Genomic DNA, 225,953 nt, shown 5'->3' with positions numbered 1-225,953 from the left:
ACGCGCCGCTGGTCTTCGTCGGCTACGGCATCAACGCGCCCGAGCGTCAGTGGAACGACTTCAAGGGCCAGGACCTGCGCGGCAAGATCCTGGTCGTGCTGGTCAATGACGCCGACTTTGAAGAGCCGGCGCTGAACACCTTTGGCGGCAAGGCCATGACCTATTACGGCCGCTGGACCTACAAATACGACGAGGCGGCCAAACAGGGCGCGGCGGGCGTGCTGATCGTGCACGAGACGGCGCCGGCGTCTTACGGCTGGCAGACGGTCGCCAACTCCTGGGGCGTATCGCAGTTCGACATCCTGCGCCAGAATGCGGCGGCCGAGCGCGTGCCGATGGAGGGCTGGATTCAGCGTGACGTGGCGATCGACCTGTTCCGCCGCGCGGGTCTGGATTTCGAGGCGCTAAAGGTCCAGGCGCGCAGCCGCGACTTCCAGCCCGTCGCCCTGACCGGCGCGTCCTTCTCGACCGATTTCGACGTGGCCACCAATCAGGTCACCAGCCACAACGTCATCGCCCGCCTGCCGGGCACGACCCATCCGGACGAGACGATCCTCTATACCGCCCACTGGGATCACATCGGCATGGGCGAGCCGGACGCGACCGGCGACCGCATCTTCAACGGGGCGGTGGACAACGCCTCGGGCACGGCGGGTCTGCTGGAGCTGGCGCGCATATTCGGTCGGGCGCCGCGCACTGAACGCTCCGTCGTGATGATCAGCTTCACCGGCGAGGAAAGCGGCCTGCTGGGTTCGGAATACTATGCGGTGAACCCGGTCTATCCGCTGGCCAAGACGGTGGGCGGGTTCAACATGGACTCGATGAACGTCTATGGCCGCGTCACGGGGCTGGGCGTCACCGGATATGGCCAGTCGGACTTCGACGAGCGTCTGGCGGCGGCGGTCCAGCCCCAGGGGCGGTCATTGGTGCCGGATTACGAGAATGCGGCCGGCACCTATTACCGCTCGGACCACTTCCCGCTGGCCAAGCGCGGCGTGCCGATGGCCTATGCCGGCAGCCGTGGCGAATTCCGCGACGAACCGATCGCCGCGCGCGAGGCGGCGCGATCGGAATACGGCGCCAAACGCTATCACCAGGCCGCGGATGAGTGGTCGCCCGACTGGGACTACAGCGGCATGATCGAGGATCTGACGGTCTTCTATGACGTCGGTCGCGCCCTGGCGAACGGTCGCGACTGGCCGCAGTGGAAGTCGGGTTCGGAGTTCGCGCCGGTGCGCGCGACGACGGCGTCCGAACGCCGCTAGCCTTTTCACAAATTGAGATGGGGCGGGGAGGAATCTCCGCCCCCTTTGCCATCCCGCCTGTCGAGTCAGTTCAATGATCCATCGCCGTTCACCCCTCGTCGCCCTCGCGGCGCTCGCGCTCGCCGCTTGCGCGACCACGCCGGTCGCATCGCCGGCGCCCAAGCTGGACGCCTTCGCCGTCGCCTCGGCTGCGACGCCTCAGTTCAGCGCCCAGCGCCTGTCGGACCACATCAAATATCTGGCGTCGGACGAGATGGAGGGCCGGTTCCCCGGCCTGATCGGCGAACGGCTGACCCTGGCCTATCTGCAGGCGCAGTATGAGGCGATGGGGCTGGAGCCGGGCGGGCGCAACGGGTCATGGCTGCAGCCCGTTGATCTGGTGCGGTTCACGCCAGAACGGGCGCCGACGGCGTCCTGGACCGGGGCGGACGGCATGGCGCACCCGCTGGTTTCGGGGACGGACATCACCCTGCGCGCCGGGTCGGCGGAACCGATCGTGACGGCCGAGGCGCCGCTCGTCTTCGCCGGTTACGGCATTTCGGGCCCGACCTGGGACGACTATGGCAGTGCGGACCTGACCGGCAAGGTCGTGGTCATTCTGCGCGGCCAACCGGCGGTCATGGGCGAGGATCCCAACTTCTACGGCTCGACCACACACAAGACCCAGGAGGCGTTGAAGCGGGGCGCCGTGGGCGTCATCACGCTACAGGACCAGGACAACCGCTGGCGTCGCGCCGTGGGCGGGGCGACCCGGCCGCAGATGACGGTCAACGGCGCGCATGACCCGCGGTTCAGCGGATCCATCAACATGGCCACGGCGACGAGGATCGGCGGCGCGGCCCTGGAAGCCGCCGTCGAGCGGGCGAAGACGACCGCCTTGGGCGGCGTTCTGGATTTGGGCGCGCGGCTCAGCGTCGATATCGCCGAGACGACCGAAGTCATCCATTCCAACAACCTGCTGGCCAAGATTCCCGGCACGGAGCGGCCTGACGAATATGTCTTCTACTCCGCCCACTGGGATCACGTCGGCAAGGCCCGGACGCCCAACGCCGAGGGCGACGACATTTTCAACGGCGCCTGGGATAATGCGTCGGGGACGGCCGGTCTGATCGAGATGGCGCGGGCGTTCAAGGCCGGGCCGGCGCCGAAGCGCACCGTAATCTTCCTGCACGTCACGGCCGAAGAGCAGGGGCTATTGGGGTCGGAGGCCTATGCCGCCGATCCGGTCTATCCGCTTGCCAGGACGGCGGCCGACATCAACATCGACATGCTGCCCTTCACGCCGGCGACGCGCGACGTGGCGGTGTTCGGCGTCGGCAAGTCCGAGCTGGAGGACATCTTGGGCCGGTTCGCGGCCGTGCAGGGGCGGGTGGTGACGGGCGACGGCTATCCGGAGGAAGGCTTCTACTACCGCTCCGACCATTTCAACTTCGCGGCCGGAGGGGTGCCGGCGCTGATGCCTTGGACGGGCCGTGATTTCGTCGAGGGCGGGATCGAGGCAGGCAAGCCCTATTACGAGGGGGCGATGGCCAAATATTATCACAAGCTGACCGACGAATGGCGGGCCGACTATGACTTCACGGCCGCCTTGCAGAACCTGGACCTGCTGTATCGGCTGGGGCTGACGGTGGCCGACAGCGAAAGCTGGCCCGCGTGGAAGCCGACCGCCGAGTTCAACGCCATCCGCGACCGCACGGCCGATCAAAGGCGCTAGGTCTCAGGCCGCACCAAACGGATAGGGGCTGACGGACTTGGACCAGTCATCGACCGCCAACGGGCGGTCGATGGGGGCGGCGGCCCGTTCGGCGCACGGGTGGCGGTGGCACAGACGGCAGGCCGGTCCGATGGGCGTGACTTCGGGGTTCTGGAGGTCGATGCCGTGCGCGTAGACCAGACGATGCGCATGACGCAATTCGCAGCCCAGGCCGACGGCGAGGTCGTGGCGCTCCCCATAGCCGTCGTGGCCTTGTCGCTCGACCGTGCGGGCGAAGGTGAACCAGCGGCCGCCGTCTGGAGTCTCGATGATCTGGGTGACGATGCGGCCGGGCGTGCGGAAGGCGGAGTGAAGCCGCCAGCGCGGGCAGGCGCCGCCGAAACGCGAGAAGGGAAACGCGCCCGCCGCATAGCGCTTGGAGATGTTGCCCGCCTGATCGACCCGCATCAGGAAAAAGGGCACGCCGCGCGCCGTGGGGCGTGACAGGGTGGTCAGGCGGTGCGCGGCCTGTTCATAGCTTACGCCGAACCGCGCCTGCAGCCGGGCCAGGTCGTAGCCGGCAGCTTCCGCCGCGCGCTGGAAGGCGGCGTAGGGCATCAGGGTCGCGGCGGCGAGGGTGTTGGTCAGGGCGACCTTCAGGAGTGAGCGTGTCGGCCCGTCCGGGGCGCCGGCGGCCTCTGCCAGCGCGATGACCGCCGGCCCTTGCTCGGCCAGGGCCAGCTGGTAGGCGATGGCGAAGGCGCGCGAGGACGGCCCCAGGGTTTCCGAGAGCAGCAGACGGCGGCGATGTAGGTCATAGCGGCGGGTCCATTCCACCATGACCTCGGCCGGCAGGGTGCGGACGCCAAGGTCGTGCCTGGCCGCCAGCCGATGACGGGCGGCGGGTTCGAAGCCGTCGGCGTGGGCGGGCGCCTCGGCGGACAGGGCGTCGGACAGGGCTTCGCCCATCTGGTCTAGTTCCGGAAAATGGTTGCCGCGCGACTGGATATATTCGCGCACCCATTCGGCGGGGCTGGTCTCGACGGGGCTCTCACCCGTTTCGGCGGCGGCGCGTGCGCGCGTGCGGCCGTCGTCGAAGGCCTGATAGAGGCGCAGCAGGGCGTCGGCCACGCCGGGCGCCTCTTCCAACAGTTGCACCAGTTCATGCCTAGGCGGGGACAGACCCTTGAACAGCTGGTCGGTCAGGATTTCCGTGAGACGCGCCTCGTCCGCCGCACCACCCTGATTCAGCGCGCGCAGATCGACGTCATAGGTGTCGGCTAGTCGCAGCAGCAACTGGGCTGAAACCGGGCGCTGATTGCGCTCTATGTGATTGAGATAGCTGGGCGAAACGTCCAGATCAGCGGCCATGGCGGTCTGGGTCAGGCCCAGATTGCGCCGCAGCCGCTTGAGCCGGGCGCCCAGAAACAGCTTGCGATCAGCGGCGGTGTTCATCCCTGCATGATGTCACAACGTGACCAACTAAGCAAAGTCATAGTGTGACAAAATGACTTAGCGGTCGGGTTGCTGTCTGTATCAGTTTTGACCGGCGCGTGTTCTTGTCTCCGAGACGGCGGCTGCGGCCGCGCCCTTCAGAGACCGAGTTCGACCATGACCACCTTCGCCGATCTGGTGCCTTCGCCCGCCGGCCGTTTCGACGGCATCGAGCGCCCTTACACGCCTGAAGACGTCCTGCGCCTGCGCGGCTCGGTGCCGATCACCCATACGCTGGCCGAGCGCGGGGCCAACCGCCTGTGGCAGTTGCTGCACGACGAGCCCTTCATCAACGCCCTGGGCGCCGTCACCGGCAACCAGGCCATGCAGATGGTCCGCGCGGGCCTGAAGGCCATCTATCTGTCGGGCTGGCAGGTCGCGGCCGACGCCAATACGGCCGGCGCCATGTATCCCGACCAGTCGCTGTATCCGGCCAACGCCGCGCCGGAACTGTGCCGCCGCATCAACCGCACCCTGCAACGCGCCGATCAGATCGAACATGCCGAGGGCGGCGCCAAGCGCGACTGGTTCGTTCCCATCGTCGCCGACGCGGAAGCCGGTTTCGGCGGGCCGCTGAACAGCTTCGAAATCATGAAGGCCTTCATCGAGGCGGGCGCAGCCGGCGTTCACTTCGAGGATCAGCTGGCGTCCGAGAAGAAGTGCGGCCACTTGGGCGGCAAGGTTCTGATCCCGACCCAGGCGCATGAGCGCAATCTGGTCGCCGCGCGCCTGGCCGCCGACGTGATGGGCACGCCGACCATTACGGTCGCCCGCACCGACGCCGAAAGCGCGCAACTGATCACCTCCGACATCGACGAGCGGGACCAGCCCTTCATCGATCGCGACAACCGCACGCCCGAGGGTTTCTTCCGCCTCAAGGAAGGCACGGGTCTGGACCACTGTATCGCGCGCGGTCTGTCCTACGCCAATATCGCCGACTTGCTATGGTGGGAGACGTCACACCCGGATCTGGACGATGCCAAGAAGTTCGCGGAAGCCGTCCAGAAGGCCCATCCGGGCAAGCTGATGGCCTATAACTGCTCGCCGTCCTTCAACTGGAAGGCCAAGCTGGATGACGCCACCATCGCCAAGTTCCAGCGCGAGCTGGGGGCCATGGGCTACAAGTTCCAGTTCGTGACCCTGGCCGGCTTCCACAGCCTGAACAACGCGATGTTCGAGCTGGCGGACGGTTATCGCGATCGCGGCATGGCGGCCTATTCCGAGCTGCAACAGCGCGAGTTCGCCAACGAGGCCATCGGCTACACCGCCACGCGTCACCAACGCGAAGTCGGCACCGGCTATTTCGACCAGGTCGCCACGGTCATCTCCAACGGCACGTCCTCGACGACGGCGCTGAAGGATTCGACCGAGACCGCCCAGTTCACCCACGCGGCTTAACCCGGAAAGGAACCCGCAAATGGAACCGCTGACCCGAACCGAAGCCATCATCGACTTCTGCCTAGCGCCCCTGGCGCTCGACACCGGCACGGAGGCCGAACGTGAGGTGCGTCGTCGTCTGACGCACGTGCTTCGGACCTATCAGTCCAAGACCGCGACGCCTGTCGCCGTGGACTTCTCGGCCATGCCCTCACAGGTCATCAACGAGGCGGCGCACGGCTACGAATAGGCAGTCCGCCCAAGAAAAAGGCCCGCTCCGATCGCTCGGAGCGGGCCTTTTGTCGATCTGGGCAGGAAGACCTAGCGCGTCGTCGGGCCGGTGTTCAGCGATTGGGTGGTCGCAACAGCCGGGGTCGGAACAGGCGTCGCTTGCGGGACGGTGACCGAGATGGGCGTGCGCGCCGGCGCGGCCCCGGTTTCCTGAGGATCGCCGACGACGATGGTGGTGATCTGAGTCGCCTCGGTGGTGCAGGTCGCCAGGTCGCGGGTGATGTGACGGCCCAGGCAGAAGATGTCCTCGTAGCTGGGGCGCGAGGCGGCCAGGCACTGGAACAGCATCAGCTTGGACATATCCATGCAGAACTCGCTGTTCGGCTCGTGCGTCAGAGCCTCGGTGTTGACCCGGGCCTCGTCGCCGCCGGCTCCTAGCGCGCCCAGAGCCGCGATGGCCAGAGAGCGGACGACGGCGGGGGTGTAGGGCGGGCCTTTGCGCGACGGCTCCAGCCCCAGTCCCGTGCCGCTGTTGGCGGCGGCGAACAGGCGACTCGATTCCTCCGGCGACGGCAGCATCTTTGCAGCGGACAAGGTCTTTGCGCTTTCCAGCCGCACTTCGCGGTTCGGGATCGGCGTAATGGCCCAGCGGCGGCGAGGATCGCTGCGGCCCTGGATGGTGTAGGCGTCCTGCTCGATCGCCTCGGCGATGGCGCGCATGGCGATGGCGTCCTTGCCGACCGTCGCCGAGATCAGGCCGGCGGCCGCGTCGGCGCCGGGCAGGGTGGCGGCGTAGGCCGGATCGGCGACGATCTGGGCGACCATGCGCTGACGCTGCGCCGGATCGATCGCATACTGCTGCACGCCGGCGACGAACTCGGGCGACTGCAGGGCGATGATGGCGCCGTATGCGATCAGGCCGCGCGACAGTTGATCGGCGTCATAGGCCGAACCCTTGCGCAGAGCGGCCTGGATCGATTCCGCATCGGGGAAGCCGCCCGGCTGGATCGTCTGGGCTTCACGCAGGAAGGCGACGTAGATGGCGGCGGCGTCCGCCACACCCTGGTTCAGCGACACGGGGGGCGGCTTGCGGGCGGCCAGTTCGGCCGCCAGACGCTGGGCTTCCAGCTCGGCCTTCGAGGGTCCGCTCTCGCAACTGGCGAGCAGGACAGCGGCGGCGAGGGCGGCGGCCGACAGACCGCGGCTCAGTAGGGCCGTTTTCATGGAGACTTCCTCAGGCGATCACGCGCGCAAAAAGCGCCAATACTGTTGGCGCTTATAAGGCGGGCCTTATGGTTATACGAAGGTTAATCGAACAGTTTCGAAACCGATTCTTCGTTCGCGATCCGTCGGATAGCCTCTCCGACCAGCGGAGCCACGGAAACCGCTCGGATTTTCGGGCAGTTCAAAACTTCGTGGGGTTGCTCGATGGAGTTGGTGATCACCAGCTCCTTCAGCGGGCCGTCGGTGATGCGCTGGACAGCGGGGCCGGACAGGACGCCGTGGCTGATATAGGCCGAAACCTCCGTCGCGCCCTGGTCGATCAGGGCCTTGGCGGCGTTGACCAGGGTGCCGCCCGAATCGACGATGTCGTCGAACAGGATGCAGCGGCGGCCCTGAACATCGCCGATGATGTTCATGACCTCGCTCTCGCCCGCCTTGGGCCGGCGCTTGTCGACGATGGCGAGATCGGCGTCCAGGCGGCTGGCCAGGGCGCGTGCGCGCACCACGCCGCCGACGTCGGGCGAGACGATCATCAGGTCGTCGCCGCGGGCGTAGTTTTCCTTGATGTCTTGGGCCAGAACGGGGGTCGCGACCAGATTGTCGGTCGGAATGTCGAAGAAGCCCTGGATCTGACCGGCGTGCAGATCCATTGTCAGGACGCGGTCGGCGCCGGCGCGGGTGATCAGATTGGCCACCAATTTGGCCGAGATCGGCGTGCGACCGCCGGTCTTACGATCCTGACGCGCGTAGCCGAAATAGGGGATGACGGCCGTGATACGCTTCGCCGAGGCCCGCACCAGGGCGTCGGTGATGATCAGCAGCTCCATCAGGTTGTCGTTGGCCGGGTAGGAGGTCGACTGCAGGATGAAGACGTCCTCGCCGCGGACGTTTTCCTCGATGATGGCGAAGACCTCGTTATCGGCGAACCGCTTGACCTGGGCCTTGGTCAGGGGCGCATCCAGGTGGTCGGCGATCGCCTGGGACAGTGCGCGGTTGGAGTTGCCTGAGAGCAGCTTCATCGGCCGGTCATCCTTTCGCCGTCATCCGCCCCCCATGAACGGCGGTCGGTTGGCGCGCTCTTTACCAGTGGAGCCGGGCAGGGCAAGTCGTATGCTGAGTTTTCCTCGGCATGGCGCGGCTCGGTCGCGGGTGCTAGAGGTCGCCGCGTTGGTTTCCGGGGAACGGCTTCAGGGCCGTCCTTCACACGTCATGGGGTCGTCCTTGTCCGCTTCTAAGTTCCGTTCCGGCATGGTGCTGATGGCCGCGGCGCTCGCCGCAGTGACGATTTCAGGCTGCTCGGGCACCAAGCGTCCCAAGCTGGCCTATGAGGAACGTCCGGTCGAGGCGCTCTACAACACCGGCTATGATCGGCTGCAGCAGCGACGCTGGTCCGACGCTGTGGATTATTTCCAGGAAGTCGAACGCCAGCATCCCTATTCGGACTGGGCGCGTCGTTCGATCCTGATGCAGATCTACGCCTACTATCAGAACAACGCCTATGCCGACGCCATCGCGGCGGCGGACCGGTTCATCCAGCTGTTCCCCGGCAATCCGTCGGCCTCCTACGCCTTCTACATGAAGGCCGTCTGCAACTTCGAGCAGATCACGGATGTGGGACGCGACCAGGGTTACGCCACCGCCGCCCTGGCAGGGCTGAAGGATGTCTCGCGCCGCTATCCGGGCACGCCCTACGCGTCGGACGCCGCCGTCAAGATCGACATGGTCAACGACCAGCTGGCCGGCAAGGAAATGAACATCGGCCGCTACTATCAGCGCGCCAACCAGCCGCTGGCGGCGCTGAACCGTTACAAGGCCGTGATCGCCAACCCGGACTTCCAACGGACCTCGCACACGCCCGAAGCCCTGTATCGCCTGGTCGAGGTCAACCTGCAGCTGGGTCTGAAGGAAGAGGCGACGCGTAACGGCGCGGTGCTGGGCTACAACTATCCGGGCAGCCCCTGGTATGCCGAGGCCTATGCGCTGCTGACCGAGAACGGCCAGACGCCGGACAAGGCGCCCGAGGGCAAGCGCGAGAGCTGGCTGCAGCGGATCATTCCGGGCTGATCACGCGACGGCTTGTGCAATCCGGCGGGGATCGGGATTCTGTCGGTCATGATTCGTTCCGCCGGCGCCTGACGCGATGCTGACCGCCCTTTCCATTCGTGACGTCGTCCTGGTGGACGTGCTCGATCTCGAGGTTGAGAACGGCCTGACCGTGCTGACCGGCGAAACCGGAGCCGGCAAGTCGATCATCCTGGATGCGCTCGGCCTAGCTTTGGGCGGGCGCGGCGACGCAGGCCTGGTGCGCAAGGGCGCCAAACAGGCCGTGGCCACTGCCGTCTTCTCCGCTCCCGACGATCCTGAGTTGCTGGCCCTGATCGCCGACAAGGGGTTCGATGTGCAGCCGGGGGAGGATCTGATCCTTCGCCGCGTGCTGGGCGCCGACGGCCGCAGCCGGGCCTACGTCAACGATCAGCCGGCCGGGGTGACGGCTGTGCGCGAGATCGGCGCGGCGCTGGTCGAGGTGCACGGACAGCATGAGACCGTGGGTCTGCTGGACTGGCGAACGCACCGCGCTTCGCTGGACGCCTATGGCGGACTGCAGCCGCAGTTGTCGGCGGTCGCCTCGGCCTCTGCCAAGCTCAAGGCTGCCGAGGCCAAGCTGGCGGAGCTGAAGGCGCAGGCGGCGGACGCCGATGCGCGGCGCGAAGAGATCAGCCTGAACCTGTCCGAACTGGATGCGCTGGATCCGCGCGCCGACGAAGAGACGGAATTGGCCGGCGAGCGCGCCCTGCTGGGCGCCGCCGAAAAGGCCATCGCGGATCTGGGCGACGCCCGCACCCAACTGGGCGGCGACAAGCTGAGCCAAAAGCTGGGCGCGGCGCTGAGGGCCGTCGAACATGCGCGTCAGAGGGCAGGGCAGGCGGGCGCCGAGGGCGATCATCCGGTCATCGTCAAACTGTCGGCCGCCGTGGAGGCGATCGACCGCACCATGGTCGAGGCGGCGGAAGCCCTCGCCGCCGTGGACGCCGCCGCCGACGCCTTCGACTATGAGCCCGGCCGTCTGGACAAGGCCGAGGAGCGATTGTTCGCCCTGCGCGCCGCCGCCCGCAAGCTGCACACCACCGTCGACGCCCTGCCGACCCTGCGCATTCGCCTGCGCGAGCAGCTTCGGCTGATCGAGGATGGCGAGGAGGCGCTGACCAATGCCGGGCGCGAGGCGGCCGAGGCGGCGGAAGCCTATGATCTGGCGGCCACCTTCCTGACCTCGGCGCGCGAAGCCGCCGCCGAACGCCTGACCGCCGCCGTCATGGCAGAGCTGGGCCCGCTGAAGCTGGAGCGCGCGCGGTTCCGCGTGGCTCTGGAGCCGATCGAAGGCCGACGCGGGCCGGACGGCGTCGAGACGGTGCGCTTCCAGATCGCCACCAACGCCGGAACCGACTTCGGCCCGCTGGACGCCATCGCCTCGGGAGGCGAGCTGGCGCGTTTCGCCTTGGCGATGAAGGCCGCTCTGGCGAGCCGTGAGGACATGCGACAGCCGGTGATGATCTTCGACGAGGTGGATCAGGGCGTCGGCGGGGCGGTGGCCGAGGCCGTCGGTTCTCGCCTGAAACGCCTGTCGACCGGGGCGCAGGTGCTGGTCGTGACCCACAGTCCGCAAGTCGCCGCGCGCGGCCATGCTCATTGGAAGGTGATGAAGGCCGACCGCGACGGCCTGACCACCACCACCGTCGTCGCCCTGGACGACCAGCGCCGTCAGGAGGAGATCGCCCGCATGCTGTCCGGCGCCGAGATCACCGATGAAGCCCGCGCGGCGGCGCGGGCCCTGATCGGCTGACTGAACTTTTTAAACGCCCAGGATCCAGCCTTCTTCCTGTTCGACCTGGGCGATCAGTTCCGCCGTGGCGTCTTGGGGCGGGGCGAAAGCCTTGGCCAGGTCGCCAGCCTCGTCCATCCTGGCGAGGGCCTCGGCCGTTGAGCGAACCTGGGCCTGGTCCTTGAACTCACCGGGTTGAGGCTTGGTCTCGTGCATCGAAGGCCAGACCTCGACAACCAAGGCCGACAGAGGTTCCACGTCATCGGGCGTCAGCGCGCGCCAGCCGGTGCCGAAGGGCCAGACGGCGCCTGACGGGCCGAGGCTTTCCAGCAGCCGCCGCACAGCCGGGATGCCGACCAGGGTCTGGCCGCCCACGGCGCCCGCGCCGTGCATCTGCCACACGCTCTTGGGCTGAAGCCGGCCCTTGCGGGCGGCGTTCTCGGTGGCGCGGAACTCGGGGATGTCGGCGCCGGCACCTGCCGGGGGTTTGGTCGTGGTCAACCAGCGTTGGGCCTGTTTGGCCGGGGCGCCCCAAAGCGGCCAGGCCTCGTCGGTCATCAGCCGGTTCATCTTGGCCGCCACCTGATAGCGGTTGTTGGTGTTGTCGGCCTTGTCCACGATGTTGGAGGCGATGAATTTCCACATGGCTTGCCACGGGGTTCCGTCCAGCTTCAGCCGCGCGGCCGTGCCGACGGGATAACCGAAGTTGAAGTCCAGCCCGACCAGCACCCGGTCGCCGCGCTTTCTGTGGTCCGCCAGGATCGAGGCCAGCAGGGCTTCGCCATCGGCCCGGGTCGCGACATTGTGCGACTCGGTATAGAGGCGGAAGCGCACGTCGCGCTTGGCCACGCCGATCCACAGCGAGGTGTCGCCGAGCTTCTTGGTTTCGGCGGCGGTCCAGTCGGCGACGATATAGGCGTCGAAAAGGCGGGCCAAGGCGGCCTCCCTGAAAAAGGCATGTCGGTTAGGAGTGAGCCGGGCTTCTAACGCCGCATCGCGGCGACTGAAAGGCCCATACGCCGTCTCAGCCCTTCAGCAGGGCTTCCAGATGCGACAACCAGCGGCGGCCGAGGCGGAGCGCCTCGCCAGGGGAGCCGGTCTGGACGGGCAGGGCGGCGTCCCACAGGGCCAGTTCGAACTCAGGGTGTCGGGCGTCGGCGAACATCAGCCGCAGCACGACCTGTTCGGCATCGGGGGCCAGCACGTCCAGTGACTTGCGCGCCTCGCCCCGGCGGATGCGGGCGACGACGTGGCCATCGACGATGATCTCGCCCCCCTCGACCTCATCGAAGGCGTAGACCAGGCCATGGGCGCCGTTGGCCCACAGCACGACCACCTGTTCGACGTCGAAGTTCAGGGCGCAGGCGCGACCTTCGCCCGGCGAGAGGGCCTCAACCTCTGGCGCGGCGCCCAAGGTCTTGAGCACGGCGCGGTGCAAGCGGCGCGGCGGCTCCATCCACCACGAAAGCGCCAGGGCCAGGGTCGTCAGCAGGGCCGCCGCGAGGGCGATCAGCAACACCACCCGCAAGACGTCGGCCATGGTCGTCAGGCCTCCAGATCGAGATCGACCACCACGGGAACGTGGTCGCTGGGTTTTTCCATGTCGCGGGCGTCGCGGTGGGTTTCGATCCCCCGGAAACGGTCGGCGGCCTGGGGCGACAGCAGGGCGAAGTCGATGCGGATGCCGTGGTCCCGCTGCCAGGCGCCGGCCTGATAGTCCCAGAAGGTGTAGGTCCCCGCCGGTTCGCCGCCGATCTCGTGCGCATCGGCCAGACCCAAGTTCTTGAGCGCGCGGAAAGCCTGGCGGCTCTGCGGCTGGAACAGGGCGTCGTCAGTCCAGGCGGCCGGATTCTTGGCGTCCTCAGCCTCGGGGATGACGTTGTAGTCGCCGCACAGGGCCATCGGCTCCTCGAACGCCAGCAGATCCTGGGCATGGCGGTTCAACCGATCGAACCAGGCCAGCTTGTAATCGAATTTCTCGGTCGCGATCGGATTGCCGTTCGGCAGATAGAGGGCGCCGACGCGGATCGGGCGGGGCGCCTCGACCAAGGCCTCGATATAGCGCGCCTGTTCGTCGGTCTCGTCGCCGGGCAGGCCGCGCCGGATGTCGGACAGCGGATACTTCGACAGCAGGGCGACGCCGTTGTAGCTCTTCTGGCCGTGGGTCTCGACATTGTAGCCGAGGCTCTCGAAGGCCTCGCGCGGGAACTTCTCGTCCACGCATTTGATCTCCTGGAAACAGGCGACGTCGGGGGCGGCCTGCTCCAGCCACGCCAGCACGGTGGGCAGGCGGGCGTTGACGGAGTTCACGTTCCAGGTGGCGATGCGCATGACGGCGACGCTAGGCTGCGTCTCGGTTTTGGAAAAGAGGGCGCAAAAGAAAAGGGCCGCCGGATCGCTCCGACGGCCCTTTGATCGTTTAGTGATTGGCTTACGGGCGACCGCCGGCGGGGGCCGCGGCTGCGGCAGGCGCCGTCGTCAGCTTGCAGCCGCCACCGATCTGCTGGGCGGTGGCGCAAGGATAGATTTGCTGAACGACATTTTCCGCGTTCAAGCGAGCAATGACGCCATCGGCGCCGTCGCACTTGGCTTCGTAAAAGACGCCGTTGGCGTTCTGGCCCATCAGTCGGGCTTCGGTGACGTTGCAGGACGCCGCTTCCGAACCGGCCAGTAGGGTTTTCACGAAGGCGGCGTTTTCAGCGGTCGTTGTGAACTCGCACGTCCCACGCTCGGCGACGATCTGAATGCAGGGCGTTTTCGACCATGTCTCAGCCTGCTTCTTGATCCAGTAGCCGGGCCCATCCGAGCATCCCACCTCATAAACGACTGCGCCGTCATTGGACTGTCCGCGCAGTTTAGCCTGATCGACGGTGCAGGCGACGCCAGCGTCCTTCGCATACTGGCGAAGGAACTTCTGGATGTCGGCGTTGGCGGCCAGCGTGCACTGGGCCGGCGTGGCGGTTGGGTCGGCGGCGCGCGCCATGTCGGCGGAGTGGGCCAGAATGATGCAGCTGCTGGCTTCAGGCGGCGTCTTGGTTTCGACGATGTAGCCGGGCGCGGTTCCGCAAGCGACTTCATAGACCGTCGTATCGGCCGCAGTCTTGCCCAGCAGCTTGGCTTCGCTGACCTGACAACCCGTCGTCGTCAGCGCCATCTGCGCCTGGGCGGCGGCGAGGATTTGCTCGGGCGTCGGCGCGGCGGGGGCGCGTTCGCGGCGTTGGCGACCGGCGGCGGCGCGGGATGTGCCCTGCGTCACGGCGGGCTCATTATCGGTGCTGCGAGGTTGCTGGCGTTCTTGAGCTGTTGCTGGCGCGACGGCGAAGGCGCTGAACACAAGCGCCGCAAAGGCGGCGGCGAGGCGGGACTTCATGGAAACACCTTTGGTTTCTGAATGCATTGCCGCTTCGTGGCGGTGTATTTGGGCGGGGTCAAGGCGGGTGTGGACGGCGGCGGGGTACGCGGGCTAAGTATCTGCGCGTTTCGATTGGAGACTGACTTGGCTGATGGAACGGCGCCAACGGCGGTTGCGAAGGATGGGCGGGGGCTGACCTTTCCGTTCGACGCCATGCCCGGCGCGGGCGAGGCGATCGAGGTCGCGCGCGGCGTGCTGTGGTTGCGGTTCGCCCTGCCGTTTCAGCTGGATCATGTGAATGTCTACGCGATCCGGGACGGCTACGGCTGGGTCGTCGTCGATACGGGTTTGAAGACATCGGCGACCGTCGCGGCGTGGGAGGCTGCGTTGGATGCGGCGCTGGGCGGCAAGCCCGTGACGCGGCTGATCTGCACTCATATGCATCCCGATCACATCGGACTGGCGGGCTGGCTTTGCGAGCGGTCGGGCGCGCCATTGCTGATGTCGGGACTGGAGTATGTGACGGCGCGGATGCTGATGGCCGAGGAGGCGGGCGATGCGCCGGAGGACGGCGAACGCTACTACCGTGCGGCGGGGTGGACCGGTGATCAGATCGCGCGCTGGCGGGCCGACTACGGCGGTTTTGGCAAGGGCGTGGCGACGATGCCTCGCAGCTATCTGCGACTGTCCGACGGCGATGTCATTCAGATCGACGGCGACGACTGGAGCGTGGTCGTCGGGTCGGGCCATAGTCCCGAGCACGTCTGCCTGTGGCGGCGGTCGGACGACGTCTTCATCGCCGGGGATCAGATCCTGCCGCGTATTTCGTCCAATGTTTCGGTCTGGCCGACGGAGCCTGAAGCCGATCCGCTGGGCGACTGGATGGACTCGCTGGACAAGCTGAGGGCGCAGTTGCCGGAGGGCGCATTCGTCCTGCCGGCGCACGGCGAGCCCTTCTATGGCGTTCATGCGCGTCTCGACGCTTTGAAGCGGGGGCATGAGGTCGCGCTGAAACGGCTTGAGCGGACGTTGCGTCAACCGTCTAGGGTGATCGACGGCTTCCCCGCCGTCTTCGGTCGGGCGGTCGGGGATGGGGTGCTGGGCATGGCCACGGGCGAGGCCCAGGCGCACCTGAACTATCTGGAACGACGCGGCCGCGCCCAGCGGACGCGGGACGAGAGCGGCGTCGACTGGTGGAGCGCCGTCGCACAGGACGAGGAAAAGACGTGAGCGAACATATCCGCAGCGAACTGGCCGACGGCGTCCTGACCGTCACCCTGGATCGGGCCGACAAGAAGAACGCCATCACCCAGGCCATGTATTCGGCCCTGGCCGAGGCGACGGAGCGGGCGCGCAACGACGATGCGGTGCGAGTGCTGCTGCTGCGCGCCGACGGCGACAGCTTCTCGGCCGGCAATGACATTCAGGACTTCATCGCGCTGGGCTCGCAAGGGGCGGGGCCGGGCGACATGCCGGTGTTCCGTTTCCTGAAGGCGCTGGCGGATCTGGACAGGCCCGCTGTGGCCGCCGTGAAGGGGCGGGCGGTCGGGATCGGCCTGACCATGCTGCTGCACTGCGATCTGGTGGTGGTCGCCGAGGATGCGCTGCTGTCCGTGCCCTTCGTCAATCTGGCCCTCGCGCCGGAGGCGGCGTCCAGCCTGCTGTTGCCGGCCGTGATCGGTCATCAGCGGGCCTTTGAACTGTTTGCGCTGGGCGAGCCGCTGGATGGCCGGACAGCCCTGGCGTGGGGTATCGCCAATCGCGCGGTCCCGGCCGATCAGGTCGAGGCGACGGCGGCGGAACTGGCGGCCAAAGTGGCGGCCCGCGCGCCCAACTCGATCCGCAAGACCAAGCGGTTGATGCGTGACGCGGAAGGTCTGTGGGGACTGATGCAGCGCGAGGGCGAAGCCTTCGGTTCGCAGATGAAGAGCCCCGAAGCGATGGAGGCCTTCATGGCGTTTACGCAGAAGCGGGCGCCGGACTTTTCGAAGGCGGGTTGAGCGGTCGTCACAAGGCCTTGCCTTGATTTGGCGCAGCTTTGCTTCTAGGTGCGCGCGCCGATGTCGCACGCCCTTTCCATACCTCCGTCCGTAAGCCGTATCGAAGCCGAGACCCCGGCCGACGCCGAAGGCGTGGATGCGCTGGTCCTGACCGCCTTCGGGCCGGGCCGGTTCGCCAAGACGGCCGAGCGCCTGCGTGAAGGCTCGCAGCCAAGTGCGGGATTTGTCGTCAAGCACGACGGGGAAGTGGTGGGCTCGGTGCGACTGTGGCCGGTCGTGGTTGGAGACACCTCGGCCCTGTTTTTGGGGCCGATCGCGGTGGACGCCGGCCGCCGGAGCGACGGTCTGGGCGCCGAACTGGTTCAGGCGTGCGTGGAGCAGGCACGGACGCTGGACGTCGGCGGCGTGCTGCTGGTCGGGGATGCGGCCTATTTCGAGCGGTTCGGATTCGCCCCTGCGCCCGAGGCGATCCTGCCCGGACCTGTGGATCGTCGCCGTGTCCTGTGGCTGGCGACCGGCGTGGATCAGGTTTCGGGTTCGGTTCGCATCGGCTGACCCTTTCCCGCACGGTTCGCGGGGCCTAAGTCAGGGGGATGGATAATCCCAAGCCAGGACTGAACGCCGTCGCCGAGGCGGCCAAACAAGCGCCCGGCAAGGGGTTGCCGCCGGTCCACCTGTGGCATCCCGAACATTGCGGCGACATCGATATCGTTATTCGGGCCGACGGCGTCTGGATGCACGAAGGCTCGCCCATTGGCCGCAGGGAATTGGTGCGGCTGTTCTCGACGGTGCTGAGGAAGGACCCGGACGGCTATCACCTGGTCACGCCGGTCGAAAAGCTGAAGATCACCGTCGAGGATTTGCCGTTCCGGGCTGTCGCGATGCGGCGGGAAGGCGACGCCCTGATTTTCACCACCGATGTCGGTGATGAGGTGAGGGCCAGCGAAGCCGATCCCATCGTCGTCGAAACCGATCCGACGACGGGCGAGCCGGCGCCGCGCATTCATGTGCGCCGCGATCTGTGGGCGCGCATTGCGCGGTCGGTCTTCTATGAAATCGCCGAAATGGCCCAAGAGGTCGATGGACGCCTGGTCGTTCGGTCGGGCGGCCAGATCTTCTCGCTGGGCGCGGTGACGTGAGCCTGGAGACCCTGAAGGCCCGGCTGGTCGATCGGCTGGCGCCGGTCGAGACGTGGCGGCCGGAACTGGTCGCGGCGCGGTCGGACTTCGACCTGAACCCGCAAGCGGCACGGACGGCCAGAGAGCTTCGGCCGGCGGCGGTGCTCATCCCCATCGTGGCGCGGCCCGAAGGGGCGACCGTGCTGCTGACGCGGCGCGCGGACACCCTGGCGCGGCACACGGGGCAAATCGCCTTTCCGGGCGGACGTCTAGATCCGGGTGAGACCGCAGTTCAGGCGGCGCTGCGTGAGGCGGACGAGGAGGTGGCGCTGGACCCAGCGGCGGTCGAGGTGCTGGGCCTGTCGGACGCCTATGAGACGGGGACCGGCTTTCTGGTGACGCCGGTGATCGGCTGGCTGAGCGAGGCGCCGATCACCACGCCGTCGCCGGACGAGGTCGCCGAGGTGTTCGAGACGCCGTGGGACTTTCTGATGGATGCCGCCAACCATCGTCGCGACTTTTACGATCTGGATGAAGGCTTGCGGCGCTGGTTCTGGGCCATGCCTTGGGGCGAGCGCTACATCTGGGGCGTGACGGCGGGGATCCTGAAGGCTTTGCACGTCCGGCTGTATTGCGACGAGGCTGCGCCGGAAGCGGCGGCCGACGAGGACGCGGCATGAGCGTCTCTGTGAAGGGACAGCCCTGGCTGGAAAGCCACGCGACGCGGGCGGTGATGCAGGCGCTCGAAGCGGCGGGCGGTGCGGGCTGCGCGCGGTTCGTGGGCGGCTGCGTGAGGAACAGTGTGCTGGGCCAGCCGGTCGACGATATCGACATCGCCACGCGATTGCGGCCCGACCAGACCATTGCGGCGCTGAAGGCGGCAGGGTTGAAGGCTGTGCCGACGGGCGTCGAGCATGGCACGGTGACGGGCGTGTCGGAGCGGCGTCCCTATGAGATCACGACCCTGCGTCGCGATGTGGAGACGGACGGACGCCGCGCGGTGGTCGCCTTCACAGAGGACTGGGCCGAGGATGCGGCGCGGCGGGATTTCCGCCTGAACGCCCTTTACGCCGATGCGGCCGGGACGGTGTTCGACCCGACCGGCGGCGGGCTGGAGGATGCAGCGGCAGGACGCATCGTTTTCGTCGGCGTGGCGGAGACGCGCATCCGCGAGGACTACTTACGCATTTTGCGCTTCTTCCGCTTCTACGCCTGGTACGGGCGGGGAGAGCCGGACGCGGTCGGGCTGGCGGCGTGCGCGGCGCTGAAGGGCGGCATGGCGCAGCTGTCGGCCGAGCGGGTGTCCAAGGAGGTGTTGAAACTGCTGGCGGCGCCTGACCCGCGTGCGGCGGTGCGGGCGATGGCCGAGACCGGCGTGCTGGCCCAGGTGCTGCCGCAGGCCCAGCCACTGACGCTGTTTGAGGCGATGTGTGAGCTGACCGACGATACGGTGATGCGGCTGTCGGCCTTGCTTCCGGCCAATGCGGCGGCTGTGACGGAGATTGCGGGTGGTCTGAGATTGTCGAACGCGGTGCGGGATCGGCTGGCGGCGGCGGTGGCGGACGGGCCTGCCGTTTTGCCGACGATGAGCGACGTCGAAGCACGGGCGGCGATCTACAGGTCGGGACGCAGGGCGTTCGAAGATCGGCTGGTGCGCGCCGAGGCGGCTAGAGGTGGCGATGGCGCGCGGCTGCGGGCGCTGGCCGCCGACTGGACGCCGCCCAAGATGCCGGTCGGGGGGCGCGATCTGGCGCGTCTGGGCCTGAAGCCAGGGCCGGAGACAGGGCGGGTGTTGAAGGCGTTCGAGGACGGTTGGGTCGCTGACGATTTCCCTGCCGAGGGGCATGAGAGGCGGCTGAAGACCCTTATCGCGGCGGCTGAGCGCGGGTGAATTCGGTGACGACGGGGCGGTGGTCGGATCCCGTCGGTTCGCCCAGGCGGCGCGTGACCAGGGCCAGATCCGGCGAACGATAGACCTGGTCGATGGTGATGCCGGCGAAGGCGGGAAGCTGGCTGGGCCAGGTGCCGGGCCAGCCGGGCGCGGGGATCAGGCCCAGGTCGGACTGGATCTGTTTGCCGATCCGGGCGCTGAAGACGCTGTTGAAGTCTCCGGCGGCGATGACGGGATGGGCTGGCGCGGCCTTCATCCGCTCGGCCAAGGCCATGACCTGGGTGATCTGACCCCACTGATACTGATAGGGCCAGGGTCGGGTCAGGTGGACGCCGAAGACGTTGATCAGGCCGATGGGCGTCTGAACCGTCGCGCCCACGGCGCTGAGGCCGTCGGGCCGCTCGGGCAGGCGTTGCAGGATCGGATAGCGCGAGGCGATGATCGAGCGCGCGTGGTCGCCGGCGCGCGCCTGGCCGATCAGAACGCGGTAAGGATAGTCCGGCAACAACTGGTCCAGCCGCGACGCCGGCGCCTGCCCCAACTCGACCAGCACCAGGATGTCGGCGTCGGCCGCCGAGATGGACCGGCGCATGGCAGCGATATCGGTGTTGAACACATACAGGTTGGCCGAATAGACCCGCACGATCGGCTGATCTGGAACGGGCGCGCCCTTCGCCGGCGTCCATTGCGGCCAGACCGAGAGGGCCAGCACCACACACGCCAGTCCGCCGACGATCGAGGCCGGCCATAGGCGAACGAGCAGACACACCACGGTCACGCCGACGGCCGCCAGCAACGCCGGCGATGTGAACTGCGCCAGTATATCCACCCAACGATGGCCGATGCCGCTGAGCGCCGCCACGCCGAACGCCGCCAAGCCCAGCAGCAGGGCGCTGGCCGTCACATTCGCCGCCAGCTTTATCAGGGTCATCGAAGACGTATCTCTCGGATTGAACAGGACGCCTCGCCCAGCGTTAAGGCGACGCTTTGGAGGGCGACATGGCCAGACGGTCGATCCGGGATATCGAGAACATCTGGTCCAATGTCGAGGGCGTCAAGAAGCTGTCGGACCGCGTCATTGGCATCGGCCCGTTCGGCATGGGGCTGGACGCCATGCTGACCTGGGTGCCGGTCGTCGGCACGGCCTATACGGTCGGGACCGGCGGCTGGCTGATGCTTCAGGCCGTGCGGGCCAAGGCAACGCCGGCGACCCTGGCGCGCATGGGGGCCTATATGGCCATCGACACCGCCACCGGGACGGTGCCGATCGCAGGCGACATCGTCGACACCTTCTTTCCCGGACAACTGATGGCGGCGCGGGCGCTGCAAAAGCACATCGAAAGCACCCACTGGGTCGAGGACACCGAGGCCAATGCGCGCGCCACCGGCGACCATGAGATGCATGAAGCCCGCTTGCAGAACGACAAGACGCTGAAGCGGATCATCTATCTGCACGATTGAGATGCGCTGGCTAAGGCGGCCTAGCCATCGTTTTCCCCGCAATAAACCCGCATGAAATCAACGCCCTGATCCAGATGACCGACCATCTCCCGGCCTGAGGAAGGGCTGCGCCCAGACTGATCTCCACGACAACGGAGAGACGAATGAGCGACGATTTCAGCGCGCGTCTGAACCTGCCCTATCTGGCGGCGGGGCAGATGCAGAAGCATGTAACCCTGAATACGGCCCTGACCCGGCTGGACGCCCTGTTGCAGACAGCGGTGGTCAGTCGCACGACGGCGATCCAGCCGGCCGATGCATCTGACGGCGATCTTTATATCCTGCCGGGAGAGGCCGAAGGCGCGGTCTGGGCCGGGCGGCCGGCCGGAACCCTGATGCGGTTCGAGGGCGGCGGCTGGACCACTGTGACAACGCCGGACGGCATGATCGACTGTGTTCTGGACGAAGGCGTCGTGGTGGTGCGGGCCCGTGCGGGCTGGATTGCACTGGGGCAGCGACTGGGCGAGGTGCAGGGCCTGACGCGGCTGGGTCTCGGGACATCCGCCGACGAAGCCAATCGCCTGACGGCCAAGATCAACGCCGCCCTGTTCACGGCGCGCGGCGAGGGGGAAGGCGGCGACGGCGATCTTCGCCTGACGCTGAACAAGGCGACGGCGGGCGATGTCCTGTCGCTGCTGTTTCAGAGCGGATACGCCGCTCGCGCAGAGTTGGGCCTGATCGGCGACGACGATCTGGGCCTCAAGGCCTGCGATGACGCTGGGACATGGCGGTCGGTGTGGCGCGTGGATCGCGCGACGGGGCGTATCGGCTTCGATCAAGGCGCGGTCCGGCGCGAGACGACGCTGTTCACCAGCGATGACGACTATGCCTTGCCGGCCTGGGCGCGCTGGGTCGAGGCGACCTGCGTGGGCGGCGGCGGCGGCGGGGCCGCAGGATTGGCGGGTCCGGCTGGTGCCCCACGCCTCGGCGGTGGCGGAGGCGGCGCCGGCGGGCTGAGCCTCGCGCGATGGTCGGCGGACGATCTGGAGGGCGTCCTGACGATCACGGTCAGCGCCGGCGGGATCAGTGGCGTTTCGGGCGGCGATAGCGAGGTCGCGACAGGCGACATGGTCCTGTTACGCGCGACGGGCGGCGCCGCAGGCGGCTCTGGCGTGGGTGGAGCAGGCGGTATCGGTCAACGGCTCGCCAACCCCGGCGGAAGCTCTTCGACGACCGCGACGGCGACGATGGGCGCGGAAACCCTTTGCTCGGACGGGCCGGGCGGCGGCGGGGCAGGGGGCGGTCTGAGCGCGGCGGATGTCGCCTATGCCGGAGGCGCGGGCGGTGTGGGAGGCTGGTCGGGCCTTCGCGCGGCCGGCGGCATTGCGGGCGCTGCGGGACAGGCCTCGCCCAAGCCGCTGTTGTCGATCGTCGGAGGCGGCGGCGGGGGCGGTGATGCATCAGCGAGCGGCGCGGGCGGTCCCGGCGGCGCTGGTGCTCACTTCGGGGCCGGGGGCGGGGGAGGCGGCGCGGGTCTGACCTTCGGCGGCCAGGGCGGTTCGGGCGCTTCGGGCGCGGTTCTGATCACGGTCGTCGGATGAGCCGGCGCGGACATCCGGTTGAGCCGGTCGAAGTGCTGGAAGCCGAAGCGTGGGAAGCGCCCGACAGCCTCAGCGACGGGGAATGGCGCGCCCAGTCCGGCTGGGACGGCCGCTGCGCCGTCGAAACCTATGACGAGGAGGACGAGCGATGACCCGACACAAGCAAGGGGCGATCCCCTTGGCGGAGGGGCGGTGGTTGTTTCGTCGGCTCTACGTCTTCGCCGTCAGCACGGGGTTGTGGGTGCTGTTGATGCGCACGGTCGGGCGGATGCCGCCTGAGATGCTGCCCCGGATCACGGACGGGCTGATGGGCCTGCTGGCCTTGATCCTGGTGCTCTATCTGGTGGCGCCGACCGCTCAGCAGTTGATCACCTTGATCGCCACAGCGCGGCTGCGGATCAGCGGAGGCCGACCATGAGCTTTCGTCTGTCCAGCCGGTCGCGTGCGCGGCTGATCGGCGTGCATCCGGCCCTGACTGCGGTGGTTGAGGCGGCCATCACCCGCACGCCGGTGGACTTCTTGATCACCGAGGGTCTGCGTACGGCCGAACGTCAGGCGGCCCTGGTCAAGGCCGGCGCCAGCCGCACGACGCGCTCGCGCCATCTGACGGGTCACGCCGTCGATGTCGCCGCTCTGGTCGAAGGCCAGGTGCGGTGGGACTGGCCGCTGTATGGCCGGATCGCCCAGGCGTTCAAGGCGGCGGCGCTGGATCTGAAGACGCCGCTGATCTGGGGCGGCGACTGGAAGACGCTGCGGGACGGTCCGCATTTCGAGCTGGATCGAAAGGCCTTTCCATGAGCGCTCGATCCATACTGCGGGCGCTGACACCGCTCGGCTGGTTGGCGGCCGCTGCTGCAGCGTTGGCGCTGGGATTCGTGCTGCTGGGCGGGCTCGGTTTTCGCTGGGACCCGCTGAACCTGCAGCACAGGCGTCTGGAGGCCGCCCGCACTCAGGCGCGGGATGCGACCGCGGTGGCGGCCGCTCAAGCCCAGGCCAGACGCATCGAAACCGAGGGCGTGGCGGCTCAGGCCCGGCGCGTCGATCACTATCACCACATCACAGGGGCGGCGGACCGGGCGACCACGGCCGCCGTCGCCCAGGCCAGGAGCGCCGACGATGCCGATCAACCCTTGGACAACCGCCGCGCTGATCGCCTGCGCGACCATGACGGCGAACTGTGCCGCATCGCCCCCAATCTCGACGGTTGCGCCGGCGCGACTGGTCTTGCCGGAGGCGGCGACACGTCCGTGCGCGCTGACGACCCTGCCGGCTGAACCCACGACCGGCGATCTGGACGCGGCCTATCTGCTGCGCGGCGCCCAGATCGTCGCTTGCGACGGGGCGCGGCGGCTGGCGGTCGAGACCCTGTTGGCCGAACGCGCGATGCAGGACGCGCAGGTGCGACGCCGCGACTGACGCCCTGCAAAAACGACTCGGCAACTTCTGCCGCCTGGTGTGCAGGCTTGCCGGGTCATTTCGCAAACCGTCGAGATAAGTTCAATGAAATCAGTGTCGACGTCTGGCTAACATCGCCTTTCGGACTGGCCCCGCCCTTGCTCTCCTGAAGACCGAGCAAAACGCTCCTGATGCCAAAATGGCGTCGGACATCACACGAAGTGAACAGGAAAGCCAAAATGGCTACGAGCATCAATACGAACTACGGCGCAGCTGTCGCCCTGCAAAACCTCAATGCGACCAACGCTATGTTGGAGCGCACGCAAAACCGTGTCTCGACGGGCCTGAAGGTGGGCTCGGCCAAGGACAACGGCGCGATCTACGCCATCGCGACGACCCAGCGCGCCAACATGGGCGCCATGGATGCGGTTCGGAATTCACTCCAGCGCGGACAGTCGATCGTCGATGTGGCTCTGGCCGCCGGCGACACCATCACCGCCGCACTGGAAGAGATGAAGTCGCTGGCCGTCAGCATTCAGTCCTCGGTCGCCGGCTCGGCCGCCGAAACGTCTTATCTGGCCGATTTCAACGCCTTGGGTAAGGAAATCGACGCGGCGCTGAAGGGCGCGACCTTCGACGGCGTCAACCTGTGGAACACCACCACGGCCACCAACATCACCACCAACGTCAGCGGCGGAACCTATCAGATCGGTTTCGGAACGACCGACAAGGCGGCCGCCGCCCCGATCACGGCGGTCTCGGCCGGCACCGCCGCCCGCGCCGGCGCCACGACCGCCATCGTCGATGCGGCAATCACCGAGATCACCGCTGACCTGGCCACGATCGGCACCCAGTCCAAGTCGGTCGGGCGTCAACTGACCTTCGTGAACAAGCTGCAGGACTCGACCGAAGCCGGCATCGGCAACTTGGTCGACGCCGATCTGGCCAAGGAAAGCGCCAAGCTGACCGCCCTGCAAACCAAGCAACAGCTGGGCGTGCAGGCGCTGTCGATCGCCAACCAGGGCAGCTCGATCCTGCTGAGCCTCTTCCGCAACTAAGCCCGCCACTGGGCTGAACGCTTCGCCTTTCGCCGTGTGGTGACCCCACGCAGGCGCAGACCAACTCGACGCGCGCTCGGCAAATCTTGCCTGGTGCGCCGACCAGCCCGGCAAAAGCTGCCGGGCCGGAAGGAGGGTAAATCAAAGGTAAATCAGTAAAATCAGTTAGTTGTAGGATTTTGCTCGGATCAGAAATGGCCCGGCAATTGCTTCTTACTCACCGAGCAAAAAGCTCCCGGCGGCAAAACGACGCCGGAAATCACTGAAGTGAACAAGGAGGGCCAGAAATGCCCAGCATCAACACGAACTACGGCGCCGCAGTCGCCCTGCAGAGCCTGAACAAGACCAACGCCCAGCTGGAAACCACCCAAAACCGGATCAGCACCGGCATGAAGGTGTCTTCGGCCAAGGACAATGGCGCGATCTTCGCCATCGCCACCCAGCAGCGCGCCAACGCCGCTTCGCAAGACGCAACGCGCAACTCGCTGCAACGCAGCCAATCGATCACCGACGTGGCCCTGGCGGCCGGCGACACCATCACCTCCGCCCTGGAAGAGATGAAGTCGCTCGCTGTCAGCATCCAGTCGTCGGTCGCCGGTTCGGATGCTGAGACGGCCTATCTGAAAGACTTCAACGCCTTGGGCGCGGAAATCGCCTCCGCGATTTCCGGCGCGTCGTTCGATGGCGTCAACAGCCTGACGACGCCTCTGGGCGTCGCCTCGGTGACGGGCCTGACGGGCGGCGCCGTCGCTCGTGCGGGCGCCACGACGGCCGCCGTCGACGCCGGCATTGCGACGGTCACGTCTTCGCTGGCGACGCTGGGCACCCAGTCCAAGTCGCTGGCGCGTCAGATCACCTTCGTCAACAAGCTGCAGGACGCGATGGAAGCCGGTGTCGGCAACCTGGTCGATGCAGACCTGGCCAAGGAAAGCGCCAAGCTGACCGCCCTGCAAACCAAGCAACAGCTGGGCGTGCAGGCGCTGTCGATCGCCAACCAGGGCAGCTCGATCCTGCTGAGCCTGTTCCGCTAAGGCCCGCGGCCCGATCGCGAAGGCGGTCGGGCCAAGGCCGCATCTGATCGGTCGTCGGTTTCCGGCGCCCGGACCTGAGCAAAATGCTCACCCCGGCAAAACGCCAGGGGATCTCACGAAGTGAACAAGGAGGGCCAGAAATGCCCAGCATCAATACGAACTACGGCGCCGCAGTCGCCCTGCAGAGCCTGAACAAGACCAACGCTCAACTGGAGACGACCCAGAACCGCATCAGCACGGGTCTGAAAGTCTCTTCGGCCAAGGACAATGGCGCGATCTTCGCCATTGCCACGCAACAGCGCGCCAACGCCGCCTCGCAAGACGCGGTTCGCAACTCGCTGCAACGCGGTCAGTCCATCGTCGATGTGGCCCTGGCGGCCGGCGACACCATCACCTCCGCCCTGGAAGAGATGAAGTCGCTCGCGGTCAACATCGCCTCGTCCACGGGTTCGGCGAAGACGGCCTACGAGGCCGACTTCACTGCCCTGGGCAAGGAAATCAACGACGCGATCGCCGGCGCCAGCTTCGACGGGGTCAACCTGTTGAACACGGCCGCTGGCACGACCACCGACGTTCAGACGGGTTCGGGCACCTATCGCCTGGGCACCGCCACGGCGGTCAGCGCGAACACCCAACTGGCGATGTTCACGGCGGCGACGCCGACCGTCGCCAACTACACCACCGCGAACGTCGACCTGGCGATCGCGGGCGTGACCAGCACCCTGGCCACCTTGGGCACCCAGTCCAAGTCGGTCGGGCGTCAGATCACCTTCGTCAACAAGCTTCAGGATGCGATGGAAGCTGGCGTGGGCAATCTGGTGGACGCCGATCTGGCCAAGGAAAGCGCACGACTGACCGCCCTGCAAACCAAGCAACAGCTGGGCGTGCAGGCGCTGTCGATCGCCAACCAGGGCAGCTCGATCCTGCTGAGCCTCTTCCGCTAAGGCCCGGAGACCTCGCCGTCCCGGCGGCGGGGTCGTGGCCTTGAACCCCGAGCAAAACGCTCACCCCGGCAAAACGCCGGGGCTCTCACGAAGTGAAAAGGAGGGCTAGAAATGCCCAGCATCAATACGAACTACGGCGCCGCAGTCGCTCTGCAGAGCCTGAACAAGACCAGCCAACAGCTGGACACGACCCAAAACCGGATCAGCACCGGCATGAAGGTGTCGTCGGCGAAGGACAACGGTGCGATCTTCGCGATCGCCACGTCGCAACGCGCCAACGCCGCCTCGCAGGACGCCGTTCGCGCCGGCCTGCAACGCACCCAGTCGATCACCGACGTGGCTCTGGCCGCCGGCGATTCCGTCACTTCCGCTCTGGAAGAGATGAAGTCGCTCGCCGTCAACATCGCCTCGTCGACCGGCTCGGCGCAGACGGCCTATCTGGCCGACTACAACGCCTTGGGTCTGGAAGTCGCCTCGGCGATCTCCGGCGCCTCGTTCGATGGCGTGAACAGCCTTACGACGCTGGGTTCGAACGCGGCGATCACCGCTGTGAACACCGGCAGCGTCACGGCCGCCAACGCCACCGCTGCGAACGTCGATGCCGCCATCGCGGCGACGACGAGCGCTCTGGCGACGCTGGGCACCCAGTCCAAGTCGCTGGGCCGTCAGATCACCTTCGTCAACAAGCTGCAGGATGCTCTTGAAGCCGGCGTGGGCAATCTGGTGGACGCCGATCTGGCCAAGGAAAGCGCCAAGCTGACCGCCCTGCAAACCAAGCAACAACTGGGCGTGCAGGCGCTGTCGATCGCCAATCAGGGCAGCTCGATCCTGCTGGGCCTGTTCCGCTAAGACGCGCGGCCGGAGCGGTTTCGCGACCGCTCCGGCTGATCGTTTGTTTCTCTAGAGGGCGTGGGCCGACCTGCGCGTGGAGCCATGACAGACAATGTCGCGAGATCAGTAAGCGTACCTCAGATTTCTCCCGTCGCTCCGATCGCCGTGCAGCCGGCGACGCCGGCGCCGGTTGCGAAAAACGACAACAACGACGCCAGCCGCTTTCGCCTGACCATCGAGGCCGTGGGCGACAACCGCTTCGTCTATAAGGTCCTGGACCGGGTGACGGGGGAGGTGATCCGTCAGTTGCCGCGCGAGGATGTCGAAAAGCTGAACAGCGACCCGACCTATCGCGGCGGTCGTCTGGTTGATACCGCCGTCTGACGACAGGCGAGGGCTCAGACTTTTTAACGCCGCCGGCTTGCCGGGCGGCGCAATCATGGTTTCCGGCGCGTTAACCATGTGATTACGACTCATGGTTAATGCTGTAGCCCACAGAACGTCCGGGGGCTTGAAGCCATGACCACCAGCATCCACACTAACACCTCGGCGATGATCGCCTTGCAGAATCTGAACCGCACCAACGACCAGTTGGCGGCGACGCAGAGCCGGGTGAACACGGGGCTGAAGGTTCAGGGCGCGCGCGACAACGCCGCGGTCTGGGCGGTGGCTCAGGGGCAGCGCGCCGATCGGGGATCGCTCGAAGCCGTCACCACCAGCCTGAACCGGGCGACATCCATCGCTGACGTGTCGCTGGCGGCAGGCGAGCAGATCTCGGACATCCTGCTCGAGTTGAAGCAGAAGGCGACCGCAGCGGCGGACCCGAGCGCCAGCACCGCCACACGCACGTCCTACAATGATGAGTTTCAGGCGCTGCTGAGTTCGATCGACTCGTTCGCCAACAACGCTATCTTCGACGGCGCCAACATTCTGGACGGTTCGGCGACGACGACACTGAACTTTCTGGCCAGCGCCGACGGCGCCGAAACCATCGCGCTGGATCGGCAGAACCTGACTGTCGCCGGCCTGTCGCTGACCGGCTCGACTTTGACCAGCCAGGCCAACGCCACGACGGCCCTGGCCGCCGTCAACGCCGCCATTACCACCAGCAGTGCGCGTCTGGCCGAACTGGGCGCCCAGTCCAAGCAGATCGAGCGCCACACCACCTATGTCGGCAAGCTGTCGGACGCGCTGGAAGCCGGCATCGGCAATCTGGTGGACGCGGACCTGGCCAAGGAAAGCGCCCGCCTTCAGGCCCTGCAGGTCCAGCAGCAGCTCGGCGTTCAGGCCCTGTCGATCGCCAACCAGGCGCCGCAGGTCATCCTGTCGCTGTTCAAGGGCTAATCCGATAGCTTAACGGTTCCTTATCGACGCCCGCCGCACGATAGGGTCGGAGCCGTCTGAATGATCAACAACAGCTATTTGCTGGGTCTTTTCGGAACGACGACGGGAACGTCGTCGTCAGGCGTAACCACGACCGCCAGCACGGCTGTCAAAACCAAGAAAACGCAACCGACGGCTCCCTGGTCGTCCACGGCGACACCGGCGAAGGCGAGCGATCTGGTCCGCGCGGCTCTTGGCGGTCGCCGCCTGATCGACGAGGGCAATGTCAGCCTGGATCTGGCCGGCGCCTCCACCGACTACCGCAAGATGTTCGCCCTGTATCAGGGCCTGAACACGCTGGGTGCCCTGGCCGACCGTGCTGGCGTCAAGGGGCTGAGCGCGTCGGAAGCCGCCCTGGTGTCCAAGCGGTTCGGCGAAGGCTTGGCCGAACTGTCGACCTATCTCAGCACAGCCAGTTTCGAAGACATGCGACTGGTGCAGGGTGTGGCCCAGACCTCGGTCAAGAGCACCTATGCGCTGGAACGGGCGCCGACCAGTTTCGTCACCGCCCCCATCCACGACGGCGACCCCACCGCCTCGGTCAAGGCGTTCGAGGGTGACGTGAAGTTCTCCGTAACCGTCAAGACGGCGGCCGGGGAGCAGGCGATCGCCATGGACCTGTCCGAAATGGGCGCGACCGATCGGTCGTTGGCCAATGTCACCGCCTATATGAACGGCAAGTTGGAGGACGCGGGCGTCGCGACGCGCATCAGCGCTCAGTTGATCCCCGCCGAGCCCAAGACGGTCAAAAGCGGGACCAAGACCATCACCCTGCCGGCCGGACCGGATCAGTGGGCGTTGAAGGTCAATGGCGGGACCGGCGAAGCCATCAGCTTCCAGGCCGTCGACACCTCCGACGCTGTCTATGTGACGCAAGGGGTCGGCAAGACCGGCACGGCGGGCCAACTATTGAAGTTCCAGGCCGACGGCGGCGCGGCGCCGGCCGCCCAGCAGGGCGTGGACGATCCGTTCTGGGTCGAGGGCAGGGTGGGGCACGCCGACCTTCCCGACGGGGTCGCCGCGGTTAAGGCCAGCGCGGTGGCGCCGGATGGCTCCGTCTGGGTCGTCGCCGAACTGACGGCGGGCGACGCCAGTCAACCGATCAAGGGCGCGCGCGATGTCGCCCTGATGAAATACGATTCCGCCGGCAATCTGATGCAGACCAAGCTACTCGGCGCCGCCTCCAGCGCCAACGGCTTCTCCATCGCTATCGACGACGACGGCCGGGTCGCCCTGGCCGGATCGGTGACCGGGGCGCTGGAACCGGGCAAGAGCGGCGACAACGCGTCCGTGGCCGACAGTTTCGTCTCGGTGTTCGACAGTTCGGGGCAGGAGTTGTGGACCCAGCGGCGCGGCGCCAAGGCGGCCGACGAGGCGACCGAGGTTCACTTCGGCGCCGACGGCATGGTCTATGTCGCCGGCCGGTCGAAGTCCGCCATGCCGGGCAACGCGGCCCTGGGCGGCTGGGATTCCTATCTTCAGGCCTTCCAGGAAAAGCCGATCAAGATCAACGGCCCGGACGTGGGCGTAAACATCGCGACCGTGCAGTTCGGCACCAGTGGCGACGACTCCGTTCAGGCCATGACCGTGTCAGGAAACGACCTCTACACGGCGGGCGTCGAGAACGGGAAGGCGGTCGTGCGCCGCTTCACCCTGGACGCCGAGGGCGTACCGAGCCTGGCTTCGACCCGTGACCTTGGCTACGCCAGCGGCGCCATCGCCGGCATAGCGGTCGAGAACGGCAAGGTCGTGGTGACCGGCCATACCGAAAACACCGCCCTCGACATCGGCACGGTGACCAACGCCCATGCCGGCGGCAGCGACGTCTTCATCGCCACCTTGTCGATTGACCTTCAGAACTCGGCAAGCGACCAACTGACCTATTTCGGCGGGGCGGGCGCGGACACCGCCGCCGACGTCGCCATCAAGGACGGCAAGGTCTGGATCACCGGCACGAACCGGGCGGAAGGCGCCGGCAAGGACGACCCTACGTCCGGCTATCTGGCCCAGATCGATCTGGCCACGGGACAGGTTCAATCGAACCGAATCTGGCGCGCGGACGGCGATCAGGCCAAGCCGACCAGCCTGAGCTTCGCAGCGGGCGGGGCCAGCGTGCTCGACCGCCTCGGCCTGCCTCAAGGCCAGATCATGCAGGCGGATTCCAAGCTGCTGACCGTCGCCACCTCGGCCCGCGTCGGCGATCAGTTTTCGATCAGCCCCGCAGCCGGCGGCCGCGCCGTCACAGTAACCATCGACGCCAAGGACACGCTGGAAAGCCTGGCCAAGAAGATCAACGCCGCCTCTGGCCGTCAGTTGGAAGCCAAGGTCATCACCGACCTGAAGGCCAAACCCATCGTCCAGCGGCTGGAAATCAAGACGGCGGCCAACAAGGACGGCGCCGTCATCTCCGCCGGGGCGATCGGCAAGGACGCGCTGGGCGCGCTGGGCCTGACGCCCGGCTTCGTCGGTCCGGTGAAGCCGGACAAGGACGCGATCAAGACCTATGGGTTGAACCTGTCGAACAAGCTGAACCTGAACGATCCCGCCTCGATAAAGGCGGCCATCGATTCGCTGGCCCAGGCGATGACGGCGGTCCGGTCCTCCTATCGCGCCCTGGCGCCGTCGACTGGCGGTATAACCAACACCCAGACCGGCAACGGCTCCTCGACCGCCTATCAGCAGACGCAGCTGGCCAACTATCAGGCTGCGCTGAGCCGCCTGACGGCCTGATCGCGGTCGGGACCGGTCAAGGCGGTTGACGCCCGAGGCCGGGTCGGAGTTATTGACCTCCTCATCCGCGAAAGCCCGTTCATGGCCCTTCCGAAAGACAACCGCGTCATCCTGTTGGTCGGCGCCGGCGTGGCGATCGTCATCGCCGTCGTGCTCGCCCTGATCTTCACGGGCGGCGGCGACAAGACGACGGAAGCGCCGCCGGCGTCCAAGGGCGGCCTTGTCGTCAATCTGGCCGAGGCGCCCACTCTGGAGCCGACGCGGGAACTGCGCTGCTTCGTCGATGGTCAGTTCGTCGGCATGGCGACCCTGGCGGTCTGCGCCCAGCGCAATGGCCTGGCGACGGACGCTCTGGATGTGGGGCTGGACGCGACGGGCGCCTTGGCCGCCGCGCCGACGGCCGCCTTCGCCCCGCCGCCCGAACTGCCTGCGGTCGAGATGGCCGAAACCCCGCCGCCGACCTCCGTCGAACAGACGGCTGCGCCGCGCCCCACGCCCGTGGCCAGCGGCAGCCCGTGCCTGCGCCACACCGGCTCCGACTGGCGCACCCTGTCGCCGAACATGAGCCTGAACGCCTGTGTTCAGGCGCTTTACGCCGGAACCTGCGTCGGACCGGGCGACGCCCAATACGGCCGCTGGGGCGATACGACCCTGCGTCTGGTGCCGCGCCGGGTGGAACAGTCCAATGACAACAATCGTTTCAGGACCCTGGCCGAGCAGGATCGCAACTGCCAATTCACGGGAATGAACTGATGCGTTTCGTCGCCCTTGCCGCCATCGCCGGGACCGCTCTGCTGGGCGCCTGCTCGAACGAACCCAAATATGAGTTCGCCGAGGGCGCCTGCTACTTCGTGGCGACGCCGGACAATGCGCCACCGCGCCTGCAAAAGATCGCCGACGACCAGCCCCAGCTGGAACAATGCGCCGCGCGGCTGGAGGAGATGCGTCTTCGCTTCCTGCGCATGGGCGGATCGAACCAGGAAATCGCCGGCGCCTATCAGGGCCGCTTCATCTTCGTGGACCGCGAAGGGGTCAAGATCGGCAAGAGCCTGAACGGCAGTCGCTTCTTCGCCATGGCCCGCACCGGCGACGGCCGTCTGGCCATCCCCGGCGCCATCCAGCGCGACGAGACGGGCCGTCCCATCGCCATCGCAGCCGACCCTGCCGCCAAGTAAGGCTTGCGAGGATAGAACAAAGGTGGAACATTCGGTTAACGCTTATCCACTGATTTGGCGGGTTTGCTGTCGAAAGGGCTGGCGATGAGCCGTCGCCCCGGTCAGACATCGGACTGAATTGACGGGGCGGGCGAAGTCGTCGCCGCCTCACACGAGAAGGAAGTTTCCATGGCGGGCAGCGTCAATAAGGTCATTCTGGTCGGCAATCTGGGGCGCGATCCCGAGATCCGCTCCATGCCGAACGGCGATCGCATCGCCAACCTGTCCATCGCCACCTCGGAAACCTGGCGCGACAAGTCCTCGGGCGAGCGCAAGGAAAAGACCGAGTGGCACCGGGTCGTCATCTTCAACGACAACATCGTCAAGGTGGTCGAGAACTATGTGAAGAAGGGCTCGACCGTCTACATCGAGGGCGCGCTCCAGACCCGCAAATGGACCGACCAGCAGGGCGTCGAGAAATATTCGACCGAGATCGTGGTCAGCCGCTTCAAGGGTGAACTGACCATGCTGGGCGGCCGTTCGGAAGGCGGCTCGTCGGGCGGTGGATACGGCGGCGGTGGTGGTTACGGCGGTGGTCGCGGCGATGACGACTATTCCTCGGGCTTCTCCACCGGCGGCGCCAACAAGCCGAGCGGCCCCAAGGAAAGCTACGACCTGAACGACGACATCCCGTTCTGAGGCAGTCTGACTTGGCGATCGGTGCGAGCGGTGGCCAAGCCGGATTTCTAAGTGCGAAACCTCGGGTCATCCAAAGTGAGCCGACGCGGCGGGTGCGTCGTGCGATAGGGCGGTCATGACCGATGTCCGTTCCGAAGTCGCGCCTGCGCCCGCGCCCCTGCCCAAGAGGCCTCACGCCCTGACGGGGCTGGAGATCGCCGCCATTGTGGCGATCATCGTCGTTTGGGGCGTCAACAACGCCGGGGCCAAGCTGGCGACGCAGGAGTTGTCGCCGCTGCTGGTCGGCGCCATCCGGTTCGGCATCGCCACCGCCTGTCTGATCGCCTTCGTGCGGCCGCCCTTCCCGGACTGGAAGAGCCTGATGCTGATCGTCATTATCGGCGGGCCGATCCAGTACGGCCTAGCCTATACCGCCTACTGGCTCGCGACGGACGTCAGCCCGGTGACGGTGGCCAACCAACTGTGGATCCCCTTCACCACCCTGTTCGCCTTCCTGATCCTGGGCGAGCGGCTGTCCAAAGCGGCCTTGGTCGGCATGGGCGTGGCCTTCGTCGGCGTGGCCTGGATGACGCTGGACGCCCACGCCTTGCAGGACTGGAAGGCCATTCTGGTCGCCATCGCGGCCGGCGCCGCCTGGGGTGTGACCACGGTGGTGGCGCGTCGCACCACCTCCATCCCGCCACTGAAGATGCAGGGTCTGCTGGCCCTGGGCGCCTTTCCCGTCATGGCCTTCGGCTCGGCGGTGTTCGAGCATGGCCAGTGGGAGGCGGTGAAGCGCGCCACGCCCATGGTTTGGGCCTCGTTGCTGTGGGCGGGCGTGGTATCGTCCGTGCTGGCGACCACCCTGCTGTTCTGGCTGGTCCAGCGGCGCGAGGCGGGGCGGGTGACGCCCTATCTGCTGGTCACGCCGGTGGTGTCGATGTTCATCGGCTGGAGCTTCATGGGCGACATCCTGACGCCGCAGATTCTGACGGGATCGGCCATCACCATGGGCGGGGTGGCCCTGGTGGCGCTCGCCGAACGGGGCTTGCGCGCGGGGGCCGCCAAGGCTTGATCTGTTCCTGATCGTTTCAGGAGCCCGTCATGCATCACGCCCCGCTCGACGCCGACCACGTCTCCCGCCGCTGGCTGGGCAAGGCGAAGCACGATCTTGCGGCGAACGAAGCCGTCGTCGTTCAGAGCACCGCCGATCGTCGCCCCGTTTCCGAAGACATCAACGAGACCTTCGACGACCGTCAGACCTTTGGAGAGCGGCTGGCCGATCGGGTTGCGGCCTTCGGCGGTTCGTGGCCGTTCATCATCGCATTCGGCGTCTTCCTGGCGATCTGGACCGGGCTGAACCTGTTGCTGCGCAAGGAGGCCTTCGACCCCTATCCCTTCATCTTCCTGAACCTGGTCCTGTCGATGCTGGCGGCGATCCAGGCGCCGGTCATCATGATGAGCCAGAACCGCCAGGCCGCGAAGGATCGGCTGGATGCGGGCAACGACTATCAGGTCAATCTGAAGGCCGAGATCGAGATCATGGCCCTGCTGGAAAAGGTCGAACACCTGACCGCACGGCAAGAGGAGCAGACCGAACTGATCCGCCATCTGCTCGCGCAAAAAGAGACCCGCTGAACGCTGTCCAGCGGGCCACTTTCCGTTTCGGAGAGAAGCTCAGCTAGCGCTGAGCGCCGCGCAGGCCACCCGGTCGCCCGCGCCGCCGATGGGCTGGGTCGAGTGATCGTCGGGGTTGGCGTGGATGATGATGGCCGAGCCGTCGGCGTCCCACAGCCATTGGCCGGGGCCTTCGGACGAGATCCGGGCGCGGGTCGTGAACAGTTCGGCGTTCACCTTGCCGTCCGCACCGGCCCAGACGTTGGGCAGGTCGCCGTCGTCCGGCCCGGCGGCGTTCAACAGACCGTGCGGGGCCTTGGGCTCGCCGTGGTTGATGTGGGCGCCGGACGAGGTGAAGGGGGCGGCGCATTCGCCGGTCGCATGGATGTGGATGCCGTGCCATCCGGGCGTCAGGCCAGAAGCCTCGAGCTTCATCAGCAGGCCCGTCGGTCCCTGACGCAGGTCGACGCGGCCGATATTGGCGCCCGAGGCGTTGATCAGAACGGCCTGTCCCGTCGCGCCGACCGGCGCGCGTTCGACGGCCGCCTGGGGCGCGTTTCCGGTCGCGGCGCAGGCGGTGGTCAGGGCCAAGGGGGAGGCGAGGAGAAGGGCGGCGGCGAGGCGGGTGGCGCGCATGTCGAAAGTCCTTTCAGAGACGGGCTTTCACGGCGACGTCGCTTTGCCACCGAGGCCCTGGAATGCTAGAAATCGTCACAGCGGATCACGTTCCGATTCCGGCCGCATAAAGCCACGCTTCATTGACCGACGACAGCTACGAAAACGCCGCATCTCCGATCGTTCCGGGAGGCGGCGGCTCCGACATTTCCACGATCACGATCGAGGACGAACTGAAGCGTTCGTACCTCGACTACGCCATGAGCGTGATCGTCTCGCGCGCGCTTCCCGACGCCCGGGATGGGCTGAAGCCGGTTCACCGTCGCATCCTGTATTCGATGCACGACCTGAACATGACGCCCGAGCGCAGCTATTCGAAATGCGCCCGTGTCGTCGGTGACGTGTTGGGCCGGTTCCACCCCCACGGCGACGCCTCGGTCTATATGGCCCTGGTGCGGATGGCGCAGCCGTTCTCGATGGGGCTGATGCTGGTCGATGGCCAGGGCAACTTCGGGTCGGTCGACGGCGATATGCCCGCCTCGATGCGTTACACCGAGGCCCGGATGGCCCCGGCCGCCGTCGCCCTGATGGCCGACATCGACAAGGACACCGTCGATTTCCAGCCGAACTACGACGAGAAGGAGCTGGAGCCGGTCGTCCTGCCGAGCCGGATTCCGAACCTGCTGGTCAACGGCGCGGGCGGCATCGCCGTCGGCATGGCGACCAACATCCCGCCGCACAATCTGGGCGAGGTCGTCGATGCGGCCCTGGCTTTGCTGGATGATCCGAACGTCACCGACGACGCCCTGCTGGACATCGTGCCCGGTCCGGATTTCCCGACCGGCGGCGAGATCATGGGCCGCACCGCGCCGCGCAACGCCCTGCGCGACGGTCGCGGCTCGGTCGTCGTGCGCGGCCGCGCCTCGGTAGAGGAGATCCGCAAGGACCGCGAGGCCATCGTCGTCACCGAACTGCCCTATCAGGTCAACAAACAGACCCTGATCGAGCGCATCGCCGAAATGGTGCGCGAGAAGCGGCTGGAAGGCATTTCCGACGTTCGCGACGAATCCGACCGCCAGGGCATGCGGATCGTGATCGAGCTGAAGCGCGACGCGTCCGGCGACGTGATCCTGAACCAGCTGTGGCGCTATACCGCGATGCAGAGCTCGTTCGGCGTCAACATGCTGGCGCTGAACCACGGCCGACCCGAGCAGATGGGCCTGCGCCAACTGCTGCAGATCTTCCTCGATTTCCGCGAGGAAGTCGTCGTCCGCCGCGTCAAGTTCGAGCTGAACAAGGCCCGCGACCGGGGCCACGTCCTGGTCGGTCTGGCCGTCGCCGTCGCCAATATCGACGAGGTGATCCACATCATCCGCTCCTCGGCTGATCCGACCGAGGCGCGCGAGCGTCTGCAGGCCAAGGCTTGGCCCGTCGGCGACATGATGGCCCTGGTCGAACTGATCGCCGATCCGCGCAGCGTTATCGTCGAGGGTGACAAGATCCGCCTGACCGACGAACAGGCCCGCGCCATCCTGGCCCTGACCCTGTCGCGTCTGACCGGCCTGGGCCGCGACGACATCTTCGGCGAGGCGCACGGCCTGGCCGACACCATCCAGGGCCACCTGACCATCCTGTCCGACCGCAAGAACGTCCTGGCCATCATCCGCGACGACCTGATCGACGTGAAGGATCGGTTCGCCGTTCCGCGCCGCACCCTGATCGGGGAAGGCGACGGCGAGATGGAGGATGAGGACCTGATCCCACGCGAGGACATGGTCGTCACCGTCACCCACGGCGGCTACGTCAAGCGTGTGGCGCTGAACGCCTATCGGACCCAGCATCGCGGCGGCAAGGGCCGCAGCGGCATGTCGATGAAGGACGAGGACGCCATCACCGGCGTGTTCAGCGCCTCGACCCACACCCCGGTCCTGTTCTTCGCCACCAATGGCAAGGCCTACAAGCTGAAGACCTGGCGTCTGCCGCTGGGCAACCCGCAATCGCGGGGCAAGGCCTTCGTCAATCTGCTGCCCATCGAGCCGGGCGACAGCATCATGAACGTCCTGCCTCTGCCCGAGGACGAGACGACCTGGGGCGACTACGACATCATGTTCGCCACCTCGAGCGGCGACGTGCGGCGCAACAAGCTGTCGGACTTCGCCACGGTCAACCGCGCCGGCAAGATCGCCATGAAGCTGGAAGGCTCTGACCGCATGGTCGGCGTCGGCCTGTGCACGGCGGACGACGACGTGCTGCTGACGACGGCGCTGGGCCGCGCGATCCGGTTCAAGGCCGACGACGTGCGCGTCTTCAAGGGGCGGGATTCGACCGGCGTCCGGGGCGTGAGGCTGCAGGACGGCGACGAGGTCATCTCCATGGCCATCCTGGGCCGCGTCGACGCTACGCCGGAAGAACGCGCCGCCTACGTCAAACACGCCAACGCGATGCGCAAGGCCTTGGCCGGTGCGGATGCGGAAGAGGAAGCGCCCGTTGTCGAGGCCGATGACGAGGCCGCCGGCGACGCCGTTCTGTCGGTTGAGCGGATCGCCGAACTGGGCGCCGCCGAACAGTTCATCCTGACTGTCACTGAAACCGGCTTCGGCAAGCGATCCTCGGCCTATGAGTATCGTCGTACGGGTCGTGGCGGCCAGGGTTTGACGGCCCACGGCCTGGGCGGTCGCGCCGGCACGCGTCTGGCGGCGGCCTTCCCGGTCGAGGAGACGGACGACCTTCTGCTGGTCACCTCGGGCGGTCAGATGATCCGCACCCGTATCGACCAGGTCCGCATCGTCGGCCGCTCTAGCCAGGGCGTCACCATCTTCCGCACCGGCAAGGACGAGAAGGTCGTCTCGGTCGAACGCCTGCCGGAAAGCGGTGGCGCGGATGATGCCGATGTCGGCGGAGAAGACGGCGGCGAGGCCTGATCCGCCTTCGCCCAGCGGGCAAAAGGAGGGTCGTTTGATCGCGACGATTCTGATCGACGGCCTTCCCGCCACGCCTGACGACCTGGCGCATCAGGCCGTGGTCAACTACGGCGCCTACACTTCCTTCCGCGTCGAGAACGGCGCCGCGCGCGGCCTCGATCTCCACCTCGCCCGTCTGGAGCAGGCCGCCCTCGAACTGTTCGGCGAAAGCCCCGGTGAGGTCGATTTCCGGCGTCTGATGGCGCTGGCCGTCGCCGGTCGTGAGGCCTGCTGGCTGCGCGTCAGCCTGTTCTCGTCCGAGATCGGCCATCGCGACCCAGCCTTCGTCGGCCGACCCAAGGTGATGACCAGTGTCTTCCCTGCGCCGCCGCCGCTGGCGAACCGGGTGCGGGTCACCGCCGTGCCCTACGAACGCGAAGCGCCGCATCTGAAGCATCTCGCCACCTTCGGCCTGGTCCGAGCCCGCCGCGCCGCGCGCGCCGCCGGCTTTGACGACGCCCTGTTTGTCGATGGCGAAGGGCGGGTCACCGAAGGCACGCTGTGGAACATCGGCTTTGTCAAGGGCGACCGGATCGTCTGGCCCCAGGCCCCGATGCTGGCGGGCGTGACCCAGGCCTTGATCATGCGCGGACTGCCCCAGGTCGGAATGACCAGTGAAACGCGACCGATCTGTCTCGACGAGGTCGGCGCCTTCGACGGCGCCTTCCTGTGCAATAGCGCCACGCCAGCCTGTCCGATCACCGCCATTGACGACGTCTCGTTCGCCAATGACCCGGCCCTGCTCGCCAAGGTCGAAGCGGCCTGGAGCGTCCAGGCAGCCCAGCCCATCTTGGATCATGACGATGACGAAGGCGTCAGCCGGCTAGGCCGCTGATTTCGCACCTGCTAAACGACGCTGACGCCACGCGACAGGCCGGGGAGACACGCATGCGCATCGGACTTTATCCGGGCACCTTCGACCCGGTGACGAACGGGCATACCGACATCATCAAGCGCGCGCTGAAGCTGGTGGACCGACTGGTCATCGGCGTGGCCCAGAACGATGACAAGGGGCCGCTGTTCTCGACCGCCGAACGGGTCGAGATGCTGAGGGCCGAGATGGCCCCCCTTGGCGGCGACATCGTGGTCCAGCCGTTTTCGACCCTGCTGATGCATTTCGCCGAAGAGCTGGACGCCAGCGTCATCATTCGGGGGCTGCGCGCCGTCGCCGACTTCGAATACGAGTTCCAGATGACGGCCATGAACCAGCGCCTCAATCAGGACATCGAGACCGTATTCCTGATGGCCGATCCGCGCCATCAGGCGATCGCCTCGCGGCTCGTCAAGGAGATCGCCCGACTGGACGGCGCGATCGACAGTTTCGTCAGCCCCGCCATCGCCGAGCGCGTGCGGGCCAAGGTCAAGAACGGTTAGGGTAGACAAGACCATGCGTAAGGCCATCATCGCAGCGACCGTCGCCGCTCTTCTCGCGGCTGGCGCGGCCCAGGCCCCGGCTGTGGCGCAGACGGCGCCGGCGGCGTCCGACTGGCGGACCATTGCGCCGGAAAACCTGCTGGTTATCGATACCTCCAAGGGCCGTGTGCTGGTCGAGCTTATCCCCGTCGCCGCGCCCAATCATGCGGAACGCATCCGCACCCTGGCAAACCAGGGCTTCTATGACGGTCTGAAGTTCCACCGCGTCATCCCTGATTTCATGGCGCAAACCGGCGATCCGAAGGGGACGGGCGAGGGCGGCAGCGAGCTGCCGGACCTGAAGGCCGAGTTCAGCTTCCGTCGCGGTCGAGACGCCGGCTTCGTCGCGGTGCCGAGCGTGGGCGCGGGCGTGCGCGGCCTGGTCGGCGATCTGCCGGTCCAGACCCAGCCCGACGCCCAGATGATGGTCACCGCCGACTTCAAGGTCGATGCCCACGGCCTGTTCTGTCCCGGCGTGCTGGGCATGGCCCGCTCGGGTTCGCCCGACAGCGCCAACAGCCAGTTCTTCCTGATGATGGGCGCGCGCGAACAGCTGGACGGCATCTACACCGCCTTCGGCCGCGTGGTGTCCGGCCTGGACGTGGTCGGCAAGCTGAAGAAAGGTTCGGACGCCGAGGACGGCAAGGTGACCGATCCCGACACCATGACCCGCGTCCGCATGGCTTCGGCCCTGCCCGAAGCCGAGCGTCCGACGGTGCGCGTCCTGAACGCCGGCAGCGCCGCCTTTGCCGAACGGATCGCTGCGGCGCGCGCCGCGCGCGGCGCGGCCTTCAGCGTCTGCGATATTCAGCCGGTCGCCGAAGTGACGGGCGGCTGAGGCTTTCGCAAACGGGGGAGGGGACGATGACGATACGAACGATGGCGATGGCGGCGGCCGTGCTGGCCGCGACGGCGGGCGCCGCCCTGGCGCAAGACGCGACCGCCGTTCCCGCGCCCCCGCCGCCGCCCGGCGAATGGCGCACGATCGCGCCCGAGAACCTGCTGGTCATCGACACCAACAAGGGGCGGGTGCTGGTCGAACTGGCGCCCGAGCTCGCGCCCGCCCATGTCGAACGCATCAAGCTTCTGGCGTCGCGCGGCTTCTTCGACAACCTGGTCTGGCACCGGGTGATCGACTGGTTCATGGCCCAGACCGGCGATCCGCTGGGCACGGGCGAGGGGCAGAGCTGGTATCCCGACCTGAAGGCCGAGTTCACCTTCCGCCGTGGGGCGGACATGGCCTTCACCCCGGTCGCGGCCCCGGTCGGCGCCCTGGTCGGCTTCGTCGATTCCATCCCGGTCCAGACCCAGCCCGACGCCCTGATGTCCGGCACCAGCGACAAGAAGGTCCACGGTTGGGCCCTGTATTGTCCGGGTGTCGCGGGCATGGCGCGTGACGAGGGCAACGACACCGCCAACAGCCAGTTCTTTTTGATGCGTCAGGCCTATCCGGCTCTGGACAAGCGCTACACCGTCTGGGGTCGGGTCGTGTCCGGCCTGGACGTCGTGCGATACCTGAAGGCCAGCGACACGCCGGATGGTCTGGTTCAGGGACCGGATCAGATGACTCGCGTCCGCGTGGCGTCGGATCTGCTCGCCGCCGAACGTCCGACGGCCGCCGTCCTCAACACCAACTCCGCCACCTTCCAGACCCTGGCGCAGCAGGCGCGTCAGGCGCGCGGCGCGGATTTCTCGGTGTGCGACATCGAACTGCCGGTGCGCGTCACGCCCGCCGCCTGATCAGGCGACGGGGGCCGGCCGCCCCCGTCCGCGCCGACGACGCCGTCCCCTCGGCGGCTTCTTGTCTTCGCGCATCCGTTGCAGCAGCAGGCCTTCACGCAGGCCCCGGTCCGCGACCCGCACCCGTTCCGACGGCCAGGCGCGCTGCACCGCCTCCAGGATGGCGGCGCCCGCCAAAACGAGATCCGCCCGATCGGGACCGATGCAGGCCTCGCGCGCTCTCCCATCGGGCCCCAGCGCCTTCAGGCGATCCGCCGCCGCCTCGCAGTCCGCGCGCGTCATCCACAAGCCATCGACCCGGTCGCGATTGTAGCGCGGCAGATTCAGGTGGATGCCCGCCAGGCTGGTGATCGCGCCCGAGGTGCCGACCAGATGCGCCCGGTTTTGCCGGAACAGCTCCAGCATCGGTTCGTCGACGATCCCGCCCGCTGCAATGGCCGCTCCCATGTCGGCGACCATGGCCTCGTACCAGGCCTCGCCGGAGTTCGGCGGCTCGGGATGCCGCTCGGCCAGGGTCACGACCCCCACCGGCGCCGACATCCAGGCGGTGGTCGTCCAGTCGGTCCCGCTGCGCTTCAGCCACGACATCTCGGTCGAGCCGCCGCCGACATCGATGACCAGCACCGCCTCGGCCTTTGGGTCGATCAGGTTCAGGCACCCCTCGACCGCCAGACGCGCTTCTTCGGCGGGATCGATGATCCGCAGGCGCAGCCCCGTGCCCTTGCGCACCCGGTCGATGAAGTCGGCGCCGTTCTCGGCCGCCCGGCAGGCTTGGGTGGCGACAGCGCTCAATCGCGCCGAATCGACGCCCTTGCGCACGATCCGCTCGGCGCACAGGGCCAGGGCGTCATAGGCCCGGTCCATGGCGCGCGGGTCCAGAAGGCCCGTCCGCGACAGCCCTTCGCCCAGCCGCACGATGCGGCTGAAGCTGTCGACCACGCGAAAGCCTTCGCGTGACGGCCGCGCGATCAGCAGCCGGCAATTGTTGGTCCCCAGATCGAGCGCGCCATACAGCGGCGCATCTCGACCCGACGCATCCCGCGAACGGGAAGGCTGGGACCGCTCGTCGCGCCGTCGAGGCGCGCCGTGGGTCTCCGGCATGGGCCGTCATCCGTTGTGGGCGGTCCAAAGCGGCGCCCGTCCTGGTCAGCCTAACCCGCCAGGATCGTCCGCGCCAAGCCATTCTGTCAGGAAGATGAACAGACCGGCAGGCATTGGGGTCATGCGCTGAATCGTATGAAGCGCGATGACCCGCATTCAGACCGCACGTTTCGCCATCGGCCAGATCGTACGCCACCGCGACGACGCCTTTCGTGGCGTCGTGATGGATGTCGATCACGCCTATGAGGGACCGGCCGGTGAAAGCGGCCTGGTCAGACCGGACCAGCCCTTCTACCGCGTCTTCGCCCTGGGCGAGGATGGCGGCTTTGTCGCCTACGCCGCCGAGGGCGCTCTTGAAGACGGCGATTCCGTCCTGCTGCCCGATGACGCCGAGCGGTGGTTCACCACCGACGGCATGGGCCACCACGCTCCGCTGGACGAACGTCTTCACTGACGGTTGGAAGCCGTGGCGGCTCCGGGCTAGGATGGCGGCAAAAGAGGAATACGCCATGTCCGACTTCGAACACGTCTTCGAACAGCCGCCAGAGGGCGCGGCTGCCGACTGGACCATTCCCCAGAACTGGGCCGCCTATACCGAGGTCGAGCATCAGACCTGGGACACGCTTTACGCCCGGCAGATGAAGATCCTGCCCGGTCGCGCCTGTGACGCCTTCATGCGGGGACTGGATGCACTGGACCTGAACGCCGGCGGCATTCCCGATTTCGACGTGATCAATCCCAAGCTTCAGGCGCTGACGGGATGGACCGTGGTCTGCGTGCCCGGCCTGGTGCCGGACGAGGTCTTCTTCGACCACCTGGCTAACCGCCGCTTCGTCTCGGGCCAGTTCATCCGCAAGCCGGACCAACTGGATTATCTGCAGGAACCCGACATCTTCCACGACGTCTTCGGCCACGTGCCGATGCTGACCGACCCCGATTTCGCCGCCTATATGGAGGCCTATGGCAAGGGCGGGCAGCGGGCGGCCAGCCTGGGCATGCTGCCGAACCTGGCGCGCCTATATTGGTACACGGTCGAGTTCGGCCTGATGAAGGAGGGGGACGGCCTTCGCATCTATGGCGCCGGCATCGTCTCCTCGGCGACCGAAAGCGTCTTTGCTCTGGACGATCCGTCGCCCAACCGCCTGGGTTTCGACCTGGAGCGGGTGATGCGGACCCTGTACCGGATCGACGATTTCCAGCAGGTCTATTTCGTCATCGACAGCCTGGAAGCGCTGAAGGACGAGACGCTCAAGGATTTCGGGCCGGTCTATGCGGCGCTGAAAGGCAAGGACGACCTCGCCATCGAAACCGTCCTGCCGACAGACCAGGTGTTCACCCGCGGCACCCAGGCCTACGCCCAGCGCGGCGGGCGGTTCGCGGCCTGATCGGCGTCAGGTGTGCGTAATCAGGCTGTTGTGCTTGGTGTCGCGCATACGGATGAAGGTCAGCAGCGACAGTCCGATCATGCCGGTCACATACCAGAAGAATACGCTCTCGACGCCCGCGCCCTTAAGCCATAACGCCACATATTCCGCCGTGCCTCCGAACACCGCATTGGCGATGGCGTAAGGCAGAGCGACGCCGAGGGCGCGGATGTGGGCGGGGAACAGCTCGGCCTTCACCACGGCGTTGATCGCGGTGTAGCCCGACACGATGACCAGGCCGGCCAGCGCCAAGAGGAAGGCGACGAAAGGGCTCTCGACCGTCGATAGGGTCGTCATGATCGGCACAGTGCACAACACCCCCAGCACGCCGAAAGCGATCATCACGGGACGCCGTCCCACCCTGTCGGAAAGCGCGCCGACCGCCGGCTGAAGCAGCATGAAGATGAACAAGGCCGCCGCGCTGATTTCAGTCGCCGTGTTTTTGGAGAACCCGCTCGTATTGACCAGGAACTTCTGGAGGTAGGTCGTGTAGGTGTAGAAGGCCAAGGTGCCGCCGGCCGTCAGGCCCAGCACCATCAAGGCCTCTTTCGGGTGTTTCAGGATCAACTGCACGGCACTGGATTTAGGGGCGTCCTTGGCCTCGGTCGCCTTATGCGTCTCGTCCAGCCGGCGACGCAGCCAGAAGACGACGACCGCCAGGCCCGCGCCGACGAAGAACGGAATGCGCCAGCCCCACGACGCCAGCGCCGTCTCGCTCAACGTATTTTGCAGCACGATCAACAGCAGCAGGGCGATCAACTGGCCCGAGATCAGGGTGACGTACTGGAAGCTGGACCAGAAGCCTCGGCGATGCGGCTCGGCCATTTCGGACAGATAGGTGGCGCTGGATCCGTATTCTCCGCCAACGCTCAGGCCCTGCAACAGCCGCGCGAACAGCAGCAGCGCCGGCGCCGCCAGGCCGATCGTGGCATAGCCGGGCGTCACGCCGATGATCAGAGAGCCCGTGCACATCAGGGTCACCGAGAGGGTCAGCCCCGCCTTGCGACCTTTGCGGTCGGCATAGACCCCCATGATCCATGCCCCGATGGGCCGCATCAAGAAGCCCACCGCAAAGACGGCGGCGGCGCTCAGCAGTTGCGCCGTCGGGTCTTCGCTGGGGAAGAACACGGGCGCGAAATACAGGGTGAAAGCCGCATAGGCGTACCAGTCGAACCACTCCACCAGATTGCCGGCCGATCCGCCGACGATATTTCTCAATCGGCGGGCGGAGCTCATGGGCGCTACGGTCGTCATGGCCGGATCAGCCTCTCTGGAAGGGATAGAAGTCGGTCCCGAGGTTCAGGATCGTCGTCAGTTCGTCCAGCGCGCTGCGGCTTTCCGTGAGCAGGTCAGGATCGGCCAGATCGGTGGGGCGCAGTTCGTCGCGGTACCAGCGCCCGGCCCAATCCGACAGACGCGCATGCAGGTCGTCCGTCAGGCGCATGGCCGGGTTCGTCGCCCCCAGCTCGGCCTCGGTCAGGACGACGCGCAGCCGCAGACAGGCCGGTCCGCCGCCGTTGCGCATCGACTGGCGCACATCGACATACTGCACCCGGCCGATCGGACCGTTGGAGGCGGCCAGCGCTTGCGCCACCGCATGGCTGCACGGGTTGTCGCGGGTCTCGGTCGGACAGATCAGGGTCAGGCGATCCTCGCCCGGCACCTGGATCAGCATGGAGTTGAACAGATAGCTCGAGATCGCATCGGCCAGCGGCAGATCGGCGGACGAGATCTCGACGAAGATCGGCTCGAACAGCCCATCGGCCACGCGGCGGATGGCGGCCTGGGTTGCGGCCGTGTCCTCGAACGCCAACTCGTGGAAGAACAGGGTGTCCAGCGCCCCGACGCAGACCACATCGTTGTGGAAGGTGCCGCCCGCGATGGCGGCGCGGGATTGCTGGGCCAGGACCGGCCGTCCGGCTTCGTGGCGGCGCACGATGGCTTCCGACGCTTCGCGCGTCTGGCGGGCGGGGAAGGGGCCGTCCCACGGCTCGAACGCCTCGCGACCCCAGACCAGCAGATTGACGCCGCGGCCGCCATGTTGGGCGCACAGGCGAACGTGGTTTGCGGCGCCTTCGTCGGCCAGATGCGCGACCGAGGGCAGGGCGTCATGGACGGCGAACCGGCTGGCGTCGGCAAACAGGGCGTCCAGCGCGCGCTTCGTTTGCCGGTGCTCCAGGCTGCGGTGCAGATTGGTGTGCAGATTGGCCGGGGTGAAATGTACTCGGCCGTCGGCGGCGTCGGCGCTGGGCGTTACGGTCGCGGCGTTGGCGGCCCACATGGGCGAGGCCGAACAGGCGGCGGCGGCGAAAGAAGGCGCGCTCCGCCAGGCCCGCTCCAGCACCTGGGCGTCCGAGCCGGTGAACCCCAGCGACCGCAGGAAGGGAATGTTCGGACGGTCATGCGGCGGCAGGACGAACTGGGGCAGACCCAGGTCCGCCAGGGTCTTCATCTTGTCGAGGCCTTGAAGCACGGCCGCGCGTGGGTTGGACGCCTCGCCCTTGTTCAGGCTGGACGCCAGATTGCCCGGAGACAGACCGGCGTAGGAATGGGTCGGCCCGATCAGACCGTCGGCGTTGGCCTCGACAGCGCTGATCATCGCAATCCCTTGATCTCGCCTTCGATGTTGGCGACCGCATCCGCCTCGAAACTGGCGACCGGATAGGCGCAATAGTCGGCGGCGTAATAGGCGCTGGGGCGGTGGTTGCCGCTGGCCCCCAGGCCGCCGAACGGCATGTCGCCGGCGGCGCCCGTCGTCGGCCGGTTGAAGTTGACCACGCCGGCGCGGATGCGGCGGATGAAGTGGTCCCAGTTTTTCGGATCATCGCTGACCAGACCGGCGGACAGGCCGTAGCGGGTCGCATTCGCCGCCTGGATCGCCGCGTGGAACGAGGCGACGCGCGTCACCGACAGGAAGGGGGCGAACATCTCTTCGTCCGGCACGTCGATCCCGGTCACGTCGATGATGGCCGGCTTGACGAAGGCGCCCGGAAGGTTGGCGACCGGCCCCGAGGCGCGGATGACCTTGGCCCCCATGTCGATCCGTTCCTGCAACGCCTTAAGCGCCGCCTCAGCCGCACGCGCCGAGATCAGCGGGCCGGCATACGGTTCGGGATCGCTATCCCACGGACCGAAGATCAGCCGGTCGGACAGGGCGGCGATGGCTTCGATGATCGCATCGCCCTGCGGCCCTTCCGGCACGATCAGGCGACGCGCGCACGAGCAGCGCTGGCCGGTGGTGATGAAGGCGGACTGCACCGCGATGCCCGCGACGGCTTCGGCGTCGGCTGCGTCCCACACGACGAGCGGGTTATTGCCGCCCAGTTCCAGCGCCAGGATGACGTGGGGATCGTCGGCGAACTTCCTGCGGAAATGCGCGCCCGCCGCACCCGAGCCGGTGAACATCAGGGCGTCGATGCCGGCGTCCAGCAGGGCCGCGCCCGTCTCGCGCCCGCCCTGGACCACATTGACCACGCCGGTGGGCAGATCGGCGGCGGCGAAGGCTTCGGCCATCACCTGACCGACCAGGGGCGTTTCTTCCGAGGGCTTGAAGACGACCGTGTCGCCCGCCAGCAGGGCCGGGACGATATGGCCGTTCGGAAGATGGCCGGGGAAGTTGAACGGGCCAAGCACCGCCGCGACGCCGTGCGGACGGTGCCGCAGGGTCGCGCGGCCGAACGCCGTGTCGCTGGTCCGTTCGCCGGTGCGCTCGTCATAGGCGCGGATCGAGATGTCCACCTTGCCGATCATTGCGGCGGCCTCGGTCTTGGTCTCCCACAGCGGCTTGCCGGTCTCGCGCGCGATGGCCTCGGCGATCTGGGGCGCGCGGTCTTTCAGCACGGCCTGATAGCGTTTGACGCCCTCGATCCGTTCGCCGCGCGGCGCATCGGCCCAGGCGGGGAAGGCGGTGCGGGCGGCGTCAACGGCGGCCTGAACCTGGGCCGGGCTGGCGGCCTCGCCCTCCCAGTTGGTGGCTTCGGTCGCGGGATCGGTGGATTTGAAGACGGTCATGATTTTACTCGCACAGGGTCTCCGTTGCGCACTTTGAGCGCGGCGGCCGTTTCGGCGGTCAGGCGAACGACGTCGCCATCGATGTCGGCCTTGGCGCGGACGGCACGGAAGGCGGCGACGCTGTCGGTCGAGATCAGGGCCGGCAACTCGGCCTCGACGCCCTCGACGATCTGAATCGTCAGACGCCGGGCATCGCGCACGGTCCGGATATTATCGCGGCCGCAAGCGACGGTCGGACCGGCGTCGAAGATGTCGACCAGACCATTGGGCCTAAAGCCCTCGCTTTCCAGCAGGGCCATGGCCGGCACGCCTTGGGGATGGACCTTGCCGATCACCGCGCGGGCCGGTTCGGGCAGCAGTTCGACATAGATCGGGTGGCGCGGGGCCAGGTCCAGGATGAACTGCTTGTCCGTCGAGCCGGTCATCCGGTCGGCGTGATCGAACTCCATCGGAAAGAATTTGTGCGCCACATGGTCCCAGAACGGGCAGGCGCCGTCGGGTGTGAAGACGCCGCGCAACTCGGCCAGCACATTGTCGGCGAACAGTTCGGGCTGGGCGCCGATCAGCATGTATCGCGACTGGCTGAGCAGACGGCCCGCGCCGCCCTTTCTCCGATCCGCCTTGAGGAACAGCGAACCGACCTCGGTCCAGCCCGTGCATTCATTGACCAGAACCAGGGTCTGGTGGTCCAGCTTTACCCCCAGCGAGGGTGACTGGACGGTGTTGTTGACGACGCGGAACGAGAAGAAGGGCCGCTTCAGCCCCACCGTCGCCTTGACCGAGCCGACGCCGTCGATGTCGCCCGTGTCGCCGTCTTCCAGCATCAGGGTGTACCAGGCCTCTTGCCAGGGCACGCGACCTTCGAAGCTCGCCTGGCTCAGCTCCAGCCGATCGGCCAGGGCGTCGGGGTCTTCAGGCAGGCTGGTGAAGCCGGGGCCGGACAGGATGGCGAGTTCCAGCAGATGATCGAGATCGGCGGGGCCGGCGGGGCGGACGACAAGCATTCTACAGGGTTTCCATCCGCAGGGATTTCAGTTTGGCCGCATCGATTTCACCCGACGCGATCTTGCACAGGATCAGAGCGCTCAGCTGCGCGCGTTCGACGAAGCTGTCGGGCCAGGCGAACTCCTGATCCGAATGGATGTCGCCGCCGCGAACGCCCAGGGTGTCGATATTGGGCAGGCCGGCGGCGTGCAGATCGTTGCCCTCGCACACCCCGCCCGACGATTTCCAGGCGATGGGCTGGCCCAGCAGGGCGCCGGCTTCCTTCACCGCCTCGAACAGGGCGGTTTGGGCGGCGTCCATCGGCTTGGGCGCACGGGTGAAGCCCCCGTGCAGATCCAGCGTCAGGCCCTCGAACGGCGGTGTCGCGGCGATGGCCCGCACGGATGCGTCGATCCAGTCGGCCGCCGCCTTGTCCGGCACCCGGATGTTGAAGCGCACCACGGCGTTGTCTGCGACGACGTTCAGCGCGCCGCCGCCGGAAATCTTGGCCACGTTGACGGTGACGCCCTCATGCTGACCGTTCAGTCCGTGCAGGGCGGCGGCTATGATGGCGGCGCCGGCCACCGCATTACGGCCTTCGTCGAAGGCGCGGCCGGCGTGGGCGGCGCGGCCCGTCACGATCAGATGATAGTTGCCGCTGCCCTTGCGCGCGCCCGCCAGCGTGCCGTCCGCCAGCGCCGGTTCATAGGTGAGGCCCACATGGCCGAGCGCGCCCAGTTCGGCCAGCAGCGGGGCGGACGCCGGCGACCCGATTTCCTCGTCGGGGCTCAGCAGAACCGTCCAGCCGACGCCGTGTTTGTCGGGATGGGTTTCGAACGCCTCCAGCGCGGCCAGCAGCACGCTGATCCCGCCCTTCATGTCGGCGACGCCCGGCCCGTTCAGGGCGCCGTCCGCCCGCGTGGTCACGGTCTGGAACCGGCTGTCGGCGGGGAAGACGGTGTCATAGTGGCCGGTCAGCACGACCTGGATCGGCGCATCCGGCCGGGCGGTGATCTTCAGCGCGTCGGCATGGGCCTCGGTCCGTGCCGAGCCGTCGTCGCCGACGGTGGTCGAAGCCTGCGTCGGGAGGCGTTCGACACGGGCGGGCAGGGCGCCGGCCGCCGCTTCCAGAACATCCAGCACAGCCTTCAGCCCGGCGGCGTTGCGGCTGCCGGAGTTGATGTTCGCCCAGTCGATGGTGCGGCCGATGATCGTCTCGCGTCGCGCGGCGACGTGGTCGAGGACGGCCTGGTCCGAGGTCAGAATCCGCATCGGCCGGACCCTAGACGCCTCGACCCCAAAGGTGAAGGTCGGGGCCTGTAAGTCATCGCCGATCACCGCTAGGTTCCGGCGCGAACAGGGACGCAAAATGACACGCAAAACGATCGACCTCTGGCTCCGCGCCATGAACCCGATGAAGCTGCCGCGCGGCATGGCCGAGGCCCAGCGTTCGGCGCGCGCTATGGTGATCGGGCTGGTCATCGCCCTGATCGTCGGCCTGATCCCGACCTGGTGGATGTTCACTTCGGGCTGGTTCGAGACGGCGATGAGCGCGGAATACGCCAAGATGGGTCTGTCGGCCGGTCAGTTGGCCATGCAGCAGGAGATGATGAAGGTCATGTGGCCCTTCGCCATCGCCTCGGGCGCGATCTTCTCCGTCCTGTTTTATGGCGTTGTGGTGGTGGTTCAGTGGCGCATGATGACGCGCGCCATCCCGATCATCATGCTGGCGCTGATCGCCTACAGCGTGGTGGCCAATCTTGGGATGCGGCTGCTGGGGACCCTGCCATCGCCGGATCTTCCGCTGTGGATCAACCTGACGACCTGGCCGGCCATGGTCGTGTCGGGCGTGATCTATGTCGCGTCGCTGCAGGGCGCCATGCTGCTGCATCGCCTGAAGCAGGAGGCTTGATGTCGGTCGTCCTCTACCACAATACGAAATGCAGCACGTCGCGCAACGCCCTCGCCTTGCTGCGCGAACAGGGCGTCGAGCCGACGGTCGTCGAATATCTGAAGACCGGATGGGACCGCGAAACGCTGGAGCGATTGGCGTCCAGAACCGGCATCGGTTTGTCCGGCCTGCTGCGTAAGAAGGAAGCCGACGCCAATGCGCTGCTGGACGCCGGCGCAGACGACGAAACCCTATTGGCCGCAGCGATCACTCAGCCGATCCTGATCGAACGTCCGATCGTCGAGACGGACAGGGGCGCGGTGATCGGCCGCCCCGTGGATCGGGTGCTGGACGTTCTCTAGCGACAAATCCGACGGGGCGGCCTAGCGGTTGCGGCCGCCCCGGTTCGGACGACGGTCGCCCGCCTCGCGGCTTTCGTGACGCCAGCGGATCGACAGGCTGGTCTGGCCCTGGCCGCCGAACTGCGAGGCGATGGCGACGTTGCGCCGAGGCTGCCATTCAACCTTGACCGCCGCACCGTTCTGCCCGCCGCCGATGACCTCCAGATAGACGTCGTCGGTGATGTAGCGACCGCCCGCGACCGTGACCGCCGAGGCGTCGCCGCCGAACGACAGCCGGTCCAGACCCGCCAGTTCGCGCAAGTTGCCGATCACGTCGAACCCGCCGCCGCCCGCCAGGGCCGCGACCCCGGCCGCCAGCTGAGCCGCCTCAAAGGCCGACAGCTGCGACGCCGAGCGTCCGAACAGCACCTGCGACAGGATTTCGTCCTGGGGCAGGGACGGAGTGGAGGTCAGGGCGATCTTGGGTTCAGCGGCCGTTCCGGTGACGTTGATCGAGGCTGTCAGGGCCGCATCTTCACGCGTCGCCGCCAGGTTCAGACGGATCTGCTTGGGATCGGTCGACAGGGTGACGCGACCCGTGTCGTCGAATACGAACCGCTTGCCCGCGAACTCATAATCTCCGCGCACCACATTGGCCGTGCCGGTCAGTTGCGGCTGGGCGATGGTGCCGCGCACACGGGCGTTCACGTCCAGGATTACGTTCAGGCCGCGCCCGTTGACCCGCACCTTGCCGCCGCTGGAACGCAGGACGATGTCCATGCCGATCTGCGGACCGCGCGCCTTCTGCTCGGTCTCCTCCGGATCGCCGCCGGGACGATTGATCTCGACCACATCCATGGAGACGATGCCGGTCGCGCCGGGCAGTTCCGGTTCGATCTTGGCCTCGTCGATGTCGATGCGGCCGCCCAGCTGGATATTGCCGTCGGCGCCGCGAACGATGGTGATCGGGCCCGAGGCGCGTGCCTCGGCGATATCGTTGTCGATGACCCGGAAGCGGTTCAGCATCAGTTGCGCGTTCGATCCCGACCCTTGGCGCAGGCCGATGCGGCCCTGGCCGGACACGGTGCCGCCCTTGCCGTCATTGGCCGTGAAGGTCTCGATCTGGGCGGCTGTGTCGTCGAAGCGCGTCCGCAGCGTCAGGTCGCTGAGCACCAGACCGACCGCATTCTCGCGATAGGAGCCTTGGCTCAGATCGAACCGGCCGTTCAGACGCGGCGCGTTCAGCGTCCCGCCGATCGTCGCCTGACCCGCCACCTGACCGGCCAGGCTGCGGTCGCCGCCCAGGAACAGGTCCCAGATCGGCTGGATCTGCCCATTGATCGACACCCGGCCCGACATTTCGCGCGTGCGGGCGATGGCCAGCCGCAGCGGCGCGGCCGAGGCCTCGACCGGTAGCACGACATCGGCGGACGCCTGAACCGCGCCTTCGTCGACCGCCGTCGCCTTGATGCTCAGCCGGTCGCCCGCCAGGGTGGCGTCCACGCGTCCGTCGACGGCCAGGCCGCGCGGCGCGTCGATGCTGCGCACGTTCTGAAGGGCGATATTGGCCGTGCCCGACAGGTCGCTGCCGGCGCCGCGCAGGGCGACCTGGCCCGTCACGCTGCCGCGCAGTTCAGGCGAGATGGAGCCCAGATCGACCCGCGTCAGGTCGGCCTGGATCGCGGCGCCGCGCGCGTCCTGTCGCAGGTCGGCCAGCAGCACGCCGCCGCCCACGCCCAGATCCAGATGCGCCGTGCGCGTGGCGCCGTTCAGGGTGATCGAGGCCGGGCTGCGGGTCGTGAACGCCACCTCACGCACCCGACCGCCGCCGCGCAGCGTCAGACCGTGCGTCGTGTTCTGACGCGAATAGACGCCCGTGCCGTTGAACTGGGCCGGGTTGGGGCCGCCCACGTCCAGCGCCAGGGTGAAGGGCAGGTTGTTCAGCGTGCCGCGCCCGTCCAGATCCAGCTTGCGAATGATCCAGCTCTGACCCGCCAGTCGAACATTGCGGCCGCTGACGTCCAGAATGGCGCTGTCCGATCCGCCGCCGTCGGTCAGCCGCACCCGTCCGTTGGCTTCGCCCGAGGCCAAGAAGGCCCCGGCGCGCGCCGAGAAGGTCAGGTCCGCGCTGGAGGGAATGCTGTCGGACAGGGCGATGGCGCCCCTGGCCGTCACGCCGCCGGCGTCCACGTCCAGATCGCTGAGCCGTATGCGCTTCCCGCCCAGGAAGAAGTTGCCCGAGGCGCGCGCCGGACCATAGTTCGAGCCGCTGACCACCGAAATCCGGCCGTCCGACGCATCCGCGCCCTTGCGGAAGCTCAGCGTCAGGTCGGCGTTGTTCAGCGTCAGCGCGCCGGCCGTGACCTGTTGGAAGCCGGCGGTCAGATCGACGCGCGGTTGGGCCAGGGTGCCGGTCAGGGCGCCGCGTCCGTTCATGTCGCCGCCGATCTCGACCGGCCCGGCCGCGAACGGCCCGCGCGCGTTCCAGTCCAGCGCCAGCCTCAGCTTGCCGGCGGTTTCGATGATGCCCTTGGCCCCCGCGCGCCCGGCCGCGCCGGTCAGTTCGCCGCGCTCGACCTCGATGCGTCCGCCGTTCAGCTTGCCGGCCAGTTGCAGGCGCGGCGTCTTGCCGAGCAGGCGATCCAGCTCGTCCAGACCCACCGTCAGATTGCGACCCCGTCCGTCGAAGTTCAGCACCCACGGCGCGCCGGCACGCGCCGACGAGGCCCGGATCGGACCGCCGAAGGCGCCGCGCGCCTCAGGCAGCACGCGCCTGGCGTCGGTCAGTTGCGCCTCGCCGCGGAAGTTCATCCCGCCCAGCAGATTGCGCGAGCCCGAGCCGTTCAGCGTCAGGCCCTGGCCCTGCAGATCGACCTTGGTCAGCAGGATGGCGCCGTCCTTCATCCGCGCCGCCCTCATCTGCACGCGCGGGGCCGGACCCAAGAGGCCCCCGATGATGCCTTCGCCTGATCCGCCGTTGGCGCGAATGTCGCCGTCCAGATCGATGCGGCCATTCTTGACCGCGACGTTCAGCGGTCCGGCGATGCGCGTGGCGCGATAGCTGGCGACATTGGCGTTCAGCAGGGTGACCTGGCCGTCCAGCGTCCAGGTCTGGGCATCGCCCTTGAACAGGCCGGAATAGGCGGCCGGTCCAGCGACATCAGACCCGACAAGCCGGCTCAGCGAGGCTGTCTGAATATTAAGGCTGATCCCGTCAGGCGAGCTGCGATCGGAGTTGCGAATCAGGCCGCGCGCCTCGGACTGGACGTTGTCGGAAATCAGCCTCCACGCCACGCCCTGGCTGGCCTTGTCCGGCGTCGGAACCATGGCGAAGCCGAACCGCGCGGTGCGGCCGATCTTGGTGACGAAGGGCGCCAGCAGGTCGGAGTTGCTGAAGTCGGCGAAGCCCGCCACGCGCGATCCCTTGTCGCCGAAATGGCCTTGGACGATCAGGGGGACGAACTGTCCCGTCTGGACCCGCGCATTGACCACATCGGCGTTCAGAACCGCGACGGCCGAGAACGGCTGATCCGGCGAATAGCCCAAGGCCCCGGCCAGTGGTCCGCCCTGGGCCTCATTGGCGCGCAGGTTCATGCGCGTGTCTTCCAGCTTGCCGCCGAAAGTCGCCGCCAGACGCAGGAAATCGCCCGGCCGGTTCAGACTGTCGGCGTTGACCGTCGCGCTCTTGGCCCCGGCGCGTGGCAGGCTGGCGTTCCCCGACAGGCTCCAACGACCGTATTCCTTGGAGAACCCTTCCATCAGTTCGATATTGGCCGCGAACTTGTCGATCCGGACCGAGATCGGCTGAGGGCTCGGCGGTTCGCCGGTGGGCGGCTCGACCACGGGCCGACGCAGGACGCGAATCGTCTCGGCCTTGATGTCGTTCGCATGGAAGCTGCGGCCCAGCAGGGCCAGATACGACCAGTCCATGCTGAGGTTGTTCGCCTCCAGCCAGATGCCCTGACTGTCGGCCAATGTGATGCGGTCGATGGTGAAATCGCTCAGCAGATCGCCCTTCAGCCCATAGACCTTCAGCCGGCCGTAACGGCTGATCTTCAGGTCCTGAAGCCGTTGCAGCACCATGTCGCGACCGCCGTCCGAGGCGATGTAATAGCGCCCTCCGACCAGGGTGGCGGCGATCAGCACCAGCAGTCCGGCCAGCACCACGCCCACGCCCAGGGCGATGCGTCTGACCAGCCCGCGACGCGGCTTTGCGGGCCACGCGGCCTTGGTCGGCGTCGTTACGTCTTCAGGCTGAGCTTCGGGCGGTGTATCGGTCAAAACGCCTGCCCGATGCTGATGTAGATTTGGAAGGCCGAGTCGCCCTCACGCTTGTTCAGCGGCATGGCGACATCCGCCCGGATCGGTCCGAACGGCAGCATGTAGCGCACGCCCACGCCCGCGCCGTAGCGCATGTTGGTCAGGTTCGGCGTCTCCTGGAAACCCACGGACCCGGCGTCGACGAAGGCGACGGCCTGGAAGCTTTGACCGATCGACTGGCGCACCTCGAACGAGGTTTCGAACAGCGACAGACCGCCCCGTGGCGTGCCGTCCGGCAGCTGCGGATTGACGTTCTGGTACGAATAGCCCCGCACCGAACCGCCGCCGCCGGAATAGAACAGACGGTCGGCCGGCACGTTCAGCTCGCTGCCGCCGACGATGGAGCCGATCTTCATGCGCCCGGCCAGGATGGTGCGATCACCCGCGACAGGGAAGTAGGCCGTGCCTTGCGTTTCGGTGCGCAGGAACAGGATGTTGCTCTCGCCGGTCACCGCCGTCGGCTGAACCGCCAGATTGACCCGCCAGCCCTTGGTGGGATTCAGCGGATCGTTGGAATGGTCGATGTAGGCGCTGGTCCGCGCGGTGATGATCGCCAGATCACGGTCAAAGGTCACGCGCTGCGGGGGCAGGGTGGTGAAATCATAGCGGGTCTCGCTGTAGCGCCCGGCGTCCAGCCCGATTCCGTAGTTGAAATAGGAGGTCTTGCCGATCCGCTGCTGCAGGTCGGCGTACAGAACCACGGCGGTGCGCAGATAGGCGTCTGTATCCTCGTTGACGACCGCCGCGCCCAGCTTCAGCGTCCGGCCGGGCCGACGCCAGTGAGGCAGGGACAGGTCGGCGCCGATCCGGCTGTCGATGTCAGCCAGTCGCGCTTCCAGCCTCAAGGTGTCGGCGCGGCCGAAGCGATTGTAGCGGGTCTGGATCACGTCCACGCCCGCGCCCTCCGCCGTCGACCAGGTGGCGCCGGCTTCCAGTACGCGACGGGGGCGGTCTTGCAGGCTGACCACGACCGGGCGATGGCCGTCGGCGGTGATCTGATCCAGTGGCGATAGTGCGACGCTGACGCCGTCATAGACGCCGGTGTCCAGCAGCCGGCGTTCCAGCTCCGCGACCATTTCGGGATCGTAGCGATCGCCCTCGTTCCACGGCGCCAGGCCCGCGACCCAGGCGGTATTGGTGCGGCCCTGGCTGGTCAGGCGCACGCCGTCCAGACGCACCAGCGCGCCGGAGGCGATGCGATATTCCGGCGCGACGGTGAAGGCCGCGTGATCCACCACGACACGGCGCGGATTGGCCTTGGCGTCGGCATAGCCGTCGCGCACCAGCGCCGCCACGGCCCGACCTTCGCCGGATATGACGTCCGCCGCTCGCCCCGGATCGCCGGCCTTCAGGGCAATGGCGTCTTTGGCCTTATCCGCCGCCTCGGCCTCTGGGGCGGGATCGGCCCACTGGATCGTCGGATCGGTCAGCAGGAAACGGCGCCCCGGTTCGACCGAAACCACCGCGATCGGCGTCTCCTGGCCCTCGACGATGTCTTCGACGACAGGCTGATAGTAGCCTTCGGACCGCAGCAGGGCGGTCGCCGAGGTCACGGCGCTTTCGGCGCGACGACGCGCCTCAAAACGGCTGGCCGGCGGGCCATCCACCTCGCCCACGGCCCGCTCCAGCGCCCGCCGCAGATCGCCGTCCATGTCGCCCCGGATTTGCGCGCGGGGTTCCGCCGCAGCTGCATGGGCGCAGGCCGAAAACGCCGCGAGGGCGACCAGCAGGGTAGGCCTGAACGTCAAACTCGATCTTTCGTCAAAAGGACGCCCCCCGGCATACCTGTTCGTCAGTAGAACAGGGTCTCGCTCTCGGGCTGGACCGACTGTTCCGACGTGCGTTCCTCAGGCGGAAGCGTCGTCGACGGCGGGGGTGTGGGCGTCGGGTCCTGAACCTCTGGCGCGGGCGGAGGGGCCTCTTCCTTGACCGGTGGGGGTGCCGGCTCGACCGACATCTCGCGATAGTCGTCGTCCGAACGCGAAGGACGGTCGTCGCAGGCCGACAGCGCGAGCACGCTTGCGGCGGCGGCCAAGACAAAAATCGAGCGTGTCATGAAAGTCCCCGGTCTCCGCCGTCCAAACGCCTGTCGCGCTAAGCTGTTCCCTTAGCGCCCAAATCTGCGTCGGTCATCCTGCGTGATCGGACCATTTTGTGACCATTTGATCCAAGGTCAGTTCGGACCTGGGGGCGGGCGGAGCAACTACGCCGTCGAAGCGGGGCGCGGCTTGCGGCAGGCCGCTTTGGAATGTTCCACGCGCCTGATTGTGCGGATGATCCGGCGCCTCGGCCAAGCTAAGCACCGGCGTGACACAGGCTTCGGTCCCGGCGAAATGGGCGCTCCAGTCGTCACGGTCTCGGCGTGCGAACAAGGCGGCAAGCCGCGCCTGCAGGGTCGGCCAGGCGGCGATGTCGTATTGAACCGCTTCGGCCGGATCGATCTCCAGGCCGGCCAGCAGCGCGGCGTAGAAGCGCGGCTCCAGCGCCGCCACCGCCACGAACCCGCCGTCGCGACAGGCGTAGCAGCGATAGAAGGGCGCGCCGCCGTCCAGCAGGTTGGATCCGCGCCGGTCGCTCCACAGTCCCCGACCCCGCAAGGCCTGGAACAGGCCGCCCAGCAGGGCCGCCCCATCCGTCATGGCGGCATCCACCACGCGTCCCTTGCCCGTCGTCCTGGCCTCCACCAGCGCGGCCAGCACCCCGACCACCAGCAACATGGCCCCGCCGCCGTAATCTCCGACCAGGTTCAACGGCGGGGAGGGCGGACGACCCGCCTCTCCCATGGCGTGCAGCACGCCCGACAGGCCGATGTAATTCAGATCATGCCCCACCGCATTCGCCAGCGGCCCCGTCTGGCCCCATCCGGTCACACGTCCGAACACAAGCGCGGGCTTTCGCGCCTGGAGGGCGTCGGGACCATAGCCCAGCCGCTCCATGACGCCGGGCCGAAAGCCCTCGATCACCGCGTCGGCCCCATCGATCAGCTGCAGGATGCGCTCGCGATCAGCCGGTGATTTCAGATCGACCGGAACGCCCGCTCGTCCCCGATGCAGGACCTCGCCTCCGACCTCGTCGAAAACCGCCGGTCCGGCCGAGGCGTCGCGCGTCAGACGCACCACCTCCGCCCCCAGGTCCGCCAGCATCATTCCGGCGAAGGTGACCGGCCCCAAGCCGTCGAATTCGATGATGCGGACGCCATTTAACGGTTTCATGCCCAATGAGTAGCAGACCGGGTCTTGACCGGAAGGCCGGATTACAACAGAAGGCGCCCTTCGACGGTTCGGGCCAGCCCGGACGTCGCGCGGTGCGTCCTTAGCTCAGTTGGTTAGAGCATCTGACTTTTAATCAGAGGGTCCTCGGTTCGAGCCCGAGAGGACGTACCATTTAAAGCCCGCTTCGGCGGGCTTTTTGCTGTCTAGGCCTTGCCTTCAGTGTGTCGCGAAACGACCGGGCGCAGTCGCATCTGCCGCGATCGGAGCGTTCGATTTGTCGAGATATTTCGACAGGGTGGCGACCAGGGCAGGCAGTTGCAGCGGCTTGGCCAGATGGTCGTCCATGCCGGCGTCGCGACACAACTGGATCTGGTCCGGCTGAACATTGGCGGACAGGGCGATGATCGGCAGCCGGCGTCCGCCGCCCTGCTCGAGGCGGCGAATCTCGCGCGTGGCCGTCAGGCCGTCCATGACCGGCATCTGCATATCCATTAGGACAAGGTCGTAGACTTCGGACTGCACCGCATGCACCGCCTCGGCGCCATCGCTGGCGGTGGCGACCTCTAGTCCCATGCCGACAAGGATCACGCTGATCAGTTCGCGGTTGGCCGGTGCGTCGTCGGCGATCAGCACGCGGCCCTCGGGCATGACGCTGAGGCGCGGCCCTTCGTCTTCCGATCCGCCCTCGGCGATGTGCAGCGGGACGGTCACCTTGAACTTCGATCCCAGGCCCGGCTGGCTCGTGACGACGATATCGCCGTCCATCGCCCGCGCCAGTCGCCGCGAGATCGCCAGCCCCAGGCCGGTGCCGCCGTAAAGCCGGGTGGTCGACCGATCCGCCTGCGAGAAACGTTCGAACAGATGGGCCTGGGTCTGAGGGCTCATACCGATGCCGGTATCGGTCACCTCGGCCGTCAGCCGCCATGCGCCGTCTGCCTCCAAGGCTCCGCCGACCGACAGGCTGACCGAGCCTTGGCTGGTGAACTTCACCGCATTGCCCAGCAGGTTCAGCAGGATCTGCCGAAGACGGGCCTGGTCGCCCATCAGGCGATCCGGCAAGTCCGGCGCAAGGTCGACGTGCAGCGCTAGACCCTTGGCGAGACACTGGGCCTCCATCATCTGGACCGTCTCGTGCGCCAAGGCGGCCGGGTCGAAACGCTGGGGCTCCAGCTCGATCATGCCGGCTTCGAGCTTGGAATAGTCCAGCACGTCGTTGATGACCGACAGCAGGGCCTCGCTGGCCGTGGCGATGCGCGCGACATAGCCCTTCTCGGCTTCGGGCAAGGCCTCGCTGGCCTTCAGCAGGTTGGAAAAGCCGATGACGCTGGTCAGAGGCGTGCGCAGTTCGTGGCTCATGTTCGCCAGGAACTCGCTCTTGGCCGCCGCCGCCGCTTCGGCCCGGTCGCGCGCGGTGACCAGTTCGTCGGCCAGGATCTTGCGATCCGTCATGTCACGAATGACAACCACCACCTCCGACGGCTTGCCCGCCTCGGCGACCAAGGCGCGGAAGGTGCATTCGACCCAGACGATCGAACCGTCGCGATGCAGGGCGCGGTGCTCCAGCCGGCACGGATCCTTGGTGTGGATGGTTCCCAGCACGGCCCGGGTCACCATCTCCCGGTCATCAGGATGGACATAGTCCATGGGCCGGCCGTTCATCTCTTCGGTGGTCCAGCCGAGCAGGCTTTCGATCGCCGGCGAGATGTATTTGCTGGTGCCGTCTGGACGAACGCGGGTGATCACATCGCCCACGTTTTCGGCCAACAGCCGATAGCGCGCCTCGTCACGCTGAGCGCGGGCGATCTGGGCCTGCTGGTCGGTGATGTCCTGAAACACGCCATAAAGGACCTTCACGACCCCGGCGTCGTCACGTTCGGCGCGCGCCTGGGTCAGAACCGCACGCTCCTCGCCATCAGCGCGGATCAGCCGGAGACGCATTTTGTAGCCATCGCCGGTCTCGGCCGAGTGTGCGATCGCCGCCAACAATCCGGGCCTGTCGTCGGGGTGGTAACGGTCGATGGCCGAATCGACCTGGGGATCGAAGGTCTTGCGATCCAGGCCGTGGATGCGGAACACCTCGTCGGACCAGTGGACCTTGCCGCTGGCCAGTTCCAACCGCCAATGACCGACCCCGGCCATGTTTTCGATCAACTCCAGCGTGCCGTGGCGCTCATCGCTGACGCGACCGACTTCCAGCGACGCGATGATGTCCTCGGCCATGGTGCCCAGGGTGCGCAGCGTCGCGATCTGGGCGTCGGAGGGGTGAGGGCGGGGCTGGCGATCCATGACGCCGAACGCGCCCAGCGGCTGACCGTCCGGGCCGCAGATCGTCACGCCGGCGTAGAAACGCAGATTGTACGGAGCCGCCACCAAGAAATGATTGCGGGCTGCGGGGTCCGCCAGGCCGTCTTCGACCACGAGGACGGCGCCCTTGCCCTGGCGCAGCAGACGGTCGCCGAGGGTGCGTTCGCGCGGCAGGCTTCGAACCAGGTCGCGATCGCTGCACCACAGGACGGCGTTCTCGCCGCTGACTAGGGTGACGACGGCGGCGGGCGCATTAAAAACCGTGCAGGCCAGTTCCGTAAGACGTTGGAACGGACCAGCGGGGGCGTCCAGGGCTTCCAGGCTCTTGGCGATGTAAGGCACGACCGAACTCCAACGACCGGTCAAAGTGACCTAAAATCAGAGAATTCTTCGTTACCGACCGCTTCCGCCGCTACGCTTTAATCACCAGCCCAAGCGTGGTCTAAGCCAACCCATGAAACGCCTTCTTCTCGCAGTCAGTCTTGTTGCGCTTTCCGGTTGCAATGCCGGTCGGTCGGCGATGGGCGGCGCCGAACAGGTCGGGGCGGGCTTCGCGGCGGCGGCGACGGCGCCGCTGGAGGACTTCAACCTGCGTCGTCAGATGATCCCGACCGTGCTGCTTCAGGCCGAAGCCAATCCCTACGATCTGCGCAATCTGAATCAGTGCACGACCATCGGCGCAGAAGTCGCACGGTTGGACGAGGCGCTGGGACCCGACACGGACGAACCGCCGCGTCAGGACGGCTCCTATCTCAGCGAGCGGGCGGCGGACGCGGCGGCCAAGGCGGCGCTGAACGCCATTCGCGACACGACGACCGACTTTATTCCCGGCCGGAACTGGATTCGTCGACTGAGCGGCGCTGAACAGCACTCAAAGCACGTTCAATCGGCCATCCAGTCCGGCCGGATGCGCCGCGCCTTCCTGAAGGGGATAGGCATGCAGCGGAACTGCGCGCCGCCGGCGGCGCCCAGCTGGTTCAGGCCGCACCCCTAGTCGTCAGCCGTTCGACGTGTGGCGGGCGTGGAAGTCGCGCCTGAACTGCTCGAACCGACCCTCGGAAATCGCCGCGCGCATGGCCGCCGTCAGCGCCTGATAGAAGGCGATGTTGTGCCAGCTCAGCAGCACCTTGCCCAGGATTTCGTCGGCGCGGATCAGGTGGTGCAGATAGGCCTTCGAATACTGCGATGACGGGCCGTCGATTGTCGGGTCTAGCGGGTCTTGGTCCTCGGCGAAGCGGGCGTTCTTCAGGTTCAGAGGCCCGTCCCAGGTCCAGGCCTGACCGTGACGACCGGCGCGGGTCGGCAGGACGCAGTCGAACATGTCCACGCCGCGATACACCGCCTCGACCAGATCGACAGGTTTGCCCACGCCCATCAGATAGCGCGGACGGTCGGGCGGCAGCATTTCGGGCGCATAGTCCAGCACCTCGCACATGGCCTGATGGCCTTCGCCGACCGCCAGACCGCCGATGGCATAGCCGTCGAAGCCGATCTCTTGAAGCTGTTCCGACGACTGGCGGCGCAGGTCCTCGAAGGTAGACCCTTGCTGGATGCCGAACAGGGCCTGGTTCTCACGCTGGCCGAAACGGGCCTTGGAGCGCGCGCCCCAGCGGATCGACAGCTCCATCGCCTTTCTGGCTGCATCCTTCTCGGCCGGATAGGCGACGCACTGGTCCAGCTGCATCGAGATGTCGGCGCCGATCCGGTCGGCCTGGATTTCGATGGACCGCTCGGGCGTCAGAACGTGTTTGGAGCCGTCGATGTGGCTGGAGAAGGTCACGGCCTCCTCCTTCACCTTGGAGATGCCGGCCAGGGACATGACCTGGAACCCGCCACTGTCGGTCAGGATCGGCTTGTCCCAGCCCATGAACTTATGAAGGCCGCCCAGCCGCTCCATCCGCTCGGGGCCGGGGCGCAGCATCAGGTGATAGGTATTGCCCAGCAGGATGTCGGCGCCGGTCGCCTTGACCTGATCCACCGTCATCGCCTTGACCGTGGCGGCGGTGCCGACCGGCATGAAGGCGGGGGTGCGAATGTCGCCGCGCGCGGTCTTCAGCACCCCGGTGCGGGCGCGGCCCTCGGTGGCGGAAATCTGGAAGGGGAAAGGCATTCAGGCGATCAGTCGTTCAAGCTGTTCGACGCGCGCCAGATCCTTGGGGCGGCCGAACAGGCGATACAGGGCGATGTGGTCCCGGATGTCCGGGACGAACAGGGGCGTGTCCTCGACGAAGACGCGGCGGCGCGAGCCGAAGGCGACCGGCGTCCAGTCGCCGCCGTCGCGGGTCTCCAGATCGGCCATGACCTCGACCAGGATCGGCTGATCCGGCGCGCGTCCGAAGACGGCGGAGCGGAACAGGCCTTCGCCCGGATCGGGTATCACCACGCCGCCCAGCGCGCCCAGCAGGCTGCGCGCATCCCGCGGCGCGCAAAGCACGTCGATATCGGGCACATGGATGTCGGTCAGGCCATAGAGCGCCATGGCCGCTCCGCCGAAAATCCACCACGGCTCGCGCAGGTCGCGCGCGGCCTCGCCGACGGCGATCAGGCCGTCTTGAAGATCATGCGGAAGGTCGTCGGGTGACACGGGGCGGGCTCGATTTCGTCAGGAGGCGGCATTTAGGCGTTCCGGTCGCGATTGACCACCCGATCACCAGCCCAGCGACGCCTCGCCGCGCAGGATGGCCTCGGCCTGGGGGGTGTGCTTGCCGCCCTCGCGGTCGTGCAGGATCAGCGGCGGCAGCAGCCGCAGCGGCGCGCGCCCGGTCTTTATGGCGTGCAACAGCACACGCTTGGCCGGCTCGTCCGCGAAGGGATGGATCGGTCGCACGGCGAACGACCCCGCCTTTACGCCCAGCAGAGCCAGCAGATCGGCCAGTCGGTCGGCGCGGTGAACGACCACGATGCGCCCGCCTTCCTTCACCGCCTTCAACAGGAAATCCGTCCAAGCCTTCAGTCCGTCGTCGGCCATCCAGGCGCCCCGCTTGCCTTCGGCCGGGGCGCGCAACGCGGTGGCGTCATCGAAGAAGGGGGGATTGGATATGGCCCAGTCGGCCGGTTCCACGCCCAGGGCCCGAAACCCGGCCGCCACGTCGCCCTGACGAATCACGGCGGATCCAGCTGCGCCGTTCAGCGCCGCATTCTCGGTCGCCAGCGCCGCCATCGCCGGATCGCGCTCCACGCCCGTCAGGGTCACGCCCGGTCGTCGCGCCGCAATCTGCATCAGGACCGCGCCGGCCCCGCAGCCCGCCTCGATCACGCTCTGGCCCCCCTCCGCCGGGACCGCCGCCGCCAGCAAAGCCGCATCCATCCCGGCGCGATAGCCGCGCGCGGGTTGACGCAAGCGCACCCGGCCGTTCAACAGGCCGTTCTCGACGATCGTCGTCGGCAGGGTTTCGACCGGCTCCAAGCCTCAATCTCCTTGACCCCCAAGGGGTCGAACATCATTGTGCGCCGCAACTCGCGGGGGCAAGCCGGCCCGGCCGCAAAAAGCCATTCCCGCGGCCCGCCGCGCCAGTGAAAGAGTATTCGTTTGGACGTCGCCATCGCTGCCGCTCACCGCCCGAAGGGGGACGTCAACGCCCTTGTCCGGCTGGCTGAGGTCGATATGGCTGCCGTGGACGCCCTGATCCTGGATCGGATGCAGTCGGACGTGCCGATCATTCCGAAACTGGCCGAACATCTGGTGTCGGCGGGCGGAAAGCGTCTGCGCCCCCTGATGACCGTCGCCGCGGCGCGCGCCGTGGGCGCGACGGACGACATTGTCGCGCCGCGCAAACTGGCCGCTGCCGTCGAGTTCATCCACACCGCCACCCTGTTGCATGACGACATCGTCGATGCGTCCGAGCTGCGTCGCGGCAAGGTCGCGGCCCACCTGATCTGGGGCGCGCCTACCAGCGTCCTCGTCGGCGACTTCCTGTTCGCTCGCGCCTTCGAACTGATGGTCGAGACGGATTCGATGCGCGCCCTGGGCATTCTGGCCGAGGCTTCGCGCGTGATCTCCGAGGGCGAGGTGCTGCAGCTGACGCGCGCCCACGACCTGAATCTGGACCAGGCCACCTATCTGCAGATCATCTCGGCCAAGACCGCCGAACTGTTTGCCGCCGCCGCCGAGGCGGGCGCGGTGGGTGCCGGCGCCGATCCGGCTGCGATCAAGGCTTTGCGCGACTACGGCATGGCGCTGGGCATCGCCTTCCAACTGGCCGACGACGCCCTGGACTACGGCGCGACGGCCGAGGCCCTGGGCAAGAACGCCGGCGACGATTTCAACGAGGGCAAGGCGACCCTGCCGCTGCTGCTGGCCGTCGCCCGCACGCGCGGCCGCGAGGAAGCCTTCTGGGAGCGCACCGTGACCAAGGGCGAGCGGACGCCCGAAGACTTCACCCGCGCGCGCGAACTGATCATCGGCTCGGGCGCCATCGGCGCGACCCTGGACCTGGCCGGCGACTATGCCGATCAGGCCAAGGCGGCCCTGTCGGTCCTGCCGTCCAGCGACTGGCGCGCCGCGCTGGAAGACCTCGCCGATTTCGCGGTGTCGCGCGCCGCTTGACCGAGCCTGCGGAACCGCTCGACCAACAGGTCCGCACCGCCGACCTCGACCGCTGGCTGTCCAGCCGCCTGGTCGCGGATGACCGCGCCCGCGCTGACCTCATCACGCTCTACGCCTTCGAAGCCGAGCTGATGACCATCCCCACGCGCGTGACCCAGCCGCTGCTGGCCGAGATGCGCTACACCTGGTGGGCGGAACAGATGGACGGCGTCTTCGCCGGCGTGCCGCGCAAGGGCCATCCGGTGCTGGAGGCGCTGACCGATCTTGTAGCGCGCCACGGCCTAGACCGTGCGCCGTTCGACGCCTTAATCGACGCCCACATCGGCCGGGTGCGCGAAGAACCGCACGACCTCGACGCCTTCTACGTCGGCCCGATGCAGGTCGCAACGAGTGTGCTGGCAGGGCAGGGGCATGACGCCGCTGTGGCCGATGCGGCCCGCGTCTGGGGGCTGACGCAAACCGGCCGGCGCCAAGAGGCGGCGTCCCTGAGATCTATCGCGAATGGCGCGCTGAAACGCCTGCCGCCTGCCGGCTTCCCGGCCGTGGCTCACGCCGCCCTGACCGATCCAGACCAACCGGAACCGCTGAAGCGGCTGCGCCTGCTCTGGGCCGTGCTGCGCGGCCGGATCTGACCTAGCCGTTCAGGCCGGCGATCAAGCGGGTCAGCAGGGCGTTCAGCGTTTTCTGATCCTCTCGCGACAGGCTGCTCAAAGCCTCTTTGGCCGTCTCCTGATGGCTGGGCATGATCGTCTCGATCAGGTCGAAACCCTTGTCCGTCAGGCGGACCAGGGTCGCCCGTCGGTCGCTGGGATGCGGGCGCCGCTCGACCCAGCCCGCCTTTTCCAGCCGGTCGATCCGCGCGGTCATGCCGCCGGAAGACATCATCGCCGCCTCGAACAGCGCGGTCGGCGTCAGGCCCTCGCGTTCGCCCGATCGGCGCAGCGTCGCCAGCACGTCGAACTCGCCGTGCTGCAAACCATAGCGCGCGAACAGCGGCGTCTGGCGCTCGCGGATCACCAGTTGCGACGCCTCGTTCAGGCGTCCCAGCACTTCCATCGGCAGCATGTCCAGGTCGGGGCGTTGAACGGCCCATTGGGCGGCGGCGCGAGAAGCTCTATCGGGCATGGTTATCTTGACATCGAGATACTTGAGGTCGAGAGACTAGCGCGATTTTCAGTCGGAGTCCCCACCATGACCGCACGATCTGACGCCACGCCCGCGCGCGGCGCCTCTCTGCTGTTGCTGGCGGCCATCGTCGCCCTGGCGCTGAATCTGCGGCCGGGGATGGCGGCGGTGGGGCCGCTGCTGGATCTGATCGAGGGCACGACAGGCATGGGTTCGACCGCCGCCAGCCTGCTGACCACTCTGCCCGTGCTGATGATCGGTCTGGGCGCCCTGTCGATCCGGCCGCTGCGTCGGCGGTTGGGCGAGCGGCGCGGCATCTTGCTGGGCGCGCTGCTGATCGGCGGGGCCTGCCTGGTGCGGGCGGTGCTGACCGGCGCGACCGGTCTGATCGCCAGCGCCGTGGTCGTCGGGGTCGGTGTCGCCTTGATCCAGGCCTTGGCGCCGGTCGTCATCAAACGGGGCTTTCCGGCGCAGTTCGGCACGGTCATGGCGCTCTACACCACCGGCATCATGGGCGGCGCCGCCGTCGCGGCGGCCACGGCGGCCGGTCTGGCCGAGACGATCGGCTGGGCCGGGACGCTGGCCTTGTGGAGCGCGCCGGCCTTCGTCGCCGCTGTGATCTGGCTGGCGGCGTCACGCGATCCCGCGTCCGAAGAGCCGAACCGCAGCGCGGTTGTCGAGGCGACGGACCCGATGCTGCCCTTCTGGCGTCAGGGGCGGGCGTGGCGACTGATTCTGATCATGGGCCTGGGGACCTCGGCCTATACATTGATGCTGGCCTGGCTGCCGCCCTTCTACATCGACCTGGGCGAGCCGAGGGCCACGGCCGGCTATCTGCTCAGCGGTATGACGGCGGCGGAGGTGACGGCCGGCCTGCTGGTGTCGCTGACCATCGGGCGCTTCCCGGATCGACGCGGACCGATCCTGACGGCGCTTGTGCTCGCCCTGGCGGGTCTGGCCGGTCTCGTGGTCGCGCCCCTCAGCATGGCGGTGCCGATCGTGATCCTCTTGGGTCTCGGTATCGGCGCGATCTTCCCGCTCAGCCTGATCCTGGCGATGGACCAGATCGACGACCCCGCGCGCTCGGGCGATCTGCTCGCCTTCGTGCAGGGCGGCGGCTACATCATCGCGAGCCTGTCGCCGCTCGGCGCCGGCCTGTTGCGCGACCACATGGCCGACTTGACACAGGCCTGGGTGCTGATGGGTGTCGGCGTCATCCTGCTGGGCGCAATGACGCTGGGCTTCCGGCCGGGCCTGCCCAAGCTGAGGTGAAATGATTGTCTTCGATAAGCGGTTGTGAATATTGGAAAGCGCTAGCGATCATCACAAAGGCAATGATTTTGGCGACGGTACGATCTTCTGAAAAGGCATGGCGCGGGCCGGCGGTTATTGTGATCTTCGTGGCGACGCTGTTTGGGATAATCGGCATGTATGTGGCTTCGCTTGCCGTGCTGTTCGCTCTCGATGATGTCGAAACAGCCAGCCAGCGAAACTCGGCCCTCGCCTTCGTGGCCTTTTACGGCTCTTTGTTAGCCTGTCCGCTGATGGCCTCGATAATCTTTGGGTTCAGGCGCTACCGTGTCGCCATGATGATCGCGAGTGCGCCGCTATCGCTGGTGGCCCTGTCAGCGGTGGTCACAATCTTCAGCTAGCGGAAGCCGCGTCGCGCCAGGCCTTCAGGCTTTCCATCGCCCGGAGGCTCATCAGGCGCTTTTTGGCCCGGCCGCGTTCCTTCAGCGGGATCTTGACGCCGGCCTCGTCGACCTTGGGCGCCTCCAGTGGTGGCAGCAGGCCGTAGTTGATGTTCATCGGCTGGAACTTCGATCCCGCCAGATGCCCGCCCGTGATGTGCTCGACCAGGGCGCCGATGGCGGTCTCGGGCGGCGGCGGGGCCAGGTCGCGACCCAAGGCCTGGGCGGCGGCGAGTCGGCCGGTCAGCAGGCCCATGGCCGCGCTCTCGACATAGCCTTCGACGCCCGTCACCTGACCCGCGAAACGCAGGCGCGGCATGGCCTTCAGCCGCAGCTGTTTGTCCAGCAGTTGGGGACTGTTCAGATAAGTGTTGCGGTGCAGACCGCCCAGGCGCGCGAACTGGGCGTTCTGAAGCCCCGGTATCATGCGGAAGATCTCGGCCTGCGCCCCGTGCTTCAGCTTGGTCTGGAAGCCGACCATGTTGAACAGGGTTCCCAGCGCATTGTCCTGACGCAGTTGGACGATGGCGTAGGCCTTGACCAGCGGGTCGCGCGGATTGGTCAGTCCGACCGGCTTCATCGGGCCGTGCCGCAGGGTCTCGCGACCACGTTCGGCCATGACCTCGATGGGCAGGCAGCCGTCGAAATAGGGGACGTGCTCCCAATCCTTGAACTCGGCCTTGGGACCGCTCAGCAGGGCGTCGATGAAGGCCTCGTACTGGGCCTTGTCCATCGGGCAGTTGACGTAGGCGGCGGCGTCGCCGCCCGGACCCTCCTTGTCATAGCGCGACTGACGCCAGGCGATGTCGAAGTCGATCGAGTCGGCGTGAACGATGGGGGCGATGGCGTCGAAGAAGCTCAAGGACTCTTCGCCCGTCGCCTTCAGGATGGCGTCGGCCAGGGCAGGGGAGGTCAGGGGGCCGGTGGCGACGATGACATTGTCCCACTCTTGCGGCGGCAGGCCGGCGATCTCTTCGCGCACGATCGTGACCAAGGGGTGGGCGGTCAGTTTGGCGGTCACCGCCTGGGAGAAGGCATCGCGGTCCACGGCCAGGGCGCCGCCGGCCGGCACCTGGTTGATGTCGCCACAGGACATGATGACCGAATCCAGCGCCCGCATCTCGGCGTGCAACAGGCCGACCGCATTGAACTGCCAGTCGTCCGACCGGAAGGAGTTGGAGCAGACCAACTCGGCCAGGCCATCGGTGTGGTGGGCGTCGGTCTTGACGCCGGGCACGCCGCGCATCTCGTGCAGGATGACGGGCACGCCGGCCTGGGCGATCTGCCAGGCGGCCTCGGAGCCGGCCAGGCCGCCACCGATGACGTGGATGGGAGAAGGAGAGGGGGAAGCGCTCATCGCGGCCTTCTAGCGGGCGGGTGGCGCGGTGTCATGGCCCCCTGCTATATCCGCCGCCGGTCATCGGGGGCGTAGAGTGAGCGAGCATCGGATTTTGCGGCTGGGCGAGACGCTGTCGGCGGCGGCCCGCGCCCTGCCTCGCCTGTGGCGCGGGGCCTGCGGCGCGATCGTGCTGGCGGCCGTGGTCTGGAGCCTCAAGCCGCTGGCGACGGGCCCGGCGGGCCTGATCTGGGCGGCAGGCGCTCTGGCCTCGACGCTGGTGCCGGCGGGCGCGCTGGCGCGGATCGCCATCACCGACGATCTGGCCGGGGCGCGGCGGCTGGGCCTGGGGCCGGTCGGGTTGCAGTTTGGACGACCGGAGGTGCGGCTGCTGGGCGCGGGCCTGCTGTGCGCGATCTTTCTCGCCATGATCCTGTCGGTCGTGGCCCTGGTCCTGTTGGCCGTGTTCGGCATGGCTGAGTTGAACGCCCGGGCCATCGAGATGCGCCAGTGGAGCGCGGTGGGGCCGGCATGGAAGTTGACCCTGCTGGCGGTCGTCACAGCCTTCGCCCTGTTCGCTGTCATCGCCTTCGCGGTGCGCCTGTTCCTGTTCGCGCCGGCGACGATCGGGCGCGGGCAGATGGTGTCGTTGCAGAGCATGAGCATCGCGCGCGGCGGCTTCTGGCCCCTGCTGGTCGGGCTTGTCGTGACGGCGGCGCCGAAGATCGCGCTGGTGTTGCTGTGGGGCGCGGGGCTGCTGTCGGGGACGGCGGGCTGGATCGTATTCGCCGTCGTGCTGACGGGCTTACAGGCCCCGCTGACGATGGCCTTCGTGGGCGCCGCCTATCGCCGGTTAGACGCTTAGGCTCATTGGCGCTGCCCAATCGACCTTCGACCATTAGCACGATCTTCTCAATCATTGTCGCTTGACGGATCTGAGGCGATGCAGGCTAGCTGGCTTGCAACTGGAGATCATCATGCAACTGGCCGCCTTGATGGCAGGGTTCCTCATGCAGGACGCCCAGCCGGCATATCCCGCCACACCTCAACAGTTCGAAGGTCGGCGGTCCGGCTTCGTGCAAGGCACGCTTAATGTCGCCATAGGCGAGCGGGCGACGCTGCGTCGCAACGCGAATGGAACCTACGACCTGATCAAGGTCGACCGCATCGATATTGGCGATGTCCTGCCGCCTGCCGAAGGTTCACGCGGCCCGCTTAATGAGGCGGCGCCTGGAACGATCAGGTTCGGACTGCACGCGCGCCGGGACGTGGGTTCGGTGCTGAAGGTCGAGAACAGTCAGGGCGAGGGCCTGAAGTATTCCGGCTTCATCGTCAGGTATGTGGGCGGGCAGGCGCGGGGGCCTGCCGAAACCTCAGTCTGCACCGTGCCCTCGGGGATGGTCAGCTACGAACGTTGGAACGAGCCCGTCATCCAGGTCGTAATCGGCGGATTGCAGACTTCGTCAGACGCCGTGCCGACGTGCCCTCCCCACGTCGAGGAATCATCGGGCACGTCGCCGTCAGCAGTCAGGCCGTCTTGAGCTCGTCCGAAACCGAATAGGCCGCCTCGGTCTTGGCGGCGACTTCGTTGAGGGTGACGCTGTCGGCCAGTTCGATCAGCTCGAGGCCCGCGCCTTCGGGCTTGACGTCGAAGGTGGCGAGGTCGGTGATGATGCGGCTGACGACTCCGGTGCCGGTCAAGGGCAGGGTGCAGGCTTTCAGCACCTTGGACTGGCCGTGCTTGTTGGCGTGTTCCATGACCACGACGACGCGCTTGACGCCCGCGACCAGGTCCATGGCGCCGCCCATGCCCTTCACCAGCTTGCCGGGGATCATCCAGTTGGCGATGTCGCCGTTCTGGGCCACTTCCATCGCGCCCAGGATCGACAGGTTGATGTGGCCGCCACGGATCATGGCGAAGCTGTCGGCGCTGGAGAAGTAGGACGACTCCGGGATCTCGGTGATCGTCTGCTTGCCGGCGTTGATCAGGTCGGGATCCTCGTCGCCCTCATAGGGGAAGGGCCCCATGCCCAGCATACCGTTCTCGGATTGCAGGGTCACGGTCATGCCGGCGGGGATGTAGTTGGCGACCAGGGTCGGGATGCCGATGCCCAGGTTCACATAGAAGCCGTCCTGCAGTTCCTGGGCGGCGCGTTCGGCGAGTTGTTCGCGGGTGCGGGGCATGATCAGACCTCCGATCCGGCGGCGGCGCCGGCGGCACGTTGACGGACGGTGCGCTGTTCGATGCGCTTTTCGGACACGGTCTGGACCAGGCGGTCGACGTAGACGCCCGGCGTGTGGATGTGGTCGGGATCCAGCGAACCTACGGGGACGATCTCCTCGACCTCGACAACCGTGACCTTGCCGGCCGTGGCCATCATCGGGTTGAAGTTGCGGGCGGTCTTGCGGAACACCAGGTTGCCGCGCTCGTCGGCCTTCCACGCCTTGACGATGGACAGGTCGGCGACCAGGCCGGTCTCCATGACGTAGTCGCGGCCGTTGAAGTTGCGGACTTCCTTGCCTTCGGCGACCAGGGTGCCGACGCCGGTGGCGGTGAAGAAGGCGGGGATGCCCGCGCCGCCGGCGCGGATGCGCTCGGCCAGGGTCCCTTGCGGGTTGAACTCCAGCTCCAACTCGCCGGCCAGATACTGGCGCTCGAACTCCTTGTTCTCACCGACGTAAGAACTGATCATCTTGGCGATCTGGCGGGTGCCGAGCAGTTGTCCCAGGCCGAAGCCGTCGACGCCGGCGTTGTTGGAGATGACCGTCAGGCCCTTGACGCCGCTGTCGCGCAGGGCGGCGATCAGGTTCTCGGGGATGCCGCACAGGCCGAAGCCGCCGGACATGACCGTCATGCCGTCGAAGGTCAGGCCCTCCAGCGCGGACGTGACGTCAGCGTAGATCTTTCCCATCGCTCTCCCTTTTTCACTGCCTGATGAATATCGGCTTTTGACCACGCCTAACGCGGGGGCGGGCGGGGGGCAAGACGCGGCGTCGATCCGACGCGGCGATTTCAGACGGTGAAGGCGAAAAACAGAGTCTAATTCGTCTAATTCGTCTGAACCGACGGCGAAACGGGTTCAAAAAAGAGGGTGCAATTGGTGCACTTTCTACGGAATCGGTCGGCGCGGACGACTGATGTCCGCATCCTTGGGGTTGCGTTCAAGAGGGCGAGGCATCCATCGGGGGCGAGGCGTCGTATTGCAGTCAAGCCTGCAGCAAGACCCGACGATCGAGGACGCCGATGAACCTGACCAATGTCGCCATTCGCCAGCTTCAGGACGCGCCGTTCCCGGACTTCGTGACGCGTCCGGCGATCGACAGCCTGGTGACTGAGGCCAGAAAGCGTCTGGATCGCGACGGGCCGCATGACGAGGCGGCCTTTGCGCGTGAAATGGCCCAGCGCGCCATCGCCGAACATACGGACGCGGCGAACCAGCAGCATTACGAACTGCCGCCCGAGTTTTTCCAGCTGTGCCTGGGCAAGCGGTTGAAATACTCCTGCTGCCTCTATCCCACGGGCCGCGAGACGCTGGATCAGGCGGAAGAGGCGGCGCTGGCGGAGACCTGCGCCCACGCCGATCTGAAGGATGGTCAGACGATTCTGGAGATGGGCTGCGGCTGGGGCTCGCTGTCGCTGTGGATGGCCGAGACCTATCCGAACGCGAAGATCACGGCGGTGTCGAACAGCCATGGCCAGCGCGGCCATATTGAAGCGCAGGCGGCGGCGCGCGGTCTGACCAATCTGACGGTCATCACCCAGGACATGAACGCCTTCGACACCGAGCAGCGGTTCGACCGCATCGTCTCGGTCGAGATGTTCGAGCATATGGCCAACTGGCGCGCCCTGCTGACCAAGGCGAGACGCTGGCTGACGCCGGAGGGGCGCATGTTCATCCATGTCTTCACGCACCGCAACGCGCCCTATCGGTTCGACCATACCGACAGCGGCGACTTCATCGCCCAGCACTTCTTCACCGGCGGGGTCATGCCCAGCCACGGTTTGATCCGGCAGTTTCCCGACCTGTTCGCGGTCGAGCAGGAATGGACCTGGAACGGGGGGCACTATGCGAAGACCGCCAACGATTGGCTGGCGAACATGGACCGGAACGCCGCGCGGATCGCGGTGTTGATGCGTGAGACCTATGGCGACGACGCCAAACTTTGGACCCGTCGCTGGCGGCGGTTCTATCTGGCGACGGCCGGTCTGTTCAGAAACGACGAGGGCCGCACCTGGGCGGTCAGCCACTATCGACTGAAGCCGGCTTAAGGGAGACGAGGATGATCAAATATGTCGCGGCCTATCTCGGGGCCGGCCTGACCTTTGCAGCCATCGATTTCGTCTGGCTGACCACCATGACGAACCGGCTGTACAAGCCCGTCATTGGGCCGATCATGGCCGACAAGCCGGACATGAAGGCGGCGGTCGCCTTCTATCTCATCTCCATCGCCGGGACCGTGTTCCTGGCGATCGCGCCGGCCCTGAAGGAAGGGAACTGGACGCGCGCGGCGATCAACGGGGCGGTGCTGGGCTTCGTCGCCTACGCCACCTACGACCTGACCAATCAGGCGACGTTGGCTGTGTGGCAGACCAGGCTGACGATCATCGACCTGATCTGGGGCACGACCCTGACGATGCTGTCGGCGACCGGCGGCTATTTCGCTGCGCGTTGGGCCGAGGGCCGTTTCGGCTAAGCCGCCCGACCGCCCCGCGCTTGCGATTGCGACCTTGCGTGTCTAAAGCTCGCGCCAGGGTTGATCGCGGGAGCGACAGTTGGGGAATGGCAAGCACCGATTGATGTCGGCGCGGGGCGCGGCCGATGCGGGCTGGGTCTACGGCGCGCACGTCGCCCGCTATGTGTCGCCGCTGCTGCTCTATCCGGTTCTGACGCGACGACTGGGGCTGGAAGGGTTCGGGGTGTTCGCCTCGGCCATCGCCTTGGCCTTGGTCGTGTCGGTGGTCGTGGATTACGGGCAATCGCTGTCGGGGCCGCGTGACATCGCCGGAGCGGTCGAAGGGCGCGGCGTCCTGATCGGTCAGGCCCTGGCGATGCGCGGCGTGCTGATCCTGCCCGCCGCTGCGGTCGGCGTCGGTTTAGCGGCCTTCAATCCGGTTCTGGAAGGCGCGAGCGGCGTCGTGGCCATGGCGGTCGTGCTGGGCATCGGGCAGGGGGCCAGCCTGCTGTGGTTCTTTCAGGGCATTCGCGATCCCGGGTTGGCAGCGATGCTGGAGGTTGGCTTCGCCCTGGCCGCGACGGGCGTCGTTCTGGCGATGCCCGGCCTGAGCGTCGGCGGCGTGCTGGCCGTCCAGGCGGGCGGCGTCTGGGCCGGATGGGTCGCGACCGGCGTCCTGTTGCTGCGACGGCAGACGGTTCAGGCGCCGGAGCGGGGCTTTGTGAGGCGCGCCCTGATCCAGGGCGGTCCGCTGTTCGCCAGTCGGGCGGTCATCGTCGCCTATACGGGGGCCGGCGTTCTGGTCGTCGCGGCGCTGGCCGGGCCGACGCAGGCGGCGCTGTACGGGGCGGCGGACCGGTTGGTCGCGGCGTCCGGATCGCTGATGCGGCCGCTGGCGGGTCTGATTGCGCCCCGGATCGCCGGACTGCTGGGACAGGATCCGGCGGCGGCGTTTCGCACGGCGCGGTGGACGCTGGTCGCCTCGACGGGCGCGTTCTTGCTGCTGGCGGCGGCGCTGACGCTGACGGCGCCGCTGCTGATCCGTCTGTTGTTCGGGCCGGGGTTTGCGGGCGCCGTCGAGGTGCTGGGACTTCTGGCCTGGGTGCTGCCGCTGGTGGCCGTCAGCCAGGTGTTGGGGCTGCATCTGATGAATCCGCTGCGGATGGATGGACGGTTCGCGCTGATCGTGGCGCTGGGTTGTGTCGCGACGTCGGGGTCGTCGGTGATGTTGGCGCCCGGTCTTGGCGCGGCCGGCATGGCGGGCGCGCGGATCGTCGGCGAGGCGGCGGTGGTCGTGGCCTGTCTGATCGGGTTGAGGGCGCATTGGAGCGCGCTGTTCCAGACCGGCGGGAGGCGCGATGTCCCGGCGATATGACTGGCTGATCGTCGGTGCCGGTTTCACCGGGGCGGTGGTCGCCGAACGGCTGGCGCGCGGGCTGGACCAGAGCGTGCTGGTGATCGATCGGCGTGACCACGTCGGCGGCAATGCGCACGACCGGCGCGATGCGGGCGGGCGGCTGATCCATCCCTATGGTCCGCACGTGTTCCACACCAACAGCGCGCGCATCTTCGCCTATCTGAGCCAGTTTACGGCATGGCGGCCATACGCCCATCGGGTCCAGGGGCAGGTGGACGGACGACGGGTTCCGCTGCCGTTCAATCTGGATTCGATCGAAACGCTGTTTCCCGCCGCGATAGCCGAGCGGATGACGCAGGCCTTGGTCCAGCGGTTCGGTTTCGGGGCGCGGCCCAGCATCCATGACCTGCGACAGGCGGGGGACGATCCGGATCTGAGGCGGCTGGGGGACTATGTCTTCGACAAGGTGTTCGCTGGATACACCGCCAAACAGTGGGACCTGCCGGTCGAGGCGCTGGACGCCTCGGTCACCGCGCGGGTGCCGATCGCGGTCAGCCGGGACGATCGCTATTTCATCGACCGCTATCAGGCCATGCCGCGCGACGGCTATGGCGCGCTGTTTGAGCGGATGCTGGATCATCCGAACATCACAGTGTCGCTGAATACGCCGATGGATCAGGTGGGGGCGGGGTCGTGGGACCGGATGGTCTATTGCGGCGCGCTGGACGACTATTTCGGCCGGTCGGTCGGGGCCTTGCCCTATCGTAGCGTGCGGTTCGACCATCAGGTCGTGGATGTCGAGGATGGCCTGCCGGTCGGGACGGTCAACTATCCCAACGACTTCGACTTCACGCGCATCACCGATTTCCGCCACCTGACCGGCGAGCATGGGCCGACGACGGCGACGGTGACCGAATATCCGATGGTCTATGAGGCGGGCGTGAACGACCCCTATTATCCGATCCTGACGGAGGCGTCGCGCGCGTTGGCAGGGGAATATCGCGCGATGGCGGCGACGCTGGCGGGCAAGGTCTGGTTCGCCGGGCGGCTGGCCGATTTTCAGTATTACAACATGGACCAGGCGGTCGGGCGGGCGCTGAGTCTGGTCGAAAAGTCGTTGGCGCCGGCCATCGCCCGGATAGCGGCATGAGCACATCGGTTTGGGCGGTGGTGGTTACGTGGAATCGGCGCGCCCTGCTGGAGCAATGTCTGGCGCATCTGATAGCCCAGACGCGGCATTGCGATGGGGTGGTGGTGGTCGACAACGCCAGCGACGACGGCACCGCCGAGATGCTGGCTGATGCCTGGGCGGGGCAGGCGATGGTGGTGCGGATGCCGGTGAACACCGGCGGGGCGGGCGGCTTCAACGCCGGAATCCGCGCGGCGATCGAGGCGGGGGCCGACCGGGTCTGGCTGATGGACGACGACGTATTGGCGGCGCCGGATGCGCTGGAGGCCTTGCTGGCGGCGGAAGCGGGGCTGGCGGACGAGGGCGTCGTTCCGGCCTTCCTGTGTTCCAGCGTCAGGTCGCCAGAGGGGCATCTGACCAATACGCCCGAGATCGACCGGAGGGAGAATGCGCTGGGCTATCCGGCTTGGGGCGAGCGGCTGGAGCAGGGGATGGCGCCGGTGCGGCAGGCGACGTTCGTGTCGGTCCTGGTCAGCCGGGCGGCGGTGATGCGGCACGGCCTGCCGCTGGCGCCCATGTTCATCTGGGGCGACGATACGGAATATACGCTGCGGCTGTCGCGCGAGGGGCCAGGCTATCTGGTCGCGGCCAGCCGGGTCGAGCATGTGCGCGCGGCGCCGGGACGGCTGACCATCGAGACAGAGCCCGATGCGCGGCGCGAACGGCTGCATCGCTATCTGACCCGCAACGTCATCCTGGCCAAGCGGCGGCACGAGGGGCGGCGCTCGGCGCTGCGCTATGCCGCCTCGCGGCTGAGGCTGGCAGGTCGGCTGGCGCTGGGCGGACGCTGGCGAAAGGCCGGGGTGCTGGTCGCCGGCGTGATGGACGGGGCGCGGTTCGATCCCGAGGTCGAGCATTGCAGGCCGTCCTGAGCGCATCGCTGCAGTGGTCACAGGTGCGCGCGACCTATGTGCGGGTGGCTTTGGGCTTGCTGGGCCTGGGCGTGACCTTGCCGCTGTTTCTGACGCCGGGGCAGGTCAGCGGGCCGCGGCTGGGCGATCTGGCGCTGATCGTCGCCTTGCCGCTGGTATGTACGACGTGGCGAGGCATGGCGCCGGTTCTGAGGGCGGCGGGCGTGGTCGCGGCGGGCTTTTTGGCGATGACGCTGCTGGTTCAGGTCGCGCAGGGCGGCGATCGGCTGAACGTTGGGGATGCGGCCTTCTGGTTTCGGTGGATCGCCTCGGCCTTGGCGGCGCCGGCTGTGGCGAGCCTGATGCTAAGGGATGAAGGACGGCGGCGGCTGTTCCTCTGGGCCGTGCTGGCGGGCGCGGCGTGTCATCTCGCGACCTACGGGCTGGCGATGCTGGTGGGGTTGGAGCCTTTGCAGGCCGTGGGGCTGGCGTCGGCGCGCGCGATGGTGACCACGACGGCCGCTCAGGTGCGACTGACGACCCTGGCCGAGCATCCGAATGCGGCGATGGCGATGATCGGACTGGCGGTCCCGGCCGGCGTGATGCTGGCGGGACGGCGCTGGGCGCGGCGCGGCGCGACCTGGGGCGGCGTCGGCGTGGCGGTTCTGGGGTTCGTCAGCACTCTGTCGCGGGGCGGCATGATGGCGGCGATGCTGGCGGGGCTGGCGAGGATGGTCGTCGGCTGGCGCTGGCGCGAGCAGGTTCGGCCGCTGGGGGTGGTGCTGACGGTCTGTGTGCTGGCGGCGGGCGCGATGGCTTTGCAGGCGGGGCGGTTCGACCTCGACGGCGGCCGGTTTGCGGGACGGTTCGACAGGATGGCGCTGCAGGACAATCTGGCCGGACGGATGCTGACCTGGCGGCGGACCGTCGATCTGGTCGTGGAGCGCCCCATGGGGACGGGGTGGTCGTCGGCGGACGAGATGGGGGCGTTTCGGGCGCTGTCGGTCAGCCACAACGGCTATCTGTTCACGGCGCGGACGGCCGGCTTGGTGAGCGCGCTGGTGCTGCTGGGGCTGCATCTGACGTCGGCGGCGCGGCTGGACGCGCTGACGCCGCTGTCGGTCTATGTGCTGGCGGCGATGTTCGGCGAGGATCTGACGCAGGGGGCGGGAATGGTTTTCCTGTGCTGTCTGGTGGGCGCCCTGGCGTGGCGAAGGCCGCTGGCGCCGTGAGGGTAATGATCGTCAACACCCTGTATCCGCCGGCGCAGGTCGGCGGGGCGGAACGCAGCGTGGCGCAGTTGGCCCAAGGTCTGAGGCGGGCGGGCGTGGAAGCGTCCGTGCTGACGCTGACGCCGGGACGCGAGACGGTGAACGAACGGATCGACGGCGTACCCGTGCAGCGCCTGCCGCTGCGAAATCTGTACTGGCCCTATGACTGCGCGCGACGGTCGGCGGTCCGACGGGCGGTCCGACGGGCGGTCTGGCATGGGCTGGAGGCGGCCAATCCGCTGATGGAGCAGGCGGTGGATCGGGCGGTGGCGCGGGTGCGGCCGGATCTGATCCATCTGCATCTGGGGACGGGGTTTTCGCTGTCGGTCTTTCGCGCGGCGGCGCGGCGGGATCTGCCGCTGGTGCAGACGCTGAGGGACTGGTCGATGCTGTGCGCGCGAGCGTCGCTGTTTCGACGCGGACGGCGATGCGAGCGGAGGTGTGGGTCGTGCGTGTTGCTGACCGCAGGTAAGCGGGCGCGGTCCCTAGAAGTGGATCATGTCATCGGCCTGAGCGGGCCTGTGCTGGAGACCCATCGGGCGGAAGGGTGTTTTCGGCGGACGCCGGGGTCCGTGATCGGCAATGCGGCGGGTGCGGCGGCGATCGCGCCGAAACCATCGCTGGTTAAGGCGCCGACGATGCGGTTCGGGTTTCTGGGGCGGATCGAGCCGGAAAAGGGGATCGAGGTTCTGCTGGCGGCGACCAGAGGGTTGGGGGGCGACTGGACGCTGAATATCGCCGGGCGGGGCGAGGCGGATTATGTGCAGGCGTTGAGGCGGGCGTATGAGGATCCGCGCATCGTCTGGCTGGGGCATGTGGAGGTGGCGGCGTTCTGGCTCAAGGTGGATGTGCTGGTCGCGCCGGCGGTGTGGGCCGAGCCTTTCGGACGCAGCGTAGTGGAGGCGGTCCAGCAGGGACGGGGCGTGATCGCCTCGCGCATCGGCGGCTTGCCGGAAGCGGCGCAGGGGTCGGGCATGTCGGCCCTGATCGAGCCGGGGGATGCAGGCGCGCTGACGGCGGCGATGCAGGCGGCTGTGGGCCAGCCGGAACGCTGGCGTTTCGCGGCGATCGGTGCGCCGGCCTGGACCGAGGCGTCAATCGTCGAGGCGCACAGGGCCGTCTATCGTCAGGTGCTGAGCAGAAGGTCTTCGATGATTTCGGCCGAGCGGGACCAGGCGTAACGATCGGCGCGGCGAAGGCCGGCGTCGCGACGGGCGACATCCGGTCGGCTGAACAACTCCGACATATGGGCGGCCAGGGCTGCGTCGTCGGCAGGATCGAAATAGAGGGCGGCGTCGGCGCAGACCTCGCGCGTGGCGGGGATGTCGGAGGCGATGACCGGACGGCCGAGGGTCATCGCCTCCAGCGGCGGAATGCCGAACCCTTCATAGAGGCTGGGAAAGACAAGCGCCTGCGCGCCGCCGAGCAGGGCGGCGATCTCTGCGTCCGAGCGACGGCCGGCGAAGATCAGGCGCGGGTCGGCCGGAAAGGCGGAACGGTCGAAAACGGCGGGGCGGTCGCCGATGAGGACCAGCCGGACGGCAGGGTCCGCAAGACGGGAAAGGGCGCGGATGACGACGGGGAGGTTCTTGTTCGGCGTCAGATTACCCAGGGCCACGAAGTAGGGGCGGGTCGTCAGATCGAGGCGTGCAACGACGGCAGGGTCTGGCGTGACGATGCGAAGATGGTCGGCGCTGTTCGGGGCGACAGCGATGCTGTCGCACGACAGGTTCAGGACCGAGGCCAGCTCGCGCCGGGAAAACGCAGAGACGGTCGCCAGCCGCGCCCGTTGCGCCAGGATCCTGTTCAGGGTGCGGTGAAAGGCGGCGTAGCCGGTTCGGAAATGCTCGGGATGACGAAAGACGGCGGCGTCGTGGATGACGGCGATGTGCCGCCGGTGCAGCACCGGGCCCGAACCGCCTAACGACAGCAGGCGGCCGTGGCGCGCGGTCCAGGCCAGGGCGGTCTGTTCCCAAAGATGGCCGCCAGTGCGCCCGATCGTGCGGGTCGGGATGTTGAGCAGGTTCAGGTTCTCGGCGCCGGGGGGCGTCAGCAGGACGTAACGGTCGCCGGCGCCGGGACGCTGATCGAGGGCGCGGACGATCTGACGCGCATAGCGCTGAACCCCGCTCATCGGCTGGGTCAGGAATCGGCCGTTGATGAAGATGGGCTCAGCCACCCAGGCGTCCGCGGGCGAAGGCGTCGCGGTAGATTTGGACGGTCTGGTCGGCCATGCGTGAGGCGGACAGCAGGCCCGACGCAATCGGCAGGGGAACGACGCGGCTGACCAGCGCGGCGCGCATCGCCTCGGCCAGATGATCGGGCGAGGCATCGACGGGCAGACGGTCGATGCGCGCGGCGGCGTGGATCAGACGCCCGATCCCGCCGACGTCGGTGCAGACGATCGGCAGGCCCAAGGCGGCCGCCTCGATCATGGCGTAGGAATCGGCCTCGTAACGGCTGGTCATGGCGAACAGATCGAAGCCCGCCATCAACGGCCCGGCGTCGCGTGCGCCCAGCAGACGAAGGGCGTCGCCGCCAGCGGTCCTGACCGACGGGGCCAGATCGCCATCGCCGATCATGACGCCGGTGATGCGCGGATCGATGGCGTTCGCTCGGCGGACGGCCTGGGCGAACCGAACGGGGTCTTTCTGAGCGCAAAGCCGGCCGACGAAGCCGACGACCAGAGTGTTGTCGGGGACGCCGAGGGCCTGGCGGGCTTCGAAACGATTGTTGGTGGGCGGCGCGGACAGGCCGTTGAGGACGACGTGCAAGCGGTGTCCGCCAAGCCTCCAGCGACGGGCGACGGCGGCCTCTTCCTCGGAGACAGCGATGATCGCGTCGCCGAAACGGGCCAACAGCGCCTCGGCCGCGCCGGCGATGATCGTCGTCAGACTGGCCGGGCCCATCATCGGCAGGGCGTGAGGGGTGTAGATCCTGGCGGCGCCGGGCGCGTGGGCGAGGCGGACCAGGGCGCCGGCCTTGGCGCTGTGGCCGTGAACGATCTCGAACGGGCCGAGGCGGGCGATCAGGCGGTCCAAGGTGTGGAGGGCGGCGACGTCCCACGGTCCGACGCTGCGTCGCATCGACAGTCGTTCATTGGCGTGGAGGGGAAGGGCGGCGACCGCGGCCTCGAACCAAGGCTCTGCGCGGTGCGGCGACCAGATCAGGGACACCTGATGGCCGCTTCCGATCAGGGCGCGGGCCAGATCGACCACATGACGCCCCGAGCCGCCGCCGGACGGCTCGATGACCAGAAGAATGCGCATGTCGTCCCCCGACGATGGCTCAGCGTTGCAACTGAAAGCCATCATCGAGAAACGTCAAGATTGCGTGCTTAGTTGACCGTCGCCTTGACGATCTTGCCGGGGCTGCGCGGCGGCTCGCCCTTGGGCAGGGCGTCGACGTGTTCCATGCCCGACTCGACCTGGCCCCAGACGGTGTACTGGCGGTCCAGGAAGGTGGCGTCGTCGAAGACGATGAAGAACTGCGAGTTGGCGCTGTTGGGGTCCGAGGTGCGGGCCATCGAGCAGACGCCGCGCACGTGCGGCTCGGCCGAGAATTCGGCCTTCAGGTTCGGCTTCTTGGAGCCCGAGGTGCCGGTGCCGGTCGGATCGCCGCCCTGGGCCATGAAGCCCGGGATCACGCGGTGGAAGACCACGCCGTCGTAGAAGCCTTCCTTGGCCAGTTCGGTGATGCGTTCGACGTGGCCGGGGGCCAGGTCGGGGCGCAGCTTGATGACCACGTCGCGGGCTTCGCCGTCGCCGGTGTCCAGGGTGAAGGTCAGGGTGTCGGCCATGTCGGTCGTCCTCTTTGGGTTGATTTGAGGCGGGACATAGCCCGCAACGCCGGTCGGGGCTATGTGGGAACGATGAGCGAAGACGAAAAGCCCCAAGAGCGCCGCCGGATGGTGAAACCGCCCACCGGCGGGACCGCCGCCGGACGCGGCATGGGCACCAAGATTAAGACGGCCGACACCAAGTCGATGTCGAGCCAGCAATGGATCAAACGCCAGCTGTCGGACAAATGGTCCGAAAAGGCGCGGGCCGAGGGCTGGCGCTCGCGCGCGGCCTTCAAGCTGATCGAGATCGACGACAAGTTCCGGCTGATCAAGCGCGGGTCAAAGGTCATCGACCTGGGCGCGGCGCCGGGCGGCTGGGTCCAGGTGGCCCTGAACCGGGGTGCGGGCGCGGTGGCGGGGGTGGACCTGCTGATGATCGCGCCGATCCCAGGCGCGACCCTGCTTCAGGCCGACTTCACCCATCCGGGCGTAGACCAGCAGCTGATCGACGCCATCGGCGGGGCGCCGGACCTGGTGCTGTCGGACATGGCGCACAATACGGTCGGGCATCGGCAGACGGACCATTTGAAGATCATCGCCCTGATCGAGATCGCCGCCGACTTCGCCATTCGCACGCTGCGGCCCGGCGGAAACTTCGTCTCGAAGAACTTCCAGGGCGGGGACGCCGGCGGGGTTCTGGCGCGGCTGCGCGAAGAATTCGAGACGGTGAAATACGTCAAGCCGGCGTCGAGCCGTAAGGACAGCGCCGAGGTGTTTCTGGTCGCGCTGAACAAGCGCTGACGCGTCAGGCGGCGGCTGCGCTTGCGCGGGCCCTACGGTCCTCCATGCGAGACCAGATGCGGTCGTGCAGGGTGAAGAAGAGCGTCTGCACCAGAGGCTCGACCATGCCGATGGTCAGCGCCGTGCGGATGTCGTTGGTCAGGGCGTAGGCGACGGCGACCGCCACGGCGAAGTGCATGACGCCATAGGTAACGGTCTTCAGCGCGATCTGTTTGAACGACCGGGGCAGGGCGTGGCTGTGGCCGCGATGGGCATCGTGCGAGCGGCGCTGTTCCTCGGGCGACATGATGTCGAGGCGGGCGGTGAAGGCCTCGGTCGCCTCCTCGATATTGGAGGCCATGCGACGCCGTTCGACCTTGTGCCAGACGCGGTCGTGGACGGTGTAGGCGATGGTCTGAAAGATCGGCTCGACCATGCCGACGGCCAGGGCGATGCGCCAGTCGCGGGTGATGGCGAAGGCGACCAGAATGGCGACGATCAGGTGCATGACGCCATAGCTGGCGATCTTAAGAGCCAGTTTGCGCGCGGTGCTGAGGATGACGCCGACCATGCGGAGAGAATGGTGAGCGGCCCTGCGGGTTGCAAAGCAATAAAATCTATCGGGCCTATAACCGCAATCGGCCTTGCCCCCGACCCCCGCATCCCGTTATACGCGGCCCGCAAAACGGAGACTCCCTATGGAGATACGCGAAGGACTGACCTTCGACGATGTTTTGCTGGAACCCGGCGCATCCGAGTTCATGCCGGCGATGGTCGATGTCTCGACCCAGCTGACGCGCGACATCAAACTGAACATCCCGCTGCTGTCGTCCGCCATGGACACGGTGACGGAAAGCCGCCTGGCCATCGCAATGGCCCAGTCCGGCGGTCTGGGCGTTCTACACCGCAACATGACCATCGAGGAGCAGGCCGACGAGGTCCGCGCCGTCAAACGCTATGAGAGCGGGATGGTGGTCAATCCGGTGACGGTCGGCCCCCAGACGACTCTGGGCGAAGTGCGCGAGATCGTGGCGCGCAAGAAGATCACCGGCTTCCCCGTCGTGGACCCGGCGACGGGCAGGCTGGTCGGCATGCTGACCCACCGCGACATGCGCTTCGAGAGCGACCTGAACGTCACCGCCGCCGCGCTGATGACCACTGGCGACCTGATCACGGTGCGCGAAGGCGCCAGCCGCGACGAGGCGCGCGAGTTGCTGAAGACCCGCAAGATTGAACGCGTCATCGTGGTGGACGAGGATTATCGGGCCGTCGGCCTGATCACCATGAAGGACATCGAGAAGGCCCAGGCCTTCCCCAACGCCGCCAAGGACGAGCAGGGCCGCCTGCTGGTCGGCGCAGCCTCCACCGTCGGCGACGCCGGGTACGAGCGCGCGATGGCGCTGGCCGAAGCGGGTTGCGACGTGGTGGTGATCGACACCGCCCACGGTCACTCGGCCTCGGTCGCCCAAGTGGTTGAGCGGATCAAGCGCGAGAACAACCGGCTGCAGATCATCGCCGGCAATGTCGCCACTTATGATGCGACGCGGGCTCTGATCGACGCAGGCGCGGATGCGGTGAAGGTGGGCATCGGTCCCGGCTCCATCTGCACTACCCGCATCGTCGCCGGCGTGGGCGTGCCGCAGTTGACGGCGGTGATGGACTCCGCGCGGGCGGCCAAGGGCACGGGCGCCTCGGTCATCGCGGACGGGGGCATCAAATATTCGGGCGACCTGGCGAAGGCCATCGCGGCGGGCGCCAACGTGGCCATGATGGGCTCGATGTTCGCCGGCACCAACGAAAGCCCCGGCGAGGTCTTCCTGTACCAGGGCCGCAGCTACAAGTCGTATCGCGGCATGGGCTCGGTCGGGGCCATGGCGCGCGGCTCGGCGGACCGGTATTTCCAGAAGGAAGTTTCGTCCGAGAAGCTGGTGCCCGAGGGCATCGAGGGTCAGACGCCCTACAAGGGGCCGATCAGCCCGGTCCTGCACCAGATGGTCGGCGGCCTTCGCGCCTCCATGGGCTATGTCGGCGCCGGCACCATTCCGGAGTTTCAGGAACGCGCCCGTTTCGTGCGCATCACCGGCGCGGGTCTGCGGGAAAGCCACGTCCACGACGTGATGATCACGCGTGAAGCGCCCAACTATCGGCAGGGGTAGGCGACCATGACGACCGAACTCACCTATCTGGCCCTGACGCTGATCCTGGCCCTGGTTCAGATCTTCCTGCCCGCCGGGGCGCGGACGGCCGAGTTCGGGTCGAAATGGAATGCGGGTCCGCGCGACGAGACGCCGGAGGCGAAGAATCCGCTGACCGGCCGTCTCGAACGCGCCGAGGCCAATCTGTACGAGACTTTGCCGCTATTCATCGGCGCGGTGCTGATCGCCCATGTCATCGGCGCGTCCAGCGCGCTTACGGTGTGGGGCGCGGCGCTCTATTTCTGGGGGCGGGTGGTCTATGTGCCGCTTTACGCCTTCGGCGTTCCCTATGTCCGGTCGCTGGTCTGGGTGGTCTCGCTTGCGGGACTGGTCATGGTCCTGGCGTCCCTGTTCTTCGTTTGAAAGCCTGAATTGACCCCAGCCGCTCGCCTCGCCGCCGCCGCCTCTGTCCTGGACTCCATCGCCCAGGGCCGCCAACCGGCCGAGGCCGTCATGAAGGCCTGGGGCACGGCCAACCGCTACGCCGGATCCAAGGACCGGCGCGCCATCGCCGACCGGGTCTATAAGGTGCTGCGCGCGCGTGGCCGCCTGTCATGGATCATGGGCGGGCGTGAAGACGGTCGAGCCCTGGTGATCGGTTCGCTGCACGCCATCGACGGCCTGTCGCTGGAAGAGATTGAGGCCCTGCATTCGGGCGACGGCTATGGCCCGCGTCCGCTGTCCAAACAGGAGCGCAGCCGCATCACGGCGGGGCAGGGCGAACTGCCGGGCTGGGTCGCCGCCGGCCTGCCCGAGTTCGTGGTCGAGGATTTCAAGGCGACCTTCGGCGACCGCTGGGCCGAGGAAGCCCACGCCTTGATGGCGCCGCGCGCGCCCATCGACCTGCGCGTCAATGATGAGGCCGCCACGGTCGATGAGGTCGAGGCCGAGCTGAAGGCCGCCGGTCTGGACGTTTCGCGCACGCCCTGGTCGGCCGTCGGTCTGCGCGTGCCGTCGGAGCCTCCGCCCAACATCCAGGCGCTGGACGGCTTCAAGGCCGGCCGGTTCGAAATCCAGGACGAAGGCAGCCAGGTCGTCTGCTGGCTGGCTGGGGCGCAGCCCGGCATGACGGTGGTGGATTACTGCGCCGGCGGCGGCGGCAAGACGCTGGGTCTGGCCCAGGCAATGAAAAAGCAGGGCAAGCTGGTCGCCTCCGACGTCGTCAACAAGCGGCTGGAGAACATCCGTCCTCGCCTGCAGCGCGCGGGCGTCGAGGCGGATCTGGTCCTGATCGGTCAGAATGGCGGCGGTCTGGAAGACCTGAACGGCCAGGCGGATCTGGTCTTCGTCGATGCGCCCTGTTCGGGCTCTGGCACCTGGCGTCGTCGGCCCGAGGACGCCTGGCGTCTGACGGCCGAGGAGGTCGAAAAACTGCACGGCCTGCAGGTGCGTATTCTCAGCCAGGCGACAAAGCTGGTGAAGCCAGGCGGCCGTCTGGTCTATGTCACCTGTTCGATGCTGGCGCGCGAGAACGAGGTCAGCGTGGATGCTTTCGAGGCTTCACATCCTGAGTTCCGCCCGGTCGCCGTCACCGATGTCCTGTCGGCGCCGCAACTGAGCGAGGCGGCGCAGGCGAAGTTCGCCGAGCTCGCGTCCGGGGCGCGCCTGCGCCTGTCGCCGGCCTCGGCCGACACCGACGGATTCTTCGCCGCCGTCTACGAGCGTACGGCATGAAGCTGGCGCGGCATGGCGGGGTCTCGCTGCTCTACGTCATGGCCGCGCCCGCCGAATACGGGCCGCATCTCCAGGCCCGGATCGCGCCGTTGATGACCGGCGTCGGTCCGGTCGAGGCCGCCGTGAGCCTGGGCGTCGCCCTGGCGCGGCTGGAGGCGGCGGGCGATCTGCCGGATCTGATCGTATCGCTAGGCTCGTGCGGATCGCGAGTGCTGGATCATGCGGCGGTCTATCAGGCCTCGTCCGTCGCCTATCGCGACATGGACGCCAGCCCGCTCGGTTTTCCGAAGGGTGTGACCCCCTTGCTGGACCAGCCCGCCGTCCTGCCTTTGCCGTGCCCGATCCCCGGCGTGCCGACGGCGACCCTGTCTACGGGTGCGAACGTCGTGTCCGGCGCCGCCTATGACGGCATCGACGCCGAGATGGTGGACATGGAGACCTGGGCCCTGGTCCGCGCCGCCCAGACTTTCGGTGTGCCCCTGATCGCCCTGCGCGGCGTGTCGGACGGCCGCGCCGAGTTGAAGGCGTTGGAGGATTGGACCTCGACTCTGCATCATGTGGACGAGAACCTGGCCGTCGCCCTGGATCGCCTGATCGCCGTGCTGGAGGCCGACGGCCCCGCCGCTCTCAAGCGTCCCGCCCTTGAAATATCGGCCTTGCCCGGCCAAGACCCCGCCCATCCTCCTGCCCCGGATTCGATCACGCCATGACCACGCCGCAAGACCACCAAAAGGTCCTCATCGTCGACTTCGGCAGCCAGGTGACGCAGCTGATCGCGCGGCGCCTGCGCGAGGCCAGCGTCTATTGCGAGATCCATCCGTTCCAGAAGGCCGAGACCGCTCTGACGGCCATGAACCCGGCGGCCATCATCCTGTCGGGCGGTCCCGAGAGCGTGCATGAAGAGGGCAGTCCCCGCGCGCCGCAGGGCGTGTTCGAGGCCGGCGTGCCGGTTCTGGGCATCTGCTACGGCGAGATGACGATGTGCGAGCAGCTGGGCGGCAAGGTCGAGGGCGGCCACACCCGCGAGTTCGGCCGCGCCGAGATCACGGTTCAGAAGGCCTCGCCCCTGCTGGCCGACCTGGCCCCCGTCGGCGAGAACGAAGAGGTGTGGATGAGCCACGGCGACAAGATCGTCGCCATTCCGCAAGGCTTCGACGTGGTCGCCTCGTCCGAAGGGTCGCCCTATGCGGTGATCGCCGATGAGGCCCGCCGTTTTTACGGCGTGCAGTTCCACCCCGAGGTGATGCACACCCCGCGCGGCCACCAGATGCTGAAGAACTTCACCCACGGCATCGCGGGCTTGAAGGGCGACTGGACCATGGCCGCCTATCGCGACGAGAAGATCGCCCAGATTCGCGAACAGGTCGGCGACGCCAAGGTGATCTGCGGCCTGTCCGGCGGTGTCGACAGCTCGGTCGCCGCCGTCCTGATCCATGAGGCCATCGGGGATCAGCTGACCTGCGTCTTCGTCGACACCGGATTGCTTCGCAAGGACGAGGCGACCCAGGTCACGACCCTGTTCCGAGAACACTACAACATCCCGCTGGTGCATGTTGATGCGTCGAAGGAATTTCTGGGCGAACTGGCCGGGATTTCCGATCCCGAAACCAAGCGCAAGACCATCGGCCGGCTGTTCATCGAGGTGTTCGATCGCGAGTCCGCCAAGATCGAGGGCGCCGAATTCCTGGCCCAGGGCACCCTCTATCCGGACGTGATCGAGAGCGTCTCCTCGTCCAGCGGCAAGGCCCATGTCATCAAGAGCCACCACAACGTCGGCGGCCTTCCCGACTATATGAAGCTGAAACTGGTCGAGCCTCTGCGCGAGCTGTTCAAGGACGAGGTTCGCGCCCTGGGTCGCGAACTGGGGCTCAGCGACGCCTTCGTCGGCCGCCATCCGTTCCCCGGACCGGGCCTGGCCATCCGCATCCCCGGCGAGATCACGCCCGAGGCAGTCGAGACCCTGCAACAGGCCGACGCCATCTATCTGGATGAAATCCGCAAGGCCGGCCTGTATGACGACATCTGGCAGGCCTTCGCCGTGCTGCTGCCGGTCAAGACCGTCGGCGTCATGGGCGACGCCCGCACCTATGAAAAGGTTCTGGCCCTGCGCGCCGTCTCCTCCACCGACGGCATGACCGCCGACTTCTACCAGTTCCCGTGGGACGTCCTCTCCAAGACCGCCACCCGCATCATCAACGAGGTCCGCGGCGTCAACCGCGTGGTCTATGACGTGACGTCCAAGCCGCCCGGGACGATCGAGTGGGAATAATTCGGGGCCTTCTGAAACTTTCCAGAACGCTTTCGATTTCCTCGCTAAAATACTGACTTACAAGAAAAATGCTGTCGCAGTCTCTCGATACCTTTCGAGGGGCTGCGAACCGCTGTGTCGGTCCCTCCGACGGTCCCCGCCGCCATTGCCTGGCGGGAATCCGCTCCATACCGTCAGGGGGCTGAAGGCGGCCTGACGGTCTTTTTTCGAACCAAGCAACTGACTTGGTTGAGGAAAATGTCTCCGAAAGACCCCGAAAGCAGGTGACGGTCTTTTGGAGTCAAACGGCATGCTTACGGACGCCGCATTGCGAAATATCCGTGGGAAATCAAAATCCTACAAAATGACCGACAGGGACGGTCTCTACATTCTGGTGTCTCCCGCCGGCGGGATCGCCTTCAAGTACGACTACCGCTTCAACGGCCGGCGTGAATCGGTGACGCTGGGGTCCTACGGCCCGGCGGGCCTGTCCCTCGCCAAAGCGCGCGAGAAGGTGATCGATGCCAAGCGTCTGATCGCTGAAGGCGTCTCGCCCGCCCTGGAAAAGCAGCGCGCCAAGCGGCGCCTGAAGGAGGCCCGGAGCTTCGGCCATGTCGCCCGCCGCTGGATGGATCACGCGCCCATGGCGGACAGCACCCGCAACATGCGGCGGTCCATCTTCAATCGCGAAGTTCTGCCCCAGTGGGACAACAGGCTGCTGAACGAGATCACGCCCGGCGACCTGCGGGCGCATTGCCAGACGATCGTCGAACGCGGCGCGCCGGCGACGGCGATCCATGTCCGCGACATCGTCAAACAGATCTACGCCTTCGCCATCCTGCACGGGGAGAAGATCGACAACCCCGCCGACGGGGTCGGTCCCGCCTCCATCGCGACCTTCCGGCCCCGGGACCGGGCGCTGTCGCCGACCGAAATCCGGATCATGCTCGGACTGCTCGGCGAGGTGGCGACCCTGCCGACGATCCGGTTGGGACTGAAGTTCATCCTGCTCAGCATGGTCCGCAAGAGCGAGCTTCAGGACGGAGTTTGGGACGAGGTCGATTTCGCCAACGCGGTCTGGTCGATCCCGAAGGAGCGGATGAAGCGGTCCCGGCCGCACAACGTCTACCTCTCGACCCAGATGCTCGACATCCTCATCGCGCTGAAGACCTGTGCGGGGAACTCGAGATACATCCTGCCGTCCCGCTACGACGCGGACGCGCCGATGTCGCGGGCCACCTTCAATCGCGTGACCAGCGCCATCGCCGAACGGGCAGGGGAGCGCGGCCTGCCTCTGGAGCCGTTCACGGTCCACGACCTGCGTCGGACCGCCTCGACCCTTCTGCACGAGATGGGGTTCAATTCGGACTGGATCGAGAGGGGACTCGCGCACGAGGAGCGGTCATCGCGCGGGGTCTACAACAAGGCCGAGTTCGAGGCCCAGCGCCGTCACATGGCGCAGGAGTGGTCGAACGCCGTGGACGCCTGGGAGGCCGGACGGGCGTTCACGCCCGTGCTCGTCATCCCGGAGACGGCCGGTCCTCGCTTCGATCCCCGGCTCTGACGGGGCGGGTGATCCGTTTGCGCACGTCCGGCGGCGGCGCCCGGCGGATCGGCTTAGCGCGGCGAAGCGCCAGCCAGGCCTCGATCTCGGCTAGGTCCCAGACGACGCATCTCGGCGTTAGCAGGAACCGCCTCGGAAACTGGCCACGCTGCTCCATCTCCCAGATGGTGCTGTCGGCCAGCGGCACCATCTGGCGCAACTGCGTCTTCTTGATCGTGCGCCTGAGCGGCGGGTCGGCCTGGGCCATGTCGAAATCCCGTTCTGTTCGGGAGGATTCGAACGCGAAAGGCCGCGAGAGGTGAAGGCCGCAAGCTTACGCCCGCTCGTCTACGGGCGAGGCCCATCGCTGCGGGTGGCGGTCTGGTCGACCGCGGTCGGATCAGCGCTCCAACTCCAGGCGTCCATCATCACCTTGAAGAGGTAGGTGTTCGGGAAATAGCCGCGGACGCGCTCGGCTCCGACGCCGATCGCCAGCACGGGCACCTCTTCGGCGGTGTGGCTGTCGTTGACCAGGACGTTCTCCAGCCGAACGAGGCCCTCTTCGCGCCCCGAGGTCTTCCAGGCGTCATAGCCCTCCAGAAGCGGCTCGCCGCGGCGGCCGCCGTCGACCTGCAGACCGAAGGAATGGTCCGCCGTGAACAGCAGCAGGGTGTCGTCGAGATCAACGCGGCTCTGCACTTCGGCGATCAGCCTGTCGAAATCCACGACGTTCTGCAGGCCTTGGCGCGGATCGTCCGTGTGCGCGTCCCATTCCACCACGAGGAAGTAGCCCGTGTCCGACCGTTCCAGGATCTCGAGCGCCCGAAGCGTCGCCGCGCGAACGTCCATCGCGTCGGCGACGACGACCGGTCGGAGATTGTCGACCGGCGCATCGGCGAGCGTCGCGTAGATCGGACGGCCGTGGGCCGCGCTGAGCGCGTCGAAGCCCGAGCCGCGCGCCGCGAGCTGCTCGGCGATCTCCTCGCGGCCGGCGCCGAACAGCACGTCCACGCCGTCCCCGAACCGGGGCGTAAAGGCCTGGGGGAAGATCTCGCCCCATTTCGCGCGATCGTTCGCATGGGCGTAGTTGGCGGCCGGGGTGGCGTCGGTAATCGCCTGCGTCGTGATCACGCCGGTCAGCAAGCCGCGCTCCTCCGCGTATTCGAGCAGGGTCTTGGTCGGCGCGCCGTCAGTCTGGCCCCGCACGGCGTCGGGGCCCTGGCTGATCACGCCGTTGCGGGTCTTCACGCCGGTGACGATGGCGGACATGCCGTTGGCGGAATCGGAGACGAAGTCGTCCACCGGCGAGGTCTCGCTCAGGCCGAGATGCGGCCAGCCCTGAACGTGCAGCCGCAGCGGCTCGCCATAGCCCAGCAGGCTGGCCGCCGAGAGCGTCGGCACGCCGCCGGCGTCGGCGAGGAAGAGGATGACGTTGCGCGCCCGTCCGGGCGCGGGCCGGCCCGTCGCGCCGGTCTGGGCCGCTGCGGCGGGCGCGGCGCCGTCCTGCGCCGTCGCCGGGACCGAGGAGAGGATGAGGCAGGCGGAGACGGCGGTCAGAAGGCGGAGCGTTCTCATGATGGGTCGGCCTCGATCCTGAAAAAAGACGTCGCAAGAGGCCGTTCGCGGCGCCGCCCCCGTCGATCGCGCCCGCTCGATACACCGCGTTTCGTGTCAGCTCGGCGACGGCGAGGCTGCGACCCGACCGCGCAGCGCGGGCAGTCGCGGACCGCTGTCACGCAACCATCCGCGACTTGTCACATCCCGTGACTAATCATGATTCCACCGTTCCAGAATTATGGGTATGTCGCCCATAGAGGCGGGGGAGAATCTTCATGCGAACGATCATGATCGGACTTGCGATGGCCGTGCTGGCGACCCAGGCCGCCGCTCAGAACCAGACTCGATGGCGCGCACTATTGCGCTGAGCTGACCCGAGATCCTCCGGACCCGCGCGACGAGCTTCTTCTTGTTCGTGGAGGTATGCGCCATGGATACTCCCCTATAGTATCTTGCACCGGCGCGCGACACCTCCTATGAGGCCGCTTCCTGTTGGGGAGTAGCTTCCGGCGTCTGATCGCCGGGGTCGGATCAACACACTCGCGTTTCGGCGCGCGGTCCGACCAGCGGAACCGCCGCCTAGCGAGACCAGCGCGTCCCACCGCCGCACCGGCCGGGGAGGGAAGCGCTGTTCGTTGCCGGGTGGATGCTCGTCATGACTCCTGTCGCCATCGCCGTTCTGTCTCTCAGCATGTCTACCGACGCCTTCGCCGCCGCCGTTGGGCGTGGTGCTTTGCATCGACCGAACCTGGCCGGCGCCGTGAAGGCAGGCCTGGTATTCGGGTGTATCGAGGCCATCACCCCGGTGATTGGCTGGGGGCTCGGCATGGTCGCTGCAGGCCTCGTCGAACGCGTGGATCATTGGATCGCCTTCGGCCTCCTCGCCGCTGTTGGCGGCAAGATGATCTGGGAAGCGACCCGTCCCCTGGCTGAGGATGCCCCACGCCGGTCCGGACCTTGGGCGCTGATCGCCATGGCGGTCGGGACCAGCATCGACGCGGCGGCTGTTGGCGTCGGCCTGGCCTTCATCGGAGCCAATATCTGGGTTATCGCGGCCTCAATCGGCGTCACGACCTTCCTGCTGACCACGATCGGCATGCTGATTGGCCGGGCCGTCGGCCAGCGTTTTGGCAAGATCGCCGAGCTTCTGGGAGGGCTCGCGCTTGTCGCGCTCGGTCTGATGATCCTGCTTGAGCACCTCGGCGTCATCGGCGCGTGATTGCCAGGACCCTACCGGCTCGACAGGGTGCGCAGGTCATCACCTATGCGATCGATCCGAGTTCTGCGATCACCGGACACCGAACCCGCCCGCCTTCGCTGCAGTCCGCGACGGCCTGCTTAAGCACCGTCCGGAGCCGCTCCAGATCCGCGATTTTGGCGTCCACGCTGGCGATGTGGTCCTGGGCCATGTCGCGGACTTCGCAGCAGGCCTGGACGCCCGGCTCACTCAACGCGATCAGCCGCCGAATGGCGTCGATGCCGAATCCCAGTTCGCGGGACCGGCGGATGAAGCGCAGGCGTTGGGCGTGTTCCGGCTCATAGCTCCTGTGTCCGCCCTCGGTGCGGGCCGGGGCGGGCATCAGGCCGATCCGCTCGTAGTAGCGCACCGTTTCCAAGTTCACCCCGGCGCTCTCTGCGAGGCGCCCGATCGTCAAACTTCGTGCGGACATGGCTCTTGATCCCGTAGCGGCTACGGGTTGTAGCCTGTAGCAGAAATCGAACGGGAGGCCCCATGGCCATCGATCAAGACCGGCCCAACATTCCTGAGGTCGCCGTCAGCGCCTCGGCCGCCATCGGCGGTGTGGCCTCGGTGTTCGCCTGGGCCGCGTGCTGTGTACTGCCTCTGGCTCTCTCGGTGGCGGGCGTGTCCTTCGCCGGCGCCGCGGTCATCGCGGGCGCGCGAACCTGGCTGACGCTTCTGGCCGCCGTCATCTTGGCCGCCGGCTGGCTGCTGCATTGGCGTCGCCTGCGGATGTGTCGGAAGGACGCATCCTGCCGCCGGCCCTCGCGTCTGGCGTTCTGGCTGCTGGTGATCGCCAGCCTGCTGATCGTCCTGTCCCTGGCCTGGCAGCCCTACATCGAACCATGGGCCATGCCGCGACTGGCGGCCATGCGATGAGCCCCGCCATCGTTCTGGAATCGACGCTGACCTGCCCGCACTGCGGTCACGTCGCGACCGAGACCATGCCCACCGACGCCTGCATCTGGTTTTACGATTGCCTCGGTTGCGGCGTGAAGCTGAAGCCTCAACCCGGCGATTGCTGCGTGTTCTGCTCCTATGCCGACGTGCCGTGTCCGCCGATCCAGGTGGATGGAAAGGGCTGTTGCGGCTAGGCTTAGGCGGCACTGCTGCATTCCGGAGTTCGCCGTGACCGATCACGCCACGCCCAACCTGCCGTCGCGGGATTTCGAAGCTACGTCCCAGTTCTACACTCGACTGGGCTTCCAGCAGGGCTGGCGCGACGAAGGGTGGATGATCCTGAAACGGGGCGGGCTGACGCTTGAGTTCTTCCCGCACCCGGAACTTGATCCGCTGACCAGCAACTTCAGCTGTTGCCTGCGGCTTGACGATCTCGACGCGTTCTACGCCGTGTGCCTTGGCACCGGACTGCCGGAGACGTGCTGGGGCCAACCCCGATTGCACGCGCCCAAGATCGAGGAGTCGGGCATGCGGATCGGCGCGCTCATCGACCCGGACGGAACCCTGATCCGCCTGATCCAGAACTGAGGCTTCGCGCCTTGCCCCGATGCACGCGTTGCGCGAGACTCGCGTCATGAAGACTTCGATCGATCATCTGCCGCCGCGCAAGCAGGTGGAACTGCGCCGGGTGGTCGAGGTGATCCGCGAGTCGTTCGCCGAAACCGTCTCGACCCGTCGGGCCGAGCGGCTGAAGAACGGCAAGATCCTCAAGATCATCCTCTACGGATCGTATGCGCGCGGCGATTGGGTCCATGATCCGGTCGGACGCTACTTCTCGGATTTCGATCTGTTGATCGTTGTCGATCATGAGGATCTGACCGACGGCGAGTTCTGGCATGACGCCGAGAACAAGCTGATGCCGGGCGAGACCCTGATCCGCACGCCGGTGAGCCTTATCGTGCACAGTCTGGAAGACGTGAACGAGCAGTTGGACCGCGGGCGATACTTCTGGGCCGACATCGTGCGTGAGGGCATCGTTCTCTTCGACACGCCCGGCGCCAAGCTGCGCAAGCCGGCTGACCTGAAAGCTCAGGTTGCCCTTAAGGAAGCGGAGGAGTTCTTCGGAGATTGGACGCAGAGTTCGGCCAGCTTTGCTCGTGGCGCGAAATTCTATATGGGCGAGGGCGCTGATCCTAAGCTCGCCGCGTTCAACCTTCATCAATCGGCTGAACACCTCTACCACTGCGTTTTGCTGGTTGTGACGCTCTACAGCGGCAAGGCGCACAACCTCGCCTTCCTGCGCAAGAAGTGCGAGGCGATCGACGCCCGCCTGGCCGAGGCCTGGCCGCGCGAGACCAAGTTCGAGCGCCGCTGCTTCGAGCTGCTGCGCGAGGCCTATGTGAAGGCTCGTTACTCCAAGCACTACAAGATTAGCGTCGAGGAACTGACCTGGTTGACCCAGCGGGTTGAGGTGCTGCGCGCGCTGGCGACGACTGTGTGCGAGGAACGGCTGGCCCATCTGCGCGAAGCGGCGAGCGATGACCCTTCCGCGTGATTTGATCCCGCCCAGCATGCGCGCGACGCTGGACGCCGCAAGACGGATGGCCGATCCCTTTGAGGACGTCCGCCGACAGCACGATATGCTGCGGGCCAGCGGCGTGCTCGGCATCGCCGAGCGCATGAAGCTGGAGACCCCGCTGGCCTTGGCCGCGATGGGTCGTAACCCGTTCATGGACCGGATGCAGGGCGTCGGCGCCCTGATGAGGGCTCAGACCGACGCGGACCGCGTCTATCGCGCCGCGTTTCCGAATGGCCTGATCGAGCAGGCCGAGCGGATCGCGCAACTGTCCGCCGGCTTCGCCTTGCCGGATGGTCTCGAGCGCTTCAGGACGCCGACGGACAGTTTCGTCGATCGCATCCTCCGACTGTCGGACAGTGGTCTTGGCGCGAGCGCCCTGGCGATCGGGCGACCCGCCCAGATCGAGGACTTCGCGCGGGCCTCGGCGATGGCCGACATGTTCGCCGAGAGCGACCGGCTGACGCGGGGAGTGCGAGAGGCGGTCGGCGCCTTCTCCATCACGGAGATGCCGCAGTTCGCCAATCTGGCCGGTTATCGCAGTTTCCTCGACGCGGCGGGACTGCGGCTTGCGCACTGGCCGAGACGGCGTCTCCTGACGATGGCGGAGAAGCGCCGTCGCCTGAAGGCCCGCCTTCAGGCCAACTCGGCCCCGCCGCATGTGAAGCGCGCCAAGACTCTGGTTCACCGCTACGAACTGACCTTGAGGGAAATTCTAGATGCCGTGATGGCCGAGACCTACGGTGAGGACTGGGCGGACGAGCGCCTGCCGCTGTGCGACTGCAAGGATTTGCTGGGGAAGTTGAAGAAGCGGGGAGGCGAGGTTTTCGACCATGCCGACTACACCCACTACGCGCGGATCATGAGCCATCCGGAGCATTTCCAGGCGATCTTCGAGGCTGGTTTCGACGACCCAGAGGCGGTGTTCGATCTTCTGAAGCAGGCCGGGAAGCTGCGCGCGGCGTCGCACCATGCGCACCTGTTCACGCCCGAAGATCTGAAGGCGCTCCGCCTGACCTGGAACCAGATCGAAACAGGCTTGATCGCGCTCACTCCGGATTTCGAACTCGAGTGGACGGGTTAAAAGGCGACGAGGTCGGAATCGCCGTCCTCTTAGTGGAGCACTTCCCCGCCGACCGGATCGACCTGACGCAACTGGCCGGCCGCGTCCTGGACAAAGACTTCCACTTGCTCGCCCTTGTCGATCAGCGTCGTCGCCTTCACGAGCGCGGACTCTATGGCGTCGACGCTGAAGTCGAAATGCCCTGAGGGTCGGCCATCGCGAAGCACCCGCCAGTCGCCGTCGCCCCGGATCACCGTGAACTGGATGGTGTCGGACTGCCTCTCCAAGGGATCCCTCCTTCGCTCCAATCCGCGATGCGGATGGCGCCATGAACCTACCGCGACACCGCTTGAGCGTCATAGCATGTAGCCCACATCCGATGCGCCCGTCGGATAGGCGAACATCGTGGTCTTGAGGTCATCCGCAGTCAGTCCATGGCGGATCGCCAAAGCGAAAATATTGATGACCTCGTCCACGTTCGGGCCCACGAGGTGGGCGCCCAACACCCGTTCCGTCCCTTCCTCGACCAAGACCTTGAAGCCGAAGGTGGGTTCGGCCGCTGCGCGTGCTGTGAACCAGTCGGAGGCCTTCTGATTTTTGAAGCGGTAGAGCAGACCCTGATCCTTAGCCTCCCTCTCCGTCAGCCCGACCGCCGCGATAGGCGGGATTGTGAAGGCCACGCTCGGGACGCCGCGATAGTTCGGCCTTTCGGAGTTACCGTTCAAAATGTTGGCCGCCACGACCTTGGCGTCGTGGCTGGACACGGGGGTCAGCGGCGGACCGACCTGGGCTGCGTCGCCCGCGGCATAGACGGCTGGATTGGAAACGCTCTGCAGAAATTCGTTGAGCTTCAGGCGGCCTCCTTCATGCTCGACCCCGGCGGCGTCAAGGTCGAGATCGTCGATCGCAGGTCCTCGTCCGGCGGCGTGAATGACCAGATCAGCATGGACATCGACGGCTTTCCCCTTCGTCTGGGCGTGAACCCGAAAGCCTGCGCGCGTCTGCTCGACCGCCTGGACTGTCGTTTCGAGGCGCACGTCAACGCCGAGTTGGCGAAAGCTTTCCATGAGCCAACCGACCACGTCCGGGTCGAACTGGGGAAGCAATCGCTCGCCACGCTGGAGGATTACGACTTCGGCGCCAGCCCGCGCGGCGATGTGGGAGAACTCGGCCGCGATATAGCCTCCGCCGACCAGCACAATGCGCTTTGGCATGTCACCCAGCTCGAGGAAGCCCTCGTTGGTGACCAGATGCTCTTCCCCCGGGATGCCGAGTTTCCTGGGTTCGGCTCCGGCGGCGATGAGCAGGTTCGAAAACTCCAGCGTTTCCTCGCCCACCTCAAGGCTGTTGCGGCCGGTGAGGCGCGCCCGTCCATGAAAAGTGTCGATGCCTCTTTCAGAGTACCGCTCTTGGTGCTTTTGGGGAACGGGATCGGTGAAACCCCGCTTGAAGGCCATGAGGTCGGCCCAAGCAATTCGGGCGTCGCCGGCGACACCCCTGCCTCGCATCCGCCATGTATGATCGACGGCGTTGGCCCCGCTGATCAGCATTTTTTTTGGATCGCAGCCCCGGAGCGCGCACGTGCCTCCAAAGGGACGAAAATCGACAACCGCGACGCTGCGACCAGCAGCGCGAACCCGCATGGCTCCGACCATGGCGGCGGTCCCGGTCCCGATCACCACAAGATCATAATGTTTGGTCATCGATGTATGCTCCGCGCTCGCTCTGTAGCGGCTACCTTGGGACGGACGAGGCGGTACAGTGCCTCGGTCACCACCGCGTTGACGGCGCCAAAGAGAAGGTGCCCGGCGACCCCTCTAGCCTGGGTGAGCAGGGGGTTGTCTCGATTGGGAGCACTGTAGCCGAACACAGGCGTCAGACCTTCGTCGATCATCAAGAGCATGGTCGCTCCAGCACTTCCTCTTCCCGTACTTTCGGCGGCTTGATCTGGTAGAGCGCCGTCTGCGCCCTCTCGGTTACCCTCGTGGCCACGAGACCGGCGATGACGCCGAGGGCTGTCTCCGCAGCCAGCGATTTTGATGGAGTTGCGCATTGTTCTGACTCCCGATGAGCACGTTCCGGCCGCCTCATCCGGCTGGCTTACGACACCGCGACTGTCCCTCGAACGGAACGCTCGGAAGGGGAACGAAGCTGGAGTTGCTTCAGGTTCCCTTCATAGCAGGAGACACCTCAGATTCATGCCAGGCGTGGCCGCGCCCGTCGCCATGCCGCGCGTCAGCTGCGACGACGCGGAAGCGGTGAATCCTGGGCACGTCTTTGGTGGCGGAGCGGATGCACCGGCATTGGCGGCACGATCCCTACGAGCGCCGCGATTGGCCGCATGGTTCAAGCGGCGGTGACCAGCCGTCTCTCCTGCGACGCGCCAAGCCTTGCGCGGCCTCTCAATGGCCTGATCTGACCGAAGCCCGTCCGGCTTCCGCAACCGTTCGCGCGACTTTCTTCCCCGGCCTGACGGCCTTCCTCGCGAGGCAAGAAAGTCGCGCTCCCGGTCCTCCGCTGCGCTGCGGGGCTCCCTGTGCTCGCCTGCGGGCCGCCCGGCCTCCGGTCCGCCGATCGCCATCGAGGCCGCGGCAGGCGACCAGCTGGTCCGCATCGACGATGACGACGCCGGGGAGGAGACGACCCGACGCATTCCGTTCCTGAAGGCCTACACGGTCTTCAACGTCGAACAGATCGAGGGTCTCCCGGCCTCGTCCGCCCCGGCGCCCGCGCCGGTCCTGAACCTCGGTCAACGGATCGCCCGGGCCGAGACGTTCTTCGCCGCGACGGGCGCCGACGTCCGTCATGGCGGCGGCTGCGCCTTCTATGCGCCGGGACCGGACTTCGTGCAGATGCCGGTGTTCGAAAGCTTCCGCGATCCGGAAGCCTACTACGCGACGCTGGGCCACGAGCTGACGCACTGGACCAGGCACCCCGCTCGGCTCGACCGCGACTTCGGACGCCGCCGGCATGGAGACGCCGGCTACGCCCGGGAAGAACTGGTGGCCGAAATCGGCGCCGCCTTCCTCTGCGCCGACCTGGGGCTGGCTCTCGAGCCGCGCGAGGATCACGCCGCCTATGTCGCCTCATGGCTCGAGGTGCTGCGCGACGACAAGCGATTCATCTTCTCAGCCGCCGCCCACGCCCAGCGCGCCGTGGACTTTCTTCATGCGGCCGGCGAGGGCGGCTGACGCCGAGGACGTAAAAGATGCAGGGGCGCGCGCCGGTCATGGCTGGCGCGCGCGTCACCTGCGCTGTAACCTTGGGGTCTTGCTGGACGTATTGAGCTTGATGATCGGACGTCGAACAACTGCGGCCTGGGCGCCGGCCATTCTGGCCGTGTTCGCCCTGCTGTTCGCGTCGAGCCCGGTCACGGCCTGGGAGACTCCGGCCGCGGCCATGTCGATGCCGATGGCGCCCGCCGACGGCTCCAGTCCGGATGCCCCCTGCGATCCCGTGAAGATGAGCTGCGCTCGGCTGTGCGCCGTGCTCTGCCATGGCCTGGTTCCGACGCCCGCCGCGGCCGTCCCGGTAGCGGCCTCCGCCGATGTGCACGATCGTTTACCGGCCGACGCCCTCGCGGGGGTGGAGGCCGGAAGCGGAGGACCCGCCCCCTCGAACCTGATCTCCACCGACGATCCTTTTCTCAGAAAACCGATCCATGGAGATCAACAATGAAACGTGCTTTTCGCTCGCGGCCCTCGTGCTGCTGACCTCGGCCTCGGCTGCCTTCGCGGCCGCGCCCGACTCGGTGGTCAAGGCCGCCGCCTCCTGCTGCGAGCTTCTCGCGGCCTGCTGTAACGGCGGACCCTGCTGCTGATCCGCTGACGGAGGACGCCCGCGCGAAAGCGCGGGCGTCTGCCTCCGAGGCCGCTTCCCTCCTCATGATCCGTCCGGCTGGGGCGTCCGACAGGACGGCGGGCGAGCGGCCGTGCAGCGGTCGCCGAGGGGAGGACGTGCAGCACCGGAGGCCTACGGGGCGAGGGGGGTGACGGTCTAGGGCAGGATAGGCTTTGCGCCGGCAACGTCTGACAGACCCACCTCCCGATGGACCGCCTCACCCTTCGCGTCTCGCCCGATCTGATCCGCCGGTTCGACGCCGCGGCGGCGGGGCAGGGCGGGCGCTCGCGCTTGCTTCGCCGGCTCATGGAGGGGGCTGCGCAGGCGTCCTTTCCGGCGCCGCCGGAGGCGGTCAGCGCGCCCAGGTCGGGCAAGCTGACCCTGCGCCTCGGCGAGACCGACCTGCGTCTCCTGGAGGCCGAGGCCGCCGCCGTCGGGCTGTCGCGAACCCAATGGAGTGTCGCGCTCATCCGGCGGCGGTTGCGGGATCGTCCGCAGTTCAGCCGTCCCGAGGCCTTGGCGCTGATCGAGGTGCGGCGCGAGCTGCGGCGCATCGGCGTGAACATCAACCAGATCGCCCGCGCCCTGAACACGGCGGTGATGGAGGGGCAGGTGCTCGATCTGGAGATGGCCCAGCTCGGCGCCTTTCAGGCTGAGATCGCGGCCTGGGTGGAAGCGCTCGGCGAGGCCTTTGACGGCAACCTGTCCTATTGGGCCGGGCGGCCGTGAGCGACTTCCGCTCGCCGCGCGGGTTCGAGGAAGCCTTGCGGCCGCCGGTCGATCCGCGCCGCGCGCGGATCACGCCCGCGGTGCTTCGGCCGTCTCGGAACAGAGGGCAGGAGTCGGCCGCCCGCTTCATCCGGGTCCTGCGCCGGGCGCCGGAGGTGATGGTCAAGGTGACCGGCCGTACCCGGGACGGCGGCCACCTGAAGGCGCACCTCGACTACATCAGCCGCAATGGCGCCCTGACTCTGGAAGGGCCGGACGGGGAGCGGCTGGACGGGCGCGCTGAGGTGCATGCGCTCGCCCGCGACTGGGCCGAGGAGTTCGCGATGGAACCGGGACGCAGGCGTGACGCCTCGGTCTCCCTGTCGATCGTGCTCAGCATGCCGGCGGGGACGGATGCGGTGCGTCTGCACGACGCCGCCCGGGCCTTCGCGGCCGAGACCTTCAGCGAGCGCTTCCCCTATGTCTTCGCCCTGCACGACGAGGGACGGCACCCGCACGTGCATCTGACGGTGCGCCGGCTGGGACGCGAGGGCGAGCGGCTGAATCCGCGCAAGGCCGACCTGCAGATCTGGCGCGAGGGCTTCGCCCGGGCGCTGCGCGACCGGTCCATCGAGGCGGAGGCCACCCCGCGGCGGACGCGCGGCGTGACCCGAAAGGCGGAGCGGACGCCGATCCGCAAGATGCGGGAGCGGTTCGTGGCGGGGAAGGGCGATCTGCCCGAGACGCTCGCCGCCGCCTACCGCGACGCGCTCCGGGGCGACGGCGGGGAGGGACCGTGGCTGGAGGCAATTCAGGCGCGTGAACTGGCGATGCGGCGCGCTCTGGTCGCGGAAGCGGTTCGACTGGGTCGGTCCGATCGGCTGGCGGATCGCACCCTGGCCCTGGTGGTGGAGCGGTTCGTGCGGGACCGGCCCGGGCCGAAGACGCGCGACCAGGCCTTGAGGGACGCAGGCGTCGATCGCTCGACCGGGCGAGAGCGAAGCCGATGAAGCGGCGCGACTCCACGGGCCCGGTTGCGGAGTGTCAGAAACAGAACTATATTTCTGACACGGAGACGATCATGCAAGTCCTTGCTGAACAGATCATGGAGCGCGTCCGGGCCCTGCCGGAGGGCGCGCCGGTCGCCGCCAAGGGGCTGCTCCATCTGGGCAACCGCGCGGCGGTGGATCAGGCCCTGTCGCGCCTCGTGCGACGGGGGCGGCTCGTGCGCGCTGGGCGCGGCGTCTACATGCGTCCGCTGGAAAGCCGCTTCGGATCGCGGACGCCTTCGGTGGAAACGGTCGTGCGCGCGGTGAGCGAGCAGCGCGGCGAGGTCGTCGCCTCCAACGGGGCGGCGGCGGCCAACGCTCTGGGCCTGACCACCCAGGTGCCGATCCGCATGGTCTATCTGACCAACGGCAAGAGCCGGCTCCTCAACGTTGGCAAGCAGACGGTGGAGTTCAAACATGCGCCGGTATGGCAGCTGCTCCTGGCCGATCGTCCGGCCGGCGAAGCGGTTCGCGCCCTGGCCTGGCTGGGGCCGGAGAAGGCCGCGACGGCGCTGGAGGCCCTGAAACGAAAGCTGGGACCCGCCGCCTTCGGCGAACTGGTGTCCGTCGGACCGCGTCTGCCCACCTGGCTGGCGCGGTCGGTCAGCCAGGCGGCCCATGTCTGAAATCTTCCTGCAGCTTTCGGCCGAGGACCGCGCTGAAGCCCTCGCGGCGGCGGCGTCGGACTCCGGCCGGCCCGCCCATCTGCTCGAGAAGGACGTCTGGGTCGTCTGGGCCCTGAACGCGCTGTTCGAGTCGCCCTTGGGCGAAGGCCTGGTCTTCAAGGGCGGGACATCCCTGTCCAAGGCCTACGACGTCATCCAGCGGTTCTCGGAAGACATCGATCTGACCTGGGACATCCGTCGCCTGCTTCCCGATCTGGCCGATGCGCCTGAAGACCCCGTGCCGCAGACTCGCGCCGAGGAGCGGCGCTGGTCCCGGGACGTTCAGCGGCTGTTGCCGCTCTGGGTAGAGGGCGAGGTGCGGCCGCTTCTGGAGGCCCGGATCGCCGCAGACGGCGTCGGCGCCACGGTGCGGATCGAAGGCGCCAAGGCCTTCGTCGACTATGCGCCGACCAGCACTGGCACCGGCTATGTCTCGCCCAGCGTGATGCTCGAGTTCGGCGCGCGGGCGACCGGCGAGCCGAGCGCGCCGCGACCCGTGGTCTGCGATGCGGCGGCCCATCTGCAAGGCGTCGTCTTCCCGACCGCCACGCCGCGGGTGATGGCGGCCGAGCGGACGTTCTGGGAGAAGGCCACCGCCGCCCACGTCTATTGCGCGCAGGGACGACTCCGGGGCGATCGCTTCTCTCGCCACTGGCACGATCTGTCCCGACTGGACGCGGCCGGCTTCGCCGAGACCGCGATCGCGGATCGGGCGGTCGCCGAGGCGGTCGCGCGCCACAAGGCGATGTTCTTCCGCGAGACCGCCGACGGCGCGGAGATCGACTATGGACAGGCGGTCACGGGCGGGCTGCGTCTGAAGCCTGAAGGCGCCTCGCTGGAGGCCCTCGGGGATGACTACCGCCGGATGGTCGAGGACGGCCTGCTGGAGGCGGACGCCGAGCCATTCGAGAAGCTCATGGAGACGTGTGCGGCGCTCGCGGACCGCGCCAACGCCGCGGCGACGGGTTGACCCCGCGCTACGCCCCGATCGAGCAGGAAGCGATCCTGCTCAAGGCGGTCTGGAACATGATCGACGACATGGTCAATCTGGAGATCTTCGAGTACCCGATGACCTCCCGCCCGACCAATTTGGTGTTCAAGTCGGGAACCCACAAACGGGTCTTCGCCATCCTGCTGGCGGATTTCCTGGCCCAGCCCCGGCCGTCTGCGCTGCCCTTCGCCTTCGCCCCGTCGACCGCAGGCGCGCGCGAAACTGATCGAACCTATCTGTTCTATCTGGACGCCATCGGCCGTCAGCCGACGCTGGGCGCCGACGCCTCCGGTCTGGCGGCTTCCGCCTCGGCCTTCGCGGACTGGCTGAACGCGGAGTGCGTCTGTCCCAAGGTCTGGCTTCCCGGACTCGACCTGTCGGTGGACGTGCGCGTCTCCCGCATCTGGCTGCTCAAGGTCGTCGGCGACGCCAACAAGCACAACTTCTCCCGGCTCGATGCCCGGGTGAAGCAGATCAGGGCGATGCTCGCGCGGCACGGCCATGAGGTCGATGAGGGGATGGTCTATCGGTCGGTGCCGGACTTCCAGCAGTGGTTCTACACCGACGTCTTCTCCTATCACGCCAGCACCATCGGCGAGTTCCTGGACCAGATCCGCCGGGCCCTGTTCGCCTACCTCTCGCCGGAGTTCGCCCGGGCCTGGCGACGTGGCGACCGGTTCGAGGGCGATTACAGCTTCGATATTCCGGCGGACATCCGCGATCCGCTGGCGCTGGGCATGTATTGGGACCTGATGAACCGGATGAGGGACGGCGTCGGATTCCCGGCCTTCACCGTGTCGCCGTATCTGAAGAACACTTTCTAGGCGCGACCGCTAGCGCCGCCGCTCGCGGTCGCGCGTCGTGTCCCGTTCCGTCGGACGCGCGCGGCCGGCGCGCGCCCAGGCGGCCTCCAGCAGCTTGGTCTGGATGGCGGGATCGGGGATGAGACGGGCCACCACCACGGCCGCGCGGGCGAGCCGCTCGGCGAGCGGATCCTGGAGGGCCTTCTGGGAGGAAGCCCGGTCGATTCCGGCCGCCTGGCGATCGCGGTCCCTGGGCCGATGGCCGTGGACCTCCAGACCCAGGCTCTGGGCCTGGATCCAGACCTCGCGCCGGAAGGCGGGGTCGCCAGAGACCTGTATCCGCTCCCAGCCGCGGTGCCGCGCGATCTTGAGCATGTCGATGACGGCGTCGGGATAGGCCTGGGTCGAGGTGAGCGATCCACCCCGGTCGCGGAACATCGGCGCGGGCGCACGATGATCCCGGAAGAACCGCTCCGCCCGGCCCCTGAGATCGCCCTCGACCAGATAGCGGTCGAGCACCGCGTCCGGCACGTCGCCCTTGGCGGTGGAGCGGGCGGGTGCGCCGGGCGCGGGCCGCAGGCGGTTGACCGCCGGAGCGGGCTCTGACGGGGTCATGGCTCGCGCTCCGGCGGGGTGGCGTCGACGACGCGGTCGAGCCAGGCCGCCACATCGGTTTCATCCGCGTCGGGCGGGGGCGGAGGAAGGCCTTCGGCGGCGAAGGCGCGGGCGATGACGTCGAAATCCATGGGATCCTCCTCGAGAGCGGGCGGGACGACCGGCGCTTCGACCGTCGGCCCGGGCGTGGGAGCGGGACGCAGACGGCGCTGGAAAATCCGGTCGCGCCAGTAGGCGATCTTGCGGCCGCGAACAGGCGGCAGACCGGCCTTCAGGACGATCAGGGCGGTCTGCGGAAGCTGCATGAGCTCCTGGGGCAGCATCAGCGCCCGGCGCTGGTCGGACACGGTCGTACTGCGTCGGCCGCGCGCGAGGCCGGCCGGCCGGCTGCGGCTTCGCCCGTCCGTCGTATAATAGCCCAGCCGTTCGCTGAGCTCCCGGGCGATCCTCAGTTCCTTGGGCGCGAAGACGATCTCGATGCCGCAATTGGTCATCACGTCCTCTGCCAGATCGGGTCCGTAGAGCGCCCGGAGCTGGGAGGGACTCTGAAGCACGGCCAGCAGACGCAGTCCGTAGCCCGCCACCCAGGCGAAGGCGTGGGCCAGCACCGGCGCCGGGCCGAGGCGAGCGAATTCGTCGAGCAGGACGAGGGTCGGACGGTCGGCGGGGGCGGGAAGGCTGCGGCTGTTGAGATCGACCAGCTGCTGAAAAAGTAGCGCATAGAGCGGCTGGATCCTCAGCATGTTGTCCGGCGTGGCGCCCAGATATCTTGAGAAGGCCTGCTCCAAACTCCGGGTCCGGACCCGGATCGAAGCGGTCGCCTCGGCGGTCCGGCAAGGTCTGATCGACCCGGGATGAGGGGAGGGGGCGGGCCAGGAACTTCTGTGATGAAGCCCGGCGTTTCGCCGCCGATCGCCGCCGACGTTTGCACGTCCCCTGGCTCTTGATCGGCGCCTATCGTTCTCGGAACCCGCCGCCGGCGAGTCTAGATCGGCCAGCCCAAGCGCGCCAGCCGGGCTTGACCCCCGGCAGCAGTGGAGCAAGACACCCAGATGGCTAAATACGCGCCGCTCGCAGCCTTTCTCCGACGTCAGAAGAGCGCCGAGGTGGACCTGTCCTTTCGGGACATCGAGCGGATCGTCGGCGGCATTTTGCCCAAGGCGGCGTCGCTGGAGGTTTGGTGGCGCGTGGATACGGCGAGGGCGCCGATGCCCCAGCATCTCGCCTTCGCCGAGGCGGGTTTCGTCGCTGAACCGCGGACGCGGGCCGAGACCGTCCGTTTCATCCGGATTGCGGCAGGCGGCGCCCCAGGGAGCGAGGCGCGGCTCAGCGCGGCGAAGACCGGGAGTTGACGCCTGTCCGCTCCGGGCAGACCTCCGATCAGTCGGAGCGCCTGCCGGAGCGGTTCAGATCGGCCGGTCAGTTATGGTCGGCGTGACCTTGGGGAGCCGGAGCATCCGAGGGCGCCGGCGCGGGCGGCGCGGGTTCGGCGGGCGGCGAAGCGTCAGACTTCATCTTGTCGCAGCAGCTCATGGCGGCGTCAGCGGCCATGTCCTTGCAACAGTCGCAGCCTTCGGCGGCCAGGGCCGCTCCAGCGCTCAGGGCCAGGATCGCGCCGGCGGCGGCCAGCAGGTTGGAAACTCGCATCGTCGTTCTCCTAGTGAACCATGAAGCTGACAGACCCGGACATCTTGTGCCCGTCCGCGCCTTCCGCCGTCCAGGCGGCCCTGTAAGTGCCCGCCACGAGGCGGGGCAGGGCCACGCTGACGGTCGCGGCGGCCGGCGCGGCAGGGGCGTTGACGACGACCGGGGCACGTCCTTCGGCGGTGAGGGTCACGGTCTTCAAAATCATCGCGTGCGGGAAGGTGACGCTGAAGCGTTCGGGCGAACCGGATGTCATGGCGCCATCGGCAGGGACGGTGACGATGCCCGATTGCGGCGCGGCGGCTTGAGCCGGCATGGCATGGCCAGCGTGCGGGTCTTGGGCGGCGGCCGCTCCGGCGAAGGCCAGGGCTGCGGTGAGGACGAGGGTGCGGATCATCAATGATCTCCTTCGGTTAGAACCAGGCGTTGAGACCGACGACGAAGCGTGTGTCGTCTATCTCGCCGCCTCGGGCTTTGATGTAGTCGGCGGTATCGCCGAGCGCGCGGCTCCATTCGACGCCGACGTAGGGGGCGAGCTCCTTGCGAAACTCATAGCGGAGACGCAGGCCCGCTTCGACCGAGGACAAACCGGAACCGAGCTCCAGTTCCGGAATGTCGCTGGCGGAGGCGTCGATTTCAAGGCGCGGCTGGAGGATCCAGCGCCGGGTGATGCGCTGGTCGTATTCGGCCTCGACACGAGCGGTCAGGTTCCCCTCGGTCGACAGGAAGGAGGCGGCGTCGATCTCCCACCAGTAGGGCGCCAGACCCTGAAGGCCGAGAACCAGATGCGTCGTATCATCGCCCTCGAGGCGGAAGTCCTGGCGCACGCCGGGCTGGAGGTCTCAAAAGGGCGTCACAGCCGGCTGTAGCGCCTCGGATGATGATGACGAGGACCACCGCCCAGGGGCATCAACCTAGACCGGCGCGTTGAAGGTCAAGGTCGCGTTGTTGGTGACAAACCGCTCTCCGGGTTGCGACGGCGCGTCAATAGTTACCGCGACCAGCATGATGGGGCCGCTCACGCCATCCTGAAGCTTCAACCGGCCGTCGGCGTCGGTGACGACCGTGCGACGTTCGCGAGGGCCGAAACGGATAGTGACGGGGTGCGCCGCTAACGGCTCACCGTTTCTGATCAGCTGAAAGCCGGCGGGCATCGATTGACCCGGTTCGAACAGCGGCAGAAACTCCACCTCCAAACCCGTTGGGCCCTGCGGGATCGGGGTGCAGGTCTGGAAACACACGAGAGATTTCGCTAGGCGGCGCGATCGGATCTGGAGCGTCGCGCCAGCGGGAAGCAAACGATGGACTGTCGCGATGTCCTCCGCCGAGAACGGGTGCTCGTCAAGGTAGGTCTCGACCTGGTCAGGGCGCCAGTTGGACTCGCCCCAAACCGTCTGAAGAGTGACCGCGGCCATGCCCTCGTCGGCGCTGGAGACGGTTAAACGGAGGGATTGCCGATGGGCGTCCACGGCGACTTGGGCGGGCCTGCCGTTCACCATCGCTCGTGCTTCTCCGACCCGCGCCAGCGGCGAACCGACATTGAGAGCGGGAAAATCTGACGACGAGGTCGCGTGAACGATAAGCGGTTGTCCGGCCGGTCCGACAAAGCGCTCGGGGATGAGAAAGAAGTCGTGGGCGACCGCGCCGCCGGCGACGAGGCTGAGGCTCGTGGCCAAGGTCAGCATCAGACGAGTGTTCATGAGATGGGGCCTTCTTTTGCGTGATTTCAGCAGGACGCGCCGAGTATCGGTGGGATCAGAAGCGAGCCGTCAGTCCGACGTAGTATCGGCGTCCGACCAGATCGTAGGTGGACGGGTCGGTATTGGCGGCGATCGCGGGCGCATAGACGGGCGGCTGTTCGTCCGTCAGATTGTTGACGCCCGCGCGAAGTGAGACGGTCGAGTTGATCTCAAATCCAGCGTTCAGATCGAAATAGTGGATGGCGTCGATGACTTGGCTTCGATTGTTGAAGTTCTCGACCTCGCCTTGGTAACGCCAGCGCAGACCGAGGGTCCACGGATCCTGAGTCCAGTTCAGGGTCGAGAGCGCCTTCCATTCCGGGAGGGTTAGACCGAAGCTGTTGGAAACGGTGCCTTTGCGATCGGTGTAGGGGCCGCCCGGGATGTCCTGCCGCTCCCATTCCAGCAGCCGGGTGCCAGTGACGTTGAGGGCTAGGGCGCCCCAGTCTGGTGCGCCTATGTCGGTCAGATCGAGCCGCCAGTCGATCTGGAAGTCGATCCCCTTGGTCTTCAGCGTGCCCAGGTTGGCATTTGTCTCGAACGTGCTGGTGATCTGGCCGGAGTTCGGATCCCGGCTGAACAGGCGGCAGAACACGTTGTTCGGATCGTAGGTCGGGTTGGAGACGCCGTCCTGATTGTAGCAGCGGCGCAGCTGTTCGGTCGTCGAGACCGTGCCGACCACCTGCTCGATGGTGATGTCATAGTAGTCGATGGATCCGGATACGCCGCTAAGCCACGCGCTAGACAACGGCGACTGTAAGATCGCGCCGACCGTGAAGGAGTCCGCGGTCTCCTCCTGCAGGTCGGGATTCCCGCCGGTTACGCCCGACACTTGCGAGTTGGAGAAGGTGTAGGAGTCGATCACCTGCGCCGGGACATTCTGCGCCAGACAGAGGCTCCGCACCTGGCCGGCGTTCGCGGCGCCGGGCGCGCGATAGGCGCCGCGGATGTCGCAGGGGTCGCCGGAGAACTGCCGCACCCCGGTCGAGGACACGGGTACGCCGATCGACGGGAAGCTCAGGTTCTGGGCGGCGAAAAGCTCCCCGATCGAGGGCGCGCGCACCGCGCGTTGCACACCGCCGCGCAGCCGCAGCCCGTCGATCGCCTCCCAGCTGAGGTCCGCCTTGTAAGACGCGACCTGTCCGATGGTGTCATAGTCTGACACACGGTAGCCGAGGTTGGTCTCAAGCTGGCGAATGAACGGCAGGTCGGCGAGCAGCGGGATCAGTACCTCGGCATAGAGTTCCGACACCGTATCCGATCCCGACAGCGGCGTGCCGGAGTTGCCGGCCAGTTCAGGTCCGGTGACGCCGTTAAGGGTAAAGGTGCTGATCAGCAGGTTGTCGGGCGAAAAGTCGTAGTTCTGCTCTCGGTAGGCCGCGCCGACAGCCGCGCGCACCTCGCCGGTGGGCAGGGTGAACAGCCCACCCTGCAGATTGGCTTCCACTACACGCTGATCGTTCGTAGTTTTATTGCGCGGCACCCGGCTGACATAGGCGATACAGCTGGCGCTCAACGGATTGGCGCCGAAGGGGTTGAAACCGCCGGTGCAGAGCGACGCGCCGCCGTCTGACGCCTCCAGGAGCCGCTGAATGGCGGAGCGAGAGAGATAGCCAGTGTAATTGGTGTCGTTGTCTACCCGGCCATAGGTCAAGTAGGCGTCGTAGGTCCAGTCGCGCAGACCGACCAGATCGCCGCGTAAGCCCGTGGTGATCTGGTAGACGCTGTAATTTTCGTTCTGGCGGCGCGGACCGAGCTCGTTGAATCGTTTGTCGAGGCGGAAACTCCCGGCCGGATTGGGTCGCGAGTTGAGGACACCGCGCAGTTCAGTAGGAATGAACGGATTGGTAGATGGGATACGGAAGCCCGTAGTGGGGCCGGTACCCGGGTTGGACGCGAGCTGGTTGCCGGCCTGATACTGAGAAAACAAGACGTCCGTGTAAAACTCGACCGCTTCGGTGAGCTCGTAGCTCGCGGCCGCATACACATTGTACCGGGTCTGGGGAATAATCAGATAGTTGCGATCAACGGTGCTGTAGGTGAAGTCCGTCTGCTGCAACGGACCCGGCTTGCGGAACCCCTCATAGTCTATACCGCCGGGACTCACGTAATCGCGCGCGCCCTGATAGGTGAACAAGGTTCCGTTGTTGTTGAAGCCGAACGTATCGCCCCGTGCAGCGCCGGAAACGGCGGCGTTGACGGCGGCGGCTGTCGGCAAGTTTGAGGCGTCGAACACCGTCGACCCGAGCGGCGAGGTGCCGGCGAACCCGCCGATGAGCGAGAAAGAGCGACTGGCGTTGAGCACGGACGCCCGGTTGGAATAGCTGGCCGAAAGAACAGCGCGACCCCGTCCCTCGGCGAAGTCCCCGCCGAGCGTTAGGCTGACCGCCTCCGCCTCCGCGTCGCCCTGGTCGGAGGCCCCGTACTGAGCGTCTAGCTTGAAGCCTTCAAAGCGGCGGTCGAGCAGGAAGTTGAGCACGCCGCCCACCGCGTCCGATCCGTAGGTCGAGGAGGCTCCGCCCGTGATCGTCTCGACGCTAGCGATCAGGGGGGTGGGCAACAGGTTGAGATCGACGACCGACGAGGCGTTGGATGGGACTATCCGGCGCCCGTCGAGAAGAACGAGGGTTCGCGTCGATCCAAGACCACGGAGTTGCACATTGGCTTGGCCCGCCAGATTTGGGCTGTTAGAGGCCGCGTTGCCCAAGGCCGTGAACTGCGGCAATTCGTTGATCAAGCTCTCGATGTTGACCGATCCCGTCGCCTGGAAATCCTCTTGGGTCACGGTCACGATCGGGCTGTTGGCGATGTAGTCCTGTCGGGCGATGCGAGACCCGGTGACGACAACAGCTTCCAGCTCTGCGGCCGGTTCGGATGACGATGTCTCGGAGGAGGGACGGTTTTGCGCCGCGACAGGCAGGGCCGTCGCTGTCGCCACGATCGTGATTCCGGTCAGGACAGAGGAGGCGACGAGCCGGCTCCTGAAAAACTTATTGGCCAATGGTTTCCCCCTAGCGACATTGCGGCCAAATCGCGGCCCCTCTTTGTTGACTACGCGGCGTCTCCTCCCTTCCCTCATATGTCGCGAATTTTTCAGTCGACCGGGATGGTCGGAGCTCTCGGACGCGTCGAACAACGCTTTCCAAGCCGGTGGGGATTGCTCGAAGAGGTGCAGAAGACCGGATATCGGCGCTCGACGACGGTCGAGGACGTTAGTGCAGTACCTCGCCACCGACAGGATCGACCTGTCTAAGCTGGCCTGCCGCGTCCTGGACGAAGACTTCGACGGTCTCGCCCTTTTCGATCAACGTGGTAGCGCGGACCAGGGCTGACTCGATGGCGTCGACGCTGAAATCGAAGTGGCCGGCGTCTCGGCCATCGCGGAGGACGCGCCAATCGCCTTCGCCTCGAATGACTGTGAACTGGATGGTGTCCGAAAGCGCCGTCAAGAAACTGCTCCAACTGCGAGCCTGGGTGACGATGGTTTCAGCTTACCCGACGTTTCGGGAACGGTTCAAACCAAACACCCCTCAAGGTTGACCCTCGCCGCTGGCGTCGCCGAAATGGGGGTACGGAAGGCATGATCCGTTGGCGGGTGATTTGCGACGGCGGCGCAAAACCGAGTGCGACTAAGCTTCTGCGGCATCGAACGGATCATCGGCGGTCTTCGGCCGAAGGCGTCTAGTGACCTAGGCTGGCGGTCGCACGGCGCAGACGACGCCGATGGCGCGCCGCAGAAGTAGGCTCGGGTTCGGCAGGGTTCGCAGCTGAAGTCGATCTGAAAGCGGAGACGGTGCGCTTCGTCGGAAGAGAGCCCAAACCAATGTGTGCAGACCGGCAGGTCGGATAGCGCAGGCGCCGTGGCGCACCAGCCTCTACCCCGCGTGGTTCTCAGGCGCCCTGTTCCTTCGATTCTTGAGGATCGGGTTCACAGTCTGCGGCGGGCCTGTGGTGCCTGTCGTTATGGCGCGTTGCGAACTGATGGGTAAGGCTCGCGGGATATCCAGTGACCGGTTGAACCGACTGCTAGCGTTTACGCAGGCGCTGGTGGGCCCCGAAGCGCATGAACTTTCGACTATGCGCCGACGAGCAGTAATCGGCGAATTCTCGCGTGATGCTCGAGTTCCGCGTCTAGGCGATCGGCGAGGCGGCGCTTAGCGACCTGCGGTCTGCGACGCGGCGGCGCCTCTACAAGGCGTTGTCGTCCAGACCGGCGCCCTGCCGGTGACAGCGGTTGAGCGGACCCGCTGTGCCGAAGCGCGACTGGACCGTGACTCACTTTGTCCGGCCTTCCCTTGGTAGATGTGTCTCTGCTTGCCGGCCGCCACCAACTGATCCGGTTTAAATCCCTGAAGCCGAGTTTGTGGATGAACCCGCCGTCGAGTGTTTTTGTCGGGGGCCGGCCGGCTTCAGTTTCATTTCGTGAGGGGCGGGGGCGCGTGCCGCGTAAGAGACAGTAGGGGCGTCCCTTCCTAGGAGTTTGAGTTGACCCGTTTCAAAATCGCATCGCTCGCCGCGACCGTCGCGGCGCTTTCCCTGGTCGCCGGTCAGGCGGATGCACACGCGCGTCTCGTGAGCGCCACGCCGGCCGCCGGCGCTGCGGTCGCGGCGCCGCGCACCATCAGCCTCACCTTCAGCGAGCGCGTGGCGCCGGCCTTCTCCGGTTTCGATCTCGTCAATGCGGCGGGCGCGACCATCCGTGTCCAGACACGGGTGTCCGAGGACGGCAAGACGATCTCGGGCGCTCCGGCGAGGCCGTTGGCGGCCGGGGCCTACGTGGTCAACTGGCGGGTGGCGTCTCCGGACGGGCACCGGATGACGGGGTCCACCAACTTCTCGGTCCGCTGATCAGATGGAGACAACGGTCGTCCTGCTGAGGCTGGGGCAGTACATCGGCGCCGTCCTGCTGTTTGGCGTCCCCCTGTTCTTCGCGTTCAGGATGCCCATGTCGGACGCGGCCGCCGAAAGGTGGCCGCGAACGACGCTGCTGGTCGCCGCCGTGGCGACCGTCCTGGCTGCTCTCGCCAACCTCGTGGTCCAAACCGCCGTGATGGCGGGATCGCTGACCGAGGCGCTGAAGCCGGAGTCGCTGTCCTACGTGGCATTCGGCACGGGCCTGGGCGTCGGCTTCCTGGTTCGCGCGGCGATGGCCCTTTTGGCCGCCGTTCTGCTGATCAGTCTGAAACCGGGACGCGGCGGCTGGATCGTGCTGACCGTCGTCGGCGCTGTGGTCAGCGCCAGCCTGGCCTGGACCGGTCACGGCGCGGCGACGGAAGGCGCGGGCCGCTGGCCGCATCTGATCGCCGATGTCGTTCACGCGCTCGCCGCCGGACTCTGGCTCGGCAGTCTGGTCGCGTTGTTCCTGATGCTGCGGACCCGCCACGGGCACGCGGCGGGCGCGCCGGTGACTCACGCCGCCCTGGAGGGGTTCGCCGGTCTGGGAACGCTCGCCGTCGTCCTGCTGACGATCACGGGTCTGGTGAACAGCGCCTATCTGATCGGGTTCAGCCGGCTCGGGAGCCTGTTGACGACGCCCTACGGCGTTCTTCTGATCCTGAAACTCGTCCTGTTCGCCGGCATGCTGGCCCTAGCGGCCTCGAACCGCTTTGTCCTGACCCCGCATCTCGGATCGGCGCTCGAAGACGATCACGCCCGTCCGCTCGCCTTGCGCCGCCTGCGGCGCAGCCTGGCGCTGGAGACCGTGCTGGCGGCCCTGCTGCTTCTGATCGTGGCGATCATGGGTACCCAGGCGCCCCCCGCCGCCATGATGTGAACCTCGCCGAGCTTTTGTGAAGGATCGGCCTACAGCGCGGGAACGGGAGACTTGGCCGCGGGGGAGGTCGATCGCGACCCCGACTGCGGACGATTGAACCAGGCCTGGGTCGGTCGGTCGAAGGCGTAGCGGAAGACGGCGGCGCCGCCGAAAGCCGCGGCCAGGCCGACCGCCCAGGCGGTCCATTGCACTGACGGACTCCAACTCCGCCAATCGACGGCGTCGAGCACGCCGAACCACACGATCCGGATCACTTCGTTGGTCAGGAAGATCGCGAACGCCATCAAAGCGAGGTGCTCGACCAGCCTGGACGGGCTCCGAATCGGCAAGGCCCCGGTGGCGAAGATGATGACGGTCAGGAGGCCGAGGGTCGCCAGATTATGGGGTCCCAGAGCCTGCAGACCCGCCACAGCGACCACGGCGGAACCGCCCAGACCGGCGGCCAGACGGGGCGGGCAATAGACCTGCCGGGCGAACAGAGCCACGGCGACGCCGAGGGCGAACAGCGGAAAGGCCCGCAGGAAGCCGAGGCGCAACGGCATCTCGTAGATCGGCAACCCGAAGGCGGCGTGGGCGGACAGGTTGGCGGCGAGCAGCCCGCCCACCCCAAGAGCGAGGATCAGCCATGGGGACAGGCCGCGCGCCGCGCGAGCGAGGAAGGGCAGGCTGACGTAACAGCCCAGGAGCGCCGAGAGCGTCCAGGTCGACGCGTTCCATCCCTCTCCGCCCGGCACCCCATAGGCCTGCACCAGAAAGAACTGGGCGGGAAACCGGGACCAGTCGAACCATTCCGGGTGGCTGGGTGTTTGGCCCAGGATCGCCGCCGTCAGCACCAGCCCCGCCAGGGCGAGGCTGACGGTCATGTGGGCCGGAACCACCCTGAGAAATCGCTGACGGTAGAAGACGGAAAGCGGAATTCGCCGGTTCGCGAGCCGCTCGCCGTAGACGCGGGCGAGAACGTAGCCGGAGTCGATGATGAAGAAGTCGGTCAGCAGATAGCCGCGGTCGAAGACCGGATGGAAGAGCGGCAAGGGGATCGGAGCGGCCTCGCGGAAGTGATAGAGGACGATCATCGCCCCCACGACGAAACGCAGAAGGTCGAGCCAGCCGCCGCGCGCGATCGGCGGCGGGCGTCGGCGCTCCGGGGGTGCTGGATCTTCCGTCATCCAGCCATCATCCCCCCACAGGCGCCAAGGAAGGCTTGCCCGACACGGTGAACGAGGCCTTGCCGCCGGTGGTCGCGCGTAGGGGTTCGCGCGGGGCGGTGTGAGTGCATCAGGCCTTGAGTGGCGACCAGCGGAGGGCAAGACCCGGGAATCCGGCAAACCCTTCCGCTCCCTCGCCCGCTTGTCCTCAGCGGGTCGGTTTCGATCGAGGCGAGCGGCGTCGGGGCTTTCCGAGGAAGGCCCAGGCGCCGACCACCCCCAGGGCCGCCATGGCGACGCCGCTGAGCGCCGTCACCGCGCTATAGAGCCAGCCGCCGACCGAACTGGCGTGCAGGGGGTAGAAGGCGTTGTAGGCCCGGACGCCGGTCGGCAGGGCGTTGGCGTCGGAGGTCGCGACCGCCCGGCTGGTGGCCGGATCGATGGTCACGGTGGTGCGGCCGTTGGGATGCCACTCGCCGGGCTGCTTCAGACGGATCGTGGCGGGCTTGCCCGGTGCGGCGGGGCGGACAACCATGCGCGGGATCGCTTCGGGGAAGCGGGCCTGGGCCTCTGTCAGGGCGTGGGCCCAGTCGACGTCCCCGGTCCCGACCACCGGCGCCGGCGGCGTCGGGACAGCCCCCAGCAGGGCCTGGGTCGTGCCGTGAAAGACGATCGCCGCACCGGTGAGGCTGAAGACGACCAGCGGGATGGCGAAGATCAGGCCGAGATTGCGATGGCTGCCGATCAGTTCGCGCCGGGCCCCCGAGCGGGGCCAGACCCGCCAGCCGGTGGCGCGCCAGGCGGGAATCCAGACGATCAGGCCGGTCAGGATCATCACCGCCAGGGTCAGGCCGGCGCCGCCGGCAACCAGCTTGCCGGTGTGACCGGCCAGCAGCTCGTGGTGAAGGTCGAAGATCCATGTCTCGGCTCGCGCCGGGCCCCACCAGCGGTCCACCACCTTGCCGTCGGGGTCGGCGTAGCCGAAACCGTCCTCGGCCAGGTAGAGCCGGTGAACGCCGACCGCCCCGCCCGGCAGGACCACCGAGGTGAGGCGGGGCTCGGCTGCCTCGAGCCGGTCCAGCGCCGCACCCAGACGGGCGGCATCGAGATCGATCTCGGCGCGCGCGGCGGGGACGGTGGCGCGGATCCAGTCGTCCTCGAACACCAGCAACGATCCCGTCAGGCCCAACACCACGGCCAGGATCGAGAGGGCGGTCCCGGCCCAGGCGTGGAGCGTGCGGATCGCGCCCATCACCGGCTCAGAAGCTCCGCGTCAGGGTCACGGTGGCCGTGCGCCCGCGACCGGCGAAAAAGCGCAGATTGTCGGTCGGCCCCTGTGTGTCCGAGAAATAGGAAATGTACTGCTCGTCCAGCAGGTTCTGCACCCCCAGCGACACCGTGCCGAAGCCCGCCTCATAGCGGGCCACGGCGTCGAGCACCGTATAGCCCTCGAAGCCGTTGGCCCCGGGCTCGCCGTCGAAGTCGCGTGCGAGATAGGTCTGGGCCTGAAGGCGCAGGGCGATCGGGCCTGTCTCGTACTCGCCCCACAGCAGCAGGCGGTCGGGCGAGATGTTGGCTCCGTTCAGGTCGCGGTCCAGGTCGCCGTCGCCGTCGCTGTCGCTCTGGCCGTCGAGCGCGGCGTAGCTGCCCCCCAGGGCGAGGGCGTCCGTGGCGCGCCATAGACCCTTCAGCTCCAGTCCATCGATCCGTGTGGCCTGGCGCTGCACCTCGAAGATGCCCGACGGCAGGCGGTTCAGCAGCGAGCCGCGTTCGGCCTCGGACCGGAACACGGCGGCGGACAGTTCGACGCGCGCGCCGCGGTATTCGACCCCGACCTCGGTGTTGTCCGACACGACCGGTTCGACGTTGAGGAAGGTGTCGACGTCCTGGTTCGGACGGTTGATGCCGCGCAGCACCCGACCGACGTCCGGCATGGTGAAGCCTTGGGCGAAGGAGCCGTAGACGAGGAGAGCCGGCGTCACCTCGAAGGCGGCGCCGACGTTGAACAGCGTCTCCTCGAAGCCCGGCTCGCCGCCCGCCACCGTCTGAGGGCCGTAGGCGTACAGGGTCTGGAAGTCGTCGACTTTCAGCTTCGCCGACTCATGCCGCACGCCCGCCGACAGGCTGAGGCGGCCGGCCAAGACCGACTGGTTTAGCTGCAGGAAGGGCGACAGGCTCTCGTAGGCGGTCTCCGGCACCCAGTTGCGCCCGGTCAGGACCAGTTCCTGATAGGTCCGGTCACGCAGGCCGTCGAGACCGACCAGCGCCTTGAGGCCCGTCAGGCCAGGAACCTGGCCCTGCCAGTCGATCTTGAAGCCCAGCTTTTCCGAATTGTTGGCCGACTGGTCGAACAGGGTCCCAACCGGAGCGATGCGGGGGTCCTGGAAGTCCGGGAAACTGCCGCCGCCGAATACGCCCTGGTAATCGTGGGCGAAGACCTGGGCCCGCTGGACGCCGCCGAACAGGTCGCGGTCGGTGTAGCTCAGAGCCGCCGATGTCACGGCGTTGGACGGCTGCCGGCCCGGCGGCGCGCCGCGCACAGCCGTGGTCGAGACGCCCGTCGCGCGGTCGCCCGCCACGGTCACATAGTCGCCGTCGCCTTCCAGATCGAACCGGTTGACCCAGCCCTCCAGCCGGCGATCGCCGCCCAGATCCCAGCCGCCGCGCGCGAACAGCGAGAGGGCCGCGAATCCTGGACCTCGCCCTGGGCGCCGTCGAAGCCGACGCGGCTGCCGTCAGCGTCATAGTAGGCGCCGCGGGTCTCGAAGGCCGCGCCCACGGTCAGGTCAAAGGCGCCGAAGTCACGGCCGCCGATGGCGGCGATCTTGGCGCCGACGCCGTCGCCCTGCAGCTCGTCGTCGGTGGTGACCTGGGCCATCATCCGCCCGGTCAGGCCCTCCGCCTCGGACGGCTTGCGGGCGGTGACGTAGTTGACCACCCGCCGGTGGCCCCGATGCCCTGGATGGCGTTGGAGCCGAAGATGACCTCGACCCGGTCGATGAAGAAGGGATCGATGGTGTAGCCGTCGCGGCTGTCGTCGCGCAGCGGCGTCGACTGCGGCACGCCGTCGACGAGATAGAGCGGCGAGCGTCCGCGCAGGGTCTCGCCGAAGCCCGACAGCTTCTGCCGCGTCGGCGAGAAGGAGGGCACCAGGGCCGCCACCGTATCGACGGCCGAGGCGGCCAGCGCCGTCTGCTGGACGATGGCCTCGGCGTCGATGAGCTCGACCGTGGCGGCGATCGCGGAGCGCGGGGTCTCGATCCGGGAGGCGGTGACCACCACCTCGTCCAAAAGCGTCGCGTCCGGGGTGGGCCCCTCCTGGGCCGCCGCGGGAAGCGCGGCCAGCAGCAGCGGCAGGAGGGCGACGGTGGCGAGGAGACGAGGGGACATGGAGCTCTTCAGGGGAACGACAGGGAGGGCGTCTGACCACAGGCCTTGTTGCGAGTCAATCGCACTCGCATCTAGCCAGCCTGGTGTTGGCTTCTTCGTGGCTATCGCAGGGGCCGAGCAGCGCTTGACCTGCGGGGCGGCGAGAGGAAAAGAGGTTCATGGCCAAATACGCGCCCCTCGCAACCTATCTGCGGCGTCAAAGGCGGACCGAAGTGGTGCTAACGTTCCGCGATATCGAACGCATCATCAGCGGCCTTCTTCCGAAGGCTGCGGCGACGGAGGGTTGGTGGAAACCTGAGCGCGGCGCGCCCGCGACGCCACAGCATCTCGCCCTGGCGGACGCCGGCTTCGTGGCCGAGCCGCATCTCCGAACGGAGACGGTGCGGTTTATCCGCGACGGAGGTCCGCGCGACCGGTCGATCGGAGGTCGGGATCGGCCGGTTCTCGACGACGGCGGTGTCATCGCCAACGAGCGGACGGCCGTCGCGAAGGGCGAAGAGACCGGTCGGCTCAGCGATCGTCAGGCTCACGGAGCGCCGGCGGGCTGAGCGCGGCCGGGGCGAGCTCGTCGCGACGCCTGTCGAACCGGCGCCTTATCCAGGTTCGGCCGGGCTTTTCGACGAGCAGATGCAGCGCCGCCGCGATCAGGGCCGTGGCGATGAACAATCCGATCAGTTCGACCGGCGTGATGCGGAAGGTGCTGTCGACGCCGCGCAGTTCGGCCACGACGCCCTTCCAGGCCACGATCACCGGCATGTGCACCAGATACAGGGCGAAGGACGCTTCTCCGGCGAAGACAAGGCCCGGGGAGGCGAGGGGTCCCTCGCAATCCGCCCGCGCGAGCAGGGACCAGGTCAGAATCACGGGGGCGGCGAGGGCGACGATGATGCGGTCGTCCAGCGACAGCTGCATCGCGCCCAGCAGCAGGACGGTCGTGAACAGGGCGGCCGTGGCGGCCACGGGCCGGCTCCAGCGCCACCGATGACCCAGCCCGTACAGCGCCATGCCGATCAGGAATTCGGGGGCGATCCGGAGAATGCCGAGGGAGTCCTCAGCTCGCGGAAGGACCTTGCCGAACGCCTGGACGTAGAAGGCGTCGAGGGCGACGAACGCCGCGGCCCCGATCCCCAGCAGCACCCACGGCCGCGCTCGCAGATGGAGGGCCAGCCAGGCGTAGGCGGGGAACAGCAGATAGGCGAACCATTCCGCCGACAGGGACCAGCTCGGGCCGCTCCAGTTCAACTCCGCATCGGTCGGAAACCAGGCCTGGATGAGAAACAGCGTCTGGAAGAAGGCCAGCGGCCCGTAGCCCTCGGCGTCGAAGCGGACGCCGGCGGCGGTCGCGCCCAGCACCATGATCAAGGCGCCCGTCAGAACCGCGACGTGCAGGGGATAAAGCCGCGCGAGCCGGGCGACGATGAAACGCCGGTAACTGAAACCGCCGCTCGCGAAGGCCGGACCGTAGACGTGCGCCAGAATGAAGCCCGACAGCATGAAGAAGGCGTCCACCGCCAGCCGGCTTCGCTCGATGATCGGGCTGAAGCCCAGGGCCGGATCCCATTGGAGTTGATAATGGAACAGCACCACCCCCAAGGCGAGGAAGGCGCGCAGACTGGTCAGGGCCCTGAGATCGGCGGGATAGCCGTCTCGGGTCGGCGGTACGGATGTCATTCGCGATGGCCCCCCAAGGGCGGCGGATCAGCACCGCCGCCATATTGAGATACGCATCGGGCGGGAACATCCCTCATGCGCGACGCCAGACGGGGCCGGCCGGTCATACGGGACGTCCAAGTCTGGCTCGGGGCTCGGAATGCCCTCGGCCGGTTTGCCAGCCTGGACCGCTGCGGCTCTGGGTGAGGCCGCCCCCAAGACATGTCATGTCCCTCAGCCGGACGAGAGGATGTCCACGCCGACCGCCGGGCCTGGCGACCGAACGCCGGGAGTCGGTCCCCGGCTAGCGGGAAGCGCGGCCGAGAAGTTCGATCAGTTCGGTCGCCTTGGCCTTGCGGTCGGCGAGATCGTCACCCGCGATCGCGCCCATGACGCAGTGATCCATGTGGTCCTTCAAGACCTCGCTCTCAACGCGCGACAGCGCCGCCCGAACGGCCTGGAGCTGGGTTAGGACGTCGATGCAGTAGCGGTCCTCCTCGACCATTCTGGAAAGGCCACGCACCTGCCCCTCTAAGCGGCTCAGGCGGTTCAACACCTTCGGCTTGATCTCGGTCTGCATCCTGTTCCTCGTTCCGACCGTTCGATCCTACCTCACCGTCACACCTTGCGCGATACCCCTGTGGGGTATATTTGGCTGTGAGGTCGTCCGAGGAGCCGTCATGGCTACGTCATCCCATTCCCATCCCGCCGGTCACGGCTGCTGTTCGAACAAGACGCCTCAAGCCGGCGCCCAGGCGGTCGATCCGGTCTGCGGCATGACCGTCGATCCGGCGACCACGGCGCATCGGGCCACCCACGAGGGCCAGGCGTATGTCTTCTGTTCGGCGGGCTGCCGGACCAAATTCGTGGACGATCCGGCTCGCTATCTCGGCGAGCGGCCCGAACCGGCTTCCGTCACGCCCGGTGTGATCTACACCTGCCCGATGCATCCCGAGGTGCGCCAGGAGGGACCTGGCTCCTGTCCGATCTGCGGCATGGCGCTGGAGCCGGAGACCGTCACCGCCGAGGCTCCGGTCAATCACGAACTGATCGACTTCACCCGTCGCCTGTGGATCGGCGCGGTTCTGACGCTGCCGGTCTTCGCGCTTGAAATGGGCGGCCATCTGACCGGGCTGGCGATGCGGATTCCGGGCCAGACCTCCAACTGGATCCAGTTCGCCCTGGCGACGCCGGTCGTGCTGTGGTCCGGCTGGCCGTTCTTCCAGAGGGGCTGGGCGTCCATCCGCAATCGCAGCCTCAACATGTTCACCCTGATCGCCATCGGCGTCGGTGCGGCCTGGATCTACAGCGTGGTCGCGGTTCTGGCGCCGCATCTGTTCCCGGCGGCGGTCCGGCGGATGGACGGCAGCGCGCCGGTCTATTTCGAGGCGGCGGCCATCATCACCGTCCTGGTGCTGGTCGGCCAGATCCTGGAGCTTCGGGCGCGCGAACAGACGTCGGGGGCCATCAGGGCCCTGCTGGACCTCGCCCCGAAGACCGCGCGGCGCGTCCGCGACGACGGCGGCGACGAGGACGTCACCCTCGATCTGGTCGCTGTGGGAGACCGGCTGCGCGTCCGTCCCGGCGAGAAGGTGGCGGTCGACGGAGAGATCCTGGACGGCCGGGTCACCCTCGACGAGTCCCTCGTCACGGGTGAATCCATGCCGGTGACCAAGGACGTCGGCGACAAGGTCGTCGCCGGGTCGCTCAACAAGACCGGCTCGTTCGTCATGCGAGCCGACAAGGTGGGCGCCGACACCCTCCTGGCGCAGATCGTCCAGATGGTGGCGCAGGCCCAACGCAGCCGCGCGCCGATCCAGCGGCTGGCCGACAAGGTGTCGGGCTGGTTCGTTCCGGCCGTGATCGGGATCGCCGTTCTCGCCGCGATCGTCTGGGGCCTAGCCGGCCCCGAACCGCGGCTGTCCTACGCCCTCGTCGCCGCGGTCTCCGTGCTGATCATCGCCTGTCCGTGCGCCCTGGGCTTGGCCACGCCGATCTCCATCATGGTCGGGGTGGGGCGCGGCGCTCACGCCGGGGTGCTCATCAAGAACGCCGAGGCGCTGGAGCGCTTCGAGAAGGTGGACACCCTGGTGCTCGACAAAACCGGCACCCTGACGGAGGGGCGCCCCTCGGTGACGGCCGTCCGGCCAGCCGACGGGTTCGACGAGGCCGAGCTTCTGAGACTTTCCGCCAGTCTTGAGCGGAGCAGCGAGCATCCGCTGGCGGACGCCGTCGTTCGGGCGGCGAGCGACCAGAATCTGGTTCTGTCCGAGGCGTCGGACTTCGACAGCCCCGTCGGGCGCGGCGTCACCGGGGTCGTCGACGGCCGCCGCGTGGCGCTCGGCAACAGCCGCTATCTGGCCGAGATCGGCGTCGACGTCGGGCCTCTGGAAGCCGGGGCCGATACGCTTCGCCAAGACGGCGCGACCGCCATCTTCGTCGCCGTGGACGGGGCTGCGGCCGGCGTGCTGGGCATCGCCGATCCGGTCAAGGCGACGACCGCCGAGGCCATCCGCGATCTGAAGGCGTCGGGGCTGCGTCTGGTGATGATGACCGGCGACAACCGCACAACGGCCGAGGCGGTGGCGCGCCGGCTCGGCATAGACGACGTTCAGGCCGAGGTTCTGCCCCAGGACAAGGCGGCGGTCGTCGAGCGGCTGAGAGCGGAGGGTCGGATCGTCGCCATGGCCGGAGACGGTGTGAACGACGCCCCGGCCCTGGCCGCCGCCGACGTGGGGGTGGCCATGGGCGCCGGCTCGGACGTCGCGATCGAGAGCGCCGGGGTCACCCTTCTCGGCGGCGATCTCCAGGGCCTCGTCCGGGCGCGCAAACTGTCCCGTGCGGTGATGAGCAACATCCGCCAGAACCTGGTCTTCGCCTTCGGTTACAACACCCTCGGCATTCCGATCGCGGCGGGACTGCTCTACCCGGTCTCCGGCCTCCTATTGTCGCCGGCCCTGGCGGCGTTGGCGATGGCCCTGTCCTCCGTCAGTGTGATCGCCAACGCGCTGCGGCTCCGGGCCGTCCGACTCTGATGGACGTCCCATGGCCAGAAGGCCGTCGCAGACGAGAGCCGCGGCGGGCGCCAATACGCATTCCGGCGACCGATCCCTCGCCTGATCCAACGGCGTTCGGGAATATTTAATCACGGCGGAACCGTGGCTCCGGGGCCGGATTACGCTGGACGATGTCCGGCGTGGGCAGTCGGGGCAAGGGACCAAACTCGCACCCGCCGCAACGTTGTCGGACGCATCGATCGTCTGGCCGTCCGGCGATCCGCCGGCGACCCCCTCAAGCGGAGACTCCCTATGCTCACCCCGACTTTCACCCACACGTCTCTCCTGGTCGCCGGCTGTTCCGCTCTCGTTCTGGCGGCCTGCAGCCCGGCGGCGGAACCGCCGCCGAACACGGAGGCCGAAGCCTCGGCTCAGACGCAGGAGCCGATGGCCATGGCGCAGCCTCCGTTCTCCGCCGCCGAGGCCAAGATGCACGAGGCCATGATGTCCGCCATGGGCGCGGATGCGGGCGAGACATGGGCCCGCAAGATGATCTCTCACCACCAGGGCGCGCTGGACATGTCCGAGATCGTGCTGAGGGACACACAGGACGCGGATATCCGTCGCATGGCCCAGAAGACCATCGAGATGCAGACCGGCGATATCGCCGAGCTGCGGCGCTGGCTTGAAACGAACGTGGGCGCCGCCGCCGGCGCGGCGGCTCCGGGCGGAAGCGCGGAAAATCCATACGCGACGGCCGAGGCCAAGATGAAGGACGCCATGATGGCCGCGACCGGGGCCGACACGGACCAGACCTGGGCTCGCAAGATGATTGCGCATCACCAGGGCGCCCTCGACATGGCCCAGGTGGTGTTGCGCGAAAGTCAGGACGCCGACATCCGGCGCATGGCGCAGAAAACGATCGAGATGCAGACCGCCGACATCGCCGAGTTGCGCGCCTGGCTGGACTCCCATCCGGCCGGCGCTGCCTGATTGGCGATCGGAATGTGATTGAAGAGCGTTGTCGCGAAAGGAGCGATCGATGGAAAAGATGAAGACGATGGATTCGATGAAGGGGAGCTACCGTTCGTTCGGCTTCGAACTCGTTCTGGATTTCATCATCATGTACCTGGTGATGTACACGATGATCGCGTCCCTCAATCACTTCTACTTCAACCTCAACAACGTCTACATGACGCTGATGATGGTTTCGCCGATGGCGATCCTCATGCTGATCTTTATGCGATCGATGTATCCGTCGAAACGGACTAACCTTCTGATCGGCGGAGCCGCCGCCCTGGTGTTCGCGGTGAGCTTTTACGGCATGCGGACCCAGGCGGCGGTGGGCGACACCGAGTTCTTGAAATCGATGATCCCGCACCATTCCGGCGCCATCCTGATGTGTCAGCAGGCATCGCTGACGGATCCGGAAGTGCTGGGTCTGTGCGAGGAGATCGTCAGCTCCCAGGAGAGGGAGATCGCCCAGATGAAAGCCATCCTGGCGAGGCGCTGATCCAGCGCCAGGCGACGGGAGTTTCCGGCCCGGTCGGCTCTGCGGCAGCGTGTCGCGAGGGCCGACCGGGTCGCCTGCGTAAAACCATATAGATCGTCGCCTCGCCGAGGCGCGGTTCTGACTTTGAGGAGTATCTTATGAAGCTGGATCGTCGACTGCTGCTGCGCGGCGCCGTCGCGGGCGGCGGTCTCGCCGCCTTGCAGGGCCTGATGCCCGCCTGGGCGCAGACGGGCTCGCCGGGGCTGCGGTCGGACCTGCCTACCCTGACTGGGCCGAATATCGATCTGACCATCGGTCAGACACCCTTCACCGTGAACGGGCGCACCGCGACCGCCACGACCATCAACGGCGTGCTGCCGGCGCCGGTGTTGCGGCTGCGTGAAGGCCAGAACGCCCGTCTGGCGGTGACGAACACCCTGGACGAAGACACCTCGATCCACTGGCATGGGATTCTCCTGCCCTTCCAGATGGACGGGGTGCCCGGGATCAGCTTCCCAGGCATTAAGCCGCGCGAGACCTTCGTCTATGAGTTTCCGATCAGGCAGTCCGGCACCTTCTGGTACCACAGCCACTCCGGCCTGCAGGAGGCGCTCGGCCATTACGGGCCGATCGTCATCGATCCGGCCGGTGCCGATCCGGTCGCCTACGACCGCGAGCATGTGCTGGTCCTGTCGGACTGGAGTTTCATGCATCCGCACGAAATCCTCGACAAGCTGAAGAAGAGCCCCGGCTACTTCAACCGGCAGCGCACGACCCTGGCGGGCCTCTTCTCCGGCGAGGACCGCATGAGCCTGGAGGAACGGCGCATGTGGGGCCAGATGCGGATGGACCCGCGCGACATCCTCGACGTGAATGGGACGACCTACACCTATCTGATCAATGGACACGGCCCGCAGGAGAACTGGACCGGCCTGTTCCGACCCGGCGAACGGGTGCGGCTGCGCATCATCAACGCCTCGGCCATGTCGATCTTCAACGTCCGCATCCCCGGCCTGCCGATGACGGTGGTCCAGGCCGACGGCGAGAACGTGCGTCCGGTCGAGACCGACGAGTTCCAGATCTCCGTCGCCGAGACCTATGACGTCATCGTCCGACCGACCGAAGACCGGGCCTACACCATCGTATCCGAGGCCATCGACCGTTCCGGCATGGGGCGGGCGACCCTTGCTCCGCGCCTGGGGATGACCGCCGAGGTTCCGCCGCTCCGCGAGGTTCCAAACCTGACCATGAAGGACATGGGCATGGGGGACATGGGCGGCATGGGCGGCATGGACCACGGCTCGATGGGAGGCCAGCCGGGCGGCGCCATGGCGGGGATGGATCATGGCGCCATGACCGGCGCCTCCGGCGGCGCCATGGCCGGGATGGATCACGGCGCCATGGCGACCCAGTCCACGGGTGCGATGACCGGGATGGACCACGGCTCCATGGCCGGCATGAGCATGCGCGATCCCGCCAACGCGCCGCCGGACATGGCGGTGGGGGTCGGCGTGGACGCCATCGCCATGGCGCCGGCCAACCGCATGGGCGAGCGCCCGACGGGACTGGCCGACGTACCCCACCGCGTGCTGGTCTACACCGACCTGGTCTCGCTGACGCCCAACAAGGACCAGCGTCCCCCATCGCGGACCATGGAGATCCACCTGACCGGCAACATGGAGCGGTTCATGTGGGGCTTCGACGGAAGAAAGTTCAGCGAACTGGTCGAGCCGATCCGCTTTGAGCGGAACGAGCGGGTGAGGGTGACCCTGGTCAACGACACCATGATGGCCCACCCCATCCACCTGCACGGCCACTTCTTCGAACTGGTGACCGGCGGACCGGCGGGCCACCAACCGCTGAAGCATACGGTCAACGTTCTCCCCGGCGGCAAGGTCACCTTTGACCTGACCGCCGACAATCCCGGGGACTGGGCCTTCCACTGTCACATGCTGATGCACATGCACGCGGGCATGTTCAACGTCGTCACCGTCCGCCCGATGGCAGGAGCTTCGTCATGATCCGTCGGTCTGTGGGTCTCGTCCCTCTGCTCCTCGCGGCCTCGGCCGGCCCGGTGTTCGCCCAGAGCCACGCCGGGCACGGCGCGGCGGCTAACGCCGTCCAGCCCGCCGTCCAGCTGCCCGCCGGTTGCGTCCGGCGCGGCGCGCCGACGGCGGATCCCTCCCGCGTCGGAACGCTCGGGGCGCCGGCCTGCCCAACCGGCGCCGTGCCCGAGCGCGCGCCGGCGTCGGCGGACCCCCACGCCGGGCACGACATGTCGACGATGGGCCAGACCGCGCCCGCGCCGACCATGCCGGCGGGACATGACATGTCGACCATGCAGAGCGGCCAACAGCCGGCCGCCGCCGGTCAGCCGGATCCCCACGCCGGGCACGACATGTCGACGATGCGGCAGACCGCGCCCGCGCCGGCCATGCCGGCGGGACATGACATGTCGACCATGCAGAGCGGCCAACAGCCGGCCGGCGCCGGTCAGCCGAATCCCCACGCCGGGCACGACATGTCGACGATGCGGCAGACCGCGCCCGCGCCGACCATGCCGGCGGGACATGACATGTTGACCATGCAGGCCGGCCAACAGCCGGCCGCCGCCGGTCAGCCGGATCCCCACGCCGGGCACGACATGTCAACGATGCGGCAGACCGCGCCCGCGTCGGCCATGCCGGCGGGACATGACATGTCGACCATGGGGCAGATGCCCCCGGGTCATGACATGTCGGCCATGGCGATGCCGCCCGACGTGCCGACCAGCGCGGACAACCCGGGACGCCCTCCGGAAATGCCCGTTCCGCCCGGGGCGACCAGCGGCCCCGCTCACGCCGCCGATACCCTGTTCGATCCCGCGGAGATGGCGGCGGCCCGCGAACAGCTTCGCGTCGAGAATGGCGACGTGCGGACCACCGCGGTGATCATCGACCAGCTCGAAGCGAGTTTCGGAGACGGCGAAGAAGGCTACGCGCTGGACGCGCAGGGCTGGACCGGCGGCGACATCAACCGCTTCTGGTGGAAGTCGGAAGTCGAGGGCGACTTCGACGGCGAGGTCGAGGAAGCCGAGATCCAGGCCCTTTACAGCCGGGCGTTCCGGCCCTTCTTCGACTTCCAGACGGGTCTGCGACAGACCTACCGTCCGGAGGGCGATCGAACCGATCTGGTCGTGGGCGTTCAGGGCCTCGCGCCTTACTGGTTCGAGGTCGATGCGGCGGCCTTCCTCTCCAACAAGGGTGAACTCACGGCGAGGGCGGAGGCCGAATACGATCAGCGGATCACCAACCGCTGGATCGTGCAGCCTCGCGCTGAAGTCGTGCTGTCGGCCGAGGACATCCCCGAGCTCCGGATTGGATCCGGCCTGACGTCGCTCCAGATCGGGGCTCGGCTGCGGTACGAATTCCACAAGGAGTTCGCCCCCTATGTCGGCCTGGAATGGACCAAGAGCTTCGGGAATACGGCGGACTTCCTCGAAGCCGATGGGCGAAGCTCGGAAGACACGCGCCTCGTCGTCGGCATCCGGACGTGGTTCTAGCGAAGGTCGGCGGCGGCGGGCCTCGTCTGATCCTTGGCCCCGATAGGCGGTCGCGGATCGTCGCCGAGGCGCGGCGTCCCCGGTCTCGGCGGCTGGAAAGGACGGGGAGGTCTCGGTGAGGCCGCGGCCCCTCTCGGCCGTGGTCATCGACCTCGACGACACCCTGCTCTCGGCCTACCGCCGGCCGGATCTGGCCTGGCGGAGCGTCTGCTTGATGATGCAAGCCGAGCTGGGCGGCCTCGCCCCGGATATCGCGGCGCAGGCGCTCACGCGGGCCGGGCAGGCGTTCTGGCGCGACCCGCGGTGTCATGAGTTGGGTCGCGCCGACCCACGACACGCGCGGCGCCTCATCGCGACAGCGGCCTTCGAGACCCTGCTTCGGGAAGGCCATCCCGCACCGGCTTGCGAAACGGTCTCGAGCCTCGCCGACGCCTTCAGCCGGCGGCGGGACGAAGAGATGCGGCTCGAGGCGGGGGCTGAGGCCCTGCTGCTCGACTTGCGCGACGCGGGCTATCGCCTCGCGCTTCTCACCAACGGCGCCGGACCGTTGCAGCGCGCCAAGATCGAACGGTTCGGTCTCGAACCGTATTTCGATCACATTCAGATCGAGGGCGAAGTCGGCGTGGGAAAGCCCTTTCCCGACGCGTTCAGGCGTGCGTTCGCCGCCCTGGCCGTCGAGGCCCCCGAGGTCTGCGTGATCGGCGACAGCCTCGAATGGGACATCCGTCCGGCCAAGGCTCTGGGCTGTCGGACCGTGCTGTATGATCCGGAACGGGCCCTTGAGGCCGAACTCCGTCGCAGCGACGCCGACGTGGTGGTCAGGACCTTGACGGGCCTGGCGCGTTGTCTGCCTGCGCTTCACACTCAGCGTGAATGAAGGGTTCGGCGTGCGGGATACCGCCGCGTCGCTTTTAAGCCGCCCGCGATCGAGGTGCGCCAGATCGACGATCCGATCGCGCAAGAAAAACGCCGCGCGGCTCGCCGCGCGGCGTTCCCCACTTCGGTTTCGGCCCCTCAGGAGGCGGGAGGCCGCCTCCTCAGTGAACCATGAAACGGACGACGCCGTTCATCTGATGGCCGTCGGCGCCCTTCGCGGTCCAGGCGGCGGCGTAGGTGCCGGGCGCGAGGGCCGGAAGCGGGGCGCTGACCGTGACCGCGGGTGCAGCCTCCGCTGACAGGGCCACATCGACCGCCTGGTTCGACGGTCCGCCGGTCAGGCGAAGGGACGTCAGGACCATGGCGTGCGGGAAAGTCGCCGAGAAGGTGGTCGGGGCGGAGGACAGCATGGCGTTGTCCGCCGGAGTGGTCGCCACGCCATTGGCCGGCGCCTGCATGGCGGCGTGGTCCTGCGCCGACATGCCGGCATGCGACTGGCTCTGGGCCTGGGCGGCCGACAGAGGAGCGAAGGCCGCGAGGGCGGCGAGAGTGGCGAGTATTGAACGGTTCATCGAAAACTCCTGGACTTCAAGCGAACTACTGTTTGGGCGGCATGGTCATGCCGTCCATCTTCGACATGTCATGGCCGGCCATCGGATCGGCAGGCGGCGGTGTCGGCTCTGGCGCGGGCGCGGGCCGGGGGGCCGGGCGGGGGGCCGATGCCTTGGGAGGCGCGGCCGGGGTTGATGCGGCAGGGGCGGGCGTGGCGGCCTGCGGCGGCGTCGACTCGGGGGTTGCGGCCGGCACGGCTTCCATCGGAGCCATCGCTGAAGCGTCCGGCGTCGGCTCGGCGTCCACCGGTTGAGGCTCGGCGGCGGGCTGGCAGGCGCCCAGGGTGACCGCCGCGGCCGCGGCGAGGATCGGCAATCTCATGTGGCAAGCTCCTGATAAGAGGGCGACGGTCAGGTATTTCCATCGACGCCTTCATACTGGTTTACGCGGGCGAGCGCCGCAGCCCTCGCCGTCCGGCCTTCATCCGCGTCATTTCGGAGCCGGCGGGACGTCGCCCGCGCCGCCCAGGACATCGAACAGCTTGCGACGGGCGCGCGCGACGCGCGTCTCCACCGTCTTGACGGTCACGCCGAGAATTTCGGCCGCTTCCGCCTGGCTGCGCCCCTCGATCGCGGTGAGCAGCAGCGGGGCCTTGAGATGCGGCGGCAAAAGGCTGATCGCCTCGTTCAGACGGGCGAGTCGGTCGCCGGCCTCCATCCGTTCATCCGCCGGCTCGTCGCCGTTCGCCACGGCCAGGGCTTCCGGCGATGCCAGATCGACGTCGCCCCGGATCAGGCGTCGGACGAACCGGCGGCGGCTCCAGTCCCGGCATTTGTTGAGCGCTATGGTCCGGATCCAGGCTTCGAAGGGCCGGGTCGGGTCATAGCGGCGGATGTTGATCCACGCCGCCGCATAGGTCTCCTGCAACAGATCCCACGCATCCTGTTCGTCGCCGACATAGCGCCGGACGAAGCGGAACAGGGCCGTCTTGGTCTGCTGCATCAGCGCGCCGAAGGCCGCCCGATCGCCGCCGGCGGCGCGCGCTGACAGGTTCGCTGGACTCTCCACCCGGAACGCTAGCCTTCGTCGGGCGCGAGAGCCGCCACGATGCGGTCGTCGAAGACCTCGGCCTGGGCAGGGGTCAGCACCGACCGCATCTCGAAGACGTGGGCTATCGTCTCCTTCTGAAGGGCGCCCATGGCGACGTGGAAATGGTCAACCGCGGCCTGAACCGGGGGACCGTCGCCGTCGCTCTGTTCGATCGCGCGCGCCAGCTCGAGGTTGGCCGCGCGGACATCGGCTTCGAGCGCGGGCCGACGCGCTGCGAACCGGGCCTCGACCGCCTCGATGCGCGTCAACTGGTCAGGCGACAGCTTGAGATCGTGGTGCACGATGTCGTGCAGGGACGGCGGCTCGCGCCGGCTCAGCACCCAGCTGGCGCTGATCCAGGTGCCCGCGCCGCTGGCGACGGCCGCCAGCACGGCCGTCAGGACGATCGCGCGCCAGCCGCGCATCACCGCCCGGTTTCCAGTCTCACCAGAGGCGACAGGCCCGCATCGACCGTGAAGATGGCCATCTCTCCCGGCGGGCTCGGCGCGGCGGCCGCGCCGACGCCGCCCGCCGTCAGACCGGTGGCGAGGGCCACGGCGACCGCGCCGAGACGGACCTGCGTGGCCAGTCTTTCGCCGCGAAGCGTCTCGACCCGGCTCCAGACCAGCGGTTCGAGCCCGTCGAGCGACCGGCCGATGGGCGTCATCGCGGACTCGGCCAGAATGTCATCCAGTTTAAGCGACATCGAACACTCTCCTTGCGCCCCTACATCCTACTACGGCCAAGACCGTGACATCCCTCGGGCGAGGGGGCGGACCTCGCGCTGCGTAGATAGCAGAAGGGACAGGAGTGGAGAGGGTTTATGACATCACGCGGATTTTTCCCGGCATTGGGACTCGCGCTCGCCTTGTCGGTGAGCGCGCCCGCGATCGCGCACGAGGATCATGACGCCCCGGCGGTTCGCGGCCAGAGCGCCGCATCGACCGCCGAGGGGCCGCAATCGGACATGACGGCCATGCCCGGCATGGCGGCCGACATGGACCACGGGGCCATGATGGCGGACGAGGGTCCGAAACCCATGCCGCAGCGCCTGTACCGCTGGCTCGGCGCCATGCACCCGGCCGCGGTGCATTTTCCGATCGCCCTGTTCCTCGTCGCCGCCCTCCTCGAGATCGCCGCCCTGACCCTCCGGCGTCCGGTCCTGACCCAGGGCACGCGCGTCATCATCGCCTTGGCGGCCATCTCCGCGGTCGGCGCAGTGGCATTGGGCTGGTTCGCCATGGGGATGCCGGGACGGGACGACGCGACCCACGCCTCTCACAGATGGCTCGGCACTTCGATCGCCGCGCTGGGCCTCCTCAGCTGGTGGGCGAAGGAGCACTGGGTCCGCCGGCCGGGGCCCGGGCGCGAGAGAGTCTACATCGGCCTGTTGACGCTCACCGCCGTCGCCGTCGTGATCAACGGCCTCTTGGGCGGCATGCTGACCCACGGCGTGAGACATCTGATGTTCTGAAGGCCGCGCCGTCGTTCAACCTTCTCGTTTTTTCACCCACGCCCGTCCGACACACCTTTCGCGGCCGGCAAACAGGAGCCTCGCCCACGATGTTTCGTTCAACCTTCGCCGGACTGGCGGTCGCCGCTCTCCTCGCCACCGCCTCGCAGGCCCAGACCGCGGACGAACAACAGGTCCGCGCCGTGGTCACCGCCTACAAGACCGCCATCGAGCGGATGGATGTGTCGCAGACGCCGGCCCTGTTCTGGTCCGACTCCGAAATCTTCGAGAACGGCGGCGTGGAGGGATCGTTCGCCTACTATCTGGAGCACCATCTGGGTCCTGAGTTCGCCGATCTCGCCGGGTTCGACTTCCGCGACCACGACATGAAGATCGAGGTCGATGGCGATACGGCCTTCGTAAGCGAGACCTACACCTACCACATCACCTTCAAGGACGGCGCGCGAGCTCCCATAGAACGCCGCGGCGCCGCGACCAGCGTCCTGCGCAAGCGAGGTGACGAGTGGAGGTTCGACATCTATCATTCCTCGGCGCGGCCTTTCCGTCCGGCGGCCTGAGCGCGACCGCGACGGTCAGCGCCGTTTGCACATCGTTTTCTTGAGGTCTCATGGGGTCCCAGTCCATTCCACTCTCACGCCGCAGTCTCATCGCCATGGGAACGGGCGCCCTGGCGGTCGCGGCCTGCGCCCCGGTCGGTCGCGCGTCGAACGAGCTCGCCGTCTACAAGACGCCGACCTGCGCCTGTTGCACGGCCTGGGTGGATCACATGCGCGCCGCGGGCTTCGAGGCGCGGATCAGCGAGCTTCCCAGTCTCCGCTCGATCCGCAGCACCCAGGGCGTGCCCGAAGCCCTCGCGTCCTGTCACACCGCCCTGATCGGGGGCTATGTTCTGGAGGGCCATGTGCCGGCCGAGGACGTGAGACGGCTTCTGGCCGAGCGTCCCAAGGCCGTGGGCCTGGCGGTTCCGGCGATGCCCCTGGGGTCGCCGGGCATGGAGACGCCGGACGGCCAGCGCGAGCCCTATGAGACCCTGCTGATCCTCGAGGGCGGCGGCACACGCGTCTTCGCGCGTCACAGCTAGTCGGGTTCGTTCCATGAAGGTTCTCAGGCTGTCGACCCAGCTTCACAAATGGGTCGCCCTCGTGGTGGGGCTGCAGGTTCTGTTCTGGGTCGGCGGCGGTCTGGTCATGACCGTCATTCCGATCGAGACGGTGCGTAGCGAACATCGCGCGGCCGAACTCAAGCCGGCTCTGCTTGAGGTTGGAGCTCTTCCGACCCTCGCCGTCGTGGCCCGTCGCGCGGGCGTGGCCCCTGTCGAGGCGGAGCTGCGCACGACGCCGCGCGGACCCGCCTGGACTTTGAAACCGGCGGACGGAGAGCCCGTCGTCGTGTCCGCCGTCACGGGCCTTCCGTTCGGGCCGATGTCCGCTGGCGAGGCCTCGGCGTTCGCCCGGACGGGCTACAAGGGCGAGGCGAAGGTGTCCGGCGCCGTGCTGCTGGCCACGGCGCCTCAGGAAACCGGCCGGACAGGACCGCTCTGGAGGGTCGATTTCGCCGACCGCGAACGGACGACCTTCTATCTGTCGCCGGCCACCGGAGAGGTCGTGACGCGCCGCTCGGGCGTCTGGCGGTTCTATGACTTCTTCTGGCGGCTCCACATCATGGACTGGAAGACCGGCGAGAACTTCAACCATCCGCTGATCATCATCACGACCTTCCTCACCCTGAGCATCGTGATCACCGGGATCATCCTGCTATGGATCCGCCTAGCGCGTGATCTGAAGGCTTTCCGGGCGTCTCGGCGGACGGGCGGTTCGAGTTGATGCGGGTTGCGCCCGGGCGCGGGCGGGTGGTCAGGTCAGGCGGTGAGAGATTTCGGTCAGGCCTCGCAGGTCGGAGCCGAAGCGCGCGATCGATCCCCGGTGCCGGTCCAACTCCCCATAGGGCAGATATCGGACGTCCAGGTCCGAGATCCGGCTGAAAGCCGGCCGCTGGAGCTGGGCCCGGACATCGCCTTCCCGGCTGTCCGGCGCCACCAGAAAGAGACCGGCGGACGTGTGGAGTTCACCCGAGAGCGCCAGATCCAGCATGCGCACCACGCCGGAATAGATGGTGGTGGAGTGCTCGACTTCGAAGGCCGCCGCTACGCGATCCGGCGAGGCATCGAGCCAGAGGACGTCGATCAGACGGATCGACTCGGCGCCAGCGCCGTTCGCCAGCGCCGTCGGAAGTTGATCGAGACAGCCCTCGCCGAGACGCGCGCCGTCATGGAGCCGGCTCCGGTCGTTGGCGGCGATCCAGACCCGATAGCCGAGCGCGCGTCCCAGATCACGAAGCCAGGCCTGGATTTCCGTGTGCGTGCGATCCGTCTCGCGTTGCTGCGCCGTCGCCTTCTCGAACTTCAGGGCTTCCGCGCGGGCCTGGGCGAGCCGTTCTTCCCACCCCTGGCGCGAGAGCGCGTCACCGGCGGGGGGCGGCGCCGGATACCGCCCGGAGCCGACATCGAACAGGAATCCCGCGAGGGCGCCCAGATCGTTCGACAGAAGGTCACGATATCGGGCGTTCAGCGCCAGGAGGCCCTCCCGCATGGCCAGATAATGTTCCCAGCTGCCGAGCTTCACCTTCGAGCCGGTGATCGCGTTGTAACCGTTGACGATGGCGGTGTTGAACGGGGGCGCATGCGTGGGGTGCAGGAAATAGATCAGGTTGGCGACGGCCGGCCCGAGGCCCTTGATCTTGAGTTGATCGATCGTGCGGATGCCGGAGAGAATCTCGTCGGCTGTGGAACAGCCGCTGCAATGATGCAGCAGGCGGCCGAAGGCGCGCTGGTTCGCCGGGTTCTCGTAGATGTCGGGGATCCTCAACTTGGGCTTCCACAGAAAGGCGTGGTCGGCGCCCTTGAAGATCTGTCGCTGCTCGGCGACGGAATGGACGATGGTCTCCAGGGACGAGCCGCGATAGGCGACACCGAAGCGGCCCGTCTCGATCTCCTCGACCACCTGGCCGATGCCCCGGCCGATCGACCGGAAATTCTTCAGCCGTTCATCCCACAGGAACCAGGTCTGGTAGGTCGCCGAGGGATCGTTACGCCATTGCGCGATGAGGTCTCGAAGTCTGTCCGGCACGCCATCCTCTCAGATCCTGAATCTTCCCTCCCAGCGTAAGCGGGTCTGCGCTGAAGCGCCACTGGAGCGGCTCTTCTGCGGTCGATCATGCTCCCGACGGACGGCGATGAAGGGCGTTCGTCATGGTCGCGACCGAAGCGGACGGCGCGCGCCGTCCGGCGCGGTCGCGTCTTGACTCGAAGGGCCTCGAAGCGCCTATCTCGGCCGCCATGTGGAATATTGTCCGCGTCCTTCTGTTCGCCCTCGCGGTGGCCGGGTTCATCGGCCAGTCGTCGGCGCACGCCACTCCGGTTCAGGTGTTCGAGGCGACGGCGGCAATGCCGGAGGCGGACTGCGCCGAGATGATGGACATGGCGGACGAAGCCGTCGACGACGCCGAAGGCCCGTGCAGCAAGATGACGCCGGATTGCATCGCCAAGATGGGCTGCGCCGCCGTCGCCTCGCCGATGCCGCCCGCGCCGGCGATCGAGCATCCGCTCGGGTCGGGGGCGAAATCGTTCGCCGAGGTCGATGTCGCGCTGGAAGGCGCGGGTCCGCTTCCACTGAAGAGTCCGCCCAAACCGCTGTCGTAGACTGCTTTCGCTGATCGGAAAGCCGCGCACCGCTTCGCGGCGTCCGCCGATCGACTGAGGTCTGCGCCTGCGTCACGCCGCGAGGTGGACGCGGCGGTTATCGAGAATTCTCATGATCATTCGCTTCGGCACGGCGGTCTCCGTCGTGCGCCGTCTCCCGGCGGTTCCCTTGCCGCGACGCTTGCGGCGGCCTTGCTGGCCGTGCCCCGTTGACCGGCCCTGGCCGCTGGCCGCACTCCTGGTGCTCGGACTCTGCGCCGCGCCGGCCCGTGCCGACCCCCAGACCTTCGACGAGACTCTGGCCCGCGCCGCCAGCGAGGCGCCGCGCCTGAGAGCCAGCGCTCTGGGCGTCGACGCGGCTCGGGCCGCCGCGCCCGCTGCCGGGCGCCTGCCGGACCCCCGGCTCTCCGTCGGTCTCGACGGATATCCGGTGAACGGGCCGTTCGCGGGGCAATTCGATGAAGACTTCACCATGCTCAGGATCGGCGTCGAGCAGGAAGTGCCCAGCCGCGCGCGTCGTCGCGCCGAGCGAGACATCGCCGAGGCGGCGATCGGCGTCGCCGGCGCTGAGGAGTCCGTCGCGCGACGAGAGGTCCGGGTCGCCGCGGGCCTCGCGTGGATCGACCTGTTCTATGCCGAGCTCCGCTTTGCAGCGCTGGACGAGCTGCTGGCGACGTTGCAACCCCTCTGGGACGCCGCCCCGGCCGGAGTCGCGTCCGGCGCCTATCGGCCCGCCAACGCTCTCGGTCCCGTTCAGCTCAAGGCGGATCTTGACGATCGCCGCAGCAGTCTCGCCGCCGACATCGAGAAGGCGCGAGCCGAACTGGCCCGGTGGACGGGCGACGCCGATCCCGAGACGGTCGGACCGCCGCCGCAGGACGATCTCGACCTGGTCGCCTTACAGAGCGGCATCGCCCAGCTGCCGACCGTGCGGGCCTATGGAGCCGCCGCGCGCCGCGCCGAAGCCGAGGTCGATCTGGCCCGCGCCGGACGCCGGCCGGACTGGTCGTTCCAAGCCAGCTACGCCCGCCGCGATGAGCGGTTCGGCGATCTGTTCTCCGTCGGAGCGAGCGTGCGGCTGCCGATCTTTCCCGGTCGGAGGCAGGATCCGGTCATCGCCGCGCGCGCCGCTGATGCGCTGCGGGTCTCCGCCGAGCGTGAGGACGCTGAGCGCGTGTTGACCGCGTCGCTGCGAAGCGCCCTGGCGGAATACGTGACCGCTCACGATCAATGGATCCGGTCGCGCGACGTCGTTCTGCCCAGTGTCCTTCAGCGTTCCGATCTCGAAACCGCGAGCTATGCGGCGGGCCGGGCGGGCATCGTTGAAGTTCTCGAAGCCTTCACCGCCGTGGCCAACGCCCGGCTCGACGCGCTCGATCGCGAGGCCGCCGTGAAGCGTCAGGTGGTCGAGATCACTCTCACCTATGGGAACGACGACCGATGAACGCCCTTCGCAACAAACGCCTGGGCGTCGCCATGGGCGCGCTTCTTTTGGTCGGGGTCGGCGTCGGGGCAGGCATCGTCGTCGCTCCACGCCTGGATGGGGCCGGCGGCGAGACCGCCGAGGGGGCAGGGGAGCGCGAGATCCTCTACTGGTACGATCCCATGGTTCCGAACGAACGATATCCGGGGCCTGGAAAATCGTCGATGAACATGGACACCATCCCCAAGTATGCCGATGAGGGGGGAAGTAGCGCCACCCCCGGCGTCCGGATCGATCCGGCGCTGGCCCAGAATCTGGGGGGCCGATATGCCACGGCCCGCCGTGGCGACCTGGAGGGCGATCTCAGCGCCACGGCGATCATAGGTTACAACGAACGCGACATCGCTGTGGTCCAGTCGCGCGCGGACGGCTTCGTCCAGCGCGTCTACAACCGCGCGCCGGGCGACGTGGTCGCCGCGGGCGCCCCTCTGGTCGATCTGCTCATTCCGTCCTGGGGCGGAGCCCAGACCGAATATCTCGCCGTGCGACGCACCGGCAATACGCCCCTGATCCAGGCGGCGCGGCAGCGACTGGTGCTGTTGGGCATGTCCGAGGGCGTAATCGCTTCTGTGGAACGCAGCGGGCGGGCGCGGAACACGATCACGATCTCGACGCCCACTGGCGGCGTGATCAAGACGCTGAGCGTGCGCGCCGGCATGAGCGTCGCCCAGGGCATGACCCTGGCCGAGATCAACGGCCTGTCGACCGTCTGGGTCAACGCCGCCATCCCGGAGGCGCTCGCGAACCAGCTGAGAGCCGGGCAGTCCGTCGAGGTCGCCCTGGCCGCGTTCCCGGGCGAGCGGTTCACGGGTCGCCTGACCGCCCTGTTGCCGGAGCTCGTCGGCGACAGTCGCACGATCACCGCGCGGATCGAAATGGCCAATCGGGGAGGGCGTCTCAGGCCGGGCATGTTCGGCCGGATCACCTTCGGCGGCGGTTCGACTTCGGCTCTGCTCGTGCCGACCGAGGCGGTGATCCGGACCGGAGAACGTGACATCGTCATGCTCGCCCTGCCGGAGGGCCGCTATCAACCGGCCGAGGTCCGCATCGGACGGGAAGCCGGCGGACAGACCGAGATCCTCGCCGGTCTCAGGGAAGGCGAACGAATCGTCGCGTCGGGGCAGTTCCTGATCGATTCCGAAGCCAGCTTGTCAGGCGTCACGGCGCGGCCGATCGGCCAAACTTCCGGACCCGCACGCGCCCCGGCGTCGCCGACGGCCGGCCGGCCCGCCGCCGCCCAGACGGGCGCATCCATGGCCGCGCCCGCGCCGCGCGAGAGGTCGGGGCAATGATCGCCGCGATCATACGCGCCTCGGTCAAGGGACGTTTTCTCGTCCTTATGGCCGCGCTCGCTCTGCTGGCCGCCGGCCTGTTTGCGGTTCGCAGCACGCCGGTCGACGCCCTGCCGGACCTGTCGGACGTACAGGTCATCATCCGCACCAGCTATCCGGGGCAGGCCCCCCAGATCGTCGAGAACCAGGTCACCTATCCTCTGGCGACCACCATGCTGTCGGTGCCCGGCGCGCGAACGGTTCGGGGCTACTCCTTCTTCGGCGACAGCTTCGTCTATGTGCTGTTCGAGGATGGGACGGACCTCTACTGGGCCCGTTCCCGGGTCCTCGAATATCTGAGCCAGGTGCAGGCGCGACTTCCCGCGACCGCCCAACCGGCACTTGGTCCGGACGCCACCGGCGTAGGCTGGGTTTATGAGTACGCCCTGGTCGATCGGACCGGCCGCCACGATCTGGCGCAGTTGCGCAGCCTGCAGGACTGGTTTCTCCGCTACGAGCTGAAGACCGTGCCGGGCGTGGCGGAGGTCGCCAGCCTGGGCGGCATGGTGCGGCAGTATCAGGTGGTGCTCGACCCCGTCCGGCTCGCCGCGTACGGCGTGACCCATCAGGCCGCGGTGGAGGCCATCCAGCGCGCCAACGGCGAGACGGGCGGCTCGGTGCTCCAGCTCGCCGAGACCGAATACATGGTGCGCGCCAACGGCTATCTGACCGAGCTCGACGACTTCCGGGCCGTGCCGCTCCGCACGGCGGCTGGAGGCGTGCCGATCAGCCTCGGGGACGTCGCGACCATCCAGATCGGCCCGGAGATGCGGCGCGGCATAGCGGAGCTGAATGGCGAAGGCGAGGTCGCCGGCGGCGTCGTCATCCTGCGATCCGGCGCAAACGCCCGCGCCACGATCGCGGCTGTCGCCGAGAAACTCCAGACGCTCAAAGCCGGATTGCCGCCGGGGGTCGAAGTGGTGACGACCTACGATCGCTCGCAGCTCATCGACCGGGCGATCGACAATCTGAGCGGCAAGTTGATCCAGGAGTTCATTGTCGTCGCCCTGGTCTGCGGCCTGTTCCTCTGGCACGCCCGGTCGGCGTTGGTCGCCATCCTGACCCTGCCGCTGGGCGTGCTGGCGGCCTTCCTGATCATGAATCTTCAGGGCGTGAACGCCAACATCATGTCGCTGGGCGGCATCGCCATCGCCATCGGGGCCATGGTCGACGCGGCAGTGGTCATGATCGAGAATGCCCACAAACACATCGAGCGATGGGAGCACGATCACCCCGACAAGAAGCTGGCGGGCGAGGAACGGTGGAAGGTCATCACCGAGGCGGCCGTGGAGGTCGGACCGGCGCTGTTCCTTAGTCTGCTGATCATCACCCTGTCGTTCATTCCGGTGTTCAGCCTCCAGGCCCAGGAGGGTCGGCTGTTCGCGCCGCTGGCCTTCACCAAGAGCTACGCCATGGCGGCCGCGGCGATCCTGTCGATCACCCTCGTGCCGGTTCTGATGGGCTATCTGATCCGGGGACGGATACCGGCCGAGCAGAGCAACCCGATCAACCGCTGCCTGACCCACATCTATCGGGGGCCGCTCGACTGGGTGCTGCGTCACCCAAGGAAAACTCTCTTGGTCGCCTTGCTGGTCTTCGCCACTACGGCCTGGCCTCTCAGCCGGCTCGGCGGCGAATTCATGCCGGCGATGGACGAGGGCGACCTGCTCTATATGCCTTCGGCCCAGCCGGGCCTCTCTGCGGCCAAGGCCGCGGAACTGCTGCAGCAGACGGACCGCATGATCCGCACGGTGCCGGAAGTGGCGACCGTGTTCGGCAAGGCCGGCCGGGCGGAAACCGCGACGGATCCGGCTCCGCTGGAAATGTTCGAGACCACCATCCAGTTCAAACCACGCGATGAATGGCGCCCCGGCATGACGCCGGAGAAGCTGGTCGAGGAGCTCGACCGCGCGGTCCAGGTTCCGGGGTTGTCCAATGTCTGGGTTCCTCCCATCCGCAATCGCATCGACATGCTGGCGACGGGGATCAAGAGCCCCGTCGGCGTCAAGGTGTCCGGCGCCGACCTCGGTCAGATCGACCGCGTCGCGGCCGAGGTCGCCGAGGTCGCCCAATCCGTGCCGGGCGTGAGCTCGGCGCTGGCCGAGCGTCTGACGGGCGGCCGCTACGTCGATATCGACATCGACCGCGACGCGGCGGGGCGTTACGGTCTCAACATCGCCGATGTGCAGTCGATCGTCTCAGGCGCGATCGGCGGCGAAACCATCGGCCAGACCGTGGAGGGCGTGGCGCGCTATCCCATCAGCGTGCGCTATCCGCGCGAGTTGAGGGACAGCGTGGAGCAGCTGCGAGCCCTGCCGATCCTGACGCCTTCAGGCCAGCAGATCACCCTGGGCGCCGTCGCCGATCTGCGGATCGCCGACGGGCCGCCAATGCTGAAGTCCGAGAACGGCCGGCCGACCACCTGGGTCTATGTCGATGTGCGGGGACGCGACCTGGCCTCGGTCGTCGCGGATCTGCGTCGCGCCGTGGCCCGTGCCGTCACCCCCACGCCTGGCGTGAGCATCGCCTACTCGGGCCAGTTCGAATATCTCGAACGGGCGACCGCGCGGCTCAGGATCGTGGTCCCGGCCACGCTGGCGATCATCTTCGTCCTGCTCTACCTGACGTTCGGGCGCTTCGACGAAGCCCTGCTGATCATGGCCACCCTGCCGTTCACCCTGACCGGGGGGATCTGGCTGCTCTATCTGCTCGGCTTTCACCAGTCCGTCGCCACCGGCGTCGGCTTCATCGCCCTGGCCGGCCTCTCGGCCGAGTTCGGCGTGGTGATGCTGATCTATCTGAAGCAAGCTTTGAAAGATCGCGGAGCCGACCCCGATCGCGGACAGGTCCAAGAGGCCGTTCGCGAAGGCGCCCTGCTGCGGGTCCGGCCCAAGGCCATGACGGTCGCCGTTGTCCTGGCGGGCCTGTTTCCGATTCTGATCGGCCACGGCGCGGGCTCGGAAGTGATGAGCCGGATCGCCGCGCCGGTGATCGGAGGCATGATCACCGCACCTTTGCTCTCGATGCTCGTTATACCGGCGGGCTACCTTCTCCTCAGGCGCCGCAAGGCCCGTTCAACCCCCCCCAAACCAAGGAGCGACCCCATGACCCGAACCCTTGTTTCACTCGCCGGCGCGGCCATGATGCTTTCGGCCTGCGGCCAACCCGCGGACCCGGCCGCCGAACCGGCCGCTGCCGCGCCCGTCGACACGGCTTCCGCGGCCGGCGCGGCGGACACGGCGACGTCCCCCGCTGCGGGCTCCAGATCCGGCAGCGGCGCAGGCGTGGTCACCGCCGTGGATACGGCGGCCGGCACCGTGACGATCAATCACGAGGCTATTCCGGCGGTCGGCTGGCCAGCCATGACGATGAGCTTTACGGCAGACCCCGCCGTGGCACAGCAAGCCGCTGTCGGGGATCGCGTCCAGTTCGACCTGACCGTTCAGGGCAACGCGGGTGAAGTCACCGCCATTCGCCCGGAATAGCCGGACCCGCCTTCACCGTTCGTGCGGGGCGTTGTCAGCGCACGCACGGTGAAGGCGGTGCTCCATCAACGGCTCGACGGAGTGATCGTGCCAACCGCCTCCCGGCACGCCTCTTCGCAGCGGCGGCAGGCCTCGGCGCAGATGCGGCAATGTTCATGCATGTCCGCGTGTTTGTCGCACTCCGCGGCGCAGGCCGCGCAGGTGTCGGCGCAAACCTCGAGCTGGCCCTTGATGACCGCCTCGTTGCTCCCCGTACGGCGCGCGCCGACCGCGCCGGCGGCCGCGCAGACGTCGGCGCAGTCGAGGTTGAGCCGAATGCATTGGACGAGATCGGCGACCATGGCTTCGCCGAGACAGGCGTCGGCGCAGATGCGGCAGGTCGCGGCGCACTCGTAGGCCGCCTCGACGGCGCGGATCAGTGCGTCGTTGGTCGAGCCTTTGACGTGAGGGTGGGCGCTGATCATGGACTGGATATGCATGGGATTCTCCGATGGCGGACTTGGTCAACCCGCCGGAACGGCCGCTGTTCCCCGGTGACCGCGTACGTTGTGAAACGTGAACGGTGTGCATCCCTGAGCGGGCAGCTGGGCCGGGATCAAGGTGTCCGGCCATGTTCCTAAGGGACTATCTGCGGTCGGCAAGCGCCCCATCCTCCACCCGAATACGCCACGCCAGAAGCATAGCGTTCGCGCTGCTCCACGCGACGGCGATCCAGACCTGGCCGACCGCCAGCGGCAGGACGAGGATTTCGAGGGACGCGATCACATATTTTGGGTGACGAGTGAACCGGTAGGGGCCGCGTCTTGGAACTGCAGCGCGACCACGATGGTCACGGCGAGGCCGGCGCAGAATTGGCGGAGCAGTCGCGTCAATACAGGTTTCCTGACCTTCGACCCATACTGGGTGACCCGGACTCGCGCAACGACTCGATCGTCGCACGGGTTTGAAGGCCGTCAGGCTTCCTTGAGCCGACGGGTCACGCCAGCCGCTGCGACCGCCTCCGGAGCGGGTTGTAGATCCAGCCTGTTCGTCAGATCGTTCGGTTGTGGTATCCCGCGTCAGCGAGGTATATCGGCTCGCTTCTCTCGCAAACCAAGCTTTCGGCATTGTCAATACATCTCGAAAGATGTCGTGATCACGCGCTTTTTACATCAGACTATTTCTTCATTGTTTTCAACATTCCTCGATCTATTCGGACTGCGACACGGCGCTGTTGACGCCCATTGGCATAAAGCCCATATGGATCAAATCATTACCAGCGTTCGTGTAATCGAGTGGGGAGTGAGGGGCGGCGGGCATGCGGGTGCGGCCTCTGGCGATTTGGTTGACGCCAGGGCGACATTAGCGGTCGGGTTGGGATAGCGCGAACCCGTAGATCTACGGTGGTGAAGGGTGCCGGAGATGCTCGATCTCTCGTGGGTATTTGGGGTCCGCTTCTGACTCATTGCTGACCTTCCGAAGGTCCGCTTCCGGCGGAATGGAAGTTTGTGTCTAGTGGGACCACACTTTTCGTGTCGCGACCAACACTGAGAAAGAGGGGGATGGGCGGGACGTGGCGATGGCCTTCGCCTCGCAGCTAGATGGTCGCCTTGCACCAGATCGTTTCGATCGAAACTGTACCTACGAGCATCCGATGAATTGGGCACTTGTCGGCGATCTCCAGCAACCGGATCCTCTGTTCCTCCGGTAGCCCAGTCGGCAGAGTGATTGTTCGGGTGAACTGATCCGACGGTGTCGCCCCCAAGTCCCGGGTCAACAAGACCTCGACGGACATGGCGCCCAAGGTCCAGCCTTTCCGGTTGGCGTACAGGCGCAGGGTCTGGGCCGTACAGGAGGCGAGCGCCGCCTGCACCAGCTCGTGAGGGGTCGGACCGAGATCCAGCCCGCCCAGGGCGACGGGTTCGTCGACCACGAAGCGGGCGGGGCCCGCGGTGATCGTCAGTTGTAGGCCGCCGAGACCGGCGTCGGTCGCGATCGAGGGCCGGGAAGCTGCGTCGGTCATGGGAATCCTTCGGCGAAGTTTGGAAAACAGGGACGCCGTCGCCTGCCTTGGCGACGGCGACTACATGAGCATGTTCGACGGCGTCGGATGATCAGGCGTCCGCCAGGACCGCGAGCGCGGCGTCGCGCTCCTCGATCAACTCCTGCACCGAAGCGGCCAGACCGGCGCGCGTGAAGGCGTCGAGCTCCAGACCCGTGACGGGCGCATAGACGCCGTCGCGGCAGGTCGTCGGCACACCGCAGACCAGCCCTTCGGGAATGTCGTACTGGCCGATCGAGGCGACGCCCATCGAAACCCAACGGCCGTTCGAGCCCTGCACCCAGTCGCGCATATGGTTGATGGCGGCGTTGGCGGCCGAGGCCGCCGAGGAGGCGCCGCGGGCTTCCAGCACGGCCGTGCCGCGACGGGCCACCTCAGGGATGAGGGTGTCGCGATACCAGGTCTCGTCGTTGATGAGCCCGGCCAGAGACTGGCCCTCCACGGTCGCATGGCTCCAGTCGGCGAACATGGTCGGGGAGTGATTGCCCCAGACCGCGAGCTTCTCCACGGCATCGACGGGGACGCCCGCGCGGCGCGCGAACTGGGCGGCGGCGCGGTTGTGGTCGAGGCGGATCATCGAGGTGATGGCGCCGGGCGGCAGATCCGGCGCGGACTGGATCGCCACCCAGGCATTGGTGTTCGCCGGATTGCCAACCACCAGAACCTTGACGGAGCGTTTGGCGACCGCGTTCAGGGCCGCGCCCTGGGTCTTGAAGATGGCGGCGTTGGCCGCCAGCAGGTCGCGGCGCTCCATGCCCTTGGCGCGGGGGCGCGACCCGACCAGAAAGGCGGCGTCGATGTCGTCGAAGGCGATAATGGGGTCGTCGGTGGTCTGGATGGAGGTTAGTAGCGGAAAGGCGCAATCGTCCAGCTCCATGACCACGCCCTGGAGCGCCGCCTGAGCCTGAGGCAGGTCGAGGAGGCGAAGATCGATCGGGGTGTCGGGCCCGAACACATCGCCCTGGGCCAGGCGGAACAGCAGGGCGTAGGCGATCTGGCCGGCGGCGCCGGAGACGGCGACCTTGACGGGGGCGTTGGGCATCGGAACCTCAGGATTGCGGGGTTTGAGAAAGGGCTTGGTCGATCGAGGCGGAGACGGCTTCGAGGGTCAGGGCGGTGTCCAGACGTCGGTGCTGGACGAAGAGCGTCGGCGTTCCATTCACCCCGGCGTCGCGGGCACGGGCGACACGGCGCTCCAGGGCCGCGATGGCCTCGGGATCGGTGATGCAGGATTGAAGCCGCGCCTCGCTGATGCCGAACCGCGCCGCGATCCTCAGGAGGGCGTCGCGCGGGCCGCCGCCGTTCGCCCATTCGGACTGGCCGTGCATCAGGGCGTCGATGACCTCGAAATAGCGATCTTCGCCTGCGCACCGCGCCAGCAGAACGCCGGCGGCGGAGAGGTTGGCGGGGCCGGTGATGAATTCGCGATAGATCAGCCGGACCCGCCCGGCGTCGATGTAGCGCCGCCGGAGTTCGGGCAGCACCTCGATGGCGAAGCGGGCGCAGGGGCCGCAGGTGGTCGAGGCGTATTCGATCAGGGTCACGGGCGCGTCAGCCTGGCCCAGCACCATGTCGTCGGCTTCGGCCGCGCGCGGCGCACAGGCGGTGATCAAGGCGCCGACGCCGCCCGCCATGAGGACGCGGCGTGACGGCGTGAAAAGGTCATGAGGCATTGGTGATTCCAGAAAGGACGGAGTGGAGGCGGATCAGCGTGCGCAAGGGATGTCGCGCTTGGCCGCCTCGGCGAGGCAGGGGGCGACGAACAGGTCTCCGCGCCAGGCGCCGCGCACCGTACGGGCGCCGACGATCAGCCACAGCACCAGCAGTGCGGCGACCAGGGCCATGCCGAACAGGTTGAAGGCCGGGATGGGGAGCAGGGTTCCCAGCTTCAGCGTCGCGACAGAGAAGACGCCGAGTGGGAAGGTGTAGCCCCACCAGCCCAGATTGAACGGCAGGCCCTGACGCAAGTAGCGCAGGGTGATCAGCACGGCCATCGCGGCCCACCACAGGCCGTAGGCCCACAGCAGCAGGCCGCCGATCAGGCCGATCCCGCGCGCGGCGTCGCCGTACTGGCCCAGACCGGCGGCGGTGAAGATGGCGGGCGCGGCCTGGCCGAGCACCAGCATGCCGAGCGCGCCCGTGCCGATCGGGCCCAGCGACAGCCAGCTGGAGGCCGCCATACCGGCGTGCGGCAGTTTGTGGATCGCCATGCGGAGCACGAGGATGACCAGGATGCTCATCGCCAGCGGCACGGACAGGGCCCACAGGCCATAGCTGACTACCAGCACCGACAGGGCGGCGTTCGGGTCCGCGAGGTGCGGCGCGATCAGGCCGCCGGTGACGGCCGCGACCTCGGCCGCCACGACCGGCAGCAGCCAGACGGCCGTCATCTGGTCGATGGCGTGCTCCTGGCGGGTGAACATCATGAAGGGGATGCCGATGCCGCAGGCGACGGCAAGGGCCACGTCGATCCACCACAGGGCTTCGGCGACCGGCACGACGCCTTCGCCCCAGCGCGCCAGGCCGAAGGCCATCAGGCCGTTGATGATGGTCGCCAGCCCCATCGGGATGCAGCCGAAGAACATCGACACGACCGAATGGCCGAAGATTCGTCGCGCGCCGTCGAAGAAGAAGATCCAGCGCGCCGCGTAGAGAACGGTGAACAGGGCGAACAGGCCGATGTTGAAAACCCACAGGGCTTCGGCGACGATTTTTACGCCGGGTATGGGGACCGGAAGCTGGTTCAGCGCCAGGGCGAGGATGCCGGTTCCCATGGTGGCGGCGAACCAGTTCGGCGTGAACTGCCGCACGATCTCCCTGGGCGATTGCAGACTCGCCAACGGGCGAAGGCCGAAGGCGACGTCGCGAACGTGAATGTCATGAGCCATGAGAGGTTATCCAGACGAGCGGTCAGCCCGCGGTGAAGCGATAGACGGCGCCGAGCACGACGGCGGTGACCAGAAGGCAGGCGGGCAGGGTCAGCATCTGCAACGCGGCTTCGCGGCCGCTGATCCAGCCCGTGTCGATGATCACGCGACCGGCGAGGCAATCGTTCAAGGAGCGGATGCGCTCGCCCGGCGCAGGCGTATCGGCCAGCAGGCTCATCCCGGTGAGAAGGCCGAAGAACATCAGGCCGAGAACGGTGATGAAGCCCAGGGCGAGCATCGCCTCGCCGTGACCGAACACCAGCCAGAACACGGCCACCATGGCGGCGTAGAGACCCGCGACCGCCTTGACCATTGCGGGGTGAACGCCGGCAAGGCCGACGCCAGGCTGGACCCGGTGCAAGGTCTCGCCGGATTGGGTCGCGGCGATGGGAGAAGGCGGAATGAAAGGCGTCTGCGGTTTTACATTCTCAGGACCGATGGCCTGGCGCCTGGCGACGGACCTGCGGCCTTGGCGCATGGCCGGAGCGGCGAGAAGGGTGGTCATGGCGGCTCTCCTTTCGGAGTGGAGGCCAGTCTTCGGCGCGCTCCTCGACATCCGGGATGCGCCTCTTGGATCATCAGCTCCAACGGATGTTTTAGATAGGTTTGTTCGCTTTGATCGAATGAACGCCCTAGGGGGTGATCAGCGCGGCTGCCCACGCAAAGGCGGCCTGCAGGCCAAGACGATGCTCGGGGGCGGTGTTGATGAACGTCGGGCTCGGGTGTGGCGCGAGACACAGCTCCACTTCAGGCCGCAGGCGGGTCAGCGTCGGAGCCGCCATCGCGGCGACGCGGCCGCACAATACCGCGGCCCTGAGGCGATGAAGCGGGGTGACCAGTCCCTCTAGCGTGGCCAGGCCGGAGGCGATCTCCTGTCTTGTCAGCGGTCGCGCGGACCCCGAGCGAAGCCAGGGGACCGTGTTCCAAAGGACGATGCGGCGGCGGTCGAGCCCCGCTGCTTCCATCGCGCGCTTCAGGTTGCGCGCGGTGCCCGTGGGATTGTCGATGGAGACGAGGCGATCCGCTTGCGGTCCCGGGGCCGGTGTCTCCAGAAGCACAAGGATTTCCGCCTCGTCTCCACCGTCGAGGGGGTCGAACTTCGGCGTACCTTGTTGAGCGCCCACGCCCCTATCCAGAGCTCTCAGGAATCCGTTCAGTCCCTCGAGATGCGTGTGAGGCGGCGCGCGGTCATTCACCAGTGAAGGCCAGACACCGCCTTGACGAGCCGACGCGCTCAATGGCGTGACGCCGTCAGGGACGCCAGGAACACCTCGCCCGCCTTTGAGCGATAGCGCTGCTTGTGCCGCAGGAGCCAGAACGGGCGGTCGGGCAAGGTCAGGGGCAGGGCGGCGAGGATGCCGGCGCGCAGGCGCGCGGCGACGACATTGCGCGACACGACCGTCGCTCCCGCACCGGCCTCGACGGCGGCGGCGACCGCCTCATTCCCGGGCAAGGTCATGGCCACGTCCAGAGCGTCGATGGCCAGCCCGCGCTGATTGAGGGCCGTCTCAAAAGCCGACCGGGTGCCGGAGCCGGGCTCGCGCAACACCCAGGTCATTTGCTTCAGGTCCGGCGGCCCGGCGCCGTCCTGGGCGGCGGGGTGGTCGGCCGCCACGACCAGCACCAGTTCGTCGTGATCCAGAACCGAACGGCTCAACGCCGGCTCGTTCAGTTCGCCCTCGACCAGACCCAGTTCAGCGCAGCCCTCCAGGACAGCGTCGGCCACCTCGCGCGTATTGCCGATCGAGACCTCGATGCGGATGCCGGGATGAGCCTGATGAAACCGGGTCAGTCGGGCGGGAAGCCACCAGCCGGCGATGGTCTGGCTGGCGTGGATCGACAGTCGTCCGCGTTTCAGGCCGCCCAGGTCGTCGAGCGCGTCCTGCGCCGCCTCGACACGGGCGAGGATCGCCTTGGCCTCGACGAGGAAGGTTGCGCCCGCCTCGTTCAGGACGATGTTGCGGCCAACGCGGTCGAACAGGGCGACGCCGTGGCGGCCCTCCAGCGTCGTCACCGCCGAGCTGACCGCCGACTGGGTCAGGTTCAGGGCCTCGGCGGCGCGGGTTACGTGCTGGCGCTCGGCGACGGCGACGAAGATGCGGAGCTGGTCCAGGGTCATGGGACAATCCTAACCCACGAAGCGGCGACTTCGACAGGGAACGTTCGGCGACGGCGAACGTTCCGAGCGGAACATCGCGTTGGTCGTCCGGGACGATCGCCTGCAGGATCGGATCATGACCCACGCCCCACCCTCCCGATGGATCAGAACCGGCGTCCTGGCGCTTGGCTCGGCGACTGCCGGTGCCGCAGTTATGGCCTTCGCACAGATGCCCGGCTCGGACTTCGATGCGGCGATGGCCGAGGCGATGGAGCGGATGCACCGCGACATGGCGGTAGAATCCACCGGCGACCCAGACGTGGACTTCGCCGCCATGATGATCCCGCATCATCAGGGCGCCATCGACATGGCGCGCGTCGAGCTTCTGTACGGGCAGGACGAGACCATGAAGCGTCTGGCCCAGGGGATCATCATTGAACAGACCCAGGAAATCGCCCTGATGCGCGACTACCTGACCCGCCATTCTGATGCGCCGACGCCGACCGGCGGCGCGACCTCGACCCATCACGGACACGGATCATGACCCTGACAGCCCGCGCCATCGCCGCCCTTGTTCTCAGCCTGTCCGCCGGACACGCCTTGGCCGATCAGGTTCCGGGCGCGGCGGCGGCGCCCGCCATCCCGATCAGCAGCCAGGATCGGTTCTATTCGGCCGACCAGTTCTCCAACACCGTCTCGGTGGTCGATCCCTCGACCAACGGCCTGCTGGGGGTGATTTCCCTCGGCGAACCGACTCCGGCCAACCTCAGCCCGCTCTACAAGGGCCAGTTGCTGGTCCACGGCATCGGCGCGGCGCCGGACGGCAAGACGATCGCCGTGGTCTCGATCGGGTCCAACTCGGTCAGCTTCATCGACACGGCCAGCAACACCGTCAAACATACCACCTATGTCGGGCGCTCTCCGCACGAGGCCTTCTTCACGCCGGACGGCCGCGAGGTCTGGGTCACGGTGCGGGGCGAGGCCTATGTTTCGGTGCTGGACGCCGCGACCTATCAGGAGACCGCCCGGGTCGAGACGCCCAACGGGCCGGGCATGACCATCTTCTCGCCGGACGGCCGCTACGCCTACATCTGCTCCAGCTTCAGTCCCGAGACGGTGGTAGTCGAGACCGCGACCCGTCAGATCGTCGGTCGGGTGGCCCAGGCCAGTCCGTTCTGCCCCGACATCGCCGCCACGCCCGATGGAAGCCAGGTCTGGATGACGCTGAAGGACGTGGGCAAGACCATGGTTTTCAACGCCCGTCCGCCGTTCGCTGTCCTACAGACGCTCGACACCGGCCCCTTGACCAACCACGTCAACATCGTGCGCAACGCGGCGGGCCAGTTCGCCTATGTGACCGTCGGGACCGAGAACCGGGTCAAGGTCTATCGCACCGACACCTTCACGCTCGTGACGGAGATCGAGGTGGGGTCGCTGCCGCACGGTCTGTGGCCCTCCGGCGACGGCTCGCGGATTTACGTCGGGCTGGAGAATGGCGACGGCGTGGCGGTCATCGACACCCTGGCCAACCGCGTGATCGCCACCGTGCCGATCGGTCAGGGACCGCAAGGGGTCACCTATGTGCCGCGTGCGGTCACTCAGGGTGACGGCAGGGCCAACCTCACGCCCCTGGGCGCAGCTCGCGCCTCGCATCAACTCGTTCTGACGGGCGAGGGCGACACCCGGTCCCAGGCGACCTTGTTCGAGCAGGGGCAGGTCCAGATGCTGCAGATCGCCGCCGCAGGCCTCCAACCCGGCAAGCCCTATGTCCTCGCCTTCGCCAATGCGGCGGACGGATCGGGGACGCTCGAGCCTCTGACGAAGTTCATGACCAATCCGGCTGGGTCTGCGGTCGTCAACGCCGTGGGCCCGATCCGTCAGGTGGTCGCCGCCGACGCCGGCGCACCCCGCCGTTGGCTGGTCATCGCCTCGGGCACGCCCGAGGCGATCGGCGCGGTCGTCCAGAGACAGTCGGAATAGGACCGGCCGCCATGCGGATCGACAAGTTCGTCCATAGCTGCCTGCGCCTGACGATCGGTGCAGATCGACTGCTCTTCGATCCGGGCAAGTTTTCGTTCGTCGACGGACGGGTCGATCCTGCTGTCTTTTCGGATGTCTCGACGATCGTCCTGACGCATGGCCATCCCGACCACATCGACCCTGACGCTCTGGCCAGGATCGTGCAGGCGAGTGGCGCGACACTCGTCGGCAACGGCGAGGTCGCCGACAAGCTCGGCGAGAAGGGGCTGTCGGTCACGGTGTTCGAGGAGGGCGAACGGACCTTCGGCGCGTTCCGGCTGCAGGCTCAGCCGGTCGCGCATGAGCCCATCCTGTCGGACGAGAGCCCGCAACTGACAGCCTTCCTCGTCAACGACGTTTTCCTCAACCCGGGCGACAGTTTCGACAGCCGTCTGGATCGGTTCGCGGGCGTGGAGGTGCTGGCCCTTCCGGTGATGGCGCCTTACCTGACCGAGCTCACTGTCCATGCGTTCGCCAAACGGATGAAGCCAAAATCGGTCGTCCCGGTCCATGACGGCTACGCTCGCGACTATTTCCTCAGGCAGCGTTACGACGTCTACGAGCCCTATCTGGACAAGGCCGGGATCAAACTGCACCGGCCGATGGCGCCCGGAGACGGGTTCGACGTCTCTGACCATGACTGACGCAGTCTGCACCTCCACCGGTTTCGCGCGATTGCGATCGCGATAAAATGGCGGCGGCTCGGCGTGGTAACTCAGGTGAATGTCGCCTTTGCGCGGTGACTGTCATGTCCGCTCATGGCGCGAAGCTGGCTTTGCGCTTCGCTGTGGTGGCAGGAGTGGTCACCGAGGCCCCGACGTGCCACTCGTCCCGGTGGGAAGGCAGGCGGCCATGGGGATCGCAACTTTGGGAGCGGACGGCAGCATCGATGTTCTCGAAGCCAGCACGCCGGAGAAGCGGAGCGCGCCGGGGAATAGTTGTTCAACGCCGACCGAGCGCTCACGCGCTCGGTCGGCGTGCGGCGGCGCGCGACTTTGAAGCCAGGCGGAATGAAAGGGCAGGAGATCTGCCGATAGATGACGATGAGCTCCAGGCCTCGCCTGTTCTTCAAAACGTCAGGCTATGGTATCCGCCTATGCCTAGGTATACCGGTACGATTCCCTCGCGCACCACGCCTGCGGCATTGTCAATACACCCCGAAAGATCTCGTGATCACGCGCTTTTTACATCCGATTATTTCTTCACTGTTTTCAACAGTCCACGATCTATTCGGACTACGATACGGCGCTTTAGGTGACCTCTGGTGCAAAGTCCTTGCCGATCAACGCGCTACCGGCCTTCGTGTAATCGAGTGGGAATAAGGGCAGGGCGTCCGTCGGTTCTTTTAAGTGGCGGGTATTTTTCGAAACCGCACAATGCGCCGGCGTGCAGGTTGCAACTGCTTTCCCGCCTAACCCACGCTCTCAGACGAGATTACAAATCCGCCATCAGGATCGTCGCCTGCTTGCGAGTCGCGGCCGAATGTGACTAAACAGGAATGACACCGGTAGCAGTCACGCGGCCAACTCGCTTTGACACCGGTGTCTCCCGTCAGCAGCGGGAGGCGTGAACGAGGGCGTTCGATCCTTGAAGCGCAACACTTGGGAGGAGAAACTAGAATGATCCAACGCCACAAATTTGCGCGCCATGCCCTGATCGCCACCGCGTCGCTGGGAGCCCTAGCTCTCGCCATGATGGCGCATGACGCCGCCGCCCAAACGGCCGAGGTCGCTGCGCCTCAGACAGATGACGCTGCCGAGGTCGATGACATCGTCGTCACGGGATTCCGGGCCAGCCTTCAGAATTCCTTGAACATCAAACGCCGTGAAGCCGGCGTCGTAGACGCCATTTCGGCGGAAGACATCGCGGATTTCCCCGACACCAATCTGGCCGAGTCGATCCAGCGCATTCCCGGCGTCTCGATCGACCGCGATGCAGGCGAGGGCCGGTCGATCACCGTCCGCGGGCTCAGCTCGGAATTTACCCGCACGCGGATCAACGGCATCGAGGCCCAGGCATCGACCGGCGCCACCGATTCGTCGGGCGGGGTGAATCGCGGTCGTGGCTTCGACTTCAACGTCTTCGCCTCAGAGCTCTTCAACAATATCACGGTGCGCAAGACCGCCTCGGCCGAGACGGAAGAGGGGTCGCTGGGGGCGACCGTCAATCTGCGCACCAGCCGTCCGTTCGACAAGATGGGCTTCCAAGGCGCGCTGTCGGGCCAGTATGGCTACAACGACTTATCGCAGGACTGGAGCCCGCGGTTCGCCGGTCTGATTTCGAACACCTGGGCGGATGACCAGATCGGCGCTCTGTTCTCGATCGCCTACAGCGAGCGTGACAGTCTAGAGGAGGGTTTCAGCTCGGTGCGATGGGGACCTGCCAGCGCCGACGGCGGCTTCCAGAATGGCGCTGTCCTGCCGAACGCCGCGCGCACCTACCATCCTCGCATCCCGCGCTATGGCAGCCTGGAGCACAGCCAGGAACGTCTGGGCGCGACGCTGTCGGTGCAAGCCCGGCCCGGCAACGGTCCGACCCTGTTCACGATGGACATGCTGTACTCGAAGCTGGATTCGACGCGCAGCGAAAACTTCCTGCAAGCCTGGTCGCTCAGCCGTGGCGCCGATCAGGGCGGCAAGCCGCAAGTCGACATCATGAGCTTTGAGATCGATCCCGACACGGGCGAGATGATCTATGCCCAGCTCGACGACATGGACATCCGCAGCGAGCAGCGGTTCGACGAGCTGGAAACCGAATTCAAGCAGATGACCTTTGGGGTCGAGCACGAGTTTTCGGATCGGCTGCGGTTCGACGGCTTGATCGGTCGCGCGGAATCCAGCTTCGCCAACCCGGTCCAGGTCAGCGCCATCATCGATCGCCAGAACGTCGACGGCTATTCCTATGACTTCCGTCAGAACCGCAATCTGCCGGCGATCAACTGGGGCTTCAATGTCGCCGACCCCACACAGTGGAGCGTCGTCGGGCCTACGGGCGCGCAACCCCGATCGGAGCTGCGCATCAGCTCCAACTTCCAGGAGAACGTTTATACGACGGGTGAGGCCAACTTCGCCTTCGACGTAAGCGATTGGCTCACACTGAAAGCGGGCGTCAGCCGCAAGGAATATGAGTCGAGCAGCCGCGCCTTCGCGCGCCCAAACAACGCCAACGGTTCGCCAGCGCTGCCGGCGGGCGCGAGCATGGCTTCGGTCACCAATCTGCTTACCGGGTTCGGTCGCAATCTCGATCTACCGTCAGGCGCTGCGACCAGCTGGGTTCGGCCGGATCTTGCTGCGTTGCAAACAGTCTGGAACTACAACTGCAACTGCGACACGGGCGTAGCAGGCGGTGATTTCCGACTGATCGGCCTTAACGGCAATCCGTCCACCTATGGCAACTGGCGTGACGTGACCGAGACCGACACCGGCGCCTATGTCCAGGCCGACTGGGACACTGAAATCATGGGTGTGCCCTTCCGAGGCAACGTCGGTGTGCGTCAGGTCAAGACCGAGGTCGACGCCTTGGGTTATTCGAACGTCGGTGGTGTTGCGACGCCGGTCCGGGGCGAGAACGAATATGACGACACCCTACCGTCGCTGAACGTGTCGATCGAGCCGATGAAGGATCTGATCGTGCGTTTGGGCGCCGCCAAGGTCATGGCGCGACCGCCTGTCACGAGTCTGGTTCCGGTCTTCACGCTGAGCGCAGCCGGGGCGGCGACCAATACGGCATCGCTGGGCAATGTCGAGCTGGAACCCTATCGGGCGACGACCTACGACCTGTCGGTTGAATATTACTTCGCGCCTGAAGCTCTGCTGTCCTTCGCCTACTTCTACAAGGACATCTCGACCTATGTGCAGACGACCACCGAACCGCTGTCGTACAGCCAACTGACGGCCTTGAACCCTGTGGCCTTCCCGGCGGGCGGTCGTCCTGCCGGCGACATCTATCAGTTCAGCACGCCCACAAACACGCCGGGCGGCCCGCTGAAAGGCTTCGAGATCAGCTATCAGCAGACGTTCTCCTTCCTGCCCAGCCTGCTGTCGAATATCGGTACGCAGCTGAACTACACGCACGTTGAATCGGAGATTCAGTATTGCGTCACCGCAACCTGCGCGGCTTTCGTGACGGCGGACCTAGTCAACCTGTCGCCAAACGCCTGGAACGCGACGCTGTATTATGACGACGGCAAGTTCAATGCGCGTGTGTCGGCGGCCTATCGCGACACCTATTTCCAGAACGTGCCGGGTTCAAACGGCGCCACGGGCCTGATCCCGTATCAGGGCAAGACCGAAACCACGACGATCGACGCTTCAGCATCCTATAACCTGACCGATAACCTCAGTGTTTCTGTCGAGGGGCTGAATCTGACCGACGAAGCCAATCGTCAGAACCACGGCGACATCGGCCTGCCGCGTGACAGCACCTATGTCTATCACCACACTGGCCGCCAGGTTTACATTGGCGCGCGGTATCGCTTCTGATCCCAATAGATCGGCGAGATAAGACAGGCGGCGTCGGTATAACCGGCGCCGCCCTTCTTTTGACATCGGCCGAACTGCGCGATGCGGCGGGAGAATTTTCGCCTGCCGGCTAGTTGCCTTGGCGGAAGTCGAACCTTTGGTTTGCGACGAAATCTTCCCAGGCGCTGCGCGTGGCGAAGTCCAGGCCGCGATCCCACGCCGATCCCATGTAGTAGGTGAACGACTGACCCGGCGTGACCCGCACCAGGATCAGATAGTTGTCGGCGTCTTCGGTGAAGCCTTCGACCGTTGCGGGATCAACCGCCAGAGCGATGCCGAGCGAGCCATGCTCGGGGTTTTCAGGCTCCCAGAACATCAGACGCCCGTGTGCGGCGTCGCGCGTGACGAAGCCCCGTCCGTTGTCGTTGCTGCGCTTCGAAATGCCGATCGCGACGATCAGCGGTGCGTCGGAGTTCGAGGTCAGAGTGGAAGTCATTCGCGTGAAGTTGGAGCCTAAGGGAAGGCTGAACTCACGCCTTTCTGAAACCGTGCGCACGACGTCGACAGGCCAAGGACGGTAGGTCACGCTAAACCGCGCCTCATCGCCGCCGGTTTTGTCGATCTGGTAGGTGGAGAAGTTGCGACTGGTCCAGAGCTTGTTGTCGTACCAGATGCCCAGACCCCCGGCGCCTCTGCCGCGTCCCACATCGTAATAGTCCAGGCCTTCACCGCGATCGACGTGATAGTTCGGGAACTTCAACTGGCGGTCCATGAAGGGATAGCGGACACGTTTGGCCCACACATCGATGCCCGAGCCAGAGGGCGCCTCACGCGCTTCAAGCGTGGGACCGTAAATGCGATGAGCGACGCGATCGTTTTCCCATAGCAGATCATCCAAACGATCCGGCGCGAAGCGGGCGACGGCGCGCGGTCGCTGCTGATCTTCCGGCGGGGGCTCCAGCGGTTCGATGGTCGAGGGTCGGTTCAGAGCGGATGGATCGTAGGAGAGGGCCGAGGTCGCACGCATCTCGGCGTCTCTACGGCGGATTTCTTCGGCGCCGACGACCGTCACGGGGGCGGGCGGGACAGGCGTGGTCGCAGCGATCACTTCGGCCGTGTCGCGCGTGGGTTCCGCTAATGGCAGAGAGCGAACTGGGTCATTCAGCGACGCGACTTCCAGCCCGGCCAAAATATAGGTTCCTGAAGCATAGAGGCCGACGTCCTCAGGGTCGGTCGACACGGGCTGATCGCCGGTCTTCTGCGCTGCGCCCACCAGGCCGTTCGCAAGGACATGGCGGTTCAGGCCGGCCCACCCCTTCAACACATGCGGCAGGTAGGTGTCGCGATCCAAAAGGCCGTGATTGATCCCCCAGGCCAGGGCGTAGACATGGAAGACCGAGCCTGAGGTTTCACCCTCGGGATAGGCTTCGGGATCCAGCAGGCTGGCGCGCCACAGTCCGTCCTCTTGCTGGAGACCTGAGACCCTGCCGGCCATCTTCTGGAAGTGATCGACATAGAAGGCGCGGCCGGCGAAATCGGCCGGCACGGACTCCAGCCATCTTACCAAACCGCCCATGACCCACCCATTGGCCCGCGACCAGTAGATGCGGTCGCCGTCGGCGTCACGATGGTTCTCGTCCTTGAACCGTTCGTCGCGCAGGAACAGCTTTTCGTCCTCGACCCACAGCCGCGCCGCTGTGCGTCGCCATTCCTTATCTGCGGCGTTCAGATATTTTGGATCGCCCGTGATTGCGGTCATCCGGGCGAAGACCGGGGGCGCCATATAGAGAGCGTCGGCCCACCACCAGACCAGCGCCGGTGTGTCTTCCGCCCGGGCCAGATAGGGGACCTGCCAGTCCAGCCGCTGACGCAGCGGCATCAGCACGCCCTCCTGCGCGCGACGGGCGTAGAGTTCTTCGTAGAGATCGCCGATCGCGATATCGTCGGCATTCAGCATCGTCTTGCCCGACCGCGCGCCACGTACACTGTAGTTGTAGTGATCGGCCACGGCGCTCAAGAAACGCAGCGTCCGCGTATCGTCCGACACGCGCGCAAGCCGCGAAGCGCCGACGTAAAAGGTGGCTGCGACCCAGTTCGACGACATCTGCGTCAGGTTGCTGCCCGTCGATAAGGCGAGCGGCTCGGCGGCCATGGCTGCGATTTGCGAGGAGGCGACATATTCGACAGCCGCCATCGTGCTCTCGCGAGACGGCACGCCTACCACGTCGGTGTATAGGGCGGGGCGGTCGCGTTGAGCCAGCCATTCAGCCTCGACGCCCGGCGGCAAGGCTGCGACCGTTTGCGCTAGAACGGAGCCGGACATGGCGGCCGAGCTCATCAGAACTGCAATCAGGCCAAGGCAGGGTCGGGTTGGCAGGGCCATGTTTTCCTCCGGCGCTGCTCCGGGCGGCGCATGATGGTTGGTGGCCCACTTCGACGGCGAGCCGCAACGTAACCGGTGTCAATTTCTGACGATCAGCTGTCGGTATCTCTTGTCAGCCTTATATCGTCCACTATTGTGAGACGAAAGAACAGAATGTGGGAAATCTAGATGCGCGCCAATCGCCGCACGCTTCTGCAACTGGGTGTCGTCAGCGCCTTCACGCAAGCGACGCCGGCGTTTGCGCAGTCGAGCCGTTCGCGCACCTTCGACGCGTCCGACTATGGCGCGGTGGGCGACGGGATCACCATCAACACGCGTCCTATTCAGGCCGCCATCGACGCAGCGGCAGGGCAGGGCGGAGGGGTCGTGGTCGTGAAGCCCGGTCTGTATCTGTCAGGTTCGCTATTCGTGAAGTCGGGGGTGACCCTGTCGATTGAACGCGGTGCCACTCTGCGCGGCGTTCAGGATCTGGCCGCCTATCCGATGGTTCGCACGCGTGTTGCGGGCGTTGAGATGGACTGGCCCGCCGGCTTGCTGAATGTCTATCAGCAACAGAACGCCAAGATCACGGGCGAGGGTCTGGTCGATGGTGACGGCAAGGTTTTCTGGGACGCCTATTGGGCGCTGCGCCGCGATTATGATCCGCGCGACCTGCGATGGGCGGCTGACTACGACTGCCGCCGTCCGCGGTTGGTCCACGTTTACGATTCACAGCAGGTCGAGGTTTCCGGTCTGAATCTGGCGCGATCGGGCTTCTGGACCGTCCACGTCTGCTACTCGCGGGACGTGAAGGTCGCCGACCTGATCATCAGGAATAACATCGGCGGACGCGGCCCTTCGACGGACGGCATCGACATCGACTCATCGGAGCGGGTGTTGGTCGAGAGATGCGACCTGTCGGTCAACGACGACGCGATCTGCATCAAGGCCGGACGCGACTGGGACGGGCTGCGGGTAGCCCGGGCGTGCCGTCAGGTGAAGATTCGCGACTGCATCGTCCGTGACGCCCTGGCCGGGATGACCTTCGGATCGGAGACATCTGGCGGATTTGACGACATCGAAGTCTCTGGGCTGAGGATCGAGTATCCGGTGCCGCTGGGGATCTTCTTCAAATCAGGCCACACACGCGGCGGCGTGATCTCCAACATCCGCCTGCGCGACATCCATCTGCAGGACGTGCGCACATTGATGCAGGTGAACCTGAACTGGTACCCAAACTACAGCTACGCCCAGATCCCGGACGGCATCGCGGACGTGCCGGATTACTGGCGCGCGCTCGCCACGCCGGTGCCGCGTGAACAGGGCATTCCCCGCATCCACGATGTTCGCCTGTCGAACATCAAGGCCGTCGGCGGCAAGGTCGGCTTCGCCGCCGCAGCCTATCCCGAAGCGCCGCTGAAAGACTTCACTTTCGAACGGCTGGACTGGGATGTGCAGGATGCGGGCGCCATCGCCAATGCCGAGAACTGGCGCTTCCGCGACTGCAAAGTCGACACCCTGGACGGCCAAGGCCCCAAGGTGACCGAATCGTCCGGCGTCACTGGCCTGCGATCCAGACAAGCATGAAAAACCAAAAAGTTGTGGGAGTTAGCGCGATGAAAATCCTTTCCGCCTGTTCGATGCTGGCATTTGGCGCGGTCGCGCTTGTGGGGGGCGTCTCCGGCGCCGCCCAAGCAGAAGTCCTGCGGCTGAACACGCCGGCGGTGGGCCTGACCAGCGACAGGATCGGCGCCTTGCCCGACGCGGAGCGCGGTCCGTGGGCCGAGTATCTGGCACGCTCCCAGGCCCAGCATCTGGCCGACCGCGCTGCGCTCGCGGCCGAGCTTCCCGCCGGAGTTGCTACGCCGCCGCCGCCCAAGGCCGTCGGACCCGCCCACTACAACATGCCGCTGGACCGGCCTGCCGAATGGTACGCCACAGCCGACGCTCGGGCCGTCGCGGATGCGATCGTCAGTTTCCAGACCCCCGCCGGCGGATGGAGCAAAAACCAGGATCGCAGCATTGCGCGCCTGCCGGGCCAGCGGTTCTCCAACGATGCCGAAACCATGGAGCAGAACCCGGCGAACTTCGATGCGCCGGCGGATCGCTTCTGGACCTTCGTTGGCACGTTGGACAACGAGGCGACGTGGTCGGAAATGCGTTTCCTGGCCAAGGTCGCCGCCTACGCGCCGGGACGCGACGGCGACGCATGGCGCGCCAGCGTGATCCGAGGCGTGCGGTATCTTCTGAACGCGCAGTATCCCAATGGCGGCTGGCCTCAGATCTGGCCGCTTGAAGGCGGCTTCCACGACTCAATCACATTCAATGACAATGCGGTGGCAAACGCGGCCATGCTGCTTCGTGATGTCGCCCATGGCGCTGAGGGCTTCGACTTCGTGCCGGCTGACTTGGAGACACAGGCGGCCGAGGCGACCCAAAAGGCGATCGAGGTGATCCTCGCGGCCCAGGTGCGTCAAGGGGATCGCCTGTTGGGCTGGCCGCAGCAGGTCGAGCCCATGCGGCTGGTGCCAACAAGCGCTCGGAACTACGAGCCGCGATCCATCGCAAGCGGCGAAACAACCGATATCCTGATCTTCCTCATGGGCGAGGAGAACCCGTCGCCGGAGATCAAGGCCGCCGTCCGCGGCGCCGCCGAATGGCTTCAGGCGGTGCGTGTCTATGACAAGTCTTTCGAAATGACCGACGACGGACGCAAGCTGATCGACAAGGCCGGGGCGGGGCCGATCTGGTCTCGCAACTACGATCTGGTGACCGGGCGTCCGATCTTCGGCGACAAGGATCAGACCATCCATGACGATGTAAATGAAATCTCCGTCGGGAGGCGCAACGGCTATTCCTGGTGGATATCTTCGCCGCAAAAAGCGCTGGACCTTTACGCCGATTGGTCCAATCGGGTCGGGTAAAGCCGAGACGCTGATCGGCATTGTCGATGGGGTCGGACGGCTCATCCGCGACGCAATTTGTGCGGCGCCAAGCGAGAACGCTTTCTTCGCTCCGGCCCTGCAAGATCGACGCGGCAAAAGCCGATGTGAACCATTTCTCGTTCAGACGGTTAGCCAAGCCAGACTTTACGGAGAGGGCTGGCATGAGCACCCATGGATTGAAGGATGCGGTCGTTCGGCCGTTGCATTGGTTATTGCTGGCGTTTCCGATCGCGCTGTTCACCTTCGCCCTGTTCACCGACATCGCCTATCTGAAGACGGCCGAGGTCCAGTGGACGAACTTCTCGGCCTGGCTGATCACCGGAGCGCTGGTGTTCGGCGGGTTCGCCGGGCTGTTTTCGATCTTCGATTTCGTCGTCGGTCTGCGCCACGGACGTTCGCGACGGGCGACGGTGCATCTGGTCGCGCTCGCGCTGGCTTGGGTGCTGGGTCTGGTGAACGCCTTCAAACATAGCCAGGACGCCTGGAGCTCTGTCGGAGCCTTCGGTCTGATCCTGTCCATCCTCTGCACAATCCTGGTCCTGGTCGCCGGCTCGACCGCCTATGCCGCGCGGGAGAGCGTCCGATGAACAAGAATCTGCTCGCCGCCAGCGCCGCCACCCTGGCCATGGCCCTGACGGTCGCATCGTGCGGCAACGCCAGCGATCCGAAACTGAACCAGACCGGCGCGACGCCCGACCTGCCCAAGGTCAACGAGACGCTGGTGCCGCCGATGAAGATCAGCCCGCCGGCAGGTTGGAACGGCGAGACGCCGACGGTGCCGCAGGGCTTTACGATCAGCGCCTTCGCCACAGATCTCAAAATTCCGCGTCAGATGCTGGTCCTGCCCAATGGCGACGTGCTGATCGCAGAGGGGCGCGGCGGCCATGCGCCCGCCATGCGGCCCAAGGATGTGATCGCCGGCGTCATCAAGAAGCAGGGCAACACCAAGATCAAAGGCGGCAACCGCATCACCTTGGTGCGCGACGCGAACAACGACGGCACGCCCGAACTGCGGACCGTTCTGGTGGACAACCTCGATGCGCCTTACGGCCTGGCCTATGTCGACGGCTATCTCTATGTCGCCGAACAGGGGGCGCTGGTTCGCTTCGCCTTCCGGCCGGGCCAGACTGGCATCGCCACGCCCGCCGAGCGGGTGACGGAGCTGCCGTCCCGCATCAACCACCACTGGACCAAGTCCCTGACCGCCAGCGCGGACGGGTCGAAGCTGTATGTCGGCACCGGCTCGAACTCCAATATCGGCGAGCGCGGCATGGCGGTCGAGGAAGAACGCGCCACGGTGTGGGAGATCGACCGGGCGACCGGCGCACGGCGCACGATCGCCACCGGCATTCGCAATCCGACGGCCCTGGCCATCGAGCCCACGACCAATCTGTTGTGGTCGGTCGTCAATGAGCGCGACGAACTGGGGCCGCAATTGGTCCCGGATTATCTGACCCAGGTGCGGGACGGGGCCTTTTACGGCTGGCCCTACAGCTATTGGGGCCAGAATCGCGATCCGCGTGTGATGCCGCAGAACCCCGAGATGGTCGCCAAGGCCATCCGGCCGGACTACGCCTTGGGATCGCACGTCGCCGCCCTGGGCTTGGATTTCGCCCGCAATGGCGGCTTCGGCGGGTCGTTCGCCAACGGCGCATTCATCGGCATGCACGGCAGTTGGAACCGCCAGGATCCGTCCGGCTACAAAGTCGTCTGGGTGCCGTTCAACGCCGGCCGTCCGGCGGGTCAGCCCGTCGATTTCGCCACCGGCTTCCTTAAGGACGGCAAGGCGCGCGGCCGTCCCGTCGGCGTCGCGTTCGATGGCGCCAAGCGCGTGCTGTTCGTCGCCGACGACCTGTCCAACACGGTATGGCGCATCGCGCCTGCGCCATAAGCCGGCTTTTCCCTCGCCCTCCCAGGGCGAGGGAAATCGCTATCGTTCTAGATATGGTCGAATACGAAAAAGTCCCCGGCTGCGAGCAACCGGGGACTTTTTCGTATGGGGCTGAGCTGTGGCCTACGGCGTGAAGTCGATGGTCCGCTCAAACGGCGCGTCGACAGGACGGCCGCGGTCCATGATCGGCGTGACTTCGGCGCCGTTCATCAAGACCAGGGCGGCTTCGCCAAAGCCCATGCCCGGACGGCTTTCTTCCAGCACGACGCAGTCGGTGACGTGACCCGACGCCAAGGCAGTGCAGCGCAGCCGCACGCTGAAGCGATCGGTGCTATCGGCCTTGGGTGCGACGGTGCGTTCGATGGCGGGCTGAGGCGCGCTGAACAGGGCCGCGTCCTTGAGCAGCGGTCCGGTCGGGGCGCCCAGCAGGGCCGTCATCAATGTCAGGCTGAAGGTCAGTGTCATGGCAGGCCTCGTTCGACCTCTATTAAGATTTGAACGAGACCTCCGTTCCCCGAACTTTCAAAAACGCGCGGGTGTGTGCGGCGAACCACACTTCGATTTCTCTGCTGACGTCAGAATGGCCTCAAGCTGGACTGTTGTTCTTCGCACAGGGTCTTCAGCCACGAACGCACCGTGCGCAGACGCGCGGTGTCGTGGACATCGCGATGGGTGGCCAGCCAGAAGCGGCGCTCGATCAGGATCGACGGCAGCACGCGCACCAGACCCTCGGCCAGGAAGCACGGCAGGACGCCGACGCCGCCCCCGGCGGCGATGATCTCCCGCTGCGCCCGGATCGAAGATGAGGCGACGTGGGGCGCGAGGCCCGGCTGGACTTCGTCGAGATAGCGGAGTTCGGGCGCATAGATCAGATCGTCGATATAGCCGACGATGTCGAAGCGGCTCAGCTCATCGACGGTCTTCGGAACGCCGTTGCGGTGCAGATGGTCAGGCGAAGCGTAGAGGGCTAGCTGATACGGCGTCAGCGGCTCGACGATCAGGCGTGCAGCATGTGGCGCGGCCAAGGTGATCGCCATGTCGACCTCTCGGCGCGTCGGCGACAGAAAGCCGGAGGTCGCCGCCAGTTCGATCCGGAGGCCGGGATGCGCCAGACGCAGCGCGGGCAGGGCGGGCGCCATCAGGGTGACGCCGAAGCCCTCGGATGCACTGACACGCACGACGCCGGCGGGCGCGTCGGGCTGGGTCACGCGGCCGGCGGCCTCCATCGCGCTTTCGGCCTCCAGCCCGATATCGAGCAGTTGGGCGCCGGCGGCGGTCAGCTGAAGGCCGGTGGTCGAGCGGACGACCAAGGTGGATTTCAATGCGCTTTCCAGTCGGGCGACGCGACGCCCGACCGTGGCGGCGTCGACGCCCAACCGCTGCGCCGCACCGCCCAGCGAGCCTGCGCGCGCGGCGGCGATGAAGATGCGCATGTCGTCCCAATCGTACATGGCCGTCTAGCTGTCTTGCAAAAACGCAGAATGCTGCCTGCAACTTTGCATTATCGACAGGCGCGCAGGGGTGATAGCCATAGCCCCAACAAAAGAACCAACAGGAACACCCAGGCCATGCGCGACATTCGCCACTTCATCGACGGTGCGGCTTTCGACGGCGCGTCCGGACGCTTCAGCGACGTGTTCAATCCCAACACCGGCGATGTGCAGGCGCGGGTGCAACTGGCGACGACGGGCGAGGTCGATCGTGCGGTCCAGGCGGCGCAGAACGCCTTTGATGGTTGGGCTTCGACCAATCCCCAGCGCCGCGCCCGCGTCATGTTCGACTTCAAACGCCTAGTCGAGGCGCGGATGGACGAACTGGCCGAACTGCTGTCCAGCGAGCACGGCAAGGTCATCGCCGACTCCAAGGGCGACATCCAACGCGGCCTGGAAGTGATCGAGTTCGCCTGCGGCATCCCGCACGCGCTGAAGGGTGAATATACTCAAGGCGCCGGCCCCGGCATCGACGTCTATTCGATGCGTCAGCCGCTGGGCGTGGTGGCGGGCATCACCCCGTTCAACTTTCCGGCGATGATCCCGATGTGGATGTTCGGCGTCGCCATCGCGGTGGGCAACACCTTCGTGCTGAAGCCGTCCGAGCGCGATCCGTCGGTGCCGGTGCGTCTGGCCGAACTGATGCTGGAAGCCGGAGCGCCGAACGGCGTGCTGAACGTGGTGCATGGCGACAAGACGGCGGTGGACGCCATCCTGACCCATCCGTTGGTTCACGCCGTCAGCTTCGTCGGCTCGTCCGACATCGCCCACTATGTCTATCAGACCGGCGCCGCCAACCATAAGCGCGTCCAGGCCATGGGCGGGGCCAAGAACCACGGCATCGTCCTGCCCGACGCGGACATGGATCAGGTGATCAAGGACCTGTCCGGCGCGGCCTATGGTTCGGCGGGCGAACGCTGCATGGCGCTGCCGGTCGTAGTGCCGGTCGGCAAGAAAACCGCCGACGAACTGCGCGAGCGGATGGTCGCCGAGATCCCCTCGATGCGGGTCGGCGTCTCGACCGATGCGGGCGCCCACTATGGCCCCGTCGTCACGGCTCAGCACCGCGAGCGTGTCGCGGGTTGGATCGAGAAGGGCGTGCAGGAAGGCGCCGAACTGGTCGTCGACGGTCGCGACTTCAGCCTGCAAGGTCACGAGAAGGGCTATTTCATCGGCCCGTCGCTGTTCGACCATGTGAAGCCCGAGATGTCGTCCTATCAGGAGGAAATTTTCGGTCCGGTGCTGCAGATCGTGCGCGCCGAGACGTTCGAGGAGGCGCTGGCCCTGCCGTCGAACCACCAATACGGCAACGGCGTCGCCATCTTCACCCAGAACGGCCGTGCGGCGCGCGACTTCGCCGCCCGGGTCAATGTCGGCATGGTCGGGATCAATGTGCCGATCCCGGTTCCGGTCGCCTATCATACCTTTGGCGGCTGGAAACGTTCGGCTTTCGGCGACATCAACCAGCACGGCATGGAGGGCGTCCGCTTCTGGACCAAGACCAAGACCGTGACGGCCCGCTGGCCGGACTCGGCGCTGGAGCATTCGGACAGTTCGTTCGTCATTCCGACGATGCGCTGAGGCCGCCATGGATTTCGCTCTCAACGACGATCAGCGCGCCATTCAGGACGCCGCCCGCGCCTTCGCCGAGGCTGAACTGGCGCCCCATTCGGCGCGCTGGGACGAGGACAAGCATTTCCCCGTCGAGGTGATGAAACAGGCGGCCGAGATGGGGTTTTGCGGCATCTATACGGCTGAGGAGCATGGCGGCATGGCCCTGGGCCGGGTCGAGGCGGCGGTGATTTTCGAAGAGCTGTCGCGCGGCGACGTGGCGACGGCGGCCTTCATCTCGATCCACAATATGGCGACGTGGATGATCGACCGGTTCGGGTCGGACGACCTGCGCGGACGATTCGTGCCGTCGCTGGTCGGGATGGAGAAGATCGCCTCCTACTGCCTGACCGAGCCGGGCTCGGGATCGGATGCGGCGGCGCTGCGGACGACGGCAGTGCGCGACGGCGACCATTATGTGCTGAACGGGTCCAAGGCCTTCATCTCCGGCGCAGGGACATCGGACGTCTATGTCGTCATGGTCCGCACAGGCGGCGAGGGCGCGAAAGGCGTCAGCGCTGTCGTCGTCGAGGCCGGGACTCCGGGCTTGTCGTTCGGCGCGCAGGAAAAGAAGATGGGCTGGAACGCCCAGCCGACTGCCATCGTCCAGTTCGACGACTGTCGCGTGCCGGTGGCCAACCTGCTGGGCGACGAGGGGGCGGGTTTCCGCTACGCCATGGCCGGTCTGGACGGCGGGCGCCTGAATATCGCCGCCTGTTCGCTGGGCGGGGCGCGGCTGGCGCTGGAGACGGCGCAGGAGTACGTCGCCACCCGCAAACAGTTCGGCCGTCCGATCGGCGAGTTTCAGGCGCTGCAGTTCCGGCTGGCGGACATGGCCACGGACCTGGAGGCGGCGCGACTGATGGTGCTGCGCGGCGCCTGGGCCATCGACACCGACCACCCGGAAAAGACGAAATGGTGCGCCATGGCCAAGCGGCTGGCCACGGACGCCTGTTTCCAGATCGCCGACGAGGCCCTGCAACTGCACGGCGGCTACGGCTATCTGAAGGACTACCCGCTGGAACGGATCGTGCGCGACTTGCGGGTCCACCGCATCTTGGAAGGCACCAACGAGATCATGCGGGTGATCATCGCGCGGGAGATGACCAAGTGAGCGAAGCCGAGGTCGTTACGCGCATCGAAAACGGCGTCGGTCGGATCACCCTGAACCGGCCCAAGGCGATCCATGCCCTGAACCGGGCGATGTGCGAGGCGATGACCGAGGCGCTGCTGGCCTGGCGCGGCGACGCGGCCGTCCAGTCCGTCCTGATCGACCATGCCGGCGAGCGGGGTTTTTGCGCGGGCGGCGACATTCGCATGATCGCCGAAAGCGGAGCGGGCGATGCGTCAGAGGCCAAGGCCTTCTTCCTGGCCGAGTACCGGCTGAACCACCTGATGTTCGATTATCCGAAGCCGATCATCGCCATCGTGGACGGCATCGTCATGGGCGGCGGGGTCGGCATTTCCGAGCCGGCGGACATTCGTGTGGCGACCGAGCGCACCACCTACGCCATGCCCGAGACCGGGATCGGCTTGTTCCCCGATGTGGGTGGGGGCTGGTTCCTGCCGCGCCTGCCGGGCCAGACCGGCGTCTGGCTGGCGCTGACGGGCACCCGGCTGAAGGCGGCGGATACGGTGGCCCTGGGCATCCACACGCACTTCGTGCCCGCGGATCGCGTCGATGCGTTGAAGGCCGATCTGATGCGCGAGGCCGCCGACCCGTCGTCGGTCGTGACGCGCCACTCGGGTGACGCCGGGCCTGCACCGCTGTCGGCCCACCGCGAGGCCATCGACCGGCTGTTCGCCTTCGACACAGTCGAGGAGATTTTCAAGGCGCTTGAGGCGAACGGCTCGGACTGGGCGCTGCAGCAGCTGGAAACCTTGAAGACCAAATCGCCACAGTCGCTGAAGGTCTCGCTGCGCCAGATCCGGACGGGCGCAACGCTGAACAGCTTCGCCGATAATATGGCGATGGAATACGCCCTGGGCGGCCGCGTTGTGCGCACCCACGACTTCCAGGAAGGCGTGCGGGCGGTGATCGTGGACAAGGACAATGCGCCGAAATGGTCCCCGGCGGACCTGTCGGGCGTTACCAACGAGACGCTGGATGCGCTGTTCGCGCCGTCGCCGGACAATGAAAAATGGACGCCGCTGGCCTGACCACGTCCCCGCTTTCGCGGGGATGAGCGGACGACAAAAAGGGAGAGAGACCATGACCAAGATCGCCTTCATCGGCCTGGGCAATATGGGCGGCGGCATGGCCGCGAACCAGGCCAAGGCGGGCCACGCGGTCGCCGCCTTCGATCTGTCGGCGCAGGCGCTGGAACGGGCCGGAGCGGCAGGTTGCGTCGCGGTCGGATCGGTCGCTGAGGCGGTCAAGGACGCCGAGGTCGTGATCACCATGCTGCCGGCCGGGCCACACGTGCTGAAGGTCTATTCCGAACAGATCATCGGGGCGGCGCCGTCGACCGCCCTGCTGCTCGATTGTTCGACCATCGATGTCGAAACCGCGCGCAAGGTCGCCGGTCTTGCCAAATCGGCCGGCTACGCTTTTGCCGACGCGCCCGTGTCAGGCGGCACGGCGGCGGCGGATGCGGGCACGCTGGCCTTCATGGTCGGCTGCGACGAGGGCGACTTCGCCCGCGTCGAAGCGGCGCTGGAACCCATGAGCCGCATTACCATCCGCGCGGGCGATCATGGGGCGGGGCAGGCGGCCAAGATCTGCAACAACATGCTGCTGGGCATCTCCATGCTGGGCACGTGCGAGGCCATCGCCCTGGCCGAGAAGCTGGGTCTGGACCCCGAACGATTCTTCGAGATCGCGTCCAAGTCGTCGGGTCAGTGCTGGAGCGTGACCAGCTACTATCCCTGGCCGGGTCCGGTGCCGACCGCGCCGTCCAACCGCGACTATCAGGGCGGGTTCGCCACGGCCATGATGTTGAAGGACCTGAAGCTGGCCCAGGACGCAGCGGCGAAATCCGGCGCCTCGACGCCGCTGGGCGCACAGGCCGAGGCGCTTTACGCCCTGTTCGACGGGATCGGGCACGGCGGCCGCGATTTCTCCGCGATGTTGCAGATGCTGCGCGGCAAGCTAGATGAGCTTAACCTCGCATAGATTCGTCTTTCGCATTGCGATTGCGGCCCGTGCAGCTTCGGCGGCGCGGGCCTTTTCGTATGAGGCCGCCGCCGCGACCCGGATCGCTGACGGCTGGTGCGACCAAGGCGCGCGCCCGGCGCGTTCGCCTTATTCCGTTCGCCGGAATGAGCCTGCGAAGAGTGAAGCTAAAGCAGCGGCTTAGCTCTCGTGGCTTGTTCGGACGGCTCGAGCAGAGATCGAAAATCGCCCGGAATGTGGCCGAACGGCGCTTGCGGCGCACATCGCTCCTGTGTCATGTAACCGCTTACATCGCCTATCGACGGATCTTCGAAAAGGGGCCGGGATGATAGGGAGCAGGGAGATTTCGATTGGACATGGCCGCGCCTAGCGCTGCGTCTGCACGGCAGGAGGGCCAGCCCTTTGCCAAGGCCGCCACTATGCGCGACGTCGCCGAACGCGCCAATGTGTCGGTGGCTTCCGTGTCTCGTGTGTTGAACGGCTTGGGCGTGACCTCGGATGCGACGCGCCAGCGCGTGCTCGATGCGGTTGAGGACCTTCGCTATGTCCCTCACTTCGGCGCTCGCAGCTTGTCGACCAGCAAGAACGACACCATCGGCGTCATCCTGCCCGACCTGTTCGGCGAGTTCTTCTCCGAGCTGATCCGGGGCATGGACCTGGCTGCCCGCGCTCACGGCAAGCATCTGATCGTCTCCAGTTCGCATGACGGCGCGGAAGACACCCTAGCGGCCGTGCGTTCGATGCGTGGGCGGGTGGACGGCATGATCGTGCTGTCCCCGCATCTGGGCGCGGCGAACCTGTCGTCAGAGTTCGCCGGTCGGATGCCGGTCCTGCTGATGAACGGCGGCGCCGCCGAGGCCGGCCGGGCGTCCATCATGATCGACAACCACGGCGGCGCCGTCGGTGCGGTCCAGCATCTGCTGTCCACCGGCCGCAGGCGGATCGCCCACATTCGCGGCGCCGCCGGCAACATCGAGGCGGACACGCGCGCGGCCGGATACACGTCGGCGCTGGATGGTCATGACCCGATCATCGTCGAGGGCGACTTCTCTCAGGCGTCGGGCCACCGTGCCGCGACCCAGCTTCTGGCCATGACGGAACGGCCCGACGCCGTCTTCGCCGCCAACGACATGATGGCCGTTGGCGCGCTGTTGGCCTTCCAGGAAGCCGGCGTGCGCTGCCCCGAAGACATCGCCGTCGTCGGCTTCGATGACGTGCCCATCGCCGCCCTGATGCGGCCCGCGCTGACCACCATGCGCGTCAATATTGCGGAAATCGGCCGAAGGGGCGTCGAACGCCTGATCGGCCTTGTTCAGACTGGCGCGACCGCCGACGCCACGGACACCGCTTGCGAAATCGTTCGGCCGATCCTGGTCGAACGCCAGTCCACCGCGGCGGCCTCGTCCGCCAGGTTCAACAAAGGGTAGGCCAGCCATGTCGCTGAAAACCGATCCCATCAGGAGGGGAGAGCTCAGGATGACCCAGTTCAACACGCGTAAGGCCGCTTTGGCCGCCGCATCGGCGCTTGCCATCAGCATGGCGGTCGTCGGCGGCGCGCAGGCGCAGACATCCAGTTCGACCCTTCGCGGGGCGGTGACTGAGGCGGGTCAGCCTGCGCCAGGTTCCGTTGTGACAGCGGTGGATGCCGGTTCGGGCTTTTCGGCACGGGCGACTGTTCGGGCTGACGGCACCTATGTGATCTCGGGCCTGCGCCCCGGCAACTATCGAGTGACCGCGACGACGCCAGATGGCGAAACCAGCACAGAAACAGTCAACATCGCTGTCGCTGCGACGAATCGTCTGGATCTTCAAGTCGATGCTGCTCCGACGGCAACTGCGACGACTGAGGCCGCTGAATTGGGCGACATCGTGGTGACCGGACGCCGCCTGACCGAGGTCACGACGTCCGAAGTCGCGACGAACGTCTCTCAGGTTCAGATCAACAGCCTGCCGCAGACCGACCGCAACTTCATGTCGTTCGCACGTCTGGCGCCAGGCGTTCGCTATAACGATGGTGAGAACAGCCGGACCTTCCAGTCGGGTGCTTCGACGGCATCGGGCGTCAACGTCTTTATTGATGGCGCCAGCCTGAAAAGCCAGGTGCTTCCGAACGGCGTCGCCGGCCAGGATTCCAGCCGGGGCAATCCCTTCGCCCAGTTGGCGGTGCAGGAGTTCAAGGTACTGACCCAGAACTACAAGGCCGAATACGAGCAGGCGTCAGCCGCCATCATCACCGCCGTGACGCGGTCGGGCACCAACGAGTTCCACGGCGAAATTTTCGGCGCCTACCAAGACCGAAGCATGATCGAGGACAATTACTTCGACGAACAGGCCGGCCGCGAGAAGCCAGAATACAAGCGCCAGCAGTACGGTGCTGCGCTGGGCGGTCCGATCATCCAAGACCGTCTGCACTTCTTCGTCGCCTATGAGGGCAACGATCAAGACCGGGCCAGTTCTGTAACCTTGGGCAATCGCTCGGCTGCAAATCTCGCTCGTTTCGGCCAGTACGAAGGCAACTTCGTCAGCCCGTTCCGGCAGGATACATATTTCGGCAAGCTGAGCTTCTCGCCTGACGATTTGCAAGTGTTCGATCTGAGCTACAGCCGTCGCCGCGAAACGGACATCTCAGGCTTTGGCGGCACCACTGCCTACACGGCCGCCGAAAACAAGATCGGCACAACCGATGAATACAACCTGCGCCACACCTATCGCGGTTCGAACTTCCTGAACGAAGCGTCGATCAGCTATCTGGATAGCGTTTTCAATCCGACGTCGTTGTCGCCAGGCGTCGCGACTGAAGAGTATCAGGGCATTATTACGATCGGCGGCAAGAATTCGTCCCAATATATCCAGCAAAAGGGCTACACCCTTCGTAACGATCTGACTTTGACGGGGCTCGACAATCACACTGTCAAGATGGGCGTGAAATACAGCGATCAGGACTATACGTTCCGCAAACTGTTCTTCACGGCGCCCCAGTTCACCTATCAGAGCGATATCGACCCGACGTTCAGCTATCCGCAACAGGCACGTCTCGGTCTGGGCAATCCGAACATCGAAGGCAGCAACAAGATCTTCGGCGCCTATATCCAGGATGACTGGCAGCTGACGCCGAAGTTGGAACTGAATCTCGGCCTCCGCTGGGATTACGAAACCAACATGAACAACAACAAATACGTCACGCCGACGAACGCGGCCAACGCCCTGCGCGCCAACGCTGCGGCCGGTCAGTACAATGCCGACGACTTCATCACCGACGGTAGCGACCGCCCGACCTTCAAGGGGGCGTTCCAGCCCCGTATCGGCTTCTCCTACGACATCTTCGAGGATCAGCGCTCGGTCGTGTTCGGCGGCTATGGCCGTTACTACGACCGGATCATCTTCAACGATCTGTTGGACGAGAGCTTCCGGCTGCAATACGCCATCGGCACCTTCTATTTCTCGCGCGATGGACTGCCGGACAGGGACGGCAATCCGACGGTCGTTTGGAACGAGAGCTATCGCACGGCAGAAGGTCTGGCGGCATTGCGGGCCTCGGCTCAGACCGGTCGACCGGAACTGTTCGCCCATACCAACAAGGCCAAGCCGCCTTCGACCGACCAGTTCAGCCTGGGCTTCCGTCAGAAGATTGGTGAAGACTGGCAGGCCAGCGTCACCGCGACCTATATCCGCGGCCAGAACGGCTTCACCCACATCTTCGGCACGCTGAACGCCGATGGCGGCTGCTGCAACACGGCGACCGCAAACTCGTTCGGCTACGCCAACATCCTGCTCGGCGTCGATGAGTTGGAGACCCGCTACAAGGCGCTCTACTTCACACTGGACAAGAACTACACGGCCGATTCCGGTTGGGGCGTGAACCTCGCCTATACGCTGGCCGACGCTCGTCAGAACGGCAACGACCTGTTCAGCCTGGATGCTCGTCGTCCTGCCGATTACGGCTTCTATCGCAAGCCTGGATCGGAGCGGCACCGCATCGTTCTGTCGGGCATCAAGGATCTGCCCTACGGCTTCCGCATCTCGTCGATCGCCGAGCTTGGATCGGGCGCCTACTACAACATCGATGACTTCTCGCGTGGGTTCGGTGTCAATGAGCGGAATTTCCGTCGTGGCGAAGGCGAGCCGGACACTGATTGCCTCAGCTTCTTCGCCACCTGCAATGTGGACGTGAAGCTGGAGAAGGAAATGTCCGTGTTCGGCAACCAGAAGGTCAGCCTGCAACTCGATATTCTCAACTTGTTCAACAACAAGAATTTCGGCGGCTACAACGCCTTCATTCCGCCGACCCCGGAAGTGAACGCCAGCTTCGGCCAGCCGACCAACCTGATCACCCGCCCGCGCAGCTTCCAGGTCGGCCTGCGTTACTCCTTCTAAATCCTGAGCCTGGGCCGCCTCGTGCTTGTCGCGAGGCGGCCTTTCTTTTTCGATTGAGACCCAGTGAGCGTGCCCATGAACCGTCGAAACTTCCTGATGCGGACTACCACAGGCGCGGCGGCTCTGGCCGTTGGATTTCCGGTGATGGCGGTGGCGCAGCAGGGGGCGGCGACAGGGGCGGTTAATGGGACGCAGAGACGGCCGATGCGGCTGGATCAGGAGGTCGAGGAGCTTCAGGAGCGGACGTTCCGGTGGTTCGAGAAGGTTACGGATCGCAAGACCGGTCTGACGCCGGATCGCTGGCCCACGCCGTCCTTCTGTTCGGTGGCGGCGGTCGGCTTCGCCCTGACCTGCTGGCCGGTGGGCGTCGAGCGCGGCTGGATGAGCCGGGCCGAGGCGCGTGAGCGGACCCTGACGACGCTACGCTTCTTCCATGATTTGCCGCAGGGCCCGGAGGCCAGCGGCAGGGCGGGGTACAAGGGCTTCTTCTACCACTTCCTGGATATGGAGACGGGGCTTCGTTACCGGGCCAACGAACTGTCGACGGTCGATACGGCGCTGCTGATCGGCGGCATGCTGTTCGCCGCCCGCTACTTCGACGGCCGTCATGCCGACGAGGCGGAAATCCGTCAGAAAGCCCAGGCCATTTATGAGCGGATCGAATGGCCGTGGGCCGTGATCCGCGACAACCGGATCACCATGGGCTGGCACCCCGAGAGCGGCTTCATTCCGTCCGACTGGCACGTCTATAACGAGGGCATGCTGGTTCTGCTGCTGGCCATCGGCAGCCCGACCCATCCGGTGTCGGTCAATGTCTGGCACGAATGGGCGGCCAGTTACGACGAGAGCTGGACCGATCGCTGGGGCAGTTGGCACCTCAACTTCGCGCCCATCTTCGGGCACCAGTACAGCCATATGTTCATCGACTTCCGCGGCATTCAGGACGCCTGGATGCGCGGGCAGTCGGCCCAACTGGGGGAATACCTCGACTATTTTGAAAACAGCCGCCGCGCCGTCTACGCCCAGCAGAAATACGCCCACGACAACCCCGGCGGCTGGACCGGCTATTCGTCCGAGGTCTGGGGGCTGACGGCGTGCGACGGGCCGGGCGACTTCAAACAGGTCATCGACGGCAAGGAGCGCGAGTTCTTCAGCTATTCCGCGCGCGGGCCCGGCGACCGGGACGACGGCACCATCGCGCCGACGGCGGCGGCCAGCTCCATCGCCTTCGCGCCCGAGATCGTCGTTCCCTGCGTCAAGGCGATGAAGGCGCGCTATGGTGCGGGCGTCTATACCGAGTGGGGCTTCCTCGACAGCTTCAACCCGACCCTGACGGTGCGCGACGGGCCGCTGCAGCACGGCAGGATCGTGGACGGCGTGGGTTGGGTGGACGGCGACTATCTGGGCATCGACCAGGGGCCGATCGTCATCATGACCGAGAACCACAGGTCCGAGTTCGTCTGGCGCTATATGCGCGGCGAACCCAATATCCGTCGCGCGCTCGACATCGCGGGCTTCACCGGCGGCTGGATGAACGGATGAGTCTGACGGCCCATAGACGTGCCGCGCTGGCCCTGATGGCGGGAGGAGCGGCTGCGGCCTGCACCCCACGCCGCGACGGCGAGACCGTGCTGCGCTTCTGGGCCATGGGCAATGAGGGCGGAACGGTGGGCCAGTTGATGCCCGAGTTCGAGCGCCGCAATCCGGGCGTCCGCGTCTCGGTCCAGCCCCTGCCGTGGACGGCGGCGCACGAAAAGCTGCTGACCGCATACGCCGGGGCCTCGCTGCCGGACGTCAGCCAGATCGGCAACACCTGGGTGGCGGAGCTGACCGCCATCGGCGCCCTGTCCCCGACGCCGCCCGAAGCCGCCAACCTGCTGACCGATCAGTTTCCAGCGGTGCTGGAGACCAACGAGATCGCCGGCCGCGCCATGACCACGCCCTGGTATGTCGACACACGGCTGCTGTTCTATCGCAAGGATCTGCTGGCGCGGGCCGGCTTCGACACTCCGCCCGAGGACTGGGCCGAATGGAAGCGGGCCATGCATGCGATCAAGCGTGTGGCCGGCGGCGACAACTACGCCATCCTGCTGCCGTTGAACGAGTTCGAGCAGCTTCTGACCTTCGGGCTTCAGATCGATGAGCCGCTGCTGCGGGATCGGGATACGCGCGGAAACTTCTCCAACCCCGGCTTCGTCGCGGCCCTGGCCTTCTATCGCAGTCTGTTCGCCGAGCAGTTGGCGCCGCTGGCCTCGTCGACCCAGATCTCCAACGTCTGGACCGAGTTCGCCAGGGGCTATTTCAGCTTCTACTTTTCGGGCCCGTGGAGCGTCGGCGATTTCCGCAGCAAGCTGCCCGCGTCGTTCCAGCCGAACTGGGCCACGGCGGGCGTGCCGGGACCGAATGGCCTGGGCGCCTCGGCGCCGGGCGGGTCCAGCCTGGCGGTCTTCAAATCCTCCCCGCATCAGGAGGCGGCCTGGGCCCTGGTCCGCTATCTGTCCGAGCCGGCGGTGCAGGCCCGGTTCAACACCATCGTCGGCGACCTGCCCGCGCGCCAGAGCGCCTGGGACATCGCTGGCGTGGAGCGTGATCCGATGCTGGCGCCGTTCCGGGGGCAACTGGCGCGGGCCAAGGCCGTGCCCAAGGTGCCGGAATGGGAGCGGATCGTGACCGAGATGCAGATCGTCGCCGAACGGATGGTGCGCGGCGAATATACGCCTGAGGCCGCCGCCGCCGAGATCGACCGCCGCGCCGACCGCCTGCTGGAGAAGCGTCGCTGGATGATGGAACAGGGCAGGGCCGTATGACCGTCGTCGACCCGACACTGGTCAAAGTGAAGCCGTCGCGCGGACGCGGCGCGCGCGAACGGGCCGCCTGGGCCTTCGTCGCCCCGGCCATGCTCGCCATCGGCCTGTTCTTCGCCATTCCGGTGATCGCAGCCCTGCTGCTCAGCCTGACCGACTTCGACATCTACGCCTTGGCGAACCTGGACAATCTGCGTTTCGTCGGCTTGCAGAACTATGAGCGGCTGCTGACCAACCCCCTGTTCTGGGGGGCGATGAAGAACACCCTGACCTTCGCGGTCCTCGGCGTGCCCCTGTCCATCGCCGCGTCCCTGGCGGCGGCGGTGATCCTGAATGCGCGGGTCGTGAAGTGGCGGCCGATCTGGCGAGTGATGTTCTTCGCCCCCTATGTCACGACCCTGGTCGCGACGGCGGTGGTCTGGCGCTATCTGCTGCATACCCGGTACGGCGTCATCAACTGGGGGCTGGAAAGCATCGGCCTGCCCGCCGTGGATTGGCTGGGCGACCCGTCGACCTCGATCCCGGCGATCCTGATGTTCGTGGTGTGGAAGATCTTTGGCTACAATATGCTGATCTTCCTGGCGGTGCTTCAGACCGTGCCGGACGACCTGTACGAGGCCGCTCGCATCGACGGCGCCGGGCCGTGGAAGCAGTTCCGCCATGTGACCCTGCCGGCCATCGCGCCGACCATGCTGCTGGTGTCGATCATCTCGGTCGCCAGCTTCTTCCAGCTGTTCGCCGAACCCTATGTGATGACCCAAGGCGGACCGGCCCAGAGCACGGTGACGGTGCTCTACTTCATGTACGAAGAGGGCTTCAAATGGTGGAACCTGGGCTCCGCCAGCGCCGTCGCTTTCGTCCTGTTCCTGTGCATCCTGGCGATCACCCTGGTCCAGTTGGCGGTGGCCAAGCGGGTGGGGGCCTATCAATGAAAATCCGCGCGATCCTGCTCAATCTCGCGGTCGGGCTCATCGCCCTGATCGTGCTGTTTCCGCTGGTCTGGATGGTGTCGGTCAGCTTCATGGCGACCGGCGAGGCGGCCGTCTTTCCGCCGCCGCTGCTGCCCTCGCACTGGACGCTGGAGCATTATCGCGACCTGTTCCTGAACCAAGGGATGGGGCGGAATCTGTGGAACAGTTTCGCCTTGGCGACCCTGGCAACGATCCTTGCGCTGGGTTTCACGGTTCCCGCCGGCTACGCTTTCGCCAAGCTGAAGTTCGCGGGACGCGAGCGGCTGTTCCAGTTCCTGGTCGCCGCCCTGGTGGTGCCGGCCCAGATCGGCACCCTGCCGCTGTTCCTGATGCTGAAGTCGATGGGGCTGGTGAACACCTATGCCGGCGCCCTGGTGCCTTGGCTGGCGTCCATCTTCGGCCTGTTCCTGGTGCGCCAATATGCGCTGAGCATTCCCGACGAAATGCTGGAGGCCGCGCGGATCGACGGGGCTAGCGAGGGCCAGATTTTCCGCCGCGTCGTCCTGCCGACCTTGCAGCCGATCATCGTGACCCTGGGCCTGTTCGTCTTCCTGGGCAGCTGGAACGACTTCCTGTGGCCCCTGATCATTCTCACTGACCAGTCGAACTACACCCTGCCGGTGGCGCTCGCGGCCCTGTCGCGCGAGCATGTGCAGGACATCGAACTGATGATGGCCGGCGCCGTCGTCACGGTCGCGCCCGTGCTGATCCTCTTCCTCGCCCTGCAACGCTACTACATCCGCGGCATGCTCGCGGGCAGCGTGAAGGGTTGACCAGAACTGCGAGTTTCGATGCGTAATCTCCTGCTGGCCGCCGCCTCGGTCCTGACCCTTGCTCTGGCCGCGCCCGCCGTCGCCCAGGAAACGCGCGTTCTCGACAGCATGGACGACGCGACGCGGTGGGAGGCCAGCGCCTCGACCGACGTTCACGCCGCCGTCTCCGCCGTCGCGGGGCATGACGGGCGGGCGGTGCGGCTTGACTACGATTTCGACGGCAAGGCGGGTTATGCGGTGCTCAGCAGGCCGCTGCCGTTCGACCTGCCCGAGAATTACGAGATCAGTTTCTGGGTGCGGGGCGCCGGGCCGACCAACACCTTCGAGGTCAAGCTGACCGACGCCTCGGCGGACAATGTCTGGTGGAAGCAGACGGCGCGCTACGACTTCCCCGACGGCTGGACCAGGTTCGTCATCAAACGCCGTCAGGTTTCCAAAGCTTGGGGGCCAAGCCCTGAAGCCATCCTGCGTCGCGCGGAGCGGGTCGAGTTCGTCGTGGTCGCGGCGGAGGGCGGCAAGGGCTCGGTCGAGATCGATCAACTGACCCTGCGCGCCCTGCCGGTCGATCCGCCGGTTCCGCCCCAGCCGATCGCCAGCGATGGACGAACGGCGTCGACCGCCGCCAACGCCGTCGATCTCGACTTGAAAACCGCCTGGACCCCGCCGGTGGGCGAGGCGTCGGCCTTGACGCTGGACTTGGGCTACGAGCGCGAGTTCGGCGGGCTGACCCTGCGCTGGGGCGAGCGGGGCGCGGCGAGTGACTATCGCGTTTCCGCCTCGATGGACGGGCGCGATTGGCAGCCGCTGACGACGGTTACGGGCGGCAACGGCGGCGTCGATTGGCTGCGGACGCCCGAGGCGACGGCGCGCTGGCTGAGACTTGAGCCGCTGAAGCCCGTTCCCGCCTCCGATGTGGTCGGCTCGTCCGGCGCGGGCCAGCGGCTGGACGCGGGTCAGGCCACGACCTATGCCTTAAACGAGATCGAGGTCGAACCGCTGACGTTCGGCGCGGACCCCACGGTGTTTCTGGAAGCCGTGGCCAAGGAAAACCGGCGCGGCCTCTATCCACGCGGCTTCTCCGGCGAGCAGTCCTACTGGACCCTGGTCGGTGTCGATGGGGGCGGCGAGAGCGGCCTGATCGGCGAGGATGGCGCCGTCGAACTGCGTCGCGCCGGGCCCAGTATCGAACCCTTCGTGGTCGATAACGGGCGGCTGATCACTTGGGCCGACGTCAATATCGAGCAGGGGCTGAAGGACGGCGACCTGCCGATCCCGTCCGTGACCTGGACCGCCGACGACTGGACGCTGAAGATCACCAGCTTCGCCGACGGACCGGCCGATCAGGCGCAGCTCTGGGGCCGTTACGACCTGACCAACACCTCCAGCCGGCCCCGCACCCTGACGCTGGGCCTGGCGGCGCGCCCGATGCAGGTCAATGCGCCGCGTCAGTTCCTGGCCATTCCCGGCGGGGTCAGTCCGGTGGAGACGATCGGCTGGGACGGCGCCGAACTCAAGCTGAATGATACAGTGCGGGTGCAGCCGCTGGCGGCCCCGGATCAGGTCGCGCTGGCGACCTTCGACGCCGGCAGCGATCCGCAGTCCCTGATCCTCCCGTCTGCCCGGCGACCGGCCGCCGAGGTCATGACGACGACCGACGCCACAGGTCTGGCCGCCGGCGCCCTGACCTACGAGGTGACGCTGCAGCCCGGCGAGACGCGCACGGTCGGCTGGGTCTCACAACTGTCGGGCGACGCGCTGGCGCCCGAGCCGATGGGGCAGGCGGCGGAAGTGCTGAACGCGGTCGAGACCCGGCTGGCCGCCGAATGGCGCGAGAAGCTGGATCGGGTGGATCTGACCCTGCCGCCCGCCGCCCAGCGGATCGAGGAGGCGCTGAAATCCTCGCTGGCCCATATGCTGATGTCGCGTCAGGGGCCGATCCTGCAACCCGGCACGCGCAGCTACAACCGCTCCTGGATCCGCGACGGGGCCATGATGGCCGAGGGACTGAACAGGCTGGGCATGGCCGAGCATTCGGCCGACTATCTGCGCTGGTACGCCCCCTATGTGTTCGAGAACGGCAAGGTGCCGTGCTGTGTCGATGCGCGCGGCGCCGATCCGGTGCCCGAGAACGACAGCCAAGGCGAGTTCGTCTTCCTGGCCGCCGAAACCTATCGCTACACCAGGGACGAGGCCCTGCTGCGCCAGGTCTGGCCGCAGGTGCAAAAGGCGATCGCCTATATGGACGAACTGCGCGCCTCGACCCGCACGACGGCCTTCCAGGCGCCGGACCAGCGTCACCTCTACGGCCTGCTGCCGCCGACGATCAGCCACGAGGGCTATTCGGACAAGGCGGCCTATTCCTACTGGGACGATTTCTGGGGCCTGCTGGGCTACAAGGACGCGGTCTTCATCGCCGAAACCCTGGGCGATGTCGACGCCGCCGCTCGCTATGCGGCGGCGCGGGATCAGTTCGCCGCCGACATCCGCGCGTCGATTACAGCGACGGCGGTCCATCATGGCATCGACTGGATCGCGGGCGCTGCGGACCGGGGCGATTTCGACGCCACCTCGACCACCATCGCCCTGTCGCCGGCCGGCGAACAGGATAACCTGCCGCCCGAACTTCTGGCCCAAACCTTCGATCGTTATTGGGAAAACTTCCAGAACCGTCTGACCAACCGCACGGCGTGGAAGGACTACACCCCCTACGAATGGCGGCTGGTCGGCGCCTATGTGCGGTTGGGTCAGAAAGACCGGGCGCTGGCGGTGCTGGACTTCCTGATGGCTGACCGCCGGCCCGAGGCCTGGAACGGCTGGGCCGAGGTGGTGGGCCGCGAAAAGCGCGAGCCGCGCTTCATCGGCGATATGCCGCACGCCTGGATCAGCTCGGACTATATCCGCTCGGCGCTGGATTTGTTCGCCTATGAGCGGGACCGCGACCATGCCCTGGTTCTGGCGGCCGGCGTACCGGAGGTGTGGCTGGATACCAAGGAAGGGGTCGGCGTGCGGGATCTGCGCACCGCCTATGGGCCTCTGACCTACGCTTATCGCAAAGAACGGCAAGGCTATGTTCTGACGCTGGGCGACGGCGCGACGCCGCCGGGCGGCTTCGTGCTGCAATGGCCGGCAGGGCAGGGGCGACCCGAGCGCGTTCGGATCGACGGCCGTGCGGCGGCGTGGGCGGGTGATGAGTTGGTCATTCCCGCAGACGCGCGGCGGGTCGTTTTAAACTGACCCTTCTCCCCTTGGCGGAGAAGGTGGGGCCGGAGGCCTCGGATGAGGGTATCTATCGGTTTCGGGATGGCGAGAGCGAGGCGGCGGAAGCAAACTCCTCATACGTCTCGCTCCGCGAGCCACCTTTTCCCCCGAGGGGGGAAGGGCTTAAAAGCGCTTGAAGGCTTTCCCGTCCGCGTCGAACAGGTGCGCCTGTTCGGCGGGCACGTGCAGCGTCAGTCGCTCGCCCGCCCTGGCCCGCAGTTCGCCCGCCAGCTGAACCGTCAGCGTGTCTGGCGTCGCCGGATGTTTCAGGTGCGCCATGGTCGTGGCGCCCAGGGTCTCGACGAACATGACCTCGGCGCTCAGGGCGTCGCCGGCGTCGTTGAGGGTCAGATGCTCGGGGCGGACGCCCAGGGTGACGGCGTCGCCGGGCTTGGCCGAAGCGGCGTTCACGGCGATCCGGATCGTCTCGCCGGCCGTGGTCTTCACCGTCGCGCCGGTCGCCGACGCCTCCACGATCTCGGCGGTCAGAAGGTTCATCTTGGGACTGCCGATGAAGCCGGCGACGAACAGGTTGGCGGGGTTTTCGTACAGGTCCATGGGCGAGCCGACCTGTTCGATCCGACCGGCGTTCAGCACCACGATCCGGTCGGCCAGGGTCATGGCCTCGACCTGGTCGTGGGTGACATAGATCATCGTGGTCTTCAGCTCGGCGTGCAGTCGCGCGAACTCATAGCGCATCCGCACGCGCAGGGCGGCGTCCAGGTTGGACAGGGGCTCGTCGAACAGGAAGACCTCGGGCTCGCGCACAATGGCGCGGCCGATGGCGACCCGCTGGCGCTGGCCACCCGACATCGCCTTGGGCTTGCGATCGAGATAGTCGGTGATGCTGAGCGCCTCGGCGGCGGCGCGGACCCGGCGGTCGATCTCGCCCTTGTCCGTCTTGGCCAGCTTCAGGCCGAAGGCCATGTTCTCATAGGCCGTCATGTGCGGGTAGAGCGCGTAGGACTGGAACACCATGGCGATGCCCCGGTCCGACGGCGACAGGTCGTTGACCACGCGGTCGCCGATCTGAACCTGGCCCGTCGTCGCCTCTTCCAGACCGGCGATGGTGCGCAGCAGGGTGGACTTGCCGCAGCCCGACGGGCCGACGAAGACGACGAATTCGCCGTCGGCAATCTCCAGATCGACGCCCTTCAGCACCTCGACGGCGCCGAACGCCTTCTTCACGTCGACCAGACGGACGTTCGCCATGCTTCCTGCTTTCCTGACCCGTTTTGTTTTGCCGCAGCGTAACCGGTTACATGGCGGGATCAATGGCGGACGATGTCTCGCCGACGATTGAAATTGCAAAACTGCAAAATTACGCTTTCGCAAAATCGAAGCGCTGGATAGAAGCCCGCTGCCAATCTCGGGGGAATATCCGAATGACAAAGCGCAACTTCTTGATGACGACAGCCTCGATCGCCTGGTTGGCGACGGTTGCGGCCGCCCAGGCCCAGGAGGCGTCGCGCGTGGACGATGTGGTCGTCACCGGCTCCCGGATTGCAGGCGGCGAGCGGATCGCGCCGGTGGAGACCGTGGCCCGCGAGACGTTGGCCGCCGCCGGGATCGCCGATGCCTCTCAGCTGGTCCGGGTGGTCACGGCCAACTCGGGCTCCGAGGCCCAGGTCGATCAGTTGAACCAGCCGCAGAGTTCGGGCACGGCCCAGTTCAACCTGCGCAATCTCGGCCTCGGCTCGACCCTGGTCCTAGTGGACGGCCAGCGCTGGACCAACAGCGCCGTGGTGGCGACGGACGGCTCGGGCTTCGTCGACATCAACTCGCTGGTTCCGATGATCGCCCTGCAACGGGTCGAGGTGGTCAAGGACGGGGCTTCGGCGGTGTATGGCTCGGACGCGGTGGCGGGGGTGGTCAACTTCATCACCCGGCGGGGCGTGGAGCGCCCCGAGGTCAGCGCCAAATATGCCGTCGCCGACGGGTCGGAAGAGAGCGTGATCGAGGCGCTCGGCGGGGTTCGCTTGCTGGGCGGCGACCTGACGCTGGCGGCCTCGCATTTCCATCGCTCGGCCCTGGGGTCGGACGAGCGGGGCTTTACCCAGGCCGAGCGTTACGGCCGCGCGGCCTGGACCGCCGTGACCAGCTATGGCCAGCCGGGTTCCTATTTCCGACCCAGCCGCAATGGGTTTTCGCCCGATCCGGCGTGCGGCGATCCGGCGTTCGGCAGCGCCTATCTGAACACGCCGACCGACAGCTTCTGTCGGCTGGACTATTCGGACTTCTTCGACCTGGCGCCGGAGGAGACGCGCACGCAGCTGTTCGCCGATTATCGTCGACCGGTCGGCGACATGACCCTGTCGCTGCAAGGAGCGTGGTCGGCGACGAACACCATCGCGCGCCAGTCGCCGTCGCTGCCGATCCTGGCGCGGTCGCTGACCGTGCCGGCGACCCATCCCGACAATCCGTTCGGCGAGGCGGTGCTGTTCCGGGGGCGGCTGCTGGGGGCGGAGGCCGGCGCGTCGCAGGCGGAGTTCGACTATCGCACCTGGCGTCTGGCGGCCGGGCTGGATGGGCGTTTCGGCAATGGCTGGGCCTGGAACCTGTCGGCGACCAGCAGCCGCCAGCACGTCGCCTATGACAAGCCGGACACCATCGGCAGCGCCTTGCAGAACGCCCTGAGCGGCCTGGGCGGGGCAGTCTGCAATCCCGCGACGGGGGCGCCCGGCGTCGGCGCCTGTCAGTATTTCAACCCGTTCGGCAGCGCCTATCTGGGGACCGGGACGGCGAACAGCGCCGCCCTGATCGACAGCCTGATCGGCTCGACCGGCCTACGGGGCGCGGCGACCCTGACGACGGCGGACGCCTCGACCGGCGGCGAGGCCCTGGCCTGGGCCGGCGGGTCGGTCGATCTCGCCGTCGGCGCCCAGTATCGCCGCAGCGGCTTCCGCCACGACTGGAGCGGTCTGGTGAACCGGGGCGATCTGCTGACGGCGGGCGTGTCGCCGGACTTCGAGGGCGATCAGGAAGCCTTGGCCGCCTTCGCCGAAGCCCGCCTCCATCTGGGCGACCGGATCGAGGCGCAGTTGGCCGGGCGCTACGAAACCTACGACGGCAACGAGGGCCGGTTCAGCCCGAAGGCCGCGATCCGGTGGGACGTCACCGATGCCCTGGCCCTGCGCGCGTCGTGGGGGCAGGGGTTCCGGGCGCCGTCGGTCTATGCCCAGTCTGGGGCGCAGGCATCGCAGCCGTCGGTGTTCGACCGGGGGGCGTTCGTCTTCGTCAACACCCTGACCTCGGGCCGGGCCGACCTGAAGCCCGAGAAGTCCGAGAGCCTGAACCTGGGCGCAGTCTGGACGCCGATCGACGGGCTGGAACTGGGCGTGGACGCCTGGCGGTTCGACTATGCCGATCAGGTGGTCAAGGAGTCGGCCCAGGCCCTCATCAACCAGGCGGCGGCCGACACGGCGGCGGGGCGGACCGGCACGGAGGCCCAAAGCCGGATCACCCGCTCGGCCAGCGGCGCCCTGACCTTCGTGCAGCTGTATTTCATCAACGCCTCGTCCATCGAGACCCAAGGGATCGACCTGTCGGCCCGCTATCGGCGCGGCCTGTGGGGAGGGCAGGCGACGGCCTCGGCGACCTGGACCTATGTGGACGCCTATGACATCCGGCTGGACGCGTCGGCCGCAAAGGTGTCGGGCGTCGGTTCGACCAACCTGAACAACATCGGCCGGTCCCTGCCGCGCAATCGCGGGGAGTTCGCCCTGGGCTGGAGCGGCGGGGCGAATGCGGTGACGGCTTTGGTCCACTATACCGACGGATATGCCAACGACCGCAGCGGCATCACCGACGCCAGCATCGCCAGCCAGACGACGGTCGATCTGCTCTACAGCCGCACGATCGGCGCCGACCTTGCTCTGTCGGTCGGGGTGGTCAATGTGGCCGACAAGGCCCCGCCGCTGGCGCAGTTCGCCCTGGGCTATGACCCGGTCGTGGCCGATCCGCGCGGGCGGGTGGTCAGCATTGGCCTGAGCAAAAGGTTCTGACCAAGTGGTTCTGATCGGCGGTTGCGCGGTCAACCGGGCGGTGTATGCATCCCCAAGGGGAGAATCCGATGACCGACGGCGAGACGACGCGCAAGCAGGCGTTCAAGGACCTGTCCGAGGACGCGCTGGGCTTTGGCGGCGCGGAGGTGCGGACCGCGCGCGACCTGCTGATGCGGCCCCGGTTGGTGCTGCAGGCCTGGATGATCGAGGGGCCGACGGGGGGCGGGCGTTACGCCAAGCCGTTGAAGCTGTATCTGGCGCTGAACGCGATTCTGATGCTGATCGTCTTTCTGCGCGGGGGACTGAGCCTCTATCTGGAAGGCATCCCGGCCGATGTTCTGAACCCCCTGCTTCAGGAAGCGGGCAAGTCGCGCGACGCCTTCATGTCGGACGCGGACGGCTGGATGTCGCTGGTGGCCGTGCCGATCATGGCGCCCCTCTATGCCATGGCGGCCATGCCGCTGTTTCGCCTGTGGGACGCCGAGGACCTAGGCCTGAGATGCGGGTTTCGCGCGGCCTTCGCCTATCTGAACGCCTGGACCGTGCCGTTGCTGCCGCTGGCCTGGTTCATGTTCAGCCCTGGCCCGCTGGCTGCGGCGTGCAGCCTTTTGACGCTGGTGCTGGGCATCGTGGCCTTCATGCGGATGGGGCGGGGACGGTGGTATCGGGGCGTGGTTCCCGGCCTGGCCAAGGGCCTGATCGTGATGACGGCCATCGGTCTGTCCAGCGTCGTTGCGACCTTCATCGTAATGGTCATCGGCGTCTTCGCCGGGTTCGCGGCCTAGACGGTCGCCTGACAAAAACACCGTCTAATTCGTCTAATTCGTCTGAAATCAGCGAAAGAGCCAAATTGCACGGCGCCGAAAAAGGACGTGCAAAGTGCAAGGTGGTGCAATTCCTGAGCGCTGCTGTTTTCAAAGACCCGTCGACATCATAATCCCGTTCGGGGATGCGTACGGTCGATTGACGAAGGCCGTCTCTAAACGCCCGATACTGAAGCGGATTTGTTGGCGAACAATGACGGCAACGGGGGCGCCGCTGAGCGTGGATCGGTCGTCGCTCCGCCTCTGTCCCGAAACCTCATTTTCGGTAGTTGTCTTGTCGACAGGGGCGCGAGCGAGGACGACAGTGTTCGCTGAAGCCTCTGATGGTCTGCAATGTCTCTGCGTTTACAAGCCGCTCAGGTCGCTTGGCTGAATACGAAGCTGACGCTCGATTTCATTGCCGCATCCCGCACCTGGATCGACGAGGATCTAATATCCGCCCTGCTGACCGCGGGCGTCGTGGATGCGAACGTCAGAGGCGCCGACGACGAAGGTGCGGTACGCGACCCTTCCATTGGAGCCGGCATTTTGCCGAACGTCCTGCGGCGGCCTGTCAATGCAATCAGCATCGCCATGTCCCTGGGCGTGCCGCGCGAGAGCGCGCGCACAAAACTGGCGGGCCTGGTGGAGCGGGGGATCTTGGTCCGGACGGACGGCTGCTTCGTCTTGCGCGCCGAGGTGTCGCAGTCGAAACCGTTCAAGTCCGCGATGGAAGCCTTCCTTTTGGCCACGGTGGAGTTCGTCGATGGGCTGGCGATGCTGAATGCATGCGGCGCCCGCGACGGCGACCGGGTCGTCACGCCAGCCTGGCCAGTCGCAGGTTTGGCCACGCGGCTGATGACGGCCCACGTCCTGAAAGGCATCCAGCACGCCCGGTCGCTGAAGCCCGAAATCAGCCTGACGACGCACTACGTCCTGCTCTGGCTGTCGCATCTCACCGGGAGCGCCTTGCGCGTTGGTCATGGCGAGCCGGACGCCGACCGTCTCGGCCCCCTGAACCCGCCGTTCGGGCCAGTGAGCGTGATCGAGGTCGCTAAGGCCGCCAGAATGGACGACGAAACGGTTCGCCGGCACCTGGGTCAGCTTGAAAAGGCAGGCCTGGTGATCCGGGTCGCGGGCAAGAGAGACATCAATCTGCCGGATCAGACCCTGATCGCGAACTGGCTCGATTTCCAAAGCCGGACGATCCTCGGCACGCAGCAACTGGTGCGCAAACTCTATGTCGCGGGCGTGATCGTCGATCGGCCAAGCGAAACCATCCGATTATTCTGAACGACGATGATGAGGTTCGCATCACAGATCGATGCTGGAGCTGCATTCGTCGGTTGCTCGTCGAATGCCGTCGTCAACAGGGGCCGCGCCGATGCCAGCCCTTATTGACGCGTTCGATTGGGCGACGACGCCCCTGGGGCCAAGGCGAGATTGGTCGCCCGCGCTGAGCATTACCTATGACATGATGATGGGAATGGGTTTTGCGGCCAGCGTCATGTGGGGCCCGGAGCGCACCTTGCTCTACAATGGCGCCTATATTCCGCTGCTCGGACAAAAGCATCCGAGCGCCCTGGGCCGTCCGCTGGACCATGTCTGGCATGAGGTGTGGGACGTGTTGCGCCCCCTGACGGAACGGGCGCTGGCAGGCGAAACCGTTTTTCTGGAAGACCTGCCGCTTACGATGGTTCGAAACGGCTATGCGGAAGACACCAGCTGGACACTGTCGTACAGCCCGGTACGGGACGGCGACGCGATCGTCGGCATCCTGAATATCGCTATTGAAACGACCGAGCGGGTGCGGGGCGAGCAACACCGGCAGATGTTGGTCGACGAATGCGGTCACCGGGTGAAGAACACCCTCGCCTTGGTGCAAGCGGTCGCCCGCAGCACCTTGTCGGGCGTCGATCGTGACGTGCTGGAGCGTTTCGACGAGCGACTGAACGCCATCGCCCGGACCCAGCAGACGCTGGACGAAAAGGCGTGGAATGGCGGCGACCTCGGTGAGATCGTTCGCGAAGCGGTGGGTAATTTGGTGCGCAGGCCGGTTTCCATCTCGGGGCCCTCGGTGCACCTGTCGCCGCGTGTGGCGCAGACGGTCGCCTTGATCATCCACGAACTGACAACGAACGCGTTCAAGCATGGCGCCCTCGCCAAGCCCGGCGGCCGCGTTTCCGTGGATTGGCGGCTTGATGAGGGTGAACTCGTTCTGACGTGGATCGAAGGCGGGGGCGCGCCGGCCCATCCGCCGCTCAAGACCGGATTTGGCGCCAAGCTGCTCGCAAGAGGCCTGCTGGGGTGCGGCGGCGCGGATCTTCGTTACGGCGTAGAGGGGTTCTCGGCGACGTTCACAGCGCCGGCGTCGCGTCTGACCGACAGTTGACGATGCCTTGCGAGGGGGCGAAAGCGGCTGGATCCGCTTGATCCACGACTTTCGAGAGCCCCATGACCTACACCCTCTATGGCATTCCCAACTGCGACACGGTGAAGAAGGCCCGGGTCTGGCTAGAACAGCAGGGGGTCGACTACGTCTTCCACGACTACAAGAAGGCCGGAGTGGATGCGGGGCGGCTGGGCCAGTGGGTCGACGAGCACGGTTGGGAGACGGTGCTGAACCGGGCCGGGACGACGTTCAAGAAGCTGCCGGACGCCGACAAGGCGGACATCGACAAGTCGAAGGCGATCGCCCTGATGACGGCCCAGCCGTCGATGATCAAACGGCCGGTGCTGGATCTGGGGGATCGGCGGCTGGTGGGATTCAAGCCCGAAACCTACGCCTCGGCACTTACCTGAGCCGGACGGTCGCGACGACGCCGAAGTGGTCGGACGGATATTCGCCGTTGGTTGGCGTATCGCCGAAGCGGCGGGCCTCGCCGGGCGTGAAGGCGGCCTGTTCGACGAAGATGTGGTCGATGACGCGCTCGGGGTGACCCTTGGCCGGGTTCAGGGTGGTTGTGACCGCGCCGCGGGGCAGGGCGCTGAAGAAGCGGGGACCCGTCAGGGTCGCCAGGCCGGAATCCTCCTGCGTCGCATTGAAGTCGCCCATGACGATCAGGGGCGTGCCGTCCTGCGGCAGCCAGCCTAGCAGGGAGGCGATCTGGCGGGCGCGGACCGGGCCGGCGTCCTGTTGCCACGCCAGATGGGTGACGACGACATCGACCGGGCGACCCTGGACCGCGACGCGAAGCCGAAGCGCGGTGCGGAAATCGTCGAGCGGCTCAAGCTTGGTCGAGGCCTCGGCCAGAACCGGCAGGCGGGTCAGCAGGGCGTTGCCATAGCGACGCGGGGCGCCCTCGGCGTCGGTCGAGACGAAGGCGACATGATAGCCGCCCAGCTCGCGCGCCAGCATCCGGGCCTGGTTCTCCAGCCCGACATTGGCGTCCTCCAGCACCTCCTGAAGGGCGATGACGTCGGCGTCCTGGGCCTTCAGGGCGGCGATCAGCAGCGGGCGGCGGGCGGCCCAGTCGCCCATGTTGTGCCAGATGTTGAAGGTGACGAGCTTCAGTTCGGCGGGCGTCTTGGCCTTTGGGGCCGTGGCGCAACCTGCCAGCGGCGCCAGCGCGGCGGCGGCCAGCAGGGTGCGACGGTGGATCATCTCGGTCTCAGTCCTCGACGTCCGTCGAGGGGCGGTCGTGGCCGTCGGCGCTTTCGGTGACCCATTTGCCGGCGGCGGTCTCGTATTCGATCGCGGCGGTCTGGTCCGGCACGCGCTGCTCGCGCGCGGCGCGAACGGCGGCGGCCTTGGCGTCGTCGTGGCTGGCGAAGGTTTCGGAATAGGTGTCGCCGGACTTGTAGGCCCAGCCGCCGTCATGTTCGACGATGCGATAGGTGACATGGGCCATGGGACGCGCTCCTGAGATTGATGAAACCGGACCCTAGACCGAACAGGCGGCGGCCGAAACGGCGACCTTACGAAGATTTCACGTAACGCCGCGCATCCGTTGAGGCGTCGGCCAGCCTCTTGTGATCAGAAGGCCGCCGCATCAGGCTGCTGCAACGGTTCAAGGGGTACACAAAATGGAAGACTTCATTCCCATCTTCGCGATGTTCGCCGTCTTCGGTTCGATCACCGCCATCGTCTTCGGCCCGCAGGTGCTGAAATATCGCGAGAAGCGCGACATGCAGGAAACCATCCGCCATGCGGTGGACAAGGGCCAGCAGCTGCCGCCCGAACTGATCGATGTCATGACCAAGGATGTGCAGAAGAGCCTGCCGTCGCGCACCAAGGACATCCGGCGCGGCGTCATCTGGCTGGCGTCCGGCATCGGCATCGCCGCCTTCTCGGTCGTCAGCGAACTGGGCGGGAACTTCAACGGCAACCTGGACAGCGGCCTGCTGGGCATCTCCTGCATTCCCGTCACGATCGGCCTGGCCTTCATCGTCCTGAGCTTCTTCAACAAGGGCGCGGACTGACCACGGCAGGCGGGGGAAGCTCTGATGAGCAAGTCTCTACGCGACTTCCACGATGTGGAGCTGGCCGCCCAGGCGGCGGCCGGCGGTCGGCGGGAGTATGGCGAACTGGTGCGTCGGCATGGGTCGGCGGTGCGGGGGCTGCTGCGCCGAATGGGGGCGACGCCGTCCCTGTCCGACGACGTGGCGCAGGACGCCTTCCTGCAAGGGTTCCAGCGGTGCGCGGAGTTTCGCGGACAGGGGACGTTTGCGGGCTGGATCAAGAAGATCGCCGCGCGGCTCTATCTGAAGCGGGTGGCCAAGGAGGCGCGCTACGTCGCCGAGATCGAGGCCGATCAGGCGGATGTGGCTGTCGACCACGGCGGTCTGATGGACCTGGACGAGGCGTTGAAGACGCTCAGCGAGACCGAGCGTGTCTGCGTCTCCCTGTGCCACGGCGCGGGGATGTCGCATCCGGAAATCGCGGCAGCCATGAATTTGCCGCTTGGCACGGTGAAATCGCATGTCAAACGTGGTCTGGATAAACTCCGTGCGCGGCTTCAACCGGCGCACGGCTCAGGCGGGAGGTCGGTCCATGTCGGCTGACGAATTCGATCCGATGATCGAAAGGCTGTTCGCCCAGGCGCCGAGCCTGCCGGACGAGGCCCTGTTCCTGGCGACGGTCAAGGCGCGCATGGAGACGCGGTCGCGCTGGCGCGCCCTGACCCTGACGGCGGCCGGACTGATCGGCGGCGTGCTGGCGGTGCGCGAGGGGGTGAACATCAACTTCACCGCCGACGGTGATACGACCCTGGCGCAAGGCCTGAGAGCGGCGGCCGCCACGGCGCAGGGCGCAGCGCAGTCGGGCCTGGACGGATTGGGCCTGCAAGGTCTGGGTGTCGGGTCGCTGGACCTGATGAACGGCTCGGGCATGATGGCCTTCTGGATCGTCGCCGGCGCCCTGGTCGCCCTGATGGCGGCGGGCGTGGCGAAGCTGTCGCAGGACGTGTGAGCGCGGCTGCAAGGGTGACACCGGCGGGGCAGGGGCCTATCTGACCCCTTCACGTCAGGAGGCCCGGCGATGTCCGTCCATACCCAAGAGAGCGTCAAACGCATCACCGTGCCCGATATCGCAGGGCGCAAGGGCGGCGAGCCGATCGTTTGCCTGACGGCCTATGACGCGCCGATGGCGGCCCTGCTGGATCCGCACTGCGACGTGCTGCTGGTCGGCGACAGCCTGGGGATGGCGGTTCACGGCCTGCCCAATACCGTCGGCGTGACGCTGGAGATGATGATCCTGCACGGGCAGGCCGTCATGCGCGGCGCCAAGCGGGCCATGGTGGTCGTGGACATGCCGTTCGGCTCTTATGAAGGCGGCAAGGAGGTCGCCTACGCCAACTGCGTGCGGGTGATGAAGGAGACGGGCGCCCAGGCGGTGAAGCTGGAAACCAGCATCGAAATGGCCGAGATCGTCGCCTTCCTGGTCAAGCGCGGCATTCCGGTCATGGGCCATGTCGGCCTGCGACCCCAGGCGATCCTGGCCGAGGGCGGGTTCAAGGCCAAGGGCCGGACCGAGAGCGAGCGCGACCGGGTGCTGGCCGAGGCCAAGGCCGTCGCGGAGGCCGGCGCCTTTTGCATCGTCATCGAGGGCGTCGCCGAATCGCTGGCGCGCGAGATCACCGAGACGATCGACGTTCCCACCATCGGCATCGGTGCCTCGGCCGCCTGCGACGGTCAGGTGCTGGTGGTCAACGACATGCTGGGCATGTTCGACTGGACCCCGAAGTTCGTGCGCAAATACGCCGATCTGCGCATCGAGATCGACCGCGCGGCGGCCGCTTTCGCCAGCGATGTGAAAACCCGCCGTTTTCCTGCCGAAGTCGAGACCTACTTCTCGAAAAAGCCGGCTTCGCAGTAACGGACGACGTTGCGGGCGGGGAGCCGACCTTCTAGGGTCCGCGCCGGTTTGCATTTCGCGATTTTGGGGCGACGTTTCAGTGGTTGATGTCTTCGAGCAGGTCGAGGAGGAGCTTCGCTCCGACAAGTTGAAGCGCCTGGCCAAGACCTGGCTGCCCGTTTTCGGCGTGGTGCTGGTCGTCGCCCTGATCGGCGCCCTGGGCTGGTGGGGCTGGGACAGCCTGAACTCCAACAAGGCCGCAAAGGCCGCCGAGGCCTATGATCGCGGCATGGAGGCCCTGCGCGCCGACAAGCCGATGGACGCCCGCGCCGCCTTCGAGGAAGCGATCAAGGAAGGCAACGGCGCCTACAAGGTCCTGGCCCTGCAGCAGCAGGCCGGCCTAGCCGTAAGCGCCAACAAGTTCCCAGAGGCTGTCCGCCTGTTCGACGAAGCCGCCAAGGCGTCCAGCGATCCGATCCTGTCGGACCCGCCCGCCCTGAAGGCCGCCTTCCTGGTCATGGACACCGCGCCGCTGGCCGAGATCGAAAAGCGCCTGACGCCGCTGGCCGAAGACAAGCGCCCGCTGCACGCCTTCGCCCAGGAAGCCCTGGCCCTGGCGCGCCTGCAACACGGCAAGACCAAGGAAGCGCGTGAGGCCTTCGTGTTGCTGCAACTGGGTCAGGACGTGCCGGACTCGATCCGTCAGCGCGCCCAGATCGCCGTAGAATCCATCGACGCCGGCACCGCCGCCGCCATCAAGCCCATCATCGACGCCGCCGCCAAGGCGACGCCGCCGGCCGCAGGCGCTGCGAACGCGATGACGCCCTCGGCCGCTCAGGCTGCTCCGGCCCAAGCTGCACCTGCCCAGGCGGCTCCCGCCGCCGCGCCGGCCGCCCAATAGTGACGACCCCTTACAGGACGCCCCCGATGAACCGAGTTCTGAAAGTCGCGCTGATCTGCGGCGTCGCCGCAACGATGGCGTCCTGCGGCACCGTGCGCCGCAACCTGCCGTTCGGTCTGGGCGGCGGCAAGGAAGACGCCGGCGCGACCGCCTCGGCCGGGCAACGCATCTCGGTGCTGGAGTTCGAACAGAGCCTGTCGCCGTCGGCCGCCCTGTCGGGCCGCGACTTCTTCCTGCCGGGTCCGCAGGCCGTGACGGCCTGGACGCAGCCGGGCGGCACGTCCGAGAACCTGGTCGAGCACGTCATCGCGGCGCCGAACTTCCAGATCGCCTGGAAGCGGGGCGTCGGCTCGGGATCGGCCCACGTCGGCAACGTCATGGCGCCGATCGTGGCCGCCGACGGCAAGATCTTCGTGCTGGACGGCGAATCGACCGTTTCGGCGGTTTCGGCCGACACCGGCGCGATCCTGTGGAAGGCCAACGTCAAGAACGCCGATCGTGACCGCAACGGCGGCTTCGGCGGCGGCGTCGCCGTCGGCGGCGGCAAGGTCTTCGTCTCGTCCGGCTATCGCTCGATGACGGCGCTGGACGCCAACACCGGCGCGGTGGTCTGGACCCAGCAGGTGGACGCCCCGATCCACGGCGCCCCGACCGTTTCGGGCAATCGAGTCTTCGTCGTGGACGTCGACAGCCAGCTGTTCGCTTTCGACGCCAACACCGGCGCCCAGGACTGGACCTATCGCGGCATCGCCGAGCCGGCGCGCGTCATGCGCGCCTCCAGCCCCGCCGTCAGCGGAACGACCGTCGTCGCCCCGTTCGCCTCGGGCCAGCTGGTCGCGCTGAGCGCCCTGAACGGCCAGGCCGTGTGGGAAGAAACCCTGTCGCGCACCAGCCGCACCAGCGCCCTGTCGGAAGTTCGCGACGTGGCGGGCCGTCCGGTCATCAGCCGCGGCATGGTCTATGGCGTCAGCCATTCGGGCGTGATGTCGGCGCTGGACCTGCGTTCGGGCCAGCCCAAGTGGCAACTGCCGGTGACGGGCGTGAACGCGCCCCTGCCGGTGGGCGACGCCGTCTTCGTGGTGTCCAAGTCGGGTCAGCTGATCACGGCCAACCGCGACACGGGCCAGATCTATTGGACGCGCGAACTGAACGAGGGCCGCGAGCGCCGCGAGGGCGGCTTCCTAACCTTCGGCCGTCGCACCATCCGCCCGCAATGGTCGGGACCGCTGCTGGCCTCCAACCGTCTGGTGATGGTCAACTCGTTCGGCGAGGCCGTCGCCTTCGATCCGAAGACCGGCGTGGCGCAGACGACGCTGAAGCTGGGCGCGCCGGCCTATATTGCGCCGGCCGCCTATAACGGCGCGCTGTATGTGCTGACCGACAACGGCCAACTGATCTGCATCCGCTGATTTTCAGCTCAAACTAAGCTAGAAGGCCGACATGGCTCTGAAGGTCGCCATCGTCGGCCGCCCCAATGTGGGCAAATCGACACTGTTCAACCGCCTCGTCGGCAAGCGCCTGGCGCTCGTCGACGATCGCCCCGGCGTGACCCGCGACCGGCGCTACGCCGACGGCAACATCGGCGACATGGATCTGACGCTGATCGACACGGCGGGGTACGAGGACGTCACCGACGACAGCCTGGAAGCCCGGATGCGCGAGCAGACTGAGGCCGCGCTGGATGACGCCGAACTGGTCATGTTCATGATGGATGCGCGCGAGGGCGTGACGTCGCTGGACCGGATCTTCGCCGAGCGCCTGCGCCGGGTGCACAAGCCGGTCATCCTGTTGGCCAACAAGTCCGAGAGCCGCGAGAGCGGCGGCGGCGTCGGCGAGGCGCACGCCCTGGGCTTCGGCGAACCCGTCGCCATCTCGGCCGAGCACGGCGAGGGGATGGCCGATCTGTACGCCGCCATCGTCGCGGCCTCGCAGGACATCTTCGTCGAGGAGATCGACGAGCCGGACAAGCCGATCCGCATCGCCGTCATCGGCCGGCCCAATGCGGGCAAGTCCACGCTGATCAACCGCCTGATCGGCGACGACCGGCTGCTGACCGGACCGGAAGCGGGCATCACCCGCGACTCCATCTCGGTCGACTGGCAGTTCGAGGGCAAGAACATCCGCCTGGTCGATACGGCCGGCATGCGTCGCAAGGCGCGGGTGCAGGAGAAGCTGGAGAAGCTGTCGGTCGCCGACACCATCCGGGCCATAACCTTCGCCGAAGTCGTCATCCTGATGATGGACAAGGACGACGCCTTCGACACCCAGGACCTGCAGCTGGCCGATCTGGTCGAGCGCGAGGGTCGCGCCCTGGTCTATGTCGCGTCGAAGTGGGACCTGGAGGACGAGCCCCAGTCCCGCATGGCCAAGCTGAAGGGCATGGCCGAGGACAAGCTGCCGCAACTGAAGGGTTCGCCGTTCGTGGCCCTGTCGTCGCACAGCGGACGCGGCGTCGAGCGGCTGATGCCGGCGGTGCTTCAGGCCTATGACACCTGGTCGGTCAAGGTGAAGACCAAGGACCTGAACACCTGGCTGTCCATGGCCACCCAGCGGCACCCGCCCCCCGCCGTGGACGGCAAGCGGATCAAGCCGAAATACATCGCCCAGACCAAGGCCCGCCCGCCGACCTTCGTGCTGATGGCCAATCGCGCCGAGTCGATGCCGGAGCATTACAAGCGCTATCTGGTCAACTCGATCCGCGAGAGCTTCGACCTGCCGGGCACGCCAATCCGCCTTAACGTCAAGTCCAGCGGCGTGAACCCCTATGCCGAGGGCGGCGCCAAGTCGGGACCCGAACGCTACAAGGGCGACGCCAAGACCGCGCCGCGCCGCGTCAAGAAGGCCGAGAAGGAAGAGGCCCTGTCCAAACTGCCCGGCAAGGCGCTGGAGCAGAAGAAGACCCGCAAGGCCCAGCCCAAGATTCTTGGCGGGTTGAAGTCCAGCGCGTCGAAGAAGGCCGGTTCGTCCGTGGCGGTCCAGAAGGGCGCGCGCGGCGGCGCCCGCCAGGTGTCGCGCTCTGGCCGGATCCGCACGGGCCAAAAGGGCGGCGCCAAGAAGTGACGGCATGAGCGAGGCCGAGAGCGCGCTTCCCGCCCGGCCCACCTCGCGTTGGCTGATCCTGGACGGGCAGGGGCGGGTGCTGCTGTTCCACTTCGTGTTTTCCGAAGGACCGCTCGCCGGCACGGCCTTCTGGGCGACGCCCGGCGGCGGGTGCGAGGCCGGCGAAACCTTTGAAGACGCCGCGCGCCGCGAACTGTTTGAAGAGACGGGCCTGGTCGTCGAAGACCCCGGCCCGCAGGTCGCCCAGGTCCGTGTCAGCTTCCGTCTGCCTGACGGCCGAATGGCGGACGTGGATCAGAGATTCTTCCTGCTGCGCACCGACGACTTCGTCCTGTCGCCCAAGGGCTGGACGGACGAGGAGCAGCGGGTTCTGACCGAACACCGCTGGTGGAGCCTCGACGACATCCGCGATTCCAAAGAGACGATCTGGCCGGCGGAACTAGCGGAAATTCTGACTTCGCTCCGCCTGCCGCTGATCGGCGATCGTTAGATCAAGGCGTCGACCGAGGGGCCGGCGATCCAGTCGCGGAACTTGATGGTCAGCGGGGGCGTGGCGGCGGCGTTCGACAGTTCGACGACCAGCGGGCCGATTTCGGAGGGGGGGGGCAGGACGGACGGGTCTTCGCCCGGATAGGCCTGGGCGCGCATGGCGGTGCGCATGCGGCCGGGATCGACGATGCTGACGCGCACGGGCGTGCTCTCGATCTCGTCGGCCCAGGCCTTCACCAAGGCCTCGGCGCCGGCCTTGGTCGCGGCGTACATGCCCCAGAAGGCCTTGGGCGCGCTGGCGACGCTGGTGGTGAAGTGGATGGCGCGGCCGGCGTCGGAGGCGCGCAGCAGTGGCTCCAGCGAGCGGATCAGGCGATAGACGGCGGTGAAGTTGGTCTTTTCGACCTTGGCGAATTCGCGCGGGTCGGCATGCGACACCGGCGTCAGGCCCGACGGGCCCATGGTGGCGGCGCAGTGGACCCAGATGTCCAGCTTCTTGAACCGTTCGAAGATGGCGCCGCCCAGCCGGTCGATGGCCCCGCCGTCCACCAGATCGAACGGGATCAGGGTGGCATGGCGGCCGGTGGCGGCGAAAATGGCGTCGTCCAGCTCTTCCAGACCGCCCTGCGTGCGCGCCGTCGCGATGACGTGGGCGCCGGCCTTGGCCAGGGCCAGCGCGCTTTCATAACCGATGCCGCGCGAGGCGCCGACGACGAGGGCGATACGGTCTTTCAGGGGGAGGGCGTCGGTCATGTTCGGGTGGTAGGAGTGGCGACGCGGCCGGTCAATGTGTTAAGCTGTAAGCAGATGTGTACAGGAGCATTCTGCATGGCTGCCAGCACGACCGTCACTGTCCGCATGAGTGAAACACTCAAAGAGCGGCTGGGGCTGCTTGCCGAGAAAACCCAGCGCACCCAATCCTTTCTCGCCGAACGCGCTATCGCTGGCTACGTCGAACGAGAACTGGAAATGATGACGGCCGTCGAAGAAGGTCTCGAAGATTTCCGAACAGGCAATGTGGTCCCGCACGAAGAGGCCATGCGGCAGATCCGCGAGACCATCGCCAAATATGAGTCCTGATGCGCTCCGTCGTCTGGTCACGGCGTGCGCTGCTGGAACTGACCCACGCCATCGACTATCTGGCCCAGCGAAATCTGCCCGCAGCGCAGAAGATCGAAGCCCGCATCATCGAGACGACAGAAAAGCTGGCGCGACGACCGATCGGTCGGCCGGGCAAACAGCCGGACACCTACGAAAAGCTGGTCGCTGGAGCGCCGTATCTGATCGTCTATGCGCTAGCGGACGATGCCGATGGTGGGCAGGTCCAGATCATACGCCTGTTCCACACGGCACAGAACCGCGACTAACGGTCGTCAGGCGCTGACCAGCAAGGACAGCTGTTTGGCGCCGAACTCGCGGCCGCCTTCCTCGATCTCGCGATCCAAGAGGCGGGTGGGGTAGTCGCCGGTGAAATAGTGGTCGGTGAACTGCGGGGCGGCGGCGTCGCGGCCGCTCTCTCCCATCGCGCGATACAGGCCGTCGATGGACAGGAAGCCCAGCGAATCGACCTCCAGCATGTCGCGCATCTCTTCCAGCGTCTTGTTGGCGGCCAACAGTTGGGCGCGCTCAGGCATGTCGATGCCGTAGAAGTCGGGGAACAGGATCTGCGGGCTGGCCGAACGCAGATGGACCTCGGTCGCGCCAGCGGCGCGCACGGCGCGGACCAGCTTCAGCGAGGTCGTGCCGCGCACGATGGAATCATCGATCAGCACGACGCGCTTGCCGGCCAGGGCCGACTTGTTGGGGCTGTGCTTCATTCGTACGCCCTTTTGACGGGCGCCTTGGCTGGGCTGGATGAAGGTGCGGCCCAGGTAGTGGCTGCGGATGATGCCCATTTCGTAGGGAATGCCGCTTTCCTGGGCGTAGCCGAGAGCGGCGGGTACGCCGGAATCGGGCACTGGCACGACGATGTCGGCCTCGACGCCCAGTTCGCGGGCGAGGCCGCGCCCCATCTCCTTGCGGACCTCATAGACGGAGCGACCGTTCACGACCGAATCCGGGCGCGAGAAATAGACGTATTCGAACAGGCACGGACGCGCCGCGCGGGCGGGGAAGGGCTTGAGCGAGCGCAGGCCGCTGTCGTCGATGACGACGATCTCGCCGTGTTCGACATCGCGCACAAAGGTCGCGCCCATCATGTCCAGGGCGCAGGTCTCGGAGGCCAGAACCCAACCGTCGCCCAACTGGCCCAGGACCAGCGGGCGGATGCCCAGCGGGTCGCGGGCGCCGATCATCTTGGTGCGCGTCTGAGCCACCAGGGCGTAGCCGCCCTCGATCCGGGCCAGGGCGTCGGTGAAGCGATCGACGATCTTGGCTTTGCGGCTGCGCGCAATCAGGTGGAGGATGACTTCGGAATCCGAAGTCGACTGGAAGATGGCGCCCTCGCTGACCAGCTGGGCGTGCAGGAATTTGAAGTTGGTCAGGTTGCCGTTGTGGGCGATGGCGATGCCGCCCTGGTCCAGATCGGCGAACATCGGCTGGATGTTGCGCAGGAAGCTGCCGCCGGCGGTGGAGTAGCGGGTGTGGCCCACGGCCGCGCGGCCGGGCATCCGCGTCATGAGGTCGGCGCCGCCGAAGGCCTCGCCCACCAGGCCCTGGTGGCGTTCGGTGTAGAAGCGCTCGTCCTTGACGCTGGCGATGCCGCAGGCTTCCTGGCCGCGATGCTGAAGGGCGTGAAGGCCCAGCGCGACGACGGAAGAGCCTTCGTCCTCGTCCGCGCCCCAGACGCCGCAGACGCCGCATTCCAGACGGAGCTGGTCATCCTCCGGCTCGCGCCAGTGCTCGCGGTGAACGACGGGATCGGCGATATGGTGGCGCATCGTGGGGCTCCGATGACCGGGGGGAACTTAACGGGCGGCTTCGCGCGGCGAGTTAGGCTCTGATTGCGTCGGGGGCAAGGCTTCGTCGTCCGAAAACCCCCGGCGTACGGACGAATCCACGACGGGCGTGATGGCGTCGGCGCCGCGTCCGATGCTGGGCAGGACGATCTGGATCATCCGCGCGCCCATGGCGCTGACCGGATAGAGGGCCGCCTTTCCGAGCCAGAGCGGCGTGCGCTCGCCCGGCAAGGCCGCGACGATGACCAGATGCACCGCGCCGATCAGGACCAGCGCGCGGACGCCGCCGATGAACAGGCCGAAGATGCGGTCGATGACGCCGAGATGTGGATGGTCCTTGGCGCTCTTGGACATCATCGAGCCGACCAGGCGCAGGCCGAAATAGACGACGAAGAAGGTCAGGACGGCGGCGAGGATCGACCCGGCCCATTCGGGATCGACGAAGGCGCGCGTGACGCCGGCGGTCCAGGGCAGGGTGATCAGGGCGACCAGCGCCGCCAGGGTCGCGCTGAGCAGGGTGATGACTTCGCGCACCCCGCCGCGCACCCAGCCGGCGGCGACGGAAAACAGGATCACCACGATGGCGAAGACGTCGTATCCGGTCACGCGTGCGGGATCCTGCGGTTGCTACCAGGGTCTAATAGCGGTTCTGCGAGATTCGTTCGACCACATCCGTCAGGCGCGTCACGGATGTCACCTTCACCCCCTTGGTCTTGGCGGTCAAAGTCGGGCCGAGCACCTGATCGAAGCCCAGTTTTTGCGCTTCGCGCAGACGGGCCTCGGCGCGGCCGACGCTGCGGACCTCGCCCGACAGGCCGATTTCGCCAAAGACGACGCAGCCCTGGGGCAGGGACACGCCGGTCGCCGAACTGATCAGGGCCGCCGCCGCCGCGAGGTCGGCCGCTGGTTCGTTGATGCGCAGGCCCCCGGCGACATTCAGATAGACGTCCTGATCGCCGAAGCCGAAGCCGCAGCGGGCCTCCAGCACGGCCAGCACCATGGCCAAACGTCCCGTCTCCCAGCCGATCACGGCGCGACGCGGGGTGCCATAGGCGGACTTGGACACGAGGGCCTGCATCTCGACCAGCACGGGGCGCGAGCCCTCGATCCCGGCGAAGACGGCGGCGCCCGGCGCGCGCTCCTTGCCCTCGCCCAGGAATAGGGCGGAGGGGTTGGCCACCTCGCGCAGGCCGGCGTCGCCCATTTCGAATACGCCGATCTCGTCTGTGGCGCCGAAGCGGTTCTTGCCGGCGCGCAGGATGCGGAACGGATAGCCGCGCTCGCCCTCGAAGGTCATGACCGCATCGACCAGGTGTTCGACGACGCGGGGGCCGGCGACCTGGCCGTCCTTGGTGACGTGGCCGACTAGGACGATGGCGGGGCCGTCGCTCTTGGCCAGACGCACCAGTTCGCCCGCGCAGGCCCGGACCTGGGTGATCGAACCGGGGCCGCTGTCATGCACGTCGGACCAAAGGGTCTGAACCGAATCGATGATGACGATGTCGAACTTCTCGCGCTTCAGCGTGCCCAGGATGTCGCGCAACGCCGTCGCCGCCGCCAGATTGACCGGCGCGTCGGCCAGGCCCATCCGTTTGGCGCGGGCGCGGATCTGCTCGACGGCTTCTTCGCCCGAGATGTAGGCCACGCGCGATCCGCGCAGCGCCGCCTTGGCTGCGACCTCCAGCAACAAGGTGGACTTGCCGACGCCCGGATCGCCGCTGAGCAGGATGGCCGAACCAGGCACCACGCCGCCCCCGCAGACCCGGTCGAACTCGGCCACGCCCGTCGTGATGCGCGGCGGCTCGGGCGTGTCGGACTGAAGCGTTTCGAACTGGATGCCGCGCGTGCGGGCCGAAGCCGCCGCCGACGGCTTGATCGCGCCCGGCGGGGCAGAGCGGCTTTCTTCGCTCAAGGTGTTCCACTGGCCGCAAGAGCCGCATTGGCCCGACCACTTGCTGTGGACCGAGCCGCAGGACTGACAGACATAGAGGGCGGAATCGCGAGCCATGGGCTTCCTTAGCAGATCGAACGGTCGCGCCGGACATGGCGTCGGCTCACGACAGTTTCGGTCGCAGGCGCAACCTTTGCCATACTGAGGGATTGAGAATGTGTCGCACACCCTTGCTTCTTGAAGCGACGCAACGTCAACATCCGCCCATCATCTCTCGCTGAGGCCTGTCATGACCGATCCGACGACCCACTCCCAACCCGCTGTCGATCCGGCCCTGGTCGCGCGGGTCAAGGGCATATTGCTGCAACCCAAGACCGAATGGCTGAAGATCGACGGCGAGTTCGCCACGACCAAAAGCTTGTTCACCCGCTATGCGATGATCCTGGCGGCGATCGGTCCGGTCTGTTCGCTGCTCGGCGGTCAGTTGATGCCGATCATGGGTATGAAGCTGTCGATCGTCGGCGCGATCGTCGTGGCGCTCGTCAGCTACGGCATGTCCTTGTTGGGTGTCTTCCTGCTGGGCCTGATCATCAATGCGCTGGCGCCGAACTTCGGCGGGACGGCCAACAAGGTCCAGGCCATGAAGCTGGCCGTCTATTCCTGGACCGCCGCCTGGCTGGCGGGCGTCTTCGGCCTGATCCCGATGCTGGGCATCCTGGCCATCCTGGGCCTGTACAGCTTCTATCTGCTGTTCGTCGGCCTGCCAATTTTGATGAAAGTGCCGGAAGACAAGAAGGTCGGCTATTTCATCGTGACGGTGATCGCCGGCGTCGTGATGTATTTCATCATCTCGGCGATCGTGGGAGCCATTTCGATGAGCTTCGTCGCTGCGTCGGTCGGCATGGCCGGCCTGGCGGGAATGGGCGCCGGCTACTGAGAATAGACGCGCGGCACGCGGGGGGTGATCGAGGTCAGCAACTCATAGCTGATGGTCCCCGCCGCGGCTGCGGCGTCGTCCAACAGGCGGTTCGGGCCGAACAGTTCGACTGGATCGCCGACCGCGACGTCCAGGCCGGTGACGTCCACCGCGCAGACATCCATCGAGACCCGACCCAGCAGCGGCCGGGTCTCGTTGGCGATCCAGACCGCGCCCTTGGGCGAATAGGCGCGCAGCAACCCATCCGCATAGCCGGCCGCCACGGTGGCGACCTTGATCGGGCGTTCGGCGATATAGCCGCGTGAATAGCCGACGCTCTCGCCGGCGGGCACGTCGCGAACCTGAAGCACCTCGGCCGTCAGGGTCGCCACGGGTGCGATGCGGGGATCGGGACGCCCCTCCGGTCCGCCGCCGTAAAGACAGATGCCGGGTCGCACCGTGTCGAAGGCGAAGTCCGGGCCCAAGAAACAGCCGCTGGAGTTGGCGAACGACCGGATCACGCCCGGATAGCGATCCAGCACGCCCGCAAAGGTGTCGCGCTGGCGCCGGTTCATCGGGTTGGCCGGCTCGTCGGCGCAGGCGAGGTGGGTCAGGACCAAGGCCAGGCCTTCGAACGCCTCGGGCGCGTCCTCGGGTCGAATACCCAACCGGTTCATGCCGGTGTCGATCTGCAGCCCGCAGGTCCCGCCGCCCGCCGACCTCCAGGCCCGGATCTGCGCCGGATGGTTCAGCACGGGCCGCAGGTCCGACGCCTTTAGCATCGCCGCATCGTCGCCGTGACAGCCGTCGAGCACATAGATCACCGGACCGTCGGCGCCCAAGGCCGCGCGCAGTCGCACGCCCTCCGCCGCTCGCGCCACGAAGAAGGTCCGCGCCCCCTCGGCCATCAGCCGCGCCGCCACGGCCTGCGCGCCCAGCCCATAGCCGTCCGCCTTGACCACCGGATGCACCGGCTGGCCGCTGACGGCCTCCAGCGTGTGATAGTTGCGCGCCAGGGCGTTCAGATCGACGGAGAGGACGGCGGGGGCGGTCATGCCGCCCTTATGATCCAAGTTCGGCGCGATGGAAGAGGGAGCCGGGCGCAAAATGGTCGTCTATCCGTCCAGCGAGGCGTTGACGGCGGCGCGGACGGCGCGGAACGGCAGGGCAGGGCAGGGCCGACGTCGCCGTTGCACAACACCGCGACCGTCACCTTTCGGTCAATCCAGGTTTCCAGAAAGGCGGAAAAGCCGTTGACGTAGCCATAGTGCAGGATCGACCGGCCCCGCGCATTGGCCGTGGGAAGCAGCAGGCCCAGTCCATATTGGACATCGCCATAGCTGGCGTCAGCGGGCGAGAACCGATTGGCGCCGCTGAGACGCCCGTCGCGCAGCCGACCGGGCTTAAGCATCTCCTCGACCCAGCGGCGCTCAAAAATCCGCCCGGACAGCAAGGCCTCGTGCCAGCGCACCAGATCCGGCGCGGTCGCCCGCATGGCGCCGGCCGCGCCGGTGTCGGAAATCTCGATGTGGGCGGCGTTGGTGAAGGCGCCGGCCGTGTCGCCCGGCGTATAGCCGTTGACCCTGCCGGGCACGACGTCGCGGTCGGCGTCCACGGCGGCGGACGTCAGGGACACCGAGTCAAGGACGAGGGTGCGCATGGCCTGGGCCAGAGGGGCACCGACGACCTGTTCGATCACAGCCCCCAGAACGATGTAGTTGGCGTTGCTGTACAGCCAGGCCGAGCCCGGATCGAAGTCGAACAGACGATTCTGTCTGACGATGTTTTCGGCCAAGGCGATTTGTGAGCGGGGTTCAGCGTCATCGGCGGCGCAGACCGGCTGGGCGTCGTCGCTGAGGCCGGCGGTGTGGTTCATCAACTCCCGTAGTGTAAAGCGCGGCGCGGCAGCGAAGATGGGCAAATAGGCGGAGACAGGTTCGTCCAAGCCGACCCTATCCTCGGACGCCAGTTTGACGACGCAAGCGGCCGCGAACTGTTTGGTCAACGAACCGATGCGGAAGACGGAACCCGGCGTCATCACCGCGTTCAGCTCCAGATTGGCGCGGCCGTAGACCTTCACCATCGGCGGCGCGCCGTCGCGCGAGATCGCCACACAGACGCCGGGGCAGGCGCCGGCGGTCAAGGCCGCGCCGACCGCCGCATCGACAGCTGTCTGGAATGGAGGAAGGTCGGCGGCGGCGGTGGCGGGAACTGTCGCGGCGGCCGTCAGGGCGACCCCGCCGCCGAGCATCGATCGTCTGGAAACGTCTGATCGCACGCCCGCGCCCTCCCGCCTGTCGGTCCCCATCTTTAAACCCGACGAGCCGAAGCGTCGATCACCGACTCATGGCGTCAAACGCGCGCTCACGGGCGTTCAACCTCAAGGGCGCGTTAATTATCATTCAGATTGTTTCGCCGAGCGATGAGCATATCGTCGGCTGGCTCCAGCCAATCCGGTGAGGGTTTTGGAGACGAAGCCATGCGGAAGTTTTTGTCTGCGGCCGCGCGTCTTGCTGCGGGTTCGGTGATCGCCGCAGCCGCCCTGATCGGTTGATCGACTGCCGGGGCCGAGACAAGTCAGCCGACAAGCTACTATCAGACAGCTCAGCAATGCATTCGCGACGGCATCGCCTATTGCACGGCCACCTATCCGTCAGGAGCGGAACGCCAACAGTGCATCGCCGACATGCGCGCGGCCTGTAACGGTTCCTGACAAGGAAATGTCTGTCGCTCTGCATCGACGGGGCGGCGGATAGGCGCTACTCGTAGCTGACTTCCTCATAGCCGTGCGCCAGGTTGCCGAAGCGGACGGTGTCGGCGTCGAAGGCCAGTTTGACGATGCCGATGGGGCCGTGGCGCTGCTTGCCGATGACGACCTCGGCCTGGCCTTGCAGGCGGTCCATGTCCTGCTGCCATTGCAGGTGTTCCTCGGTCCCCTCGCGCGGCTCGGCGCGGCCCAGGTAGTAGCTCTCGCGATAGACGAACATCACGCAGTCGGCGTCCTGCTCGATCGAGCCGGATTCCCGAAGGTCCGATAGTTGAGGGCGTTTGTCGTCGCGCTGTTCCACCTGACGCGACAGCTGCGACAGGGCGATGATCGGCACCGACAGTTCCTTGGCCAGGGCCTTCAGTCCGCCGGTGATTTCGGACACTTCCTGCACGCGGTTCTTCTGGCCGCCGCTATTGCCGGTCGTGACCAGCTGCAGATAGTCGACGATGATCAGGTCCAGCCCATGTTCCATGCGCTTCAGGCGGCGCGCGCGGGCCGCCAGCTTGGAGATGGACAGGCCGCCGGTGGCGTCGATGTAGAGGGGGCTTTCGCCGATCTCGACCGCCGCGTCGCGCAGCTTGCCGAAGTCCGTAGCGTCGATCTCGCCCTTGCGCAGCTTGTCCGACGAGACGCCAGACGCATCGGCGAGGATACGCATCGCCAGCTGTTCGGCGCTCATTTCCAGCGAATAGAAGGCGACGACGCCGCCGTTGACCGTCTTGCGGCCCTCCGGCGTCGGCTCCCACTGATAGGCGCGCGCCACGTTGAAGGCCATGTTGGTCGCCAGCGCCGTCTTGCCCATCGACGGACGGCCGGCGAGGATCAGCAGGTCGGACGGGTGCAGGCCCCCAAGTTTGCGGTCCAGATCGTTCAAACCGGTGGCGAGACCGGCCAACTTGCCTTCGCGCTGATACGCTTCGGCCGCCATCTGAACGGCGCCGGACAAGGCATTGGAGAAGCTGACGAAACCGGAAGAAGGCTTGCCCGTCTCGGCCAGCGAATACAGGGTCTGTTCGGCCTGTTCGATCTGCTCGTCGGCGGGCGTCTCGGGATTGGGCGCCTCCTTGATCATGTCGCCGCCGATGCGGATCAGATCGCGGCGCAGCGCCAGGTCATAGACGACGCGGGCGTAGTCTGGCGCATTGGCGGCGGGCGGCGCGCGGTCCACCAGATCGGCGAGGTAGCGCAGGCCGCCGAACTCCTGGAAAGCCGGATCCTGCTTGAACCGCTCCATCAGAATGGTGGGCTCGGCCAGCAGGCCCTGGCGGATATGGTCCTCGATCGCGTCGAACAGCCGCTGGTGGAACGGTTCGTAGAAGTGCGAGCCACGCAGCCGGTCGTTCAACCGCTCGAACACGGCGTTGTCGAACATCAGCGAGCCCAGCAGCGCCTGTTCGGCCTCCAGATTGTGCGGCATCGAAGTGACGCCGCCGGAGTCCAGCGGAGACGATGAGAAGGGTATGGGGGCGAAGGCGTTCATCGATTAACGCTTTAGCCCTCTCACGCCCTTGCGTCAGACGCGGACGCCGCCTGGACCGTGGACAGATCGCGCCGCCTTGGGGACGAACCGGAATTCCTCAATGGGCTCGCATCAGGAGGCCGACACAAGACTGGTCAGCGCAAAGCTCCAGAAGACCCACTTCAGCCCGACGGCTTGAACGCTGGCGCGAAAAAGGGATCGGGGCCGATCCAGTAGATACGCCATCGTCACGATCATCCAGATCCAGGCGGATGTCGCCAGTCCCAGCCAGCCGTTGTCCCAATGGATGCCGACGATATAGGCGCCGCCGCCGAGCGCCAGGCCGGGCCAGACTGATTTGAAGAACCGCCTAGAAAGTTCGGCCGGAAGCAGCGTGAAGACGCCCGCCTCAACAGCCATCAGGGCTAACCCAATCGCCGCCAGGACGAGCGGGGAAAGGCGATCCAGTGCGTCAGGAACGACGCCGTCGCCCGGAGCCAATAGGCTAAGCCCGACAACCCCGCAGATCAACAGCAGGCTGCCGCCTGCGAATATCGCAAATGAGCGGCCGATGCCCGATGGGGTCAGATCATCGGCGATCAGGCGCACGGATAGTCGTGCGCCATCCATTCGCGGACGGCCTGGGTCACGCTGATGTTGCGACGGCTTTGCGGGACGGCGTTGAGATGGCCCAGGATGGCGTTGGGCGAAAAGCCGACCTTGTCCGGCATGCAGGTCGCGGGCTGACGGCCGGCCGCCTTGGCCTGGGTCTGTTCGGCGCGCACGGTGCGAACGGCGGTTCGGAACTCGGCCATCAGGCGACGGGTGTCCGAGCGCAGCAGGGCAGTGGGATTCTGAGGAATGGCGTTGGCGGTTGTCAGGAACTCCTGAACCGTCATGGCGTTGGCCGCGCCGGCGAAAAGCGACAGCGCCAGGACGCCGGCTGCGATTGATCTGGTCTTCATCTGGTCCCCTCCAAAGCCCCCTCTGGCAGCGCGCAGATTGAACGGCGATATGTGTCGCAACTGGGGCGAAGCGGAACGGTCAAGCTGAAGGTTTCGTAATGCAAACAAGGAAAAGGGCGCTCCGAGGAGCGCCCTTGCCCGGCTGGCGTTCAGCCCGACCTCACCATTTCAGGCTGAGACGCGCATAGCCGTAGCGGCCGTTGAAACCGAAGGGCGAATAGTAGGGGAAGCCCAGAACGCCGTTGGAGTTCAGCGACGCCGGCACGAAGTCCGGATATTCATCGAACACATTGTCCACGCCGATCGCCACCCCGACGCGTTCGGTCAACTGGAACCGGCCTTCCAGATCCACGACCGTCTTGGCCCCGGTGCTGTAGTCGTTCGCCGCCGTGGATCCGGGTTGCAGCACGTCGCCATAGTAGGTGGCGCGAACCGTGGCGCCCCACTTGTCCCGGCTCCAGTCCGCCGACGCCGTGACCTTGGTGTCGGGCGTGCCGTCTTCTATGGTCAGGATGCGTTGGCGGGCGAACAGGGTCGGGACCGGGTTCAGCACCGAGGAGGAGGTCGGCACGCGGTTGACCGACACATCGTTGAAGTTGGCCGCGACGGTGAAGTCGAAATCGCCGAGCGTATCGGTGGGCAGGCGATAACGTCCGACGATGTCCACGCCTTCGGTCGAGGTCGAGACGCCGTTCAGGAAGAAGCGCGCGGCCTGGACGCCTTGCGGATCCAGCAGGCCGGCGACCTGGCCCGAGAACGTCCGGTTGATCAGTTCGGACAGAACGATCTGATCGTCGATGTCGATCTTGTAGGCGTCCACTGTCAGATCGAAACGGCCCAGTCGCACTACAGCGCCGACCGAATAGTTGGTGGAGGTCTCGGCCTTCAGCGGCCGCGCGCCAAGGGCCGCTGCGACGGTGCTGGTGGCCGGGAAGGTGCCGGTCTCGACCACGGCGCCGTTCTGGATCACCGAGGCGGTGGAGGTGAAGAAGGATTGCTGCAAAGACGGCGCGCGGAAGGCGGTCGAGACCGAACCGCGCAGGGCGAAGCTGGGGGTGAAGTCATAGCGAGCCGACAGCTTGCCCGTCTGGGTGTCTCCGAAGTCGGAATAGTCCTCGAACCGCACGGCGCCCTCGACACGCAGCTTGTCGGTCAGGGGGATTTCAACGTCGGCGTATGCGGCGAAGTTGTCGCGATCGACATCGACGGCGTTCGAGGGCTGGAAGCCGACGAATCCCTGGGCGCCGCCAGTCAGGGCGGTGTTGGCGCCCAGGGGGCCGCGGTTGTAGCTCTCGGGCTGACCGGCCTCGATCTTGTAGTTTTCCCAGCGCTGCTCCAGGCCCCAGGCGAAGTTCAGCGGGCCGCCGGACAGACCGACCTCGAACTCACGGCTGAAGTCGGCGCCCAGCACCAGTTGGTCATAGATCAGGCTGCCGGAATCGAAGCTGGTCGGCGAAGTCGCGCCGTAGGTGGAGTTCAGCGAATCCTCGGTGCGGAAGTCCAGGGCGTTGCGGCCATAGGTCAGGCTGATGTCCGTATTCCAGCCCGCCAATTCGCCGCGCAGGCCGCCGGCCAGCGAGGCGTCCTCCGAATTGATGGCGACCTTCGGCAGGAAGCCGTTCGGATAGATCGAGGCGACATTGTTGACGTTGTCGGACAGGCGAGGGAAGGCGGCGCCTTCGCTGTCGCGGTCCTGATAACCGGCCCAGCCATAGGCCTCCCAACCATTGCCCAAACCCTTGCCGGCGTTGGCGAAAACGGTCCATTGCTCCACGTCCGGGTCGCCGAAGCGGGCGGTGATCGCGCCGTTCGCCGCCGCGCGGGGGTCATAGTCCGAACGGTTGGTCGACTCGCGGTTCAGATACTCCGCCGACAGGGTCAGAAAGCCGTCGTCGCCCAGAGAGAAGCCCTGCCAGGCCGAGGCCGTGACGGTGCCGCCATCGGTCTCGTCACGTTCGCCGCGCGCGGTCTTCACCGTGGTGAAATACTGGCCGTAGGTCACGCTGGCGCCGCCGCCGCTGGAGGCCTCCTTCAGGCGCAGGTTGACCACGCCGGCAATGGCGTCCGAACCGTACTGGGCCGAGGCGCCATCGCGCAGCACCTCCACCCGGTCCAGAGCGCCGGTCGGAATGGTGTTCAGATCAACGGCGGCCGACCCGCGCCCCACCACGCCGTTGACGTTGACCAGGGCCGAGGCATGGCGACGCGTGCCGTTGACCAGCACCAGCGTCTGATCCGGCGACAGGCCACGCAGGGTGATCGGGCGGATTGAGTCCGAGCCATCGTTGGCCGACGGCCGCTGGAAGGTCAGCGACGGCACGGCCTGGGCCAGGGCGGTGGCGAACTCGGTCGTGCCGCGCGTCTGCAACGCCTCGGACGTCACGACATCGACGGGCGCCAGGGTGTCGAGGCGCGACCGGTTCTGGACCCGCGTGCCGGTCACGACGATGTCGTCCACCTGCGCCGCCTCACCGGCGACGGGTTCGGCGCTTTGAGCAAAGGCCGGGGCGGCGCTCACCAGGGCGAAGGTTGAGACGGTGGCGAGCAGGGCCGGTGCGGCGGCCCGTTGAGAAAGAGAGCGCATTGAGAGATTTCCTAAAGTCTTATTTTGGCGCGAGCGCGCATCGCCGCCGCTGACCGCGACGGGTTTTGAAGTCGATCTGAAGTTCAGATGTCTTGCGGTCTCAGCCGCAACATCGCGCGATGGCGGGCGGCGTCGCCGTAATATGCGTGGTGATCTTCATGGCCTCTCCAACCGCAAGGTCGGGGAGGTCCCGGCGGTCATGGCCATATCAGGGCGAAGGTGCGGCGGGTCAATCGACGCAGGCGGCCATGTTTCTTGGCAGTAGTCAGTAGGAAATCTATCGCCAAGCAAAAATGGGGCGCTCCAAGGAGCGCCCCGTTCGGCTGTGATATCGCTTGGCTTAGAAGTTGTAGCTCAGACGGCCGTAGAAGAAGCGGCCGTTGAAGCCGTAGGGTGAGTAGCTTGGATAGCCCACCGAACCGGTCGCGCCGTTGATGTTGGTCGGCGTGGCGGTTGGATATTCGTCGGTCAGGTTGTTCACGCCGACAGCGAGCGAGACGCCGAATGGCAGGGTGTAGCGGCCCTCCAGATCCACCAGCAGCGCGTCGCCCGTTTCGTAGTCCAGGGTGGCGTTGTTGTTGGCGACCAGAACGCTGTCGTAGCTGGTGCCTTTCAAGGTCGCCCCGAAGTCGCCCAGCGACCAGTCCACGCTGGCGACGATCTTCTGTTCCGGCGTGCCCTGCTCAAACGAGAGTTTGGAAGAGCGGTCGAACAGGAAGGCGTCGGACGGGGCAATGGCCAGGTTGCTGGGAACGGCAGGCGTCTTGGTCACTTCGGTAGAGTTGAAGTTGCCCGCCAGTGTGAAATCGAACCGCCCGAAATCCTGTTGTGTCCGATAGCGCGCCACGACATCAACACCGCTGGTCGAGGTGTCGACACCGTTCAGGAAAAACCGCGCGCCGGTGACGCCGAACGGAGCGAGCAGCGCCTGAATGGCAGCCGTGGATTGCGCCGTCTGGCTGGGCCGCGACACGCCGAGCGTCTCGGAATAGATGATCCGGTCAGCGACATCGATGCGGTAGGTGTCCACCGTCAGTTCAAAGCCTTCATGTCGGAAGACCGCGCCGAGCGAGTAGTTGGTCGAGGTCTCGGGCTCCAGCGGCTTTGAGCCCAGGGCGATCGCGATGGGATCATCGACCCGGTACGAGCCGTTCTGCTGGAGCACCACGCCGCCCGCTGTGGCGACAAGGTTGGTGGCGATGTAGCTGAAGTACTGTTGCTGAAGGGCTGGTGATTTGAAGCCCGTCGAAATGGCGCCACGCAGGGCGAAGGCCTCGGTGAAGTCGTAGCGGCCCGAAATCTTGCCCGTGAACTGATCGCCGAAATCGGAATAGTCCTCATAGCGCCCGGCCAGGCCGACGCTGAACTGCTCGGAGAACTTGCCCTCCAGATCGATGTAGGCGCTGATGTTGTTGCGATCGACATCGACCGCATTGGATGGCGCAAAGCCGGGGAAGCCCTGCGATCCGGCGCCGCCGGCCGTGACGGGGCCCTTGTTGTAGGATGTCGGTTCGCCTGCGGTGACGTTGAAGTCCTCGCGTCGGTATTCGACGCCGATGGCGACGTTGAGCGGTTCATACAGGTTCGCTTCGATCTGTTTGACCGCATCCACGCCGATGGTCAGTTGACCGTAGCTGAGGCCGCCGGCGTCGAACTGGGTCTGAGACGCGGCGCCGTAGGAGGCGTTCAGTGAGTTCAGGACGCGATAGTCCAGCTCATTACGCCCATAGCCGACCGAGATGTCCCAGTCGAAGCCGGCTGCGGGGCCCTTCAGGCCGCCGTATATATTGTAGTCGTCGATGTCGGCGGCGATGATCGGCAGGAAGCCATTGGGATAGATGGCGGTGACGTTGTTGGAGTTGTTGAAGGCGCGGGCGGTCGCCGCAGCCTCGGACTTGCGCTTTTGATAGCCGCCAAAAGCGTAGGCTTCCCATTCGCCGTCGAGCGGTTTGCCGGCGTTGAAATAGCCGGTGTAGGCTTCGGTATAGGGGTCGCCGAAGCGACCGATGACGGTGGTCGCGCTGCCTCCGTTGACGGCGGTGGTCGCGGCGTAGTCGGAGCGATTGGTGGGCTGGCGTTTCTGGACTTCGCCCGAAAGGGTCAAAAAGCCGTCGCCGAGCAGGGGCAGGCCGATCCAGCCGGCGAGCGAGGTCTGTTCGCCGTCGCGGCGGCTGTGCTCGCCGCGCGCGGTCGTGAAGTCGGTATCGTAGATGCCGTAGTTGGCGGTGATGCCGCCGCCGCTCGACGCCTGGCGCAGACGCAGATTGATGACGCCGGCGATGGCGTCGGCGCCGTACTGCGCCGAAGCGCCGTCACGCAGGACTTCGACCGAGCCGAGGCTGATCGACGGAATCGTATTCAGGTCGAAGGCGGTGGAGCCACGGCCAAGCGCGCCGTTGACGTTGACCAGGGCGCCGACATGGCCGCGCTGACCGTTGATCAGGACCAGGGTCTGGTCAGGAGCCAGACCGCGCAGGGTTGCCGGACGAACGTGATCCGAGCCGTCGGAAATGGCGGGACGAGGGAAGTTGATGGACGGGGCGGTGGCGGCGAGGGCGGCGGCCAGCTCTGTGCCGGTGCCCTGTTTCGCCAGAGTTTCGCCGGTGATGACATCGACGGGCGCGACGCTGTCGAGCCGGCTGCGCCCGACGGTGCGCGTGCCGGTGACGACGATCTCATCGACATCGGTGGCTTCGCTTGGCGGAGGGGTGGTCTGGGCGAACGCCGATGAGGCGATGAAGAGCGCGCTGGTGGAGGCAAAGGCCAACAGGGCCTGACGACCGTATCCGAGTTTCATTGATAGTCCCCGACGATGCACGACAGCCCTCTATGTCGGCGCTCGGCAGGCCGCCATGCCGTCGCCCGCGGCTGGCGTCTCGAAAGGCGCAATAATCTTGCGCATGCAATCGAAACGCGAGCCGCAATTGCAGGCTGTGACCGCAATGTGACGGCGTCAAGCAAGCTTAATGTCTAGATGCCCGTTTCGAAGATCAATGATCTGGCTTTGTTGTAATCTTGTCATAGGTCAGGGTGACGATCGGCCGTGCGGTTGGCGATCGCCTCCCGCGCAGCAAAAAGGGCGCGTCCCTTGCGAGACGCGCCCTTGATGTCGTTTGGGATCCGGTCGGATCAGGCTTCGTCGCCGAAGCCTTCTTGTTGACCGGCACCGCCTTCGATCAGTTCCTGGGCCGATTGCTCGGCGGCCTGGCGCTCATCGTCGAACTGGCTGCGGATCACGTCCTCGCCCTTGGCTTGGCGCTCGGCCTCGTCCATCGAGCGGGCGATGTTGATCTTGACCGTGGCGCGGACCTCGGCGTGCAGGCGAACCGGCACTTCGTGGACGCCCAGGCTCTTGATCGCCGTGTTCAGGACGACCTGCGAGCGCTCGACCTTGCCGCCTTCGGCCTGGATGGCCTCGGCGACGTCGCGACCGGCGACCGAACCGTACAGGTGACCGGTTTCACCGGCCTGACGGATCATGACGTAGGTCTGGCCGTCGATCTTATCGGCGACCTTCTGAGCGTCGGCCTTGTTCTTCTCGTTGCGCTGCTCGATGGCGGCGCGGTCGAGTTCGAACGCCTTCAGGTTGGCGGCGGTGGCCCGGCGGGCCTTGTCGCGCGGCAGAAGGAAGTTGCGAGCGAAGCCGTCCTTGACAGTGACGACGTCGCCGATGGCGCCGAGGTTATCGACGCGTTCCAGCAGAACGACCTTCATCTCACTTCACCACGTAAGGCAGGAGGGCCAGATAGCGAGCGCGCTTGATGGCCTTGGCCAGTTCACGCTGCTTCTTCTGGGAGACGGCGGTGATGCGCGAAGGCACGATCTTGCCGCGTTCGGAGACGTAACGCTGCAGCAGCTTGACGTCCTTGTAGTCGATCTTCGGCGCATTGGCGCCCGAGAACGGGCAGACCTTGCGGCGACGATAGAAGGGGCGGCGGCCGGCGGCGCCGGAGCCCGCCGGTGCGCCCGGGGTCGGGGCGGTGGTATCGGTCATGTTCCGGGTTCCTTATTCGGCGTCGGCGGCGGCGTCGTCGCGCGGGGTGCGCTCGCGCTCACGCTCGCGTTCACGCTCGCGGCGGGCCAGCAGCGGCGACAGTTCCAGGTCGAGTTCCTCGACGCGGACGGTCAGCCAGCGCAGCACGTCTTCGTTGATCGACAGCTGACGCTCGACTTCGGCCATGGCGGCCGGAGGGGCGTCGACGGCCAGCAGCGAATAGTGAGCCTTGCGGTTCTTCTTCACGCGGTAGGTCAGGTTGCGCAGACCCCAGTATTCGATCTTGGCGACCGAGCCGCCACCGGCGACGATCAGATCCTTGATGGTGTCATTCAGCGCTTCGGCCTGTTGCGCCGAGATATCTTGGCGCGTCATGACCGTGTGCTCGTAAAGAGCCATGCGGTAGTCTCCCTTGTGGGCGTCGGCGCGGAAACGACCGGGTAAGTCGGTCTCCACGATGGCTCCTGGCGCGGCGGCCGGACCGAACGTCCAACCCTTTGGTGCTCCGCGACAGGACCGAAGCCCTGGAAAGGCGGGGCGTATAGGCGAAAAGGCGGGAACTGGCAAGGATAGCGGGGCGGCTTGGTGAAAAGTGCTAGTGAGCAAGGGGTGAGCGGCGACCGCGCGCTTCAGCTCACTTCTCGCTCACTAGCACTTTTCACCAAGCCCCCTTACACCAGCCCCATGCCGAAGCTGACGTCTGCGGTCGATCCGCAAAGCCAAAAATACAAGTCCCTGCACGCGCACAACAGCGCCCTGGTCGCCGAGTTGCGCGACCATGTGGCCAAGGCCGCGCGCGGCGGGTCCGACAAGTCGCGCGAGCGCCACGTCGCTCGCGGCAAGCTGTTGCCGCGCGACCGGGTCGAGCGCCTGCTGGACCCCGGCTCGCCCTTCCTGGAGATCGGGCAACTGGCCGCGCACGACATGTATGACGGCGAGGCCCCGGCGGCGGGCGTCATCGCCGGCATCGGTCGGGTGTCGGGCCGCGAGGTCATGATCGTCTGCAACGATCCGACGGTGAAGGGCGGCGCCTATTTCCCCATGACGGTGAAGAAGCACCTGCGTGCGCAGGAGATCGCCGAGCAGAACCGCCTGCCGTGCGTCTATCTGGTCGACAGCGGCGGGGCCAATCTGCCGCACCAGGCCGAGGTGTTTCCCGACCGCGACCATTTCGGCCGCATCTTCTTCAACCAGGCCCGGATGAGCGCCAAGGGCATCGCCCAGATCGCCTGCGTCATGGGCCTGTCCACCGCCGGCGGGGCCTATGTGCCGGCCATGTCGGACGAGACGATCATCGTCAGAAACCAGGGGGCCATTTTCCTGGCCGGCCCGCCGCTGGTGAAGGCCGCAACCGGCGAGGTCATTTCGGCGGAGGAACTGGGCGGGGCCGAAACCCACGGCCGTCGCTCGGGCGTGGTGGACCACGTCGCCGAGAACGATGAGCACGCGCTGGAAATCGTGCGCTCCATCGTCGCCAATCTGAACACGACCAAGACCGTCGAGATGGATGTGCGCGAACCGCGCGCGCCGGCCTTCGACGCGGAGGAACTGTACGGCCTGATCCCGGACGACGTCCGCGCGCCCTATGATGTGCGCGAGATCATCGGCCGGCTGGTGGACGGGTCGGAGTTCGTCGAGTTCAAGAGCCTGTACGGCTCGACACTGGTGTGCGGGTTCGCGCGCATCTGGGGCTATCCGGTCGCCATCCTGGCCAACAACGGCGTGATCTTTTCCGAGAGCGCCCAGAAGGGCGCGCACTTCATCGAACTGGCCTGCAAGCGCAAGATTCCGCTGCTGTTCCTGCAGAACATCTCGGGCTTCATGGTCGGCGGTAAATATGAGGCGGGCGGCATCGCCAAGGACGGCGCCAAGCTGGTCACGGCCGTGGCCTCGGCCGAAGTGCCCAAGTTCACCGTCCTGATCGGCGGCAGTTTCGGGGCTGGAAACTACGGCATGTGCGGTCGGGCCTATTCGCCGCGCTTCCTGTTCACCTGGCCCAACAGCCGGATCGGGGTCATGGGCGGCGAGCAGGCCGCCAGCGTGCTGGCCACCGTGCACCGCGACGCCGACACCTGGAGCGCAGACGACGCCGAGGCCTTCAAGGCGCCGATCCGTCAGAAGTATGAGGACGAGGGCAATCCCTATTACGCCACCGCCCGCCTGTGGGACGACGGCGTCATCGATCCGGCCCAGACGCGCGACGTGCTGGGCCTGGCCATCAGCGCCAGCCTGAACGCCCCGATCCCGGAGACGACGTTCGGCCTGTTCCGGATGTAACCTATTGGTCCGCGCCTCGTTGTGAGCGGACACGCAGTTTGGAGACCCCCATGGCCGATCAACCGACCGAAGCCGACCTGAACGCCCTGGACGTCACCGACGCCGAGGCGGCCGAGATCAACAGCATCGCCCAGCCGCTGGTGCCCGATGCGGCGCCGGACGCCGACGACGATCTGGTGCAGATCGATTCGACCACCGACGGCGTCGTCTTCGTCACCATCAACCGTCCGGCCAAGAAGAATGCTTTCGACGGCGCGACCATCGCGGCCCTGCATGAGGCGTTCGAAACGCTGCATGGCGCGGACCGGGTGCGGGCCGTCTTCATTCGGGGGGCGGGCGGCACCTTCAGCGCCGGGGCCGATCTGAACTGGATGCGCGACGCCGCCGGCTGGTCCGAGAGCGACAACCGCGACGACGCCATGGGACTGGCGAAAATGCTGAAGGCCCTGCACGACATTCCCGCCCTGACGGTGGCGGTGGTCGAGGGCAACGCCATGGGCGGCGGAGCGGGCATCGTCGCCGCCTGCGACATGGCCGTGGCGGTCGAGGGGGCGCGCTTCGCCTTCTCCGAGGTCAAGCTGGGTCTGATCCCGGCGACCATCGCCCCCTATGTGATCGAGGCCGTCGGCGCGCGCCGCGCCCGCCAGCTGTTCCTGACCGCCAACGCCTTCGACGCCGACTACGCCGCCCATGCCGGCCTGATCGATCTGGTCCTGCCCGAGGGATCGGTGGACGAGTTCATCTCGATGCTGAGCGACAGTCTGACCAACAATGCGCCGGGCGCGATGGGCAAGGCCAAGCGTCTGGTCAACGACATCGCCCACCACAAGATCGACAACGGTCTGATGGACGAAACCGCCAAACGCATCGCCCGCGCCCGCGTGTCGGACGAGGGCCGCGAGGGCGTCGCCGCCTTCCTGGAAAAGCGCAAGGCCAGCTGGACGGTTTGATTGCGCTGATCGGTCGCCGGAAACGGCGGCCGATTTCAGGCGTAGTTGAAGCTGATCGAAATCCGGTCGGCCTTGGCCAGATTGGTCGGCACTTCGTGCCGCAGCCAGCTTTCCCACATCAGCACCGTGCCGGCCTGAGGCTGCAGATAGACGAACGGCCGCTCGGCCTCGCTCGCCTCATCCGTCACCGACGGGCGGGCCATCATGAAGGGCAAGCGGGGGTCTTCCAGCTTCAGCGATGAGGCCCCGTCTGGCACGTCGATATAGACGGTGCCCGACAGGAAGGCGTGCGGGTGGATGTGACCCGTATGGCCGCCGCCCGGCTTCAGGATGTTGACCCACAGATTGTCGAGGCGGGGTTTGCGCGCCAGGTCGAAGTTCAGAGCCTTGGCGTAGGCGACGGCATGGCGATCCAGGTGGCGCTTCAGCTCGGCGAACTCCGGGAAGCGTTGGGGCAGGTCGTTCAGTGATCCGTAGGAGGTGTAGCCGCGATAGGCGTTGGCCTTGCACCAGCGGCGGCCGGCCTCGTCCTCCTCGGCCATCATCCGGATAACGTCGATCAGCTGTGCGTTAAAGTCGGACCAGCCACGCCCTTCGGCGAGGGAGGCTTCATAGACCTGGGTGACGAAGAGGGGGCGCAGGGACATGGAAGGGGCTTAACGCCTGCCGCGTCGCGTGAGAAGGGTCGTGCTCTGCCTCTCGCCTGATGCGCACGATCCGGCTAAGACCGCTTCATGTTCAAGTCCGTCCTTGTCGCCAATCGCGGCGAAATCGCCTGCCGTGTCTTCCGCACCGCCAAGCGGATGGGGATTCGCACCATCGCCGTCTATTCCGAGGCGGACGCCGACGCCCTGCATGTGCGCGAAGCCGACGAGGCGGTGCTGATCGGTCCGGCGGCGGCGCGCGAAAGCTATCTGGACGGCGCCAAGGTGCTGGCGGCGGCCAAGGCGACCGGCGCAGAGGCGATCCATCCCGGATATGGCTTCCTGAGCGAGAACGCCGACTTCGCCGAGGCCGTCGCGGCGGCGGGCCTGATCTGGATCGGGCCGGACCCGTCCTCGATTCGCGCCATGGGCCTGAAGGACGCGGCCAAGGCGCTGATGATCCAGGCCGGGGTGCCGGTGACGCCGGGCTATCAGGGCGCAGATCAGTCGGAGGAAACCCTGACGGCCGAGGCGGCGCGGATCGGTTATCCGGTGCTGATCAAGGCGGTCGCGGGCGGCGGCGGCAAGGGGATGAAACGGGTCGATGATCCGGCCGATTTCGCCGCCGGTCTGGCCAGCGCCAAGCGGGAAGGGGCTGCGGCCTTCGGCGACGACCGGGTTCTGATCGAACGCTACATCACCCGTCCGCGCCATATCGAGGTGCAGGTGTTTGGCGACAAGCACGGCGAGGTCGTCCACCTTTATGAGCGTGACTGTTCGCTGCAACGCCGCCACCAGAAGGTGATCGAAGAGGCGCCCGCGCCCGGCATGAGCGATGACGTGCGCGCCGCCGTGACCGGGGCCGCGATCAAGGCGGCCCGGGCGGTCAACTACGTCGGGGCCGGCACGATCGAGTTCATCGCCGACGCCTCGGACGGGCTGAAGGCGGACGGCGTCTGGTTCATGGAGATGAACACCCGGCTGCAGGTCGAACATCCCGTGACCGAGAGCGTGACGGGCGTCGATCTGGTCGAATGGCAGTTCCGCGTCGCGGCGGGCGAGCCGCTGCCGCTGAAGCAGGATGAGATCGAGCTGAACGGCTGGGCCATGGAGGCGCGGCTGTATGCCGAGGATCCCGCCAATGGCTTCCTGCCCTCCATCGGCAAGCTGGAGCACTTCGTCATGCCGGACGGGATCCGCGTCGATACCGGCGTGGAGCAGGGCGGCGAGGTCAGCCAGTTCTACGATCCGATGATCGCCAAGCTGATCGTGCACGAGGACACGCGCGAGGCGGCGGCGGCGCGTCTGGCCGAGGCGGCGGGCGAGGTCGAGGTCTGGCCGGTCAAGGCGAACGCCGGCTTCCTGAAACGGTGCCTGGAGCACCCACGCTTCGTCGCCGGCGACGTGGACACGGGCTTCATCGCGGCGGAGGAGGCGGCGTTGCAGCCGCAGCCGTCCGACGAAGCAACGCTGGCGGCCCTGACCCTGATTGCAGAAGCAGCGGCGGATGCGGTCGAGGCGCGTTCGGACCGGTTCAGCCCCTGGGGCGGTCAGCCGGGTTTGTCCTATGGCGTGCGCCTGAATGCGCCGGCGCAGACGACCGTCTGGGCCCATGTCGACGGTCAGGGCGTGTCCGCTGCGGTGACGCCGGTCGAAACTGGCTGGCGCGGTTCTCAAGGCGAACTGGCTCACGTCGGGTTTGACCAGGTTCAGGCCGGGGATCGCCTGTTCGGCTATCAGGCCGTCGACGACAGTTTCGTCCTGTTCGTCGATGGCGAGGCGCGTCGCGTCACGCCTTATCGCGCTGCCGTGGGGTCGGGCGCGGGCGCGGTGTCGGACGGTTCGCTGCGCGCGCCCATGCCGGGCAAGATCGTGGCTACGCCGGTCAAGGCCGGCGATGCCGTGACGAAAGGCCAGCCGGTCGTGGTGCTGGAAGCTATGAAGATGGAACACGCCCTGACCGCGCCGTTCGACGGCGTGGTGGAAAGCGTCGCGTCTCTTGGCGATCAGGTCGTCGAGGCGGCCGTGCTGGCGGTGGTGAAGGCGGACTAAAGCCCCACGCCGCCGATCGGGCGTGTCACGACCGTATCGCCCCATAGCGCGATCAGGCCGAGCGCCGGACGCATCACTCTGGATTCGCGGATCGTGTTGAACCAGGCGTCGTGTGAGGCCTTGCTCATCCAGACCTCTGTGACGAGCAGGGCGTCGGCGTCATTCACGTCGTGCGCCACGACGTAGCTGTGGCAGCCTGGTCGCTTCACATTGGGGTCCAACAGGCAGAGGCCCAGTTCGTCGCGGCGGCCGGGATGGGCCGTCAAGCGGGTAATCAATCCGTACATACTGGTCCTAAACGCGCTGGGCGAACTGAGCGGCGCGCGATCATGACTAACCCCTTTAGATTAAGAATCTGGCCAATGCGCCTAAGGGGCACTACGTGGGCGCCATGCCGCTTCACATGATCAAGCTGGGCGTCGGGGTGCCGGACGTCGAATGGCTGGAGGCCCGCGCCGCCCGGGGCGGGGCGCTCGTCGTCCACACACGCATGACGCCGAAACGGGCGCCCGAGATCGAGGACGGCGGCTCGCTTTACTGGGTGGTGAAGGGGACGATCGTCTGTCGCCAACCGGTGCTGGACATCGCCACCTTGGGCGAGGGCAAGCAGAGCCGATGCGAGATCACGCTCGAGCCCAAGGTCATCCGCACGGCGCCCATGGCCCGGCGACCCTTCCAGGGCTGGCGCTATTTCGAGCCCAAGGATGCGCCGGTCGATCTGACCGACCTCGACGCCGGCGAGGCCCCGGAGGAACTGGTGCGTCAGCTTCGCGAACTGGGCGCCTGGTAGCCCAAGCCCTCAAAGTTTTTGGGAGTTGACCCCGGCGGGTCGGCGTGGCCTGTGCCGCGTCCGATGATCGCGCTCAGCCCCCAGACCCGTACCGCCTTCCGCGACCTGCTGAACCTGGCATGGCCGGTCATCCTGGCGCGTATCGGCATCATGACCATGGGCCTGACCGACGCCATCGTGGTGGGCAACTATTCCAGCCAGGAGCTGGCGTTCCATTCGTTGGCCTGGGCGCCGACGTCCATCGTGGTGACGACGGCGGTGGGCCTGATGCTGGGCGTGCAGGTGATGACGGCGCGGATGCTGGGCGAGGGGCGTCGGCACGCTGTCGGCTCGGTGCTGCGTCGCGGCCTGACCTATTCGTTGCAGATCGGCGTGGTGTCGATGATCGCCCTGATCGCCATCGGCCCGTGGGGGCTTGGCAAGCTGGGGCTGGAGGATGGTCTGGCGGAGGGCGCCGGGCCTGCCCTGATCGTCTTCGCCCTGTCCATGCCCTTCTATCTGATCTCGGTGACGGGCCAGTTCTTCCTGGAGGCTCTGGGCCGGCCCAAGCCCGGCATGGTCGCCATGTGGGTGGCGAACGGGGTCAATCTGGTGCTGAACATCGTGCTGGTGCCGGACCTGCTCGGCTTTGGCTTCGACGGCGCCTTCGCCTCGGCCTGGGCGACGTTCGGGGCGCGGGCGGCGCTGGCGATCTTTCTGGTGATCTACATCCTGCGTCTGCCCGAGGCGCGGGTGCTGGGCATCTTCGACAAGCCCGAGCGCGATCCCGAGGCCGCGCGCGAGCAGGTCAAGGTCGGCCTGGGCGCCGGGGCCTCCTACTTCATCGAGGTCGGGGCCTTCTCGGGCTTCACCTTCTTCGCCGGTCAGATCGGCACGGCGGAGACGGCGGCCTGGGCGGTGGTGCTGAACGTCTCGGCGATCGTGTTCATGCTGCCCATGGGTCTGTCGTCGGCGACGGCGGTGCTGGTGGGCCGCAGCTACGGCGCCGGCGACGGGCGAGGGGTGTTGCGCGCCGGGCTGGTCGGGCTGGGCGTCGTCACGGCTTTGACGCTGGTGGTCGCCCTGCTGGTATGGCCCAGCGCCCATCTGATCGTCGGGGCCTATAATCGCGATCCGGCGCTGCTGGCCATCGCTGCGCCGGCCCTGGTGCTGGCGACTCTTTTCTTTGTGGCGGACGGCATTCAGGTTGTTGCGGCCCAGGCCAACCGCGCGGCGGGCGACGTCTGGTGGCCCACCATCATGCATTTCGCCGCCTATGGGGCGGTGATGATGCCGCTGGGCTGGGTGCTGGCGCATCAGATGGGCGTCAACGGCCTTGTCTGGGCGGTGGTGATCGCCAGCCTGGCGTCCTCGACCCTGCTGACCGGGCGTTTCATCCGTATTGCGCGCCGTCTGCCGCAAGGCGTTTGAGGAAACCGCGCCGCCGCTCTATATCCCTGCGCTTCCCCGAACACCTGGACGATCATGGCCCGCATCCTCATCACCTCGGCGCTGCCCTACATCAACGGCATCAAGCACCTGGGGAATCTGGCGGGCTCGATGTTACCGGCCGACGTCTGGGCGCGGTTCAAGCGGGCCCAGGGGCATGAGGTCCTCTATATCTGCGCCACCGACGAACACGGCACCCCAGCCGAGCTGGCCGCCGCCGCGGCCGGCCAGGATGTGCGGACCTATTGCGACGAGCAGCACGAGATCCAGAAGGCCGCCGGTCAGGCGTTCGGCCTCAGCTACGACTGGTTCGGCCGGTCGTCTAACCCGCAGAACCATCGGTTGACCCAGCATTTCGCCGAGGCGCTGGAGAAGAACGGCCTGATCGAGGAGCGGGTAGATCGGATGATCTATTCGATCGACGACGCCCGCTTCCTGCCTGACCGCTATGTCGAGGGAACCTGCCCCCACTGCGGCCATGTCGGCGCGCGCGGCGATCAGTGCGACAACTGCGGACGCCTGCTGGATCCGACCGACCTGATCGATCCCTATTCGTCGGTGTCGGGCTCCAAGAACCTGGAGGTGCGCGACACGCGTCACCTCTATCTGCTCCAGACCAAGATCGAGCCGGAGATCCGCGCCTGGGTCGACGGCAAGACCGGCTGGCAACAGCTGGCCAAGTCCATCGCCTACAAACATCTGGACGAGGGGCTGATCGACCGGGGCATCACCCGCGACCTGGCCTGGGGCGTGCCGGTGACCAAGGACGGCTTCCCGCGCCCGGGCATGGAGGACAAGGTCTTCTACGTCTGGTTCGACGCCCCCATCGAATACATCGCCGCGACCGAGGAATGGGCCGAGGCGACGGGCGGGTCATGGCGTGACTGGTGGCGTCTGGACGAGGGGGCTGAGGACGTTCGCTATGTCCAGTTCATGGGCAAGGACAACGTCGCCTTCCACACCGTCAGCTTCCCCGCGACCATCATCGGCTCGGGCGAGCCGTGGAAGACGGTGGACCAGCTGAAGGCCTTCAACTGGCTGAACTGGTACGGGGGCAAGTTCTCCACCAGCCAGAAGCGCGGCGTCTTCATGGATCAGGCACTCGAGCTTCTGCCGGCCGATTACTGGCGCTGGCGCCTGACGGCCTACGGGCCGGAGCACGCGGATTCGGCCTTCACCTGGGAGGACTTCCAGGCTTCGACCAACAAGGACCTGGCCGATGTGCTGGGGAACTTCGTCAACCGCATCGTCAAGTTCGCCGAGTCGAAGTTCGACGGCGTCGTGCCGGAGGGCGGCGAACCCGGTCCGGTGGAGATCCAGCTGGAGGCCGACATCAAGGCCGCCGTCGCCGAGGCGACCGAACAGCTGGAGGCGATGGAG

General features: G+C 66.8%; 223 protein-coding genes, 1 tRNA gene and 1 pseudogene (2 of these 225 only partly in view). 135 read left to right on the top strand and 90 right to left on the bottom strand.

Features of this window, described 5'->3' with window-relative positions; translation table 11 throughout:
* Positions 1–1,265: the 3' portion of a M28 family metallopeptidase gene (locus KAK88_RS12865; protein WP_431307189.1), read on the top strand. 403 nt of this gene lie to the left of the window's left edge; only the last 1,265 of its 1,668 coding nucleotides appear in the window; its start codon lies off the left edge, out of view; its stop codon occupies positions 1,263–1,265.
* Between the two features lie 73 nt (positions 1,266–1,338).
* On the top strand, positions 1,339–2,979 hold the full coding sequence (locus KAK88_RS12860; protein ID WP_242076901.1) for a M28 family peptidase: 1,641 nt from the start codon (positions 1,339–1,341) through the stop codon (positions 2,977–2,979).
* Positions 2,980–2,982: 3 nt separating this feature from the next.
* On the opposite strand, the gene KAK88_RS12855 is transcribed toward KAK88_RS12860, so the two are convergent.
* On the bottom strand, positions 2,983–4,413 hold the full coding sequence (locus KAK88_RS12855; RefSeq protein WP_242076900.1) for a helix-turn-helix domain-containing protein: 1,431 nt from the start codon (positions 4,411–4,413) through the stop codon (positions 2,983–2,985).
* Between the two features lie 156 nt (positions 4,414–4,569).
* On the opposite strand from KAK88_RS12855, the gene aceA reads away from it, so the two are divergent.
* Together aceA and KAK88_RS12845 are read left to right on the top strand one after the other, a co-directional pair.
* The gene (gene aceA, locus KAK88_RS12850; RefSeq protein ID WP_242076899.1) at positions 4,570–5,850 is read left to right on the top strand and encodes an isocitrate lyase; all 1,281 of its coding nucleotides are present in this window, start codon (positions 4,570–4,572) and stop codon (positions 5,848–5,850) included.
* A 19-nt stretch (positions 5,851–5,869) separates the two neighbouring features.
* Positions 5,870–6,079, top strand: a complete 210-nt coding sequence (locus KAK88_RS12845; protein ID WP_242076898.1) for a hypothetical protein — start codon at positions 5,870–5,872, stop codon at positions 6,077–6,079.
* 71 nt (positions 6,080–6,150) lie between these two features.
* Here KAK88_RS12845 and KAK88_RS12840 read toward each other — a convergent pair whose 3' ends face one another.
* Together KAK88_RS12840 and KAK88_RS12835 are read right to left on the bottom strand one after the other, a co-directional pair.
* Positions 6,151–7,284, bottom strand: coding sequence for a hypothetical protein (locus tag KAK88_RS12840; RefSeq protein WP_242076897.1), 1,134 nt, complete (start codon positions 7,282–7,284; stop codon positions 6,151–6,153).
* Between the two features lie 83 nt (positions 7,285–7,367).
* Positions 7,368–8,303 carry a ribose-phosphate pyrophosphokinase gene (locus tag KAK88_RS12835; protein WP_017504159.1) on the bottom strand — a complete coding sequence of 312 codons (936 nt, stop codon included), beginning with the start codon at positions 8,301–8,303 and terminating at the stop codon, positions 7,368–7,370.
* A gap of 190 nt (positions 8,304–8,493) precedes the next feature.
* Here KAK88_RS12835 and KAK88_RS12830 point away from each other — a divergent pair, with 190 nt between their 5' ends.
* Together KAK88_RS12830 and recN are read left to right on the top strand one after the other, a co-directional pair.
* Positions 8,494–9,348: an outer membrane protein assembly factor BamD gene (locus KAK88_RS12830; RefSeq protein ID WP_039245588.1), complete on the top strand. Its 855-nt coding sequence runs from the start codon at positions 8,494–8,496 to the stop codon at positions 9,346–9,348.
* Between the two features lie 76 nt (positions 9,349–9,424).
* Positions 9,425–11,122, top strand: coding sequence for a DNA repair protein RecN (gene recN / locus KAK88_RS12825; protein WP_242076896.1), 1,698 nt, complete (start codon positions 9,425–9,427; stop codon positions 11,120–11,122).
* 9 nt (positions 11,123–11,131) lie between these two features.
* Here the strand turns inward: recN and KAK88_RS12820 are convergent, their stop codons facing one another.
* From KAK88_RS12820 to KAK88_RS12805, 4 genes are all read right to left on the bottom strand, one after another.
* Positions 11,132–12,037 (bottom strand): cobalamin biosynthesis protein CbiG, encoded by a 906-nt coding sequence (locus tag KAK88_RS12820; protein ID WP_242076895.1) that lies wholly within the window; start codon positions 12,035–12,037, stop codon positions 11,132–11,134.
* 88 nt (positions 12,038–12,125) lie between these two features.
* On the bottom strand, positions 12,126–12,641 hold the full coding sequence (locus KAK88_RS12815; RefSeq protein ID WP_242076894.1) for a hypothetical protein: 516 nt from the start codon (positions 12,639–12,641) through the stop codon (positions 12,126–12,128).
* Positions 12,642–12,646: 5 nt separating this feature from the next.
* Positions 12,647–13,432, bottom strand: coding sequence for an exodeoxyribonuclease III (gene xth, locus KAK88_RS12810; protein WP_242076893.1), 786 nt, complete (start codon positions 13,430–13,432; stop codon positions 12,647–12,649).
* A gap of 100 nt (positions 13,433–13,532) precedes the next feature.
* On the bottom strand, positions 13,533–14,471 hold the full coding sequence (locus KAK88_RS12805) for a hypothetical protein (RefSeq protein WP_242076892.1): 939 nt from the start codon (positions 14,469–14,471) through the stop codon (positions 13,533–13,535).
* A 126-nt stretch (positions 14,472–14,597) separates the two neighbouring features.
* Here KAK88_RS12805 and KAK88_RS12800 point away from each other — a divergent pair, with 126 nt between their 5' ends.
* Genes KAK88_RS12800 through KAK88_RS16070 form a run of 6 tightly spaced genes read left to right on the top strand, consistent with a single transcriptional unit; the run spans position 14,598 to position 19,462 of the window.
* The gene (locus KAK88_RS12800) at positions 14,598–15,683 is read left to right on the top strand and encodes an MBL fold metallo-hydrolase (RefSeq protein WP_242076891.1); all 1,086 of its coding nucleotides are present in this window, start codon (positions 14,598–14,600) and stop codon (positions 15,681–15,683) included.
* The gene (locus tag KAK88_RS12795) at positions 15,680–16,453 is read left to right on the top strand and encodes an enoyl-CoA hydratase (protein ID WP_242076890.1); all 774 of its coding nucleotides are present in this window, start codon (positions 15,680–15,682) and stop codon (positions 16,451–16,453) included. The genes KAK88_RS12800 and KAK88_RS12795 overlap by 4 nt, the downstream gene beginning before the upstream one ends.
* A gap of 60 nt (positions 16,454–16,513) precedes the next feature.
* Positions 16,514–17,008: a GNAT family N-acetyltransferase gene (locus tag KAK88_RS12790; protein ID WP_242076889.1), complete on the top strand. Its 495-nt coding sequence runs from the start codon at positions 16,514–16,516 to the stop codon at positions 17,006–17,008.
* Positions 17,009–17,046: 38 nt separating this feature from the next.
* On the top strand, positions 17,047–17,592 hold the full coding sequence (locus tag KAK88_RS12785; protein WP_242076888.1) for a DUF1285 domain-containing protein: 546 nt from the start codon (positions 17,047–17,049) through the stop codon (positions 17,590–17,592).
* The gene (locus tag KAK88_RS12780) at positions 17,589–18,251 is read left to right on the top strand and encodes a CoA pyrophosphatase (RefSeq protein WP_242076887.1); all 663 of its coding nucleotides are present in this window, start codon (positions 17,589–17,591) and stop codon (positions 18,249–18,251) included. Before KAK88_RS12785 ends, KAK88_RS12780 begins: the two co-directional genes overlap by 4 nt.
* A complete protein-coding gene (locus KAK88_RS16070; RefSeq protein WP_277928796.1) occupies positions 18,248–19,462 on the top strand; it encodes a CCA tRNA nucleotidyltransferase in 1,215 nt (404 codons plus the stop codon). The genes KAK88_RS12780 and KAK88_RS16070 overlap by 4 nt, the downstream gene beginning before the upstream one ends.
* Here KAK88_RS16070 and KAK88_RS12760 read toward each other — a convergent pair.
* Positions 19,437–20,393: an endonuclease/exonuclease/phosphatase family protein gene (locus KAK88_RS12760; RefSeq protein ID WP_242076886.1), complete on the bottom strand. Its 957-nt coding sequence runs from the start codon at positions 20,391–20,393 to the stop codon at positions 19,437–19,439. The two genes, KAK88_RS16070 and KAK88_RS12760, sit on opposite strands and share 26 nt — an antisense overlap.
* A gap of 68 nt (positions 20,394–20,461) precedes the next feature.
* Between KAK88_RS12760 and KAK88_RS12755 the strand changes: the two genes are divergently transcribed.
* From KAK88_RS12755 to KAK88_RS12660, 19 genes are all read left to right on the top strand, one after another.
* Positions 20,462–20,923 carry a DUF4112 domain-containing protein gene (locus KAK88_RS12755; protein ID WP_242076885.1) on the top strand — a complete coding sequence of 154 codons (462 nt, stop codon included), beginning with the start codon at positions 20,462–20,464 and terminating at the stop codon, positions 20,921–20,923.
* Between the two features lie 143 nt (positions 20,924–21,066).
* A complete protein-coding gene (locus KAK88_RS16065) occupies positions 21,067–22,503 on the top strand; it encodes a DUF2793 domain-containing protein (protein ID WP_277928795.1) in 1,437 nt (478 codons plus the stop codon).
* Positions 22,500–22,655, top strand: coding sequence for a hypothetical protein (locus KAK88_RS12740; protein ID WP_242076884.1), 156 nt, complete (start codon positions 22,500–22,502; stop codon positions 22,653–22,655). The genes KAK88_RS16065 and KAK88_RS12740 overlap by 4 nt, the downstream gene beginning before the upstream one ends.
* Complete coding sequence (locus KAK88_RS12735; RefSeq protein WP_242076883.1) at positions 22,652–22,921, top strand: hypothetical protein; 270 nt, start codon at positions 22,652–22,654, stop codon at positions 22,919–22,921. Before KAK88_RS12740 ends, KAK88_RS12735 begins: the two co-directional genes overlap by 4 nt.
* Positions 22,918–23,301 (top strand): M15 family metallopeptidase, encoded by a 384-nt coding sequence (locus KAK88_RS12730; protein ID WP_242076882.1) that lies wholly within the window; start codon positions 22,918–22,920, stop codon positions 23,299–23,301. Before KAK88_RS12735 ends, KAK88_RS12730 begins: the two co-directional genes overlap by 4 nt.
* On the top strand, positions 23,298–23,777 hold the full coding sequence (locus KAK88_RS12725; protein ID WP_242076881.1) for a hypothetical protein: 480 nt from the start codon (positions 23,298–23,300) through the stop codon (positions 23,775–23,777). The genes KAK88_RS12730 and KAK88_RS12725 overlap by 4 nt, the downstream gene beginning before the upstream one ends.
* Positions 23,728–23,919, top strand: a complete 192-nt coding sequence (locus tag KAK88_RS12720) for a hypothetical protein (RefSeq protein ID WP_242076880.1) — start codon at positions 23,728–23,730, stop codon at positions 23,917–23,919. Before KAK88_RS12725 ends, KAK88_RS12720 begins: the two co-directional genes overlap by 50 nt.
* 218 nt (positions 23,920–24,137) lie before the next feature.
* Positions 24,138–24,956 carry a flagellin gene (locus KAK88_RS12715; protein WP_055808061.1) on the top strand — a complete coding sequence of 273 codons (819 nt, stop codon included), beginning with the start codon at positions 24,138–24,140 and terminating at the stop codon, positions 24,954–24,956.
* A gap of 287 nt (positions 24,957–25,243) precedes the next feature.
* Positions 25,244–25,987 carry a flagellin gene (locus KAK88_RS12710; protein WP_161638635.1) on the top strand — a complete coding sequence of 248 codons (744 nt, stop codon included), beginning with the start codon at positions 25,244–25,246 and terminating at the stop codon, positions 25,985–25,987.
* 140 nt (positions 25,988–26,127) lie between these two features.
* Positions 26,128–26,931 (top strand): flagellin, encoded by an 804-nt coding sequence (locus KAK88_RS12705; protein ID WP_161638636.1) that lies wholly within the window; start codon positions 26,128–26,130, stop codon positions 26,929–26,931.
* A gap of 111 nt (positions 26,932–27,042) precedes the next feature.
* A complete protein-coding gene (locus KAK88_RS12700) occupies positions 27,043–27,780 on the top strand; it encodes a flagellin (RefSeq protein ID WP_242076879.1) in 738 nt (245 codons plus the stop codon).
* Positions 27,781–27,864: 84 nt separating this feature from the next.
* A complete protein-coding gene (locus KAK88_RS12695; RefSeq protein ID WP_199060335.1) occupies positions 27,865–28,146 on the top strand; it encodes a hypothetical protein in 282 nt (93 codons plus the stop codon).
* A gap of 135 nt (positions 28,147–28,281) precedes the next feature.
* Positions 28,282–29,106, top strand: coding sequence for a flagellin (locus KAK88_RS12690; RefSeq protein WP_039245552.1), 825 nt, complete (start codon positions 28,282–28,284; stop codon positions 29,104–29,106).
* Between the two features lie 60 nt (positions 29,107–29,166).
* Positions 29,167–31,875, top strand: coding sequence for a transcriptional regulator (locus KAK88_RS12685; RefSeq protein ID WP_242076878.1), 2,709 nt, complete (start codon positions 29,167–29,169; stop codon positions 31,873–31,875).
* An 81-nt stretch (positions 31,876–31,956) separates the two neighbouring features.
* Positions 31,957–32,628, top strand: a complete 672-nt coding sequence (locus tag KAK88_RS12680) for a hypothetical protein (protein ID WP_242076877.1) — start codon at positions 31,957–31,959, stop codon at positions 32,626–32,628.
* Positions 32,628–33,050, top strand: coding sequence for a hypothetical protein (locus tag KAK88_RS12675; protein WP_242076876.1), 423 nt, complete (start codon positions 32,628–32,630; stop codon positions 33,048–33,050). Before KAK88_RS12680 ends, KAK88_RS12675 begins: the two co-directional genes overlap by 1 nt.
* Positions 33,051–33,218: 168 nt before the next feature.
* Entirely contained in the window at positions 33,219–33,728 is a 510-nt protein-coding gene (gene ssb / locus KAK88_RS12670) for a single-stranded DNA-binding protein (RefSeq protein ID WP_039245545.1), read from the top strand.
* A 115-nt stretch (positions 33,729–33,843) separates the two neighbouring features.
* A complete protein-coding gene (locus tag KAK88_RS12665; protein ID WP_199060327.1) occupies positions 33,844–34,782 on the top strand; it encodes a DMT family transporter in 939 nt (312 codons plus the stop codon).
* 29 nt (positions 34,783–34,811) lie between these two features.
* Complete coding sequence (locus KAK88_RS12660) at positions 34,812–35,345, top strand: DUF1003 domain-containing protein (protein ID WP_242076875.1); 534 nt, start codon at positions 34,812–34,814, stop codon at positions 35,343–35,345.
* Between the two features lie 39 nt (positions 35,346–35,384).
* Here the strand turns inward: KAK88_RS12660 and KAK88_RS12655 are convergent, their stop codons facing one another.
* Entirely contained in the window at positions 35,385–35,960 is a 576-nt protein-coding gene (locus tag KAK88_RS12655; RefSeq protein WP_242076874.1) for a superoxide dismutase family protein, read from the bottom strand.
* Positions 35,961–36,082: 122 nt separating this feature from the next.
* Between KAK88_RS12655 and gyrA the strand changes: the two genes are divergently transcribed.
* The 5 genes from gyrA to KAK88_RS12630 are packed head-to-tail and all read left to right on the top strand — an operon-like array spanning position 36,083 to position 42,052.
* Positions 36,083–38,860, top strand: coding sequence for a DNA gyrase subunit A (gyrA, locus tag KAK88_RS12650; RefSeq protein WP_242076873.1), 2,778 nt, complete (start codon positions 36,083–36,085; stop codon positions 38,858–38,860).
* 34 nt (positions 38,861–38,894) lie between these two features.
* Complete coding sequence (locus KAK88_RS12645; RefSeq protein ID WP_242076872.1) at positions 38,895–39,734, top strand: aminotransferase class IV; 840 nt, start codon at positions 38,895–38,897, stop codon at positions 39,732–39,734.
* Positions 39,735–39,787: 53 nt separating this feature from the next.
* Complete coding sequence (gene coaD / locus KAK88_RS12640; RefSeq protein ID WP_242076871.1) at positions 39,788–40,273, top strand: pantetheine-phosphate adenylyltransferase; 486 nt, start codon at positions 39,788–39,790, stop codon at positions 40,271–40,273.
* A 13-nt stretch (positions 40,274–40,286) separates the two neighbouring features.
* Complete coding sequence (locus tag KAK88_RS12635) at positions 40,287–41,150, top strand: peptidylprolyl isomerase (RefSeq protein WP_242076870.1); 864 nt, start codon at positions 40,287–40,289, stop codon at positions 41,148–41,150.
* 26 nt (positions 41,151–41,176) lie between these two features.
* Positions 41,177–42,052 carry a peptidylprolyl isomerase gene (locus tag KAK88_RS12630; RefSeq protein WP_242076869.1) on the top strand — a complete coding sequence of 292 codons (876 nt, stop codon included), beginning with the start codon at positions 41,177–41,179 and terminating at the stop codon, positions 42,050–42,052.
* On the opposite strand, the gene KAK88_RS12625 is transcribed toward KAK88_RS12630, so the two are convergent.
* Complete coding sequence (locus KAK88_RS12625) at positions 42,053–43,153, bottom strand: Ppx/GppA phosphatase family protein (RefSeq protein WP_242076868.1); 1,101 nt, start codon at positions 43,151–43,153, stop codon at positions 42,053–42,055.
* Positions 43,154–43,298: 145 nt separating this feature from the next.
* On the opposite strand from KAK88_RS12625, the gene hspQ reads away from it, so the two are divergent.
* Together hspQ and phhA are read left to right on the top strand one after the other, a co-directional pair.
* Positions 43,299–43,607, top strand: a complete 309-nt coding sequence (gene hspQ, locus KAK88_RS12620) for a heat shock protein HspQ (protein ID WP_017504111.1) — start codon at positions 43,299–43,301, stop codon at positions 43,605–43,607.
* A gap of 55 nt (positions 43,608–43,662) precedes the next feature.
* The gene (phhA, locus tag KAK88_RS12615; RefSeq protein ID WP_242076867.1) at positions 43,663–44,538 is read left to right on the top strand and encodes a phenylalanine 4-monooxygenase; all 876 of its coding nucleotides are present in this window, start codon (positions 43,663–43,665) and stop codon (positions 44,536–44,538) included.
* 6 nt (positions 44,539–44,544) lie between these two features.
* On the opposite strand, the gene KAK88_RS12610 is transcribed toward phhA, so the two are convergent.
* From KAK88_RS12610 to KAK88_RS12590, 5 genes are read right to left on the bottom strand one after another with little or no spacing between them, the layout of a single operon-like run.
* On the bottom strand, positions 44,545–45,813 hold the full coding sequence (locus tag KAK88_RS12610; protein WP_277928794.1) for an MFS transporter: 1,269 nt from the start codon (positions 45,811–45,813) through the stop codon (positions 44,545–44,547).
* Positions 45,814–45,838: 25 nt separating this feature from the next.
* Positions 45,839–47,176: an N-succinylarginine dihydrolase gene (astB, locus tag KAK88_RS12605; RefSeq protein ID WP_242076865.1), complete on the bottom strand. Its 1,338-nt coding sequence runs from the start codon at positions 47,174–47,176 to the stop codon at positions 45,839–45,841.
* Complete coding sequence (gene astD, locus KAK88_RS12600) at positions 47,173–48,588, bottom strand: succinylglutamate-semialdehyde dehydrogenase (protein WP_242076864.1); 1,416 nt, start codon at positions 48,586–48,588, stop codon at positions 47,173–47,175. Before astD ends, astB begins: the two co-directional genes overlap by 4 nt.
* Entirely contained in the window at positions 48,585–49,592 is a 1,008-nt protein-coding gene (locus KAK88_RS12595; RefSeq protein WP_242076863.1) for an arginine N-succinyltransferase, read from the bottom strand. Before KAK88_RS12595 ends, astD begins: the two co-directional genes overlap by 4 nt.
* A 1-nt stretch (position 49,593) precedes the next feature.
* Positions 49,594–50,844 (bottom strand): hydrolase, encoded by a 1,251-nt coding sequence (locus tag KAK88_RS12590; RefSeq protein ID WP_242076862.1) that lies wholly within the window; start codon positions 50,842–50,844, stop codon positions 49,594–49,596.
* Between the two features lie 97 nt (positions 50,845–50,941).
* Between KAK88_RS12590 and KAK88_RS12585 the strand changes: the two genes are divergently transcribed.
* Both KAK88_RS12585 and KAK88_RS12580 read left to right on the top strand, forming a co-directional pair.
* Positions 50,942–51,484 carry a hypothetical protein gene (locus KAK88_RS12585; protein WP_242076861.1) on the top strand — a complete coding sequence of 181 codons (543 nt, stop codon included), beginning with the start codon at positions 50,942–50,944 and terminating at the stop codon, positions 51,482–51,484.
* On the top strand, positions 51,484–51,825 hold the full coding sequence (locus KAK88_RS12580) for an arsenate reductase family protein (RefSeq protein ID WP_242076860.1): 342 nt from the start codon (positions 51,484–51,486) through the stop codon (positions 51,823–51,825). The genes KAK88_RS12585 and KAK88_RS12580 overlap by 1 nt, the downstream gene beginning before the upstream one ends.
* A 21-nt stretch (positions 51,826–51,846) precedes the next feature.
* Here KAK88_RS12580 and KAK88_RS12575 read toward each other — a convergent pair whose 3' ends face one another.
* From KAK88_RS12575 to KAK88_RS12560, 4 genes are all read right to left on the bottom strand, one after another.
* Positions 51,847–56,085 carry a translocation/assembly module TamB domain-containing protein gene (locus tag KAK88_RS12575; protein ID WP_242076859.1) on the bottom strand — a complete coding sequence of 1,413 codons (4,239 nt, stop codon included), beginning with the start codon at positions 56,083–56,085 and terminating at the stop codon, positions 51,847–51,849.
* A complete protein-coding gene (locus KAK88_RS12570) occupies positions 56,082–57,872 on the bottom strand; it encodes an autotransporter assembly complex protein TamA (RefSeq protein WP_242076858.1) in 1,791 nt (596 codons plus the stop codon). Before KAK88_RS12570 ends, KAK88_RS12575 begins: the two co-directional genes overlap by 4 nt.
* A 44-nt stretch (positions 57,873–57,916) precedes the next feature.
* The gene (locus KAK88_RS12565) at positions 57,917–58,180 is read right to left on the bottom strand and encodes a hypothetical protein (protein WP_174086312.1); all 264 of its coding nucleotides are present in this window, start codon (positions 58,178–58,180) and stop codon (positions 57,917–57,919) included.
* 73 nt (positions 58,181–58,253) lie between these two features.
* On the bottom strand, positions 58,254–59,336 hold the full coding sequence (locus tag KAK88_RS12560; RefSeq protein WP_242076857.1) for a CaiB/BaiF CoA transferase family protein: 1,083 nt from the start codon (positions 59,334–59,336) through the stop codon (positions 58,254–58,256).
* 94 nt (positions 59,337–59,430) lie between these two features.
* Here KAK88_RS12560 and KAK88_RS12555 point away from each other — a divergent pair.
* Positions 59,431–59,507, top strand: a tRNA-Lys gene (locus KAK88_RS12555).
* Positions 59,508–59,552: 45 nt separating this feature from the next.
* Here the strand turns inward: KAK88_RS12555 and KAK88_RS12550 are convergent.
* Positions 59,553–61,982: a PAS domain-containing protein gene (locus tag KAK88_RS12550; RefSeq protein ID WP_242076856.1), complete on the bottom strand. Its 2,430-nt coding sequence runs from the start codon at positions 61,980–61,982 to the stop codon at positions 59,553–59,555.
* Between the two features lie 112 nt (positions 61,983–62,094).
* Between KAK88_RS12550 and KAK88_RS12545 the strand changes: the two genes are divergently transcribed.
* Positions 62,095–62,634, top strand: coding sequence for a hypothetical protein (locus KAK88_RS12545; RefSeq protein ID WP_242076855.1), 540 nt, complete (start codon positions 62,095–62,097; stop codon positions 62,632–62,634).
* Positions 62,635–62,637: 3 nt separating this feature from the next.
* On the opposite strand, the gene tgt is transcribed toward KAK88_RS12545, so the two are convergent.
* The 3 genes from tgt to KAK88_RS12530 form a co-directional block, all read right to left on the bottom strand.
* Positions 62,638–63,750: a tRNA guanosine(34) transglycosylase Tgt gene (gene tgt, locus KAK88_RS12540; RefSeq protein WP_242076854.1), complete on the bottom strand. Its 1,113-nt coding sequence runs from the start codon at positions 63,748–63,750 to the stop codon at positions 62,638–62,640.
* Positions 63,751–64,224, bottom strand: a complete 474-nt coding sequence (locus KAK88_RS12535) for a hypothetical protein (protein WP_161638665.1) — start codon at positions 64,222–64,224, stop codon at positions 63,751–63,753. It abuts the gene before it with no gap.
* Positions 64,225–64,287: 63 nt separating this feature from the next.
* Complete coding sequence (locus tag KAK88_RS12530) at positions 64,288–65,046, bottom strand: tRNA1(Val) (adenine(37)-N6)-methyltransferase (RefSeq protein ID WP_242076853.1); 759 nt, start codon at positions 65,044–65,046, stop codon at positions 64,288–64,290.
* A gap of 198 nt (positions 65,047–65,244) precedes the next feature.
* Between KAK88_RS12530 and KAK88_RS12525 the strand changes: the two genes are divergently transcribed.
* The gene (locus KAK88_RS12525; protein ID WP_055753370.1) at positions 65,245–66,186 is read left to right on the top strand and encodes a polyprenyl synthetase family protein; all 942 of its coding nucleotides are present in this window, start codon (positions 65,245–65,247) and stop codon (positions 66,184–66,186) included.
* Positions 66,183–66,818, top strand: a complete 636-nt coding sequence (locus tag KAK88_RS12520; RefSeq protein ID WP_242076852.1) for a squalene/phytoene synthase family protein — start codon at positions 66,183–66,185, stop codon at positions 66,816–66,818. Before KAK88_RS12525 ends, KAK88_RS12520 begins: the two co-directional genes overlap by 4 nt.
* Position 66,819: 1 nt before the next feature.
* Here KAK88_RS12520 and KAK88_RS12515 read toward each other — a convergent pair whose 3' ends face one another.
* Positions 66,820–67,311: a MarR family winged helix-turn-helix transcriptional regulator gene (locus KAK88_RS12515; protein WP_242076851.1), complete on the bottom strand. Its 492-nt coding sequence runs from the start codon at positions 67,309–67,311 to the stop codon at positions 66,820–66,822.
* Positions 67,312–67,377: 66 nt separating this feature from the next.
* On the opposite strand from KAK88_RS12515, the gene KAK88_RS12510 reads away from it, so the two are divergent.
* Both KAK88_RS12510 and KAK88_RS12505 read left to right on the top strand, forming a co-directional pair.
* Complete coding sequence (locus KAK88_RS12510; protein ID WP_242076850.1) at positions 67,378–68,583, top strand: MFS transporter; 1,206 nt, start codon at positions 67,378–67,380, stop codon at positions 68,581–68,583.
* A 5-nt stretch (positions 68,584–68,588) separates the two neighbouring features.
* Positions 68,589–68,963: a hypothetical protein gene (locus KAK88_RS12505; protein WP_242076849.1), complete on the top strand. Its 375-nt coding sequence runs from the start codon at positions 68,589–68,591 to the stop codon at positions 68,961–68,963.
* On the opposite strand, the gene trmFO is transcribed toward KAK88_RS12505, so the two are convergent.
* Positions 68,956–70,359 (bottom strand): methylenetetrahydrofolate--tRNA-(uracil(54)-C(5))-methyltransferase (FADH(2)-oxidizing) TrmFO, encoded by a 1,404-nt coding sequence (gene trmFO / locus KAK88_RS12500; RefSeq protein WP_242076848.1) that lies wholly within the window; start codon positions 70,357–70,359, stop codon positions 68,956–68,958. The genes KAK88_RS12505 and trmFO overlap by 8 nt on opposite strands.
* Positions 70,360–70,435: 76 nt before the next feature.
* On the opposite strand from trmFO, the gene KAK88_RS12495 reads away from it, so the two are divergent.
* Both KAK88_RS12495 and KAK88_RS12490 read left to right on the top strand, forming a co-directional pair.
* Complete coding sequence (locus KAK88_RS12495; protein ID WP_242076847.1) at positions 70,436–71,203, top strand: hypothetical protein; 768 nt, start codon at positions 70,436–70,438, stop codon at positions 71,201–71,203.
* A gap of 112 nt (positions 71,204–71,315) precedes the next feature.
* On the top strand, positions 71,316–71,879 hold the full coding sequence (locus KAK88_RS12490; RefSeq protein ID WP_242076846.1) for a hypothetical protein: 564 nt from the start codon (positions 71,316–71,318) through the stop codon (positions 71,877–71,879).
* Here KAK88_RS12490 and KAK88_RS12485 read toward each other — a convergent pair.
* Together KAK88_RS12485 and KAK88_RS12480 are read right to left on the bottom strand one after the other, a co-directional pair.
* Positions 71,866–72,522, bottom strand: coding sequence for a 3-oxoacid CoA-transferase subunit B (locus KAK88_RS12485; protein ID WP_242076845.1), 657 nt, complete (start codon positions 72,520–72,522; stop codon positions 71,866–71,868). The genes KAK88_RS12490 and KAK88_RS12485 overlap by 14 nt on opposite strands.
* A 2-nt stretch (positions 72,523–72,524) precedes the next feature.
* Positions 72,525–73,250, bottom strand: coding sequence for a CoA transferase subunit A (locus tag KAK88_RS12480; RefSeq protein ID WP_017504088.1), 726 nt, complete (start codon positions 73,248–73,250; stop codon positions 72,525–72,527).
* 332 nt (positions 73,251–73,582) lie between these two features.
* Here KAK88_RS12480 and KAK88_RS12475 point away from each other — a divergent pair, with 332 nt between their 5' ends.
* From KAK88_RS12475 to KAK88_RS12445, 7 genes are all read left to right on the top strand, one after another.
* Positions 73,583–74,608: an SAM-dependent methyltransferase gene (locus tag KAK88_RS12475; protein WP_242076844.1), complete on the top strand. Its 1,026-nt coding sequence runs from the start codon at positions 73,583–73,585 to the stop codon at positions 74,606–74,608.
* An 11-nt stretch (positions 74,609–74,619) separates the two neighbouring features.
* Positions 74,620–75,033 (top strand): DUF2177 family protein, encoded by a 414-nt coding sequence (locus KAK88_RS12470; RefSeq protein WP_242076843.1) that lies wholly within the window; start codon positions 74,620–74,622, stop codon positions 75,031–75,033.
* A 103-nt stretch (positions 75,034–75,136) separates the two neighbouring features.
* Positions 75,137–76,387 carry an oligosaccharide flippase family protein gene (locus tag KAK88_RS12465; RefSeq protein ID WP_242076842.1) on the top strand — a complete coding sequence of 417 codons (1,251 nt, stop codon included), beginning with the start codon at positions 75,137–75,139 and terminating at the stop codon, positions 76,385–76,387.
* Entirely contained in the window at positions 76,371–77,519 is a 1,149-nt protein-coding gene (gene glf, locus KAK88_RS12460; protein ID WP_242076841.1) for a UDP-galactopyranose mutase, read from the top strand. The genes KAK88_RS12465 and glf overlap by 17 nt, the downstream gene beginning before the upstream one ends.
* Positions 77,516–78,430 (top strand): glycosyltransferase, encoded by a 915-nt coding sequence (locus KAK88_RS12455; RefSeq protein ID WP_242076840.1) that lies wholly within the window; start codon positions 77,516–77,518, stop codon positions 78,428–78,430. Before glf ends, KAK88_RS12455 begins: the two co-directional genes overlap by 4 nt.
* Positions 78,415–79,641, top strand: coding sequence for an O-antigen ligase family protein (locus KAK88_RS12450; RefSeq protein ID WP_242076839.1), 1,227 nt, complete (start codon positions 78,415–78,417; stop codon positions 79,639–79,641). The genes KAK88_RS12455 and KAK88_RS12450 overlap by 16 nt, the downstream gene beginning before the upstream one ends.
* Positions 79,617–80,861 (top strand): glycosyltransferase, encoded by a 1,245-nt coding sequence (locus tag KAK88_RS12445; protein ID WP_242076838.1) that lies wholly within the window; start codon positions 79,617–79,619, stop codon positions 80,859–80,861. The genes KAK88_RS12450 and KAK88_RS12445 overlap by 25 nt, the downstream gene beginning before the upstream one ends.
* Here the strand turns inward: KAK88_RS12445 and KAK88_RS12440 are convergent.
* The 3 genes from KAK88_RS12440 to KAK88_RS12430 all read right to left on the bottom strand — a co-directional run bounded on the left by KAK88_RS12440 (position 80,807) and on the right by KAK88_RS12430 (position 83,479).
* Positions 80,807–81,859, bottom strand: coding sequence for a glycosyltransferase family 4 protein (locus KAK88_RS12440; RefSeq protein ID WP_242076837.1), 1,053 nt, complete (start codon positions 81,857–81,859; stop codon positions 80,807–80,809). The genes KAK88_RS12445 and KAK88_RS12440 overlap by 55 nt on opposite strands.
* Positions 81,852–82,949, bottom strand: coding sequence for a glycosyltransferase (locus KAK88_RS12435; RefSeq protein WP_242076836.1), 1,098 nt, complete (start codon positions 82,947–82,949; stop codon positions 81,852–81,854). Before KAK88_RS12435 ends, KAK88_RS12440 begins: the two co-directional genes overlap by 8 nt.
* Positions 82,950–83,017: 68 nt before the next feature.
* Positions 83,018–83,479, bottom strand: coding sequence for a peptidylprolyl isomerase (locus KAK88_RS12430; protein WP_017504078.1), 462 nt, complete (start codon positions 83,477–83,479; stop codon positions 83,018–83,020).
* A 72-nt stretch (positions 83,480–83,551) separates the two neighbouring features.
* Here KAK88_RS12430 and KAK88_RS12425 point away from each other — a divergent pair, with 72 nt between their 5' ends.
* Positions 83,552–84,262, top strand: coding sequence for an RlmE family RNA methyltransferase (locus KAK88_RS12425; protein ID WP_242076835.1), 711 nt, complete (start codon positions 83,552–83,554; stop codon positions 84,260–84,262).
* 4 nt (positions 84,263–84,266) lie between these two features.
* On the opposite strand, the gene KAK88_RS12420 is transcribed toward KAK88_RS12425, so the two are convergent.
* Positions 84,267–84,812, bottom strand: coding sequence for a DUF2061 domain-containing protein (locus KAK88_RS12420; RefSeq protein ID WP_242076834.1), 546 nt, complete (start codon positions 84,810–84,812; stop codon positions 84,267–84,269).
* A 127-nt stretch (positions 84,813–84,939) separates the two neighbouring features.
* Between KAK88_RS12420 and guaB the strand changes: the two genes are divergently transcribed.
* The 6 genes from guaB to KAK88_RS12390 all read left to right on the top strand — a co-directional run bounded on the left by guaB (position 84,940) and on the right by KAK88_RS12390 (position 91,922).
* Positions 84,940–86,397, top strand: coding sequence for an IMP dehydrogenase (guaB, locus tag KAK88_RS12415; protein WP_242076833.1), 1,458 nt, complete (start codon positions 84,940–84,942; stop codon positions 86,395–86,397).
* Positions 86,398–86,403: 6 nt separating this feature from the next.
* A complete protein-coding gene (locus KAK88_RS12410) occupies positions 86,404–86,799 on the top strand; it encodes an MAPEG family protein (protein ID WP_242076832.1) in 396 nt (131 codons plus the stop codon).
* A gap of 9 nt (positions 86,800–86,808) precedes the next feature.
* Positions 86,809–88,110, top strand: coding sequence for an RsmB/NOP family class I SAM-dependent RNA methyltransferase (locus KAK88_RS12405; RefSeq protein ID WP_242076831.1), 1,302 nt, complete (start codon positions 86,809–86,811; stop codon positions 88,108–88,110).
* Positions 88,107–88,820, top strand: a complete 714-nt coding sequence (locus KAK88_RS12400; protein ID WP_242076830.1) for a 5'-methylthioadenosine/S-adenosylhomocysteine nucleosidase — start codon at positions 88,107–88,109, stop codon at positions 88,818–88,820. Before KAK88_RS12405 ends, KAK88_RS12400 begins: the two co-directional genes overlap by 4 nt.
* Positions 88,817–90,379 (top strand): glutamine-hydrolyzing GMP synthase, encoded by a 1,563-nt coding sequence (gene guaA, locus KAK88_RS12395; protein ID WP_242076829.1) that lies wholly within the window; start codon positions 88,817–88,819, stop codon positions 90,377–90,379. Before KAK88_RS12400 ends, guaA begins: the two co-directional genes overlap by 4 nt.
* Positions 90,380–90,722: 343 nt before the next feature.
* Positions 90,723–91,922, top strand: coding sequence for a tyrosine-type recombinase/integrase (locus KAK88_RS12390; protein WP_431307188.1), 1,200 nt, complete (start codon positions 90,723–90,725; stop codon positions 91,920–91,922).
* Here KAK88_RS12390 and KAK88_RS12385 read toward each other — a convergent pair.
* From KAK88_RS12385 to KAK88_RS12375, 3 genes and pseudogenes are all read right to left on the bottom strand, one after another.
* On the bottom strand, positions 91,879–92,169 hold the full coding sequence (locus KAK88_RS12385) for a helix-turn-helix transcriptional regulator (RefSeq protein WP_112862366.1): 291 nt from the start codon (positions 92,167–92,169) through the stop codon (positions 91,879–91,881). The genes KAK88_RS12390 and KAK88_RS12385 overlap by 44 nt on opposite strands.
* Before the next feature lie 80 nt (positions 92,170–92,249).
* Positions 92,250–93,476, bottom strand: a complete 1,227-nt coding sequence (locus KAK88_RS12380) for an alkaline phosphatase (protein ID WP_242076828.1) — start codon at positions 93,474–93,476, stop codon at positions 92,250–92,252.
* 351 nt (positions 93,477–93,827) lie between these two features.
* A pseudogene (locus tag KAK88_RS12375) lies at positions 93,828–93,890 on the bottom strand (metal/formaldehyde-sensitive transcriptional repressor); the annotation flags it as partial.
* A gap of 259 nt (positions 93,891–94,149) precedes the next feature.
* Between KAK88_RS12375 and KAK88_RS12370 the strand changes: the two are divergent.
* Positions 94,150–94,677 (top strand): manganese efflux pump MntP, encoded by a 528-nt coding sequence (locus KAK88_RS12370; RefSeq protein WP_258522524.1) that lies wholly within the window; start codon positions 94,150–94,152, stop codon positions 94,675–94,677.
* A 43-nt stretch (positions 94,678–94,720) separates the two neighbouring features.
* Here the strand turns inward: KAK88_RS12370 and KAK88_RS12365 are convergent, their stop codons facing one another.
* Positions 94,721–95,128, bottom strand: coding sequence for a MerR family transcriptional regulator (locus KAK88_RS12365; protein WP_054765686.1), 408 nt, complete (start codon positions 95,126–95,128; stop codon positions 94,721–94,723).
* Positions 95,129–95,190: 62 nt separating this feature from the next.
* Between KAK88_RS12365 and KAK88_RS12360 the strand changes: the two genes are divergently transcribed.
* The 5 genes from KAK88_RS12360 to KAK88_RS12340 are packed head-to-tail and all read left to right on the top strand — an operon-like array spanning position 95,191 to position 98,258.
* Positions 95,191–95,577 carry an MFS transporter permease gene (locus tag KAK88_RS12360; RefSeq protein WP_066624881.1) on the top strand — a complete coding sequence of 129 codons (387 nt, stop codon included), beginning with the start codon at positions 95,191–95,193 and terminating at the stop codon, positions 95,575–95,577.
* Positions 95,574–95,792, top strand: a complete 219-nt coding sequence (locus tag KAK88_RS12355) for a GDCCVxC domain-containing (seleno)protein (protein ID WP_054765688.1) — start codon at positions 95,574–95,576, stop codon at positions 95,790–95,792. Before KAK88_RS12360 ends, KAK88_RS12355 begins: the two co-directional genes overlap by 4 nt.
* A 34-nt stretch (positions 95,793–95,826) precedes the next feature.
* Positions 95,827–96,186, top strand: coding sequence for a bleomycin resistance protein (locus KAK88_RS12350; RefSeq protein ID WP_054765689.1), 360 nt, complete (start codon positions 95,827–95,829; stop codon positions 96,184–96,186).
* 19 nt (positions 96,187–96,205) lie between these two features.
* The gene (locus tag KAK88_RS12345; RefSeq protein WP_242076827.1) at positions 96,206–97,153 is read left to right on the top strand and encodes a HEPN domain-containing protein; all 948 of its coding nucleotides are present in this window, start codon (positions 96,206–96,208) and stop codon (positions 97,151–97,153) included.
* Positions 97,137–98,258, top strand: a complete 1,122-nt coding sequence (locus KAK88_RS12340) for a hypothetical protein (protein WP_242076826.1) — start codon at positions 97,137–97,139, stop codon at positions 98,256–98,258. The genes KAK88_RS12345 and KAK88_RS12340 overlap by 17 nt, the downstream gene beginning before the upstream one ends.
* A 29-nt stretch (positions 98,259–98,287) precedes the next feature.
* Here KAK88_RS12340 and KAK88_RS12335 read toward each other — a convergent pair whose 3' ends face one another.
* Together KAK88_RS12335 and KAK88_RS12330 are read right to left on the bottom strand one after the other, a co-directional pair.
* On the bottom strand, positions 98,288–98,524 hold the full coding sequence (locus KAK88_RS12335) for a DUF2188 domain-containing protein (RefSeq protein WP_054765692.1): 237 nt from the start codon (positions 98,522–98,524) through the stop codon (positions 98,288–98,290).
* Positions 98,525–98,593: 69 nt separating this feature from the next.
* On the bottom strand, positions 98,594–99,940 hold the full coding sequence (locus tag KAK88_RS12330) for a dihydrolipoyl dehydrogenase family protein (protein WP_242076825.1): 1,347 nt from the start codon (positions 99,938–99,940) through the stop codon (positions 98,594–98,596).
* 819 nt (positions 99,941–100,759) lie between these two features.
* Between KAK88_RS12330 and KAK88_RS12325 the strand changes: the two genes are divergently transcribed.
* The 8 genes from KAK88_RS12325 (at position 100,760) to KAK88_RS12290 (ending at position 106,314) form a co-directional block, all read left to right on the top strand.
* A complete protein-coding gene (locus tag KAK88_RS12325) occupies positions 100,760–101,428 on the top strand; it encodes an ArdC family protein (RefSeq protein WP_347265479.1) in 669 nt (222 codons plus the stop codon).
* A 91-nt stretch (positions 101,429–101,519) separates the two neighbouring features.
* Positions 101,520–101,915, top strand: coding sequence for a hypothetical protein (locus tag KAK88_RS12320; protein ID WP_146756718.1), 396 nt, complete (start codon positions 101,520–101,522; stop codon positions 101,913–101,915).
* The gene (locus tag KAK88_RS12315) at positions 101,899–102,057 is read left to right on the top strand and encodes a hypothetical protein (RefSeq protein ID WP_242076824.1); all 159 of its coding nucleotides are present in this window, start codon (positions 101,899–101,901) and stop codon (positions 102,055–102,057) included. Before KAK88_RS12320 ends, KAK88_RS12315 begins: the two co-directional genes overlap by 17 nt.
* A 227-nt stretch (positions 102,058–102,284) precedes the next feature.
* Positions 102,285–102,806, top strand: coding sequence for a MobC family plasmid mobilization relaxosome protein (locus KAK88_RS12310; RefSeq protein WP_055808206.1), 522 nt, complete (start codon positions 102,285–102,287; stop codon positions 102,804–102,806).
* Complete coding sequence (locus tag KAK88_RS12305) at positions 102,803–103,795, top strand: relaxase/mobilization nuclease domain-containing protein (protein WP_112862604.1); 993 nt, start codon at positions 102,803–102,805, stop codon at positions 103,793–103,795. The genes KAK88_RS12310 and KAK88_RS12305 overlap by 4 nt, the downstream gene beginning before the upstream one ends.
* A 71-nt stretch (positions 103,796–103,866) precedes the next feature.
* Positions 103,867–104,460 carry a DUF6088 family protein gene (locus KAK88_RS12300; protein WP_112862603.1) on the top strand — a complete coding sequence of 198 codons (594 nt, stop codon included), beginning with the start codon at positions 103,867–103,869 and terminating at the stop codon, positions 104,458–104,460.
* Positions 104,453–105,469, top strand: coding sequence for a nucleotidyl transferase AbiEii/AbiGii toxin family protein (locus KAK88_RS12295; protein WP_112862337.1), 1,017 nt, complete (start codon positions 104,453–104,455; stop codon positions 105,467–105,469). Before KAK88_RS12300 ends, KAK88_RS12295 begins: the two co-directional genes overlap by 8 nt.
* Entirely contained in the window at positions 105,466–106,314 is an 849-nt protein-coding gene (locus KAK88_RS12290) for a hypothetical protein (protein WP_242076823.1), read from the top strand. The genes KAK88_RS12295 and KAK88_RS12290 overlap by 4 nt, the downstream gene beginning before the upstream one ends.
* Before the next feature lie 9 nt (positions 106,315–106,323).
* On the opposite strand, the gene KAK88_RS12285 is transcribed toward KAK88_RS12290, so the two are convergent.
* Positions 106,324–106,908, bottom strand: a complete 585-nt coding sequence (locus KAK88_RS12285; RefSeq protein WP_112862335.1) for an LPD7 domain-containing protein — start codon at positions 106,906–106,908, stop codon at positions 106,324–106,326.
* A complete protein-coding gene (locus KAK88_RS12280; protein WP_242076822.1) occupies positions 106,905–107,696 on the bottom strand; it encodes a type IV secretory system conjugative DNA transfer family protein in 792 nt (263 codons plus the stop codon). The genes KAK88_RS12285 and KAK88_RS12280 overlap by 4 nt, the downstream gene beginning before the upstream one ends.
* A gap of 264 nt (positions 107,697–107,960) precedes the next feature.
* Between KAK88_RS12280 and KAK88_RS12275 the strand changes: the two genes are divergently transcribed.
* Positions 107,961–108,260, top strand: a complete 300-nt coding sequence (locus KAK88_RS12275) for a DUF7662 domain-containing protein (protein WP_242076821.1) — start codon at positions 107,961–107,963, stop codon at positions 108,258–108,260.
* Positions 108,261–108,327: 67 nt separating this feature from the next.
* Here KAK88_RS12275 and KAK88_RS12270 read toward each other — a convergent pair whose 3' ends face one another.
* From KAK88_RS12270 to KAK88_RS12245, 6 genes are all read right to left on the bottom strand, one after another.
* A complete protein-coding gene (locus KAK88_RS12270) occupies positions 108,328–108,555 on the bottom strand; it encodes an ammonium transporter family protein (RefSeq protein WP_112862319.1) in 228 nt (75 codons plus the stop codon).
* Between the two features lie 10 nt (positions 108,556–108,565).
* Positions 108,566–108,949 carry a copper resistance CopC family protein gene (locus KAK88_RS12265; protein ID WP_066551011.1) on the bottom strand — a complete coding sequence of 128 codons (384 nt, stop codon included), beginning with the start codon at positions 108,947–108,949 and terminating at the stop codon, positions 108,566–108,568.
* A 16-nt stretch (positions 108,950–108,965) separates the two neighbouring features.
* Positions 108,966–109,379, bottom strand: coding sequence for a copper resistance protein B (locus KAK88_RS12260; RefSeq protein ID WP_242076820.1), 414 nt, complete (start codon positions 109,377–109,379; stop codon positions 108,966–108,968).
* 87 nt (positions 109,380–109,466) lie between these two features.
* Positions 109,467–110,252, bottom strand: coding sequence for a DUF4198 domain-containing protein (locus tag KAK88_RS12255; RefSeq protein ID WP_082854036.1), 786 nt, complete (start codon positions 110,250–110,252; stop codon positions 109,467–109,469).
* A 55-nt stretch (positions 110,253–110,307) separates the two neighbouring features.
* Positions 110,308–113,292 (bottom strand): TonB-dependent receptor domain-containing protein, encoded by a 2,985-nt coding sequence (locus tag KAK88_RS12250; protein ID WP_242076819.1) that lies wholly within the window; start codon positions 113,290–113,292, stop codon positions 110,308–110,310.
* A gap of 211 nt (positions 113,293–113,503) precedes the next feature.
* Positions 113,504–113,740, bottom strand: coding sequence for a hypothetical protein (locus KAK88_RS12245; RefSeq protein WP_066551015.1), 237 nt, complete (start codon positions 113,738–113,740; stop codon positions 113,504–113,506).
* Positions 113,741–114,116: 376 nt separating this feature from the next.
* Between KAK88_RS12245 and KAK88_RS16165 the strand changes: the two genes are divergently transcribed.
* The 3 genes from KAK88_RS16165 to copD all read left to right on the top strand — a co-directional run bounded on the left by KAK88_RS16165 (position 114,117) and on the right by copD (position 116,064).
* On the top strand, positions 114,117–114,449 hold the full coding sequence (locus KAK88_RS16165) for a chromate transporter (RefSeq protein ID WP_082854037.1): 333 nt from the start codon (positions 114,117–114,119) through the stop codon (positions 114,447–114,449).
* Between the two features lie 327 nt (positions 114,450–114,776).
* Positions 114,777–115,139: a copper homeostasis periplasmic binding protein CopC gene (gene copC / locus KAK88_RS12240; protein WP_066551017.1), complete on the top strand. Its 363-nt coding sequence runs from the start codon at positions 114,777–114,779 to the stop codon at positions 115,137–115,139.
* Between the two features lie 4 nt (positions 115,140–115,143).
* On the top strand, positions 115,144–116,064 hold the full coding sequence (gene copD / locus KAK88_RS12235) for a copper homeostasis membrane protein CopD (protein ID WP_066551019.1): 921 nt from the start codon (positions 115,144–115,146) through the stop codon (positions 116,062–116,064).
* A gap of 29 nt (positions 116,065–116,093) precedes the next feature.
* On the opposite strand, the gene KAK88_RS12230 is transcribed toward copD, so the two are convergent.
* The 8 genes from KAK88_RS12230 to KAK88_RS12195 form a co-directional block, all read right to left on the bottom strand.
* Complete coding sequence (locus KAK88_RS12230; protein ID WP_242076818.1) at positions 116,094–117,230, bottom strand: acyltransferase family protein; 1,137 nt, start codon at positions 117,228–117,230, stop codon at positions 116,094–116,096.
* 187 nt (positions 117,231–117,417) lie between these two features.
* A complete protein-coding gene (locus KAK88_RS12225; RefSeq protein WP_112862317.1) occupies positions 117,418–118,461 on the bottom strand; it encodes a PepSY-associated TM helix domain-containing protein in 1,044 nt (347 codons plus the stop codon).
* Positions 118,462–118,468: 7 nt separating this feature from the next.
* Positions 118,469–119,794, bottom strand: a complete 1,326-nt coding sequence (locus KAK88_RS12220; protein ID WP_242076817.1) for a TonB-dependent receptor domain-containing protein — start codon at positions 119,792–119,794, stop codon at positions 118,469–118,471.
* A complete protein-coding gene (locus KAK88_RS12215; protein ID WP_242076816.1) occupies positions 119,791–120,147 on the bottom strand; it encodes a hypothetical protein in 357 nt (118 codons plus the stop codon). Before KAK88_RS12215 ends, KAK88_RS12220 begins: the two co-directional genes overlap by 4 nt.
* Entirely contained in the window at positions 120,099–120,599 is a 501-nt protein-coding gene (locus KAK88_RS12210) for a TonB-dependent receptor plug domain-containing protein (protein ID WP_242076815.1), read from the bottom strand. The genes KAK88_RS12215 and KAK88_RS12210 overlap by 49 nt, the downstream gene beginning before the upstream one ends.
* Before the next feature lie 218 nt (positions 120,600–120,817).
* Positions 120,818–121,129 carry a hypothetical protein gene (locus KAK88_RS12205; protein WP_242076814.1) on the bottom strand — a complete coding sequence of 104 codons (312 nt, stop codon included), beginning with the start codon at positions 121,127–121,129 and terminating at the stop codon, positions 120,818–120,820.
* Positions 121,110–122,270 (bottom strand): acyltransferase family protein, encoded by a 1,161-nt coding sequence (locus KAK88_RS12200; protein ID WP_242076813.1) that lies wholly within the window; start codon positions 122,268–122,270, stop codon positions 121,110–121,112. Before KAK88_RS12200 ends, KAK88_RS12205 begins: the two co-directional genes overlap by 20 nt.
* A 283-nt stretch (positions 122,271–122,553) precedes the next feature.
* Positions 122,554–122,829 carry a metal-sensitive transcriptional regulator gene (locus tag KAK88_RS12195; protein WP_112862314.1) on the bottom strand — a complete coding sequence of 92 codons (276 nt, stop codon included), beginning with the start codon at positions 122,827–122,829 and terminating at the stop codon, positions 122,554–122,556.
* A gap of 100 nt (positions 122,830–122,929) precedes the next feature.
* Here KAK88_RS12195 and KAK88_RS12190 point away from each other — a divergent pair, with 100 nt between their 5' ends.
* From KAK88_RS12190 to KAK88_RS12165, 6 genes are all read left to right on the top strand, one after another.
* Positions 122,930–125,284, top strand: a complete 2,355-nt coding sequence (locus KAK88_RS12190; RefSeq protein WP_112862313.1) for a heavy metal translocating P-type ATPase — start codon at positions 122,930–122,932, stop codon at positions 125,282–125,284.
* A 273-nt stretch (positions 125,285–125,557) separates the two neighbouring features.
* A complete protein-coding gene (locus KAK88_RS12185; RefSeq protein WP_242076812.1) occupies positions 125,558–126,238 on the top strand; it encodes a DUF305 domain-containing protein in 681 nt (226 codons plus the stop codon).
* Between the two features lie 49 nt (positions 126,239–126,287).
* Complete coding sequence (locus tag KAK88_RS12180; protein ID WP_112862311.1) at positions 126,288–126,758, top strand: DUF305 domain-containing protein; 471 nt, start codon at positions 126,288–126,290, stop codon at positions 126,756–126,758.
* Between the two features lie 137 nt (positions 126,759–126,895).
* Positions 126,896–128,758, top strand: coding sequence for a copper resistance system multicopper oxidase (locus KAK88_RS12175; RefSeq protein ID WP_112862310.1), 1,863 nt, complete (start codon positions 126,896–126,898; stop codon positions 128,756–128,758).
* Positions 128,755–130,278, top strand: a complete 1,524-nt coding sequence (locus KAK88_RS12170; RefSeq protein ID WP_161638711.1) for a copper resistance protein B — start codon at positions 128,755–128,757, stop codon at positions 130,276–130,278. Before KAK88_RS12175 ends, KAK88_RS12170 begins: the two co-directional genes overlap by 4 nt.
* A gap of 139 nt (positions 130,279–130,417) precedes the next feature.
* A complete protein-coding gene (locus tag KAK88_RS12165; protein ID WP_161638712.1) occupies positions 130,418–131,155 on the top strand; it encodes an HAD family hydrolase in 738 nt (245 codons plus the stop codon).
* A gap of 160 nt (positions 131,156–131,315) precedes the next feature.
* Here KAK88_RS12165 and KAK88_RS12160 read toward each other — a convergent pair whose 3' ends face one another.
* The 5 genes from KAK88_RS12160 to KAK88_RS12140 form a co-directional block, all read right to left on the bottom strand.
* Entirely contained in the window at positions 131,316–131,726 is a 411-nt protein-coding gene (locus KAK88_RS12160) for a copper resistance CopC family protein (protein ID WP_066551038.1), read from the bottom strand.
* Positions 131,727–131,751: 25 nt separating this feature from the next.
* Positions 131,752–132,087 (bottom strand): hypothetical protein, encoded by a 336-nt coding sequence (locus tag KAK88_RS12155; protein WP_054765332.1) that lies wholly within the window; start codon positions 132,085–132,087, stop codon positions 131,752–131,754.
* Between the two features lie 108 nt (positions 132,088–132,195).
* Entirely contained in the window at positions 132,196–132,774 is a 579-nt protein-coding gene (locus KAK88_RS12150) for an RNA polymerase sigma factor (protein ID WP_054765333.1), read from the bottom strand.
* Positions 132,775–132,782: 8 nt separating this feature from the next.
* The gene (locus KAK88_RS12145; protein WP_054765334.1) at positions 132,783–133,220 is read right to left on the bottom strand and encodes a Spy/CpxP family protein refolding chaperone; all 438 of its coding nucleotides are present in this window, start codon (positions 133,218–133,220) and stop codon (positions 132,783–132,785) included.
* Entirely contained in the window at positions 133,220–133,501 is a 282-nt protein-coding gene (locus tag KAK88_RS12140; protein WP_066551049.1) for a hypothetical protein, read from the bottom strand. The genes KAK88_RS12145 and KAK88_RS12140 overlap by 1 nt, the downstream gene beginning before the upstream one ends.
* A 117-nt stretch (positions 133,502–133,618) precedes the next feature.
* Between KAK88_RS12140 and KAK88_RS12135 the strand changes: the two genes are divergently transcribed.
* The 4 genes from KAK88_RS12135 to KAK88_RS12120 all read left to right on the top strand — a co-directional run bounded on the left by KAK88_RS12135 (position 133,619) and on the right by KAK88_RS12120 (position 136,092).
* Entirely contained in the window at positions 133,619–134,269 is a 651-nt protein-coding gene (locus KAK88_RS12135; protein WP_054765335.1) for a DUF2231 domain-containing protein, read from the top strand.
* Between the two features lie 89 nt (positions 134,270–134,358).
* Positions 134,359–134,826: a YybH family protein gene (locus KAK88_RS12130; RefSeq protein WP_054765336.1), complete on the top strand. Its 468-nt coding sequence runs from the start codon at positions 134,359–134,361 to the stop codon at positions 134,824–134,826.
* A gap of 95 nt (positions 134,827–134,921) precedes the next feature.
* Entirely contained in the window at positions 134,922–135,350 is a 429-nt protein-coding gene (locus KAK88_RS12125) for a DUF411 domain-containing protein (RefSeq protein ID WP_112862305.1), read from the top strand.
* Between the two features lie 13 nt (positions 135,351–135,363).
* Entirely contained in the window at positions 135,364–136,092 is a 729-nt protein-coding gene (locus tag KAK88_RS12120) for a PepSY domain-containing protein (RefSeq protein WP_242076811.1), read from the top strand.
* 30 nt (positions 136,093–136,122) lie between these two features.
* Here KAK88_RS12120 and KAK88_RS12115 read toward each other — a convergent pair whose 3' ends face one another.
* Positions 136,123–137,394: a type II restriction endonuclease gene (locus KAK88_RS12115; RefSeq protein WP_066551052.1), complete on the bottom strand. Its 1,272-nt coding sequence runs from the start codon at positions 137,392–137,394 to the stop codon at positions 136,123–136,125.
* A gap of 122 nt (positions 137,395–137,516) precedes the next feature.
* On the opposite strand from KAK88_RS12115, the gene KAK88_RS12110 reads away from it, so the two are divergent.
* The 4 genes from KAK88_RS12110 (at position 137,517) to KAK88_RS12095 (ending at position 144,265) form a co-directional block, all read left to right on the top strand.
* A complete protein-coding gene (locus KAK88_RS12110) occupies positions 137,517–137,966 on the top strand; it encodes a hypothetical protein (RefSeq protein WP_224761380.1) in 450 nt (149 codons plus the stop codon).
* Between the two features lie 112 nt (positions 137,967–138,078).
* On the top strand, positions 138,079–139,410 hold the full coding sequence (locus KAK88_RS12105; protein WP_082854039.1) for a TolC family protein: 1,332 nt from the start codon (positions 138,079–138,081) through the stop codon (positions 139,408–139,410).
* On the top strand, positions 139,407–140,741 hold the full coding sequence (locus KAK88_RS12100) for an efflux RND transporter periplasmic adaptor subunit (protein WP_242076810.1): 1,335 nt from the start codon (positions 139,407–139,409) through the stop codon (positions 140,739–140,741). Before KAK88_RS12105 ends, KAK88_RS12100 begins: the two co-directional genes overlap by 4 nt.
* Entirely contained in the window at positions 140,738–144,265 is a 3,528-nt protein-coding gene (locus tag KAK88_RS12095) for a CusA/CzcA family heavy metal efflux RND transporter (protein ID WP_242076809.1), read from the top strand. The genes KAK88_RS12100 and KAK88_RS12095 overlap by 4 nt, the downstream gene beginning before the upstream one ends.
* A gap of 65 nt (positions 144,266–144,330) precedes the next feature.
* Here the strand turns inward: KAK88_RS12095 and KAK88_RS12090 are convergent, their stop codons facing one another.
* The 9 genes from KAK88_RS12090 to KAK88_RS12055 form a co-directional block, all read right to left on the bottom strand.
* Entirely contained in the window at positions 144,331–144,744 is a 414-nt protein-coding gene (locus KAK88_RS12090) for a ferredoxin (protein ID WP_066551057.1), read from the bottom strand.
* Positions 144,745–144,889: 145 nt separating this feature from the next.
* Positions 144,890–145,372, bottom strand: a complete 483-nt coding sequence (locus KAK88_RS16160) for an isoprenylcysteine carboxylmethyltransferase family protein (RefSeq protein ID WP_082854041.1) — start codon at positions 145,370–145,372, stop codon at positions 144,890–144,892.
* 469 nt (positions 145,373–145,841) lie between these two features.
* Entirely contained in the window at positions 145,842–146,267 is a 426-nt protein-coding gene (locus tag KAK88_RS12085; protein ID WP_055808285.1) for an OsmC family protein, read from the bottom strand.
* A 91-nt stretch (positions 146,268–146,358) separates the two neighbouring features.
* Positions 146,359–147,348, bottom strand: coding sequence for a malate dehydrogenase (locus tag KAK88_RS12080; protein ID WP_066550122.1), 990 nt, complete (start codon positions 147,346–147,348; stop codon positions 146,359–146,361).
* A 7-nt stretch (positions 147,349–147,355) separates the two neighbouring features.
* Positions 147,356–147,979, bottom strand: a complete 624-nt coding sequence (locus KAK88_RS12075) for a DsbA family protein (RefSeq protein WP_082503531.1) — start codon at positions 147,977–147,979, stop codon at positions 147,356–147,358.
* 33 nt (positions 147,980–148,012) lie between these two features.
* On the bottom strand, positions 148,013–149,194 hold the full coding sequence (locus KAK88_RS12070) for a TDT family transporter (RefSeq protein WP_055808292.1): 1,182 nt from the start codon (positions 149,192–149,194) through the stop codon (positions 148,013–148,015).
* 22 nt (positions 149,195–149,216) lie between these two features.
* Positions 149,217–149,738, bottom strand: a complete 522-nt coding sequence (locus KAK88_RS12065) for a hypothetical protein (RefSeq protein WP_242076808.1) — start codon at positions 149,736–149,738, stop codon at positions 149,217–149,219.
* Between the two features lie 127 nt (positions 149,739–149,865).
* Complete coding sequence (locus KAK88_RS12060; protein WP_162237593.1) at positions 149,866–150,357, bottom strand: uracil-DNA glycosylase; 492 nt, start codon at positions 150,355–150,357, stop codon at positions 149,866–149,868.
* Positions 150,358–150,467: 110 nt separating this feature from the next.
* Positions 150,468–151,352: a LysR substrate-binding domain-containing protein gene (locus KAK88_RS12055; RefSeq protein ID WP_055808299.1), complete on the bottom strand. Its 885-nt coding sequence runs from the start codon at positions 151,350–151,352 to the stop codon at positions 150,468–150,470.
* A 115-nt stretch (positions 151,353–151,467) separates the two neighbouring features.
* Between KAK88_RS12055 and copM the strand changes: the two genes are divergently transcribed.
* The 4 genes from copM (at position 151,468) to KAK88_RS12035 (ending at position 157,831) form a co-directional block, all read left to right on the top strand.
* Positions 151,468–151,875, top strand: a complete 408-nt coding sequence (copM, locus tag KAK88_RS12050) for a CopM family metallochaperone (RefSeq protein WP_055808492.1) — start codon at positions 151,468–151,470, stop codon at positions 151,873–151,875.
* Positions 151,872–153,311, top strand: coding sequence for a YncE family protein (locus KAK88_RS12045; protein ID WP_055808301.1), 1,440 nt, complete (start codon positions 151,872–151,874; stop codon positions 153,309–153,311). The genes copM and KAK88_RS12045 overlap by 4 nt, the downstream gene beginning before the upstream one ends.
* A gap of 11 nt (positions 153,312–153,322) precedes the next feature.
* Entirely contained in the window at positions 153,323–153,994 is a 672-nt protein-coding gene (locus KAK88_RS12040; protein WP_055808303.1) for an MBL fold metallo-hydrolase, read from the top strand.
* 975 nt (positions 153,995–154,969) lie between these two features.
* A complete protein-coding gene (locus KAK88_RS12035) occupies positions 154,970–157,831 on the top strand; it encodes a TonB-dependent receptor (protein ID WP_242076807.1) in 2,862 nt (953 codons plus the stop codon).
* Between the two features lie 109 nt (positions 157,832–157,940).
* Here KAK88_RS12035 and KAK88_RS12030 read toward each other — a convergent pair whose 3' ends face one another.
* Complete coding sequence (locus tag KAK88_RS12030) at positions 157,941–160,193, bottom strand: glycoside hydrolase family 88 protein (RefSeq protein ID WP_242076806.1); 2,253 nt, start codon at positions 160,191–160,193, stop codon at positions 157,941–157,943.
* Between the two features lie 168 nt (positions 160,194–160,361).
* Between KAK88_RS12030 and KAK88_RS12020 the strand changes: the two genes are divergently transcribed.
* The 4 genes from KAK88_RS12020 to KAK88_RS12005 all read left to right on the top strand — a co-directional run bounded on the left by KAK88_RS12020 (position 160,362) and on the right by KAK88_RS12005 (position 165,008).
* On the top strand, positions 160,362–161,759 hold the full coding sequence (locus KAK88_RS12020; RefSeq protein WP_277928792.1) for a glycoside hydrolase family 28 protein: 1,398 nt from the start codon (positions 160,362–160,364) through the stop codon (positions 161,757–161,759).
* 29 nt (positions 161,760–161,788) lie between these two features.
* Positions 161,789–163,096, top strand: coding sequence for a pectate lyase (gene pelA / locus KAK88_RS12015; RefSeq protein ID WP_242076805.1), 1,308 nt, complete (start codon positions 161,789–161,791; stop codon positions 163,094–163,096).
* A 182-nt stretch (positions 163,097–163,278) separates the two neighbouring features.
* A complete protein-coding gene (locus tag KAK88_RS12010) occupies positions 163,279–163,704 on the top strand; it encodes a DUF2231 domain-containing protein (protein WP_242076804.1) in 426 nt (141 codons plus the stop codon).
* A gap of 38 nt (positions 163,705–163,742) precedes the next feature.
* The gene (locus KAK88_RS12005) at positions 163,743–165,008 is read left to right on the top strand and encodes a PQQ-dependent sugar dehydrogenase (RefSeq protein ID WP_431307219.1); all 1,266 of its coding nucleotides are present in this window, start codon (positions 163,743–163,745) and stop codon (positions 165,006–165,008) included.
* Between the two features lie 123 nt (positions 165,009–165,131).
* On the opposite strand, the gene KAK88_RS12000 is transcribed toward KAK88_RS12005, so the two are convergent.
* Both KAK88_RS12000 and KAK88_RS11995 read right to left on the bottom strand, forming a co-directional pair.
* A complete protein-coding gene (locus KAK88_RS12000; RefSeq protein WP_242076802.1) occupies positions 165,132–165,473 on the bottom strand; it encodes a TonB family protein in 342 nt (113 codons plus the stop codon).
* 110 nt (positions 165,474–165,583) lie between these two features.
* Complete coding sequence (locus KAK88_RS11995) at positions 165,584–166,459, bottom strand: LysR family transcriptional regulator (protein WP_242076801.1); 876 nt, start codon at positions 166,457–166,459, stop codon at positions 165,584–165,586.
* Between the two features lie 117 nt (positions 166,460–166,576).
* Here KAK88_RS11995 and KAK88_RS11990 point away from each other — a divergent pair, with 117 nt between their 5' ends.
* The 11 genes from KAK88_RS11990 to KAK88_RS11940 all read left to right on the top strand — a co-directional run bounded on the left by KAK88_RS11990 (position 166,577) and on the right by KAK88_RS11940 (position 183,380).
* Positions 166,577–168,079, top strand: coding sequence for a CoA-acylating methylmalonate-semialdehyde dehydrogenase (locus KAK88_RS11990; RefSeq protein ID WP_039245273.1), 1,503 nt, complete (start codon positions 166,577–166,579; stop codon positions 168,077–168,079).
* 7 nt (positions 168,080–168,086) lie between these two features.
* Entirely contained in the window at positions 168,087–169,223 is a 1,137-nt protein-coding gene (locus tag KAK88_RS11985; protein ID WP_242076800.1) for an isobutyryl-CoA dehydrogenase, read from the top strand.
* Positions 169,220–170,269 carry an enoyl-CoA hydratase/isomerase family protein gene (locus tag KAK88_RS11980; protein ID WP_242076799.1) on the top strand — a complete coding sequence of 350 codons (1,050 nt, stop codon included), beginning with the start codon at positions 169,220–169,222 and terminating at the stop codon, positions 170,267–170,269. The genes KAK88_RS11985 and KAK88_RS11980 overlap by 4 nt, the downstream gene beginning before the upstream one ends.
* 52 nt (positions 170,270–170,321) lie before the next feature.
* Complete coding sequence (mmsB, locus tag KAK88_RS11975) at positions 170,322–171,224, top strand: 3-hydroxyisobutyrate dehydrogenase (protein ID WP_242076798.1); 903 nt, start codon at positions 170,322–170,324, stop codon at positions 171,222–171,224.
* Positions 171,225–171,643: 419 nt separating this feature from the next.
* Positions 171,644–172,651, top strand: a complete 1,008-nt coding sequence (locus KAK88_RS11970; RefSeq protein ID WP_242076797.1) for a LacI family DNA-binding transcriptional regulator — start codon at positions 171,644–171,646, stop codon at positions 172,649–172,651.
* 49 nt (positions 172,652–172,700) lie between these two features.
* The gene (locus tag KAK88_RS11965) at positions 172,701–175,598 is read left to right on the top strand and encodes a TonB-dependent receptor (RefSeq protein WP_242076796.1); all 2,898 of its coding nucleotides are present in this window, start codon (positions 172,701–172,703) and stop codon (positions 175,596–175,598) included.
* A 96-nt stretch (positions 175,599–175,694) separates the two neighbouring features.
* Positions 175,695–177,140 carry a glucoamylase family protein gene (locus KAK88_RS11960; RefSeq protein ID WP_242076795.1) on the top strand — a complete coding sequence of 482 codons (1,446 nt, stop codon included), beginning with the start codon at positions 175,695–175,697 and terminating at the stop codon, positions 177,138–177,140.
* The gene (locus KAK88_RS11955) at positions 177,137–178,405 is read left to right on the top strand and encodes a sugar ABC transporter substrate-binding protein (protein ID WP_242076794.1); all 1,269 of its coding nucleotides are present in this window, start codon (positions 177,137–177,139) and stop codon (positions 178,403–178,405) included. Before KAK88_RS11960 ends, KAK88_RS11955 begins: the two co-directional genes overlap by 4 nt.
* Positions 178,402–179,334 (top strand): carbohydrate ABC transporter permease, encoded by a 933-nt coding sequence (locus KAK88_RS11950; protein ID WP_242076793.1) that lies wholly within the window; start codon positions 178,402–178,404, stop codon positions 179,332–179,334. Before KAK88_RS11955 ends, KAK88_RS11950 begins: the two co-directional genes overlap by 4 nt.
* On the top strand, positions 179,331–180,146 hold the full coding sequence (locus tag KAK88_RS11945) for a carbohydrate ABC transporter permease (RefSeq protein WP_242076792.1): 816 nt from the start codon (positions 179,331–179,333) through the stop codon (positions 180,144–180,146). The genes KAK88_RS11950 and KAK88_RS11945 overlap by 4 nt, the downstream gene beginning before the upstream one ends.
* A gap of 18 nt (positions 180,147–180,164) precedes the next feature.
* A complete protein-coding gene (locus KAK88_RS11940; protein WP_242076791.1) occupies positions 180,165–183,380 on the top strand; it encodes a discoidin domain-containing protein in 3,216 nt (1,071 codons plus the stop codon).
* A gap of 147 nt (positions 183,381–183,527) precedes the next feature.
* Here KAK88_RS11940 and KAK88_RS11935 read toward each other — a convergent pair whose 3' ends face one another.
* On the bottom strand, positions 183,528–184,616 hold the full coding sequence (locus KAK88_RS11935) for an ABC transporter ATP-binding protein (protein ID WP_242076790.1): 1,089 nt from the start codon (positions 184,614–184,616) through the stop codon (positions 183,528–183,530).
* A 173-nt stretch (positions 184,617–184,789) separates the two neighbouring features.
* Between KAK88_RS11935 and KAK88_RS11930 the strand changes: the two genes are divergently transcribed.
* From KAK88_RS11930 to KAK88_RS11910, 5 genes are all read left to right on the top strand, one after another.
* Complete coding sequence (locus KAK88_RS11930; protein WP_242076789.1) at positions 184,790–187,408, top strand: TonB-dependent receptor domain-containing protein; 2,619 nt, start codon at positions 184,790–184,792, stop codon at positions 187,406–187,408.
* Between the two features lie 68 nt (positions 187,409–187,476).
* Positions 187,477–188,193, top strand: coding sequence for a hypothetical protein (locus KAK88_RS11925; RefSeq protein WP_242076788.1), 717 nt, complete (start codon positions 187,477–187,479; stop codon positions 188,191–188,193).
* 498 nt (positions 188,194–188,691) lie between these two features.
* Positions 188,692–189,504: a winged helix-turn-helix domain-containing protein gene (locus tag KAK88_RS11920; RefSeq protein WP_242076787.1), complete on the top strand. Its 813-nt coding sequence runs from the start codon at positions 188,692–188,694 to the stop codon at positions 189,502–189,504.
* Between the two features lie 31 nt (positions 189,505–189,535).
* Entirely contained in the window at positions 189,536–190,603 is a 1,068-nt protein-coding gene (locus KAK88_RS11915; protein WP_242076786.1) for a sensor histidine kinase, read from the top strand.
* Positions 190,604–190,665: 62 nt separating this feature from the next.
* Positions 190,666–191,013 (top strand): ArsC family reductase, encoded by a 348-nt coding sequence (locus tag KAK88_RS11910; RefSeq protein WP_242076785.1) that lies wholly within the window; start codon positions 190,666–190,668, stop codon positions 191,011–191,013.
* On the opposite strand, the gene KAK88_RS11905 is transcribed toward KAK88_RS11910, so the two are convergent.
* Together KAK88_RS11905 and KAK88_RS11900 are read right to left on the bottom strand one after the other, a co-directional pair.
* Positions 191,006–191,815, bottom strand: coding sequence for an endonuclease/exonuclease/phosphatase family protein (locus tag KAK88_RS11905; RefSeq protein WP_242076784.1), 810 nt, complete (start codon positions 191,813–191,815; stop codon positions 191,006–191,008). The genes KAK88_RS11910 and KAK88_RS11905 overlap by 8 nt on opposite strands.
* Positions 191,816–191,822: 7 nt before the next feature.
* On the bottom strand, positions 191,823–192,062 hold the full coding sequence (locus KAK88_RS11900) for a hypothetical protein (protein WP_242076783.1): 240 nt from the start codon (positions 192,060–192,062) through the stop codon (positions 191,823–191,825).
* 175 nt (positions 192,063–192,237) lie between these two features.
* Between KAK88_RS11900 and KAK88_RS11895 the strand changes: the two genes are divergently transcribed.
* The 8 genes from KAK88_RS11895 (at position 192,238) to KAK88_RS11860 (ending at position 198,957) form a co-directional block, all read left to right on the top strand.
* Positions 192,238–192,633, top strand: coding sequence for a DUF6249 domain-containing protein (locus KAK88_RS11895; protein WP_161638874.1), 396 nt, complete (start codon positions 192,238–192,240; stop codon positions 192,631–192,633).
* 24 nt (positions 192,634–192,657) lie between these two features.
* Entirely contained in the window at positions 192,658–193,215 is a 558-nt protein-coding gene (locus tag KAK88_RS11890) for an RNA polymerase sigma factor (protein ID WP_161638875.1), read from the top strand.
* The gene (locus KAK88_RS11885) at positions 193,205–193,621 is read left to right on the top strand and encodes a hypothetical protein (protein ID WP_055808386.1); all 417 of its coding nucleotides are present in this window, start codon (positions 193,205–193,207) and stop codon (positions 193,619–193,621) included. The genes KAK88_RS11890 and KAK88_RS11885 overlap by 11 nt, the downstream gene beginning before the upstream one ends.
* A 69-nt stretch (positions 193,622–193,690) precedes the next feature.
* On the top strand, positions 193,691–194,527 hold the full coding sequence (gene panB / locus KAK88_RS11880; protein WP_242076782.1) for a 3-methyl-2-oxobutanoate hydroxymethyltransferase: 837 nt from the start codon (positions 193,691–193,693) through the stop codon (positions 194,525–194,527).
* A 79-nt stretch (positions 194,528–194,606) separates the two neighbouring features.
* On the top strand, positions 194,607–195,407 hold the full coding sequence (locus KAK88_RS11875) for a tetratricopeptide repeat protein (RefSeq protein WP_242076781.1): 801 nt from the start codon (positions 194,607–194,609) through the stop codon (positions 195,405–195,407).
* Between the two features lie 26 nt (positions 195,408–195,433).
* The gene (locus KAK88_RS11870) at positions 195,434–196,816 is read left to right on the top strand and encodes a PQQ-binding-like beta-propeller repeat protein (RefSeq protein WP_088582173.1); all 1,383 of its coding nucleotides are present in this window, start codon (positions 195,434–195,436) and stop codon (positions 196,814–196,816) included.
* A gap of 31 nt (positions 196,817–196,847) precedes the next feature.
* Complete coding sequence (der, locus tag KAK88_RS11865) at positions 196,848–198,467, top strand: ribosome biogenesis GTPase Der (RefSeq protein WP_045810560.1); 1,620 nt, start codon at positions 196,848–196,850, stop codon at positions 198,465–198,467.
* A gap of 4 nt (positions 198,468–198,471) precedes the next feature.
* Complete coding sequence (locus tag KAK88_RS11860; protein ID WP_242076780.1) at positions 198,472–198,957, top strand: NUDIX hydrolase; 486 nt, start codon at positions 198,472–198,474, stop codon at positions 198,955–198,957.
* Here KAK88_RS11860 and KAK88_RS11855 read toward each other — a convergent pair.
* Positions 198,954–199,709, bottom strand: coding sequence for an SDR family NAD(P)-dependent oxidoreductase (locus tag KAK88_RS11855; RefSeq protein ID WP_242076779.1), 756 nt, complete (start codon positions 199,707–199,709; stop codon positions 198,954–198,956). The two genes, KAK88_RS11860 and KAK88_RS11855, sit on opposite strands and share 4 nt — an antisense overlap.
* Positions 199,710–199,784: 75 nt before the next feature.
* Here KAK88_RS11855 and KAK88_RS11850 point away from each other — a divergent pair, with 75 nt between their 5' ends.
* Positions 199,785–200,036: a CopG family ribbon-helix-helix protein gene (locus KAK88_RS11850; RefSeq protein WP_017506570.1), complete on the top strand. Its 252-nt coding sequence runs from the start codon at positions 199,785–199,787 to the stop codon at positions 200,034–200,036.
* Entirely contained in the window at positions 200,036–200,323 is a 288-nt protein-coding gene (locus tag KAK88_RS11845; protein ID WP_242076778.1) for a type II toxin-antitoxin system RelE/ParE family toxin, read from the top strand. The genes KAK88_RS11850 and KAK88_RS11845 overlap by 1 nt, the downstream gene beginning before the upstream one ends.
* 6 nt (positions 200,324–200,329) lie before the next feature.
* Here the strand turns inward: KAK88_RS11845 and purF are convergent, their stop codons facing one another.
* Genes purF through radA form a run of 3 tightly spaced genes read right to left on the bottom strand, consistent with a single transcriptional unit; the run spans position 200,330 to position 203,861 of the window.
* Positions 200,330–201,835, bottom strand: coding sequence for an amidophosphoribosyltransferase (purF, locus tag KAK88_RS11840; protein WP_242076777.1), 1,506 nt, complete (start codon positions 201,833–201,835; stop codon positions 200,330–200,332).
* A 27-nt stretch (positions 201,836–201,862) separates the two neighbouring features.
* On the bottom strand, positions 201,863–202,459 hold the full coding sequence (locus tag KAK88_RS11835) for a CvpA family protein (protein WP_242076776.1): 597 nt from the start codon (positions 202,457–202,459) through the stop codon (positions 201,863–201,865).
* A gap of 31 nt (positions 202,460–202,490) precedes the next feature.
* The gene (gene radA, locus KAK88_RS11830; protein WP_242076775.1) at positions 202,491–203,861 is read right to left on the bottom strand and encodes a DNA repair protein RadA; all 1,371 of its coding nucleotides are present in this window, start codon (positions 203,859–203,861) and stop codon (positions 202,491–202,493) included.
* Positions 203,862–204,033: 172 nt separating this feature from the next.
* Here radA and KAK88_RS11825 point away from each other — a divergent pair, with 172 nt between their 5' ends.
* The gene (locus KAK88_RS11825; protein WP_242076774.1) at positions 204,034–204,681 is read left to right on the top strand and encodes a Yip1 family protein; all 648 of its coding nucleotides are present in this window, start codon (positions 204,034–204,036) and stop codon (positions 204,679–204,681) included.
* Here the strand turns inward: KAK88_RS11825 and alr are convergent.
* From alr to rpsF, 10 genes are all read right to left on the bottom strand, one after another.
* A complete protein-coding gene (gene alr / locus KAK88_RS11820) occupies positions 204,675–205,715 on the bottom strand; it encodes an alanine racemase (RefSeq protein WP_242076773.1) in 1,041 nt (346 codons plus the stop codon). The two genes, KAK88_RS11825 and alr, sit on opposite strands and share 7 nt — an antisense overlap.
* Complete coding sequence (locus KAK88_RS11815; RefSeq protein ID WP_242076772.1) at positions 205,712–206,938, bottom strand: serine hydrolase domain-containing protein; 1,227 nt, start codon at positions 206,936–206,938, stop codon at positions 205,712–205,714. The genes alr and KAK88_RS11815 overlap by 4 nt, the downstream gene beginning before the upstream one ends.
* 481 nt (positions 206,939–207,419) lie before the next feature.
* Complete coding sequence (locus KAK88_RS11810; RefSeq protein WP_242076771.1) at positions 207,420–208,910, bottom strand: replicative DNA helicase; 1,491 nt, start codon at positions 208,908–208,910, stop codon at positions 207,420–207,422.
* 111 nt (positions 208,911–209,021) lie between these two features.
* Positions 209,022–209,498, bottom strand: a complete 477-nt coding sequence (locus KAK88_RS11805) for a hypothetical protein (RefSeq protein ID WP_242076770.1) — start codon at positions 209,496–209,498, stop codon at positions 209,022–209,024.
* Positions 209,489–209,854 (bottom strand): hypothetical protein, encoded by a 366-nt coding sequence (locus tag KAK88_RS11800; protein ID WP_242076769.1) that lies wholly within the window; start codon positions 209,852–209,854, stop codon positions 209,489–209,491. Before KAK88_RS11800 ends, KAK88_RS11805 begins: the two co-directional genes overlap by 10 nt.
* 160 nt (positions 209,855–210,014) lie before the next feature.
* Positions 210,015–212,438, bottom strand: a complete 2,424-nt coding sequence (locus KAK88_RS11795; RefSeq protein WP_242076768.1) for a TonB-dependent receptor plug domain-containing protein — start codon at positions 212,436–212,438, stop codon at positions 210,015–210,017.
* A gap of 340 nt (positions 212,439–212,778) precedes the next feature.
* Positions 212,779–215,235 carry a TonB-dependent receptor plug domain-containing protein gene (locus KAK88_RS11790; protein WP_242076767.1) on the bottom strand — a complete coding sequence of 819 codons (2,457 nt, stop codon included), beginning with the start codon at positions 215,233–215,235 and terminating at the stop codon, positions 212,779–212,781.
* Positions 215,236–215,567: 332 nt separating this feature from the next.
* On the bottom strand, positions 215,568–216,152 hold the full coding sequence (gene rplI, locus KAK88_RS11785; RefSeq protein WP_017506581.1) for a 50S ribosomal protein L9: 585 nt from the start codon (positions 216,150–216,152) through the stop codon (positions 215,568–215,570).
* A gap of 1 nt (position 216,153) precedes the next feature.
* Complete coding sequence (gene rpsR / locus KAK88_RS11780) at positions 216,154–216,432, bottom strand: 30S ribosomal protein S18 (RefSeq protein ID WP_008259463.1); 279 nt, start codon at positions 216,430–216,432, stop codon at positions 216,154–216,156.
* Between the two features lie 12 nt (positions 216,433–216,444).
* Positions 216,445–216,831, bottom strand: a complete 387-nt coding sequence (gene rpsF, locus KAK88_RS11775) for a 30S ribosomal protein S6 (RefSeq protein WP_026108635.1) — start codon at positions 216,829–216,831, stop codon at positions 216,445–216,447.
* Between the two features lie 285 nt (positions 216,832–217,116).
* Between rpsF and KAK88_RS11770 the strand changes: the two genes are divergently transcribed.
* Positions 217,117–218,709: a carboxyl transferase domain-containing protein gene (locus KAK88_RS11770; protein WP_242076766.1), complete on the top strand. Its 1,593-nt coding sequence runs from the start codon at positions 217,117–217,119 to the stop codon at positions 218,707–218,709.
* A 50-nt stretch (positions 218,710–218,759) separates the two neighbouring features.
* Entirely contained in the window at positions 218,760–219,659 is a 900-nt protein-coding gene (locus tag KAK88_RS11765; protein ID WP_242076765.1) for an enoyl-CoA hydratase-related protein, read from the top strand.
* Positions 219,660–219,694: 35 nt separating this feature from the next.
* On the opposite strand, the gene KAK88_RS11760 is transcribed toward KAK88_RS11765, so the two are convergent.
* Positions 219,695–220,306, bottom strand: a complete 612-nt coding sequence (locus tag KAK88_RS11760) for a TIGR02466 family protein (protein WP_242076764.1) — start codon at positions 220,304–220,306, stop codon at positions 219,695–219,697.
* A gap of 87 nt (positions 220,307–220,393) precedes the next feature.
* Between KAK88_RS11760 and KAK88_RS11755 the strand changes: the two genes are divergently transcribed.
* The gene (locus KAK88_RS11755; protein WP_242076763.1) at positions 220,394–222,355 is read left to right on the top strand and encodes an acetyl/propionyl/methylcrotonyl-CoA carboxylase subunit alpha; all 1,962 of its coding nucleotides are present in this window, start codon (positions 220,394–220,396) and stop codon (positions 222,353–222,355) included.
* Here KAK88_RS11755 and KAK88_RS11750 read toward each other — a convergent pair.
* Complete coding sequence (locus tag KAK88_RS11750) at positions 222,352–222,642, bottom strand: putative quinol monooxygenase (protein WP_039247635.1); 291 nt, start codon at positions 222,640–222,642, stop codon at positions 222,352–222,354. The two genes, KAK88_RS11755 and KAK88_RS11750, sit on opposite strands and share 4 nt — an antisense overlap.
* A 104-nt stretch (positions 222,643–222,746) precedes the next feature.
* On the opposite strand from KAK88_RS11750, the gene KAK88_RS11745 reads away from it, so the two are divergent.
* The 3 genes in view from KAK88_RS11745 to metG are tightly spaced (at most 54 nt apart) and all read left to right on the top strand, a layout consistent with a single transcriptional unit that may run on beyond the window.
* Positions 222,747–223,145 (top strand): DUF1489 family protein, encoded by a 399-nt coding sequence (locus KAK88_RS11745; protein ID WP_242076762.1) that lies wholly within the window; start codon positions 222,747–222,749, stop codon positions 223,143–223,145.
* Between the two features lie 51 nt (positions 223,146–223,196).
* Positions 223,197–224,555 carry an MATE family efflux transporter gene (locus KAK88_RS11740; protein WP_242076761.1) on the top strand — a complete coding sequence of 453 codons (1,359 nt, stop codon included), beginning with the start codon at positions 223,197–223,199 and terminating at the stop codon, positions 224,553–224,555.
* Positions 224,556–224,609: 54 nt separating this feature from the next.
* Positions 224,610–225,953: the 5' portion of a methionine--tRNA ligase gene (gene metG, locus KAK88_RS11735; protein WP_242076760.1), read on the top strand. 360 nt of this gene lie beyond the right edge of the window; the window shows 1,344 of its 1,704 coding nt (coding positions 1–1,344); the start codon lies at positions 224,610–224,612; its stop codon lies off the right edge, out of view.

Source organism: Brevundimonas diminuta (assembly GCF_022654015.1).
GTDB lineage: Bacteria > Pseudomonadota > Alphaproteobacteria > Caulobacterales > Caulobacteraceae > Brevundimonas > Brevundimonas diminuta_C.
The sequence above is the reverse complement of the archived record's forward strand: the minus strand, read 5'-3'. Positions and strand labels throughout refer to the sequence as shown.

Coding starts and splice junctions, on each gene's coding strand:
- KAK88_RS12860 (WP_242076901.1), top strand. CDS start 1,339: ATGATCCATCGCCGTTCACCCCTCGTCGCCCTCGCGGCGCTCGCGCTC.
- KAK88_RS12855 (WP_242076900.1), bottom strand. CDS start 4,413: ATGAACACCGCCGCTGATCGCAAGCTGTTTCTGGGCGCCCGGCTCAAG.
- aceA (WP_242076899.1), top strand. CDS start 4,570: ATGACCACCTTCGCCGATCTGGTGCCTTCGCCCGCCGGCCGTTTCGAC.
- KAK88_RS12845 (WP_242076898.1), top strand. CDS start 5,870: ATGGAACCGCTGACCCGAACCGAAGCCATCATCGACTTCTGCCTAGCG.
- KAK88_RS12840 (WP_242076897.1), bottom strand. CDS start 7,284: ATGAAAACGGCCCTACTGAGCCGCGGTCTGTCGGCCGCCGCCCTCGCC.
- KAK88_RS12835 (WP_017504159.1), bottom strand. CDS start 8,303: ATGAAGCTGCTCTCAGGCAACTCCAACCGCGCACTGTCCCAGGCGATC.
- KAK88_RS12830 (WP_039245588.1), top strand. CDS start 8,494: ATGGGGTCGTCCTTGTCCGCTTCTAAGTTCCGTTCCGGCATGGTGCTG.
- recN (WP_242076896.1), top strand. CDS start 9,425: ATGCTGACCGCCCTTTCCATTCGTGACGTCGTCCTGGTGGACGTGCTC.
- KAK88_RS12815 (WP_242076894.1), bottom strand. CDS start 12,641: ATGGCCGACGTCTTGCGGGTGGTGTTGCTGATCGCCCTCGCGGCGGCC.
- xth (WP_242076893.1), bottom strand. CDS start 13,432: ATGCGCATCGCCACCTGGAACGTGAACTCCGTCAACGCCCGCCTGCCC.
- KAK88_RS12805 (WP_242076892.1), bottom strand. CDS start 14,471: ATGAAGTCCCGCCTCGCCGCCGCCTTTGCGGCGCTTGTGTTCAGCGCC.
- KAK88_RS12790 (WP_242076889.1), top strand. CDS start 16,514: ATGTCGCACGCCCTTTCCATACCTCCGTCCGTAAGCCGTATCGAAGCC.
- KAK88_RS12785 (WP_242076888.1), top strand. CDS start 17,047: ATGGATAATCCCAAGCCAGGACTGAACGCCGTCGCCGAGGCGGCCAAA.
- KAK88_RS16070 (WP_277928796.1), top strand. CDS start 18,248: ATGAGCGTCTCTGTGAAGGGACAGCCCTGGCTGGAAAGCCACGCGACG.
- KAK88_RS12760 (WP_242076886.1), bottom strand. CDS start 20,393: ATGACCCTGATAAAGCTGGCGGCGAATGTGACGGCCAGCGCCCTGCTG.
- KAK88_RS12755 (WP_242076885.1), top strand. CDS start 20,462: ATGGCCAGACGGTCGATCCGGGATATCGAGAACATCTGGTCCAATGTC.
- KAK88_RS16065 (WP_277928795.1), top strand. CDS start 21,067: ATGAGCGACGATTTCAGCGCGCGTCTGAACCTGCCCTATCTGGCGGCG.
- KAK88_RS12740 (WP_242076884.1), top strand. CDS start 22,500: ATGAGCCGGCGCGGACATCCGGTTGAGCCGGTCGAAGTGCTGGAAGCC.
- KAK88_RS12735 (WP_242076883.1), top strand. CDS start 22,652: ATGACCCGACACAAGCAAGGGGCGATCCCCTTGGCGGAGGGGCGGTGG.
- KAK88_RS12730 (WP_242076882.1), top strand. CDS start 22,918: ATGAGCTTTCGTCTGTCCAGCCGGTCGCGTGCGCGGCTGATCGGCGTG.
- KAK88_RS12725 (WP_242076881.1), top strand. CDS start 23,298: ATGAGCGCTCGATCCATACTGCGGGCGCTGACACCGCTCGGCTGGTTG.
- KAK88_RS12715 (WP_055808061.1), top strand. CDS start 24,138: ATGGCTACGAGCATCAATACGAACTACGGCGCAGCTGTCGCCCTGCAA.
- KAK88_RS12710 (WP_161638635.1), top strand. CDS start 25,244: ATGCCCAGCATCAACACGAACTACGGCGCCGCAGTCGCCCTGCAGAGC.
- KAK88_RS12705 (WP_161638636.1), top strand. CDS start 26,128: ATGCCCAGCATCAATACGAACTACGGCGCCGCAGTCGCCCTGCAGAGC.
- KAK88_RS12700 (WP_242076879.1), top strand. CDS start 27,043: ATGCCCAGCATCAATACGAACTACGGCGCCGCAGTCGCTCTGCAGAGC.
- KAK88_RS12695 (WP_199060335.1), top strand. CDS start 27,865: ATGACAGACAATGTCGCGAGATCAGTAAGCGTACCTCAGATTTCTCCC.
- KAK88_RS12690 (WP_039245552.1), top strand. CDS start 28,282: ATGACCACCAGCATCCACACTAACACCTCGGCGATGATCGCCTTGCAG.
- KAK88_RS12685 (WP_242076878.1), top strand. CDS start 29,167: ATGATCAACAACAGCTATTTGCTGGGTCTTTTCGGAACGACGACGGGA.
- KAK88_RS12680 (WP_242076877.1), top strand. CDS start 31,957: ATGGCCCTTCCGAAAGACAACCGCGTCATCCTGTTGGTCGGCGCCGGC.
- KAK88_RS12675 (WP_242076876.1), top strand. CDS start 32,628: ATGCGTTTCGTCGCCCTTGCCGCCATCGCCGGGACCGCTCTGCTGGGC.
- ssb (WP_039245545.1), top strand. CDS start 33,219: ATGGCGGGCAGCGTCAATAAGGTCATTCTGGTCGGCAATCTGGGGCGC.
- KAK88_RS12665 (WP_199060327.1), top strand. CDS start 33,844: ATGACCGATGTCCGTTCCGAAGTCGCGCCTGCGCCCGCGCCCCTGCCC.
- KAK88_RS12660 (WP_242076875.1), top strand. CDS start 34,812: ATGCATCACGCCCCGCTCGACGCCGACCACGTCTCCCGCCGCTGGCTG.
- KAK88_RS12655 (WP_242076874.1), bottom strand. CDS start 35,960: ATGCGCGCCACCCGCCTCGCCGCCGCCCTTCTCCTCGCCTCCCCCTTG.
- coaD (WP_242076871.1), top strand. CDS start 39,788: ATGCGCATCGGACTTTATCCGGGCACCTTCGACCCGGTGACGAACGGG.
- KAK88_RS12635 (WP_242076870.1), top strand. CDS start 40,287: ATGCGTAAGGCCATCATCGCAGCGACCGTCGCCGCTCTTCTCGCGGCT.
- KAK88_RS12630 (WP_242076869.1), top strand. CDS start 41,177: ATGACGATACGAACGATGGCGATGGCGGCGGCCGTGCTGGCCGCGACG.
- KAK88_RS12625 (WP_242076868.1), bottom strand. CDS start 43,153: ATGCCGGAGACCCACGGCGCGCCTCGACGGCGCGACGAGCGGTCCCAG.
- hspQ (WP_017504111.1), top strand. CDS start 43,299: ATGACCCGCATTCAGACCGCACGTTTCGCCATCGGCCAGATCGTACGC.
- phhA (WP_242076867.1), top strand. CDS start 43,663: ATGTCCGACTTCGAACACGTCTTCGAACAGCCGCCAGAGGGCGCGGCT.
- KAK88_RS12610 (WP_277928794.1), bottom strand. CDS start 45,813: ATGAGCTCCGCCCGCCGATTGAGAAATATCGTCGGCGGATCGGCCGGC.
- astB (WP_242076865.1), bottom strand. CDS start 47,176: ATGATCAGCGCTGTCGAGGCCAACGCCGACGGTCTGATCGGGCCGACC.
- astD (WP_242076864.1), bottom strand. CDS start 48,588: ATGACCGTCTTCAAATCCACCGATCCCGCGACCGAAGCCACCAACTGG.
- KAK88_RS12595 (WP_242076863.1), bottom strand. CDS start 49,592: ATGCTTGTCGTCCGCCCCGCCGGCCCCGCCGATCTCGATCATCTGCTG.
- KAK88_RS12590 (WP_242076862.1), bottom strand. CDS start 50,844: ATGCGGATTCTGACCTCGGACCAGGCCGTCCTCGACCACGTCGCCGCG.
- KAK88_RS12585 (WP_242076861.1), top strand. CDS start 50,942: ATGACACGCAAAACGATCGACCTCTGGCTCCGCGCCATGAACCCGATG.
- KAK88_RS12580 (WP_242076860.1), top strand. CDS start 51,484: ATGTCGGTCGTCCTCTACCACAATACGAAATGCAGCACGTCGCGCAAC.
- KAK88_RS12565 (WP_174086312.1), bottom strand. CDS start 58,180: ATGACACGCTCGATTTTTGTCTTGGCCGCCGCCGCAAGCGTGCTCGCG.
- KAK88_RS12560 (WP_242076857.1), bottom strand. CDS start 59,336: ATGAAACCGTTAAATGGCGTCCGCATCATCGAATTCGACGGCTTGGGG.
- KAK88_RS12545 (WP_242076855.1), top strand. CDS start 62,095: ATGAAACGCCTTCTTCTCGCAGTCAGTCTTGTTGCGCTTTCCGGTTGC.
- tgt (WP_242076854.1), bottom strand. CDS start 63,750: ATGCCTTTCCCCTTCCAGATTTCCGCCACCGAGGGCCGCGCCCGCACC.
- KAK88_RS12525 (WP_055753370.1), top strand. CDS start 65,245: ATGGCTGCCGTGGACGCCCTGATCCTGGATCGGATGCAGTCGGACGTG.
- KAK88_RS12515 (WP_242076851.1), bottom strand. CDS start 67,311: ATGCCCGATAGAGCTTCTCGCGCCGCCGCCCAATGGGCCGTTCAACGC.
- KAK88_RS12510 (WP_242076850.1), top strand. CDS start 67,378: ATGACCGCACGATCTGACGCCACGCCCGCGCGCGGCGCCTCTCTGCTG.
- trmFO (WP_242076848.1), bottom strand. CDS start 70,359: ATGAGCGCTTCCCCCTCTCCTTCTCCCATCCACGTCATCGGTGGCGGC.
- KAK88_RS12490 (WP_242076846.1), top strand. CDS start 71,316: ATGCAACTGGCCGCCTTGATGGCAGGGTTCCTCATGCAGGACGCCCAG.
- KAK88_RS12485 (WP_242076845.1), bottom strand. CDS start 72,522: ATGCCCCGCACCCGCGAACAACTCGCCGAACGCGCCGCCCAGGAACTG.
- KAK88_RS12480 (WP_017504088.1), bottom strand. CDS start 73,250: ATGGGAAAGATCTACGCTGACGTCACGTCCGCGCTGGAGGGCCTGACC.
- KAK88_RS12475 (WP_242076844.1), top strand. CDS start 73,583: ATGAACCTGACCAATGTCGCCATTCGCCAGCTTCAGGACGCGCCGTTC.
- KAK88_RS12470 (WP_242076843.1), top strand. CDS start 74,620: ATGATCAAATATGTCGCGGCCTATCTCGGGGCCGGCCTGACCTTTGCA.
- KAK88_RS12465 (WP_242076842.1), top strand. CDS start 75,137: ATGTCGGCGCGGGGCGCGGCCGATGCGGGCTGGGTCTACGGCGCGCAC.
- glf (WP_242076841.1), top strand. CDS start 76,371: ATGTCCCGGCGATATGACTGGCTGATCGTCGGTGCCGGTTTCACCGGG.
- KAK88_RS12455 (WP_242076840.1), top strand. CDS start 77,516: ATGAGCACATCGGTTTGGGCGGTGGTGGTTACGTGGAATCGGCGCGCC.
- KAK88_RS12435 (WP_242076836.1), bottom strand. CDS start 82,949: ATGCGCATTCTTCTGGTCATCGAGCCGTCCGGCGGCGGCTCGGGGCGT.
- KAK88_RS12430 (WP_017504078.1), bottom strand. CDS start 83,479: ATGGCCGACACCCTGACCTTCACCCTGGACACCGGCGACGGCGAAGCC.
- KAK88_RS12425 (WP_242076835.1), top strand. CDS start 83,552: ATGAGCGAAGACGAAAAGCCCCAAGAGCGCCGCCGGATGGTGAAACCG.
- KAK88_RS12420 (WP_242076834.1), bottom strand. CDS start 84,812: ATGGTCGGCGTCATCCTCAGCACCGCGCGCAAACTGGCTCTTAAGATC.
- guaB (WP_242076833.1), top strand. CDS start 84,940: ATGGAGATACGCGAAGGACTGACCTTCGACGATGTTTTGCTGGAACCC.
- KAK88_RS12410 (WP_242076832.1), top strand. CDS start 86,404: ATGACGACCGAACTCACCTATCTGGCCCTGACGCTGATCCTGGCCCTG.
- KAK88_RS12400 (WP_242076830.1), top strand. CDS start 88,107: ATGAAGCTGGCGCGGCATGGCGGGGTCTCGCTGCTCTACGTCATGGCC.
- guaA (WP_242076829.1), top strand. CDS start 88,817: ATGACCACGCCGCAAGACCACCAAAAGGTCCTCATCGTCGACTTCGGC.
- KAK88_RS12390 (WP_431307188.1), top strand. CDS start 90,723: ATGACCGACAGGGACGGTCTCTACATTCTGGTGTCTCCCGCCGGCGGG.
- KAK88_RS12385 (WP_112862366.1), bottom strand. CDS start 92,169: ATGGCCCAGGCCGACCCGCCGCTCAGGCGCACGATCAAGAAGACGCAG.
- KAK88_RS12380 (WP_242076828.1), bottom strand. CDS start 93,476: ATGAGAACGCTCCGCCTTCTGACCGCCGTCTCCGCCTGCCTCATCCTC.
- KAK88_RS12370 (WP_258522524.1), top strand. CDS start 94,150: ATGTCTACCGACGCCTTCGCCGCCGCCGTTGGGCGTGGTGCTTTGCAT.
- KAK88_RS12365 (WP_054765686.1), bottom strand. CDS start 95,128: ATGTCCGCACGAAGTTTGACGATCGGGCGCCTCGCAGAGAGCGCCGGG.
- KAK88_RS12360 (WP_066624881.1), top strand. CDS start 95,191: ATGGCCATCGATCAAGACCGGCCCAACATTCCTGAGGTCGCCGTCAGC.
- KAK88_RS12355 (WP_054765688.1), top strand. CDS start 95,574: ATGAGCCCCGCCATCGTTCTGGAATCGACGCTGACCTGCCCGCACTGC.
- KAK88_RS12345 (WP_242076827.1), top strand. CDS start 96,206: ATGCACGCGTTGCGCGAGACTCGCGTCATGAAGACTTCGATCGATCAT.
- KAK88_RS12340 (WP_242076826.1), top strand. CDS start 97,137: ATGACCCTTCCGCGTGATTTGATCCCGCCCAGCATGCGCGCGACGCTG.
- KAK88_RS12330 (WP_242076825.1), bottom strand. CDS start 99,940: ATGACCAAACATTATGATCTTGTGGTGATCGGGACCGGGACCGCCGCC.
- KAK88_RS12315 (WP_242076824.1), top strand. CDS start 101,899: ATGGAGATCAACAATGAAACGTGCTTTTCGCTCGCGGCCCTCGTGCTG.
- KAK88_RS12310 (WP_055808206.1), top strand. CDS start 102,285: ATGGACCGCCTCACCCTTCGCGTCTCGCCCGATCTGATCCGCCGGTTC.
- KAK88_RS12300 (WP_112862603.1), top strand. CDS start 103,867: ATGCAAGTCCTTGCTGAACAGATCATGGAGCGCGTCCGGGCCCTGCCG.
- KAK88_RS12295 (WP_112862337.1), top strand. CDS start 104,453: ATGTCTGAAATCTTCCTGCAGCTTTCGGCCGAGGACCGCGCTGAAGCC.
- KAK88_RS12285 (WP_112862335.1), bottom strand. CDS start 106,908: ATGACCCCGTCAGAGCCCGCTCCGGCGGTCAACCGCCTGCGGCCCGCG.
- KAK88_RS12275 (WP_242076821.1), top strand. CDS start 107,961: ATGGCTAAATACGCGCCGCTCGCAGCCTTTCTCCGACGTCAGAAGAGC.
- KAK88_RS12270 (WP_112862319.1), bottom strand. CDS start 108,555: ATGCGAGTTTCCAACCTGCTGGCCGCCGCCGGCGCGATCCTGGCCCTG.
- KAK88_RS12265 (WP_066551011.1), bottom strand. CDS start 108,949: ATGATCCGCACCCTCGTCCTCACCGCAGCCCTGGCCTTCGCCGGAGCG.
- KAK88_RS12255 (WP_082854036.1), bottom strand. CDS start 110,252: ATGAACACTCGTCTGATGCTGACCTTGGCCACGAGCCTCAGCCTCGTC.
- copD (WP_066551019.1), top strand. CDS start 115,144: ATGGAGACAACGGTCGTCCTGCTGAGGCTGGGGCAGTACATCGGCGCC.
- KAK88_RS12230 (WP_242076818.1), bottom strand. CDS start 117,230: ATGACGGAAGATCCAGCACCCCCGGAGCGCCGACGCCCGCCGCCGATC.
- KAK88_RS12225 (WP_112862317.1), bottom strand. CDS start 118,461: ATGGGCGCGATCCGCACGCTCCACGCCTGGGCCGGGACCGCCCTCTCG.
- KAK88_RS12210 (WP_242076815.1), bottom strand. CDS start 120,599: ATGTCCCCTCGTCTCCTCGCCACCGTCGCCCTCCTGCCGCTGCTGCTG.
- KAK88_RS12200 (WP_242076813.1), bottom strand. CDS start 122,270: ATGACATCCGTACCGCCGACCCGAGACGGCTATCCCGCCGATCTCAGG.
- KAK88_RS12195 (WP_112862314.1), bottom strand. CDS start 122,829: ATGCAGACCGAGATCAAGCCGAAGGTGTTGAACCGCCTGAGCCGCTTA.
- KAK88_RS12190 (WP_112862313.1), top strand. CDS start 122,930: ATGGCTACGTCATCCCATTCCCATCCCGCCGGTCACGGCTGCTGTTCG.
- KAK88_RS12185 (WP_242076812.1), top strand. CDS start 125,558: ATGCTCACCCCGACTTTCACCCACACGTCTCTCCTGGTCGCCGGCTGT.
- KAK88_RS12180 (WP_112862311.1), top strand. CDS start 126,288: ATGGAAAAGATGAAGACGATGGATTCGATGAAGGGGAGCTACCGTTCG.
- KAK88_RS12175 (WP_112862310.1), top strand. CDS start 126,896: ATGAAGCTGGATCGTCGACTGCTGCTGCGCGGCGCCGTCGCGGGCGGC.
- KAK88_RS12170 (WP_161638711.1), top strand. CDS start 128,755: ATGATCCGTCGGTCTGTGGGTCTCGTCCCTCTGCTCCTCGCGGCCTCG.
- KAK88_RS12160 (WP_066551038.1), bottom strand. CDS start 131,726: ATGAACCGTTCAATACTCGCCACTCTCGCCGCCCTCGCGGCCTTCGCT.
- KAK88_RS12155 (WP_054765332.1), bottom strand. CDS start 132,087: ATGAGATTGCCGATCCTCGCCGCGGCCGCGGCGGTCACCCTGGGCGCC.
- KAK88_RS12145 (WP_054765334.1), bottom strand. CDS start 133,220: ATGCGCGGCTGGCGCGCGATCGTCCTGACGGCCGTGCTGGCGGCCGTC.
- KAK88_RS12140 (WP_066551049.1), bottom strand. CDS start 133,501: ATGTCGCTTAAACTGGATGACATTCTGGCCGAGTCCGCGATGACGCCC.
- KAK88_RS12135 (WP_054765335.1), top strand. CDS start 133,619: ATGACATCACGCGGATTTTTCCCGGCATTGGGACTCGCGCTCGCCTTG.
- KAK88_RS12130 (WP_054765336.1), top strand. CDS start 134,359: ATGTTTCGTTCAACCTTCGCCGGACTGGCGGTCGCCGCTCTCCTCGCC.
- KAK88_RS12125 (WP_112862305.1), top strand. CDS start 134,922: ATGGGAACGGGCGCCCTGGCGGTCGCGGCCTGCGCCCCGGTCGGTCGC.
- KAK88_RS12120 (WP_242076811.1), top strand. CDS start 135,364: ATGAAGGTTCTCAGGCTGTCGACCCAGCTTCACAAATGGGTCGCCCTC.
- KAK88_RS12110 (WP_224761380.1), top strand. CDS start 137,517: ATGGTCGCGACCGAAGCGGACGGCGCGCGCCGTCCGGCGCGGTCGCGT.
- KAK88_RS12105 (WP_082854039.1), top strand. CDS start 138,079: ATGATCATTCGCTTCGGCACGGCGGTCTCCGTCGTGCGCCGTCTCCCG.
- KAK88_RS12100 (WP_242076810.1), top strand. CDS start 139,407: ATGAACGCCCTTCGCAACAAACGCCTGGGCGTCGCCATGGGCGCGCTT.
- KAK88_RS12095 (WP_242076809.1), top strand. CDS start 140,738: ATGATCGCCGCGATCATACGCGCCTCGGTCAAGGGACGTTTTCTCGTC.
- KAK88_RS12090 (WP_066551057.1), bottom strand. CDS start 144,744: ATGCATATCCAGTCCATGATCAGCGCCCACCCTCACGTCAAAGGCTCG.
- KAK88_RS16160 (WP_082854041.1), bottom strand. CDS start 145,372: ATGCCGAAAGCTTGGTTTGCGAGAGAAGCGAGCCGATATACCTCGCTG.
- KAK88_RS12085 (WP_055808285.1), bottom strand. CDS start 146,267: ATGACCGACGCAGCTTCCCGGCCCTCGATCGCGACCGACGCCGGTCTC.
- KAK88_RS12080 (WP_066550122.1), bottom strand. CDS start 147,348: ATGCCCAACGCCCCCGTCAAGGTCGCCGTCTCCGGCGCCGCCGGCCAG.
- KAK88_RS12075 (WP_082503531.1), bottom strand. CDS start 147,979: ATGCCTCATGACCTTTTCACGCCGTCACGCCGCGTCCTCATGGCGGGC.
- KAK88_RS12070 (WP_055808292.1), bottom strand. CDS start 149,194: ATGGCTCATGACATTCACGTTCGCGACGTCGCCTTCGGCCTTCGCCCG.
- KAK88_RS12065 (WP_242076808.1), bottom strand. CDS start 149,738: ATGACCACCCTTCTCGCCGCTCCGGCCATGCGCCAAGGCCGCAGGTCC.
- KAK88_RS12055 (WP_055808299.1), bottom strand. CDS start 151,352: ATGACCCTGGACCAGCTCCGCATCTTCGTCGCCGTCGCCGAGCGCCAG.
- copM (WP_055808492.1), top strand. CDS start 151,468: ATGACCCACGCCCCACCCTCCCGATGGATCAGAACCGGCGTCCTGGCG.
- KAK88_RS12045 (WP_055808301.1), top strand. CDS start 151,872: ATGACCCTGACAGCCCGCGCCATCGCCGCCCTTGTTCTCAGCCTGTCC.
- KAK88_RS12040 (WP_055808303.1), top strand. CDS start 153,323: ATGCGGATCGACAAGTTCGTCCATAGCTGCCTGCGCCTGACGATCGGT.
- KAK88_RS12035 (WP_242076807.1), top strand. CDS start 154,970: ATGATCCAACGCCACAAATTTGCGCGCCATGCCCTGATCGCCACCGCG.
- KAK88_RS12030 (WP_242076806.1), bottom strand. CDS start 160,193: ATGGCCCTGCCAACCCGACCCTGCCTTGGCCTGATTGCAGTTCTGATG.
- KAK88_RS12020 (WP_277928792.1), top strand. CDS start 160,362: ATGCGCGCCAATCGCCGCACGCTTCTGCAACTGGGTGTCGTCAGCGCC.
- pelA (WP_242076805.1), top strand. CDS start 161,789: ATGAAAATCCTTTCCGCCTGTTCGATGCTGGCATTTGGCGCGGTCGCG.
- KAK88_RS12010 (WP_242076804.1), top strand. CDS start 163,279: ATGAGCACCCATGGATTGAAGGATGCGGTCGTTCGGCCGTTGCATTGG.
- KAK88_RS12005 (WP_431307219.1), top strand. CDS start 163,743: ATGGCCCTGACGGTCGCATCGTGCGGCAACGCCAGCGATCCGAAACTG.
- KAK88_RS12000 (WP_242076802.1), bottom strand. CDS start 165,473: ATGACACTGACCTTCAGCCTGACATTGATGACGGCCCTGCTGGGCGCC.
- KAK88_RS11995 (WP_242076801.1), bottom strand. CDS start 166,459: ATGTACGATTGGGACGACATGCGCATCTTCATCGCCGCCGCGCGCGCA.
- KAK88_RS11990 (WP_039245273.1), top strand. CDS start 166,577: ATGCGCGACATTCGCCACTTCATCGACGGTGCGGCTTTCGACGGCGCG.
- KAK88_RS11985 (WP_242076800.1), top strand. CDS start 168,087: ATGGATTTCGCTCTCAACGACGATCAGCGCGCCATTCAGGACGCCGCC.
- mmsB (WP_242076798.1), top strand. CDS start 170,322: ATGACCAAGATCGCCTTCATCGGCCTGGGCAATATGGGCGGCGGCATG.
- KAK88_RS11970 (WP_242076797.1), top strand. CDS start 171,644: ATGCGCGACGTCGCCGAACGCGCCAATGTGTCGGTGGCTTCCGTGTCT.
- KAK88_RS11965 (WP_242076796.1), top strand. CDS start 172,701: ATGACCCAGTTCAACACGCGTAAGGCCGCTTTGGCCGCCGCATCGGCG.
- KAK88_RS11960 (WP_242076795.1), top strand. CDS start 175,695: ATGCGGACTACCACAGGCGCGGCGGCTCTGGCCGTTGGATTTCCGGTG.
- KAK88_RS11955 (WP_242076794.1), top strand. CDS start 177,137: ATGAGTCTGACGGCCCATAGACGTGCCGCGCTGGCCCTGATGGCGGGA.
- KAK88_RS11950 (WP_242076793.1), top strand. CDS start 178,402: ATGACCGTCGTCGACCCGACACTGGTCAAAGTGAAGCCGTCGCGCGGA.
- KAK88_RS11945 (WP_242076792.1), top strand. CDS start 179,331: ATGAAAATCCGCGCGATCCTGCTCAATCTCGCGGTCGGGCTCATCGCC.
- KAK88_RS11940 (WP_242076791.1), top strand. CDS start 180,165: ATGCGTAATCTCCTGCTGGCCGCCGCCTCGGTCCTGACCCTTGCTCTG.
- KAK88_RS11935 (WP_242076790.1), bottom strand. CDS start 184,616: ATGGCGAACGTCCGTCTGGTCGACGTGAAGAAGGCGTTCGGCGCCGTC.
- KAK88_RS11930 (WP_242076789.1), top strand. CDS start 184,790: ATGACAAAGCGCAACTTCTTGATGACGACAGCCTCGATCGCCTGGTTG.
- KAK88_RS11925 (WP_242076788.1), top strand. CDS start 187,477: ATGACCGACGGCGAGACGACGCGCAAGCAGGCGTTCAAGGACCTGTCC.
- KAK88_RS11915 (WP_242076786.1), top strand. CDS start 189,536: ATGCTGGAGCTGCATTCGTCGGTTGCTCGTCGAATGCCGTCGTCAACA.
- KAK88_RS11910 (WP_242076785.1), top strand. CDS start 190,666: ATGACCTACACCCTCTATGGCATTCCCAACTGCGACACGGTGAAGAAG.
- KAK88_RS11905 (WP_242076784.1), bottom strand. CDS start 191,815: ATGATCCACCGTCGCACCCTGCTGGCCGCCGCCGCGCTGGCGCCGCTG.
- KAK88_RS11900 (WP_242076783.1), bottom strand. CDS start 192,062: ATGGCCCATGTCACCTATCGCATCGTCGAACATGACGGCGGCTGGGCC.
- KAK88_RS11895 (WP_161638874.1), top strand. CDS start 192,238: ATGGAAGACTTCATTCCCATCTTCGCGATGTTCGCCGTCTTCGGTTCG.
- KAK88_RS11890 (WP_161638875.1), top strand. CDS start 192,658: ATGAGCAAGTCTCTACGCGACTTCCACGATGTGGAGCTGGCCGCCCAG.
- KAK88_RS11885 (WP_055808386.1), top strand. CDS start 193,205: ATGTCGGCTGACGAATTCGATCCGATGATCGAAAGGCTGTTCGCCCAG.
- panB (WP_242076782.1), top strand. CDS start 193,691: ATGTCCGTCCATACCCAAGAGAGCGTCAAACGCATCACCGTGCCCGAT.
- KAK88_RS11870 (WP_088582173.1), top strand. CDS start 195,434: ATGAACCGAGTTCTGAAAGTCGCGCTGATCTGCGGCGTCGCCGCAACG.
- der (WP_045810560.1), top strand. CDS start 196,848: ATGGCTCTGAAGGTCGCCATCGTCGGCCGCCCCAATGTGGGCAAATCG.
- KAK88_RS11860 (WP_242076780.1), top strand. CDS start 198,472: ATGAGCGAGGCCGAGAGCGCGCTTCCCGCCCGGCCCACCTCGCGTTGG.
- KAK88_RS11855 (WP_242076779.1), bottom strand. CDS start 199,709: ATGACCGACGCCCTCCCCCTGAAAGACCGTATCGCCCTCGTCGTCGGC.
- KAK88_RS11850 (WP_017506570.1), top strand. CDS start 199,785: ATGGCTGCCAGCACGACCGTCACTGTCCGCATGAGTGAAACACTCAAA.
- KAK88_RS11845 (WP_242076778.1), top strand. CDS start 200,036: ATGCGCTCCGTCGTCTGGTCACGGCGTGCGCTGCTGGAACTGACCCAC.
- purF (WP_242076777.1), bottom strand. CDS start 201,835: ATGCGCCACCATATCGCCGATCCCGTCGTTCACCGCGAGCACTGGCGC.
- radA (WP_242076775.1), bottom strand. CDS start 203,861: ATGGCTCGCGATTCCGCCCTCTATGTCTGTCAGTCCTGCGGCTCGGTC.
- KAK88_RS11825 (WP_242076774.1), top strand. CDS start 204,034: ATGACCGATCCGACGACCCACTCCCAACCCGCTGTCGATCCGGCCCTG.
- alr (WP_242076773.1), bottom strand. CDS start 205,715: ATGACCGCCCCCGCCGTCCTCTCCGTCGATCTGAACGCCCTGGCGCGC.
- KAK88_RS11810 (WP_242076771.1), bottom strand. CDS start 208,910: ATGAACGCCTTCGCCCCCATACCCTTCTCATCGTCTCCGCTGGACTCC.
- KAK88_RS11800 (WP_242076769.1), bottom strand. CDS start 209,854: ATGAAGACCAGATCAATCGCAGCCGGCGTCCTGGCGCTGTCGCTTTTC.
- KAK88_RS11795 (WP_242076768.1), bottom strand. CDS start 212,438: ATGCGCTCTCTTTCTCAACGGGCCGCCGCACCGGCCCTGCTCGCCACC.
- KAK88_RS11790 (WP_242076767.1), bottom strand. CDS start 215,235: ATGAAACTCGGATACGGTCGTCAGGCCCTGTTGGCCTTTGCCTCCACC.
- rplI (WP_017506581.1), bottom strand. CDS start 216,152: ATGAAGGTCGTTCTGCTGGAACGCGTCGATAACCTCGGCGCCATCGGC.
- rpsR (WP_008259463.1), bottom strand. CDS start 216,432: ATGACCGATACCACCGCCCCGACCCCGGGCGCACCGGCGGGCTCCGGC.
- rpsF (WP_026108635.1), bottom strand. CDS start 216,831: ATGGCTCTTTACGAGCACACGGTCATGACGCGCCAAGATATCTCGGCG.
- KAK88_RS11770 (WP_242076766.1), top strand. CDS start 217,117: ATGCCGAAGCTGACGTCTGCGGTCGATCCGCAAAGCCAAAAATACAAG.
- KAK88_RS11765 (WP_242076765.1), top strand. CDS start 218,760: ATGGCCGATCAACCGACCGAAGCCGACCTGAACGCCCTGGACGTCACC.
- KAK88_RS11760 (WP_242076764.1), bottom strand. CDS start 220,306: ATGTCCCTGCGCCCCCTCTTCGTCACCCAGGTCTATGAAGCCTCCCTC.
- KAK88_RS11755 (WP_242076763.1), top strand. CDS start 220,394: ATGTTCAAGTCCGTCCTTGTCGCCAATCGCGGCGAAATCGCCTGCCGT.
- KAK88_RS11750 (WP_039247635.1), bottom strand. CDS start 222,642: ATGTACGGATTGATTACCCGCTTGACGGCCCATCCCGGCCGCCGCGAC.
- KAK88_RS11745 (WP_242076762.1), top strand. CDS start 222,747: ATGCCGCTTCACATGATCAAGCTGGGCGTCGGGGTGCCGGACGTCGAA.